This window comes from Mesorhizobium sp. M8A.F.Ca.ET.202.01.1.1, assembly GCF_004791595.1.
In the GTDB taxonomy this organism is placed as follows: domain Bacteria; phylum Pseudomonadota; class Alphaproteobacteria; order Rhizobiales; family Rhizobiaceae; genus Mesorhizobium.
Genome location: NZ_SRUN01000010.1, coordinates 1 through 223839 on the forward strand (window position 1 = coordinate 1; position 223839 = coordinate 223839).

221 protein-coding genes, 2 tRNA genes and 3 pseudogenes (1 of these 226 only partly in view) are annotated in these 223839 nt (G+C 62.5%); 132 read left to right on the forward strand and 94 right to left on the reverse strand.

The window, feature by feature from the left end; translation table 11 throughout:
• A pseudogene (locus tag EN845_RS20940) lies at positions 1-118 on the forward strand (IS630 family transposase); the annotation flags it as partial.
• On the opposite strand, the gene EN845_RS20945 reads toward EN845_RS20940, so the two are convergent.
• Together EN845_RS20945 and EN845_RS20950 are read right to left on the reverse strand one after the other, a co-directional pair.
• On the reverse strand, positions 108-656 hold the full coding sequence (locus EN845_RS20945) for an exonuclease (RefSeq protein ID WP_167531423.1): 549 nt from the start codon (positions 654-656) through the stop codon (positions 108-110). The pseudogene EN845_RS20940 and the gene EN845_RS20945 overlap by 11 nt on opposite strands.
• Before the next feature lie 129 nt (positions 657-785).
• A complete protein-coding gene (locus EN845_RS20950) occupies positions 786-7145 on the reverse strand; it encodes a kinesin (protein WP_127872560.1) in 6360 nt (2119 codons plus the stop codon).
• Between the two features lie 274 nt (positions 7146-7419).
• On the opposite strand from EN845_RS20950, the gene EN845_RS20955 reads away from it, so the two are divergent.
• From EN845_RS20955 to EN845_RS20965, 3 genes are all read left to right on the forward strand, one after another.
• Complete coding sequence (locus EN845_RS20955) at positions 7420-7788, forward strand: Hpt domain-containing protein (RefSeq protein ID WP_127872559.1); 369 nt, start codon at positions 7420-7422, stop codon at positions 7786-7788.
• 144 nt (positions 7789-7932) lie between these two features.
• Positions 7933-8253 (forward strand): 2Fe-2S iron-sulfur cluster-binding protein, encoded by a 321-nt coding sequence (locus tag EN845_RS20960; protein ID WP_027144910.1) that lies wholly within the window; start codon positions 7933-7935, stop codon positions 8251-8253.
• 89 nt (positions 8254-8342) lie between these two features.
• Positions 8343-9374: an NAD(P)/FAD-dependent oxidoreductase gene (locus EN845_RS20965; protein WP_127872558.1), complete on the forward strand. Its 1032-nt coding sequence runs from the start codon at positions 8343-8345 to the stop codon at positions 9372-9374.
• On the opposite strand, the gene EN845_RS20970 is transcribed toward EN845_RS20965, so the two are convergent.
• Positions 9375-10856 carry an MDR family MFS transporter gene (locus EN845_RS20970; RefSeq protein WP_127872557.1) on the reverse strand — a complete coding sequence of 494 codons (1482 nt, stop codon included), beginning with the start codon at positions 10854-10856 and terminating at the stop codon, positions 9375-9377.
• A gap of 227 nt (positions 10857-11083) precedes the next feature.
• Positions 11084-11704, reverse strand: coding sequence for a DUF922 domain-containing protein (locus EN845_RS20975; protein ID WP_167531424.1), 621 nt, complete (start codon positions 11702-11704; stop codon positions 11084-11086).
• 115 nt (positions 11705-11819) lie between these two features.
• Here EN845_RS20975 and folP point away from each other — a divergent pair, with 115 nt between their 5' ends.
• From folP to folK, 3 genes are read left to right on the forward strand one after another with little or no spacing between them, the layout of a single operon-like run.
• Positions 11820-12668 carry a dihydropteroate synthase gene (gene folP, locus EN845_RS20980; RefSeq protein ID WP_127872555.1) on the forward strand — a complete coding sequence of 283 codons (849 nt, stop codon included), beginning with the start codon at positions 11820-11822 and terminating at the stop codon, positions 12666-12668.
• Positions 12669-12671: 3 nt separating this feature from the next.
• The gene (gene folB, locus EN845_RS20985; RefSeq protein WP_023773903.1) at positions 12672-13031 is read left to right on the forward strand and encodes a dihydroneopterin aldolase; all 360 of its coding nucleotides are present in this window, start codon (positions 12672-12674) and stop codon (positions 13029-13031) included.
• Positions 13015-13527 (forward strand): 2-amino-4-hydroxy-6-hydroxymethyldihydropteridine diphosphokinase, encoded by a 513-nt coding sequence (folK, locus tag EN845_RS20990; protein ID WP_127281141.1) that lies wholly within the window; start codon positions 13015-13017, stop codon positions 13525-13527. Before folB ends, folK begins: the two co-directional genes overlap by 17 nt.
• A 10-nt stretch (positions 13528-13537) precedes the next feature.
• Here the strand turns inward: folK and EN845_RS20995 are convergent, their stop codons facing one another.
• Both EN845_RS20995 and EN845_RS21000 read right to left on the reverse strand, forming a co-directional pair.
• Positions 13538-14083, reverse strand: coding sequence for a DUF924 family protein (locus EN845_RS20995; RefSeq protein WP_127872554.1), 546 nt, complete (start codon positions 14081-14083; stop codon positions 13538-13540).
• A gap of 15 nt (positions 14084-14098) precedes the next feature.
• Complete coding sequence (locus EN845_RS21000; protein ID WP_127872553.1) at positions 14099-15934, reverse strand: monovalent cation:proton antiporter-2 (CPA2) family protein; 1836 nt, start codon at positions 15932-15934, stop codon at positions 14099-14101.
• A gap of 162 nt (positions 15935-16096) precedes the next feature.
• Here EN845_RS21000 and EN845_RS21005 point away from each other — a divergent pair, with 162 nt between their 5' ends.
• The 3 genes from EN845_RS21005 (at position 16097) to EN845_RS21015 (ending at position 18801) form a co-directional block, all read left to right on the forward strand.
• Positions 16097-17086, forward strand: coding sequence for an AraC family transcriptional regulator (locus tag EN845_RS21005; protein ID WP_189521762.1), 990 nt, complete (start codon positions 16097-16099; stop codon positions 17084-17086).
• Positions 17087-17146: 60 nt separating this feature from the next.
• Positions 17147-18355 (forward strand): MFS transporter, encoded by a 1209-nt coding sequence (locus tag EN845_RS21010; protein ID WP_127872552.1) that lies wholly within the window; start codon positions 17147-17149, stop codon positions 18353-18355.
• A gap of 179 nt (positions 18356-18534) precedes the next feature.
• The gene (locus tag EN845_RS21015; protein WP_027029131.1) at positions 18535-18801 is read left to right on the forward strand and encodes a hypothetical protein; all 267 of its coding nucleotides are present in this window, start codon (positions 18535-18537) and stop codon (positions 18799-18801) included.
• 123 nt (positions 18802-18924) lie between these two features.
• Here EN845_RS21015 and EN845_RS21020 read toward each other — a convergent pair whose 3' ends face one another.
• The 4 genes from EN845_RS21020 to EN845_RS21035 form a co-directional block, all read right to left on the reverse strand.
• Complete coding sequence (locus EN845_RS21020) at positions 18925-19476, reverse strand: hypothetical protein (protein WP_127279123.1); 552 nt, start codon at positions 19474-19476, stop codon at positions 18925-18927.
• Between the two features lie 123 nt (positions 19477-19599).
• A complete protein-coding gene (locus EN845_RS21025) occupies positions 19600-20685 on the reverse strand; it encodes a TIGR01620 family protein (RefSeq protein WP_127872551.1) in 1086 nt (361 codons plus the stop codon).
• A complete protein-coding gene (locus EN845_RS21030) occupies positions 20682-22160 on the reverse strand; it encodes a YcjX family protein (protein ID WP_127872550.1) in 1479 nt (492 codons plus the stop codon). The genes EN845_RS21025 and EN845_RS21030 overlap by 4 nt, the downstream gene beginning before the upstream one ends.
• Positions 22161-22236: 76 nt before the next feature.
• Entirely contained in the window at positions 22237-22740 is a 504-nt protein-coding gene (locus EN845_RS21035; RefSeq protein ID WP_127872549.1) for a histidine phosphatase family protein, read from the reverse strand.
• Positions 22741-23017: 277 nt separating this feature from the next.
• Here EN845_RS21035 and dksA point away from each other — a divergent pair, with 277 nt between their 5' ends.
• Positions 23018-23434, forward strand: coding sequence for an RNA polymerase-binding protein DksA (gene dksA, locus EN845_RS21040; protein WP_006202025.1), 417 nt, complete (start codon positions 23018-23020; stop codon positions 23432-23434).
• A gap of 127 nt (positions 23435-23561) precedes the next feature.
• Here dksA and EN845_RS21045 read toward each other — a convergent pair whose 3' ends face one another.
• On the reverse strand, positions 23562-24302 hold the full coding sequence (locus EN845_RS21045) for a flagellar biosynthetic protein FliO (RefSeq protein ID WP_127872548.1): 741 nt from the start codon (positions 24300-24302) through the stop codon (positions 23562-23564).
• Between the two features lie 329 nt (positions 24303-24631).
• Here EN845_RS21045 and EN845_RS21050 point away from each other — a divergent pair, with 329 nt between their 5' ends.
• Together EN845_RS21050 and EN845_RS21055 are read left to right on the forward strand one after the other, a co-directional pair.
• A complete protein-coding gene (locus tag EN845_RS21050) occupies positions 24632-27208 on the forward strand; it encodes an ATP-binding protein (RefSeq protein WP_127872547.1) in 2577 nt (858 codons plus the stop codon).
• A gap of 87 nt (positions 27209-27295) precedes the next feature.
• The gene (locus EN845_RS21055) at positions 27296-28009 is read left to right on the forward strand and encodes a DeoD-type purine-nucleoside phosphorylase (RefSeq protein WP_127278244.1); all 714 of its coding nucleotides are present in this window, start codon (positions 27296-27298) and stop codon (positions 28007-28009) included.
• 378 nt (positions 28010-28387) lie between these two features.
• Here EN845_RS21055 and EN845_RS21065 read toward each other — a convergent pair whose 3' ends face one another.
• A complete protein-coding gene (locus EN845_RS21065; RefSeq protein WP_127872546.1) occupies positions 28388-28795 on the reverse strand; it encodes a hypothetical protein in 408 nt (135 codons plus the stop codon).
• Positions 28796-29138: 343 nt separating this feature from the next.
• Between EN845_RS21065 and urtA the strand changes: the two genes are divergently transcribed.
• From urtA to EN845_RS21095, 6 genes are all read left to right on the forward strand, one after another.
• On the forward strand, positions 29139-30419 hold the full coding sequence (urtA, locus tag EN845_RS21070) for an urea ABC transporter substrate-binding protein (RefSeq protein WP_245464357.1): 1281 nt from the start codon (positions 29139-29141) through the stop codon (positions 30417-30419).
• Between the two features lie 107 nt (positions 30420-30526).
• Positions 30527-32143 carry an urea ABC transporter permease subunit UrtB gene (urtB, locus tag EN845_RS21075; RefSeq protein WP_127872545.1) on the forward strand — a complete coding sequence of 539 codons (1617 nt, stop codon included), beginning with the start codon at positions 30527-30529 and terminating at the stop codon, positions 32141-32143.
• Positions 32140-33375, forward strand: a complete 1236-nt coding sequence (gene urtC / locus EN845_RS21080; RefSeq protein ID WP_127872544.1) for an urea ABC transporter permease subunit UrtC — start codon at positions 32140-32142, stop codon at positions 33373-33375. Before urtB ends, urtC begins: the two co-directional genes overlap by 4 nt.
• Before the next feature lie 6 nt (positions 33376-33381).
• On the forward strand, positions 33382-34128 hold the full coding sequence (gene urtD / locus EN845_RS21085) for an urea ABC transporter ATP-binding protein UrtD (RefSeq protein ID WP_127872543.1): 747 nt from the start codon (positions 33382-33384) through the stop codon (positions 34126-34128).
• Between the two features lie 69 nt (positions 34129-34197).
• Positions 34198-34893, forward strand: coding sequence for an urea ABC transporter ATP-binding subunit UrtE (gene urtE, locus EN845_RS21090; protein ID WP_127278250.1), 696 nt, complete (start codon positions 34198-34200; stop codon positions 34891-34893).
• A gap of 260 nt (positions 34894-35153) precedes the next feature.
• Positions 35154-35330, forward strand: coding sequence for a hypothetical protein (locus tag EN845_RS21095; RefSeq protein WP_084636783.1), 177 nt, complete (start codon positions 35154-35156; stop codon positions 35328-35330).
• 49 nt (positions 35331-35379) lie between these two features.
• Here the strand turns inward: EN845_RS21095 and EN845_RS21100 are convergent, their stop codons facing one another.
• The 8 genes from EN845_RS21100 to EN845_RS21135 all read right to left on the reverse strand — a co-directional run bounded on the left by EN845_RS21100 (position 35380) and on the right by EN845_RS21135 (position 43439).
• The gene (locus EN845_RS21100) at positions 35380-36528 is read right to left on the reverse strand and encodes a GGDEF domain-containing protein (RefSeq protein ID WP_127872542.1); all 1149 of its coding nucleotides are present in this window, start codon (positions 36526-36528) and stop codon (positions 35380-35382) included.
• Positions 36529-36710: 182 nt separating this feature from the next.
• Complete coding sequence (locus tag EN845_RS21105; protein ID WP_127872541.1) at positions 36711-37517, reverse strand: DUF72 domain-containing protein; 807 nt, start codon at positions 37515-37517, stop codon at positions 36711-36713.
• 27 nt (positions 37518-37544) lie between these two features.
• Positions 37545-38051 carry a GNAT family N-acetyltransferase gene (locus EN845_RS21110; RefSeq protein ID WP_127872540.1) on the reverse strand — a complete coding sequence of 169 codons (507 nt, stop codon included), beginning with the start codon at positions 38049-38051 and terminating at the stop codon, positions 37545-37547.
• A complete protein-coding gene (gene uvrA / locus EN845_RS21115) occupies positions 38051-40972 on the reverse strand; it encodes an excinuclease ABC subunit UvrA (protein ID WP_127872539.1) in 2922 nt (973 codons plus the stop codon). The genes EN845_RS21110 and uvrA overlap by 1 nt, the downstream gene beginning before the upstream one ends.
• A gap of 701 nt (positions 40973-41673) precedes the next feature.
• Entirely contained in the window at positions 41674-41925 is a 252-nt protein-coding gene (locus EN845_RS21120) for a hypothetical protein (RefSeq protein WP_167531436.1), read from the reverse strand.
• Positions 41926-42038: 113 nt separating this feature from the next.
• Positions 42039-42644: an ATP-dependent Clp protease proteolytic subunit gene (locus EN845_RS21125; protein WP_127280361.1), complete on the reverse strand. Its 606-nt coding sequence runs from the start codon at positions 42642-42644 to the stop codon at positions 42039-42041.
• Positions 42645-42666: 22 nt separating this feature from the next.
• Positions 42667-43128, reverse strand: coding sequence for an SRPBCC domain-containing protein (locus EN845_RS21130; RefSeq protein ID WP_127872537.1), 462 nt, complete (start codon positions 43126-43128; stop codon positions 42667-42669).
• Complete coding sequence (locus tag EN845_RS21135) at positions 43125-43439, reverse strand: metalloregulator ArsR/SmtB family transcription factor (RefSeq protein WP_015317709.1); 315 nt, start codon at positions 43437-43439, stop codon at positions 43125-43127. Before EN845_RS21135 ends, EN845_RS21130 begins: the two co-directional genes overlap by 4 nt.
• 226 nt (positions 43440-43665) lie before the next feature.
• Between EN845_RS21135 and EN845_RS21140 the strand changes: the two genes are divergently transcribed.
• Both EN845_RS21140 and EN845_RS21145 read left to right on the forward strand, forming a co-directional pair.
• The gene (locus EN845_RS21140; RefSeq protein WP_023773877.1) at positions 43666-44190 is read left to right on the forward strand and encodes a single-stranded DNA-binding protein; all 525 of its coding nucleotides are present in this window, start codon (positions 43666-43668) and stop codon (positions 44188-44190) included.
• A gap of 115 nt (positions 44191-44305) precedes the next feature.
• The gene (locus tag EN845_RS21145) at positions 44306-44731 is read left to right on the forward strand and encodes an OsmC family protein (protein WP_127872536.1); all 426 of its coding nucleotides are present in this window, start codon (positions 44306-44308) and stop codon (positions 44729-44731) included.
• 17 nt (positions 44732-44748) lie between these two features.
• Here the strand turns inward: EN845_RS21145 and EN845_RS21150 are convergent, their stop codons facing one another.
• The 3 genes from EN845_RS21150 to EN845_RS21160 form a co-directional block, all read right to left on the reverse strand.
• A complete protein-coding gene (locus EN845_RS21150) occupies positions 44749-45378 on the reverse strand; it encodes a MarC family protein (protein ID WP_127280359.1) in 630 nt (209 codons plus the stop codon).
• Between the two features lie 123 nt (positions 45379-45501).
• On the reverse strand, positions 45502-45915 hold the full coding sequence (locus tag EN845_RS21155) for a hypothetical protein (protein ID WP_135897774.1): 414 nt from the start codon (positions 45913-45915) through the stop codon (positions 45502-45504).
• Positions 45916-46117: 202 nt separating this feature from the next.
• Positions 46118-46654 carry a hypothetical protein gene (locus tag EN845_RS21160; RefSeq protein WP_127280898.1) on the reverse strand — a complete coding sequence of 179 codons (537 nt, stop codon included), beginning with the start codon at positions 46652-46654 and terminating at the stop codon, positions 46118-46120.
• An 85-nt stretch (positions 46655-46739) separates the two neighbouring features.
• Between EN845_RS21160 and EN845_RS21165 the strand changes: the two genes are divergently transcribed.
• Positions 46740-47570, forward strand: coding sequence for an AraC family transcriptional regulator (locus EN845_RS21165; RefSeq protein ID WP_127872534.1), 831 nt, complete (start codon positions 46740-46742; stop codon positions 47568-47570).
• A 24-nt stretch (positions 47571-47594) separates the two neighbouring features.
• On the opposite strand, the gene EN845_RS21170 is transcribed toward EN845_RS21165, so the two are convergent.
• Positions 47595-48215: a ParB-like protein gene (locus EN845_RS21170; protein ID WP_127872533.1), complete on the reverse strand. Its 621-nt coding sequence runs from the start codon at positions 48213-48215 to the stop codon at positions 47595-47597.
• Positions 48212-49906 carry a SulP family inorganic anion transporter gene (locus EN845_RS21175; RefSeq protein WP_245511777.1) on the reverse strand — a complete coding sequence of 565 codons (1695 nt, stop codon included), beginning with the start codon at positions 49904-49906 and terminating at the stop codon, positions 48212-48214. Before EN845_RS21175 ends, EN845_RS21170 begins: the two co-directional genes overlap by 4 nt.
• Positions 49907-50116: 210 nt before the next feature.
• On the opposite strand from EN845_RS21175, the gene gyrA reads away from it, so the two are divergent.
• Positions 50117-52918: a DNA gyrase subunit A gene (gene gyrA / locus EN845_RS21180; RefSeq protein WP_127872531.1), complete on the forward strand. Its 2802-nt coding sequence runs from the start codon at positions 50117-50119 to the stop codon at positions 52916-52918.
• Between the two features lie 60 nt (positions 52919-52978).
• Here gyrA and EN845_RS21185 read toward each other — a convergent pair whose 3' ends face one another.
• Positions 52979-53131 (reverse strand): hypothetical protein, encoded by a 153-nt coding sequence (locus EN845_RS21185; protein ID WP_015317717.1) that lies wholly within the window; start codon positions 53129-53131, stop codon positions 52979-52981.
• A gap of 194 nt (positions 53132-53325) precedes the next feature.
• Between EN845_RS21185 and coaD the strand changes: the two genes are divergently transcribed.
• The 8 genes from coaD to EN845_RS21225 all read left to right on the forward strand — a co-directional run bounded on the left by coaD (position 53326) and on the right by EN845_RS21225 (position 59460).
• On the forward strand, positions 53326-53826 hold the full coding sequence (gene coaD / locus EN845_RS21190) for a pantetheine-phosphate adenylyltransferase (protein WP_127872530.1): 501 nt from the start codon (positions 53326-53328) through the stop codon (positions 53824-53826).
• A gap of 17 nt (positions 53827-53843) precedes the next feature.
• Complete coding sequence (locus tag EN845_RS21195; RefSeq protein ID WP_127281065.1) at positions 53844-54431, forward strand: peptidylprolyl isomerase; 588 nt, start codon at positions 53844-53846, stop codon at positions 54429-54431.
• Positions 54432-54457: 26 nt separating this feature from the next.
• Positions 54458-54970: a peptidylprolyl isomerase gene (locus tag EN845_RS21200; protein ID WP_127872529.1), complete on the forward strand. Its 513-nt coding sequence runs from the start codon at positions 54458-54460 to the stop codon at positions 54968-54970.
• A gap of 12 nt (positions 54971-54982) precedes the next feature.
• Entirely contained in the window at positions 54983-55432 is a 450-nt protein-coding gene (locus tag EN845_RS21205) for a DMT family transporter (RefSeq protein WP_127872528.1), read from the forward strand.
• Between the two features lie 6 nt (positions 55433-55438).
• Positions 55439-56527, forward strand: a complete 1089-nt coding sequence (gene queA / locus EN845_RS21210) for a tRNA preQ1(34) S-adenosylmethionine ribosyltransferase-isomerase QueA (protein WP_127872527.1) — start codon at positions 55439-55441, stop codon at positions 56525-56527.
• A complete protein-coding gene (locus tag EN845_RS21215) occupies positions 56517-56786 on the forward strand; it encodes a hypothetical protein (protein WP_127872526.1) in 270 nt (89 codons plus the stop codon). The genes queA and EN845_RS21215 overlap by 11 nt, the downstream gene beginning before the upstream one ends.
• Entirely contained in the window at positions 56779-57909 is a 1131-nt protein-coding gene (tgt, locus tag EN845_RS21220; RefSeq protein WP_127279993.1) for a tRNA guanosine(34) transglycosylase Tgt, read from the forward strand. The genes EN845_RS21215 and tgt overlap by 8 nt, the downstream gene beginning before the upstream one ends.
• Positions 57910-58062: 153 nt before the next feature.
• On the forward strand, positions 58063-59460 hold the full coding sequence (locus tag EN845_RS21225) for a hypothetical protein (protein WP_127872525.1): 1398 nt from the start codon (positions 58063-58065) through the stop codon (positions 59458-59460).
• A 15-nt stretch (positions 59461-59475) separates the two neighbouring features.
• Here EN845_RS21225 and EN845_RS21230 read toward each other — a convergent pair whose 3' ends face one another.
• Entirely contained in the window at positions 59476-59895 is a 420-nt protein-coding gene (locus EN845_RS21230; RefSeq protein ID WP_127872524.1) for a DUF4864 domain-containing protein, read from the reverse strand.
• Positions 59896-60165: 270 nt separating this feature from the next.
• On the opposite strand from EN845_RS21230, the gene EN845_RS21235 reads away from it, so the two are divergent.
• From EN845_RS21235 to glpK, 15 genes are all read left to right on the forward strand, one after another.
• Positions 60166-60402, forward strand: a complete 237-nt coding sequence (locus tag EN845_RS21235) for an Lrp/AsnC family transcriptional regulator (protein ID WP_010909609.1) — start codon at positions 60166-60168, stop codon at positions 60400-60402.
• A gap of 171 nt (positions 60403-60573) precedes the next feature.
• A complete protein-coding gene (locus tag EN845_RS21240) occupies positions 60574-61986 on the forward strand; it encodes a circularly permuted type 2 ATP-grasp protein (RefSeq protein WP_167531426.1) in 1413 nt (470 codons plus the stop codon).
• A gap of 135 nt (positions 61987-62121) precedes the next feature.
• Positions 62122-63063: an alpha-E domain-containing protein gene (locus tag EN845_RS21245; protein WP_127872523.1), complete on the forward strand. Its 942-nt coding sequence runs from the start codon at positions 62122-62124 to the stop codon at positions 63061-63063.
• 7 nt (positions 63064-63070) lie between these two features.
• Positions 63071-63865 carry a transglutaminase family protein gene (locus EN845_RS21250; protein ID WP_127872522.1) on the forward strand — a complete coding sequence of 265 codons (795 nt, stop codon included), beginning with the start codon at positions 63071-63073 and terminating at the stop codon, positions 63863-63865.
• A 31-nt stretch (positions 63866-63896) separates the two neighbouring features.
• A complete protein-coding gene (locus EN845_RS21255) occupies positions 63897-64628 on the forward strand; it encodes a peptidase (protein ID WP_127872521.1) in 732 nt (243 codons plus the stop codon).
• Positions 64629-64743: 115 nt separating this feature from the next.
• A complete protein-coding gene (locus tag EN845_RS21260; RefSeq protein WP_127872520.1) occupies positions 64744-66156 on the forward strand; it encodes an aspartate aminotransferase family protein in 1413 nt (470 codons plus the stop codon).
• A 128-nt stretch (positions 66157-66284) separates the two neighbouring features.
• Entirely contained in the window at positions 66285-67052 is a 768-nt protein-coding gene (locus EN845_RS21265) for a DeoR/GlpR family DNA-binding transcription regulator (protein ID WP_127281059.1), read from the forward strand.
• Between the two features lie 138 nt (positions 67053-67190).
• The gene (gene glpD / locus EN845_RS21270) at positions 67191-68717 is read left to right on the forward strand and encodes a glycerol-3-phosphate dehydrogenase (RefSeq protein WP_127872519.1); all 1527 of its coding nucleotides are present in this window, start codon (positions 67191-67193) and stop codon (positions 68715-68717) included.
• 41 nt (positions 68718-68758) lie between these two features.
• Complete coding sequence (locus tag EN845_RS21275; RefSeq protein ID WP_127872518.1) at positions 68759-69838, forward strand: ABC transporter ATP-binding protein; 1080 nt, start codon at positions 68759-68761, stop codon at positions 69836-69838.
• A gap of 10 nt (positions 69839-69848) precedes the next feature.
• Positions 69849-70916, forward strand: coding sequence for an ABC transporter ATP-binding protein (locus tag EN845_RS21280; RefSeq protein WP_127872517.1), 1068 nt, complete (start codon positions 69849-69851; stop codon positions 70914-70916).
• Entirely contained in the window at positions 70917-71783 is an 867-nt protein-coding gene (locus EN845_RS21285; RefSeq protein WP_127872516.1) for a sugar ABC transporter permease, read from the forward strand.
• 1 nt (position 71784) lies between these two features.
• A complete protein-coding gene (locus tag EN845_RS21290; protein WP_127872515.1) occupies positions 71785-72705 on the forward strand; it encodes a carbohydrate ABC transporter permease in 921 nt (306 codons plus the stop codon).
• 1 nt (position 72706) lies between these two features.
• Entirely contained in the window at positions 72707-72994 is a 288-nt protein-coding gene (locus EN845_RS21295; protein WP_127872514.1) for a DUF2160 domain-containing protein, read from the forward strand.
• A 79-nt stretch (positions 72995-73073) separates the two neighbouring features.
• On the forward strand, positions 73074-74798 hold the full coding sequence (locus EN845_RS21300; RefSeq protein ID WP_127872513.1) for an ABC transporter substrate-binding protein: 1725 nt from the start codon (positions 73074-73076) through the stop codon (positions 74796-74798).
• Between the two features lie 91 nt (positions 74799-74889).
• Complete coding sequence (gene glpK, locus EN845_RS21305) at positions 74890-76380, forward strand: glycerol kinase GlpK (protein ID WP_127872512.1); 1491 nt, start codon at positions 74890-74892, stop codon at positions 76378-76380.
• Positions 76381-76446: 66 nt separating this feature from the next.
• Here the strand turns inward: glpK and EN845_RS21310 are convergent, their stop codons facing one another.
• Positions 76447-76914 (reverse strand): BA14K family protein, encoded by a 468-nt coding sequence (locus tag EN845_RS21310; protein ID WP_127278376.1) that lies wholly within the window; start codon positions 76912-76914, stop codon positions 76447-76449.
• Between the two features lie 257 nt (positions 76915-77171).
• Between EN845_RS21310 and EN845_RS21315 the strand changes: the two genes are divergently transcribed.
• Positions 77172-77247, forward strand: a tRNA-Lys gene (locus EN845_RS21315).
• A gap of 704 nt (positions 77248-77951) precedes the next feature.
• On the opposite strand, the gene EN845_RS35540 is transcribed toward EN845_RS21315, so the two are convergent.
• Positions 77952-78437 (reverse strand): hypothetical protein, encoded by a 486-nt coding sequence (locus EN845_RS35540; RefSeq protein ID WP_189522883.1) that lies wholly within the window; start codon positions 78435-78437, stop codon positions 77952-77954.
• A 174-nt stretch (positions 78438-78611) separates the two neighbouring features.
• On the opposite strand from EN845_RS35540, the gene EN845_RS21330 reads away from it, so the two are divergent.
• From EN845_RS21330 to EN845_RS21350, 5 genes are all read left to right on the forward strand, one after another.
• Complete coding sequence (locus EN845_RS21330) at positions 78612-79673, forward strand: glycosyltransferase family 4 protein (RefSeq protein ID WP_127278678.1); 1062 nt, start codon at positions 78612-78614, stop codon at positions 79671-79673.
• A gap of 45 nt (positions 79674-79718) precedes the next feature.
• The gene (locus EN845_RS21335; protein WP_127278680.1) at positions 79719-81881 is read left to right on the forward strand and encodes an amylo-alpha-1,6-glucosidase; all 2163 of its coding nucleotides are present in this window, start codon (positions 79719-79721) and stop codon (positions 81879-81881) included.
• Between the two features lie 106 nt (positions 81882-81987).
• Positions 81988-83778: a trehalose-6-phosphate synthase gene (locus EN845_RS21340; protein ID WP_127872511.1), complete on the forward strand. Its 1791-nt coding sequence runs from the start codon at positions 81988-81990 to the stop codon at positions 83776-83778.
• Positions 83778-84581, forward strand: a complete 804-nt coding sequence (otsB, locus tag EN845_RS21345; protein WP_127278357.1) for a trehalose-phosphatase — start codon at positions 83778-83780, stop codon at positions 84579-84581. The genes EN845_RS21340 and otsB overlap by 1 nt, the downstream gene beginning before the upstream one ends.
• On the forward strand, positions 84578-84790 hold the full coding sequence (locus EN845_RS21350; RefSeq protein WP_127278356.1) for a hypothetical protein: 213 nt from the start codon (positions 84578-84580) through the stop codon (positions 84788-84790). Before otsB ends, EN845_RS21350 begins: the two co-directional genes overlap by 4 nt.
• A gap of 7 nt (positions 84791-84797) precedes the next feature.
• Here the strand turns inward: EN845_RS21350 and dprA are convergent, their stop codons facing one another.
• The 4 genes from dprA to EN845_RS21370 are packed head-to-tail and all read right to left on the reverse strand — an operon-like array spanning position 84798 to position 88833.
• A complete protein-coding gene (dprA, locus tag EN845_RS21355) occupies positions 84798-85931 on the reverse strand; it encodes a DNA-processing protein DprA (RefSeq protein WP_127872510.1) in 1134 nt (377 codons plus the stop codon).
• Positions 85928-86515 carry a glycerol-3-phosphate 1-O-acyltransferase PlsY gene (plsY, locus tag EN845_RS21360; protein ID WP_127278354.1) on the reverse strand — a complete coding sequence of 196 codons (588 nt, stop codon included), beginning with the start codon at positions 86513-86515 and terminating at the stop codon, positions 85928-85930. Before plsY ends, dprA begins: the two co-directional genes overlap by 4 nt.
• A gap of 54 nt (positions 86516-86569) precedes the next feature.
• Entirely contained in the window at positions 86570-87856 is a 1287-nt protein-coding gene (locus EN845_RS21365; protein WP_127278353.1) for a dihydroorotase, read from the reverse strand.
• Positions 87853-88833: an aspartate carbamoyltransferase catalytic subunit gene (locus EN845_RS21370; RefSeq protein ID WP_127278352.1), complete on the reverse strand. Its 981-nt coding sequence runs from the start codon at positions 88831-88833 to the stop codon at positions 87853-87855. Before EN845_RS21370 ends, EN845_RS21365 begins: the two co-directional genes overlap by 4 nt.
• 170 nt (positions 88834-89003) lie before the next feature.
• On the opposite strand from EN845_RS21370, the gene EN845_RS21375 reads away from it, so the two are divergent.
• The 3 genes from EN845_RS21375 (at position 89004) to EN845_RS21385 (ending at position 91639) form a co-directional block, all read left to right on the forward strand.
• Positions 89004-90632: a DNA alkylation response protein gene (locus EN845_RS21375; protein ID WP_127278351.1), complete on the forward strand. Its 1629-nt coding sequence runs from the start codon at positions 89004-89006 to the stop codon at positions 90630-90632.
• A 123-nt stretch (positions 90633-90755) separates the two neighbouring features.
• Complete coding sequence (locus EN845_RS21380) at positions 90756-91298, forward strand: hypothetical protein (RefSeq protein ID WP_127872509.1); 543 nt, start codon at positions 90756-90758, stop codon at positions 91296-91298.
• Positions 91298-91639 (forward strand): DUF6105 family protein, encoded by a 342-nt coding sequence (locus tag EN845_RS21385; protein ID WP_127278349.1) that lies wholly within the window; start codon positions 91298-91300, stop codon positions 91637-91639. The genes EN845_RS21380 and EN845_RS21385 overlap by 1 nt, the downstream gene beginning before the upstream one ends.
• On the opposite strand, the gene ruvX is transcribed toward EN845_RS21385, so the two are convergent.
• On the reverse strand, positions 91557-92063 hold the full coding sequence (ruvX, locus tag EN845_RS21390; protein ID WP_127872508.1) for a Holliday junction resolvase RuvX: 507 nt from the start codon (positions 92061-92063) through the stop codon (positions 91557-91559). The two genes, EN845_RS21385 and ruvX, sit on opposite strands and share 83 nt — an antisense overlap.
• A gap of 123 nt (positions 92064-92186) precedes the next feature.
• Here ruvX and EN845_RS21395 point away from each other — a divergent pair, with 123 nt between their 5' ends.
• The 6 genes from EN845_RS21395 (at position 92187) to EN845_RS21420 (ending at position 96648) form a co-directional block, all read left to right on the forward strand.
• Positions 92187-92894 (forward strand): metal-dependent hydrolase, encoded by a 708-nt coding sequence (locus tag EN845_RS21395; RefSeq protein WP_127872507.1) that lies wholly within the window; start codon positions 92187-92189, stop codon positions 92892-92894.
• A gap of 24 nt (positions 92895-92918) precedes the next feature.
• Positions 92919-93335, forward strand: a complete 417-nt coding sequence (locus EN845_RS21400; RefSeq protein WP_127872506.1) for a hypothetical protein — start codon at positions 92919-92921, stop codon at positions 93333-93335.
• Between the two features lie 88 nt (positions 93336-93423).
• Positions 93424-93711 carry an Asp-tRNA(Asn)/Glu-tRNA(Gln) amidotransferase subunit GatC gene (gatC, locus tag EN845_RS21405; protein ID WP_127872505.1) on the forward strand — a complete coding sequence of 96 codons (288 nt, stop codon included), beginning with the start codon at positions 93424-93426 and terminating at the stop codon, positions 93709-93711.
• 9 nt (positions 93712-93720) lie between these two features.
• Positions 93721-94176, forward strand: coding sequence for a GNAT family N-acetyltransferase (locus tag EN845_RS21410; protein WP_127872504.1), 456 nt, complete (start codon positions 93721-93723; stop codon positions 94174-94176).
• Positions 94176-95741: an amidase family protein gene (locus EN845_RS21415; RefSeq protein ID WP_127872503.1), complete on the forward strand. Its 1566-nt coding sequence runs from the start codon at positions 94176-94178 to the stop codon at positions 95739-95741. Before EN845_RS21410 ends, EN845_RS21415 begins: the two co-directional genes overlap by 1 nt.
• A gap of 109 nt (positions 95742-95850) precedes the next feature.
• A complete protein-coding gene (locus EN845_RS21420; RefSeq protein WP_127872502.1) occupies positions 95851-96648 on the forward strand; it encodes a YdcF family protein in 798 nt (265 codons plus the stop codon).
• Here EN845_RS21420 and EN845_RS21425 read toward each other — a convergent pair.
• The gene (locus EN845_RS21425) at positions 96621-97340 is read right to left on the reverse strand and encodes a DUF599 domain-containing protein (RefSeq protein WP_127872501.1); all 720 of its coding nucleotides are present in this window, start codon (positions 97338-97340) and stop codon (positions 96621-96623) included. The two genes, EN845_RS21420 and EN845_RS21425, sit on opposite strands and share 28 nt — an antisense overlap.
• 173 nt (positions 97341-97513) lie before the next feature.
• On the opposite strand from EN845_RS21425, the gene EN845_RS21430 reads away from it, so the two are divergent.
• The 3 genes from EN845_RS21430 to EN845_RS21440 all read left to right on the forward strand — a co-directional run bounded on the left by EN845_RS21430 (position 97514) and on the right by EN845_RS21440 (position 100374).
• Positions 97514-98917 carry an L-serine ammonia-lyase gene (locus tag EN845_RS21430; RefSeq protein WP_127872500.1) on the forward strand — a complete coding sequence of 468 codons (1404 nt, stop codon included), beginning with the start codon at positions 97514-97516 and terminating at the stop codon, positions 98915-98917.
• A gap of 76 nt (positions 98918-98993) precedes the next feature.
• Positions 98994-99431 carry a DUF1489 family protein gene (locus EN845_RS21435; RefSeq protein WP_127872499.1) on the forward strand — a complete coding sequence of 146 codons (438 nt, stop codon included), beginning with the start codon at positions 98994-98996 and terminating at the stop codon, positions 99429-99431.
• 241 nt (positions 99432-99672) lie between these two features.
• Positions 99673-100374: a DnaJ domain-containing protein gene (locus tag EN845_RS21440; protein ID WP_127872498.1), complete on the forward strand. Its 702-nt coding sequence runs from the start codon at positions 99673-99675 to the stop codon at positions 100372-100374.
• A 46-nt stretch (positions 100375-100420) separates the two neighbouring features.
• On the opposite strand, the gene EN845_RS21445 is transcribed toward EN845_RS21440, so the two are convergent.
• Positions 100421-101869, reverse strand: coding sequence for a D-alanyl-D-alanine carboxypeptidase (locus EN845_RS21445; protein ID WP_127872497.1), 1449 nt, complete (start codon positions 101867-101869; stop codon positions 100421-100423).
• Positions 101870-102154: 285 nt separating this feature from the next.
• On the opposite strand from EN845_RS21445, the gene EN845_RS21450 reads away from it, so the two are divergent.
• From EN845_RS21450 to EN845_RS21465, 4 genes and pseudogenes are all read left to right on the forward strand, one after another.
• Positions 102155-102484 carry a phasin family protein gene (locus EN845_RS21450; protein WP_095774324.1) on the forward strand — a complete coding sequence of 110 codons (330 nt, stop codon included), beginning with the start codon at positions 102155-102157 and terminating at the stop codon, positions 102482-102484.
• A 278-nt stretch (positions 102485-102762) separates the two neighbouring features.
• Complete coding sequence (gene clpS, locus EN845_RS21455) at positions 102763-103092, forward strand: ATP-dependent Clp protease adapter ClpS (protein WP_010909565.1); 330 nt, start codon at positions 102763-102765, stop codon at positions 103090-103092.
• Between the two features lie 6 nt (positions 103093-103098).
• On the forward strand, positions 103099-105567 hold the full coding sequence (gene clpA / locus EN845_RS21460) for an ATP-dependent Clp protease ATP-binding subunit ClpA (protein ID WP_127872496.1): 2469 nt from the start codon (positions 103099-103101) through the stop codon (positions 105565-105567).
• Positions 105568-105619: 52 nt separating this feature from the next.
• Positions 105620-106272: pseudogene (locus EN845_RS21465) on the forward strand (chloramphenicol phosphotransferase).
• Here the strand turns inward: EN845_RS21465 and EN845_RS21470 are convergent.
• The 5 genes from EN845_RS21470 to EN845_RS21490 form a co-directional block, all read right to left on the reverse strand.
• A complete protein-coding gene (locus EN845_RS21470; protein ID WP_127872495.1) occupies positions 106227-107486 on the reverse strand; it encodes a phosphatase PAP2 family protein in 1260 nt (419 codons plus the stop codon). The pseudogene EN845_RS21465 and the gene EN845_RS21470 overlap by 46 nt on opposite strands.
• A gap of 107 nt (positions 107487-107593) precedes the next feature.
• Positions 107594-108028: an HIT family protein gene (locus EN845_RS21475; RefSeq protein ID WP_127278897.1), complete on the reverse strand. Its 435-nt coding sequence runs from the start codon at positions 108026-108028 to the stop codon at positions 107594-107596.
• Positions 108029-108156: 128 nt separating this feature from the next.
• The gene (locus EN845_RS21480; RefSeq protein WP_127872494.1) at positions 108157-109371 is read right to left on the reverse strand and encodes a GNAT family N-acetyltransferase; all 1215 of its coding nucleotides are present in this window, start codon (positions 109369-109371) and stop codon (positions 108157-108159) included.
• A 55-nt stretch (positions 109372-109426) separates the two neighbouring features.
• A complete protein-coding gene (locus tag EN845_RS21485; RefSeq protein WP_127872564.1) occupies positions 109427-110155 on the reverse strand; it encodes a glycerophosphodiester phosphodiesterase in 729 nt (242 codons plus the stop codon).
• A gap of 14 nt (positions 110156-110169) precedes the next feature.
• Positions 110170-110634, reverse strand: a complete 465-nt coding sequence (locus EN845_RS21490; protein ID WP_127872493.1) for a RidA family protein — start codon at positions 110632-110634, stop codon at positions 110170-110172.
• Positions 110635-110772: 138 nt separating this feature from the next.
• Here EN845_RS21490 and EN845_RS21495 point away from each other — a divergent pair, with 138 nt between their 5' ends.
• The 5 genes from EN845_RS21495 (at position 110773) to tsf (ending at position 114517) form a co-directional block, all read left to right on the forward strand.
• Positions 110773-111603, forward strand: coding sequence for a cell envelope integrity EipB family protein (locus EN845_RS21495; protein WP_127872492.1), 831 nt, complete (start codon positions 110773-110775; stop codon positions 111601-111603).
• A 36-nt stretch (positions 111604-111639) separates the two neighbouring features.
• Entirely contained in the window at positions 111640-111918 is a 279-nt protein-coding gene (locus EN845_RS21500) for a DUF4031 domain-containing protein (RefSeq protein WP_127872491.1), read from the forward strand.
• The gene (locus EN845_RS21505; RefSeq protein WP_127277848.1) at positions 111915-112526 is read left to right on the forward strand and encodes a LysE family translocator; all 612 of its coding nucleotides are present in this window, start codon (positions 111915-111917) and stop codon (positions 112524-112526) included. The genes EN845_RS21500 and EN845_RS21505 overlap by 4 nt, the downstream gene beginning before the upstream one ends.
• 177 nt (positions 112527-112703) lie before the next feature.
• On the forward strand, positions 112704-113486 hold the full coding sequence (rpsB, locus tag EN845_RS21510; RefSeq protein WP_023777441.1) for a 30S ribosomal protein S2: 783 nt from the start codon (positions 112704-112706) through the stop codon (positions 113484-113486).
• A 110-nt stretch (positions 113487-113596) separates the two neighbouring features.
• Entirely contained in the window at positions 113597-114517 is a 921-nt protein-coding gene (gene tsf / locus EN845_RS21515; RefSeq protein WP_027142611.1) for a translation elongation factor Ts, read from the forward strand.
• Between the two features lie 13 nt (positions 114518-114530).
• On the opposite strand, the gene EN845_RS21520 is transcribed toward tsf, so the two are convergent.
• Positions 114531-115466, reverse strand: coding sequence for a LysR family transcriptional regulator (locus tag EN845_RS21520; RefSeq protein ID WP_127872490.1), 936 nt, complete (start codon positions 115464-115466; stop codon positions 114531-114533).
• Positions 115467-115582: 116 nt separating this feature from the next.
• On the opposite strand from EN845_RS21520, the gene EN845_RS21525 reads away from it, so the two are divergent.
• The 13 genes from EN845_RS21525 (at position 115583) to lpxB (ending at position 128687) form a co-directional block, all read left to right on the forward strand.
• Positions 115583-116110: a nuclear transport factor 2 family protein gene (locus EN845_RS21525; protein WP_127872489.1), complete on the forward strand. Its 528-nt coding sequence runs from the start codon at positions 115583-115585 to the stop codon at positions 116108-116110.
• Positions 116111-116145: 35 nt separating this feature from the next.
• On the forward strand, positions 116146-117255 hold the full coding sequence (locus EN845_RS21530; RefSeq protein ID WP_127872488.1) for an aldo/keto reductase: 1110 nt from the start codon (positions 116146-116148) through the stop codon (positions 117253-117255).
• A gap of 151 nt (positions 117256-117406) precedes the next feature.
• Positions 117407-118129 (forward strand): UMP kinase, encoded by a 723-nt coding sequence (gene pyrH, locus EN845_RS21535; RefSeq protein ID WP_027142616.1) that lies wholly within the window; start codon positions 117407-117409, stop codon positions 118127-118129.
• 107 nt (positions 118130-118236) lie between these two features.
• Positions 118237-118791: a ribosome recycling factor gene (frr, locus tag EN845_RS21540; protein ID WP_027142617.1), complete on the forward strand. Its 555-nt coding sequence runs from the start codon at positions 118237-118239 to the stop codon at positions 118789-118791.
• A gap of 32 nt (positions 118792-118823) precedes the next feature.
• A complete protein-coding gene (locus EN845_RS21545; RefSeq protein WP_127277852.1) occupies positions 118824-119558 on the forward strand; it encodes an isoprenyl transferase in 735 nt (244 codons plus the stop codon).
• On the forward strand, positions 119555-120370 hold the full coding sequence (locus EN845_RS21550; RefSeq protein ID WP_127872487.1) for a phosphatidate cytidylyltransferase: 816 nt from the start codon (positions 119555-119557) through the stop codon (positions 120368-120370). The genes EN845_RS21545 and EN845_RS21550 overlap by 4 nt, the downstream gene beginning before the upstream one ends.
• A 97-nt stretch (positions 120371-120467) precedes the next feature.
• Positions 120468-121610, forward strand: a complete 1143-nt coding sequence (gene rseP / locus EN845_RS21555; protein WP_127277854.1) for an RIP metalloprotease RseP — start codon at positions 120468-120470, stop codon at positions 121608-121610.
• A gap of 217 nt (positions 121611-121827) precedes the next feature.
• Positions 121828-124203, forward strand: coding sequence for an outer membrane protein assembly factor BamA (bamA, locus tag EN845_RS21560; RefSeq protein WP_127277855.1), 2376 nt, complete (start codon positions 121828-121830; stop codon positions 124201-124203).
• 73 nt (positions 124204-124276) lie between these two features.
• Positions 124277-125332: a UDP-3-O-(3-hydroxymyristoyl)glucosamine N-acyltransferase gene (gene lpxD / locus EN845_RS21565; protein WP_127872486.1), complete on the forward strand. Its 1056-nt coding sequence runs from the start codon at positions 124277-124279 to the stop codon at positions 125330-125332.
• Positions 125325-125792, forward strand: coding sequence for a 3-hydroxyacyl-ACP dehydratase FabZ (gene fabZ / locus EN845_RS21570; protein WP_015317790.1), 468 nt, complete (start codon positions 125325-125327; stop codon positions 125790-125792). Before lpxD ends, fabZ begins: the two co-directional genes overlap by 8 nt.
• A 13-nt stretch (positions 125793-125805) precedes the next feature.
• Entirely contained in the window at positions 125806-126636 is an 831-nt protein-coding gene (gene lpxA, locus EN845_RS21575) for an acyl-ACP--UDP-N-acetylglucosamine O-acyltransferase (RefSeq protein WP_127872485.1), read from the forward strand.
• Positions 126623-127525, forward strand: coding sequence for a UDP-2,3-diacylglucosamine diphosphatase LpxI (gene lpxI, locus EN845_RS21580; protein ID WP_245511778.1), 903 nt, complete (start codon positions 126623-126625; stop codon positions 127523-127525). The genes lpxA and lpxI overlap by 14 nt, the downstream gene beginning before the upstream one ends.
• Complete coding sequence (gene lpxB / locus EN845_RS21585) at positions 127515-128687, forward strand: lipid-A-disaccharide synthase (RefSeq protein ID WP_127279456.1); 1173 nt, start codon at positions 127515-127517, stop codon at positions 128685-128687. The genes lpxI and lpxB overlap by 11 nt, the downstream gene beginning before the upstream one ends.
• A 42-nt stretch (positions 128688-128729) precedes the next feature.
• Here the strand turns inward: lpxB and gltA are convergent, their stop codons facing one another.
• Both gltA and gltX read right to left on the reverse strand, forming a co-directional pair.
• Positions 128730-130052 (reverse strand): citrate synthase, encoded by a 1323-nt coding sequence (gene gltA / locus EN845_RS21590; protein WP_015317794.1) that lies wholly within the window; start codon positions 130050-130052, stop codon positions 128730-128732.
• A 183-nt stretch (positions 130053-130235) separates the two neighbouring features.
• Positions 130236-131660: a glutamate--tRNA ligase gene (gltX, locus tag EN845_RS21595; RefSeq protein ID WP_127279455.1), complete on the reverse strand. Its 1425-nt coding sequence runs from the start codon at positions 131658-131660 to the stop codon at positions 130236-130238.
• A gap of 103 nt (positions 131661-131763) precedes the next feature.
• On the opposite strand from gltX, the gene EN845_RS21600 reads away from it, so the two are divergent.
• The gene (locus EN845_RS21600) at positions 131764-134220 is read left to right on the forward strand and encodes a ComEC/Rec2 family competence protein (protein ID WP_127872483.1); all 2457 of its coding nucleotides are present in this window, start codon (positions 131764-131766) and stop codon (positions 134218-134220) included.
• Here EN845_RS21600 and lexA read toward each other — a convergent pair.
• Both lexA and EN845_RS21610 read right to left on the reverse strand, forming a co-directional pair.
• Positions 134214-134957 carry a transcriptional repressor LexA gene (gene lexA, locus EN845_RS21605; protein ID WP_127280511.1) on the reverse strand — a complete coding sequence of 248 codons (744 nt, stop codon included), beginning with the start codon at positions 134955-134957 and terminating at the stop codon, positions 134214-134216. The genes EN845_RS21600 and lexA overlap by 7 nt on opposite strands.
• A 410-nt stretch (positions 134958-135367) precedes the next feature.
• On the reverse strand, positions 135368-136141 hold the full coding sequence (locus EN845_RS21610) for a GntR family transcriptional regulator (RefSeq protein ID WP_127280510.1): 774 nt from the start codon (positions 136139-136141) through the stop codon (positions 135368-135370).
• Positions 136142-136294: 153 nt separating this feature from the next.
• Here EN845_RS21610 and EN845_RS21615 point away from each other — a divergent pair, with 153 nt between their 5' ends.
• From EN845_RS21615 to kynU, 4 genes are read left to right on the forward strand one after another with little or no spacing between them, the layout of a single operon-like run.
• Entirely contained in the window at positions 136295-137281 is a 987-nt protein-coding gene (locus tag EN845_RS21615; RefSeq protein WP_127280509.1) for an ABC transporter substrate-binding protein, read from the forward strand.
• Positions 137282-137341: 60 nt separating this feature from the next.
• The gene (locus EN845_RS21620) at positions 137342-138121 is read left to right on the forward strand and encodes an ABC transporter ATP-binding protein (protein ID WP_127872482.1); all 780 of its coding nucleotides are present in this window, start codon (positions 137342-137344) and stop codon (positions 138119-138121) included.
• A gap of 5 nt (positions 138122-138126) precedes the next feature.
• Positions 138127-139050 carry an ABC transporter permease gene (locus tag EN845_RS21625; protein ID WP_127279653.1) on the forward strand — a complete coding sequence of 308 codons (924 nt, stop codon included), beginning with the start codon at positions 138127-138129 and terminating at the stop codon, positions 139048-139050.
• Positions 139051-139084: 34 nt separating this feature from the next.
• Positions 139085-140332 carry a kynureninase gene (kynU, locus tag EN845_RS21630; protein ID WP_127872563.1) on the forward strand — a complete coding sequence of 416 codons (1248 nt, stop codon included), beginning with the start codon at positions 139085-139087 and terminating at the stop codon, positions 140330-140332.
• 58 nt (positions 140333-140390) lie between these two features.
• On the opposite strand, the gene kynA is transcribed toward kynU, so the two are convergent.
• Both kynA and EN845_RS21640 read right to left on the reverse strand, forming a co-directional pair.
• Positions 140391-141227, reverse strand: coding sequence for a tryptophan 2,3-dioxygenase (gene kynA, locus EN845_RS21635; protein ID WP_127279652.1), 837 nt, complete (start codon positions 141225-141227; stop codon positions 140391-140393).
• The gene (locus EN845_RS21640) at positions 141224-142849 is read right to left on the reverse strand and encodes an AMP-binding protein (protein WP_127872481.1); all 1626 of its coding nucleotides are present in this window, start codon (positions 142847-142849) and stop codon (positions 141224-141226) included. Before EN845_RS21640 ends, kynA begins: the two co-directional genes overlap by 4 nt.
• A gap of 310 nt (positions 142850-143159) precedes the next feature.
• On the opposite strand from EN845_RS21640, the gene EN845_RS21645 reads away from it, so the two are divergent.
• Positions 143160-143990, forward strand: a complete 831-nt coding sequence (locus EN845_RS21645) for an alpha/beta hydrolase (protein ID WP_127279650.1) — start codon at positions 143160-143162, stop codon at positions 143988-143990.
• A gap of 46 nt (positions 143991-144036) precedes the next feature.
• On the opposite strand, the gene glp is transcribed toward EN845_RS21645, so the two are convergent.
• From glp to EN845_RS21670, 5 genes are read right to left on the reverse strand one after another with little or no spacing between them, the layout of a single operon-like run.
• Positions 144037-145242: a gephyrin-like molybdotransferase Glp gene (gene glp / locus EN845_RS21650; protein ID WP_127872480.1), complete on the reverse strand. Its 1206-nt coding sequence runs from the start codon at positions 145240-145242 to the stop codon at positions 144037-144039.
• A complete protein-coding gene (gene moaC, locus EN845_RS21655) occupies positions 145242-145724 on the reverse strand; it encodes a cyclic pyranopterin monophosphate synthase MoaC (RefSeq protein ID WP_127281213.1) in 483 nt (160 codons plus the stop codon). Before moaC ends, glp begins: the two co-directional genes overlap by 1 nt.
• A complete protein-coding gene (gene trpC, locus EN845_RS21660; protein WP_127872479.1) occupies positions 145724-146536 on the reverse strand; it encodes an indole-3-glycerol phosphate synthase TrpC in 813 nt (270 codons plus the stop codon). The genes moaC and trpC overlap by 1 nt, the downstream gene beginning before the upstream one ends.
• Before the next feature lie 3 nt (positions 146537-146539).
• Positions 146540-147550: an anthranilate phosphoribosyltransferase gene (gene trpD / locus EN845_RS21665; protein ID WP_127872478.1), complete on the reverse strand. Its 1011-nt coding sequence runs from the start codon at positions 147548-147550 to the stop codon at positions 146540-146542.
• Positions 147547-149439 (reverse strand): SurA N-terminal domain-containing protein, encoded by a 1893-nt coding sequence (locus EN845_RS21670; RefSeq protein ID WP_127872477.1) that lies wholly within the window; start codon positions 149437-149439, stop codon positions 147547-147549. Before EN845_RS21670 ends, trpD begins: the two co-directional genes overlap by 4 nt.
• Positions 149440-149582: 143 nt before the next feature.
• Here EN845_RS21670 and tpiA point away from each other — a divergent pair, with 143 nt between their 5' ends.
• The 5 genes and pseudogenes from tpiA to EN845_RS21695 all read left to right on the forward strand — a co-directional run bounded on the left by tpiA (position 149583) and on the right by EN845_RS21695 (position 154794).
• Positions 149583-150353 (forward strand): triose-phosphate isomerase, encoded by a 771-nt coding sequence (gene tpiA / locus EN845_RS21675; protein WP_127281035.1) that lies wholly within the window; start codon positions 149583-149585, stop codon positions 150351-150353.
• A 167-nt stretch (positions 150354-150520) separates the two neighbouring features.
• Positions 150521-150997 carry a preprotein translocase subunit SecG gene (gene secG, locus EN845_RS21680; protein ID WP_127280483.1) on the forward strand — a complete coding sequence of 159 codons (477 nt, stop codon included), beginning with the start codon at positions 150521-150523 and terminating at the stop codon, positions 150995-150997.
• Between the two features lie 212 nt (positions 150998-151209).
• Positions 151210-152340, forward strand: coding sequence for a L,D-transpeptidase (locus EN845_RS21685; protein WP_127280484.1), 1131 nt, complete (start codon positions 151210-151212; stop codon positions 152338-152340).
• A gap of 269 nt (positions 152341-152609) precedes the next feature.
• Positions 152610-154247, forward strand: coding sequence for a CTP synthase (locus EN845_RS21690; protein WP_127280485.1), 1638 nt, complete (start codon positions 152610-152612; stop codon positions 154245-154247).
• An 8-nt stretch (positions 154248-154255) separates the two neighbouring features.
• Positions 154256-154794: pseudogene (locus tag EN845_RS21695) on the forward strand (DUF1697 domain-containing protein).
• Between the two features lie 51 nt (positions 154795-154845).
• Here EN845_RS21695 and EN845_RS21700 read toward each other — a convergent pair.
• Together EN845_RS21700 and EN845_RS21705 are read right to left on the reverse strand one after the other, a co-directional pair.
• Positions 154846-156303: an NCS1 family nucleobase:cation symporter-1 gene (locus EN845_RS21700; protein ID WP_127872476.1), complete on the reverse strand. Its 1458-nt coding sequence runs from the start codon at positions 156301-156303 to the stop codon at positions 154846-154848.
• Between the two features lie 251 nt (positions 156304-156554).
• Complete coding sequence (locus tag EN845_RS21705) at positions 156555-157457, reverse strand: LysR substrate-binding domain-containing protein (RefSeq protein WP_127278963.1); 903 nt, start codon at positions 157455-157457, stop codon at positions 156555-156557.
• A gap of 260 nt (positions 157458-157717) precedes the next feature.
• Here EN845_RS21705 and EN845_RS21710 point away from each other — a divergent pair, with 260 nt between their 5' ends.
• The 10 genes from EN845_RS21710 (at position 157718) to dusA (ending at position 167763) form a co-directional block, all read left to right on the forward strand.
• On the forward strand, positions 157718-159232 hold the full coding sequence (locus EN845_RS21710) for a leucyl aminopeptidase (RefSeq protein ID WP_127278962.1): 1515 nt from the start codon (positions 157718-157720) through the stop codon (positions 159230-159232).
• A 39-nt stretch (positions 159233-159271) separates the two neighbouring features.
• Positions 159272-160177: a proline iminopeptidase-family hydrolase gene (locus tag EN845_RS21715; RefSeq protein ID WP_127872475.1), complete on the forward strand. Its 906-nt coding sequence runs from the start codon at positions 159272-159274 to the stop codon at positions 160175-160177.
• Positions 160178-160195: 18 nt separating this feature from the next.
• Positions 160196-161857 carry an ABC transporter substrate-binding protein gene (locus EN845_RS21720; protein ID WP_127872474.1) on the forward strand — a complete coding sequence of 554 codons (1662 nt, stop codon included), beginning with the start codon at positions 160196-160198 and terminating at the stop codon, positions 161855-161857.
• Positions 161858-161913: 56 nt separating this feature from the next.
• Positions 161914-162930, forward strand: coding sequence for an ABC transporter permease (locus EN845_RS21725; protein ID WP_127872473.1), 1017 nt, complete (start codon positions 161914-161916; stop codon positions 162928-162930).
• Positions 162930-163901 (forward strand): ABC transporter permease, encoded by a 972-nt coding sequence (locus EN845_RS21730; protein ID WP_127872472.1) that lies wholly within the window; start codon positions 162930-162932, stop codon positions 163899-163901. Before EN845_RS21725 ends, EN845_RS21730 begins: the two co-directional genes overlap by 1 nt.
• Entirely contained in the window at positions 163898-164857 is a 960-nt protein-coding gene (locus tag EN845_RS21735) for an ABC transporter ATP-binding protein (protein WP_127872471.1), read from the forward strand. Before EN845_RS21730 ends, EN845_RS21735 begins: the two co-directional genes overlap by 4 nt.
• Positions 164858-164865: 8 nt before the next feature.
• Positions 164866-165852: a dipeptide ABC transporter ATP-binding protein gene (locus tag EN845_RS21740; protein ID WP_127872470.1), complete on the forward strand. Its 987-nt coding sequence runs from the start codon at positions 164866-164868 to the stop codon at positions 165850-165852.
• 141 nt (positions 165853-165993) lie between these two features.
• Positions 165994-166296: a DUF982 domain-containing protein gene (locus EN845_RS21745; RefSeq protein WP_127872469.1), complete on the forward strand. Its 303-nt coding sequence runs from the start codon at positions 165994-165996 to the stop codon at positions 166294-166296.
• A gap of 224 nt (positions 166297-166520) precedes the next feature.
• Positions 166521-166739: a hypothetical protein gene (locus EN845_RS21750; RefSeq protein WP_127872468.1), complete on the forward strand. Its 219-nt coding sequence runs from the start codon at positions 166521-166523 to the stop codon at positions 166737-166739.
• Between the two features lie 37 nt (positions 166740-166776).
• Complete coding sequence (gene dusA, locus EN845_RS21755) at positions 166777-167763, forward strand: tRNA dihydrouridine(20/20a) synthase DusA (protein WP_127872467.1); 987 nt, start codon at positions 166777-166779, stop codon at positions 167761-167763.
• Positions 167764-167765: 2 nt separating this feature from the next.
• On the opposite strand, the gene EN845_RS21760 is transcribed toward dusA, so the two are convergent.
• Positions 167766-168470: a TIGR02281 family clan AA aspartic protease gene (locus tag EN845_RS21760; RefSeq protein ID WP_127277771.1), complete on the reverse strand. Its 705-nt coding sequence runs from the start codon at positions 168468-168470 to the stop codon at positions 167766-167768.
• A 10-nt stretch (positions 168471-168480) separates the two neighbouring features.
• The gene (locus EN845_RS21765) at positions 168481-168711 is read right to left on the reverse strand and encodes a DUF1289 domain-containing protein (protein WP_127872466.1); all 231 of its coding nucleotides are present in this window, start codon (positions 168709-168711) and stop codon (positions 168481-168483) included.
• Positions 168712-168909: 198 nt separating this feature from the next.
• Here EN845_RS21765 and EN845_RS21770 point away from each other — a divergent pair, with 198 nt between their 5' ends.
• Positions 168910-169908 carry a nicotinate-nucleotide--dimethylbenzimidazole phosphoribosyltransferase gene (locus EN845_RS21770; protein ID WP_127872465.1) on the forward strand — a complete coding sequence of 333 codons (999 nt, stop codon included), beginning with the start codon at positions 168910-168912 and terminating at the stop codon, positions 169906-169908.
• Positions 169909-169928: 20 nt separating this feature from the next.
• On the opposite strand, the gene EN845_RS21775 is transcribed toward EN845_RS21770, so the two are convergent.
• Together EN845_RS21775 and EN845_RS21780 are read right to left on the reverse strand one after the other, a co-directional pair.
• The gene (locus tag EN845_RS21775) at positions 169929-170465 is read right to left on the reverse strand and encodes a GNAT family N-acetyltransferase (protein ID WP_127872464.1); all 537 of its coding nucleotides are present in this window, start codon (positions 170463-170465) and stop codon (positions 169929-169931) included.
• 52 nt (positions 170466-170517) lie between these two features.
• The gene (locus EN845_RS21780; RefSeq protein ID WP_127872463.1) at positions 170518-172038 is read right to left on the reverse strand and encodes an ATP-binding protein; all 1521 of its coding nucleotides are present in this window, start codon (positions 172036-172038) and stop codon (positions 170518-170520) included.
• A gap of 76 nt (positions 172039-172114) precedes the next feature.
• Between EN845_RS21780 and EN845_RS21785 the strand changes: the two genes are divergently transcribed.
• The 4 genes from EN845_RS21785 to EN845_RS21800 all read left to right on the forward strand — a co-directional run bounded on the left by EN845_RS21785 (position 172115) and on the right by EN845_RS21800 (position 174596).
• Positions 172115-172738 carry a thermonuclease family protein gene (locus tag EN845_RS21785; protein ID WP_127277775.1) on the forward strand — a complete coding sequence of 208 codons (624 nt, stop codon included), beginning with the start codon at positions 172115-172117 and terminating at the stop codon, positions 172736-172738.
• Between the two features lie 32 nt (positions 172739-172770).
• Entirely contained in the window at positions 172771-173382 is a 612-nt protein-coding gene (locus EN845_RS21790; RefSeq protein WP_127872462.1) for a glutathione S-transferase, read from the forward strand.
• Positions 173322-173996, forward strand: coding sequence for a uracil-DNA glycosylase family protein (locus EN845_RS21795; RefSeq protein WP_127277777.1), 675 nt, complete (start codon positions 173322-173324; stop codon positions 173994-173996). The genes EN845_RS21790 and EN845_RS21795 overlap by 61 nt, the downstream gene beginning before the upstream one ends.
• Positions 173997-174104: 108 nt before the next feature.
• On the forward strand, positions 174105-174596 hold the full coding sequence (locus EN845_RS21800; protein ID WP_006205209.1) for an Lrp/AsnC family transcriptional regulator: 492 nt from the start codon (positions 174105-174107) through the stop codon (positions 174594-174596).
• Positions 174597-174605: 9 nt separating this feature from the next.
• Here the strand turns inward: EN845_RS21800 and EN845_RS21805 are convergent, their stop codons facing one another.
• The 13 genes from EN845_RS21805 to moaA all read right to left on the reverse strand — a co-directional run bounded on the left by EN845_RS21805 (position 174606) and on the right by moaA (position 184327).
• Positions 174606-175169 (reverse strand): DUF3299 domain-containing protein, encoded by a 564-nt coding sequence (locus EN845_RS21805; RefSeq protein ID WP_127872461.1) that lies wholly within the window; start codon positions 175167-175169, stop codon positions 174606-174608.
• 46 nt (positions 175170-175215) lie between these two features.
• Complete coding sequence (locus EN845_RS21810; RefSeq protein ID WP_127872460.1) at positions 175216-175791, reverse strand: GNAT family N-acetyltransferase; 576 nt, start codon at positions 175789-175791, stop codon at positions 175216-175218.
• Entirely contained in the window at positions 175751-176455 is a 705-nt protein-coding gene (locus tag EN845_RS21815; protein ID WP_127872459.1) for a DNA alkylation repair protein, read from the reverse strand. Before EN845_RS21815 ends, EN845_RS21810 begins: the two co-directional genes overlap by 41 nt.
• A gap of 6 nt (positions 176456-176461) precedes the next feature.
• Positions 176462-177331 carry an NAD(P)-dependent oxidoreductase gene (locus tag EN845_RS21820; protein WP_127872458.1) on the reverse strand — a complete coding sequence of 290 codons (870 nt, stop codon included), beginning with the start codon at positions 177329-177331 and terminating at the stop codon, positions 176462-176464.
• 124 nt (positions 177332-177455) lie between these two features.
• Positions 177456-178280 (reverse strand): ABC transporter permease, encoded by an 825-nt coding sequence (locus EN845_RS21825; protein WP_127872457.1) that lies wholly within the window; start codon positions 178278-178280, stop codon positions 177456-177458.
• Entirely contained in the window at positions 178277-178993 is a 717-nt protein-coding gene (locus EN845_RS21830) for an ABC transporter permease (RefSeq protein WP_127872456.1), read from the reverse strand. Before EN845_RS21830 ends, EN845_RS21825 begins: the two co-directional genes overlap by 4 nt.
• Before the next feature lie 75 nt (positions 178994-179068).
• The gene (locus EN845_RS21835) at positions 179069-179854 is read right to left on the reverse strand and encodes an ABC transporter substrate-binding protein (protein ID WP_127872455.1); all 786 of its coding nucleotides are present in this window, start codon (positions 179852-179854) and stop codon (positions 179069-179071) included.
• A 158-nt stretch (positions 179855-180012) separates the two neighbouring features.
• Entirely contained in the window at positions 180013-180522 is a 510-nt protein-coding gene (gene mobB, locus EN845_RS21840) for a molybdopterin-guanine dinucleotide biosynthesis protein B (protein WP_127872454.1), read from the reverse strand.
• Positions 180519-181151: a molybdenum cofactor guanylyltransferase MobA gene (gene mobA / locus EN845_RS21845; RefSeq protein ID WP_127872453.1), complete on the reverse strand. Its 633-nt coding sequence runs from the start codon at positions 181149-181151 to the stop codon at positions 180519-180521. The genes mobB and mobA overlap by 4 nt, the downstream gene beginning before the upstream one ends.
• A gap of 54 nt (positions 181152-181205) precedes the next feature.
• On the reverse strand, positions 181206-182126 hold the full coding sequence (locus EN845_RS21850; protein WP_127872452.1) for a DMT family transporter: 921 nt from the start codon (positions 182124-182126) through the stop codon (positions 181206-181208).
• A 179-nt stretch (positions 182127-182305) separates the two neighbouring features.
• Positions 182306-182665: a hypothetical protein gene (locus EN845_RS21855; protein WP_127279947.1), complete on the reverse strand. Its 360-nt coding sequence runs from the start codon at positions 182663-182665 to the stop codon at positions 182306-182308.
• A gap of 137 nt (positions 182666-182802) precedes the next feature.
• Positions 182803-183255: a hypothetical protein gene (locus EN845_RS21860; RefSeq protein WP_245511780.1), complete on the reverse strand. Its 453-nt coding sequence runs from the start codon at positions 183253-183255 to the stop codon at positions 182803-182805.
• A 76-nt stretch (positions 183256-183331) separates the two neighbouring features.
• A complete protein-coding gene (moaA, locus tag EN845_RS21865) occupies positions 183332-184327 on the reverse strand; it encodes a GTP 3',8-cyclase MoaA (RefSeq protein ID WP_127279945.1) in 996 nt (331 codons plus the stop codon).
• A 192-nt stretch (positions 184328-184519) separates the two neighbouring features.
• On the opposite strand from moaA, the gene EN845_RS21870 reads away from it, so the two are divergent.
• Both EN845_RS21870 and EN845_RS21875 read left to right on the forward strand, forming a co-directional pair.
• Positions 184520-184873, forward strand: a complete 354-nt coding sequence (locus EN845_RS21870) for a DUF971 domain-containing protein (RefSeq protein WP_127872450.1) — start codon at positions 184520-184522, stop codon at positions 184871-184873.
• 63 nt (positions 184874-184936) lie between these two features.
• Positions 184937-185548, forward strand: a complete 612-nt coding sequence (locus EN845_RS21875) for a pyridoxamine 5'-phosphate oxidase family protein (RefSeq protein WP_127872449.1) — start codon at positions 184937-184939, stop codon at positions 185546-185548.
• Positions 185549-185572: 24 nt separating this feature from the next.
• Here EN845_RS21875 and EN845_RS21880 read toward each other — a convergent pair whose 3' ends face one another.
• Complete coding sequence (locus EN845_RS21880; RefSeq protein ID WP_127279942.1) at positions 185573-186025, reverse strand: MarR family transcriptional regulator; 453 nt, start codon at positions 186023-186025, stop codon at positions 185573-185575.
• Between the two features lie 47 nt (positions 186026-186072).
• Here EN845_RS21880 and EN845_RS21885 point away from each other — a divergent pair, with 47 nt between their 5' ends.
• Positions 186073-186984: an alpha/beta fold hydrolase gene (locus EN845_RS21885; protein WP_127872448.1), complete on the forward strand. Its 912-nt coding sequence runs from the start codon at positions 186073-186075 to the stop codon at positions 186982-186984.
• 7 nt (positions 186985-186991) lie between these two features.
• Here the strand turns inward: EN845_RS21885 and EN845_RS21890 are convergent, their stop codons facing one another.
• Complete coding sequence (locus tag EN845_RS21890) at positions 186992-187390, reverse strand: rhodanese-like domain-containing protein (RefSeq protein WP_127872447.1); 399 nt, start codon at positions 187388-187390, stop codon at positions 186992-186994.
• Positions 187391-187453: 63 nt separating this feature from the next.
• Positions 187454-188068, reverse strand: coding sequence for a TetR/AcrR family transcriptional regulator (locus EN845_RS21895; protein WP_127872446.1), 615 nt, complete (start codon positions 188066-188068; stop codon positions 187454-187456).
• 100 nt (positions 188069-188168) lie between these two features.
• Between EN845_RS21895 and EN845_RS21900 the strand changes: the two genes are divergently transcribed.
• Complete coding sequence (locus tag EN845_RS21900) at positions 188169-188915, forward strand: 3-oxoacyl-ACP reductase family protein (protein ID WP_127872445.1); 747 nt, start codon at positions 188169-188171, stop codon at positions 188913-188915.
• A 211-nt stretch (positions 188916-189126) separates the two neighbouring features.
• On the forward strand, positions 189127-191013 hold the full coding sequence (locus EN845_RS21905) for a murein L,D-transpeptidase (protein ID WP_127872444.1): 1887 nt from the start codon (positions 189127-189129) through the stop codon (positions 191011-191013).
• A 3-nt stretch (positions 191014-191016) separates the two neighbouring features.
• On the opposite strand, the gene EN845_RS21910 is transcribed toward EN845_RS21905, so the two are convergent.
• From EN845_RS21910 to EN845_RS21930, 5 genes are all read right to left on the reverse strand, one after another.
• On the reverse strand, positions 191017-191493 hold the full coding sequence (locus EN845_RS21910) for a hypothetical protein (protein ID WP_127872443.1): 477 nt from the start codon (positions 191491-191493) through the stop codon (positions 191017-191019).
• Between the two features lie 115 nt (positions 191494-191608).
• Positions 191609-192352, reverse strand: a complete 744-nt coding sequence (locus EN845_RS21915) for a lysozyme inhibitor LprI family protein (RefSeq protein ID WP_127872442.1) — start codon at positions 192350-192352, stop codon at positions 191609-191611.
• 121 nt (positions 192353-192473) lie between these two features.
• A complete protein-coding gene (locus EN845_RS21920; protein ID WP_127872441.1) occupies positions 192474-192731 on the reverse strand; it encodes a PepSY domain-containing protein in 258 nt (85 codons plus the stop codon).
• 272 nt (positions 192732-193003) lie between these two features.
• A tRNA-Val gene (locus EN845_RS21925) sits at positions 193004-193078 on the reverse strand.
• A gap of 137 nt (positions 193079-193215) precedes the next feature.
• Positions 193216-193899 (reverse strand): phosphoglycolate phosphatase, encoded by a 684-nt coding sequence (locus EN845_RS21930; RefSeq protein WP_127872440.1) that lies wholly within the window; start codon positions 193897-193899, stop codon positions 193216-193218.
• 248 nt (positions 193900-194147) lie between these two features.
• On the opposite strand from EN845_RS21930, the gene rpiA reads away from it, so the two are divergent.
• The 3 genes from rpiA to gor all read left to right on the forward strand — a co-directional run bounded on the left by rpiA (position 194148) and on the right by gor (position 197003).
• The gene (gene rpiA, locus EN845_RS21935) at positions 194148-194879 is read left to right on the forward strand and encodes a ribose-5-phosphate isomerase RpiA (RefSeq protein ID WP_127872439.1); all 732 of its coding nucleotides are present in this window, start codon (positions 194148-194150) and stop codon (positions 194877-194879) included.
• Positions 194866-195492 carry a DUF2059 domain-containing protein gene (locus EN845_RS21940; RefSeq protein WP_135907118.1) on the forward strand — a complete coding sequence of 209 codons (627 nt, stop codon included), beginning with the start codon at positions 194866-194868 and terminating at the stop codon, positions 195490-195492. Before rpiA ends, EN845_RS21940 begins: the two co-directional genes overlap by 14 nt.
• Before the next feature lie 119 nt (positions 195493-195611).
• Complete coding sequence (gene gor, locus EN845_RS21945) at positions 195612-197003, forward strand: glutathione-disulfide reductase (protein ID WP_127872437.1); 1392 nt, start codon at positions 195612-195614, stop codon at positions 197001-197003.
• Between the two features lie 56 nt (positions 197004-197059).
• Here the strand turns inward: gor and mgtE are convergent, their stop codons facing one another.
• The 4 genes from mgtE to EN845_RS21965 all read right to left on the reverse strand — a co-directional run bounded on the left by mgtE (position 197060) and on the right by EN845_RS21965 (position 203584).
• Positions 197060-198424: a magnesium transporter gene (gene mgtE, locus EN845_RS21950; RefSeq protein WP_127872436.1), complete on the reverse strand. Its 1365-nt coding sequence runs from the start codon at positions 198422-198424 to the stop codon at positions 197060-197062.
• A gap of 270 nt (positions 198425-198694) precedes the next feature.
• Complete coding sequence (locus EN845_RS21955; RefSeq protein ID WP_167531431.1) at positions 198695-200587, reverse strand: ABC transporter ATP-binding protein/permease; 1893 nt, start codon at positions 200585-200587, stop codon at positions 198695-198697.
• A 479-nt stretch (positions 200588-201066) separates the two neighbouring features.
• Positions 201067-201747 (reverse strand): DsbA family protein, encoded by a 681-nt coding sequence (locus tag EN845_RS21960; RefSeq protein WP_127872434.1) that lies wholly within the window; start codon positions 201745-201747, stop codon positions 201067-201069.
• Positions 201748-201763: 16 nt separating this feature from the next.
• Complete coding sequence (locus EN845_RS21965; protein WP_127872433.1) at positions 201764-203584, reverse strand: extracellular solute-binding protein; 1821 nt, start codon at positions 203582-203584, stop codon at positions 201764-201766.
• Between the two features lie 232 nt (positions 203585-203816).
• Here EN845_RS21965 and EN845_RS21970 point away from each other — a divergent pair, with 232 nt between their 5' ends.
• On the forward strand, positions 203817-204446 hold the full coding sequence (locus EN845_RS21970) for an invasion associated locus B family protein (RefSeq protein ID WP_127278992.1): 630 nt from the start codon (positions 203817-203819) through the stop codon (positions 204444-204446).
• Between the two features lie 85 nt (positions 204447-204531).
• Here EN845_RS21970 and hspQ read toward each other — a convergent pair whose 3' ends face one another.
• Both hspQ and EN845_RS21980 read right to left on the reverse strand, forming a co-directional pair.
• Complete coding sequence (hspQ, locus tag EN845_RS21975; protein WP_167531432.1) at positions 204532-204855, reverse strand: heat shock protein HspQ; 324 nt, start codon at positions 204853-204855, stop codon at positions 204532-204534.
• A 146-nt stretch (positions 204856-205001) separates the two neighbouring features.
• Positions 205002-206216: a UbiH/UbiF family hydroxylase gene (locus tag EN845_RS21980; RefSeq protein ID WP_127872431.1), complete on the reverse strand. Its 1215-nt coding sequence runs from the start codon at positions 206214-206216 to the stop codon at positions 205002-205004.
• Between the two features lie 72 nt (positions 206217-206288).
• Here EN845_RS21980 and EN845_RS21985 point away from each other — a divergent pair, with 72 nt between their 5' ends.
• The 8 genes from EN845_RS21985 (at position 206289) to EN845_RS22020 (ending at position 214627) form a co-directional block, all read left to right on the forward strand.
• Positions 206289-207218, forward strand: a complete 930-nt coding sequence (locus EN845_RS21985) for a DUF2182 domain-containing protein (protein WP_127872430.1) — start codon at positions 206289-206291, stop codon at positions 207216-207218.
• A 14-nt stretch (positions 207219-207232) separates the two neighbouring features.
• On the forward strand, positions 207233-207847 hold the full coding sequence (locus tag EN845_RS21990; protein ID WP_127872429.1) for a DUF1326 domain-containing protein: 615 nt from the start codon (positions 207233-207235) through the stop codon (positions 207845-207847).
• Complete coding sequence (gene pcsA, locus EN845_RS21995; protein WP_127872428.1) at positions 207820-208662, forward strand: phosphatidylcholine synthase; 843 nt, start codon at positions 207820-207822, stop codon at positions 208660-208662. Before EN845_RS21990 ends, pcsA begins: the two co-directional genes overlap by 28 nt.
• 27 nt (positions 208663-208689) lie before the next feature.
• On the forward strand, positions 208690-209667 hold the full coding sequence (locus tag EN845_RS22000) for a quinone oxidoreductase (protein WP_127872427.1): 978 nt from the start codon (positions 208690-208692) through the stop codon (positions 209665-209667).
• 216 nt (positions 209668-209883) lie between these two features.
• Complete coding sequence (locus EN845_RS22005; RefSeq protein WP_167531433.1) at positions 209884-211461, forward strand: ABC transporter ATP-binding protein; 1578 nt, start codon at positions 209884-209886, stop codon at positions 211459-211461.
• Positions 211458-212588 carry an ABC transporter permease gene (locus EN845_RS22010; protein ID WP_127872425.1) on the forward strand — a complete coding sequence of 377 codons (1131 nt, stop codon included), beginning with the start codon at positions 211458-211460 and terminating at the stop codon, positions 212586-212588. The genes EN845_RS22005 and EN845_RS22010 overlap by 4 nt, the downstream gene beginning before the upstream one ends.
• Positions 212588-213508 (forward strand): ABC transporter permease, encoded by a 921-nt coding sequence (locus tag EN845_RS22015; protein WP_127872424.1) that lies wholly within the window; start codon positions 212588-212590, stop codon positions 213506-213508. The genes EN845_RS22010 and EN845_RS22015 overlap by 1 nt, the downstream gene beginning before the upstream one ends.
• Before the next feature lie 51 nt (positions 213509-213559).
• A complete protein-coding gene (locus EN845_RS22020) occupies positions 213560-214627 on the forward strand; it encodes a BMP family ABC transporter substrate-binding protein (RefSeq protein ID WP_127872423.1) in 1068 nt (355 codons plus the stop codon).
• Between the two features lie 77 nt (positions 214628-214704).
• Here the strand turns inward: EN845_RS22020 and rimO are convergent, their stop codons facing one another.
• The 6 genes from rimO to EN845_RS22050 all read right to left on the reverse strand — a co-directional run bounded on the left by rimO (position 214705) and on the right by EN845_RS22050 (position 220101).
• Positions 214705-216018 (reverse strand): 30S ribosomal protein S12 methylthiotransferase RimO, encoded by a 1314-nt coding sequence (rimO, locus tag EN845_RS22025; protein ID WP_127872422.1) that lies wholly within the window; start codon positions 216016-216018, stop codon positions 214705-214707.
• A 158-nt stretch (positions 216019-216176) separates the two neighbouring features.
• A complete protein-coding gene (locus EN845_RS22030; RefSeq protein ID WP_127277290.1) occupies positions 216177-216863 on the reverse strand; it encodes a TerC family protein in 687 nt (228 codons plus the stop codon).
• Between the two features lie 181 nt (positions 216864-217044).
• Positions 217045-217452 carry a DUF930 domain-containing protein gene (locus tag EN845_RS22035; RefSeq protein ID WP_167531434.1) on the reverse strand — a complete coding sequence of 136 codons (408 nt, stop codon included), beginning with the start codon at positions 217450-217452 and terminating at the stop codon, positions 217045-217047.
• 56 nt (positions 217453-217508) lie between these two features.
• Positions 217509-218207 (reverse strand): DUF2161 family putative PD-(D/E)XK-type phosphodiesterase, encoded by a 699-nt coding sequence (locus EN845_RS22040; protein WP_127277292.1) that lies wholly within the window; start codon positions 218205-218207, stop codon positions 217509-217511.
• A 101-nt stretch (positions 218208-218308) separates the two neighbouring features.
• Positions 218309-219115: an alpha/beta hydrolase gene (locus tag EN845_RS22045; RefSeq protein WP_127277294.1), complete on the reverse strand. Its 807-nt coding sequence runs from the start codon at positions 219113-219115 to the stop codon at positions 218309-218311.
• A 119-nt stretch (positions 219116-219234) separates the two neighbouring features.
• Positions 219235-220101 (reverse strand): sterol desaturase family protein, encoded by an 867-nt coding sequence (locus EN845_RS22050; protein ID WP_127872421.1) that lies wholly within the window; start codon positions 220099-220101, stop codon positions 219235-219237.
• Between the two features lie 329 nt (positions 220102-220430).
• Between EN845_RS22050 and EN845_RS22055 the strand changes: the two genes are divergently transcribed.
• Complete coding sequence (locus tag EN845_RS22055; RefSeq protein WP_127872420.1) at positions 220431-220664, forward strand: hypothetical protein; 234 nt, start codon at positions 220431-220433, stop codon at positions 220662-220664.
• 43 nt (positions 220665-220707) lie between these two features.
• Here EN845_RS22055 and EN845_RS22060 read toward each other — a convergent pair whose 3' ends face one another.
• Entirely contained in the window at positions 220708-221637 is a 930-nt protein-coding gene (locus tag EN845_RS22060) for a LysR family transcriptional regulator (protein WP_127872419.1), read from the reverse strand.
• Between the two features lie 134 nt (positions 221638-221771).
• Here EN845_RS22060 and EN845_RS22065 point away from each other — a divergent pair, with 134 nt between their 5' ends.
• Positions 221772-222485 carry an SDR family NAD(P)-dependent oxidoreductase gene (locus EN845_RS22065; RefSeq protein WP_127872418.1) on the forward strand — a complete coding sequence of 238 codons (714 nt, stop codon included), beginning with the start codon at positions 221772-221774 and terminating at the stop codon, positions 222483-222485.
• Between the two features lie 99 nt (positions 222486-222584).
• Here EN845_RS22065 and EN845_RS22070 read toward each other — a convergent pair whose 3' ends face one another.
• Positions 222585-222818 (reverse strand): hypothetical protein, encoded by a 234-nt coding sequence (locus EN845_RS22070; protein WP_127872417.1) that lies wholly within the window; start codon positions 222816-222818, stop codon positions 222585-222587.
• A 349-nt stretch (positions 222819-223167) separates the two neighbouring features.
• Between EN845_RS22070 and EN845_RS22075 the strand changes: the two genes are divergently transcribed.
• Positions 223168-223839: the 5' portion of a site-specific integrase gene (locus EN845_RS22075; RefSeq protein WP_127872416.1), read on the forward strand. 567 nt of this gene lie beyond the right edge of the window; only the first 672 of its 1239 coding nucleotides appear in the window; its start codon is at positions 223168-223170; the stop codon falls past the right edge of the window.

Consider the following 223839-nt stretch of genomic DNA (forward strand, 5'->3'; position numbering starts at 1 on the left):
TCAGAAACGCACCGTCGAGGAAACTTGGCGCCACATCGGCCACCTCGTCGAAACCATCGAGGCAGCCGAATGCAAGAACTACTTCGAAAACGCCGGATACGCTTCCGTCAAAACATGAAACGCTCTAGCGCGTCATGCCCCTGCAATGGCTGGTGTTCGACGCCGTAATATTGCGCAAGCTTGTTGCTCGGTGTCCTTGCCAGGTCCTCGATCGGCATGCCGGCCGCGATCAGCAGTTTCACGGCGTTGTCGAACCGGGTGGCCGGGATGGGCGGCTTGATGCCCGCGACATAGCAACTGATGGCGATCATGTTCAGTTCGTCCTTGCCCCAGGACCAGAACCGAGCTCCATCGGAAAACCGATCGACGCCGGCAAGGGCTTCTTCCAGCCCGACGCCTTCGGCCTCGATGATTTCTTCGGTGATGCCGGTCAGCCCGGTGAAGAACGGATCGAGCGCGTATCTCTCGCCGAATCGGTCTATCGGCGTGATGTAGGCCTTGTGCGTGCCCAGCACGGGGAAGTCGCCTTCGAGGCCGAGCCTTGCAGCCCCGATCTGGGCGATGACCGGATCCGGGTCATGGGCCGCGCACCAGTATCTGCGTTGTGAGCCCTCAAGGCAGAGAAACTCGCAGTCGAAGATGATTGCCGTCTTCACAAGTCAGTATCCGGTTCCGGAAAAGCGAGACCAAACCCGGATGCGTCTTCCGGGTGGCGAGATCAGTCCCTTCAAGAAAAAAGGCGGGAGACAAATCCCCCGCCTTCTTCGTTTTGGCTTGGCGACCGCTTAATGCAGGCGGCCGCTGGCATGGGCCAGCATGGTGTAGACCTTGCCGGTGTCCGACGTGAGATAGGTCTGCGCCATGATGTTGTCGCGGTCGTTGCGCGAGACATCCTTGAGCAGCTTCTCGAAATCGTCGCAATAGCGGTCGACGGCGGCGCGGAATTCGGCCTCCGCCTGGTACTTGCGGCGGATTTCGTCGAACGTCTGCTGGCCTTTCAGCGTGTAGAGCCTGCGCGTGAACACGTCACGCTCGCCACGACGGTAGCGGTTCCACAGCTCGATCGAGGCATCGTGATCGATGGCCCGCGCGATATCGACGGACAGCGAGTTCAGCGATTCCACGACATGCAGCGGGGAACGCTGGGCAGGGGCCGGGCGCGGTGCTTCCGCGGGCGCTTGGGGGGCCGCCGGCCTGAGGTCGGCATCGTTCGACGCGGCGGTCAGCAGATCACGCACCCAGCCGCCTTGCGGCGCGCGGGCACCGGCGTCAGCGGCACGCTGGCGTGGTGCTGCCTCCGCCGGACGCTCCAGATCGAGCGTGCCGCGCAGTCCCGCGCCGCCCAGCGGTGCCTGCGGCGGGCGCAGATCCGCCTGCTGCGGTGCCGGAGCGCGACGGGGCGGCTCGGTGGCGCGTGCCGCCGGTGCCTGCGGCGCCGGACGCAAGGGACGCGGTTCCGAGGAGTCGCCGCCACGACCGGATTTCGCAACGATATCCGAAAGTTCCTTCAAGGCGTTGATCTGCTCGGAAACGGCGCGGCGGATGGCCGAGGTCGATTCCTTGGCCTCTTCCGGCATCTCGATGACGCCTTTCTTGAGCTCGGCGCGGGTGAGGTCGAGCTCGCTCTTGATCGAGCCCGCCGTGCGCCGCATCTCCTCGGTGGCATCGGCGAAGCGCTTGGTTGCCGACTCGACGACCTCGGTGATGGCGTTGCGGATCTTGTCGGCCGATTCCAGCGTCTTGCCTTCGGCGTTCTGCAGCGTCTGGCCGACGAGGTTTTCGAAAGAACGCATGACCCTTTCGAGATCTTCCGACTTCTTGACCAGGCCAACGGCGAGATCCTCGAGCGACGACTGTCTTTCCAGCGTGTGTTCGAGGTTGCTCTGGGCCGAGCTCAGGAGGTCCGAGGCGCCGGCGAGCAGGCGGCTGTGTTCGTCGAACTTGGTGGCGATCGAGGCGACCTCACGCAAGGTCGACGACGACAGTTCCGTCAGCCTTGTCGTGTTCGAATCGACCAGACGCGCCGAGCTGGCAAAGGTCTGCGCCGCCTTTTCGGTGGTTGCCGCGAAGCTTTGCGTGCTGCCGGTCAGACGTTGGTCGACCTCGCCGAGGTTGACCGCGGCCTGCTCGATCAACTGACCGAGCTGCGAGCTGGACTTGGTCATCCGGCCGATGAGATCGGCGACGCTGTCGGACAGCGACGAACGGGCGCCTTCGACCGCCGACAAGGTTTCGGCGGTGCGGCTGGCCAGCGCGTTGACCAGCGTCGCATTCTCGCTGCGCAGCTTCTCGGCCGCGCGTTCGGTGACCTCTTCCACGCTCTTCTGCAGGTCCGAGCCGCCCTGGGCGAAGCGCTCGACCAAAGGCCGCGCGGTTTCGTCGAGGATCTTCGACATCTCGGCGGACCGCGCCGCGAGCATGGTGTTGAGCTCGCGGGTGTTGGCGCCGATCGTCTTGGCGGCATCGTTGGTGCTCTGGCCGATATGCTGGCCGACCGCGGTGAAGGTCTCCGCGATCACATTGGCACGCGTTACGAGTTGCGCCTCGGCGGTCGATATCTGCTCGTTGAGCTTCTGGCCCATCGTCTCGGCCGTGTAGGCGAGCCGGTTTTCGACGCCGGCGATCTGCTCTTCGACACGGGCGGCCGCGGCCGCCGCGCTCGATGCAAGACGCTCGTCGGCGCCGGCAAGCGCCTGCTCGATTTCGCGCGCATGCACGGCCAGTTCCTGACCGGTCTGGCGGGCACGATCGGCGACCCTCTGCTCGGTGCTGGCGAAGGCGCCGACAATGGTCTGCGCATGCTCGCCGATCGTCGAGGTGCTGTCGGCGATGCGCGAAACCAGGCGCTGGTCGGCGTCGTCGAAGATGCGGGCGATTTCGGACGCCCGGCTGGACAGCGCATCCGAACCCTCGGCGATGCGCGAGACCAAATGCTGGTCGGCGGCGTCGAAAATGCGGCCAAGGTCCGACGCGCGGGCGGCGAGCGCCTCGGCGGATTCGCCGATGCGCATGCCGAGCCGCTGGTCGGCGCTTTCGAAGTTGCGCAGGATGTCGCCGGCGCGGGCGGCCAGCGATTGCGCCGTTTCCACGGCCCGGGCGACGAGCTTCTGGTCGGCCGCGTCGAATGTGCCGGCAATCTCGCTTGCGCGGGCGGCCAGCTGATCCGCAGTCTCCTGGGCACGGGCGGCGAGCTTTTGGTCCGTCATGTCGAAGGTGCCGGCGATCTCGCCAGCGCGAGCGGCGAGCTGATCGGCGGTTTCATGGGCGCGGGCCAGCAGCGAGCTGGACGTGTCGTCGGCGCGGGCGAGCAAGGCGTTCGACGTATCTTCCGCGCGGGCGTGGAGGCGACGATCGGCCTCCTCGAAGGTGCGGGCAATGTCTTCGGCCCGTGCCAGCAGGGCGGCGGACGTCTGTTCGGCGCGCTCGGCGATCTTGCGATCGGCGTCGCTGAAGGCCGCACCGGCCTGCTCGTGCAGCGTGCTGGTGACTTCCAGGACCTTTTCGCGCAAGGCGCCGGCGACGAAGACCGCGCTCTTCTCGAGGACGCTGCGGACGTTGTCGACACCAGTCGACAGGGCGCGCTCCATGGTGCCGGCGCGTTCCTCGATGATGCCGGTCTGGCGGCTGAACGCCTGCTCGATCTTGTCGACATCGGCGGCGATGGCGGCGGAAATGTCCGTGCTCCGGGCCGCAATCTGGTCGATATGGCCGGACAGCGAGCGATCGACGTCCTTGCGGGTCTCGGCGAGCTTGCCGAGATCATCTTCCAGCGCCCGGCTGAGCATATTGCGGCCTTCGGACAACTTGCCGACATGCCCGGCGATGATGTCGTCGATATCGCCGCGGCTTTCGGTCAGCCTCTGCAGGTCGGCTTCGAGAGCGCGCTTGAGAATGTCGCGGCCCTCGGCGAGCTTCTCGACCTGGCCGGCCACCAAGCCGTCGATGCTGGAGCGGCTCTCGGCCAGCTTGGCGAGATCGGCCTCCAGCGCACGCTTGAGGACATCACGGCCTTCGGCGAGCTTCTCGACCTGACCGGCGACCAGCCCGTCGATGCTGGAGCGGCTCTCGGCTAGCTTGGCAAGATCGTCTTCGAGCGCCTTCGACAAGGTCGAACGCTCCTGGACAAGCCGTTCCGCGTGATTGTTGACGTGGCCGCTAACGGTCAGCAGGTCCGCCTCGAGCGCTCTCGACAAGGTCGAACGATCCTGGGCGAGCCGCTCGGTGTGGCTGTTGACGTGGCTGCCGACAGTTTCGAGGTCGGCCTCAAGCGCCTTCGACAGTGTCGAACGCTCCTGGGCAAGTCGGTCCGAGTGGCTGTTGACAAGGCTGTTGACGGTTTCGAGATCGGCCTCCAGCGCGCGGGCGAACTGGGCGCGGTCGTCGACCAGTTTCTGGGACTGGTCGGTAACGGTGTTCCTGACCGTGTTGAGGTCGGCCTCCAATGCGCGGCGCAGGATGTCGCGACCTTCGGCGAGCTTCTCGACCTGGCCGGCGACCAGCCCGTCGATGCTGGAGCGGCTTTCGGCCAGTTTCGCGAGATCGTCCTCCAGCGCTTTCGACAAGGTCGAGCGATCCTGAACCAGCCTGTTCATGTGGTCGGCGATGACGCTGTTCACGTTCTGCAGATCGGCTTCCAGAACGCGCGAGAGCTGCCCGCGATCCTCGGCAAGTTTGTCCGACTGGCTCGATATGACGTTCTTGATGGTGTTGAGGTCGGATTCCAGCGCACGCTTGAGAATGTCGCGGCCTTCAGCGAGCTTCTCGACCTGGCCGGCGACCAGCCCGTCGATGCTGGCGCGGCTTTCGGCCAGCTTGGCGAGGTCGGCTTCAAGCGTCTGCGACAGCAGCCCGCGGTCTTCCGCCAGGCGTCCCGAATGGCTGTCGATCAGGCCGCGTATGCCCGACAAGTCGCTTTCGAGCGAACGGCCGAGCTGCGTGCGGTCTTCGGCCAGTTTCGCCGAATGCGCCTCGATCAGGTTCTTGATACCGGCAATGTCGTTTTCCAGCGCCTTGGCGAGCACCGCGCGGCCCTCGGCGATTTTCTCGACCTGGCCGGCGACAAGGCCGTCTATGTCGGCGCGGCTGTCGGACAATTTGCCGAGATCAGCTTCCAAAGCGCGCGACAGGATGTTGCGGCCTTCAGCCAGTTTTCCGACATGTCCGGCGACCATTTCATCAATGATCGTACGAGCTTGCACCAATTTACCAGAGTCTTCGTTGAGGGCCAGAGAGAGCCGGTTGCGGCCTTCTTCCAGCCTTTCGAGGTGGCTGCCGAGCGACGCATCGATGGCGGCGCGCGATTCGTTGACCTTGCGCAGGTCTTCTTCGAGCGCACGCGCTATCAGGCTGCGGCCTTCGGCCAGCTTCTGCACCTGGTTGGTCACCGCGGCATCGATGCCGGCGCGGCCCTCGGCGAATTTCGCCAGGTCCGCCTGCATGGCTTCCGCCATGCGCTCGCGGCTCTCGGAAAGCTTGCGGCTGTGGTTTTCGACGGCTTCCTCGATACCGACGCGGGCGTCGGCAAGTCTCTGGATGTCGGCGTCGAAGGAGCGCGACACGACGTGGCGGGCTGCCTCCATGCGACCGGCGAAATCGCTGGCGCGCGCTTCGAGCATGGACGAGGTCGAGGTGACGATGTCGGCCATGTCGGCGCCGATCTGGGTCTTGCCCTGATCGATCATGGCCGACAGCGTGTCCTTGCTCTCGGCGAAGGTGTGGGCGATTTCACGCGCACGCTCGACCAGCGTTTCGTTGATCTGACGGGCGCGGGCTTCCAGCGCCGCATTGAGCTTCTGCGTGCCGGTGTCCAGCGCTTCGGCGCGGGTCTGAAATTCGCTGATCAGCGCCTGGCCGCGTTCGGCCAAGGTGCGCTCGATGCCGTTGAGGCTGGCCTCGAACTCGGAATTGAGGGTGCGCGCGGCGCCGCCGAGCAGAGACACCATGCCGGTGGTGCGGTCGTCGAGCAGGTCGGTCAACGAGCGAGTCAAGCCGTCCGTGGTGTCCGTCAGCTTGGCGATGCGGGTATCGAGCAGGCTGGCGAAAGCCTCGCCGGAGGTCGAAAGCCGGTCGGTGATGTTGTCGAGCCGGCCTTCCACCGAGTCGAAGATCGACATCGAGCTTTCATTGATGCGGTCGATCAGCGTGTCGCCGGAATTGGTGATCGTCATCGACAGCTTGGTCGACGCATTGAGTATGCTGTCGCGGATGATGTCGCTTGCCGCGCCGATTTCATCGCGCAAGGTCTCGTGCGCGCCGGAGATCGAGGCGCGGACACGTTCGGCATGGGAAACCACGGCTTCGCGTTCACTGCCCAGCCCGTCGACCAGCGACCGAATCCGGGTTTCGTTTTCCGAATAGGAGCGTTCGATCTGGTTGACCTCGCTGTGGACCAGCGTTTCCAGCTCCACGGCACGGGCAAGCGTGCGTTCGATGCCCTCGCCCATGGCGGCCACCTCGCGGCGGACGGCCTGGCCGATCATCATGACGCGATCCTGGGCCATGTTTTCCGGCTCGGTCAGGCGGAAGGCCACTTCCGTCATCGATTGCGCGGCGATGCGCATGTCCTGGGCGCGGCGGATCATCGCCGCGAAGGCCCAGAACAGGATGACGGGCACGATTGCCGCGACCGCGAGGCCGATCAGTTCGGGGCGGGCGAAAAACTGGTCCAGCGTGCGTATCCGCCAGATGCCCGGTCCAAAAAGCAGGTTGGCCAGTCCGCCGGCGCCCGCTATCCAGGCGAGCGAGACAAAGGCGATGACCCAGTAGATGGTGTTGGAGGCGCGCCTGTTCAGGCTGTGCAGAAGGGTCTTGTAGTCTTTCTGGCGATCGTCGTTGGCTGGCGCGAAACCAGCGGGCTGGCCACCATTGCGCGTCTCCACCGGGCGAAGTTCGGCCGGCTTGGCCTTCGGCGCGGGCTTCGCGGCCTGAGCCTGATTGACGACGGGCGCCGCCGGCTGCTGATTGCGTCCCTCGCGTGCCAACTCGTCGGCGGCCTGCGATATCTGCGCTTCCAGATCTTCCATCGAAGCCGCGATATCGAGGTCGCCGCTGTCGGTATCGCTGCTCAGGTCGAGATCGAGCGCTTTTTCGAGTTCCCTGGCTACGTCGCTGTCGAGAGTTCTGGTCGTCGTTGGTTTCTTCGCCATGCCTTCGCTACCCTGTACTAGCTGCCGCGGGGGCTTATAATTCTGGTTATCTTACCCCCGCGCAGGAGGCTGAAAATGGACCCTCGTATCGTAATGACACAGGGGGGTAAAGAAAACATGCATTCCGCGGGATACGTAAAACTTTAAATATAAGGTTAACGGAACCGTGATTTGGGCGCCGTTTTCGCAACATTTTTCCCGGCCATTCATTAACCCGTTGTCCACTGGAATCGCCTAGTTTTTCAGGCGGCCGAAGAAAATGGAGTTCGAGTTCATGCGTGGCGAAAGCGGCATTGCCTTCTCAATGCCCGGGGGCGACGTATCGGGAACGAGGCAGTCCCGGCCGGTCGATTTGGCACACCTTGCCCGGCAAACGATGGGCGACCGCGCCCTTGAGCAGGAGGTGCTGGCGCTGTTTGTACAGCAGGCATTGTCGGTGCGCGACAAAATAGTCGATGCCGACATCAAGGACCGGCTGCTGCTGGCCCATGGTTTGAAAGGATCGGCCCGCGGCGTGGGCGCCTTCGCCATCGCCGATTGCGCCACCGATATCGAGCGCCGGCCGGAGGACATCCAGACCCTGAAGCGGCTCGGCCGGCTGATCGACGAAATGCGCGACTTCATCGCCGCCATCAATCGCTGATTCCGGTTTGCGACAAAAACGTCACGGAGCGCCGCTTTCGCGCGGCAGTTGACTTGTTTGCCGGAGTGATTATCTCGGGCGAAACTCTCTTTCGTCCCAGGCGAAAGGCTCTTCGTTGCGGGCGAAACTCCCTTCAGGTGACAAATGACCAAACTGACCTTCATCGCCCATGACGGCACACATTTCGACGTGGATGCCGAAAACGGCTCGACGGTCATGGAAAACGCCATTCGCAACGCCGTTCCGGGCATCGAAGCGGAGTGCGGTGGCGCCTGCGCCTGCGCGACCTGCCATGTCTATGTCGACGAGGCCTGGACGGCCGAAGTCGGCGAACCCGAGGCGATGGAAGAAGACATGCTGGACTTCGCCTATGAGGTCCAGCCGAACTCGCGCCTGTCTTGCCAGATCAAGGTGCGCGACGCACTCGACGGCCTGATCGTGCGGGTGCCCGAACGTCAGGGTTGAAAGCCAGCATCGGCGATTTTTGCCGCTGACGCTTGGCAGCGGGGCAATGGTCATGCAGTCTCGCCGGGACTTTCGCAGCGAGGCGCATCATGACCGGCATCATCAGCACAGACGTCCTCATTGTCGGGGCAGGGCCGGTCGGCCTGTTCGCCGTGTTCGAACTCGGCCTGCTGGACCTCAAGTGCCACCTGATCGACATTCTCGACAAACCGGGCGGCCAATGCGCGGAACTCTATCCGGAAAAGCCGATCTACGACATCCCCGGCTGGCCCTCGATCTCGGCGCAAGGGCTCGTCGACAAGTTGCTTGAGCAGGTTGAGCCGTTCAAGCCTGACTTCACCTACAACCGCATGGTCTCCAGTCTCGAAAAGTTGGACGACGGCGGCTTTCGCGTGACCACGGACGAGAACGAGGTGTTCGAAGCCAAGGTGGTGGTGATCGCCGCCGGCGGCGGCTCATTCCAGCCGAAGCGCCCGCCAATTCCCGGCATCGAGGCCTATGAAGGCACGAGCGTCTTCTATTCGGTTCGCCGGATGGAGGATTTTCGCGACCATGACCTGGTCATCGTCGGCGGCGGCGACTCGGCGCTGGACTGGACGCTCAACCTGCAGCCGGTGGCAAAGAGCGTGACACTCGTTCACCGGCGGCCCGAGTTTCGCGCGGCGCCCGACAGCGTCAACAAGATGTACGCCATGCAGGAGATGAAGCAGCTGGAATTTCGGGTTGGCCAGGTGACCGGGCTCACCGGAGCCGATGGCCAGCTGGCATCGGCCACCATCAAGGGAGGCCCGAATGGCGACATCGAGGTGCATTGCACCCGCATGCTGCCGTTTTTCGGCCTGACCATGAAGCTCGGCCCGATCGCGGAATGGGGGCTCAATCTCCATGAGAACCTGATCCCGGTCGATACGGAGAAATTCCAGACATCGGTGCCCGGCATCTTCGCGGTGGGCGACATCAACTGGTACCCGGGCAAGCTGAAGCTGATCCTGTCGGGTTTCCACGAGGTGGCGCTGATGGCGCAGGCCGCCAAGCGCATCGTCAGCCCCGGCGAACGAATCGTGTTCCAGTATACGACTTCGTCCACCAGCCTGCAGAAGAAGCTCGGCGTCTCCGGCTAGCTATTCCGCCAGGATGGGCGCCGGATCGTCGACGTGGCCTCGAAGTTCTTTCTCGGGCATCAGCGTCAGCGTGATGAGGCCCAGTCCCAGAGTGCCGGCCGCGACGAGAAAGATCATCACGAAGGGCTGGGCCGATGCGACATGTCCAGCCACCGCAACGCCTTCACCGGCCAGCGGCAACCCAAAGCCCAGAGCGACGGCCCCGAGCATCGCGACCCCCAATGCACTGCCCAGCGACCGCAGAAAGGTAAGCACCCCCGTCGCCACACCAAGATGCATGCGGTCGACGGCATTCTGCACGGAGACGGTGGTTACCGGAAATGTCGTCCCGGTCCCCAGCCCGATACAGATGGTCAGGACTTCGACGACCAGCAACGATGCTTGGCCGGCGACAAAGGCCAGCAGGCCCATGCACAGGATGGCGAAGAGGACGCCGACCATGGCGATGCGCTTGTAGTGGGTGAAGCGCGGTATCAGGCGGCCGCTGGAAGCGGCGCCGCCCACGGTTCCAAGCAGAAGGCCGAGCATTGCAATGCCCGACTCGCTGGCCGTCAGGCCAAGTATCGATTGCAGATAGACGGGCAGATAGACGGCAAGGCCGACGCTGGAGGCCTGGAGCAGGAACATCGACAGAGTGCCGGCCAGGACGATCGGGTTGCCCAGCACTTCCAGCGAAATGAGCGGTTCGGCCGCCCGCATCAGCCGCAGGGCAAAGGCTCCCCAGAAAAGCGCGGAGCCGGCCAGGACGCCGACGACTTCCGGCGACATCCACGGGTAAGCGCTGCCGCCCCAGTTCAGCGCCAGCAGCAACAGCGCCGTGGCCACGATGAGCAGCAATGCGCCAAGACCATCGATGCTGTGATTCTTGGCCGCGATCGGCAGCTTCTTGAGCGGCGTGTTGATGATCGCCATCGCAACAAAGCCCAGCGGGATATTGATCCAGAAGATGAGGGACCAGTGCAGATGTTCGGCAAAAGTGCCGCCCAGCAGCGGCCCGGCGACGCTGGCGACGGCCCATGTGCCGGAAAACCACGCCGCATAGCGCGCCCGCTCGCGCGGCGGGACAAGGTCGCCGACCACGGTCTGCGTCAGCGCGAAAAGGCCGCCGCCACCGGCCCCCTGGATCGCGCGCCCCAGGATAAGGACGAACATGTTGGGAGCCAGTGCGCTGACCAGCGATCCGGCAAGAAAGATGAGGATTGCCGCATAGACGGTCGGCCGACGCCCATAGACGTCGGAAATCTTGCCGTAGAGCGGTGCCACGGCGGTTGCGGTCAAGAGGTAGCCGGTGACAATCCAGGGCAGGTATTCGGCATGGCCGAGCGAGCGCCCGATGGTCGGCATGGCGGGCGCGACGATGGTCTGGTCGAGGGCCGCCAGCAGCATCGACAGAAGGACGCCGCCGATAATGGCGTTCTTTTCGCTTTCGGTCAGCGGCGCGCTCGCGGCCGCCACGGCCTGCTTGTCGACTGCCTGGTCCATATTTCTCGTCCATGCGCCTTGCGCTGCCGCATCACCATCGGGTCTTTGTGGTGCATTCGCGGCGCGATCGATCGTGATGGTCGTGCTTCCAGCTTGTGCCCGAGGCAACCCTGGATATGTCGTTCCCTATAGACCGATTTCGACCGCCGCTCGAAAAAAATTCGAAGCTGGCACTACGCTTCCGCCCGGTTGGCTTGCATCCAGGCGAACGGAGCCGGCGAGGAAATTCAGGTTGGCGGCGGCAATTGGCCACTCTCGATGCGTTGCATCCGGTAGCGCATTAGCCGCAGGATGCGGCTTTCGAAATTGACGCCTTCGACACGGTCGAACCGCAACTGGTCCTGGTCGTGTCTGGCAAGCTCGGCCGCCGTTATCTCGGCGGCCTTGGCCTTTGCCGCATTGCAATCCTTCTGCGGATGGGTTGCCTTCAGCGCGTCTTCCAGTGCGCGGCCGTGGTTCTTGGCGATCTCGACATGGCGGTCTTCATGGCGCTTGATGTCGGCGGACAATGTATCCCAGAACAGCCGTACATCGGCATCGGCTTTGCGTGGGCGGCGCCATTCGGGAAGGATCACCTTGACCTTGACGGTCACGACCGCGTCGGCGATCCGGCAGGAGCCGGACTGGCTGGCGTAGCTGATGCGTGTCGTGAAGGCCATCTGGGTGGCGCCCGGGTGGCGCGACCCCGTGCTTTTGACCTGCGGCCCGTGTTTGGCGAGTTGCTGCTCGATATCCTCCAGCGTTCTGCCGCCAATGGCGAAATAGCTGTATGTCTTCACCAGATTGGCCGCATCCGCCGGAACGGCGACGGTAAGCAGCAGTGCGCAGAGCAGGGATCGTGTCATCATGTTGCCTCTTCGGTCACCTTGCTTTACGGCCTTTGCCGGCGCAACGGAACTGATCCGATGCGGATCACACATCGTTGATGACCCCCTTGGTTGATGAGCCCATGGTTGATGCGCAATGACGGCGAGGCGATGGCAGCTGGCGCATGGGCGTCATCTCGAGCTTGGCGGCAAGGCCGTGGTAGTTGGCATCCTCAATGTCACGCCCGACAGCTTTTCCGACGGCGGCCTGTTTGATGCTCCCGAAACCGCGCTGGTCCATGCGCGCCGCATGATCGGGGAAGGCGCCGCGGTCATTGATATCGGCGGCGAATCGACCCGGCCCGGCGCGGCGGCGATCTCGGCCAGCGAGGAGCAGGCCCGTATCCTGCCGGTGATCGAGGCGCTGGCGCGTGCAGGCGACGTGCTGATCTCGGTCGACACCTATCGTGCGGAGACAGCACGGCTCGCGGTGGCAGCCGGCGCGCACATCGTCAATGATGTCTGGGGTCTGCAGCGCGAGCCAGGCATTGCGCGGGTGGCGGCCGAAACCGGCGCCGGGCTCGTCATCATGCATACCGGCCGCGACCGCGAAAAGCTGCCCGACGTGATCGCCGACCAGTTGGCGTTCCTGGGAAAATCGCTGGAGATCGGGCGCGGGCAGGGTGTCGCCGACGACCATGTCGTGCTCGACCCCGGCTTTGGTTTCGCCAAGGAGACGGCGGCGGAAAACCTCGATCTGATGGCGCGGTTTTCCGAGCTTGGCGCGCTCGGCTTCCCGCTGATGGCCGGTACGTCGCGAAAACGCTTTATCGGCACCGTCACCGGCCGCGACGCAGCCGACCGGGCGGCCGGTACGGCGGCGACCAGCGTCATACTCAGGCTCAAGGGCGCGCATCTGTTTCGCGTCCATGATGTCGCAATCAACGTGGACGCGCTGGCCGTGGCGGATGCTATGCTGGCGCGGGACACCGGATCGGAACGCTGAGCCATGTATGTCATCCGCATGAAGAATTGCGCCTTCTTTGCCCGGCACGGCGTGCTGGACGAGGAAGAAGCGCTCGGGCAGCGCTTCTATGTCGATGCCTCGCTCACCGTCGAGCCCGGACGTGCGCTCGTCGATGACGCCATCGGGGAAACCGTCAATTACGGCGTTGCCTTCACCGTCATCGAGGAGATCATTACCGGACACAGGCGCTTCCTGATCGAGGCCCTGGCCCTGGAAGTCGCAAAGGCCCTCACCGGGCGCTTTCCCCAGATTCGCAAAGCCGAGGTCACCGTTCGCAAGCCGAATGCGCCGGTGCCTGGCGTGCTCGATTACGTCGAGGTGACCGTTGTCTGGCCCGAGTAACACCGTCTATCTGAGCCTCGGCGGCAATCTCGGTGATCCGGCCAAGTCGATGGGGGCTGCGTTGCGCCTGCTCGACGCCGATGCCGACACTGACATGGCCGCCGTTTCCTCGCTCTACCGGACGCCGCCCTGGGGCAAGCTCGACCAGCCGGATTTCCTCAACGCGGCCGCAGCACTGTCGACGCGGCTGTCGCCGCGGGCATTGCTCGACCTCTGCCTCGATGCCGAGCGAAAGCTCAAGCGCGTGCGCGAGGAGAGGTGGGGGCCGCGCCTGATCGACATCGACATCCTGGTGTTCGGCGACCGCATCATCCATGAAACGGGCCTGGAGGTGCCACACCCGCGCATGCTGGAGCGCGCCTTCGTGCTGGCACCGCTGGCCGAGATCGCGCCGGACCTCACCATTGGCGGCAAACGCGTTGTCGATCGCCTGGGCTCGGTCGATGCCGCGGGCATCGAACGCCTGCCGTCAGGCCAGGATTGGTGGCTGCGCTAGACCGCTGGTATCAGCCGGAGAAACCACCGTCATCCAGGAATGCTTTTTCCTCAGCGGTCGTTTCGCGCCCAAGCATCTTGTTGCGGTGCGGGAAACGGCCGAAGCGCTGGATGATGTCACGATGTTCCAGGGCGTATTTCAGATTGAACTCGGCCCTGGCTGTGTGAAGTTCAACCGACCGGTCCTGGTCGGCAAGATTTTCCGAATGCTCGAACGGCAAATAGAGGAACACGCGGACCTCCGGTTCCAGCGCCAAATCGTGGCCGGCAGCGACCGCCTTTTGCGCGAAATGCTTTGCCAGGGGGTCGGTCGCAAACATATGGCCGGTGCCGCGAAAGCAATTGCGCGGAAACTGGTCCAGCAGGATCATCAGCGCCAGCGAGCCTTCGGCATGTCCTGACCAGTCGTCGCATTCGCGCCGCGCGGCGGCGTAATGGAGGTCGAGGAAGCGGGCGCGGAAATCGGCATCGAATGCGTCGTTCTTCTCGAACCAGGCATCCTCGCCGGCGTCGCGCCAGAACTTGGTGACCGAGAGGGCTCTGCTGTTCAGTTCCATCGTTGATTTCCCCGTTCAATCCGCCGGTTCGGATTTATGCAGGACGCCGGCCGTTTCCTCGTTGAGCGCCTGGCCAGGACGGCGGGGCGTGGAAAGCGGGGTCGGGATCGGCGTGCCGATATTGCCTTTCAGGAAACGCTGTCCCGAGCGGATGCCTTCGGCGAGCTGGGTCTCGAAGCGGGCCGTGTCGCGGCGCCTGACGTCCTCGATCGTTTCGGCGACGTCTTCGGGATCGACGCCCAGTGCCTCGAGGGTCGAGCCACCAAAGACGAGTGCCGATTCGAAGGTTTCGCGCAGCTGATAATCGACGCCGGCGCGGATGAGCTGCAGCGCCGTGCCGCGGTCGAACGCACGTGCCAACACCGTAAGCAAGGGAAACTCCGCCTTGACGAGTTCGGCGATGCGGATGGCGGCGTCGGGCTTGTCGACACAGATCAGCACGGCCCGCGCCCGGCCGGCCCCGGCCGCGTGCAGGATGTCCAACCGCGTGCCATCGCCATAGTAGACCTTGAAGCCGAAATCGGCGGCCGCCTGGATCATCTCGACATCGTTGTCGATGATCGAGACGTCGATACCGCGCAAGAGCAGTGGTTGGCTGGCGATCTGGCCGAAGCGGCCGAAGCCGATGATCAGCACGCTGCCGGTCAGGCCGTCGGCGACTTCGACGCCGTCCAGCGACTGCTCGTCGCGCGGCGTCAAATAGCGCAAGGCGATAATCGCCAGCGGCGTCAGCACCATGGAGATGATGACGATCGCCGTCAGCGTCGCGTTTGCCTGGCCGTCGATGATGCCGACGGCGGCGGCCGCGGAATAGAGTACGAAGGCGAATTCACCGCCTTGCGCCATGAAGACCGCGCGCTCCAGTGCCTCGCGGTGGCCTGATTTCAGGATGCGGGCGACGATGTAGATGCCGAAAGCCTTCATCACCATGTAGGCGACGACATAGATGGCGATCAGCTTCCAGTTCGCGGCCACCACATGCAGGTCGAGCGACATGCCGACCGCAAGGAAGAACAGGCCGAGCAGGATGCCGCGGAACGGTTCGATGTCGGCTTCGAGCTGATGGCGGAAGGTCGATTCCGAAAGCAGCACCCCGGCCAGGAAGGCGCCCATCGCCATCGACAGGCCGCTGAGCTGCATGGCGAGCGCCGACCCGAGCACGACCAGCAGAGCCGCGGCCGTCATCACCTCGCGCGCACGGGCATCCGCCAGGATGCGGAAGAAGGGATTGAGCAGGTAGCGTCCCGCCACCACCAGTCCGACGATCGCGGCGAGGCCGATACCGACCTCGGTCAGCCGCTCCGACAGGCTGGTATCGGCACCGCCGGGCGCCAGGAAAGCGATCAGGGCGAGCAGCGGCACGATGGCCAGATCCTCCAGCAGCAGGATGGAGACGATGCGCTGGCCCTTGGGAGAGGCGATTTCGCCGCGCTCCTCCAGAAGCTGCATGACGATGGCCGTCGAGGTCAGCACGAAACCTGCCCCAGCGACGAAGGATTGCGCGATCGGAAACCCTCCGGCCATGCCGACACCAGTCAGCAGCACCGCGCAGACCCCGACTTGAAGCGCGCCAAGCCCGAAGATCTCGCGGCGCAGGCCCCAGAGCCGCGATGGCTGCATTTCCAGGCCGATGATGAACAGGAACATGACGACGCCGAGTTCGGCGACATGCAGGATGGCTCCCGATTCGGAAAAGACACCGATGCCGAACGGGCCGATCACCACGCCTGCGGCGAGATATCCGAGAATCGAGCCGAGACCCATGCGCTTGAAGATGGGGACGGCGACGACCCCTGCGGCAAGCAGCGCCACCACCTGAATGAGATCGCTGCCTGATGCTTCCGCTGCCATGCCTCTTGTCCCTGTGTCCGACATCACTCCTTGCATGCAGTTGGAGCGGGAGGCAAGGGCGGGGAGCCTGCCAGGGCCGGCAGGGGTGCCGTCGAAGCGATTCCCCTGGTGGAACAACGGTCTCCGCTTGCCTGTCGGACGATTGGTGTCTATATCTGCCCGATGCCTGACCATTCGTCCCGGCCGTCTTCGGCGCCACATATTCCGATGGATGCGCTCAGCGAAGTCCTGCAAGACTTTCGCTTGAGTGGCGTCAACTATGGCCGATGCGAGCTCCGACATCCGTGGAGCATCGCCTTTCCGGAGCAACCGCTCCTTCGTTTTCACTTTGTAAGTCAGGGTCCATGCTGGATCCATACCGAAGCGCAGGGATGGCATGAGTTGCGCAATGGCGATTTGGTGCTGCTGCCGCAAGGCATCGCCCATCGGCTGGCTAGCGCGCCGGACGTTGCAGGCGGCTCGCTCGATGATTGCCAGGTGACCAAGTTGGGGGGCAACGTCTGCGAAGTCGTGCGGGAAGGCACGGGCGCGACAAGCACCCTGTTCTGCGGCTCCATGACCTTGGGCGCCTGTGCGCTTAACCCATTGATCGCGTTGATGCCACCTATCATCAAGGGTTGCGACGTTGCAGGCAATGACCCGGTCGTTGGTCCTTTGCTGGCGGCAATGACCGCGGAGGCCGCGCAACCCCAGATGGGCAGCGCCACCATCTTGTCGCGTATGGCGGACTTGCTGACAGCCCGGCTCATTCGTTGCTGGGTCAATTGCACGGGAACTTCGACCACCGGTTGGCTCGCGGCCATCCGCGACCCTCATATCGGCCGCGCTCTGGCAGCCATGCACCGAGACCCCGGCCATAACTGGACGCTCGAAAGCCTCGCCGGCCTGGCAGGCCAATCGCGCTCGATTTTCGCGGAGCGCTTCAGCGCCGTATTGGGAGAAGGCGCGGCACGCTATCTCGCCCGTCTGCGCATGCAGCTTGCCCGCGAGTTGTTGGGACAAAACGGCTTGTCGGTGGCCGAGGTTGCTACCCGCTTGGGCTATGATTCCGAGGCATCCTTCGCTCGCGCCTTCAAGCGCATCACCAATGTCTCGCCGGGCGTTGTGCGTCGCACAATTCCTGGACGAATAGACATGAATTTCGGATTTTGAGATACATATCATCCGAAAAGACTCGTTTATGAAAGATCTCCAAACTTTGGAGATCCTTCCGTGACTGACACAACATTACAGCTTGAAGACGCGGCGATAGACCTTGATGCCGCCGCGCCGGGGACGTGGAGCGCAACCACATGGTTCGCGGTCCTTTCGTTGGCGGCAACCAGCTTTGCGCTGGTGTCCGCCGAATTCCTGCCGGCAGGTCTGTTGACGCCGATGGCGCGCGATCTCGGCATCAGCGAGGGGACGGCCGGGCAGGTGGTCACCGCCACCGCTTCCGTCGGCGCCGTGACGGCCATGTTGAGCAATGTCCTCATCGGCCGATTGAACCGCAAGACGGTGCTTGTCGGCCTCATGGCACTGGCGGTCGGTTCCAACATTCTTGCGGCGCTGGCGCCCAATTTCTGGCTGTTATTGTTGGGCCGGGCCGGACTGGGGATCGCTCTCAGCGCTTTCTGGGCACTTTCGGTCGCCGTCGTGGCGAGGCTGGTTGGCGCCAATGCGACGGGGCGGGGCATGGCGATCGTCACCCTCGGCGTCTCGCTCGCAACAATTGCCGCACCGTCGATGGGCGCGTTGATCAGCGATTGGCTGGGTTGGCGGAGCGCCATGGCCATGACGGCGGGGTTGGCCTTGCTTGCCATGCTGCTGCAGTTGCTCAGCCTGCCGACCTTGCCTGCAACGGCAAGCAATAGTCTTGCAGACGTCTTTCGGCTGACACGGCGGCGTGGCATTCAACTCGGTATGCTCGCCATCCTTTTGCTGATGACGGGGCATTTTGCCGGCTCGGTCTATGTGCGTCCCTTTCTCGAACACGTGACGCTCCTTGCAACCGGGCCAATTGCCCTGGCATTGCTCGGATTTGGCATCGCGGCTGTGATCGGCAATATTGCCGGTGGCCGCATGGCCGACGCCAATATCCACGTGGCTCTCGTGGTTACGGCCGCATTGATGGCGTTCGCGGCGCTGGCATTGGTGCTTTGGGGCGTGCACATCGGCGTTGCCTTTGGGTTCGCCACCCTGTGGGGTTTCGCCTTCGGCATGGCGCCTGTGGTGCTGCCGACAAATCTGTCTCGCGCGGCGCCTGACGCGCTGGAAGCAGCCGGCAGCCTGATGGTCGCCTCCTTTCAGGTCGCCATCACCACCGGTGCGGTTGTCGGCGGTTATGTTGTGGACACCTATGGCCCTACAGCGCCTTTGACCGTGACGGCCATCCTTGCCGCATCGACGGCCGTCTTGGCGCTGCTACAACCGCGTAGCTGAACTTTGCCGCCGCCGACACAGCAGCCTGAATCCGGCCGTTGGCGATATTGCAGGCGCGTTACACAAGTTAACGTCGGTAACGCGTTGCATCTTGCCACAATCGAAGGCTAAGCACGCTCGGCTTCGGCCATTGGGGGTGAGCGGCGATCAAGTCGCGCCCTTTTGAGGAGATGACTGACATGAAGAAGTTTTTGCTCGTTGCCGTCGGGCTGGCGGTGCTTGCCGGTTCGGCCTGTTCAAAGGCGCCGGAATGCACGACCGAGATCGCAACCAAGAAAGCGCAGGACATGGCCGCCGCGCTGCAGGAGGCGATCACCAAGGACCCGTCCAAGGCGGCTGACCTGACCGCCAAGGTCCAGGCGGTGACGACCAAGTATCAGGGTTCCACGACCTTGGCCGACGCCTGCAAGGCCTATGACGAGGTGACCGCCGCGATCAAGGGCTGACGCCCGGTTCGTTTGTTTCAAAGGAGGCGGTGGCGATGGGCTGCCGCCTCTTTTGTTTGGGGGTATCCCAGCAATGCCAAGAACCATCCGGAATTGCGTAAAGAAATGGAGGCGGGGTGCGCCTCAGTTCGGCGTGATGGAGCCGACTTCGACGGCATCGACTCGCTTAAGGCTCATGCCGATCACCGGCACCAGTTGGTCCTGAACGCGCACGGCGACCGTCACCGTCATCGAATTGTCGTCGGGAATGCGTGCCTGCATGACGCCGCGCAGCTGGTTGCGGTTGATGGTGAAGACCACCTTGCGGGCGTCGACGACATTGCCGCCGATGATATCGAGCCCGGCACCGGCCGAGCCGCCCATGAAGGAACCCTTGTAGTCGCGGCCGTTGCGCTCGATCTTGGCCGACATCGGCTGGGTGAACATGCCGACCCGGCAGCCGCCGTCAAGCGTCATGCCCGTCTTGCCGTCGGGGGTGGAGCCGGTGAAGCTGCAGTTGAATTTCGTGCCCTTGTACTTGCCGGCGACGATTTCGCCGGGGCCGACCCACTTGCCTTCGGCCGACTGGAAAAACTGCTTGTCCGGCTCTCCGGCGCAAGCCCCGGAGGCAATACCGGCGACTGCTGTGATCGCCGCCGCCAGAGGCAAGATGCTGGACAGAATTACGCTTTTCATCGACGACACCCGGTAACAACGAGGCTGTTTGAAACCGGTTTGACCATGAAGAAGATTGGTTAATGCTTCGTCACCTCAGGGCCTCGAAAGCGCAATCCCATCGTGCCGCGAAAGAGGCGCTCGTCATTTGTCGGGTGCGTTTGTTTCGGTGTCTTTCCTTGTCGCGAACGACATCAGCGCGGCGAGGAAATCGCCCAGTCCCGGGCGCTTGGCGGCGCTGAAGGGCAGGGGGCGCGCCGTCTCCATGGCGGCGATGCCGATGCGCGCCGTCATCATGCCGTTGACGACGCCTTCGCCGAGCTTGGCCGAGAGGCGCGCCGCCAGGCCGTGGCCGACGATCTGTTGGACAAAGCTGTCGCCGACGGCAATCGAGCCGGTGACCGCCAGATGCGCCAGCACGCTGCGCGCCAGGCGGAAGAAACCCAGCGTTCCGGGCCGTCCGCCATAGAGTTCCGACAGCCGGCGGATGAGGCGCCCGGCCTCAAAGACGACATAGGCGACGTCGACGAGCGCGCGCGGGCTGACCGCCGTCACCAGCGAGACGCGCTTTGCAGCCTCGAGGACCATCACCTTGGCCCTGGCATCGAGGGGGCCGAGGATTTCCGCTTCCGCCAGGCGCACCAGATTGGCGCCGTCGATGATCTCGCCGCGCAATTCGGCCAGCGCGCGCCGGCCGGCCGCGGTCTCGGGTTTGGCCGCGACAAAGGCCGACAGTTCATCGACCACAGATCGCGCCGCTTTCGGATCGTCGCGCGCGATGGCGTCGAGGGCCCGCCTCTGCAGCTTTTCGACCTCGGCGAGGCGGGCGATCGCCAGGAATTCGCGAATCAGGATCACCAGAAGCGCCAGCAACGCTGTCGCCGCCATGCCGGCGGCGAGCCAGCCCAGCCATTCGGCGCGGGCAAAGAGATCGCGTATCAACTGGTCGGTCCACAGGCCGACAGCCAGCGAAACCAGCACGCCGAAGGCGCCGAAGAAGATGCTGCCGAGAACCGAGCGTTTTCGGGGGGCGACCGACGGCGACGGCTCGGCGGCAATAATGTCCGGTTCGTCGAAGACGTCGACCTCCGCCGGGATGACCAGCGCCACATCGGCCTTCATCGGGCGCGGTTTGCGCGGCGGTTCGGCCTGGCGTGGTCGAGGCGCGTCTTGTTTCGGCGTGGCTTCCGGCTCGATACGGAATGCCGCCGGTTTGCGGGGCGCTGTCATGCCAGATGGTCTCCGATCAGGAACTGCAGGGCACGGTCGAGCCGGATATGCGGCAGCGACAGCGTGACGCCTTCGGCCGTGCGTTCGAGTTTGGGCGGACGGAACCGGACGAAGCGGATTGCCGGGTCTGTGGAGTCCTGCCTGTGGTCCGGTCCCGAAAGATCGAAAACAGCATCAATTTTTTCCGGTAAATCACCAGGAAATATAGCTGTTTCCGTCTTTCCGTCGAAGGTTTCGCCATTGATCTTCTCGCCGGCGATCGGCGTGCCGATGATAACGGGCAATGTTTCCCGGCCCTGCTTGACGGTGCCTTCGCGGGTCGCGCGCACGGCCGCCATCGCGACCACGTCGACATCGGCGCCGGTGAAATTCGCCCGCGCCACGGCGCGGTCGGCCAGGCGCCGCACGATCGCCTGCAACCGGTCATGGCTTTCGTGGTGCAGATGATCGGCTTTGGTCGCGGCAACCAGGATGCGGTCGATACGCCGGGAGAAGAGGTCGGTGAGGAAGCTGCCCCGGCCGGGGCGGAAGCAGCTGAGGATCTCGGTGACGGCGCGCTCCAGGTCGGCCATGGCGCCAGGCCCGGCGTTCAGCGCCTGCATGGCGTCGATGAGTACGATCTGGCGGTCCAGACGCGTGATATGTTCGCGGAAGAACGGTTTGACGACATGTGTCTTGTAGGCCTCGTAGCGCCGTTCCATCATGGCGTGCAGCGAACCGTTGCGCGCGCGCCTGTCGCCGAGGCCGGCCAGCGGCGCGAAAGTCAGCGCGGGCGAGCCTTCGAGGTCGCCCGGCATCAGGAAACGTCCGGGCGGCAAGGTCGAAAGCGCTCGCTCGTCGAGCTTGCATGCCTTGAGGTAGGCGGCGAAGCTCTCGGCCAGCCGGCGTGCCGTCATTTCGTCGGCGTCGGCATTCGGGTCGATTTCCGCCGAGATCGCCCGCCAGGCCCGCGACAGGTCCTCGCGTACCGGCAGCGTGGCCATTTCAAGGGCTTCGCGCGAAAAATCGGCGAAGGATTTGCCGAGCAGCGGCAGGTCGAGCAGCCATTCGCCGGGGTAATCGACGATGTCGACCGACAGCTTGCCCGACGAGAACATACGGTTCCAGCCGGAGGCCGATTCATATTCGATCGTCAGCCGCAGTTCAGAGATGGCGCGGGTCGAGTCCGGCCAGACGCGATCGTTGACCAGAGCGGCGATGTGGTCCTCGTACTGAAAACGCGGCACGGCGTCGTCGGGCTGCTGTTCGAGGAAGGCGCGCGCGATACGCCCCGATTTCTGCGCCTCGAACAGCGGCAGGCGTCCGCCGTGGATCAGATTGTGGACGAAGGCCGAGATGAAGACGGTCTTGCCCGCGCGGGATAGACCCGTGACACCCAAGCGCAGCGATGGAGAAAAAAGTCCGGTGGCACGTCCCGACAATGTGTCGAGGGCAATTCTTGCCTCGTCGGTGAAGGTGGTCAGCGATGATGCCAAAATATGCTCTCTCGGACTTGCGTCCGCCCGATATAGGCGGTGGAACCCGGCTTTGAAATGGCGCTGGACATCGGCATCAGAGATCGGCCGGTGTCAGGAAGGCTTCGAGATAGCCCGCTCCCTGGGCCGCTTTCGCCAGATTGCCGGGGAAACGGACGACGGCGAGGCCCGAGGTCGGAAAGCCATGATTGAGCATTGCCCGCTCCGTCTCGCCACCATCGCCCGACACCGCCATGGCGAGATCCTCCGTCATCGGGTTGTGGCCTATGACCAGCAAGGAGCCTGATCCGCCATGATCCCGGACGAGCCGGAGATAGCCGGCCGCGTCTTCGCTGTAGAGCGTGTCGAAAAACAGCACCTTGCCTGTGTCCGTCTGACCGGCCAGTCCCTCGAGCGTTTCCTTGGCGCGTTTGGCGTTGGAGCACAGCGTCAGGTCCGGCACATAGGAACGGGATCGCATCGCGGCCCCCATCTTTTCGGCATCGGCGCGGCCGGATGCATCGAGCGGACGATCGAAATCACGCATGCCCGGCAAGGCCCAGCCGGCCTTGGCGTGTCGCAACAGATAAAGCCTGCTCACTCAACCTCCAATGACGCCCGAAAGCCGAAGTCCTGCCGCGATTAGCCACGAGAAAAGCATCGCGCACAATGGTGCACGTTCTTCGGCGCGGCGAATCACTTGCGGGGGCAAGCGGCGAAGATCGTCCTACTTTCGCCATCGAAACAGATCTATCCCGCTCCGGGGAAGGCTGCGGGCGCACTTTAACAATTGCGTGAGCCGGTGGCTGATTGCGCTTGTGCAGGCGTCTGGCGGCGAATATATAGGCGCCAAATTTGGGGCTGTTTGGGTGAGTCGAATGAACGACATCGTTACCGCCGATTACGTACCCTCCGAAGACGAGCCGTTCATGAACGAACGGCAGAAATCCTACTTCCGCCTAAAGCTCGTCACCTGGAAAAATGACATTTTGCGCGAAGCGCGCGAAACCCTCGAAATCCTGCAGCAGGAAAACGCCAACCATCCCGACCTCGCCGACCGCGCCTCTTCGGAAACCGACCGCGCCATCGAGCTCAGGGCCCGCGACCGTCAGCGGAAGCTCATCTCGAAGATCGATTCGGCACTACAGCGCATCGACGAAGGCACTTATGGCTATTGCGAGGAGACCGGTGAGCCGATCGCGTTGAAGCGGCTCGACGCCCGCCCGATCGCTACCTTGTCGATCGAAGCGCAGGAGCGCCATGAGCGCCGTGAAAAAGTCTATCGCGACGACTGACAGATAGCGCTGCATCGATTTCCAAATGGCCGGTTTTCCGGCCATTTTTGTTCGATATCGCCGCGGATGACAAAGCGCGCTTGAACATCGACCGGTTCAATTCACCGGCAGGCTACCCGGGCGCAAATCATCTCTTCTGGCTTGAGAGTTCGCCCAAAAGCCTCGTCATTTCATCATCGAGCGACGGCGGCGCCTTGGGTGCCGGTTTGGCCGCCGGACCGCCGGACCGTGGCTGGTCGAGCGAAACCTCGAGTTCCTTCATCAGCGTGTCGTCGATGCTGTCCTGCCTCGGCGGCGGGGGCGCGTGCCTGATGGCATTGGCATTGGCGGAGCCATAGGCGGGCAGCGGCGTGACATTGGTCGACTGATAGATTTGCGCCGCCGGTTTCGCTGCGGGAGCCGGTGGCGGCGCTGCCGGGCGCTGGCGGGCGGGCCCTGCCACCGGCTGCGGAGCAGGTGCTTGTCTGGGTGGCGCGGGAGCGGGCTGCGGCGGCCGCGGCTTCGCGGCCGGGGCCCCGGCCGCCGGGACAGGCTGCGGGCCGCCATCCCCGGTCAATGCCGGACGGCGCGGCGCGGCGAGGCGGATGTCGCGTTCGACAACGACGTCGGTCGGGCCGCCGATCAGGAGCAGATGTTCGATGTCGTCGCGTCGCACCAGCACCAGTCGGCGATGGCTGTCGACGGCGGTGGCGTCCATGACGGCGAGCCGCGTCTTGCGGTTGCGGCCGCCGGCGACAAACGTCCCGAAGGTCAGGTTGCGCACGAGCCTGACGATGATGAGAACGATGACCAGCAGGATCAGCGCCGCGAAGGTCCACAGGAGTGCCGCCGCATAACCGGGGCCCGCCACGCTATCCAGCCACTGCATTGGTTTCCCCTGATCGGTTTTGGAAAGTGACGCGACACTAGACCGTTGCGACTGGCCACCGCAAGTTGCCTTTCACGCATCGTGAACAGCTTGAAACACAGGGAAGGCCGCTCGACATCATTTTTATCTGACATTTGCCGCCCGGGCCTTTTCCGGACTAGGAGAATATGATTCAACCGGCTAAAGCGCGTCGCGCTGAAACGGATTCATGCGACGCGCTTCAGGTCCTTGTTTTTCATGCGTGACGTTTTCCCAAAACCGAAGTCACTTTTGGGCGACATGCATTAGGGGCGGGTGTCGGAACCTCGGATTTCACGAGCAGGGGGCATATGGCCAAGGAAGCGCGCGGCGATTTCTATCCGGTACCGATCGTCGACCAGAATACGCGACCGGGCGCGGTCACCCGGCTTGTCATCTTCATCGTCGTTCTGACGGGCGCGGCCGTCGTCTTCGGCCTTTTCCGCGAGCGCCTCGGCGACCCCTTCCTGCTTGGCATGCTCGGCGTGCTGGCGATGATCGGTGTCGGCTTCCTGTTCGCGACCGCGATCGGCTTCGTGCAGATCACACCGCGCTCGACGGGCGACGAACTGTCCAAGGCTTTCGTCGATTCGATGGGCCAAGGCCTGCTGGTCACGGACACCAAGGGTCGCGTCGTCTACGCCAACCGGGCTTATGCCGATATGACCGGGGCCACCTCGGCCGCCGATCTGAAGACCGTCGAAGGATTGCTCTCGGATGTCCCCGAGGCCTCGGTGACCATTTACCGGCTGGCGTCCGGCTTGCGTGACGGGCAGCCGGGCGATGGCGAGTTCAGGCTCGCGCAATCGATCCGGCCCGGCGCTGAACCTGGCGCCCGCTGGTACCGGGCGCGCGCCCGCGCGTTCAGCGTTCCGGGCCAGCGGTTGCCGATGCTGGCCTGGCAGCTCGCCGATATTTCGCAGGAGCGGGCCGAGCAGGAGCGTTTCTTCCTCGATCTGCAGAAGGCCATCGATCACCTCGACCACGCGCCGGCCGGTTTCTTTTCGGCCGATCAGGACGGCCGCGTCACCTACATCAACGCCACGCTCGCCGGATGGCTGGGCATCGACCTTGCCAGCTTCACGCCCGGCGCCGTCACCTTGCCCGATATCGTTGCCGGCGACGGCATGGCGCTGGTGCGCTCCGTCAAGGCGGATCCCGGCACGACGCGCAATGCGGTCATCGATCTCGACTTGACGACGATGACCGGCGAGGCGCTGCCAGTGCGCTTCATGCACCGCGTTTCGGCAAGTCGCGAGGGCGTCGGCGGCCCGACACGCACCATCGTGCTCAACCGTACGCAAGGCGAGGATGCCTCGGCCGATCTGCGCGCTTCGGAAGTGCGCTTCACCCGCTTCTTCAATTCGACGCCGATGGCGATCGCCGGTGTCGATGCCAGCGGACGCATCCTGCGCACCAACGCACCTTTTCTGTCGCTGTTTTCCTCGGTCGTCGACCGCGATGCCGTGGATCGCCGCGTACGGCTCGACACGGTGATCCATGACCGCGACCGGCCGGCCTTTGCCGCGGCGTTCGAGAAAGCCCGGCAGCGGCAGGCCGATATCGAACCGATCGACACCGTGCTGCCCGGCAACGAAGAACGGCACATCCGCTTCTACGTCAATGCTGTCGCCGACGGTACCGGCGGCGAAGGAGCCGAGGAATCGGCCATCGTCTACGCCGTCGAGACGACCGAGCAAAAGGCGCTCGAAGGGCAGATGGCGCAAAGCCAGAAGATGCAGGCCGTCGGCCAGCTCGCCGGTGGCATCGCGCACGACTTCAACAATGTGCTGACCGCCATCATCATGGCGTCGGACCTGCTTTTGACCAATCACCGGCCGTCGGATCCGTCCTTCCCCGACATCATGAACATCAAGCAGAACGCCAACCGAGCCGCCTCGCTGGTCAGGCAGTTGCTGGCCTTCTCGCGCAAGCAGACGCTGCGGCCGGAAGTGCTGAACCTCACCGACGTGCTCGCCGATCTCAGGATGCTGCTTGCCCGGCTGGTCGGCAACGACATCAAGCTCAAGGTCGACCACGGCCGCGACCTGTGGCCGGTCAAGGTCGATATCGGCCAGTTCGAGCAGGTGGTGGTCAACCTGGCGGTCAACGCGCGCGACGCGATGCCGGCGGGAGGCGATCTCACCGTGCGCACACGCAACGTGACCGCCGAGGAGTCCAAGACCTTCCCGTATCGCGAACTCGCGGCCGCCGACTATGTGGTGGTCGAGGTCGAGGACACCGGCTCAGGCATCGCGCCCGACGTGCTGAAGAAGATCTTCGAGCCGTTCTTCACCACCAAGGAGGTCGGCAAGGGTACGGGCCTCGGTCTGTCCATGGTCTACGGCATCATCAAGCAGACCGGCGGTTTCATTTTCTGCGATTCCGAAGTCGGCAAGGGATCGACTTTCCGCATCTTCCTGCCACGTCACATCGCGGAAGCGAAAAAGGCGGCCGAACCCGGTGAAGCACCGGCCGCCGCGGCAGTCAAACTGGCCGATAGCACCAAGGACCTGTCCGGGTCGGCGACGGTACTGCTGGTCGAGGATGAGGACGCCGTGCGCATGGGCGGCATGCGGGCACTGACCTCGCGTGGTTACACCGTCCACGAGGCGTCCTCCGGCGTCGAGGCGCTGGAAGTGTTCGAAGCGCTCGGCGGCAAGGTCGATATCGTCGTTTCCGACGTAGTGATGCCGGAAATGGACGGGCCGACGCTGCTCGGTGAATTGCGCAAACGCCAGCCGGACATCAAGTTCGTCTTCGTCTCCGGCTATGCCGAGGACGCATTCGCCAGAAACCTGCCGGCGGAGGCGCATTTCGGCTTCCTGCCAAAACCGTTCTCGCTCAAGCAACTGGCTACGATCGTCAAGGATGTGCTTGAATCTTAGGTATTTCCAATGCCGCGCCCCTTGCATAACGCGGTAACAACGCCATGATTATTGGCAATATAGCAGGCGGGCTTGGGGGAGCAGCTGTTGACGCCACACATCGAGGCAAGCAAGGGCGACTACGCCGACACGATTTTGTTGCCGGGCGACCCGCAGCGCGCGGAGTGGATGGCCGGCACGTTTCTCGACACGCCGCGTTGTGTCAATCGTCGTCGCGGTGCGCTTGGCTTTACCGGCTCGTTTCGAGGCAGGCCCATCAGCATTCAGGCGACGGGTATCGGTGTTTCATCGTTCCTGATCTATGCGCATGAATTGCTTGATTATTATGGCGCCCGGACACTGATCCGCACCGGTACCTGCGGTGGCCTGAGCGCCGAGGCAAAGCTGCGCAGCCTTGTGATCTCGCAATCGGCACGGCCTGAAGACACTGAGAACGGCCGGGTCTTTGGCCTTTACGAGGCTGACGTCGGCCCGGATCCGGCGCTGCTCGCTTGCGCATTGGCCAAGGCAACCGAACTCGGCATCGACCACCACGCCGGCCTGACAGCCTGCACCGACATATTCTACCATCCCGACCCACGTGCCCGCTATGCCGACGCCAGGGCGCTCGGAGCGCTGGCCGTAGACATGGAAACCAGCGCTCTCTATCGCATCTCGGCGCATTTCGGCGCGAGGGCATTATCGCTGCTGACCGTGGTCGACAATCTGCTCACCGGCGAACAGACCGACTATTCCGAACGCCAGGAGCTTTTCACCGACATGAGCCGCCTGGCGCTCGAAATTGCCACGGAAGCGCGCTAGGCGGCGTCGCGCAACGATCGTTGTTTCATAGCCATCGGCGGCGGCGTGGGTCTTGTCGTAGACGCGTCATCGCCGAGCGCGTTTCGCGCCGCACGCTCCTGAAAGGCAGCCTTGCATCCAGCGCATTGATCGCCGGCGGCAGCTTTGTCGGCTCGTTGTTTCCGGCGAAACACATGCGGTCGCCGCTCTTTCGACACTCGGCTTTCCCGAGTTGAAGCGTCGCGAATGAAGGGGGAGGATGAAGACGGGGAATTGGCCATGGTGTCTGCCTCTCGAGGTGGATGTGACGGCGCACCGCTGCCTATCCAGTTTCGGCAACATCCAGATGACACGGCAGACGTGCAGACTCCCAAGGCAGCCCCGATGGGAGGCGAAGGCCTACTGATTGCCTCCCTTGGTGCAGGTCGAGGCGGTGAAGGCCCCGTCGGGTTGCTTCATGATGATGTCGAAGGAGGGCGGGTTCTGGCCGTCCAGGGTTGCCTGGGTCATCGAGAGCGCGTTGCCGCCGGCGGTATAGCCGCCGAGCGGGCCCAGCCACGAAATCACACCGTTTGCATCCATCTGATAGTTGTAAGCCTGTTGGGCGGTCCCGAAGGTGACGGGGCCTGTGTAGACGTTTCCCTTGATGGTGATGTCGCCGAGGTTGAGGAACAGGCCGAGCAGATAGACTTCGCAGTGATAAGTGCCATCGGGCATCTTGCCATCGCTGAAATCGGCTCGTGCCGCTCCGGTTGCCGCCGCCACAGACAAAATGCCGATGAATATGCGTGAAATGCCTGATGTCATGACGTCGTCCGTTTGAACGACAAGCTTGCCCTATTTTCGTGCCGCGCCGCAACATTTGTCGTCCGCGACACGTGCGCCAAGGTCAAAATATAGGCACGTGTCAAAAATGAGCTAAAATTAGGCATACGCCTCGTGCGCTGCGCAAATTTCCCTCAATCATTTTTTAACCGGCTCTCTTATCTCTGTTCATTCTAATGTATCAACTAACTGATAACGTTCGGTTAGTTTGCTATTTTCAGCAAGCCGGCAGCGGTTGGCACGGGGGTTGCATCGTAGTGTTGCGGTGCAATCAACCAGCTTGGGAGTCTTCGGTATGAGGGGTAATTTCTCGACAATAACAAAAATGGTCTCGGCGGGCGTGGTCGCCGCCGGTTTGATGATATCCGCTCCGGCCAGGGCTGCCGACGACACGATCAAGGTCGGCATTCTCCATTCGCTGTCGGGCACAATGGCGATTTCGGAGACGACGCTGAAGGACGCCATGCTGATGCTCATCGACGAGCAGAACGCCAAGGGCGGCCTGCTCGGCAAGAAGCTTGAAGCCGTCGTCGTCGATCCGGCTTCCAACTGGCCGCTGTTCGCCGAAAAGGCGCGCGAACTGATCTCCAAGGACAAGGTCGCGGCGGTGTTCGGCTGCTGGACCTCGGTGTCGCGCAAATCGGTGTTGCCGGTGTTCTCCGAGCTCGACAACATCCTGTTCTATCCCGTCCAGTATGAGGGCGAGGAAAGCGAGCGCAACGTGTTCTACACCGGTGCGGCTCCAAACCAGCAGGCCATTCCGGCCGTCGACTATCTGATGAGCAAGGACGGCGGCTCGGTGAAGCGCTGGGTGCTGGAAGGCACCGACTACGTCTATCCGCGTACCACCAACAAGATCCTCGAAGCCTATCTGAAGTCCAAGGGCGTCGCGGCCGAAGACATCATGACCAACTACACGCCGTTCGGCTTTTCCGACTGGCAGACCGAAGTTTCGGCGATCAAGAAGTTCGGTTCGGCCGGCAAGAAGACCGCCGTCGTCTCGACCGTCAATGGCGACGCCAATGTTCCGTTCTACAAGGAACTCGGCAACCAGGGCATCAAGGCCGAAGACATCCCGGTCATGGCCTTCTCGGTGGGTGAGGAAGAACTTGCCGGTCTCGACACCAAGCCGCTGGTCGGCCATCTCGCGGCGTGGAACTATTTCGAGAGCGTCAGCACGCCCGAGAACAAGAAGTTCATTGCCGACTGGCACAAGTTCATCAAGAACAACAAGCGCACCACCAACGACCCGATGGAAGCCCACTATATCGGCTTCAACATGTGGGTGAAGGCGGTTCAAAAGGCCGGCACCACCGATCCGGACAAGGTCATCGATGCCATGGTCGGCGTTTCGGTGCCGAACCTGACCGGCGGCTATTCGACGATGATGCCGAACCATCACATCACCAAGCCGGTGCTGATCGGTGAAATCCAGGCCAATGGCCAATTCGAAACGGTTTCGAAGACACCGGGCCTGGTGATGGGTGACGAATGGTCCGACTACCTGCCCGACTCCAAGGACCTGATTTCCGATTGGCGCGCGCCGCTCAGCTGCGGCAACTTCAATGTCAAAACCGGCAAGTGCGGCGGCAAGGGCACGAACTGATCCTCCCCGGGCTGGACCTTCGGGTCCACGCCCAAGACCGCGCGCGTCCGGACAGTTCCTCCACTGTCCGGACGCCCACTTCAACCTTCAATGGTCACCGAAAGCCGATGAAGATTCTCCACGCGATTGGCCTGACGCTTCTGTTCCTGCTGACGACGCTGTCGTCTTCGGGCGCTGCGGAAGCCGATCTGCGTGCCATCATCGCCAAATTCGCGACAGTAACGGACTTTTCCGAGACAGGAGCTGTCGTTCAAGAGTTGACGGCCACAGGCGATCCGGCTGTCGAACGGCCGCTTGCTGCACTGGCGGACGGCAATCTTTACATTCGTACGGCCGACTCGATGGTATTTGTCGGCAAGGAAGGCGACGAAAACCTCCAGCTTTTCGACCCGCTGAGCGGCGAGCCAGCAGGCGAGGCCTCCGAGGACGACATAACCAAGATCAGCGTCAACAACACGTTGCGCCGGACGATCCGCGATGCATTGGGCACGTTGACGCTTGGTTCCAAGGATCCGACGGTCCGCATCGCCGCCGCGGACACCATGTTCAAGACACCGGACGCCGCCAATATCGGCCCGCTCGACGCAGTCATCGCCAGTGAAAGCGTGGCGAGCGTCAAGGCTTTGCTGGAACAGGCGCGTGCCGCTTCCATACTGGTTTCGGACAAGCCCGACGCAGACAAGCTCGCCGCAATCGCCCTGATCGGTGCGCGCGGCGACCGCGATGCTGTTTCGCTGCTCACCTCGGTCGAGGCCAACGCCTCTGGAGCGGTCAAGGACGCGGCAACGGCTGCGATCGCAAACATCAATTCGACGCTGGCCTTGTGGGATGCCGGCCAGAACATCTGGTATGGGATCTCGCTGGGTTCGGTGCTGCTGCTGGCAGCGATCGGGCTTGCGATCACGTTCGGCGTCATGGGCGTCATCAACATGGCGCATGGCGAGATGGTGATGCTCGGCGCCTACACGACTTTCGTCGTCCAGCAGGTGATCCGCACGTCCTTTCCCGGCCTCTTTGACTGGTCGCTGGTGATCGCGCTGCCGCTTGCCTTCCTGGTTGCGGCATTCGTCGGTCTCATCATCGAGCGCGGGGTCATCCGCTTTCTTTACGGCCGGCCGCTGGAGACGCTGCTGGCGACCTGGGGCGTATCGCTGATCCTGCAGCAGGCGGTGCGCTCGATCTTCGGACCGACCAACCAGGAGGTCGGCAATCCGTCCTGGATGTCCGGCTCATTCGACGTCGGACAACTGGCCATCACCTGGAACCGGCTGTGGATACTGGTGTTCGCGCTCACGGTGTTCGGCATGTTGCTCTACGTGATGAAGCGCACGCCCTGGGGCCTGCAGATGCGCGCAGTCACCGCCAATCGGCGCATGGCCGCATCGATGGGCATCAGGACGCCGTGGGTCGACGCGCTGACTTTCGCGCTGGGGTCCGGCATTGCCGGTATTGCAGGCGTCGCGCTCAGCCAGATCGACAATGTTTCGCCCAATCTCGGTCGCGGCTACATCATCGACAGTTTCATGGTCGTCGTCTTCGGCGGTGTCGGCAATCTCTGGGGCACGCTGGTCGGCGCCTTCTCGCTCGGCATCGTCAACAAGGTTCTCGAACCCTATGCCGGCGCCGTGCTCGGCAAGATCGTCGTGCTGGTGCTGATCATCCTTTTCATCCAGAAGCGCCCGCGCGGCCTGTTCGCGCTCAAGGGCAGGGCGGTGGAAGCATGATGTCAGGACGCTTCTTCGCCGCGGGTACCGACCGCCGCATCGCCATCACCATTTTCGCCCTCCTGGCGGTGGCCGTCATCGTGCCGCTGCTCAACCTGGCTGTTTCGCCAACCAGCGCCTTCTACGTGCCGTCCTACATTGTCGCGCTGACCGGCAAGTATCTCTGCTACGCGCTGCTGGCGCTGTCGCTCGATCTGGTCTGGGGCTATTGCGGCATCCTTTCGCTCGGCCACGGCGCCTTCTTCGCGCTCGGCGGTTATGCGATGGGCATGTATCTTATGCGCCAGATCGGCTCGCGCGGCGTCTACGGCAATCCGATCCTGCCTGATTTCATGGTGTTCCTGAACTACAAGCAATTGCCGTGGTTCTGGACCGGCTTCGATCATTTCTGGTTCGCGGCAATCATGGTGCTGGCGGTGCCCGGCTTGCTTGCCTTCGTCTTCGGCTGGTTCGCCTTCCGCAGCCGCGTCACCGGCGTCTATCTCTCGATCATCACCCAGGCGATGACCTATGCGCTGCTGCTCGCCTTCTTCCGCAATGACATGGGCTTCGGCGGCAACAACGGGCTCACCGATTTCAAGGATATTCTGGGCTTTAACGTGCAGGCCGACGCGACCCGTTCGGCGCTGTTCGCGGCCAGCGCGGTAATGCTCGCGCTCGCCGTTTTCGTCACCTGGGCGATCGTCGGCTCCAAATACGGCAAGCTGCTGATGGCCGTGCGTGATGCCGAAAGCCGTACGCGTTTCCTCGGCTGGCGGGCGGAGAACGTGAAACTGTTCGCCTTCACCGTTTCGGCCGTCATGGCAGGCATTGCCGGCGCGCTCTACGTGCCGCAGGTCGGCATCATCAATCCCGGCGAATTCGAACCGTCCAATTCGATCGAGGTGGTGATCTGGGCGGCCGTCGGCGGGCGCGGCACCATTGTCGGGCCGATCATCGGCGCGCTGCTCGTCAATGCCGGCAAATCCTGGTTCACCGGCGTGCTGCCGGAATTCTGGCTGTTCGCGCTGGGCGGCCTGTTCGTCGCCGTAACCTTGCTCCTGCCGAAGGGCATCATCGGCATGTGGGACAACTGGCGCGGCAATGCCCGGGCGTTGCGCGCGGCTTCCCTCGCTGACGAAGCCGGCACCGAGGTTCGGGTCGCATCCGCCACCTCGAAGCCCGCTCGCTCGCCGGCGAGAAATCCAGGCGAATGGTCCTGGTCCGACCCCGAACCGCAGGCGGCGGAGTAAGCGACCATGAGCAAATCCAACACCATCCTCTATCTCGACGGCGTCTCGGTCTCCTTCGACGGCTTTCGCGCCATCAACAATCTGTCGCTGGTGCTCGACAAGGGCGAGATGCGCGCCATCATCGGCCCCAACGGCGCCGGCAAGACGACGATGATGGACATCGTCACCGGCAAGACGCGACCCGACGAGGGCGAAGTGTTCTTCGACGGCCAGGTGGACCTCACCCGGCATGACGAAGCCGAGATCGCCATGATGGGCATCGGCCGCAAATTCCAGAAGCCGACCGTCTTCGAAAGCCACACGATCGAGGAAAACCTGATGCTGGCGCTGAAGGGGCCGCGCTCGATCTTCCCGGCGCTGTTCCACCGCCAATCGGCCGCCGAGACGCGACGGATCGACGAGATTCTTGGCATCATCCGGTTGGGCGACAAGCGTCATGACCTGGCGGCCAATCTCAGCCACGGCCAGAAGCAGTGGCTCGAGATCGGCATGCTCTTGGCGCAGGACCCGAAGCTGCTTCTGGTCGACGAGCCGGTCGCCGGCATGACCGATGCCGAGACCGAGGAAACCGCGCGGCTGCTCAGGGACATCGCGCGTGACCATTCGGTCATCGTCGTCGAGCACGACATGCATTTCGTGCGCGAGCTCGGCGTCAAGGTCACCTGCCTGCATGAGGGTTCGGTGCTCTCCGAAGGCACGCTCGACTTCGTATCGGCCGACGAGCGCGTCGTCGAAGTCTATCTGGGGAGATGAGCATGGTCTGGCGGGTGCAATTCCATCACTTCGACATGTCGTTTCTTCGGTTCTGGAGAAGGCGCTGACATGCTCGAAGTTTCCAATGCCACGCTCCATTACGGCGCCGCCCAGGCGCTGCGTGGCGTGTCGCTGAAGGCGGCTGCCGGCCAGATCACCTGCGTGCTCGGCCGCAACGGCGTCGGCAAGACAAGTTTGATGAGATCGATCGTCGGCCATCACCGGCTGACGAGCGGAAGCGTTGCCTTCGAGGGGAAGGCGCTCGACCGGAGCGCGGCGTATGACCGCGCCCGGTCGGGCATCGCATTCGTGCCGCAGGGCAGGGAGATCTTTCCGCTGCTCAGCGTGCGCGAAAACCTCGAATCCGGCTTCGCGCCCTTGAGGCGCGCCGACCGCGACGTGCCGGCGCACGTCTTCGAGCTGTTTCCGGTGCTGAGGCAGATGCTTGGCCGCCGTGGCGGCGATCTTTCCGGCGGTCAACAGCAGCAGTTGGCCATCGGTAGGGCGCTGGTAATGCGGCCGAAGCTGCTGGTTCTCGACGAGCCGACCGAAGGCATCCAGCCCTCCGTTATCAAGGACATCGGCCGCGCCATACGTTATCTGCGCGACCAGGCCGGCATCGCTGTGTTGCTGGTCGAACAGTATCTCGACTTCTGCCGAGAGCTTGCCGACGAGGTCAACATCATGGATCGCGGCCAGATCGTCCACACCGGCCCGGCGCAAGATTTAGACCGGGCTGATGTTCGCAAATTCCTCACGGTCTAGAATCGGCACTGGACTTCAGTTGAAGATTTGAAGTTCTTGGCAAGTCCAATATTTCTTCCATCCATCATCCGCGTCTCTGGCACACGCGATGTCGCATGCTAGTCTTTTCCAGGCTTTGTGAGTCGGCCGCTTCCGTATCAGTCTGGTTATAGCAGATCGAGGCGCGGCGAAGGTTCTGCAAGTTCCACGCAAGCAAGGCTTCCTAGCTTCCCGATCTCTGTCGTTCAAACGCGTTTGGGCACACAGGCTAAGGGACAGCCATGGAACGTTACGTCGAGGACTACCAGAAGCGGCGGCTTACCGAACGTGTCGACATCATCGCCGCCATCAACATCTTGAGGTCACAGGGCTGCGACTACGATGATCTGATCGAGGAGATCACCAAGGTCTTTTACGTTGACCTCGACGCCTTCAATGAAATCGTCATGGCGGCCTAGGGGCAGTCTTCGCTATTCAACAATAACAGAGTCGCCATGATGCGAGTGATCAGCTCGCGCGCCGGAATGGCGAGGCGATGACGCGGTTGCGGCCTCCGCGCTTGGCGTCGTAGAGCGCCTTGTCGGCGGCGCTGAGCACCTTGTCCAAGCTGAGGCCCTCCTTGCTGCCAAACGCAAATCCGGCGCTCACCGTGCAGGTGAGCGAACCGGTTTCGGTTTCTATCAGTCGCATCGCGAAAGCCGCCCGAATGCGCTCAGCTGCTTCCTCGACCGTCTCCGGCAGAGTGCGCCTCAGCACCAGTGCGAATTCCTCGCCGCCCATGCGCGCGGCGACGTCGGCCGATCGAAGGTTGGCTGCCAACTCTCTGGCGAACACCTTCAGCACCTCGTCGCCCGCCGCGTGGCCGAATTCGTCGTTGATGGCTTTAAAATTGTCGAGGTCGAAGACGACCACGGCGGTAAAGGCGCCGACCGGAATATGGCCATGCATGTCGAACAGGGCGCGCCGGTTGAGCAGGCCGGTCAGGGGATCCGTCAGGGCGTTGCGGTGGTGGTGCCGCGCCAGACGCCCCTGGTTGAGGGCAAGCGAGAGTGCGCCAATACCCGTCATGCTGGCGATCACCACGATCAGGCTGAGCTCTTCTGCCCAATTGCTTGGCGCGTGGCCGAGCACCAGTGTTCCGTCCCAGGCGAGAACCATGGCGCAGAGCGCGAAGGACGTGGCCGTGGCCGAATAGAGCGTGGTGATGCCGATCGTCAAGGCGGGCGCCTCATCGCGGCCTCTCCAATATTCGAACGCCGTGGCGAACAGGAGCAAGGCAGCGAACATGTTCTCGAAAATGAAGCCGAGGCCGTCATAGGCCAAAGCCATGGGAGGCAGCGCTATCGCCAGGGAAACGCAACCCCACAGCGCCCGCAGCAGCGGCGAGCCGCCGGTGCGGAACTGATAGGCGGCACCCAGCATGGCCGAAAAGCCGATCAGCAGGAACGCCGAGGTGGCGATGCCGAGCAGGCGCCCGGGCATGTCGATATAGGCGTCATAGATGAAAATATCGCCAACCACGAACACCAGGCTGATCGCCCATGTCAGCAGGAACTTTTCCGAGCGGGCGGTCAGCCACATGCCGAACAGCGTCAGGCTGAGGCAAGCGGCGGAGAAACCGACAGCGAGCAGAAGTGAAGTGTAGTCGAGCGACATGCCCCTCTTTCCCTGCCGGCGACGGCTCCAGCTCTGCAGCTTGGCGTCGGAGTATTCATGCGGCAAGGAAGTGTCGATAAGGTTACGATCACGGCGAAGATGCCCAGGAATAGGCGCTTTGCTGCGCCCAAAACGCATGGGCGACGCACTATAGTGGGTGCTGGAAACCGACTGATGCTTTTTCAGTCGCTTACGCGCTTCATCAGCGCCATTGCCCCGAACGGAGCGCGCACCTTGCCCTCGGTGATGAAGTAGAGGAAGACGTCGCGCGGCTGGACCGGGGCGTCGGTAGCGGGGTCGGCGCGCCGCAGATCGGCCGGCTGCTTGCCTTCCGCCCAGATTTTTGCGCGCGCCGCCCATTCGTCGATGCCCTTTGGCGTGTAGCAGTCGGGATTGTCGTCGCTGCCGGTCTGCAACCGCGCATAGACGAAATCGCCGGTGATATCGGCGATGTCAGGATATTTGGCATGGTCGGCATAGACGATCGCCGCCTTGTATTTGCGCGCGAGTGCGGCGAACTCCGGCACGATGAAGCTGTCGTTGCGCACTTCGAGCGCGTGGCGCAGCGCGACGCCGTCCTGCTTTTCCGGCAGCAGTTTCAGAAACGCCTCGAAATCGTCAGGGTCGAATTTCTTGGTCGGCGCGAACTGCCACAGGATCGGTCCGAGCTTGTCACCGAGCGCGGCCACGCCGGAACCGAGGAAACGCATCATCGACTCGCCGGCTTCGCCCAGCACACGCCGATTGGTGACGAAGCGGTTGCCTTTCAGCGAATAGACGAAACCGTCTGGCGCCTCGTTGGCCCATTTGACGAAGGTCGGCTCCTTGAAGCTCGAATAATAGGTGCCGTTGACCTCGATGCTCGGCACTTGCCGGCTGGCGTAGTTCAGTTGCTTGGCCTTCGACAACTTGTCCGGATAGAAGGACGTGTCCCAAGGCTCGAAGGTCCAGCCGCCCATGCCGGCGCGGATTGTTCCCGACTTGCTCATCGTCGTCCTCCCAGATTTCAAAAGCGATCAAGCCGCGGTGGGCCTGTCGACGGGTTTGGCCATGTCGACCAGTACCCACCCTGGCCGATAGGGATTGGGTCGGCGACCCGTTTCGTGAAAACCATAGGCGAGATAGAGCGCGATGTTCCGTTCCATCTTGGCGTTGGTGTAGAGCCGCACCTCCGGCAGGCCCCACAGACTTGCCTGTTCATACGCGTGATTGAGTAACGCGATGCCAAATCCCTTGCCTTGGGAGCCGGGGGCGACCGCGACGGAGAAGATCATGACGTGGTCGGGATGGCGCTCCAGCGTGATTAGCCCGGCAAGCGTGGCGTCCCTCTCCAGCAGCCAGACCTCGCCCTGGGCGACGCGCGGTGCGTAGTCCTCGGTAACCGGGATCGGTGGCGCGTCGAGTATCGCGTTGTAGGGGGCATAGGCCGCTTGAGTCAGCGCGACGATCGCGGCGAGATCTTCTGGGCGGGCAAGCCTCACGCCAAAGCTGCTCTGGACCGTGATGCGACCATCCCTACCCATCACTCCGCCGCTTCGCGCTTGCCCCCCGGGCGCCGTTCCAGAAGCTCCTTGAGGAACTGGCCGGTGTAGCTGCGCTTCTCCCGCACGATTGCTTCCGGCGTTCCAGACGCGACCAGCTCGCCGCCGCCATCACCGCCTTCGGGACCGAGGTCGAGCACCCAGTCGGCGGTCTTGATCACTTCGAGATTGTGCTCGATGACCACCACCGTGTTGCCCTGGTCGACCAATTCGTGCAGCACTTCCAACAGCTTGGCGACGTCGTGGAAATGCAGGCCAGTGGTCGGCTCGTCGAGGATGTAGAGCGTCTTGCCCGTCGCCTTGCGCGACAGTTCCTTGGCCAGCTTGATGCGTTGCGCCTCGCCGCCCGACAGCGTCGTCGCCTGCTGGCCGATATGGATGTAGCCGAGGCCGACCTGCTTCAGCGTGTCGAGCTTGTCGCGCACGCCAGGCACGGCGGCGAAGAAATCGACGCCTTCCTCGACGGTCATGTCGAGCACGTCGGCGATCGACTTGCCCTTGAACAGGACGTCGAGCGTCTCCCTATTGTAGCGCTTGCCGTGGCAGACATCGCAGGTGACGTAGACGTCGGGCAAGAAGTGCATCTCGATCTTGATGACGCCGTCGCCCTGGCAGGCTTCGCAGCGGCCGCCCTTGACGTTGAACGAGAAACGTCCCGGCTGGTAGCCGCGCGCCTTGGCTTCCGGCAGGCCGGCGAACCAGTCGCGGATCGGCGTGAAGGCGCCGGTATAGGTAGCGGGGTTCGAACGCGGCGTCCGCCCGATGGGCGACTGGTCGATGTCGATGACCTTGTCGAGGAATTCCAGCCCCTCGATGCGGTCGTGTTCGGCCGGATGCTCGCGCGAACCCATGATGCGGCGCGAGGCCGCCTTGAACAGCGTCTCGATCAGGAAGGTCGACTTGCCGCCGCCCGACACGCCGGTGACGGCCGTGAAGGTGCCGAGCGGGATTTCGGCGGTGACGTTCTTCAGATTGTTGCCGCGCGCGCCGACAACCTTCAGGCGCCGGTTCTTCTTCGCCTCGCGACGCACGCCGGGCGTCGCTACTTCGAGCGCACCCGACAAATATTTGCCGGTGATCGAATTGGGGTTGGCCATCACCTGCTGCGGCGTGCCCTGGGCGATGATCTCGCCGCCATGGATGCCGGCGGCCGGACCCATGTCGACGACATAGTCGGCATGCAGGATGGCGTCCTCGTCATGCTCGACGACGATCACCGTGTTGCCGATGTCGCGCAAATGCTTGAGCGTGTCGAGCAGACGCGTGTTGTCGCGCTGGTGCAGGCCGATCGACGGCTCGTCCAGAACGTAGAGCACGCCGGTGAGGCCCGAGCCGATCTGCGAGGCCAGCCGGATGCGCTGGCTTTCGCCGCCCGACAGCGTGCCGGAATTGCGCGACAAAGTGAGATAGTCGAGACCGACATCGTTGAGGAAGCGCAGGCGCTCGCGGATTTCCTTCAAGACGCGGACAGCGATCTCATTCTGCTTGTCGTTGAGCTGCGCCGGCAGGTCGGTAAACCAGCGATCGGCATTGCGGATCGACTGTTCCGTCACTTCGCCGATATGCTTGCCGCCGATCTTCACCGCCAGCGCTTCAGGCTTCAGCCGATAGCCCTTGCAGGCCGGGCAGGGCGTTGCCGACATGAAGCGCTCGATCTCCTCGCGCATCCAGGCGGATTCGGTTTCCTTCCAGCGTCGCTCGAGATTGGGGATGACGCCTTCGAAGGTCTTGGTCGTCTTGTAGGAGCGCAGGCCGTCATCATATTGGAAGGTGATTTCGCGCTCGCCGGTGCCGCGCAGGATCGCCTCCTGGGCCTCGGCGGAAAGATCCTTGAACTTGTCGCCGAGCTTGAAGTTGTAGGCCTTGCCCAATGCCTCGAGCGTCTGCGAGTAATAGGGCGAGGTCGACTTCGCCCACGGGCTGACGGCGCCGTCGCGCAGCGACACGTTCTCGTCGGGCACGACGAGGTTGGGATCGATGGCGCGCTGGCTGCCGAGACCGTCGCAGGTCGGGCAGGCGCCGAACGGGTTGTTGAAGGAGAACAGCCTGGGTTCGATCTCCGGAATGGTGAAGCCGGACACCGGACAGGCAAATTTTTCCGAGAACAGGATGCGCTCATGCGTCTCGTTCTTGGATTTGTTGACCGAATCCTCGCCGGTCTGGCTGGCGTCGAGCGGCTTGTCGGCGAACTCGGCCACCGCCAGCCCCTCGGCCAGCTTCAATGCCGTCTCGATGGAGTCGGCGAGACGCGTGGCAAGGTCGCCGCGCACGACGATGCGGTCGACGACGACGTCGATGTCGTGCTTGTATTTCTTGTCCAGCGCCGGCACGTCGGCGATTTCATAGAAGACGCCGTCGACCTTGACGCGCTGGAACCCCTTCTTCTGCAACTCCAGCAGTTCCTTGCGGTATTCGCCCTTGCGGCCGCGCACGATGGGCGCCAGCAGGAACAGGCGCGTGCCTTCCTCGACCGCCAGTACCCGGTCGACCATCTGGCTGACCGTCTGGCTCTCGATCGGCAGGCCGGTGGCCGGCGAATAGGGCACGCCGACACGGGCAAACAGAAGCCGCATATAGTCGTAGATCTCGGTGACGGTGCCGACCGTCGAACGCGGGTTCTTCGAGGTGGTCTTCTGCTCGATGGAGATGGCCGGCGAAAGGCCGTCGATCTGGTCGACGTCGGGCTTCTGCATCATTTCGAGGAATTGCCGTGCATAGGCCGAGAGGCTCTCGACATAGCGGCGCTGGCCCTCGGCATAGATGGTGTCGAAGGCGAGCGATGATTTGCCGGAGCCCGACAGGCCGGTCATGACGATCAGGCTGTCACGCGGCAGGTCGAGATCGACATTCTTCAGATTGTGTTCGCGCGCCCCGCGAATGGAAAGGAATTTATGGTCGGCCATCGCCGGTCGCCGCCTCAGATCTGGAATTCGTGGGATTGGCGGGTTTTTCCCGGCCATCCCCTATGTAGGTCTTTTTGCCGCCACGTCGAGAGACGCCACAACTCCCGACAGAAGTCGTTTAACCGTCTTTCGCGCGAAGGGGCAAGCGGAAAGAACAAAGACCGAACACGCTCCTGACAAAGCTGTGCGGAAACTGACCCTGACGTAACCTCCCGGCGATCACATTTTTCCGTAACCGGCTATTGATGGTTGACGCGACCGGCTCACGGGGGCAGTCTCCAGAGGTCAGCGAAGCCGGCCGTCTTTCGATGGCCTCGCCGCCCCAAGGCGGCCTGCGAGACGCCGCAGGCATTTGCGATTTGCGCTTCGCGATGGCAATGTCGCAACGGACAAAGGAGCGGAGCATGACGCCACCGGATAGTCCCCCAGGGCTCCACGTCTCGTTGGAGCCGAGGCAGGCATAAGTGCCAGGGTATAGCGTTTGCGCCACCAGACAAACCGTGACCTGCCATATCCCCCAAAATTAGAGACTGTTAGTCGGATCGTCGGCTGAATGCCGCGAAGCATCCGAAATCCAACGCCGGCAGTACACTCCCGGCAAAAAATGGATTTGAGATCCAGAAAAGCCCCGTCCGTTTGCCCCAGGCACGGCGGGGCTATTCTTTTGGGCGGGCTCGAGTTTGCAGGACCGATCTTTTGCCCTACCTGGGCGGCTTGATCCCGCCAACCCCGACATCGACCGTGATGCTGCCGGAAATCCTGACATCCGTATCGCCGATCTTGAACTGCCCGTTGCCGCTGCTAGGGAATGCGTCGTCGGGTTCGGGCACCGGGGCTGGCTTGGCGATGCGATAGTCGCCGCTCACGCCGGGCAGGGCGCCTTTCTGCGCCGACGACGAGGCGCCGTCGGCAAGTGCCGCACAGGAGAAAAGGCCGACGATGGCGAGCACCATGGTGGCTGTGACACGGTGCAATGGTCTTGATCGATGTGCGTCGGTCATCCCCCTGTTATAGGGACCTGCCGCCACTTGAACCAGACCGGTATCGTCAAATCTTCGTTCTCGGGTCACGCCGCCTTTTTGCGGGTGTCGAAAACATGGTCGACAAGGCCCCATGCCTGGGCCTCGCGGGCCGTCATGAAATGGTCGCGGTCGAGCGTGCGTTCGACCTCTTCATAGCTGCGGCCGCAATGCTGGGCGTAGAGTTCGGTCATGTGGCGCTTGGTCTGGCCGATGCGTTCGGCATGCCGCTGGATGTCGGAAGCTTGGCCCTGGAAGCCGCCGAGCGGCTGATGCAGCAGGATGGTGGCATTGGGCAGCGCGATCCGGCGCCCGGCCGTGCCCGCCATCAGCAGGAACGATCCCATCGACGCGGCAAAGCCCATGCACACGGTCGACACCGGGCAACTGATATATTGCATCGTGTCGTAAATGGCGAAGCCGCTGGTCACCATGCCACCCGGCGAGTTGATGTAGAGCGAAATCTCCTTCTCGGGATTGTCCGACTCCAGCGACAAAAGCTGCGCGCAGACCAGCGCCGAGACGTCGTCGTTGATCTCGCCGTTGATGAAGACGATGCGCTCGCGCAGCAGCCGCGAAAAAATGTCAAATGCACGTTCGCCGCGGCTCGATTGCTCGATCACCATCGGCACAAGACTGGCAACACCGCTCATTTTTCTTCTCCAATTTCCGTGTTCAGGCCGCGCGCAGCAGAAGATGCGGCGTGTTGCTCGCGGCGATGAGCTTTCCGGCTCCGCGCAGCGAAAGCCGGCAGCCGGCGCTCGTCATGGTAACGGCCGCCTTGCGAGCAAAGCCGTCATGGACGATGCGCAGATGCGTGCCGCCCGAAACGGTGCGGGCGAGTGTGAAGGTGACGGTGCTGTCGAGCGGGTGCTGTCGCGCCGCATCGTCCGACTGTTCCCGCCAGGAATAGCGCAGCAGGTGCTCGGGCTCGGCGTCGAGGATCTCGCACTCGATCGCCGCGTCGGGCCCGGCGAAGGCAAAGCGGCTGCCGGTCTGTGGCCTGATATCATTCGGCATCATCCAGGCGGCGAGCAGTTCCGGCACGGTCAGCGCCCGCCACACCTTTTCCGGCGGCTCGGCTAGGTCATATTCGAATTCGATAGCATCCGGTGCGACTTCGCTTTGGCTCTTCATTGATCCATGTCCTTCAAAACCGTCTTCAGCCTTTCGATGCGCTCCGGCCAGAACGTCCGGTAGCGTTCAATCCAGGAGAGCAGCGGGGCAAGCCCCTGCGGATCGGCGCGGTAATAGGCGTTGCGGCCGGCCCGGCGCTCGACCACGAGACCGGCACCGCGCAGCACCGCCAGATGCTGGGAGACGGCCGGCTGCGACACAGTCAGGCCGCTGCGCAGTTCCGACACGCTCATCTCGCTCGTCGCGAGACGCTCGAAGACGGCGCGGCGTGTCGGGTCGGCCAGGGCGCGGAAAATCTCTGCCTCGATCATGACAAAAGCATAAGTCGATGCTTATTGATTTGGCAAGCGCTGTTTTGCAACCCATATGAGGACCTTGGCCATTGCTGCCATTCCTTGACAATCAGCGGCGATGCATATAGGAACGAAAAGGGAACAAAAACCTTGTGGGAAAAGCCAGCCTTGGCAGGCGGCTGACGTCCGTAGCCTGTAAGGTGCTGCGACAAAAATTTGTTTCGGATGAGCGCGGAGAAATATCATGGCGGGTAGCGTCAATAAGGTCATTCTGGTCGGCAATCTCGGCGCGGACCCTGAAATCCGCCGCCTGAATTCGGGCGAGCCGGTCGTCAACATCCGCATCGCCACCTCGGAAAGCTGGCGCGACAAGAATTCCGGCGAGCGCAAGGAAAAGACCGAGTGGCATAACGTCGTCATCTTCAATGAGGGCATCGCCAAGGTGGCGGAGCAATATCTGAAGAAGGGCATGAAGGTCTATGTCGAGGGCCAGTTGCAGACCCGCAAATGGCAGGACCAGACCGGCGCCGACAAATACACGACCGAAGTCGTGCTGCAGAAATTCCGTGGCGAGCTGCAGATGCTTGACGCGCGCGGCCAGGGTGAGGGCGGCCAGGTCGGCGGCTACAGCGGTGGCGGCAGCAGCCGCGGGTCGGATTTTGGCCAGTCGAGCCCGAATGAAGGGTTCAACCGCGGTGGCGGCAATGCTCCCAGGGGCGGCGGTGGCGGCGGTTCGTCGCGCGAACTGGACGACGAAATTCCGTTCTGATCGGGAGCCGCACCAAACGGCGAATGCTTGTGCTTGATATGCCCCGAGGGTCCTGCATGGACTTTCGGGGTTTTGCATTGTTGATTTGGGAACAAAGGACTGAAAGGACAGGGCGATGAAGGCACGGGTAAAATGGGTCGAGGAGCGCACCTTCGTCGGCGAATCCGGCAGCGGCCACAAGGTCGTATTGGGAACCGCGTCCAGCCCGGACGGCAAGACCCCGGGGCCGAGCCCGATGGAACTGGTGCTGATCGGCACCGGCGGCTGTTCGGCCTATGATGTCGTCCACATCCTTGAAAAGGGACGCGAGGCGATCGAGGACTGTGTCGTAGAACTCGACGCCGACCGGGCCGAGACCGACCCGAAGGTGTTCACCCGCATCCACATGCATTTCATCGTCAAGGGCCGCGCGCTGTCGCGCGACAAGGTCAAGCGGGCGATCGATCTGTCGATCGACAAATATTGCTCGGCTTCCGCCATGTTGGCCAAGACGGCCACGCTTACGCATGACTTCGAGATCGTCGATACGACAGCGCAGTAGGGCCGCAGGGATACCGTTCAACTAGCCATCAGCGCCTTGATGCCGTCGGCGACGAACTGCACCGCCAGCGCCGCCAGAATAACGCCGAGCAGGCGGGTCAGGATCGAGCGGCCGGTCTGGCCGAGGATGCGGTCGATGCGCTCCGACAGAACGAACACCAGATAGGTGATGGCGAGGCAGACGAAGATGATGCCGACCAGCGCCGCCTGTGCCGCAAAGCCCTGAAACGAGCCGGAGAGCAGCACAGTCGCCGAAATCGCACCGGGACCGGCGATCAGCGGGATCGCCAGCGGGAAGGCGGCGATGTTGTGGATCATGTCCTTGGTGATGGCGACGTCGCCGATCTTCTCCTTGCGGTCCTGGCGGCGCTCGAACACCATTTCGAAGGCGATGAAGAACAGCAGAAAACCGCCTGCTACGCGGAAGGCCGGCAGCGTGATGCCGAACACCGACAGGATCGAGGCACCTGCGATCGCGAACAGCGCCATCACCAGGAAGCCGATGATCGAGGCGCGTACGGAGACCTGCTGGCGCTCGTCGCGATTCATGCCGCGTGTCACGGCGAGGAACAGCGGTGCCAGCCCGGGCGGATCGATGGTCACGAGAATGGTGACGAAGGCATTGAACAGGCTGTCGAAACTCGGCATCGCTGACCCCTCCCGCCGGCCGGAGCCCGCACTCCGATATTGGTAGAGCAAAGCCCGGTCGATGGGAACTGTCGGAGGGGCCGGAGACTTCGATGCGGTAGGGCGCGTCGCGGCGAAACGGATTCAGGCGACGCGCTTTGTCCGGTGGGCAAAATGCTCATAGGTGATTTGCCAAGGGTGGCTCTCGGAAGGTCTTTCCTCGCCGATCCAATGGAAGCTGTTGGCAGTGATCTCGGTGAAACGCCATCGAGTTTGCAGACCGCGCGAGTCATCGCCGATCTGGACAATGTCCTTACCCTCGGCCCGTCCGATCTGGCGCGAGTAATCTTGGTTGAGCGGATCATTCCAGATGATGTGCCAGCCACCGATCCCAGGATCGAAGATGCGCAAAGTCGTGCCATACATAGTGGACCGCGCAGGGCGCCTGGGCCTGATCCAGATGTCCTGAATCGCGCGGCCTTCGAGTACCCAGCCGAAATGGCATTCTCCGGTCCATTTCTGGATCGTGCCGTCGTCAAGGTGGCGGACCGTGTCCATTTCCCAGCTTCTGATCAACCATCCATAGAGGTCCATGTCTTTCGCTCGGTCGGCTGGGGGAGCCTCGGATACGAGAGCAGTGAGAAACGAAGAAATGGCCATTGTCACGAGGCCGTTTCGCATCCGGCACATTGGGCGTCGCGGACGCCGTTCGAGACATGATCGAACATGCTTTTCTCCATTCTTACAATGTATTACAGCCTCATCTTGTTGCGGCTCGCCGCGCCAGGAACTCGACTTCCAGCCGCCATGTCACGCCGTCGTCGTGCGAGCGCTCGCCAAGCCAGCGGAAGGAATTCTCGGTGATCCGCGAAAAGCTCCAGCGCACCGACGACCCGGTGCCGTCGGCGCCCACTTGTACGATGGTGTCGCCCTCTGCGCGGCCAAGCTGGCGGCTGTAATACTGGTTGCGCGGGTCGCTCCAGAAAATGTGCCAGGCATCGGCGCTTGGGTCATAGACCCGCAATGTCGTGCCGTAAAAAGTCCATTTGCCGAGCGAAGGCGAGGGGCCGGCGTCACGCGCGGGCAGGATCCAGACATCCTGGATCGCCCGGCCTTCCAGCACCCAGCCGAAATGCACCTCGCCGCGGCCGGTCAGCACCGTGCCGTCCTCGAGATGGCGTGAGGCGTCAAATGTCCAGGCACCGACGAAGCGGCCGTAGAGGGCCAGTTTTTCAGCGAGCCCTTCGATCGGTCCGGGACTGTGCAAGGCTTCGGCAAATGAGGATTGGTCGACCATGGCTGCGGCCTCTTCTTGTCAGGAGACCGCGAGGAATAGGCGCTGGCAGGGTTCTGGGCTTGGGAAAAGTTGCTATATTTCGGTCATGACGGCGACCGCGAATACCCTTGCATCCGGACCTGACTGGCATGTGGCGGATGTCATCTGCACTGCCAGCGCCGGCGATCGGCCGTTCGAGGAAGCACATCGGGATTTTTGCGTCGCGGCGGTCACCAGCGGCTCGTTCCGCTACCGCGCGCAGCAAGGCACGGCAATGCTCGCGCCAGGCAGTCTCCTGCTCGGCAATTCCGGCACCTGCTACGAATGCGGGCACGAGCATGGCAGCGGCGACCGTTGCCTCTCCTTCCATTTCGGGCCGGCCTATATGGACCGGATCGTGGCTGATGTGCCGGGCGCCAGGACGCTCACCTTCGCGGCGCCACGCCTGCCGCCGTTACCGGCCCTGGCGCCGTTGCTGGCCGAGGCGGAAGCCACACGCGACCTGGCCGACGCGGACGCCTTCGAGGAACTCGCCTTGCGCATCGCGGGTGCCGCCGTGGCTACAATCTCCGGCGCCACGCATGCCGGGTGCGGCCCAAGCCGCCGCGATCAGAAAAGGGTTGCCGAGGCGGTGCGGCGGATCGAACTGGGTGCCGACGGACCGATCTCGCTTCCGGCGTTGGCGGATGAGACCGCGACCAGCCCCTATCATTTCCTGCGCACCTTCCGGCAGGTCGCCGGCATGACGCCCTATCAGTACCTGCTCAGGACCCGGTTGCATCGCGCGGCAGTGCGATTGCGCACGTCGAACGATGCCATCTCGGCAATTGCTTTCGAGACCGGCTTCAACGATCTGTCGACCTTCAACCGTCGGTTTCGGCGGGTCATGGGCGAGACTCCGGGCCGCTATCGCGCCATGCGCGCGGGCAGCGGCTGAAAAGTTGCGTCACCACCCGTGGCATCAGTCCATGGTCGGCCCGCACCAGCCGGGCAGATAGTCGGCGTCCTTGCCCCTGGCCAGCACGAGTGCATCCTTCATCGCCTTGTCGAAATTTTTCGCCACCGCGCCTTTGTCGATGCGTCGGCGCAGGAAATCCGCCCACAGGAATTCGCTGAACGGCGTGGTGTCCTTGGCGTAGCCACCCAGCCGGCGCAGTTCGCCAGCCATGCTCCGGTAAGGGTCGTCGACCAGTTCGCCGATGGTCTTCGGCAGGGCGGCATAAGCCCGGCGCTGGCCGTTTTCATCGAATGGATGCATCCAGCCGCGGTTGTCGAGCATGAAAAGGAACGCGTCCTTGTCCAGTGCCGACAGGTCGCTGATCACCGTCACGAGCACATCCTTGACGCCTTCCTCGATCAGGGCGCGGGCGAGATGATGGTGATCGGTGACGTAGTTGCGGTTTTTCGGGCCCAACACGACCGGGATCATGTGCTTGCCCAGAAAGGCGCCTGTGTTCGCGGCGCTCTGCGAGCGGATCAGCTGGCGCTTGAGATCCACCTCGCGCATCCCGACCGTAATTTGCGTTGGCCGCAGTTCCTTGACCGGGACCGGGGTCACCAGCGGCTCTCTCAGGACGATCATGGTGTACTCTCCTGGTTTTCCGGCGGGCCGGAATGCAGAGCCCTGACGGCGGCATCGACGCTTTGGAAGATCCGCTGCGGGCCGACGAGATCGATGATGCCGAACCGCGCAAGGGCTGCCTGGGCACGCACCGATTCCATCCGAGCAATGGCGAATATTGCGCCCGCATTGCGGCAATGGGTGATGGTTTCGATCAATGCCTGGGCGGCGGTGTAGTCGATCTCGACAATGTTACTGGCCTCCAGCACGACGAGTTTCACATCGCCCTTGCGGGCGTCGACCAGATCACAAAAGCCGCGTTTGAAACCGTCGGCATTGACGAAGGACAATGGCGCCTGGAACGCCGCGACCAGCACGCCGGGGAGTTGTTCGCCAGCGCCCGGCTTGCCCGGCGGCCACCAGACGGAGGTTCCCGGGACCTGTTCAAGTTCGATCGGCAGCGTCTGGGTCGCGCTCCAGATTCCATGCAGCAGCGACAGGCCGATGCCGACCGCCACGCCGGTCTCGATGGGCAGCACGACGATGGCCGCCATGGTGATCAGGATCAATGCGAATTCGACCGGCGCTTGCCGGTAGACACTGGCGAAAACCTTCCAGCGCAGAATGTGCTGGGCGACGAACATCAGGACCCCGGCGAGGGCGGCCTGCGGAACATCGGCGAGCAGGCCGCCGCCAAAGGCGCCCAGCGCCACAACGAGCGCCGCGGCAATGAGGCTCGAGAGTTGCGAGCGGCCGCCCGACTGGGAGACGATTGCCGTGCGTGGTGGGCTGGCGTTGACGGCGAAGGCGCCGAACAGGCTCGACGCGATGCTGCCGGCGCCGACACCAACGAAATCGCGATTGACGTCGGGCGCGTCGCCCTGCGGAGCGAAGGAACGGGACGTGGCGGCCGTCTGCACCATGACGACGATGGCGATCAGCAATGCCAGCGGAACGAGCGCCTGCACGTCGTCGAGACCGGCCAGTGGCAACCCTGCCCGCGGCAGGCCATTCGGCAAGGCACCAAGCACCTCGACGCCATGATCCTTGAGGCCGAAAATGGCGACCGCTGTCGTGGCAAGCACCATGCCGATCAGCGCGCCGGGGATGCGGGCGCTGATAAGCTCGGAAAACAACACGATTGCGAATACCCCAAGGCCGAGCGTCAGGCTCCAGGGGTTGGTGAGATGGAGGCTGCTGGCGATTTCGCCGATGCGCTGCACGGTTTCGCCGCTTTCCGCCGGCAGACCGAGCAGTCCAGGCAATTGTGAAACGATGATATGGACGGCGATGCCTGCCAGAAAGCCAGTCGTGACCGGCACCGAGAGCAGGTCGGCAATCCAGCCGAGGCGAAAGACGCCGCTCAGCATCACGATCAGCCCGACCATCAGCGCCAGCGTGGCGGCCAGCGCCAGATAATGCGGTGAGCCTGATGATGCGAGCAGCGCCAGGCTGCCGGCAAACAAAGGCGTGATGGTCGAATCCGCGCCGGTCGAAAGGTGGCGATTGGCGCCGAACAGCGCAAACGCCACCGAACCGGCGACAAAGGCGAAAAATCCGACCTCGGGCGCAAAGCCGCCGAGCCTGGTTGTCGCCATCTGCTCGGGAATGGCGATCGCGGCCAGTGTGACACCCGCGATCAGATCGCCATTGAAATCCCGGGGCGTCCAACCGTGCAGCGCCCGCAAAGGCAGCCATGAGCTCCAATTCATGGTGATCGCGGCTTTTGCTTGGGGAGTTGGTCCATTACAGGCTTTTGCCTTGGTGGCGGCGAAAAGCGTAACGGCCATATCGTCGCAATTAGCGGTATCCTTTTGAAATTACCACTAAAAATGACACTGGAAAAGTGCTGTGAACATTGGAGTTTCGGCCGTGCTTCCTATATAAGCGGTCAGTGATTCCTGATTAGATTGTGATCCGATTTGACCGACCAAAAGACACCGCGCGGCGCCGACGGCGGCCCCACCGGCATCGAACCCATCTCCATCATCGAGGAGATGCAGAGTTCCTATCTCTCTTACGCCATGAGCGTGATCGTCAGCCGTGCGTTGCCAGATGTGCGCGATGGCCTGAAGCCCGTGCACCGCCGCATTCTCTACGCGGCGCATGAGAGCGGCTACCACTGGAACCGCAAATACGTGAAGTCGGCGCGTCCTGTCGCCGACGTGATGGGTAAATACCATCCGCATGGCGATGCCTCGATCTATGACGCCTTGGTGCGCATGGCGCAGGACTGGTCGCTGCGTGTGCCCTTGATCGACGGGCAAGGCAATTTCGGCTCGATTGACGGCGATCCGCCGGCGGCGATGCGCTATACCGAATCGCGCCTGACCAAGGTCGCGCATGAGCTTCTGGAGGATATCGACAAGGACACCGTCGATTTCCAGGACACTTATGATGCGTCGGACACCGAGCCGAAGGTTCTGCCGGCGCGCTTTCCCAATCTGCTGGTCAACGGCTCGGGCGGCATTGCCGTCGGCATGGCGACCAACATCCCGCCGCACAATCTCGGTGAGGTCTGCAACGCCGCCATTGCCGTCATCGACAATCCGGCGATCGACCTGCCGGCGCTGATGGAGATCATTCCGGGCCCTGATTTTCCGACCGGCGGCATCGTGCTTGGCCGCTCCGGCATCTACAGCGCCTATTCCACCGGCCGTGGCTCAATCGTCATGCGCGGCAAGGTCAACATCGAACAGCGCGGCAATGACCGTGAATCGATCATCATCACCGAGGTTCCCTATCAGGTGAACAAGGCCTCGATGATCGAGAAGATGGCCGAACTGGTGCGCGACAAGCGCATCGAGGGCATTTCCGACATTCGTGACGAAAGCGACCGTCAGGGTTATCGCGTCGTCATCGAACTCAAACGTGACGCCGTTGCCGACGTCGTCCTCAACCAGCTCTACCGGTTCACGCCGCTGCAGACGTCTTTCGGCGCCAATATGGTGGCTCTGAACGGCGGCAAGCCGGAACTGCTGAACCTGAGCGACATGCTGACGGCATTCGTCACCTTCCGCGAGGAGGTGATCAGCCGGCGGACTAAGTTCCTGCTCCGCAAGGCGCGCGACCGCGCCCATGTGCTGGTTGGTCTAGCCATCGCCGTCGCCAACATCGACGAAGTGATCAAGCTTATCCGCACCGCGCCGGATCCGCAGTCGGCGCGCGAGCAGTTGATGGAGCGGCGCTGGCCCGCGGGTGACGTTGAATCGCTGATCCTGCTGATCGACGATCCACGCCATCGCATCAACGAGGACGGCACCTACAATCTGTCCGAGGAACAGGCGCGCGCCATCCTCGAACTGCGCCTGCTGCGCCTGACAGCGCTGGGCCGCGACGAAATCGCCGATGAGTTGAACACGATCGGCGACGAGATCAAGGACTACCTCGACATCCTGTCGTCTCGCGCGCGTATTCAGCAGATCGTCAAGGACGAACTCGCCGCCGTGCGCGACGAGTTCGGCACGCCACGCCGCACCGAGCTCACCGACGGTGGCGCGGACATGGAAGACGAGGACCTGATCCAGCGCGAGGACATGGTCGTGACGGTGAGCCATTCCGGCTACATCAAGCGCGTGCCGCTTTCGCTCTACCGGGCGCAGCGCCGCGGCGGCAAGGGCCGCTCCGGCATGTCGACCAAGGAAGAGGATTTCGTCACCCGGCTGTTCGTCGCCAACACGCACACGCCGGTGCTGTTCTTCTCCTCGCGCGGCATCGTCTACAAGGAAAAGGTCTGGCGCCTGCCGATCGGCAACCCGCAGTCACGCGGCAAGGCACTGATCAACATGCTGCCGCTGGAGCAGGGCGAGCGCATCACCACGATCATGCCGCTGCCCGAGGACGAGACGAGCTGGGGCGAACTCGATGTGATGTTCGCCACCACGCGGGGCACCGTGCGCCGCAACAAGCTTTCCGACTTCGTCCAAGTCAACCGCAACGGCAAGATCGCCATGAAGCTGGAGGAGGAGGGCGACGAGATCCTCGGCGTCGAGACCTGCACCGACAATGACGACGTGCTTTTGACCGCCAGCTCGGGACAGTGCATCCGCTTCTCGGTCGGTGACGTGCGCGTCTTCCAGAGCCGAAACTCGGTCGGCGTGCGCGGCATCACCATGGCTGACACCGACCGCATCATCTCAATGTCGGTGATCGAGAATGTCGATGCGCCGCCGGCTGAACGCGCCGCCTACCTTAAGCGTGCCGCGGCCGAACGGCGGCTTGCCGCGGGCATCGCCGCCGGTGAAGAGGAAGAGATCGCGCTGACCAATGAAGAGGTCGGCGAGGAGACGGAGCTTTCCGACGAGCGCTACGAGTTCCTCAAGGCGCATGAGCAGTACGTGCTGACGGTCACCGAATACGGTTACGGTAAGCGCTCTTCGTCCTATGATTTCCGCCTGACTGGACGCGGCGGCAAGGGCATCCGCGCCACAGACGTGTCGAAGACGGCCGAAATCGGCCGTCTGGTGGCAACTTTCCCGGTCGGCAATGACGATCAGATCATGCTGGTGTCGGACGGCGGCACCGTCATTCGTGTGCCCGTCAATGGCATCCGTTTCGCTAGCCGCGCCACCAAGGGCGTGACCATCTTCAACACGGCTGAAGGTGAAAAGGTGGTTTCGGTCGAACGGATTTCGGAGCCACAAGCGGACGAGGAAGCGGAAGAGGTCGAGGGTGGCGCGGAGCCCGGTTCGACGCCTGACGGCAGTCCGGATAACAGCGAATAGTCGTTGGTTAACATAGCAACGCCGGCCTGGTGGCCGGCGCGGCAGCAAGTCGACAGTAGCTTAGTAGTGGCGATACGGCTTGCGCAGGCCGAAGCCTTCGAAGCGTTTGGTGGTTGCCTTGACGCGGATGCGCTGCGCCTCCTGATGCAGCCCGAATACTGTGGCGATCAGCATGGCGACGGTCATTGCGGTGGCGAGCATGTAGATCAGCATGTGCGTGTTCTCCTGCGCCTTACAACGGATATATGGGGCTTTGGTTTCATCTTATTAAGGGTGCAACCTAGTGAACGCTGCGTGAAGGCTTCGTGATCAGCGTATTCATCTGTCGTTCATGTGCCGGAAAAGGTTCACGGGCCGCCTGCCGATCGGATTTGCCTTTGTGAGAGAGGCTCGCTAGAAGCTCCGGCATGACCGAACGCATCGCCCTTTACGCCGGCTCCTTCGACCCGCTGACCAACGGCCATCTCGATGTGCTGAAAGCGTCACTGGCGGTTGCCGACACTGTCTATGCGGCGATTGGCATTCATCCGGGCAAGAAGCCGCTGTTCTCCTTCGACGAGCGGGTGCGGTTGATTGAAGCCGCCACGAAAGCCGAATTCGGCCGCGATGGCGCCCGCATCAAAGTGGTCGCTTTCGATGGGCTGGTGATCGATGCCGCCAGAAGGGAAGGCGCCTCGATCATGATCCGCGGTCTGCGCGATGGCACCGACCTCGACTACGAAATGCAGATGGCGGGCATGAACGAAACCATGGCGCCGGAGTTGCAGACGGTTTTCCTGCCCGCCAGCCCGTCGGTGCGAACCATTACCGCCACACTTGTGCGCCAGATAGCCTCGATGGGCGGCGACATCCGTCCCTTCGTGCCGGCGGCCGTGGCCGGTGCGCTCACCGCAAAATTCGCGAAATAAGCTCGGAGAAAATCCTCATGCAGCTCAAAAGGCTCGCCTCATTCCTTGTTGTGCTCGCCGGTCTCTTGACCGCGTCCGTTTCCGCCTATGCTGCAGACCCGGAAAACACCATGATCATCACGCTGAAGGGGGGCGACGTCACCATAGCGTTGCGCCCCGATCTGGCACCCAAGCATGTCGCGCAGATCAAGAAGCTGGTGCGCGATCATGCCTATGACAATGTGGCTTTCCATCGCGTCATCGACGGCTTCATGGCGCAGACCGGCGACGTCAAGTTCGGCAACATGGAAAAGGGATTTAACGCCCAGGCCGTCGGCACCGGCGGCTCGGACCTGCCCGACCTGCCGGCCGAATTCTCTCAGACCGAGCACTACAAGCGTGGCGTGGTCGGCATGGCCCGCTCGCAGGATCCGAATTCCGCCAACTCGCAGTTCTTCATCATGTTCGCGCCGGCACCGCCGCTCGATGGCCAGTACACCATCGTCGGCAATGTCGTCAGCGGCATGGAGCTGGTGGACAAGATCAAGAAGGGCGACGAGGCGGACAATGGCACGGTCGCCGATCCCGACCGGATGATCAAAGTGCGCATTGCCGCCGACAAATAGTTCCATTTTACAAAAGGATAGCTGACATGGCTGAGATCAAGGACCGCGAGAACGCGCTCATCATGGAAACGACCAAGGGCGAGGTCGTCATCGAACTGTTTCCCGATTTGGCCCCCGGCCATGTCGCCCGCATCAAGGAACTGGCGCGCGAAGGCGCCTATGATGGCGTCGTCTTCCACCGCGTCATCGAAGGCTTCATGGCGCAGACCGGCGACGTCAAGTTCGGCAACTCGAGCAAGCCCTCGTTCGCGCCTTCCCGCGCGGGCATGGGCGGCTCGGAAAAGCCTGACCTGAAGGCAGAGTTCTCCAACGCGAACCACGGCCGCGGCACCTGCTCGATGGCCCGTTCGCAGAACCCGAACTCGGCCAACTCGCAGTTCTTCATCTGCTTCGACGATGCCGCCTTCCTCAACCGCCAGTACACGGTCTGGGGCCAGGTCATCGAAGGCATGGACAATGTCGACAAGATCAAGCGCGGCGAGCCGGTGCAGGATCCCGACAAGATCGTGTCGCTGAAGGTCGCGGCAGACGTCAAGTAAGGCGAAACGACAATGATGGGCGTCGTCTGGTCGCTTCTCGGCATCCTGTCCGGCGCCTTCATTGCCATTCAGGCGCCGATCAACTCGCAGCTTGCGCGCGGCCTGGGTCTCCCGGTCGCGGCGGCCGCGTTTTCGTTCCTGTCGGGCGCGGTCGTGCTTGGCATCATCTCCGTCACGGTGGTGAAGCTGCAAGGCATTTCGCTTGACTGGAAGGCGCCGGCGCCGTGGCTGTTCGTCGCCGGGGGCATGCTCGGCGGCTTCTATGTTACGCTCTCCACCATCCTGACGCCACGCATCGGCGCCGCCGCCCTTATGGCGTTCCTGGTGGCCGGTCAGTTGCTCGCCGGCATGCTCATCGACCGCGTCGGCTTCCTCGGTGTCGCGGTGCGTGAAATCTCGCTCGGCCGCATCGCCGGCGCCGTGCTTCTGCTGGCCGGAGCGCTGCTCGTTCGGCTGTTTTGATTCCCGATGCGCGTCGACCTCTTTGATTTCGACCTGCCGGAAGAGCGCATCGCGCTTCGCCCGGCAGAGCCGCGCGACAGCGCCAAAATGCTCGTCGTCGAGCCGGGCAAGGGGCTGGAGGACCGGACGGTTGGCGATCTGCCGTCGTTGCTCCGCGCCGGCGACGTGCTGGTCTTCAACGACACCAAGGTCATTCCAGCGCAACTGAAAGGCATCAGGCGGCGCGGTGAAGCGGCTGCGCAGGTCGAGGCCACGCTGCACATGCGCATGGCTCCAGACCGCTGGCTGGCGTTCATGCGGCCGGGAAAGCGCATCGCCGCCGGTGACCGCATCCATTTCGGTCATGACGGCAATTCCTGTTTCCTTGGCCAGCTCGATGCCACGGTGATCGAAAAGGGCGAGGGCGGCGAAGCGTTGCTCGGCTTTGATCTATCCGGGCCCTTCCTCGACGAGGCGCTGCACGCGGTCGGCCACATTCCGTTGCCGCCCTACATCGCCTCGAAGCGCGATGACGACGAGCGCGACCATGCCGATTACCAGACCATCTATGCCCGGGAAGAAGGTGCGGTAGCGGCGCCCACCGCTGGCCTGCATTTCACGCCCGAGCTTTTTGCGGCGTTGGACGCCAAGGGGATCGAGCGCCGCTTCGTCACGCTGCATGTCGGCGCCGGCACGTTCCTGCCGGTGAAGGCGGACGACACCGCCGACCACAAGATGCATGCCGAGATCGGCTCGGTCAGCGAGGCGACCGCCAGCGCGCTCAACGCCGCGAAGGCGAGGGGTGGGCGCATCATTGCCGTCGGCACCACCTCGCTGCGTCTGCTGGAAAGCGCGGCGCGTGACGACGGTACGGTGGCGCCATGGTCCGGACCGACCGACATCTTCATCACGCCCGGCTACCGCTTTCGCACCGCCGACATGCTGATGACCAATTTCCATCTGCCGCGCTCGACACTGTTCATGCTGGTTTCGGCCTTCAGCGGTCTCGATACGATGCGTGCCGCCTATGCGCATGCCATTGCGAACCGTTACAGGTTCTACTCCTATGGCGACGCAAGCCTGCTTTACCGAGCGGAGATGAGCGATGGACGATGATCTGCAAACCCTCGATCGCGAAAGCCTCGTCGCGGAAGTGAAAAAGCTGCGCGCCGGTATTCGCGCGCACCGCGATACATCAGGCCATGATCTGTGCTGGCATCACCCCGATCTGTGGGATCTGCTGCCTGAAAAGACCGAGCCGGCGATCGCCGTGCCACCCTGGCCCAAATTCATGCGCGGCTGCATCCAATACCGCCAGTCGCTCGACAGGCAGGCGCCGGGTGCGCCGGTCCACGACAAGGAATTCAATGGCTGAGACGTTCACCTTCAAGGTGCTGGCGACCGATGGCAAGGCGCGGCGCGGCCTGATCGACATGCCGCGCGGCGAAATCCGCACGCCGGCCTTCATGCCGGTCGGCACCGGTGGCACCGTGAAGGCCATGTACATGGACCAGGTGCGCGGCGTCGGCGCCGACATCATCCTGGGCAACACCTATCACCTGATGCTTCGCCCTGGCGCCGAACGTGTCGCGCGGCTTGGCGGTCTGCACGAATTCGCCCGCTGGCCGCACCCGATCCTGACCGACAGCGGCGGATTCCAGGTGATGTCGCTGTCGAAGCTGAGGAAGCTGACAGAGAAAGGCGTCACCTTCCGTTCGCACATCGATGGCGCGGCTTATGAGATGTCACCCGAGCGTTCGATCGAGATTCAAGGCCTGCTCGATTCCGATATTCAGATGCAGCTTGACGAATGCACGGCGCTGCCGGCCGAGTTGAAAGAGATCGAGCGCGCAATGGACCTGTCGCTGCGCTGGGCGGAGCGCTGCAAGACGGCGTTCGGCGACCAGCCCGGCAAGGCGATGTTCGGCATCGTGCAAGGTGGCGACAACGCCGCGCTCAGGGTGCGTTCGGCGCAGGCGCTGAGCGCGATGAACCTCAAGGGTTATGCCGTCGGCGGCCTGGCTGTCGGCGAGCCGCAAGCGGTGATGCTCGACATGCTCGACATCACGTGCCCGGAACTGCCTGACAAAAAGCCGCGCTACCTGATGGGCGTGGGCACGCCGGACGATATCCTGAAATCGGTGGCGCGCGGCATCGACATGTTCGACTGCGTGATGCCGACGCGAGCCGGCCGGCATGGTCTTGCCTATACCAGGCGCGGCAAGGTCAATCTGCGCAACGCCCGTCACGCTGACGATCCGCGCCCGCTCGACGAAGAGAGTGATTGCCCCGCTGCGCGCGACTATTCGCGCGCTTATCTGCACCATCTGGTGCGTTCGCAGGAGGCGCTCGGGGCGATGCTGCTGACCTGGAACAATCTTTCCTACTACCAGAAGCTGATGCAGGACATCCGGGCCGCGATCGAGAGCGGCACCTTCGAACTGCGCTCGGGCGAGATATCCGAGGGTTGGGCCAAAGGCGACCTGCCCGTACTTTGAATTGGGATCCGAGCACACTCTTTCTAAACATAACCAAGAGTAATTGTTCCGAGCTATATTCAGGCAAGGGGCAAGAAACTGTCCGCAACAGCAGACCCATCTGTCGACAATTCTAAATTAGCACTGCATAATTCGCATGCTAGTGTCCTGCGTTTGGCAACGCGCAAGCATCGTGGTGTCGGCCCGGCGATTGCCGCGATCGCAGCAATCGGCCTTTTCTTGCGATTGATGGGTGCGCGCGGCGATCTCTGGCTGGACGAGATCTGGAGCTTCTTGCTGCTCGAGCCGCTTACCTCGATCGATCAGATATTCTGGCGCGTAAACCACGACAACAATCATTTCCTCAATTCGATCTACCTGTACCTGATCGGTCCTTATGCCTCGCCATTGCTTCAGCGCGGCTTGTCGATTGCGCTCGGCGTCGGCACAATCATTGCCGCAGCCGTGGCTGCGCAAGGCCGATGGGCTGGTGTCATCACAAGCATGCTGTTTGCGGTGAGCTATCCGATGGTCCATTACGGCTCCGAGGCGAGAGGCTATGCCGGGCTGGTGCTGTTCACGCTCCTCTCGGTCGTGTTCCTGGAACGCCGGTTCGACACAGGCCGTTCAGGCATCGCATTCGCGGTCATCGTCCTTCTCGGGTTTTTGTCCCACCTCACGATGGTAGAAACGGTGGTGGTTCTGGTGGCCTGGAGCGCCTGGCTCATCTGGCGGCGCACCGGCAGTCTGGGTCGCGTCAATGTCGAACTGGGGCAGATTTTCACGCCGGCATTCCTTGCTTTGCTGCCGCTAGCCGCCTGCGTAACGATCGGCAGCCAGACGTTTGGCTTCAAGGTCGGCGGCGTTTCGCCGTTCTCGCTCCAGGCCTTCGTCCAAGGCTACGGCGGAATGATCCGCTGTCTGTTCGGCTTGCCGCCTTGGATCAGCAACTTGGCCTGTATTGCCTTGGCCTGCGGCCTTGTCTGCGTCTTTGCCGGTATTCGGCGCGATCGGCGGGCCAGTCTCTATGTCATCGGGATTATCGGACTGCCTATTCTGATGGCGGCAGCACAGCTGCCGACCCTCGATTTCCCGCGCTACTTTCTGGTCAGTGCAACATTGCTGTTGCTTTGCGCGGGCGAGTTGCTTGCGCTCGGGTTCGCCGCCGCTGGCATATATCGGCTTGTTGCCGTCGGGGGGCTGGTGGCAATCCTAGCCGGCACGATGACGTTTCTGTTGCCATTCTACGAAAAGGGACGCGGATCCTATGCTGTCATCGTTGAGGAGATGACGCGCAATGGCGCAACGAGCTACGCCAGCAATCAAGATTTTCGGATCGCGGTGATTGTCAACTATTTTGCCAAACGGCTGGGACGCCAGTCATTGCTCGTCGCGGCCGACAAGATATGTGACGAGCGTCCGTCCTGGCTGATCCTCGAGGGCGCCGTGGACCAGCAGCCGGAGCATGTCGCCGCCCCGTCCGGCTGCCTGTTGACCTATGATCGCGTCGATGCCTCGACGAGTTGGGGACTGTCGGGGCAGGGCTGGACGCTCTATCAACGCCAGGATTGAAGTGAGCGAACTGGTTCAGGAGCTCAGCGAATTCGAGGCGCGCAGGCTGCAGCCGGTGATCTGGAATGTGCCGTCGGGCTGCTGCTGAAGCGTGTAGACCGCCTCATAGTCCTTGCCGTCGGGGCCAATGATCAGCACCTGCTGGACGATCGAACCCGGGCCCGTCTGCTCGACCTTGCCGAAAGAGTAGGACCGTGGCTTGCGCACAGGCGGGTAGCCGTTGGTCACCATGTTCATGAAAGCATCGACGGTCGGGAATACCTGCTTCACGTTCGGAGCGGCGAAGCTGTAGGCCTTGGCGCCGTCATCGGCGATGAGGGCCTTCAATTGACCGTCGATGACGGCTTGGCCAGCCTTGATCTCGGCATCGCCGGCAAACGCCTGGGAAGCCAGCATGAGCGAAACGAACGCGAATGCGAAAAAGCCGCGGCGCATGGCCTGTCTCCACCGTCCCTCGAAAAGCCGCCTCCAGAAAAGCTGTTGCGGAGGCATCCTAACATACGGGTGACGGCGCTTCACGGTTTCAGCGGCCGCCAATATTCGTCCCGGCTAGGCGGATTCCTCGAGCGCGGCGTGCCGGTTGCGAAGATGCGCGAGGCCGTGGCCAAGGCCCGCGCCGGCTAAGTGCGCATTCCAGCGCTTGAAAGCCCGCCTCCAGTCTGCCAGAAGGGCCGCTTGAACGTGGACGTTTAGCGGGACGAAGCCATGAAGGCGTTTTTCGTGCAGATCAAATGCGAGCTGGGCAAATCCTACGAGGTTGCCAGCGCGCTTGCCGACGCCGAGATCGCTTCGGAAATCTACTCCACCGCCGGCAATTACGATCTGCTCGCCAAATTCTATGTCGATGATGAGGAAGACGTCGGCCATTTCGTCAACGAGAAGGTGCAGATTCTTCCCGGCATCAAGGACACCTTCACCGTCGTCACCTTCCGCGCCTTCTAGTCGCGAAGCGGATTTGCCCGGGCACGAGGCAAAGCCTGATCAAGCGCATATTTCAGCTGCCTCAATTTTAGGCAGCCGCGACATACTCATCGTCAGGTTCTCCCAAATCGCCGATTGCGCTTGATTTTCTCCGGCGACGCCAGTGAAATGGCGTCACAGGGGAGTATGCGATTGGCAGCGTTCGATGAAATGCTTCCGGAGGTCTCCGGACTTAGAAGACCGTATTCGGCTTACGATCGCTGGCTGAAGGAGCAGGATCCAGCCAGACTTACCGAAAAGATGCAGGACGCCGAACGCGTTTTTCGCAAGACCGGCATCACTTTTGCCGTCTACGGCGAGCAGGAAGCATCCGAGCGATTGATCCCGTTCGACATCGTTCCCCGCATCATTTCAGGCAATGAGTGGCGCCGCCTGACGCAAGGCATCGAGCAGCGCGTACAGGCGCTGAACGCCTTCCTCGACGACATCTACCATCGCCAGGAAATCCTTCGCGCCGGCCGCGTCCCAAGGGATTTGATTGCCAAGAACGAGGCTTTCCTGCCGGAAATGATCGGCGTGCGGCCACCGGCCGGCGTCTACACCCACATTATCGGCGTCGACATCGTGCGCATCAGCGAGGACGAGTTCTACGTGCTGGAAGACAATGCACGCACGCCGTCCGGTGTCTCCTACATGTTGGAGAACCGCGAAACGATGATGCAACTGTTCCCCGAGCTGTTCCAGAAGATCAAGGTGCGGCCGGTGGAGAACTACCCGCAGCTGCTGCGCCAGTCGCTGGCGGCGGTGCGGCCGCAAGGCACCAAGGGCGCCCCGACCATCGCGGTGCTGACGCCCGGCAGTTTCAATTCTGCCTATTTCGAACACGCCTTCCTTGCCGACCAGATGGGGGTGCAGCTTGTGGAGGGACAGGATCTGCGCGTCGTCGACGGCCATGTCGCGATGCGTACGACCGAAGGCTACAAGCAGATCGACGTTCTCTACCGCCGCGTGGATGATTCTTTCCTGGACCCGCTGACCTTCAGGCCGGATTCAGCTCTTGGCATACCCGGCATCATGGATGTCTACCGCGCCGGGAACATCACCATCGCCAATGCGCCGGGAACCGGCATTGCCGACGACAAGGCGATCTATTCCTACATGCCGGAGATCGTCGAATTCTACACCGGCCGCAAGGCGATCCTCGGCAACATCCCGACCTGGCGCTGTTCGGAACCGGACAGCCTGAAATATGTGCTCGAACACATTGATGAGCTCGTCATCAAGGAAGTGCACGGTTCCGGCGGCTACGGCATGCTGGTCGGCCCGGCTGCAACCAAGAAGGAATGCCAGGATTTTGCCAAGAAGCTGCAGGCCAAGCCGTCTAATTACATCGCCCAACCGACGCTAGCGCTCTCGACCTGTCCGATCCTGACTGACAAGGGCCTGGCGCCGCGCCACGTCGACTTGCGGCCTTATGTGCTGGTTTCCGATCGCATCCAGATCGTGCCTGGTGGGCTGACGCGCGTTGCGCTGAAGGAAGGCTCGCTGGTGGTGAATTCCTCGCAAGGCGGCGGCACCAAGGACACCTGGGTGCTGGATGATTGAGATGGGTGAGTAGGGGATAGTCAGTCGTGAATAGTGGAAGCAGAGGGGACAGGGAAATGCCATATTCCGTTGAGATTCAGTCGCTTGCCATTCCCTACTCGCTATTCCCTGCTCACTAGCCCGAAGGGCCATTCCATGCTTCTCGGCCGCACCGCCAACGGGCTCTACTGGATGAACCGCTATATCGAGCGGGCCGAAAACATGGCGCGGTTGGTCGATGCCGGCCTGCGCATGGCGCTGACCCGCACTCAAAGCGCCTCGGAGGAGTGGAACTCCGTGCTGCTCAGCGCCGGCTCCGACGCTGCCTTCACGCAGAAGTATTCGGACTATTCGGCGGCGAATGTCGCTGATTTCCTGCTGCGCGACACGTCGAACCCTTCAAGCACGATGTCGTCGATCGAGACCGCCCGCAACAATGCGCGCATGGTGCGCACCGCGCTGACGCGCGAGACCTGGGAGAGCATCAACGAAGCCTGGATGGCGCTGAAACGGATGCTGGCGAGGCCGATCGACGAGCGCGACCTGCCCAATGTGCTCGATGCGATCAAGCGCGAGACAGCGCTGATCCGTGGCTCGTTCTACGGCACCATGCTGCGCAACGAGATTTTCGACTTCTCGCAGCTCGGCACCTATGTCGAGCGTGCCGACAACACGGCGCGCATTCTCGACGTGAAATACTACGTGCTGCTGCCGTCGATCTCCTGGGTCGGCTCGACGCTCGACAATTATCAGTGGGAATCGATCCTGCGCTCGGTATCGGCGCATCGCTCCTATCGTTGGGTCTATGACGCCGACTACAAGCCGACCAATATCGCGGACTACCTGATCCTCAACGTCCGCATGCCGCGGTCGCTGACCTTCTGCTATCGCTTCCTGGCCGAGCATCTGAAGTTCCTCGGCGACGACTATGGCGAGCGTCATGCCTGCCACGCGACCGCGGAGAAGACCCAGACGATGCTGCGCGCGGGATCGATCAAGGACATATTCGACGCGGGCCTGCACGAGTTCCTGGCCGGGTTCATTCGCGACAACACCAGGCTCGGCGACGAGATCGCGCAGGACTACAGGTTTTATTGAGGAAGCCATGCGGCTGAAAATCACTCACCGGACCGAATATCGCTATGACGCGCCGGTGCAATATCTACTTCAGAGGCTGCGGCTGCTTCCCATGAGCGGGCCGACACAGACAGTGCTGTCCTGGGCGCTGAAGGTCGAAGGCGCGCGCGAGGAAGTGCGATTTACCGACCATTACGGCAACGACAACAGGCTGTTGAGCGTCGAGGGTGACAACGACGTGATCACGGTCGAGGCTTCGGGCGAGGTGGTGACGCGCGATACGTCAGGCGTTTGCGGGCCACACCAAGGTTTCGCGCCACTCTGGTTGTTCGCGCAGGAGACTGCCTTGACCACCATAGGCGGCGGCATCCGTGATCTTGCCGAGGCGGTCGGCAAGGGGACCGATCTTGAAAGGCTGCATCGGCTGATGGCCGCAATCGGCGAGCGCGTCGCCTACACGCCCGGCGCCACCAATGCGACGACCGCGGCCGAGGAAGCCTTGGCGCTGAAGACCGGCGTTTGCCAGGACCATAGCCACATCTTTGCCGCCGCCGCGCGCGCCATGGGATTTCCGGCCCGCTATGTCAGCGGCTATCTGATGATGGATGCGGCGGTGGAGCAGGCGGCGAGCCACGCCTGGGCCGAAGCCCATGTCGCGGGCCTCGGCTGGGTTGCCTTCGATCCCGCCAACGGTATTTCTCCCGATGAACGCTATGTGAAGGTGGCTACCGGCCGCGACTACCGTGACGCTTCGCCGGTGTCGGGAATTCGGATGGGACAGGCGGAAGAACTGCTTGCGGTCACCGTCACGGTAGAGCAGTAATCCCCCCAGGATTGCTGCCTCAAGAGATTCTATGACCTATTGCGTCGGCCTCAAGATCGATCGCGGGCTCGTGTTCATGTCGGACACGCGCACCAATGCCGGCATGGATTCGATCTCGACCTTCAAGAAGATGCATGTGTGGGAGCAGCAGGGCGAGCGCGTCATCGTCTTGATGTCGGCCGGCAATCTGGCGACGACACAGGCCGTGGTCAGCCTGCTCGACGAGCGCACCAAGGCGGTGACCGACCGCCACGAGAAGCTGCTCGAAACGCCATCCATGTACCAGACGGTGCGGCTGGTCGGCGACACGGTGAAAGAGGTGATCGCGCAATCGTCGCCCGCCGGCGAGAAGGCCGATTCCTATTTCAATGCCTCCTTCATCCTCGGTGGGCAGATCAAGGGCAGCCCGCCACGCCTGTTCATGATCTATCCCGAAGGCAATTTCATCGAGTCGACCGACGACACGCCGTTCTTCCAGATCGGCGAGACCAAATACGGCAAGCCGATCATCATCCGCGCCTATGAAAAGACGATGAGCCTCGCCGAGACGGTTAAACTCTTGCTGGTGTCGTTCGATTCGACGTTGAAATCGAACCTGTCGGTCGGCTTGCCGCTCGACTTGCTTTTCCTGGAACGGGACGCCTTTCAGGTCGGCCTGAAAAAGCGGATCGCCCAGGACGATCAGTATTACCGCACAATCTCCGATGGATGGTCGAATGCCCTGAAGACGGCGTTCGCCAGCCTGCCGGATTTCCCCGGCTAGTTTTGCCTATCTCGCCATTCGACGGCGGTTGCAAATATTTCACATGTTAATTAATATGATCTTGAAGAGCGGGCGGCTGCCGCCGGCCACGAAAGATCATGTCGGGAGGAACAAGATGAACAATGACGATTTCCGGCAATGGTCGCAACGCGCCGCCGACTGGGGTGCCGACTATCGCAACAATTTGCGTGAGCGGCCGGTGCGGCCATTGGTCGAGCCGGGCGACATTTTCAGGAGCATCGAGGCGTCGCCGCCCGAAGACGCCGAACCGATGGACAGAATCTTCGCCGATTTCGAAGCCAAGATCGTGCCGGGGATGACACATTGGCAGCACCCCCGCTTCTTCGCCTATTTCCCGGCCAACGCGGCGCCGGTTTCGGTGGTGGCGGAATACCTGGTGTCGGCGATGGCCGCGCAATGCATGCTTTGGCAAACGTCACCGGCGGCGACCGAGCTTGAAACCCGCACCGTCGACTGGATGCGCCAGGCCCTCGGCCTGCCAGAGGGCTTTTCCGGCGTGATCCAGGATTCGGCCTCGTCGGCGACACTCAATGCCGTGCTGACCATGCGCGAGCGGGCGCTCGGCTGGCAAGGCAACAAAAAGGGTTTGGCCGGGCAGGGGCGGTTGCGCATCTATTCTTCCGACCAGGTGCACACATCGATCGACCGGGCGATCTGGGTCTCGGGCATCGGCGAGGACAATCTCGTGCGCGTTCCGGTCACCGGCCGTTTTCGCGCCATGGACACGGCAGCCCTGGAAGCAGCCATCATCGCCGACCGGAAAGCCGGCATGCTGCCTGCTGGTATTATCGCCTGTGTCGGCGGCACCAGCACCGGTGGCACGGACGATATTGCAGCGGTTGCGGAGGTTGCCAGGCGGCACGGGCTCTACCTGCATGTCGATGCCGCCTGGGCCGGGTCGGCGATGATCTGCCCGGAATACCGGCATTTCTGGTCTGGCGTCGAAGGCGCCGATTCGATCGTCTTCAATCCGCACAAATGGCTGGGCGCGCAGTTCGATTGTTCGATCCAGTTCCTGCGCGACCCCTCGAGCCATGTCAGGACGCTGGCCATCAAGCCCGACTATCTCAAGACGCACGGCCATGACGGCATCATCAACTACTCGGAATGGTCGGTGCCGCTCGGCCGGCGCTTCCGCGCGCTGAAACTGTGGTTCCTACTGCGCGCCCATGGACTGGAAAACCTGCGAACCATGATCCGCAACCATGTCGCCTGGAGCGAAGGCCTCGCCACGCGTCTGGCAAGGGAGGTGGATTTCGAGATCGTCAGCGAGCCGATGCTGTCGCTGTTTTCGTTCCGGCACAAGGCGGCTTCGGACACCGATGCCGACGAGCACAATCTGCGGCTGGTCAATGCGATCAACGACGATGGCCGCATCTACCTGACGCAAACGAAAGTCGATGGAAGGGTGGCGATCCGCTTCCAGGTGGGCCAGTTCGATGCGACGGCGGAAGACGTCGACGCGGCTTTCACCGCCATTACCGAAATTGCACGCGCCGTGGCCTGAAAAAGGCTGGATCAAGGTCGCGCCGAGGTTCCCTCGTACAATCATCGGATTTCGTTAGCCGGCTTGTGCCTTTTCATCGGTTTCGTTTTCGACTATAAGCAAGAAAAACGAAAACGGGAGCTTGCTTGATGTATCTGTCGCCGCGCCATGCCGAGATCATCCAGATGGCTAAGGACAACGGCCGCGTGCTGGTCGACGATCTGGCCACGCATTTCAATGTGACGCCGCAGACCATACGCAAGGACCTCAACGATTTGTGCGACCAGCGGCTGCTTTCGCGCATCCATGGCGGCGCCTTGTTCCCGTCGGGCATCGAGAACATGGAGTATGAAGCCAGGCGCAAGATCGCGGCCGACGAGAAGGAAGCGATTGGCCGTGCGGCGGCGAGGCTGATCCCCGACAACGCCTCGCTGTTCATCAACATCGGCACCACGACGGAGGCGGTCAGCAAGGCGTTGCTCGATCATAACGGCCTGATGGTCATCACCAATAACATCAATGTTGCCAATAGGATGCGCATCTATCCTTCGATCGAGGTGGTGATTGCCGGTGGTGTGGTCCGCGGCTCGGACGGGGGTGTCGTCGGTGAGGCGGCGGTCGATTTCATCAGGCAGTTCAAGGTCGATTATGCTGTCATCGGTGCCTCCGCGATCGATCATGATGGAGCGCTGCTCGACTTCGATTTTCGCGAGGTGAAGGTGGCGCAAGCGATCATCGCCAATGCCAGGCATGTCATCCTGGTATCCGACCAGACCAAATTCGAGCGTACGGCGCCGGTACGCATCGGTCATCTGTCGCAGGTCAACACCTTCATCACCGATCGCTGCGAGATCGCTTCGGTGCGCAAGATCTGCCAGGAGGCCGAGGTTCAGCTGATCGAGACGTCGCCCGCCTGAGGTCTTTTATCGTCTTCTCGCCGGCTTGTTCACCGGCTTGTGATATTTCGTTTGACATTCGTTATGAGTTCGAAATAATTCCGCTACGGTTTCGCAAAAGACCCAAAATGGTGCAGTGCGAAATCGTGGAGGAATTAAGTGGACCCATCTTCAGTCCGGGACATTTTCGTCATAGGCGGCGGTATTAACGGCTGCGGAATCGCTCGTGATGCCGTTGGCCGCGGGTTTTCGGTCTTTCTCGCCGAGATGAATGACCTCGCCAGCGGAACCTCGTCCGGTTCGACCAAGCTGATCCATGGCGGGCTGCGCTATCTCGAATTCTACGAATTCCGCCTGGTGCGCGAGGCGCTCATGGAGCGCGAGGTTCTGTGGAAGAACGCACCGCACATTATCTGGCCGATGCGCTTCGTGCTGCCCTACGCCAGGGGCCTGCGACCCGCCTGGCTGATCCGGCTTGGCCTGTTCCTTTACGATCACATTGGCGGGCGCAAATTGCTGCCGGCGACCAGGACGCTCGACATGGCAAGCGACCCGGCGGGCAAGCCTTTGAAGCCGCTGTTCAAAAAGGCCTTCGAATATTCCGATGGCTGGGTCAACGATGCGCGGCTGGTGGCGCTGAATGCACGTGACGCTGCTGACCGGGGCGCAACCATCCGGACCCGCACGAAAGTGGTTGGAGCCCGCCGCGAAGGCGGGATCTGGACGATAAAGATCGAGAACCTGCAAACCGGCGAGACCGAAGAGGTCAAGGCACGGTTGCTGGTCAATGCGGCGGGGCCCTGGGTAGACCACGTGCTGTCCGGCGTCGTCGGGCAGAATGACGTTCACAACGTCCGCCTCGTGCAGGGCAGCCACATCGTCATCGCCAAGAAGTTCGACGATCCGCGCGCCTATTTCTTCCAGAACAGGGATGGCCGCATCATCTTCGCTATTCCCTACGAGGACGAGTTCACGCTGATCGGCACCACCGACCGGGATTATCCCGGCGATCCGCACGATGTGAAGATCAGCGACACCGAAATCGACTATCTCTGTGCCGCGGCGAGCGAGTATTTCGCGGTTCCCGTCAAGCGTTCGGACATTGTCTGGACCTATTCGGCCGTGCGTCCGCTCTATGATGACGGCGCCTCCAAGGCGCAGGAAGCGACGCGCGACTACGTGCTGAAGGCCGATGGCGGCGAGGGCGCCGCACCGCTGGTCAACGCGTTTGGCGGCAAGATCACCACCTACCGCCGGCTGGCGGAATCAATGCTGGAGAAGATCGAAGGTTTTCTCGGCAAGCGCGGCAAGCCGTGGACATCTGATGCGCCGCTGCCTGGCGGCGATTTTCCGGCCACCGGTTTCGATGCGCAGGTGGCGAAGCTGAAAAGCGCCTACCCTTTCCTCGACCAGCGTTTGGCGCGCCGGTTGACCAGGCTTTACGGGACGCGTGCGCAGGTTCTGCTCGGCTTGGCCAAGTCGATTGCCGATCTCGGCCGCAATTTCGGCGGCGATCTGCACGAGGCCGAGGTGCGCTATCTCGTTGAAAACGAATGGGCCGTCACGGCGGAAGATGTGCTGTGGCGACGGACCAAGCGCGGTCTGCATCTTAGCCGCGAGCAGGTCTCGGCACTCGATGAATTCATGCGTGGCATAAGCCGGCAGCATGTCGCGGCCGCCGAATGAAGAGGTTTTGAGCTGATGCGGAAAGCCTGGGAGGAGGCGTCATGCTGGAACTGAGGAACGTCACCAAGACGGTCGGTGCGGTCGAACACATCCGCGACGTGTCGCTGACGCTTCAGCACGGCTCGCTCAACGTTTTGCTCGGGCCCACGCTTTCCGGCAAGACCAGCTTGATGCGGCTGATGGCCGGCCTCGATGTGCCGACATCCGGCTCGGTCTGGTTCGACGGCCAGAATGTCACCGGCACGCCGGTGCAGAAGCGCAAGATCGCCATGGTCTACCAGCAGTTCATCAACTATCCGGCGATGACGGTCTATGACAACATCGCCTCGCCGCTAAGGGTGGCTGGTGTCGAGCTAGGCAAGATCGACAGCCAGGTGCGCGAGGCGGCAGCTCTCCTCAAGCTGACACCCTATCTCGACCGCACCCCGCTCAGCCTGTCGGGCGGCCAGCAGCAGCGCACCGCGCTGGCGCGCGCCATCGTCAAGAATGCCAGCCTGGTGCTGCTCGACGAGCCGCTTGCCAACCTCGACTACAAGCTGCGCGAGGAATTGCGGGCCGAACTGCCGAGGATCTTTGCCGCTGCCGGCACCATCTTCGTCTACGCCACCACCGAGCCGCATGAGGCCCTGCTGCTCGGCGGCAACACGGCAACGCTGTCGGAAGGCCGCATCACCCAGTTCGGGCCGACCATCGACGTATTCCGCAAGCCGGTTGATCTGGTGACGGCCAGGACCTTCGCCGATCCGCCGCTCAACAGCATCGTGCTGGCCAAGAAGGGCGCGGACTTTCTGCTCGAGGGCGGCGTCAAGCTGCCGGTGCCCGCCGAACTCGTCGGCATCGCCGATACGAACTATACGATCGGCTTTCAGCCGCACCATCTTTCGCTCGACCGGCCCAATGCTTCCGCGGTGCCGGTGCGGGCAAAGGTCACCATCACCGAAATCACCGGGTCCGAGAGCTTCATCCATCTCGACTTTGCCGACGCCCGCTGGGTGATGTTGACCCACGGCATCAGGGATTTCGAGACAGATGCGGTGGTCGAAGTGTTCATCGATCCGCGTCACATCATGGTCTTCGACGAGCACGGCCGGGCTATGACCGCGCCGAAGCTGGCGGCTTAGGAGGGGCGATATGGCACGCATCGACGTCAACCATGTCAGGCATTCCTATCTGCAGAACCCGCGCACGGATGCCGATTTCGCGTTGCGCGAAGTGCATCACACGTTCGAGGATGGCGGCGCCTATGCGCTGCTTGGGCCGTCCGGCTGCGGCAAGACCACGCTGCTCAACATCATTTCAGGGCTGCTTCATCCCTCGCATGGCCAGTTGCTGTTCAACGGCAGGGACGTGACCAATTTGTCGACGCAGGAGCGCAACATCGCGCAGGTGTTCCAGTTCCCGGTCATCTACGACACCATGACGGTCTACGACAATCTGGCGTTCCCGCTGCGCAATCGCGGCGTGCCGGAGGCCGACGTCGACCGCAAGGTGCGCGAGACGCTGGAGATGATCGACCTGGCCTCATGGGCGAAGAAGAAGGCGAGGGGCCTGACCGCCGACCAGAAGCAGAAAATCTCGCTCGGCCGTGGCCTGGTGCGCTCGGACGTCAACGCCATCCTGTTCGACGAACCGCTGACCGTCATCGATCCGCACATGAAATGGGTGCTGCGCTCGCAGTTGAAGCAGCTTCATCGCCGCTTCGGCTACACGATGGTCTATGTCACGCACGACCAGACCGAGGCGCTGACCTTCGCCGACCAGGTCGTCGTCATGTATGATGGCGGCATCGTGCAGATCGGCACGCCGGCGGAACTGTTCGAGCGGCCGCGTCACACTTTTGTCGGCTATTTCATCGGCTCGCCAGGCATGAATGTCGTGCCGGTGGCAATCGAAGGCAGGACGGCGACGCTCGGCTCGCAACGGATCGAATTGCCTGGGGTGCCGAAGGCCAGCGCCGGGGCCGTCGAGCTTGGCATCCGCCCGGAATATGTACGGCTCGGCCGCGACGGCATGGCCGTTTCAATCAGTAAGGTCGAGGATGTCGGCCGCCACAAGGTGGTGCGCGCCAAGCTGGAGGGCCGAGAGATCGCGGCCGTCATCGGCGAGGACGAGACCGTTCCGGCCGAACCGAAAGTTCGTTTCGACCCGGCCGGCATCAACATCTATGCCGATTCCTGGCGTGTCGAGATGGGGGCATAGATGGACAAGACCTGGAACAACAAAGCCTGGTTCCTGGTGCTGCCGGTGCTGGTGCTGGTGGCCTTCACCGCCGTCATCCCGCTGATGACGGTCGTCAACTATTCGGTGCAGGACACGTTCGGCAACAACGTCTTCACCTGGGCCGGCACGGAATGGTTCGAGGAATTGCTCTCCTCCAGCCGCTTCTGGGAAGCGATGGTCCGCAACCTCGCTTTCTCCTTCATCATCCTGGCTATCGAGGTGCCGCTTGGCGTCTTCATCGCGCTCAACATGCCGAAAAAAGGCTGGGGCGTGCCGGTTTGCCTGGTGCTGATGTCGCTGCCGCTGCTGATACCGTGGAACGTGGTCGGCACCATCTGGCAAGTGTTCGGACGCAACGACATAGGTCTGATGGGCTATTACCTCAACGCGATCGGCATCGACTACAATTACGTGCAGGATCCGTTCGACGCCTGGGTGACGATCATCATCATGGACGTCTGGCACTGGACCAGCCTTGTCGTTCTGCTCTGCTATGCAGGACTGGTCTCGATCCCGGATGCCTTCTACCAGGCGGCCAAGATCGACGGCGCCTCGCGCTGGGCGGTGTTTCGCTACATCCAACTGCCGAAAATGCAGCGCGTGCTTTTGATCGCCGTGCTGCTGCGCTTCATGGACTCGTTCATGATCTACACCGAGCCCTTCGTCGTCACCGGCGGCGGTCCGGGCAACTCGACGACGTTCCTGTCGATCGACCTCGTCAAGACTGCACTCGGCCAGTTCGACCTCGGTCCGGCGGCGGCGATGTCGCTGGTCTACTTCCTCATCATCCTGTTGTTGTCATGGGTGTTCTACACCGTGATGACCAATTACGACGCGGAGCGCTGACATGGCTGGCGCCAACGAACGCACCGAGCGCAATGCAATGAACGGGACCGCCGCCACCGAAGGGCTCGCCAGTTCGCTGTCACAGAGCGAACTCGACAGGCGGATGCGCCGGCGCGGCGAGGAGTCGCGCTGGTGGTGGATCGTGCCGACGCTCTACATCATCGTCCTTCTGCTGCCGATCTACTGGCTCATCAACATGAGCTTCAAGACCAATGCCGAGATCGTCAACTCGCTGACGCTTTATCCGCACGCGCCGACGATCGCCAACTACGTCACCATCTTCACGCAGAAGGCCTGGTATTCCGGCTACATCAACTCGATCACCTATGTCGTCATGAACATGGTGATTTCGGTATCGGTGGCTCTGCCGGCGGCTTACGCTTTCTCGCGCTATCGTTTCCTTGGCGACAAGCATCTGTTCTTCTGGCTGCTGACCAACCGCATGGCGCCGCCGGCCGTGTTCGCGCTGCCGTTCTTCCAGCTCTATTCGGCCTTCGGCCTCATCGACACGCACATAGCGGTGGCGCTGGCGCACTGCCTGTTCAACGTGCCGCTGGCGGTGTGGATCCTGGAAGGCTTCATGTCGGGCGTGCCGAAAGAAATCGACGAGACCGCCTATATCGACGGTTATTCGTTCCCGCGCTTCTTCCTCAAGATCTTCATGCCGCTGATCGCCAGCGGCATCGGCGTCGCCTGCTTCTTCTGCTTCATGTTTTCATGGGTCGAGCTGCTGATCGCCCGCACGCTGACCACGACCGACGCCAAACCGATCGCTGCGACCATGACGCGTACGGTGTCGGCCTCGGGCATGGACTGGGGGCTGCTGGCAGCCGCCGGCGTTTTGACGCTGATCCCCGGCGCGCTCGTGATCTGGTTCGTGCGCAACTATATCGCCAAGGGTTTTGCGCTGGGGAGGGTGTGACATGAACCTCGACTTTTCCTGGATGGCGTGGACCTGGCCGACGGCCGCGTTCTTCACCGTCATCGCGCTGCTTCTGCTTGGCATGGGCGTTTGGGAATACGCTTCGCCGGGTGGCAATCCGCGCGTCGGCGTGCTGCGCTTCGAGACGACGCGCGGCGACCGTCTGTTTCTATCGCTGCTTGGCAGCGCCTTTATCCATCTCGCTTGGCTGGGTCTTGTCGGACCGAGCCTCTGGTGGGCTCTCGCTCTCTCCGTGGTCTACGCCATCGGCGTGTTCCGCTACGTATAGAGGGGGAAACTGTTGGAGCGGCCGCGTGCCGGCGGTCGCTCCAGATCGCACTTGAAACCTAAAACAGTGGAGGAAACACATGCGACGGCAATTTTTAACATCAACAACGGCCCTTGTCCTGTTGCTCGGCGTAGGCAATGCCTATGCCGGCATGGATGAAGCAAAAGCCTTTCTGGACAAGGAGATAGGCGGCGTGTCGACGCTTTCCCGCGCCGACCAGGAAAAGCAGATGCAGTGGTTCATCGACGCCGCCAAGCCCTTCGCCGGCATGGACATCAAAGTCGTGTCGGAAACCTTGACCACCCATCAGTACGAGTCTCAGGTGCTGGCGCCGGCCTTTACAGCCATCACCGGCATCAAGGTCACGCATGACGTCATCCAGGAAGGCGACGTCGTCGAGAAGATCCAGACCCAGATGCAAACCGGCCAGAACATCTATGACGGCTGGGTCAACGATTCGGATCTGATCGGCACGCACTGGCGCTACCAGCAGGTGCGCAACCTGACCGACTGGATGGCGGGCGAAGGCAAGGATGTCACCGATCCGATGCTCGATGTCGACGACTTCATCGGCACCAAGTTCACCACTGCGCCGGACAAGAAGCTCTACCAGCTTCCCGACCAGCAGTTCGCCAACCTCTACTGGTTCCGCTACGACTGGTTCAACGACGAGAAGAACAAGGCCGACTTCAAGGCCAAGTATGGCTACGAACTCGGCGTGCCGGTCAACTGGTCGGCCTATGAGGACATCGCCGCGTTCTTCACCGGCCGCGACGTCAACGGCAAGAAGGTCTATGGCCACATGGACTACGGCAAGAAGGATCCGTCGCTCGGCTGGCGGTTCACCGACGCCTGGCTGTCGATGGCCGGCAACGGCGACAAGGGCCTGCCGAACGGCGTGCCGGTCGACGAATGGGGTATCAAGGTCGATGCGAATTCGCGACCTGTAGGCTCGTGCATGGCACGAGGCGGCGACACCAATGGACCAGCATCGGTCTATGCCATCCAGAAGTATCTGGATTGGCTGAAGGCCTATGCGCCGCCGGAAGCCCAGGGCATGACCTTCTCCGAATCCGGCCCCGTGCCGTCGCAAGGCAATGTTGCCCAACAGATCTTCTGGTATACCGCCTTCACCGCCGACATGGTCAAGCCGGGCCTCCCGGTCATGAATGACGACGGTACGCCGAAATGGCGCATGGCGCCGTCTCCGCACGGCTCCTACTGGAAAGACGGCATGAAGCTCGGCTATCAGGATGTCGGTTCCTGGACGCTGATGAAGTCGACACCGACCGACCGCGCCAAGGCCGCCTGGCTTTATGCGCAGTTCGTCACCTCGAAGACCGTCGACGTGAAGAAGAGCCAGGTTGGTCTGACCTTCATTCGCGACTCCACCATCCATGACAAGAGCTTCACCGAACGTGCGCCGAAGCTCGGCGGCCTGATCGAGTTCTACCGCTCGCCGGCCCGCGTGCAGTGGACGCCGACCGGTACCAACGTGCCGGACTATCCGAAGCTGGCGCAGCTTTGGTGGCAGAACATCGGCGACGCGTCCTCTGGTGCCAAGACGCCGCAGGAAGCCATGGATTCGCTTTGTGCCGACCAGGAAAAGGTCCTGAGCCGTATCGAGAAATCCGGTGTCCAGGGTGACATTGGTCCGAAGATGGCCGAAGAGCACGACCTGGCCTATTGGAACGCCGATGCGGTCAAGGCCGGCAATCTCGCGCCTCAGCTGAAGCTCGAGAACGAGAAGGAAAAGCCGCAGACCATCAATTACGACGAACTGGTCAAGAGCTGGCAGAAGTGAGACTGTCCATGCGGGCGTTCGCGCCCGTGTGAAATTGAGGGAGGCGGCGCGTTGCCGTCTCCCTTCTTTGTATCGAGGCGGAGGATGCGGAATGAGTGGTTTTGTGCTGGCCATCGACCAGGGAACGACATCGACCCGGGCGATCCTGTTCGATGGCCAGATGAAGGTCGTGGGTAGCGGGCAGAAGGAATTCACCCAGCGCTATCCGGCCTCCGGCTGGGTCGAACATGATCCGGAAGAGATCTGGGCAAGCGTCGTGACCACCGTGAAGGCTGCACTGAAAAAGGCCGGCCGTACGGCTGCTGATGTCGTGGCCATCGGCATCACCAACCAGCGCGAGACCGTCGTTGTCTGGGACAGGGCGACGGGCAAACCGGTCCACAACGCCATCGTATGGCAGGATCGGCGCACCGCACCGCTCTGCCAGAAGCTCAAGAAGCAGGGGCTCGAGAAGAAATTCACCCGCAAGACAGGACTGCTGCTCGACCCCTATTTCTCGGGCACCAAGATCGCCTGGATGCTGGACAAGGTGAAAGGGGCAAGGCGGCGCGCCGAGAGAGGCGAATTGCTGGCGGGTACCATCGACAGTTTTTTGATCTGGCGGCTGACCGGCGGCAAGGTTCATGCCACCGACGCCACCAACGCCTCACGCACGCTTGTCTACAATATCGAGAAGAATGCCTGGGACGACGAACTGCTTTCCATCCTGCGCATCCCGGCCGCAATGCTGCCGGAGGTAAAGGATTGCGCCGATGATTATGGAATCACAGAGAAAAACCTGTTTGGCGCCGAGATAAGGATACTCGGCGTTGCCGGCGACCAGCATGCCGCGACCATCGGGCAGGCCTGTTTCGAGCCGGGTATGATGAAATCCACCTACGGCACCGGCTGTTTTGCGCTGCTCAACACCGGCAGCGATCTGGTGCGTTCGAAGAACCGCCTGTTGACCACCATCGCCTACCGGTTGAACGGCAAGACCACCTATGCGCTGGAAGGCTCGATCTTCATTGCGGGTGCCGCGGTGCAATGGCTGCGGGACGGCATCGAGGTGATCGGCAAGGCCGAGCAGAGCGGCAAGCTGGCTGCCGAGGCCGATCCGACGCAGAACGTCTACCTTGTGCCGGCTTTTGTCGGACTTGGCGCGCCGCACTGGGATGCCGGGGCGCGGGGTGCTATCTTCGGGTTGACCCGAAATTCCGGTCCTGCCGAGTTTGCCCGGGCGGCTTTGGAATCAGTCGCTTACCAGACCCGCGACCTGCTCGACGCCATGCACAAGGATTGGAAGGGCGCCAAGGCAAAGACCGTGCTCAGGGTCGATGGCGGCATGGTGGCTTCGGACTGGACCATGCAACGCCTCGCCGACATCCTCGACGCGCCGGTCGATCGGCCGACAATCCTGGAGACGACCGCGCTGGGGGCGGCCTGGCTCGCCGGCTCGAAGGCGGGCGTGTGGCCCGCCGCGCAGGAGTTCGCTAAAAGCTGGGCGCTCGAGCGGCGGTTCAAGCCTGATATGGACGCGTCCAATCGTACTGCGAAACTAGCAGGCTGGCGTGATGCAGTGCGCAGGACACTGAGCGCATAAGGAAAGGCCCGCGCCGTTTCCAACGCGGGCCTTCGGCTCACACACTTTTAGGCCACTCATACTCACTCAGTAAGGCGAACGGCACTCCCGACGAGGACCATTGTTCGGCTGGAAGGTGTTATCCGAAGCGCGGTAGCTCCGATAATGATCGTAGCACCACTGCACATGGGCATTGCCTTCATAGACGCGGTTGTTCTCATTGACGATCGCGCCGGTGATCAGGGCGCCAGTCGCGAAGGCAGCGAGCGGGAACCAGTAATCCCCATGACGGCGATAGCCGCGGCGATATTCCCGATAGCCGCGATGACCATTCCAATACATGTCACCGTTGCGGCTGAAGCTGCGATTGCGCGAGAAATTGCGGTCGAAGGAGCGGTTTCTCCGCCATTCCCGGTATTGCACTGTCTGCATGTCCGACGTTGTCGCCTGGGACAATGGCACGTAGGCCGGCTGGGCGTTGACCGGCACCACCTCCGCCGCGACGAATGTGGCCGAGAGCGTGGCGGCTAGCAGACCCGTTGTCACTCTATTCATTGGTCTTCTCCTCGAAGGTTTGGCGAACGTCCCTTTGGCGGAAAACGATGGTGCTTCGGATTTGTTCCGCCGTGTTGGCAGCCGTTGCCGGACCGAAACCGAAACCGCGGGCTGCTCACCTGGACCCGGGGAACAAAAGCAAGGGGCAGCGATTTAGGGCAAAGAGCGGGTTTGAAACCCATCTTTTCCGGTTGACCGGTCGCGGCACTCTCCCTATGTTCCGCGCAATTTCGGGGGCGGCCTTTTCGAGCCCGCGGGAGCGCGTAGCTCAGCCGGTAGAGCAACTGACTTTTAATCAGTAGGTCATGGGTTCGAATCCCATCGCGCTCACCAAATCAGGTCTCAGTATCCGTAAATCTGTGTCCGCTCGGTGTTCGCAAAATTGAGGCGGGCAGGCCCAAGGCTTTCCGCGATCACACCATAGGCTAACGCGATCACACAGTTCACAATAGAACTACAAGCGGTCGATTCCTTCAGGGATGTAGCCACTCCAAAAGCCCGTCGCAGGTCGCTCCTGTGGCGGGTTTTTCATTAACCAGGGACTGAGGGGCCACGGCGTACGGCATTGTGACCGTCAGCGCCCCGTGCAGCCTTGCACTAGTCGCTGGGGGACAAGCAATTGGCTGTCGCGCATTTGAACCCCGTCCATGTATTTTAGCATCTGCTTGAATTTCTTCTGAAGCAGGATCATGATGCAACAGGTTTGAAGGGGGTAAAGCGTCATGGAATTCGCAAGCTGCTATGACCAAAGCGCGAGCATCTTTGCGGCAACGATGTTCTTGAACATCACGGCGTTTTTCATAATTCTGGCCGCGTTTGCCGTTGCACGGCTGGTTGTAATATCCGGCGAAGGTTCCGTGAACCGGCTTCAGATCGCGTAAAGCCCCCGGAGGCATATGGCCGGAAAGAAGGTGATCGCGGTCAAGGACTGGACTTGCGCTATAAGCGACGAGCTTGGCCGTGTGGTCCTGACGATCAACCGACTTAGGGTGACGGGGTTTCGTTATGATGACGACGCCCCGACGAGCAGTGACCCCTTAGACGCTCCGTGACAGGTGCACGTCCAAGACGGCGGCTTTCTTGGCGATCAGTCCTTCCAGATCCGCATCGGATCGCTTGGTGCCGGTCCGTTCGCGCAGCAGGGAGATCACCGCGCTCATCGAAAGTTGGGCGGTACGACCGCTCAGGATGGCGTCCACCGCGCCGGCAACATCCGGGGTTTCCGTCGGTGCTCGCATGATCGGTTCCTTTCTGTTCAAGTCGGCCTCGGCGCCGCCGGCTGGTCCCCGCACGCCCCGATCGAAGATGACGGCCAGGCCGTTCTTTACGGCGAGTGCGGCGACCATGTCGTCAAGGTCGTGATCGGAAAGTGCTGGCTCCGAAGGATCGGGTTTCAGGGTTCTGCGGATCACCCGGGCAGCCTGGTCCGTCGACACAAAGCCAAAGTGCCGTTTTCTGGCCTCGACATATTGTTCGACGATCATGCTCAGACGCCGGGCTGCGATATCCCTGGGTTGCTGCATCTGGACCTCCTTCGGCTGCCGTAAAGCGCAAGCCGGCATTACCGACAGGAAATAGAGCGGCCGGTCGAATCAAACAGGGGACGGCTCATTCGACGCATCTTCCAATGATTCAGGAACGATCCCGGCGCTGATGCATTTTGGCTCTATGACCAGCTCATTGAGGGACGCCGGGACATGAAGATTGCCCATGTCGCACCGCTTTACGAGTCGGTGCCGCCAAGACTCTACGGGGGCACCGAACGCATCATCTCGTATCTTACCGAGGCGCTCGTCGACCTCGGCCACGACGTGACATTGTTCGCCAGCGGCGACACGAAGACTTCCGCCAAACTGGTGCCATGCCGCGAAAGGGCGCTTCGTCTCGATCCCCGTCCGCTGAAATCCGAGATCGCGGCGCATCTGTCGATGCTCGACGAAGTGAGGAAACGGGCCGACGACTTCGACGTCGTCCATTTCCATCTCAGCCATTTCCTGCATTTTCCTTTTTTCCGCGATATTCCACAGCGCACCGTGACGACGCCGCATGGCAGGCTGGATTACGCGGACCTCGCGCAGGCCTATGACCGGTTTCCGCGGTTTCCCATGATTTCCATATCCCGCAGCCAGCGGGCGCGGTTCGCGTCCGCGAATTGGCTGGCGACAATCCATCATGGGCTGCCGCTTGGGCTTTATGAGCCCGATTTCGAGGCAGGCACGGATGGCGCCTATCTGGCGTTCCTCGGCAGGATGTCGCGCGACAAGCGGCCGGACCGGGCGATCGAGATCGCTCGCCGCACCGGCCTGAAACTGAAGCTCGCCGCCAAGGTCGGCGATGGCGACCGCGCCTATTTCGAGGAAGTCGTGCAGCCCCTGATCGATGGCGACCGGGTCGAGTTTGTCGGCGAGATCGGCGAGGACCAGAAGAGCAGGTTTCTGGGCAATGCGGCCGCTTTGCTGTTTCCCATCGATTGGCCCGAACCCTTCGGGCTTGCGGTGATCGAGGCCATGGCCTGCGGAACCCCAGTCATGGCCTGGAGTTGCGGGGCCATGCCCGAGATCATCGATTATGGGGTCACCGGCTTTGTCGTCGAAACCATCGAAGATGCCGTCGCCTCGATGCCCGATCTCCTGCAACTCGACAGGCGAAGAATAAGAACGGTCTTCGAAAGGCGGTTTTCCGCCGACAGAATGGCCAGGGATTATGTCGCGGCGTATTCGCGGCTGACCAATGGCGTCGAGGAGAGCAGAGCCTCGTAGACCGTCACCCCGTTCGGAAACCAGCACGGGACAATCTTCTTGACCATTACCCAACTCGACGAGCGAAAGCTCGATCCTGCAATAGCACTGGCTTCGCTGGACGAAACCGCCCCCAGGGAGCCGCATCGGCTTTATGCTCTCAAGCATGGCGATTGCTTTGCCGTCGCCGATGCCTATGGCGACATACGTGGCGCCGGCGACGGCTTCTTCCGCGACGACACGCGTGTGCTTTCAGAATTTCGCCTGACAGTTGGCGGGCGGTCGCTGTCGTTGCTTGGCGCATCGCTCAGCCAGGACAACGTCCTGTTCACCACCAACCTGACCAATCTGCCGATCGAGAGCACCGCAAGCCGCCAGATTCCGCAGGGCGCGATCCATATCGAGCGCGCCAGGCTTCTGTGGGAGGAAAGGCTGTATGAACGCATCACGCTCTCCAACTACAGTCGGGAGCATTCGACGGTCCTGGTGTCGCTGCGCTTTGGTGCCGATTTTCGGGACATGTTCGAAGTCCGGGGCTCGACCCGGTCCAAACGCGGCACCGCCCACACGGCCGAGATCGACGGGAACTCGGTCGTGCTCCGCTACGAAGGCCTGGACAAGGTGGTACGAACATCCGCGATATCGTTTTCGCAGACGCCCGATCAATTGACCTCCGAGCGGGCGGATTTCTTCATCGCGATTACCAAGCGAAGCAGCCAGACGCTTTACGTGGAAGTGGGCGGCGAGACGTCAGACCGCCCCGAAAGCCGGCGGTTCCGGGCTGCCGCCGCCCGCGCCCGTTTCGGCATGCGCGCCAAGCGCCGGCACGGGGCGACACTCCACAGTTCGGGCCGCGTCTTCAATGATTGGATGGAGCGGGCCCGCGCCGATGTGGCGTTGCTCACGACGGAATTGGCGACCGGCCCTTACCCATACGCCGGGATTCCATGGTTCTCCACCGCCTTCGGCCGGGACGGCGTGATCTCAGCTCTGCAGATGCTTTGGCTCAATCCCGGCCTGGCTCGTGGTGTGCTTGCCTTTCTCGCCCAGCACCAGGCGACCGAGACCTCCCCCTTCAGCGATTCCGAGCCCGGCAAGATCATGCACGAGACCCGCAAGGGCGAGATGGCGGCGCTGAGTGAGTTGCCGTTCGGCCGCTATTATGGCGGCGTCGACACGACGCCGCTCTACATCCATCTCGCCTGCGCCTATGCGGACCGCACGGGAGACACGGCTTTCATCGATGGCCTGTGGCCATCGCTGTGCGCCGCCGCCGAGTGGATCGAGACAGCCAGTCGTTCGACAGGGTTCCTTACCTACCAGCGCGCCGCCGAGTCCGGCCTTGCCAACCAGGGATGGAAGGACAGTTTCGATTCCGTCTTCCATGCCGATGGCCGCATTCCGAAAGGACCGATCGCTCTGGTCGAGGTGCAGGGCTACGTCTTTGCAGCGTTCCAGGGATTGGCAAAGCTTGCACGGCTGCGCGGCGAAGAGGAGCGGGCCGAAAATTGGGAAATGCGCGCCGATGTCATTCGCCAACAAGTCGAACGCCATTTCTGGATCGAGGACCTCAGCTACTATGCGCTGGCGATCGATGGCGATGGCCAACCCTGCAAGGTACGCACGTCCAACGCCGGTCACCTGCTGTATGTCGGCCTTCCCGATCCGGATCGCGCACGCATGGTCGCCGACCAGCTGCTGTCGGCTTCATTCCATTCCGGCTGGGGGCTGAGGACGCTGGCTGACGACGCGATCTTCTTCAATCCGATGTCGTATCACAACGGGTCCATCTGGCCGCACGACACCGCGATCTGCGCCGCCGGACTGGCGCGCTACGGCATCCGCGACAGCGTGGTGCGGTTGATGAGCGGGACTTTCGAATCCGCGGTTCATTTCAACATGCGGCTGCCCGAACTGTTCTGTGGGTTCACGCGCGCGGCCGGCGAAGCGCCGATTGCCTATCCAGTGGCTTGCCTGCCGCAGGCCTGGTCCGCAGGTTCCGCCTTCATGCTCATGCAGGCCTGCCTCGGCCTTCAGATCGATGGTGGGACGAACGAAATTCACGTGACCCAGCCGCGCTTGCCGATCGGTATCGACAATCTCGTCATTCGTCATCTCTCGGTAGGACATGTGGCTGTGGATCTGACGTTTCAACGCGTGGGAGATCGTGTCGGCGCCTTCCTTGCGGATGCGCATGAGGGACTGGTGCCTCTGGTGGTCAGGAGTTGAAAAATCGGAACCATCATGTGTGCGGAACGTTGGATCACCACGCCAAGGATGCCGGAGTTCCTGTCGGTGGATCTGCCGCATCCCATTGAAAGGTAATCAATTCGAAATGCCCGACAACAGTTCGTACCTGGTCGTCCCTTCGGCCGCACCGTGGCTATTCATTCTCGCAATTGTCGGTATCTTATGCATCGCGCTTGCGGTGGTGGTGTCACGGGCGCATCGGGCCAGAAACACGAAGCGCGCCAGTCTCGAACCAGGACCCGTTCGCGGTCCATTGCCGGAATTCGAAAAGAACGGGCAATCCGCGACCGCCGCGCTCGTCCAATGGTCGCCGGAAACTCTGCGTCACATTTTGGCGAAGGAACTTCCCGATGCGCAGGTGATCGTGGTTTCAAATCGCGAACCCTACATTCATAACCGCAAGGGGGACGATATCCAGCTGGTCGTGCCTGCCAGCGGGCTCGTTTCAGCGCTGGAGCCGATTACGCGCGCCTGCGCCGGCACATGGATCGCCTATGGCGGCGGTTCGGCCGATGCGCTTGTCGTCGATGAAAATGACCGCGTCGAGGTGCCGCCTGAAAACCCTTCCTACACGTTGCGCCGTGTCTGGCTGAGCGAGGAAGAACAGCAGGGCTATTATCTCGGCTTTGCCAATGAAGGGCTCTGGCCGCTCTGCCACATAGCCTTCACCCGGCCGATATTCCGCGCCTCCGACTGGGAGGCCTATGAGACGGTCAACCGCAAATTCGCCGACACCGTCGTGGCGGAGGCCCGCAACGAGCGGCCCATCGTGCTGGTCCAGGACTATCACTTCGCGCTGTTGCCGCGGATGATTCGGGAGCGCCTGCCGGAAGCGATCATCATCACCTTCTGGCACATTCCGTGGCCGAATTCCGAGGTGTTCAGCATCTGTCCATGGCGCGAGAAGATTCTCGAAGGACTGCTGGGCAGTTCAATCGTCGGCTTTCACACCCAGTTCCATTGCAACAACTTCATCGACAGCGTCGACCGCTTCCTGGAGAGCAGGATCGAGCGTGAGGATTCCGCCATCTCCTATGGCGGCCAGATCAGCCTGGTTCACGCCTATCCGATTTCAATCGAATGGGAGCCGCCGCATCTGAGCAAACTGCCTGCCGTTGCAGAATGTCGCCAGCTCATTCGCGAGAAATTCGGCCTGGCCGAGAACGTCAGGCTGTGCGTCGGCGTCGAACGCCTCGACTACACCAAGGGCATCCTCGATCGTCTCAACGCACTCGATGAGCTGCTGACACTGCATCCGGAATGGATCGGCAAGGTCGCGTTCCTGCAGATCGCCGCGCCCAGCCGCGGCACCTTGCCTGCCTATCAACAATTGTATGAGGAATGTCTGCGCCATGCCGAGGATATCAACGAGCGCCATGGTCGTGAAAACTATACCCCTGTGGTGCTGGTGACCGAACATCACTCGCAAACGGAGGTGTACGAGATTTACCGGGCCGCCGACGTCTGCATGGTCACCAGCCTTCACGACGGCATGAACCTGGTTGCAAAGGAGTTTGTCGCGGCCCGCGAGGATGAACAGGGCGTGCTGATGCTCAGCATGTTCGCCGGCGCGTCGAAGGAATTGCTGGAGGCGCTGATCGTCAATCCCTACGACGCGGCGATGATGGGCGACGCCCTGCTGCAGGCCTTGACCATGTCACCGGAAGAGCAACGTCAGCGCATGCGACGCATGCGCGAGGTCGTGCGCGAAAACAATGTCTATCGATGGGCGGGCAGCATGCTGTTCGATGCGGCGCGCCTGCGCAAGCGGGATGCGGTCGATCGTGCCGTCAGCGCCGCCCCACGTTCTCCTGGTCCCAGTTCTCCCGGCAATGTGATATCGCTGCTCGACCGCAAGCGCGTGGCGGCCCTGTGATGTCGACATTGTCAAACTTGACCGTACCCAAAGTCCCGCAGGGTGCGTGGGCCTTGTTCCTCGATATCGACGGCACGCTTCTCGAACATGCCGCGCATCCCGATGCGGTGGTTGTCGGCGATGAGTTGCGGACGCTGTTGGTGGGGCTCGAATTGCAATTGGACGGAGCTCTGGCGTTCATCACGGGGCGGTCGATCGCTGCTGTCGATCATCTTTTCCAGCCCCTCAGATTGCGCGCCGCCGGGCTTTACGGTCTTGAGCACAGGCTCGCGCGTGATGGGCCGGTCGAGGCGGCGGGAGAGCCCGCCGACATCGCCGCACTTGCCGAGGAGATCGAAGCGGAGCTGGATAGTGCGGACGTCTATATCGAGCGCAAGGGTCCGATCCTGGCAATCCACACACGAGCGGCACCGCACTTGTTGCAGCGCGCGACGCAACTGATCGAGCAGGCGCTGGACAGGTTGCCCGTGGGGTATCGGGTGCTGGCCGGCAATGCCGGCGTCGAATTGATGCCGTTGGAGGCGGCGAAGGGAGCGGCAATCAGGCGCTTTTTGGATCTGCCAGCTTTCGAGGGGAGGCGGCCAGTGTTTCTGGGCGACGACACATCCGACGAGAATGGTTTCGAGGCCGTCAATGAGATGGACGGCATTTCGATCCGGATAAAACCGCGCGGACCGACAGCGGCGCGCCATGCGCTGGCCGACGTCGGCGAGGCTTTGGCTTGGCTGGGTGCGGTGAGCCAGAGCAACTTGGATGGATCGACCGGTCTGATCCATCCCTTGAACCGAAGGAGTCGGCGATGACCCAATTCACCAGTCTCATCCAGGAGATGATGCCTGCTTGGCTACGCCGGCGCTCGGTCCCGAATGCGCACGAGAGCGAGCCGAGTTTGGATCCGTCGCGCCCGCGGGACGCGGACGAGGTCTGGCGCCAGTTTGTCCAAAAGGATCTCTTTGGCGCCGACACACAGGATCACGCCGAGGCGGAGGATAAAAAGACCGACCGCCACTGAGGGCGGGTTAGCCGTCCCCGAAAACCAGCGAAACATTGCCGCCGGCGTGGCGTTCAAGGCGGCCGGCGAGGTCGAGTTCAAGCAGCACCATGAAAACCTGGGCGGGGTGCAGGCCGGTGTGACGGATGATCTCGTCGACCGGCACCGGCGTCGGCCCCAGCGCTTCGATCACCTTGGCCCGGTCGCTCTCGCCTGGTGGCGCCGTGGCCGAAAAGTCGGGCGGGTCTTCAAACGGCGGCGGATCAGGTGTTCGCATGCCGGTCAGCGGAAGGATCGCCCTGGAGATGTCCGAAGCCTCGGTGACCAGCGTCGCTCCATCCTTGAGCAGGCCGTTGGTACCGGCGGCGCGTGGATCGAGCGGGGAGCCAGGCACGGCAAAGACCAGTCGGCCCATGTCGCCGGCAAGCCTGGCGCTGATCAGCGAGCCGGAGCGCTGCGCAGCCTCGACCACGACCAATCCAAGGGCGGCACCGGCGACAAGGCGGTTGCGGCGCGGGAAATCCTGGGCGCGTGGCTGCCAGCCGAACGGCATTTCCGAGATGATGGCGCCACGCTCGGTAATGTCATCGCACAGGCCGGTATTTTCGGGCGGGTAGGGCAGGTCGAGGCCACCGGCGAGCACTCCGACCGTGCCGGTCAAGAGACTGCCCTGATGCGCCGCCGTGTCGATGCCGCGCGCCAGGCCGGAGATGATGCCATAGCCGTCTCCTGCGAGATCGGCTGCCAGCATGCGCGCCATCTTGATGCCGGCAAGCGATGCGTTGCGGGCGCCGACGATCGCGATCCCCGGCAACCGGAACACCGCGTCGTTACCCTTGACCGCCAGCAGCGGCGGCGGATTGTCCATGCTGCGCAGCAGCGGCGGATAGTCTGCCTCGCCGATGCCGACAAAGCGTGCACCGATCCGCCGCGCGGCCTCCATCTCGGCCTCGGCTTCGGCCAGTGAAGGGATGCGCACGATCCGGTTGGCGCCACCGGAAATCATCAGTTCCGGCAGCATTTCCAACGCGACCTCGGCCGAACCGAAACGGTTGATCAGGTCGCGAAAGGAGGCCGGGCCGACATTCTGGGTGCGGATCAGCCGCAACCAGCTCAGCCGCTGGCGATCGGTGAGACGCGGCCCGGCGGCCGGTTCGCTCACCCCTTGGCTCCGATCTTGCCTTCGGTGCCGGCCATCAGCCGCGAAATATTGGCCCTATGCTTGATGAAAACGATGATGCTCATCACCACGAACAGCGCTGCAACCTGGGGTGTGCTCATGACGTAGAGGGCGATCGGGACGACGACGGCTGCAGCAAGCGCTGCAAGCGAGGAGAAGCGAAACAGAAAAGCCATCACCAGCCAGACAACGGCAAAGATCAGCGCCACCTGCCAGGCGAGGCCGATCAGCACGCCGAGATAGGTCGCGACGCCCTTGCCTCCTTTGAACCCCAGCCATGCCGGAAACAGGTGCCCCAGAAAAGCGCCAAGGCCGGCCCAGACCGCTGTTTCAGGCGCGAAATGGCCTGCTATCAGCACGGCGGCCGTGCCCTTCAGCGCGTCAAGCAGCAAGGTCGCGGCGGCAAGCCCCTTGTTGCCGGTGCGCAGCACATTGGTGGCGCCGATATTGCCGGAGCCGATCTTGCGCACGTCACCGAGGCCGGCCGCGCGGGTAAGCAGCAGGCCGAACGGAATTGAGCCCAGCAGATAACCGAACACCAACGCCAGGATCAGGCCATACGTCATTGTTTCCCCCGCATTTCCCCCGGCCATGCTCGATGTCGCATGGCTATTGCCGGCTCAGGCGGAAAACACTGTGCGGCCCGCCACCAGCGTTTGCAAGACCTTGCCCTGCAGGCGTGCGCCTTCGAAACAGGTGTTTTTCGAGCGCGAGCGGATGCCGCTTTCACTGACGATCCAGGGCTCGTCGAGATCGACAAGCGCGAGATCGGCTAACGCGCCTGGCTTCAGCGTGCCGCCGGGCAATCCGAACAGCCGCGCCGGCGCGGTGGACAAGGTCTCGATCAGCCGGAGCAAAGGCACATCGCCATTGTGGTAGAGGCGCAAGGCAGCGCCCAGCAGGGTTTCGAGTCCGATGGCACCGGCTGCCGCGTCGGCGAAAGGCAGGCGCTTGGTGTCGACATCCTGCGGATCATGCGAGGAGACGATGACATCGACCGTACCGTCCCTGACCGCCTCGATGACAGCCAGCCGGTCTTCCTCGGCGCGCAGCGGCGGCGTCAGGCGAAAGAAGGTGCGGTACTCGCCGACGTCGTTTTCGTTGAGCGACAGATTGTGGATCGACACGCCCGATGTCACTGCCGCTCCGTCGGCCTTCGCCCGTGCCATGGCGCTTGCCGCCATTGCCGTCGAGATCTTCGCGGCATGGTACGAACCCCGCGTCAGCCGCGCCAGCGCAAGGTCACGCTCGAGCGGGATGGATTCGGCTTCACGCGGAATGCCGGAAAGGCCGAGCCAACTGGCATACAGGCCTTCATTCATGACGCCCGATGACCCAAGGTCGGCATCCTGCGTTTCATGGACGATGGTGGCGCCGAAATCGCGCGCGTAGGTCAGCGCGCGGCGCATCACCAGCGCGCTCGATATGGTGTGCCGGCCATCGGTGAAGGCGACCGCGCCGGCCTCGCGCAGCAGGCCGAACTCCGTCATCTCGCGCCCGTGGAGGCCCTTGGTGATGGCTGCGGCCGGAAAGATGTTGACGACGGCCGTATCCTTGGCGGTGCGCAACACGAATTCGACCAGCGCCACATTGTCGATCACCGGGTCGGTGTCGGGCATCATGACGATCGACGTCACTCCGCCGGCGGCCGCGGCGACACTCGCCGAAGCGATGGTTTCGCGATGCTCGCCGCCCGGCTCGCCGATGAAGACCCGGCCATCGATCAAACCTGGCATGATCGCCTTGCCGGCGCAGTCGATTGCCGTGGCGCCTTCGGGGACGCCCTGGTTCAGCGCCGCCTTGCCCGCGGCAACGATTTTCTTGCCATCGACTATGACGGAGCCGACTTCGTCGATGCCGCGCGAAGGGTCGACGATGCGGGCGCGTTCAAAGACAGTCGTGCTCATGCGCCGCGACCCTCTTGATTGCGGCTCTCTTGATTGCGACGGGGATCAAGCAGCGCTTCCATCACCGCCATGCGCACGGCGACACCCATTTCCACCTGTTCCTGGATGACGCTTTGCGGGCCGTCGGCGATTTCGGAGGCGATCTCGACACCTCGGTTCATCGGGCCGGGATGCATGACCAGCGCGTCATCCTTGGCCGCCTTCAGCTTCTCGGCATCAAGGCCGAAATAGCGGAAATATTCGCGCACCGACGGCACGAAGGCGCCTTCCATGCGCTCGCGCTGCAAGCGCAGCATCATCACCACATCCGCGTCCTTCAGGCCTTCCGCCATCGAGCGGCAGACGATCACGCCCATCCTGTCAATGCCCGAGGGCAGCAGCGTCGAGGGTGCCACCACCCGCACCTGTGCGCCAAGGGCGTTGAGCAGCATGATGTTGGAGCGCGCCACGCGCGAATGCAGGATGTCGCCGCAGATCGCCACGATCAGCTTCGACAACGGACCCTTGGCGCGGCGGATGGTGAGCGCGTCGAGCAGCGCCTGTGTAGGGTGTTCATGGGCGCCGTCGCCGGCATTGACAACCGAACAGCCGACCTTCTGGGCCAGAAGGGCCGCGGCGCCCGCCGACTGGTGGCGGATGATCAATATGTCGGGCCGCATGGCGTTCAGCGTCATCGCGGTGTCGATGAGCGTCTCGCCCTTCTTCACCGAGGAACTCGCCACCGACATGTTCATGACATCGGCGCCAAGCCGCTTTCCAGCCAGTTCGAACGAGGACTGCGTGCGGGTCGAGGCTTCGTAGAAGAGGTTGATCTGGGTGCGGCCGCGCAGCGTCGAGGTTTTTTTCTCGGACTGCCGCGAGATCGCGACCGCTCGATCCGCCCTGTCGAGCAACAGCTCGATGTCGGCGGGCGAAAGATCGCTGATGCCCAGAAGATGGCGGTGAGGATAGAGTGGCAGGGACGAAGCGTCGGTCATCTCAAGGGGCTGCTATAGGGTGCGGATTTCGCGCCCGCAAGCACCCGCTTTGCATTGACGCCGTTCTCCCCGGTATTTTCGTCGCGCGCGCAGCAACGCTTGGCTATATCTAGCCGATGGCCTCGGATTCGAGGCTTTCCGACGATAAGGCCTTTCTAGAAGGATTGGGCGTGACCGACGACGTAACGAACCAGCCGCCGCCGCTGACGGGCGGCAACGCCTGGCGAGGCGATCCGTTGCTGATCCAGCTTGCCGAGCGCTTTTCCGATCCGGTGCGCAAGGATCTCGACGGGCTTGGCCGTTTCGTGCTCACGCAAGAAGCGCAGGAACTGGCCCGCCTGGCCAATGTCGAGACGCCAAAACTCAGGACGCACGATCGCCAGGGACGGCGCATCGACCTGGTCGAGTTCCATCCGGCCTACCACGCCTTGATGCGCCGTTCGGTGGCCAACGGTCTGCACTCCTCGGTCTGGGAAAATGGCGACGCCGAGATTGGCCGCCGCCATCAGGTGCGGGCCGCCCGTTTCTACCTGACGGCGGAACTCGAGACCGGGCACCTGTGCCCCATCACCATGACCAGCGCCTCGCTGGCGGCATTGATGGCCAGCCCAAAACTGTTTCGCGAATGGGCGCCGCGCGTGACGACCCGCAAATACGACCAGAGCCAGAAGCCGCCGGTCGAGAAGACCGGACTGACGCTCGGCATGGGCATGACCGAGAAGCAGGGCGGCACGGATGTGCGGGCCAATGTGACCAGGGCGGAACGCGTCGGAAGCGGGTTCTACCGCCTGTCGGGACACAAATGGTTCATGTCGGCGCCGATGTCGGATGCCTTCCTGGTGCTGGCGCAGGCGCCGGAGGGGCTGTCGTGCTTCCTGGTGCCACGTGTGCTCGGTGACGGGTCGGGCAATGGCTTTCGCTTCCAGCGGCTGAAGGACAAGCTCGGCAACCGCTCCAACGCGTCTTCCGAAGTCGAGTTCGTCAACGCCATCGGCGAGATGGTCGGCGAGCCCGGCGCCGGCGTCAAGACGATCATGGACATGGTGACGTTGACCCGGCTCGACTGCGCGGTGGCGTCTTCGGCGATCATGCGGGCGGGGCTGGCCGAAGCGATCCATCATGCCCGCCATCGCCAGGTGTTCGGAACCAACCTGATCGAGCAACCGCTTATGCAGCGCGTGCTGGCCGACATGGCGCTCGATGTCGCCGCGGCGACCGCGCTGTCATTCCGGCTGGCGCGTTCCTTCGACGAGGCGGCGAGCGATCGCGGCGAGGCGGCCTTCGCCCGCGCCATGACGCCGGTCGTCAAATACTGGGTCTGCAAGATCGCGCCGCCGCTGCTTTACGAGGCGATGGAATGCCTTGGCGGCAATGGCTATGTCGAGGAAGCTCCACTCGCCCGCTATTACCGTGAAGCGCCTGTCAACGCGATCTGGGAAGGATCGGGCAATGTCATGGCGCTCGACGTGCTGCGCGTGCTTGGCCGCGCGCCCGGCCTTTTCGAAGAGGTGCTGGGCGGCATCGACCGCGACCTCGGCGCCGGCGGGCGCGGCACGATCGGTGTTCTGAAGGCGGCCATGCAGGTGGCTTCGACCGACGAGGGCTCGGCCCGGCTGCTTACGGAACAGCTTGCGCTGTCGGCGGCGGCCGCCGAGTTACGCCGACTGGGGGCAGGGCGGATCGCCGATGCTTTCGTCGAGACGCGGCTCGCGGGCCAGTGGCGCAATACCTACGGTATGCTCGATTCGCGTCACGATGCGCGCATGATCATCGATACGCTCTATCCGCCGGTGAATTGAAGGAGATGTCGTTCGCCGAGGGCGTTGCCGACCCCCACCGTCGTCGTTAACCTTAACAAATGGTTTCCGTTGCGGTGACGAACCGCAAAGCCCACTGTCATTCCTGTCGAAGCAGGAATCATGATGCGACACGTATTGACCTCCTTTCTGTCGGTGCACTGGGCGATCGTTTTCGCTCTGCTCGCGCTGATCTGTATCGATGGAAATCGAGGTGTGGCGGCGGCTCTTGGCGTACTCGGCGTGACCGTCGAGAGCGCCCGATTGATCAATCTGGAGAACATCGTCGTGGTCGCTCCGCTGGCGACCGCATTGCTGGTCGTGGCGGTGCTGTTCTTCTGGGCCTTTGTCGATACGCTGATCAACGACGCGTCCAGCCCGGGTGCCGACAGCGTCGTTCGCATCGCCTTTATTTCTGCTTCCGGCGTGATGTCGATGATCCTGATCGGCGGCGCTGCCCAAGGCATCAACGGTCTGTTCATGGTGGTGGCGGTGCAATTGGCCGCACTTCTGGCCTCTTATGTCGCGATGCTCGCCGAGCGGCGGTCGGCAGTCGGGTTGGATGAGGACGATTTCCACGCCACGGCGCACAGCATGGCGAAGGCTGCGGCGCATAATTCGCTGCTCTCCCTGATATCGGGCCGCCCGAAGGGCAAGGGAGGTCTCTGATGCGTTACATCTTCGGAATGTGGGCCGCCCCGATGGCAATTTTCTGGGGCTGGTTCTATCTATCGGCCAACGACATCAATTTCGGCTACGTCATGTTCAGCCGGCAGACGCACGACTTCTTCTTCCAACTCTACGGCCAGATTCTGGGCATCGACCCATCGATCATCCCCGGAATGGTAGCGAAGACTTGCGTCTTCGACGGGCTTCTGCTGACGGCCTTGTGGGCATTCCGCAGGCGTCGCGAGATTTTGGGCTGGGTCAGCCGGCGCTGGACGGGTCCGGTTCGGTTCGATCGGCTGCATCGAGCGACTGAAGCCGGTCCAAAACTCCCTGCAGAATAAAGGCGGCTGCCGCCGAATCGATCTTGCCGGCGCGTTTGGCGCGCGAGAAGTCCATTTCGATCAGCGTCCGTTCGGCCGCGACCGTCGATAGCCGCTCATCCCAGAACACGAAGGGCAGGTCGCTCAGTTGCGCCATGTTGCGCACGAAGGCGCGCGATTTCTGGGCGCGTGGGCCTTCGGATCCGTCCATGTTGATCGGCAGTCCGATCGCCACCGCGCCGACATTCTCCTTCTCCAGCAACGTCAGAAGGACGGCCGCGTCGAGCGAGAATTTCTTTCTGAGGATGACCGGGCGGGGATGAGCGAAGGAGAACCCCCGGTCGGAAACCGCGACACCGATCGTCTTGTCGCCGAGATCGAGCCCTGCCAGGGTCCTGCCGTCGGCGAGGCGCGCCGGCAATTGCTCAATCGTGATGACAGCCAACGGTTTCCCTCGTCTTTTCGGTAGCACGCGTCTTTTCGAATGCGCGGCGGACACTATACCCTTTGATCTCGGGGCTAGCGGCGTTCTATCCTCTGGCTCGACAAAAATCGAGGAAATGCATTGATGAAATTGACCTGGTACGGCCACTCGGCGTTCCGCATCGAAACCGGTGCCGCGAAAATCCTGATCGACCCTTATTTGATCGGCAACCCGTCCTGGACCGGCGGTTGGGAAGAGCCTGCCGAAGGGATCACGCATGTTCTTTTGACACACGGGCACAGCGACCACATCAGCGGCGCGCTGGAAGTGCTCGGCAAGAGTGGCGCTCAACTGGTCGCCAATTTCGAAATCTGCATGTACCTAGTCGGCAAGGGCGTCAGCGACAAGAAGATCAATCCCGGCAACATCGGCGGCACGGTCGATTGCGGCGGCTTCACCACCACCTTTGTCCAGGCGCTGCACTCCTCCTCGTTTGGCGAAGATGGCGGCAGGAACGTCTATCTCGGCAATCCGGGCGGGCTCGTCCTGCATTTCCCGGATGACCGCACGCTCTATCATATGGGCGATACCGATATCTTTTCCGACATGGCGCTGATCAACGAACTGCACGAGCCGAAGATCGGCATTGTCCCGATCGGCGACCGCTTCACCATGGGCGGCGCGGTGGCGGCCCTTGCCTGCCGCCGCTTCTTCAAGTTCGACACGGTTGTCCCTTGCCATTTCGGCACGTTTCCGATGATCGATCCGACGCCCGAAAAGTTCGAAGCCGGCTTGGAAGGGTCCGGCGTCAAGGTCGCGTTGCCGAAGATTGGCCAAGCGATTACCCTATAGAAACAACGAAAGCGGAACAAATCCATGGCGTTGGGGCGATCTCTTTGCGTATCGATGGTTGTCGCGGCGTCGCCCGCGCTCGCCGCCGATGATTTCATCGACGGCGTCTATATGCAGTCCGAGGAGCTTTGCGGGCAGGCCAGGAAGGAGACGCTGCAGACGCTTATCGATGCCGGCAACATCGTGCTTTCGGTGCATGGCCTGCAGGGCGTCGAATATAGCTGCGAGTTCGTTCAAGTCAGCAAGGCGCCACGCTCGCCTAGCTGGGCGGTGACAGCCATCTGCCAGGAACCGGGCTACGTCTTTCCGGATGTCCTGTCGGTGACGCGGATCAGCCCGACGCAGCTCGATCTCGTCTCGGGCCGACCCATCGACGATGAGAGCGAGGCGAGCGGTAACAGCGGCAGCTATTATCTGTGCGAGGGCGTTGCCCTGCCATGAAGCTGTTTGCCCGATTGTCGGCTGGCGCATGTTGCGCGCCGCGCGCCGCGCCGCTATAGCGCGATCTGGTTTTTCCCGAGGCAAATACATGTCCGTTGATGTCAAGACAGTGAAGCGCGTCGCGCATCTCGCCCGCATCGCGGTGAGTGAGGAAGATGCCGAGCGCATGACCGGCGAGTTGAACGCCATTCTGGGCTTCGTCGAACAGTTGAACGAGGTCGATGTTTCCGGTGTCGAACCGATGACCTCGGTGACGCCGATGGAGATGAAGAAGCGCGCGGATGTCGTCACCGACGGCAACAAGGCGGCCGACATCGTCGCCAACGCACCGGCGACCGACGAGAATTTCTTCCTCGTGCCGAAGGTCGTGGAGTAAGGCGCGCCAATGGCAATCGAGATCGCCATCGAGACGCCGCTTCAGGACGACGTGCGCGGCCTGGTGAGCGAGCTCGACGAAACCTTGCTCGAATTGACGCCGCCGGAGCATTGCTACCATCTGACTGTCGAGCAGATGGCGGGGCAGGACACGACGGTTTTCATCGCTCGCGACAATGGGATCGCCATTGGTTGCGGCGCGCTGAAGCGGCATGGCGACGCGATCGGTGAGGTCAAGCGCATGTATATCAGGCCTTCGCATCGCGGCCGCAAGATCGGCGCTGGGATCGTCGAGCGGCTTGAGGCGCTGGCGCGCCATGAAGGATTGAAGCGGCTGGTGCTGGAGACCGGTGACCGCCATCCGGCCGCCTGGACCGTCTATGAACGTGCCGGGTTCTCGCGCTGCGGGCCGGTGCTGGATTATCCCGATTCCGAGTGGTCGGTGTTTTACGAAAAGAGCCTATGATGAGCGACCTGACCCGACTGACGATTTCGCAGGCCCGCGCCAAGCTGCGCGGCAAGGAAATCACCGCGACCGAGCTGACTGAAAGCTATCTCTCGGCGATCGATCGCGCCAATCCGGCGCTCAATGCCTATGTCGCTGTGACCGGAGACAAGGCACGCGAGATGGCCAAGACGTCGGACGCGAGGCTGCTCAAGGGCGAGGGCGGTGCTCTGGAAGGCATTCCGCTTGGGATCAAGGACCTGTTCGGTACTGAAGGCGTCCATACCCAGGCCTGCAGCCATGTGCTCGACGGCTTCAAGCCGCGCTATGAATCGACCGTCACATCCAATCTGTGGGCCGATGGCGCGGTCATGCTGGGCAAGCTCAACATGGACGAGTTCGCCATGGGCTCGTCCAACGAGACCTCCTACTATGGCCCGGTCATCAACCCGTGGCGGCGTTCGCGCCTCGATACGGTGGTGATGCCGACGACACATCAGGGGGATGGCGGCTTCGTGTCGGCCGGCGGCACGAAGACCCAGCGTAGCCTCGACAATGCACAGCTGGTGCCGGGTGGGTCTTCCGGTGGTTCGGCGACTGCCGTCTCGGCCTTCCTGTGTGCCGGTGCGACGGCGACCGACACCGGCGGCTCGATCCGCCAGCCAGCCGCCTTCACCGGCACGGTTGGCATCAAGCCGACCTACGGTCGCTGCTCGCGCTGGGGCATCGTCGCCTTCGCCTCGTCGCTCGACCAGGCCGGCCCGATCGCTCGCGACGTGCGCGACGCTGCCATTCTTTTGAAATCCATGGCCTCGGTCGATCCGAAGGACACGACGTCAGTCGACAGGCCGGTGCCGGACTACGAGGCTGCGATCGGCAAGCCGATCAAGGGCATGAAGGTCGGCATTCCCAAGGAATACCGCGTCGAGGGCATGCCTGAGGAGATCGAGGCCCTGTGGCAGAAGGGCATTGCCTGGCTCAGGGATGCCGGCGCCGAGATCGTCGACATCTCCCTGCCGCACACCAAATACGCGCTGCCGGCCTATTACATCGTGGCTCCCGCCGAGGCGTCGTCCAACCTCGCCCGCTATGACGGCGTCCGCTACGGCTTGCGCGTGCCGGGCAAGGACATTGTCGAGATGTACGAGAAGACGCGTGCCGCCGGCTTCGGCCGCGAGGTCAAGCGCCGTATCATGATCGGCACCTATGTGCTGTCGGCCGGCTATTATGACGCCTACTACCTACAGGCGCAGAAGGTGCGCAACCTGATCAAGCGCGACTTCGAAAACGTCTTCGCCGCCGGTGTCGATGTCATCCTGACGCCCGCGACCCCGTCCGCCGCCTTTGGCATCGCCGACGAGGACATGGCGGCCGATCCGGTCAAGATGTATCTCAACGACATTTTCACCGTCACCGTGAACATGGCCGGTCTGCCCGGCATTGCCGTGCCCGCCGGGCTCGACCCCAAGGGGTTGCCGCTCGGCCTGCAATTGATCGGCAGGCCGTTCGAGGAAGAGACATTGTTCCAGACCGCCGCCGTCATCGAGCAGGCGGCCGGCACATTCCAGCCGGAGAAGTGGTGGTAAGGGTATCGCTCGTCTGACGCATGCCCCCGAAAATCGCGATCGATTTTCGGATAGGATCATGCGTGAAACTGAAGCATTACGGCGTCCTTGACGCTGTAAGGGTGGAGCGATGTTCTACTATCTTTCCAAGGTCTTCTGGTTCTTCATCCAGCCACTCAACCTGACAATCTTCCTGCTTTTGGCGGGGCTGATCGCGGGAATGATCGGCCGGCGGCGGCTTGCCGTCACCGGCAGTGTGCTGGCGTTCCTGATCCTTGCGCTATCGGCCTGGACGTCGCTCGGCGCCATGATGCTCAATCCGTTGGAAGAACGCTTTCCCAAGCCGCCGCTGCCGGAGAAGGTGGACGGCATCGTCGTGCTCGGCGGCGGCTTCGAGGGCGCTATCAACCTCGTGCGCGGCGGCCATGAATTGAACAGCAGCGGCGATCGCATGGTCGAGACCGCAATCCTCGCCCGGCGTTTCCCGCAGGCAAAAGTGGTGGTCTCCGGTGGAAACGGCTCACTGTTCTTCGATGGCGAAGGTGATGCCGACACGGCGCCACGCCTGCTCGAGGCGCTGGGTGTACCGGCTGACCGTCTGATCCTCGAAGACAAATCCCGTAACACTTACGAGAACGCGGTCTTCAGCCGCGAACTGGTCAAACCCAAGCCGGGCGAGACATGGCTGCTGGTGACATCAGCCTTTCACATGCCCCGCGCCAAGGCGCTGTTCGACAAGGCCGGTTTTCCAACCGTTCCATGGCCGGTCGACTATCGTACCTCGGGCAAGGAAGGCATCGGCCTGTTCCGAGACAACCCGTCCGACTCGCTGCAGGCGACCACGATGGCGGTTCGCGAGTGGATCGGACTTTTGGCCTATTGGCTTTCCGGGCGCATCGATCAGCCGTTTCCGGCGCCGGGCGGGTGACCGATGACGGCGCGCCGCGCTGCCGAGAAGAACTGGCGCCGCACCAGGACGGCCAGCAGCAGAAGCGTCGACAGCACGAACACCAGGGGATCGACGAACCAGCCGAGATAGCCGATCGAGAAGAACACGCCGCGCAGGCCCGAGTTGAAATGCTTGCCGGCCAGCATGTTCATCTGCGTCGCGCGCCACACGGCCGTTTGCGTGACCGGATTGCGCGAGGCTTCGCCATGCGGGATCGGCACCGCGCCGATCAGGATCGAGCAATAGTTGAACAGCCGGTAGGCCCAGCCGAACTTGAAGAAGGAAAAGGCGAGAATCAGCACCAGGCCCAGCACCTTGATCTGAAAAGCGGCTCGATCCGGCACGCCGCCCAGCGGGAGGTCGCTGAGAACCTCGATGATGCGGTCCGACGCGCCAAGCAGGGCGAAACAGCCGCCGAGCGCGATCAGCGAACTGGAGGCGAAGAAGGCGGTTCCCTGCTGCAGGCCGCTCATGATGGCGGTGTCGACGATGCGGATCTCACGCTCGGCCATGGTGCGCATCCAGGCCTCGCGCTGCGCATTCATGGCGGTCGTCAGCGACATGCGGCTAACCAGCCTGCCATCGGACGCGAGCGTGTGCAGCACCCACACAAGGAGGAAAAAGCCCAGCGCCGCGAGATCGGCCGCCGACAGATAAGAGGAATCGCCCATGGTTGAGTTTACCATATCCCGCACGATCGCTTCGATCGCCGCATACGGCGACAGACAATCAATGTCGCTGCCGGAGCAAACAAGGTCGGCAGGTGCTGCGCCGCGATTGTCAAAAGAGCGGAAACATCCCGGGAATTCCTATATGTAGTCCTCGACGTGACCCAGGAGACAGCGTGTTCCTTTCCGTTTTCGACCTGTTCAAGATCGGCATTGGCCCTTCGAGCTCGCACACGATGGGTCCGATGACGGCCGCGCGCCGCTTTCTCGACGAGGTCGCGGGCGACGACTGGCCGCGCCCCGCCGGTGCCAAGGTCGACCGCATCGGTGCCAGCCTGCATGGCTCGCTCGCCTATACCGGCGTCGGCCATGGCAGCGACCGTGCCGTCATTCTCGGCCTTGCCGGCCAGACGCCGCAAACGGTCGACCCCGACCAGGCCGACGGCATCATCAGCCGCATCGCTGCCGACAAGCTGATTTCACCGCCCGGTCACCCCTCCTACCATTTTGACCCGGCCACCGATCTGGTGCTCGACCGCAAGACGCCGCTCACCGGTCACGCCAACGGCATGGCGTTCCATGCCTACGACGCCGGCGGCCGGTTGCTGCTCAAGCGCATCTACTATTCGATCGGCGGCGGGTTCGTTGTTTCGGAAGAAGAGCTGCAACGGATGAAGGTCAAGGGCTCGGTCACGACCGAGGGCAAGAAAGTGCCGTATCCCTTCAAGAACGCGGTCGAGATGCTGAAGATGGCGGCCAAGAGCGGCCTTTCCATCGCCGACATGAAGCGCACCAACGAGGAAACGCAGATGTCGCGCGAGAAGCTCGACACCGGCCTCGATGCCATCTGGGACGCGATGAAGAGCTGCATCGACCGTGGCCTGTCGCAGGACGGAATCATGCCGGGCGGGCTGAAGGTGCGGCGGCGCGCCAGGCAGCTCCATGACAAATTGCAGGAGCAGTGGCAGCAGAACCGGCCGAACCCGCTGCTCGCCAATGACTGGCTGTCGATCTACGCGATGGCCGTGAACGAGGAGAATGCGGCCGGCGGGCGTGTCGTCACCGCACCGACCAACGGTGCGGCCGGCACTCTGCCGGCGGTGCTGCGCTACTGGCTGCATTTCCATCCCGAGGCCGACCAGCCGAGCATCCGCGATTTCCTGCTGACGGCAGCGGCGGTCGGCGGCATCATCAAGTCCAATGCGTCCATCTCCGGCGCCGAGGTCGGCTGCCAGGGCGAGGTGGGCTCAGCCTCGGCGATGGCGGCCGCCGGCCTGTGCGCCGTCATGGGTGGCACGCCCGAGCAGGTCGAGAATGCCGCCGAAATCGCGCTCGAGCATCATCTCGGCATGACCTGCGACCCCGTCGGCGGGCTGGTGCAGGTGCCGTGCATCGAACGCAACGCGCTGGGTGCCGTCAAGGCGGTCACGGCCGCGTCCCTGGCGATCAAGGGCGACGGCGTGCATTTCGTGCCACTCGATGCCGCGATCGAGACCATGCGCCAGACCGGCCTCGACATGAACGAGAAGTACAAGGAAACCAGCCTTGGCGGTCTTGCCGTCAATGTCGTTGAGTGTTGAGATCTGGCCCAAACCGGCACTGTGGAGAAGTCCGCCAGGCCGTTGACGTCCTGGCGCCCCGGGCTAACCTTAGCGCATGGCTCTCAATCTCCTAAAGCTTTGCGTCGGCTGCGACAGTGTCGAGGATCTCGAAGACTGGATCGCCTTCCGTCTCGACGAGCGCCGCCGTGCCGGCGAACCAGCCGAACACTGGCACACCACCCGCATGGTGCCGACACGTGGCGACGAGGTCACCGATGGCGGCTCGCTCTACTGGGTGATCAAGGGCAGCGTGCAATGCCGGCAGTTGATCACGGAGATCCGGCCGTTCACCGATGACGATGGCATCGGCCGCTGCAATTTGATGCTCGATCCCGAGGTGGTGCGCACCGACTGGCAGCCGCGCCGCGCCTTCCAGGGCTGGCGTTATCTGAAGCCAACGGACGCCCCGGCGGATCTCGGCAAGGGCAGGGCGGGGCTGGTCGAGATGCCGCCGAAACTCAGGCGCGAGCTCGCCGATCTCGGCCTGCTCTAGACATTTCTGGCCCTCAAACTTGCTTCGCACTGGACTTGCAAGCGACGCGACGACGCCACATCTTGAAATCCATGCGCGAGGAAGAACTGTCGAAGTCGACACAGGCCGCGGCGTTGGAGAACCAGCTCGTATGATGGTCCTCTTCCAGCGGGGGTAAAGGCCATGATTCTGGCGCAGAAAAAGTGTTGAAGGACATCACGCGGCTGTCCAGGCGGACAGGATATCTGCGGGGCGATGGGAAATGTTAGGCGCAATTATCGTTGTGGTCGCGTTGTTGCTGGTGCTCCTGGGGTTGGCCATGGCCTTTCTCCGTGCGGATCCGGCGCAACTCGCAAGCGGGATGAGAACCTTGGGGCCGATCCTGCTGGCGCTGATCGGCGGCGCCGTGCTCGTGGTCGGGCGTCAAGGCATCGGCGGAATCATCCTGTTCGTGGCAATCGCCTGGTATGGCGCCACGCATACCGGGCGCCCAAATGCCAGGCCAATTGCTGGAAAACGCTCAACCGTGCGGACAGCGGCACTCGAGATGGAACTCGATCACGATACGGGCGGCCTTGAAGGGCTGGTTCTTGCCGGCCGCCACGATGGCAAGATGCTTGGCTCGATGACCCAAGCGGAATTGCAGCATCTCTACCGCGAGCTCTCCGGCGATCCGGAGAGCCGCCAACTGCTAGAGACGTATCTTGACGGCAGATTTCCCGTCTGGCGCAAAAACGCTGAGACGAACGGTGGCGAAGGGCTGGGTGTTGCGCCAGGTCCGGGCGCCATGACTAAGGAGGAGGCCTACAAGGTCCTTGGTCTTGAAGCGGGGGCCGCCGCGGCGGATGTCCGCAAGGCGCACCGCCGCCTGATGCAGCGCCTGCACCCCGACATCGGCGGCACGTCTTTCCTGGCGGCGCGGATTAACGAAGCCAAGGACGTCTTGCTCTCCAATCACAACTAGTCTCCTTCGACGCAATATTCTTCCGGGAGAAATCTTCCACGCAGTCCTATTGCTGGACGGCGTAGCACTCGATTTTCTTCTTCTTCAAAGCGGTGCAGGCCTTCCAGGCGGCGTCCTTCGACCCAAAGCCGCCGAAACGGACGCGGTAGTAAGTGACGCCGCCCTTGTCGAAAGCGGCGGTGAAGCCGGAAGCGTCGGCCAGCACCTTGGGAGCCTGCTTGGTGGTCTTGTCGAGGAAAGCCTGAGCTTCGGACTGGTTGGGCGAGGAGGCAACCTGGATGGCCCAGCCTGACGGAACCGAAGCGGTGCTGACCGGATCGACGGCGGCCGGGGCGGGCTCGGCATAGGCGGCCACGACCTGCGCGGTGGCGACCTTGGGGGCGGAGACGATGACCGTCTTCACCTTCTTTGCCGGAACAACCAGCTTGGGCGCCTCTGCCTCGGCTGTATCCTCGTCCTCGCTGTCGCCCTGGGCAACTGTGGCGTCGTCCGCGACAGCCGTGGTCGTGTGGTCCGCGACAGCCGTATCGGCTTCCGCGACGGCCACCGGCTTTTCGTCCGGGGTCGGCGCGTCGTGCTTGGGCAGGAGAACCTTCGCAAGTGCCTTGATTGGATTGCTGTCCGCCTTGGCGACCAGATCGCCGCCACCGCGGGTGGAGGCCCTCGGCAGGTAGGTGTTGATCAGGCCAGCCATCTGGTTGTCGCGGCTGCCGCCCGACGTGCCGCCCATGACCACGGCGACAAGGCGGCGGTTGCCGTCATTAACGGACGAGACGAGATTGAAGCCGGAGGCGCGGGTATAGCCGGTCTTGATGCCGTCGACGCCCTTGATGCGCCCGAGCAGGCGGTTGTGGCCATTGATGCGCTGGCGACCGTAGAGAAAGGACCGCTGCGCGAAATAGCCGTAGTACTGGGGGAAATGTTCCCGTAGCGCGATGCCGAGCGTGGCCATGTCGCGCGCGGTGGTGAACTGCCCCGGATCCGGCAGGCCGTTGGCGTTGCGGAAGACGGTGCCGTCCATGCCGAGCTGCCGCGCCTTGGCCGTCATCATGCGGGCGAAATTGGTTTCGTTGCCGCCGATCATTTCGCCAAGCGCGGTCGCCGAGTCGTTGGCCGACTTGGTGACTATCGACAGGATCGCCGTCTCGACCGTGACCGATCCGCCCGGCTTTACGCCCAGTTTGGTCGGTGCCTCGGCGGAGGCATGGGCCGAAAACACGACTGGCGAGTTTCTGCTGATCTTGCCCTTCGCCATCGCTTCGAAGGTCAGATAGAGCGTCATCATCTTGGTCAGCGAGGCAGGATAGCGCCGGCCATCCGCGTTTGCCGAATAGAGCACCTTGCCGGTCTTGGCGTCGACGACGATGGCCGCTGACTTTGCCGCGAGCGACGATGCCGCATCCGCGACGACGAATGTCATCGCCATGGCGAGGATCATGATCGTTTTGAGAGGGGACGCGGATTTGGAAACGATGCCCGACAACGCCTGACGCACTGGTAGTTCCTTTGAATTTCTCGTTGCGCTGGAGGCGGCAAAGGGATCCTGCCTCGCTTCCGGCCAAGCTAGCGGGGCAGCGTTACCAATCCGTTTATGGTAACCGCCGCGTTCACCATTTTCTGGTGGTTTGAGCCTTCCTTTATTCGAATTTTAGCCATTGCCGGTGCCGGCGGGGTGGTGAGCCCTTGAATTCTTGACTTTTGTGCGGCGCACAATATATTATCATGCATTGCACAACGGCGCTCGGGGCAGGGCGCTTCAACCGTCCAGGGAGAGTATGAAATGACCCAGACCTATGAGGACTTCAGCAAGTACGGCAAGGAGTTCGCCGACACCGGATTGAAGAGCTTCGCCTCTTTGTCCAAGGGCGCGCAGGCGATCGCCACCGAGGCCGGCGAATACACCAAGAAGAGCTTCGAAGCCGGCAGCGCCGCGTTCGAGAAGCTGTTCTCGGCCAAGTCGCTGGACAAGGCGATCGAGATCCAGTCCGACTATGCCAAGCAGTCCTACGAGGCGTTCGTCGCCGAGGCCACCAAGATTGGCGACCTCTATGCCGAACTCGCCAAGGAAGCCTACAAGCCGTTCGAATCGATCGTTGCCAAGGCGAAGTAATTTTCGCCCGACAATTTTCAAGATCCGGCCCTTCGTGGGTGGGGCAGAACCCGGTCGTGGAAACGCGACCGGGTTTTTTCATGCCAGTTTCCGATCCGCGACAGCGTAGCGCTTCACGAATGCGAAAATCCGCCAAGTTGGTCACCTAGCCATATTGTCAGCTAACCAGAAGGGCTTAAAATCGTCCATCGAACACCTACATGTCGAACTCGCATGAGGATTCGAAGAGGCAGGATTACGTGACGATCGGTTTGACTGCCACGAGACGAGTGGCGCGGATGCAAAACGGCGGCGGCGACGGCAATGAGGCCGGCCGCGGGACGGCCGTTATCACGCGCACCAAAACCAAGACCAAGAAGCCCAGCCTTTACCGGGTCCTCATCCTCAACGACGACTACACTCCGATGGAGTTCGTGGTTCACGTGCTGGAACGTTTTTTCCAGAAGGACCGCGAAGCCGCCACACGCATCATGCTTCATGTTCACAATCATGGAGTGGGCGAGTGCGGGGTCTATACATTCGAGGTGGCCGAGACCAAAGTGTCCCAGGTCATGGATTTCGCCCGACAGAATCAGCATCCGCTGCAATGCGTGATGGAGAAGAAGTGAGGTAACATGCCGGCTTTCTCCCAAGGCCTGGAAAAGGCGCTTCATCAAGCGCTGACGCTCGCCAACGAGCGGCACCATGAATATGCAACCCTTGAACACCTGCTGCTCGCGCTTATCGACGACACCGAGGCGGCCGCCGTCATGCGCGCTTGCAACGTCGATCTCGACGAGCTGAAGCATACCGTTCTGACCTACATCGATACCGAGCTCGACAATCTGGTCACCGGCTACGATGAGGATTCCAAACCGACGGCCGGTTTCCAGCGCGTGATCCAGCGCGCGGTGATCCATGTGCAGTCATCCGGCCGCGAGGAAGTGTCGGGTGCCAACGTGCTCGTCGCCATCTTCGCCGAGCGCGAAAGCCATGCCGCCTATTTCCTGCAGGAACAGCAGATGACCCGCTACGACGCGGTCAACTACATCTCGCATGGCATCGCCAAGCGCCCGGGCGCGTCCGAGAGCCGCACCCCGCGCGGCGCCGACGACGAGCAGGGCGGCCAGAACGGCGCCGAGCCGCAGGAGGAAGGCGGCAAGAAGAAGCAGCAGCAGGACGCGCTGACGGCTTACTGCGTCAACCTCAACAACAAGGCCAAGGCCGGCAAGATCGATCCGCTGATCGGCCGCGAGAGCGAGATCAACCGCACCATCCAGGTGCTGTGCCGCCGCTCCAAGAACAACCCGCTCTATGTCGGTGACCCCGGCGTCGGCAAGACGGCGATCGCCGAAGGCCTGGCCAAGCGCATCGTCGAGGGCGACGTGCCGGAAGTGCTCCACAATGCCACCATCTTCGCTCTCGACATGGGCACGCTTTTGGCCGGCACGCGCTATCGCGGCGATTTCGAGGAACGGCTGAAGCAGGTCGTCAAGGAGCTCGAGGATTATCCGGGCGCAGTGCTGTTCATCGACGAGATCCATACGGTGATCGGCGCCGGCGCGACTTCGGGCGGCGCGATGGACGCGTCGAACCTGTTGAAGCCGGCTCTGTCGTCGGGTGCAATACGTTGCATCGGTTCGACCACCTACAAGGAATTCCGTCAGTTCTTCGAGAAGGATCGTGCGCTGGTGCGACGCTTCCAGAAGATCGACGTCAACGAGCCGACCATCGAGGACGCCATCGAGATCATGAAGGGCCTGAAGCCCTATTATGAGGAATTCCACAAGGTGAAGTTCACCAACGAGGCGATCAAGGCCTCGGTGGAGCTGTCGGCGCGCTACATCAACGACCGCAAGCTGCCGGACAAGGCGATCGACGTGATCGACGAGACCGGCGCCTCGCAGATGCTGGTGCCGGAAGCCAAGCGCAAGAAGACGATCGGCATCAAGGAAATCGAAGCGACGATCGCTACCATGGCGCGCATCCCGCCGAAGACGGTTTCGGCCGATGACGAGAAGGTGCTGCAGGGCCTGGACATCGAGCTCAAGCGCGTCGTCTATGGCCAGGACACCGCCATCACCGCGTTGACCTCGGCGATCAAGCTGGCACGTGCCGGTCTGCGCGAACCGGAGAAGCCGATCGGCTCCTACCTGTTCTCTGGGCCAACGGGTGTCGGCAAGACGGAAGTCGCCAAGCAGCTGGCCGCCTCGCTGGGCGTCGAACTGATCCGCTTCGACATGTCGGAATACATGGAACGCCACACCGTCTCGCGGTTGATCGGCGCGCCTCCCGGCTATGTCGGCTTCGATCAGGGCGGCCTTTTGACCGACGGTGTCGACCAGCATCCGCACTGCGTTCTGCTGCTGGACGAGGTCGAAAAGGCGCATCCGGACCTGTTCAACATCCTGTTGCAGGTTATGGACCACGGCAAGCTGACCGACCACAACGGCAAGCAGATCGACTTCCGCAATGTCATACTGATCATGACCACCAATGCGGGCGCATCCGATGCGCAGCGCGCGGCGATTGGTTTCGGTTCGACCAAGCGCGAAGGCGACGATGTCGAGGCGATCAACCGGCTGTTCACGCCGGAATTCCGCAATCGCCTCGATGCGATCATTCCGTTCGGCTCGCTGCCGGTGCCGGTCATCCACCAGGTGGTACAGAAGTTCGTCATGCAGCTGGAAGCCCAGCTTTCAGAGCGTGGCGTCACCTTCGACCTGTCGCCGGACGCGATCGCCTGGCTCGCCGACAAGGGCTATGACGAACGCATGGGTGCGCGTCCGCTCGGCCGCGTCATCCAGGAGCACATCAAGAAGCCGCTGGCCGACGAGGTGCTGTTCGGCAAGCTGAAGAAGGGCGGCACGGTGCGCGTCACCGTCGAGAAGAAGGAAACCGGCGAGACCGGCCTCAAGCTCGAATCGCTTGCCGACGAGGCGCCGGTGAAGCCGAAGAAGGAAGAGCCGGAAGACGCGCCGAAGCCACCCAAAGCCGTGGCCAGGAAGCCCGCGGCAAAGAAGGTCGTGGCGCAGAAATCGGAGCCCAAGGGCAAGGACGGCGGCAAGCGCAGCCTTGTACCGCAACTGCCCAGAAAGGGCTGAGCCTGGCGAAAGTCAAAAAAGCCCCGGAAACGGGGCTTTTTTCATGGGAACAATGAGGTGGCGCGTGGCCGGGCAAATCATCATCCTCAACGGCGCGCCGCGTTCGGAAAGTCGAGTATAGCCGAGGCCATCGGGGAGAGCTTTGACGGTCCATGGATGAATCTTGGCGTTGACAGCTATGAGCAGATCACGCCGCCGCGATATCGTCCCGGAATAGGCCTGCGCCCTGGCGGCGAGCGGCCCGATCTGGAAGTTTTCGTGCAGCGCTTCTATGCGGCCCTCTATGAATCGATCGCGGCGCATAGTCGATTGGGGCTGAATGTCGTTTCGGATGTCGGCCACCACGACGCTTATTCGAAACCGCTCCACATCCTGGCCGATTGCGCGAGGCGGCTCGCCGGCCTGCCGGTCCTGTTTGTTGGCGTTCGCTGCCCGATCGAGGTCATCATGGAAAGGCGCGCCGCCAGCGCCGCGGGCGGGAACTACGTTACCGGCGCGCCCGGTGATCCCGTGCCTTTGCCTGTACGCCTGTGGCAGGGAGAAGTGCACCGGCCTGGCGTGTATGATTTGGAAGTCGATACGTCACGCCTCGGTGTCGGGCAATGCGCGGATGCGATCCGCCAGCAGTTTCTGAAGGGAGTGGTGGCGCCAACGGCGTTTCAGAGGCTTTCGGATCCGGCTTTTGCGGCGCTCCGGTCTTCCTGATCCAATTGTCCGCAAATGATTTGGCGTGGATAAGCGCCGTCGTCCATGGCCAGGCCATCGGCCGGTTGCGGCGTTAAACAAATGAGTGGCAGCGCGCCGAGGCCGGACAGCTCTTCCAAAACGGTAATAGTTCTTGCGTCCGCCCGGGACAACGCCGCGCCGGTGATTTTCCAGATCGCAAGGGCAATAAGCGCGCCGGCGTAGCCGTCAATGGCATAGTGCCAGCCAAGGACCACCGAACCGAGCATGATGAGCACCGCGAATATCCACATCAAAGTGCCAAGGCTGACCGATAGCCTGGTCGCATAGAGGGCAATGAGCACGGCCGACGCGACATGCATGGAGGGAAATGCCGATATGCCCATGCTGCCCGAAGGCAAACCCTGATAACCGTCCCACAACCTGTCCTGCAGGGAAAGGGCCCAGATCGGATACTGCCGATTTGCCGATTGAAGTGCGTCCATCAACGGTTGATAGAGATCGCCAAGGCCGAGCCTGGCGTAATAGCAAGGGCCGGCCGATGAGAATATCAGGGCAATGCCGAAGCCGCCTATCAGCCAGACCAGCATGAAGCTGAGCAGAAACTGATGTCGCAGCAGGGAATCGCGAGCCGCCGCGACGCTTGAAAAGATCGCCGAGAGCAGCACCACGAACCAAAGATTGTAACAAAGATTGAGAAAATGAACGGCCAGGGGGCTTTCCACGATCCACCAGACCCATTGGTAAGTAGGGCGGCCGAAATGCAGGCCGACGCTGAATTGTGCAAAGGCTTGGTCCCAGGAGAAAGGCGCCAGCAACGCGATCGCTCCTTTCAGTACCGTGAAGCCGGATATAAAAGCCATGATCGCGACCAGCCCGTTCACGCCGTTGGCGATGCGCCTTCGATCAGACAGCAACTCCCAGAATGAATTCAGGAAAAGACGGAGCGGCGAGGTGGCGCCGTCGACAATGGCCAGCCATAACAGGCGGAATGCCGCGTAGACACATCCGACAACCCAGGAATACACCCCCAGGTAGAAGCCGTATTCGACAAGCAATCCAAAATCCGGCCGGTTGCCGACCCGGGCGCCAATCATGAAACTTAGTCCGAGTGTAAACAGGGCGACCGCATGAATAGCGCGGTGGCGATAAAATGATTCGGCCAAAAGATGCAGGAAGGCGCCGCTCGCGCTGGCGCCAGGCTGCCTGCCTAAAGTTTCCGAAATATCCCGCATCGCCCGTCCTCCGCGAAAACATGCCCCGGAAAGGCTTGCAAAGGTATGAACAAAGTAATCGCAGGCTGTAATACAGGCGACACCATGATCTGCCGGTTTATAAAGGATTAAAATCCGCTCTGGAGGGCGCCGCGGATCTTGTCTGCGTTCCGCGCCAGCACTTCCGGATTCTCCATCGGGCCCGTGTGCGGCTTCAGGGGGATGCCGTCGAAGCGCGGGATGACATGGACATGCAGGTGATAGACGGTTTGTCCGGATGCAGGCTCATTGAACTGCATGATGGTGACGCCGTCGGCATTGAAAGCCTTCCTGACCGCCTGTGCCACTTTCTGAACGACCGTGAAAAGGAGGGCGAATGTCGAGGGCTCGGCGTCGAGCAGATTGCGCGACGGCGCTTTCGGCACCACCAGCGTATGGCCTGGTCCTTGCGGCATCACATCCATGAAAGCCACGACAGCCTCGTCCTCGTACACACGGTGCGAGGGTATTTCGCCGCGCAGGATTTTGGCGAAGATGTTGTCGGTGTCATAGGCCTCAGTCATGGCGAACGCTCCGGAGTGTGCCTTTGCCGTCCGGTGTAACGAAGCCGCCTCCGAGCGGCAAGACGAAGCTGCGGGGAGATCGATCGAGATCGACCATGCCGGCCTCGACGAGCGCGCGATGAGGCCGGCTATTCCTCGAGATCTTTGCGGAACGGGGTATGCTCCTCCAGATATTCGCCCATCCGCTCCACCTCGCGCCGTTCGCGCCCGAGATAATCGGCGACCGCTTTGCGCAGGCCGGGGTGGGCAATGTAGTGCGCCGAATGCATGGTCACAGGCCGGTAGCCGCGCGCCAGCTTGTGTTCGCCTTGCGCACCCGCCTCGACCACCTTCAGCTTGCGTTCGATGGCGAAGTCGATGGCCTGGTGGTAGCAGACCTCGAAATGCAGGTAGGGGTGGTCCTCGATGCAGCCCCAATTGCGGCCGTAGAGCGCATCGGAGCCGATGAAGTTGATGGCGCCGGCAATGTAGCGCCCGTTGCGCCTGGCCATCACCAGCAGAATGTCGTCCGCCATGCGTTCGCCGATCAACGAGAAGAACTGGCGGTTCAGGTAGGGGCGGCCCCATTTGCGGCTGCCAGTGTCCATGTAGAAGGCGTAGAAGTCGTCCCAGGCCTTTTCGGTCAGGTCCTTGCCGGTGAGCCAGTCGATCGTGATGCCATCGGCGAGCGCTTCGCGCCGTTCCTTCTTCATCGCCTTGCGCTTGCGCGAGGCAAGCGTGGCGAGGAAGTCGTCATAAGTGGAAAAGCCTTCGTTGAAGAAGTGGAATTGCTGGTCGGTGCGATGCAGGAAGCCCGCAGCCTCAAGCGTCGCGACGTCGCTCTCCTGCGCGAAAGTGACATGTGCCGAGGATACGCCGAGCTTGTCGGTCACCATTTTGAGCCCGGCGGCAAGGCCGGCCTTCACTGCATCCTGATCCTCGCCTTTGCCGACCAGCAGGCGAGGGCCGGTGACGGGCGTGAACGGCACGGCACTTTGCAGTTTGGGATAGTAACGGCCGCCGGCGCGCTCGAAGGCATCCGACCAGCCATGATCGAACACATATTCGCCCTGGCTGTGCGACTTGAGATAGCAGGGAACCGCACCGAGCAGCCTGCCTCGCGCAGTCTCCAGCCGCAGGTGATGGCCTTGCCAGCCAGTACTGCGAACGGCGCAGCCGGAATCCTCCAGAGCGCTCAAAAAAGCGAATGAAACGAGCGGGTTATACCCGACTCCCGCGTCGCCGCGCGTGGTTCCGGCAAAGCCGTTCCATTCATCGCAGGTGAAGGCGCCTATACCGGCGGCGATGCGGATCGAATAGTCCGCATTCGCCGTTTGTCCGTCGCCGTCGTCGCCCTGATCCATGAGGCTTATTTAAGCTCCATTCGGGCCGCTACAAGTCACGTTTCGGGCACCCTCTTCAGGCGACTTTGACCAAGTCGGGTTCGAACCCTTCGAACGTCATCTGATCGGCATATCTAAAGGTCAGGTCGACCGCCGGCTGGTCATGCACCGTCCAGGTGATGACAGGCATTTTGAGCTTTTCGCGCACGAAGCTGACAAACGGGTTCGGCAGATCGCCGGCGGCGTAGGAGGTGAAGGAGAGCTCGTGCGCCAGCATGGAGAAATGCGCTTCGATCAGCTTGGCGTCCTTGCCATAGGCGGTCAATCCAGCCGGAATGCCGGGCGCGTGTTTGGGGAAATCGCGGATCAGCCAGTGATCGAACGACATGATCGCAGCCTTGCCCTTGTAGCGCTTCAGCATCTTGCCGACGCGTGCCACCAGGCCTTCATCGCGACCGGGAGTTCCTTTCAGCTCGACGACCATAGGCACACGGCCGTCGACGAGGTCGAGCGTTTCCTGCAGCGTCGGCACGTGATCCGCCGTGCCGCCAACCTTGAGCGCGGTAAGTTCGGCGGCGCTCCGTTGCCAGACGAACCCGTCCTGCCCGGTCAACCTTTGCAGATCATCATCATGGATGACGATGGGAACGCCATCCGACGACAGATGCACGTCGCATTCGATCGCGTAGCCGCGTTCGGCCGCGGCTGCGAAGGCGGAAAGCGTGTTTTCCCAGCGCGTCTTGTTCATGTCGTGAAAGCCGCGATGGGCAACCGGCCGGGCAGTCAGCCAGGAGAGGTCGGTCATGTCTGCACCTTCACTCATTCGACTTCGAAGACCGCTTCGATCTCCACCGCGGCATTAAGCGGCAGGGAGGCGGTGCCGACGGCGGAGCGGGCGTGCTTGCCGCTTTCGCCGAGCGCGGCAACCAGGAAATCGGAGGCGCCGTTGGCGACCAGATGCTGCTCGACGAAATCGGGGGCCGACGCCACGAAGACGGTGATCTTCACCAGGCGGCGGATCTTCTCGAGGTCGCCAAGTGCCGCCTTGGCTTGCGCCAGGATGTTGATGGCGCAGTATTTCGCCGCGTCCTTGCCGCTTGCCGTGTCGACGTCGCGGCCAAGCAGGCCGCTCGCCTGCAGCTTGCCGTCCTTGAGCGGCAATTGTCCCGCCGTGAACAGCAGATTGCCGGTCCTGCAATAGGGCACGTAGTTGGCGGCGGGCGCGGCGGCAACAGGAAGCGTCACGCCGAGATCACTTAGCCGCTTTTCGATTGTTTCACTCATTGCTTTTCCCTATTGCTGGAAGGTGCCGCGCTGGCCGGGCCGAAATTGCTATTTTTGCCTCGCTTCCGCCACGACTTTTTTTAAGCTGGACCATCTTTCCCTGCGGCCTGCCATCAGCCGCGACGATTGGAGTACCTCATGCGCGCAACGCGCCTTGCATTCCACGCCGTTCTGTTGTCGGCGCTGTTCCCCGTGGGCTCCGCTTTCGCCGTACCGGCGCTGCAGGCGCATCGCGCCGTCTACGATCTCACCCTCAAGAAGGCGGATGATCGCTCCGGCATCACCGGCATCACCGGCCGCATGGTCTACGAGTTCAACGGCTCGGCCTGCGAAGGCTATACGGTGAAATTCCGTTTCGTCACCCAGATCGCGACCAACGACAACACGAAGCTGACCGACCAGCAGACCACCACGTTCGAGGACGCCGAAGGCAAGATGTTTTCCTTCGTGACGAAGTCCTTCGTCGACCAGAACCTCGACAAGGAGGTCAAGGGCGTCGCGACAAAGAATGCCAAGGGCCTGAAGGTCGATATCGACAAGCCGGAGAAGAATAGTCTCGAACTCGCTGCCACCCAGTTCCCGACCCAACATCTGGTCGAGCTGATCGGCATGGCCGAAAAAGGCGAAAACTTCTACCAGACCAACCTGTTCGATGGCTCGGAGGACGCCAACAAGGTGATGACGACCACGGTTGTCGTCGGCAAGAAGACCGAGGCCGACAAGGCCGATCCGGAAGCGCCGGCACTGGCGAAGCTTGCCGCCGACAAATATTGGCCGGTCGACATCGCCTATTTCGACGACAGCACCCAGAACGGCGAGGAAGTGCCGGAATACCGGATCAGCTTCAAGCTGCACGAGAACGGCATCACCCGTGATCTCGTCATGGACTATGGCGACTTCTCGATGACCGGCAAGCTGGTCAATCTGTCGCTGTTCGACCAGACAAAGCCTTGCCCGGTATCGAAATAGCGGCGATGCGCGAGTGAGCTGGCCGTGGCGGGCTTGATGGCGATCTATGTCGATGCGGCGATCTGGAAGTGGGCCGGCCATCGCTGGTGCCACCTGATGGCCGACGACACCGACGAGCTGCACCGGTTCGCATCGCGGCTTGGCGTGAAGCGCTCGTCCTATCAGGGGCCGCCCAGGACATCGGCGCCACACTATGACATAACCGGCTTCGAGCGCGACCGCGCGGTACGGCTCGGCGCCATCGAATGCAGCCGCGAGGAGATCGTCGCGATCTTCCGGCGCGTGCGGGTGCCCAACGGAAAGGCCAAACTATGACACTAACGGCATTTCTGGCTTATTGCGCCGCTGTCACGCTCGCCGCCGCCACACCGGGACCCGCGATGTTCGCCGTCATCACCAATGGCGTGTCGCGTGGTTTCCTCCGCGCCTTCATAGCCGGCGTTGGGGTCGCCGCCGGCGATGCCGTACTGGTCACCCTGGCCCTGCTCGGGCTGGTGGCCCTGGCCCAGACATTCGAATGGATCTTCCTCCTGCTGAAATATGCAGGCGCCGCCTACCTGATTTTTCTCGGCGTCAGGATGTGGAGGGCTTCGACCGCGCAAACGAACGAGCCGCAGGCGGCACGGACGAGATTGTCGCGGTTCTTCTTCCTTGGCGCGTCCATTGCGCTGGGGAACCCGAAGGCGATTCTGTTCCATGCCTCGATCATGCCGTTGATTCTCAATCTCGACACGCTGACATTTGTCGACGGCCTGCTGGTGGTGGCCGTGGTCATCAGCGTCAATATCCTCACCATGGGTGTCTATGCCGGGCTTGCTGGCCGGGCTTCGGGCTGGTTCAGGACGCCCAGGCGCATGCGGCTGATGAACAGGTTTGCCGGCAGCGCCATGATCGGCACCGGAGCGCTGATTGCCGCACGCTAGGCGTTAAACCGCTACACGGCTTGCGTTTGCAGCACTTCCCCTCTATATGCGCGCTCATTCCACACACGGACTTTGGTGTCTGTCCGGGAGAAATCCGGCTGAAACCTCCGGTGGCGTTCGAGGATTTCGGTCCAAAAATGCCTGTGTCCGTGGAGGCTAACCGGAAAGGAAATGAGAATGGCACTGCCTGATTTCAGCATGCGCCAGCTTTTGGAAGCTGGCATTCACTTCGGCCACCAGACCCACCGCTGGAACCCGAAGATGGCGCCTTACATCTACGGCGCCCGCAACAACATCCACATCATCGACCTCTCGCAGACGGTGCCTTTGCTGCACCAGGCGCTGAAGCAGGTTTCCGACACCGTTGCCAAGGGCGGCCGCGTGCTGTTCGTCGGCACCAAGCGGCAGGCGTCCGACATCGTCGCCGATGCGGCACAGCGTTCGGCCCAGTACTACGTCAATTCGCGTTGGCTCGGCGGCATGCTGACCAACTGGAAGACGATCTCGAACTCGATCCAGCGGCTGCGCAAGCTCGACGAGATGCTGGCCGGCGAGGCGCAAGGCCTGACCAAGAAGGAACGCCTGAACCTCGACCGTGAGCGCGAGAAGCTCGACAAGGCGCTCGGCGGCATCAAGGACATGGGCTCGACGCCCGACCTGATGTTCGTGATCGACACCAACAAGGAGGCGATCGCCATCCTCGAGGCGAAGCGTCTCGGCATCCCGGTCGTCGCCATCATCGATTCGAACTGCGATCCGGACAAGATCGACTTCCCGATCCCCGGCAATGACGACGCGGCCCGCGCCATCCAGCTCTATTGCGACCTGATCGCCAAGGCTGCGATCGACGGCATCGCCCGTCAGCAGGGCGCGCTCGGCGTCGACATCGGCGCTTCGGTCGAAGCTCCGGTCGAACCGGCGCTCGATCCGGCTCCGGCGTCGGAAGCCCCAGAGGCTTGATAATCGAAGGCCGGCTTGCGGCCTTCATCTTTCTCATATTTTGGCACGCTAAACAGACGCACCGTCGAGATTCGATGGTGCGTCGGCGCATTTGAAACAAAGAGGCGACAATGAGCATTTCGGCTGCACAGGTCAAAGAACTCCGCGACTTGACCGGCGCGGGCATGATGGACTGCAAGGCGGCGTTGAACGAGACCAACGGCAACATGGAAGAGGCCGTCGACTGGCTGCGCAAGAAGGGCATTTCCAAAGCCGACAAGAAGGCCGGCCGCACTGCCGCCGAAGGCCTAATCGGCGTCGACAATGGCGTGCGCGAAGCTGCCGTCGTCGAGGTGAATTCCGAGACCGACTTCGTCGCTCGCAACGCCGCCTTCCAGGAAATCGTCGCCAACGTCGCCAAGGTGGCGCTTGCCTACGGCACGACCGAGGCTGTGGCTGCCGCGAAGTATCCGGGCTCCGACAAGTCGGTCACCGACACCATCAAGGACGCTGTCGGCACCATTGGCGAGAACCTGGGCTTCCGCCGCTCGGCCAAGCTGACCGTTCCGCATGGCGCGGTTGCGACCTACGTCCACAATTCGGTTGCCGATGGCCTTGGCAAGCTCGGCGTGCTGGTCGCGATCGAGACCACCGGCAACGAGCATGCCGCCAATGCCTTCGGCCGCCAGGTCGCCATGCATGTCGCCGCCACCAATCCGATGGCGCTGACCGCCGAGCAGATCGACCCGGCAGCGGTCGAGCGCGAGAAGGCCATCTTCTCCGACCAGGCGCGCCAGTCCGGCAAGCCGGAAGCGATCATCGAGAAGATGGTCGAGGGTCGCCTGCGCAAGTTCTATGAAGAAGTCGTGCTCTTGAAGCAGGCCTTCGTGCTCAATCCCGACATCACCGTCGAGAAGGCGCTGAAGGATGCCGAAAAGGAAATCGGCGCGCCCGCCAAGATCACGGCCTATCTGCGCTTCGCGCTTGGCGAGGGCATCGAGAAGGAAGAGTCCGATTTCGCCGCGGAAGTCGCTGCGGCGGTCAAGAAGTAAGCGTCCTACCGCATTATTGCGACTGTGTTTTTCGGCCTGATGTCCGCAAGGATGTCAGGCCGATTTCGTTTGCGGTGTCGATAAAGGCCCTGAGCTTCGGCGCCATCGCGGCGCGGCGCGGGAAGTAGAGGAAAAGGCCGGGTTCCTCGATCGCAGATTGCGGCAGAACCTGCACCAGGCGCCCGGCCGCCAGATCCGCGCGCGCCAGCGGCTCGAACATATAGGCGAGGCCGACGCCAGCGAGCGCCAGATCAATGGCGGCCAGCGAGTCCGTCACGATGGCCGTACCGCTGGTTTCCATGACCACATCCTTGTCATCCCAGGTCAAATCCCAGCGATAGAGGGCACCCGAGCGGACAAGCCGGTACCCGATGCAATTGTGGTTCGCGAGATCGGCCACGCTGCGCGGACGCCCACGTCGTCCGATATAGGCGGGAGAGGCGACGACGACGACTTTGAAGGGCGGCGTCAGTCGGATGGCCACCATGTCCTGCGCGATCATCTCGCCGAGCCGGATGCCGGCGTCAAAACCTTCGCCGACGATGTCGACCAATCCCTGATCGGCAAAAATCTCCACCGTAATGTCGGGATAGCGCTCGGCCATCGCGGCGACGACCGGCGTCACCGCCAATGGGATCGCGATGTTGGAGGCATTGATCCTGAGCAGGCCAGACGGCCTGCCCTTGACGCTGCGGATGCGGTCCATCTGCTCGGCAATGTCCTGGAGGGCAGGGGCGGCCGTTTCCACCAGCGCCTTGCCGGCCTCGGTCAGCGAAACGCTGCGCGTCGTGCGCGCAAACAACGGCTGGCCGATCCGCTCCTCGACGAGGCGCACCGCATGGCTGACCGCGGAAGGGCTCATGCCGAGTTCGGCTGCCGCAAGCGCGAAACCGCCGCGCCGTGCAACGGCGACGATGACAGGCAAATGAGAGAGCAGATCCCGATCCATTCATGAATGATATCGCATGGTCCTTCCGAACAATGCAATCTAATCGATGCCAAGACACCGATCCATATTGTCGCCGACACATCCGCGGTTGGCTGATGGCATTGAGGAGAAGAGACATGAATGCGTTGAAGCACGTAACTTTCGCGGCCGGCGTGGCGCTGTCACCGGTCGATGCCGGCGGGGCGGAACCATCCGGCTGGCAAGCGCTCGCGGACGAACGCGCGGTCATCCGCATCGCCGATGCCATCGACCGCGCCGTCGACGCGCAGGACTGGAAGCGCGCGCGCTTCTATTTCGCGGATCGGGTCACCGCCGACTTCAGCAGCCTGTCCGGGCAGCCCGCGGCCAACATTGCGTCCGACGATCTGATCGGCGCCTGGGCCGGCAATCTCAAGGGCAGCAAGACCAGCCTGCACCTGCGCACCAATCACCAGGTCGTTCTCGAGGCGGACAGCGCGACCGTTCTGTCGAACGGCTATGCCTGGAACCGGATGGAGGGCAATGGCGATCCGCTGTGGGAAGTCTGGGGCACGTATGAGCATCACCTGACACGTTCTGGCTCCGTCTGGAAAGTCGATGGCTTCACCTTCCGCATGACGCATGAACGCGGCAATCCCTGGGTCAAGGCGACCCCGGGCCAATGACGCCCGCACCAACCGGATCAGGATCGGAAAAGACAATGACGATGAGCTACTACACACTCGGCAACAGCGGCCTGCGCGTCAGCCGGCTGGCGCTGGGCACGATGACCTTCGGCACGGAATGGGGCTGGGGCGCGGACCGGGACACGGCGCGCGCGATGTTCGACGCCTATGTCGAGGCTGGCGGCAATTTCTTCGACACCGCAGACCTATATACCGGCGGCACGGCCGAGACCTGGCTCGGTGAATTCGTGGCCGAGCGAGGCTTGCGCGACAAGGCGGTGATCGCCACCAAATTCACCATGAACTCGAACCCCGGCAATCCCAACGCCGGCGGCAATGGCCGCAAGAACATCATGCGTGCCGTCGACGCCTCGCTGAAGCGGCTGGGCACCGACTACATCGATCTCTATCTCATGCATATCTGGGACAGGCTGACGCCGGCCGAGGAAGTGCTGCGGACCCTCGACGATCTGGTTCGGGCGGGCAAGATACGTCACATCGGCCTGTCCGACGTGCCGGCCTGGTATGCCGGACGGGCTCAGGCGATCGCCGAACTGCGCGGCTATGAGCCGATCTCGGCGTTGCAGCTCGAATACTCCCTGGCGGAGCGTGCCATCGAGCATGAATTCGTGCCGCTCGGGACACGCCATGGCGCCGGCATCATGGTCTGGAGCCCGCTGGCCAGCGGGCTGTTGAGCGGCAAATACCGCCCGGCGCAAGCGGGCAATGCCGGCCGGCTCGACGGCTTCCGCAACACCACCCATCCAGGCTTCCAGAAATTTACCGAGCACAACTGGGCTGTTGTGGCGGAGTTGGAGAAGGTCGCCGCCGAGCTCGGCCGCGGCATGGCTCAGGTGGCGCTCAACTGGGTGGCGACACAGCCAGGAATTGCCACCGTCATCCTTGGAGCAACGAGGCTTTCGCAGTTGCAGGACAATCTCGCGGCGCTCGATTTCTCCATACCGCCCGCGCTTCGCCAGCGGCTGGACAAGGTGAGCGGCACGCCGGCGCCGTTCCCGCATTCCTATTTCGGTCCCGAGATCCAGGTCCGTGTCGCCGGCGGTGTCGTGACCGCCGACAAGCCGTCCGGTTATGCATTGCCGGTGGTGGTCGAAGGCGAGGCCGTTGCCATCAGCAGCAATTGATCCAAAAAGCCTGGAATTTTGCACAAGGGCGCGGCGTGACATCGCTGCGCCCTTCGTGTATCCGGTCAACCCGTCATGGCAGCACCGCCGGGCGAAGCAGGAGGCCTTTTTCGCCTTCGGAGCTTGCCGCGCCGGGATTTTCGAGGAACAGATGACGGTGAAGCCCCTCTACCGACGTGTTCTGCTGAAAGCTTCGGGCGAAGCGTTGATGGGCGAACAGCATTTCGGCATCGACGTCTCGGTCGTCGACCGCATTGCCGGCGACATCGCCGAGGCGCGCGCGCTGGGCATCGAGGTGGGTGTCGTCATTGGCGGCGGCAATATCTTTCGCGGCGTGGCCGTCGCCTCCAAGGGCGGGGACCGCGTTACCGGCGACCATATGGGCATGCTTGCCACGGTCATCAATTCGCTGGCGCTGCGCACATCGCTGAACAAGATCGGCGTCGACGCCGTCGTGTTGTCCGCGATCGCCATGCCCGAGCTTTGCGAGAGCTTTTCGCAGCGCCAGGCGACCGCCTACATGAACCAGGGCAAGGTGGTGATCTTCGCCGGCGGCACCGGCAATCCGTTCTTCACCACTGATTCGGCTGCCGCGCTCCGTGCGGCCGAAATCGGCGCCGACGCGCTGTTCAAGGGCACGCAGGTCGACGGCGTCTATTCGGCCGACCCGAAAAAGGACCCCAGCGCGACGCGTTTCGAGCGCATCAGCCACGCCGAAGTCATAAATCGCGGCCTTTCGATCATGGATACGGCTGCGATTGCACTTGCGCGCGAAAACAACATTCCGATAATCGTCTATTCGATCCACGAAAAGGGCGGTTTCGGGGATATTCTGAGGGGCGGCGGCCGCTGTACGGTCGTCGCGGACGAGTGATCCGGGGCCTGATCCCGAAGAAGGGAAGCCGGGTTTCGAAATCAGGCTCGAACACGGGCCTTGCCCCGAAGCAGTGAACCCGCGGCAGACGGGTCGAGGAGACTAAAATGAGTGGTGAGTACGACGATCTCAAGCGGCGCATGGATGGGGCAATCGCGGCGTTCAAGCATGATCTGGCCTCGCTGCGGACCGGCCGCGCGTCCAGCAACCTGCTCGACGCGATCCAGGTGCAAGCCTATGGCACCACCATGCCGATCAATCAGGTGGCCAACGTCACCGTGCCGGAGCCGCGCATGATCTCGGTCTCAGTCTGGGACAAGTCGATGGTCGGCGCGGTCGACCGCGCGATCCGGGAATCCAATCTGGGCTTCAACCCGATCGTCGACGGCACCAATCTGAGGATTCCGCTGCCGGAGCTCAACGAACAGCGCCGCAAGGAGCTGGTCAAGATTTCGCACGGCTATGCCGAGAACGCGCGTGTCGCCGCGCGCCATGTGCGGCGCGACGGCATGGACTTCCTGAAGAAGGCGGAGAAGGACGGCGACATCAGCGAGGACGACCAGCGCAAGCGTTCCGACCAGGTCCAGAAACTTACCGACGAAACCATCAGCACCATCGATCATCTGCTTTCCGACAAGGAAGCTGAAATCATGCAGGTTTAGGGTTGGCCCTTGGCTGATCCGAAAGCGAGATCATGACAACGCCCGCGCATGTCGCGATCATCATGGATGGAAATGGACGCTGGGCCAAGGCGCGCGGCATGCCGAGGCTCGCGGGTCATCGCGCCGGCGTCGAGGCGCTGCGCAAGGCGGTGCGCGCCGCCCCCGGTCTCGGCATCTCCTTCCTGACCGTCTATGCTTTCTCGTCGGAGAACTGGTCGCGGCCGAAGTCCGAGGTCAGTGACCTTATGGGTCTGTTGAAGCTGTTCATCCGTCGCGACCTTGCCGAGCTGCACCAGAGCGGCGTGCGGGTCAGGATCATCGGCGACCGGGCAGGGCTGCAGGCGGACATCAGGGGACTGCTCGAGGAAGCCGAATCGCTGACGATCAACAACACCTCGCTGACGCTGGTGATCGCCTTCAATTACGGCGGGCGCGACGAGATCGTCCGCACCGCGCGCAAGCTTGCCCTGGCCGTGGCGCGCGGTGAAATCGATAGCGAGGCGATCACCGCCGAAAGCTTTGCCGGCTCTCTCGACACTCAAGGCATTCCCGATCCGGAGCTGGTCATCCGCACCAGCGGCGAGCTTCGCCTGTCCAACTTCCTCTTGTGGCAGGCTGCCTACAGCGAACTCGTCTTCCTGCCCTGCTACTGGCCGGACTTCAATCGCGAGCACCTCGCCGAGGCCTTGCGCGAATATGCCGGCCGCGAGCGCCGCTTCGGCGGACTGGACCCGCAAGACGTCGCTTCGCGACCGGCCGCGGGATGAGCAACCTTCAGCTGCGTGTGATTTCGGCGGTCGTGCTCGCCATTGTCGCCCTTGGCCTGACCTGGCTTGGCGGCCTGCCTTTCCGGCTGCTGTGCGCGGTCATGTCGGCAATGATCTTTTATGAGTGGACACGTATGTCGCGGCCCGCCGCGGCCGACGGGCTTGGTTTGCTGCCGGAAGCGCTGATGGTCATTTTCGTCGGCGCCTTGATCGCTGGCCTGTCCGCATTGTGGCTGCTGCCAGTGGTCGTGATTCTGGTTGCGATAACGGCGACCAGCGCGGGAATTCGCAAGATCGGCCAGTGGGACGCTGGCGGCCTTGCCTATGCCTGCGTGTCGGGCCTGTCGCTTGCCCTGCTGCGCGATGGCGACCATTCGGGCCTCGTCGCCATCCTGTTCCTGTTCGCGGTCGTCTGGGCAACCGACATTTTTGCCTATTTCGTCGGACGCGCCGTCGGCGGGCCTAAACTGGCGCCGTCGATTTCGCCAGGCAAGACGCGCAGCGGCGCGTTCGGCGGGGCGGTCGGTGGCGTCGTCGCGGGACTTCTGCTGGCAGCCGTTGCCGGCGCCGGCAACCTGGCGTTGCTCGGCCTTGTGGCGCTGGCGCTGTCAGTTGTCGCCCAAGCGGGCGACCTGTTCGAATCCTGGGTCAAACGGCGGCACGGCTGCAAGGATTCCGGCGTGCTCATTCCTGGCCATGGCGGCATCATGGATCGTGTCGACGGGCTTGTCGCGGCCGCTCTTGCCCTATACGTCATCGGTTGGATTTCCGCGGGCGCCGACCATCCGGCACAGGGGCTGTTTCCCATTTGAATGCTGTCATGCCACGATCTGGCGCCGACGTGCCTTGGATTCGCCTGGATTGATGTCACAGTCACGCCGCGACCGCGAAAGAACTTGAGGGCCTGAGTTGAACGAGATTCTTCACGCGATTTTCAGCACCGAAGGCCTCTTTCTCGGCACGCTCGTGCCGTTTCTCTTCGTGCTCACCGTGGTGGTGTTCGTTCACGAGATGGGCCACTACCTCGTTGGCCGCTGGTGCGGCATCGGGGTCAAGGCCTTCTCGATCGGCTTCGGTCCGGAGCTCATCGGCTTCAACGACAGGCATGGCACGCGCTGGAAGCTTTGCGCCATACCGCTCGGCGGTTATGTCAAGTTTGTCGGCGACATGAGCGCCACCTCCAGCCAGCCGACATCGGAAGAGCTCGAAACGCTGACCGACGAGGAACGCAAGGTTGCCTTCCACACCCAGGCGATCTGGAAGCGCGCGGCAACGGTGGCGGCCGGGCCGCTGTTCAACTTCCTGCTGGCGATCGTGGTCTTTTCCGTGCTGTTTGCCTCCTATGGGCGTTATGTCGCGGAGCCCATGGTGGCGGAGGTTACCGCCGACAGCCCGGCGGCCAAGGCCGGCATTTTGCCTGGCGACCGATTCGTCAGCGTCGACGGCAGCAAGGTCGAAACTTTCGGAGACGTGCAGCGGCTGGTTTCGGGCCGGGCCGGCGACACCATCACCTTTGTCATGCTGCGCAACGGCAAGGAGGTCACGGTGACCGCGTCGCCGCGGCTGATGGAGCAGGAGGACGCGCTCGGCAACAAGGTCAAGGTTGCGGTGATCGGCGTCGTCAACAACAAGGAACTCGGCCAGCCCCGTCTCATCACCTACACCCCCGTTGGGGCGGTCGCGGCGGCGGTTGAGGAAACGGGCCACGTCATCGAGCGCACCGGACAGTTCCTGCAACGCTTCGCGGTCGGGCGCGAGGACAAGTGCCAGCTGGGTGGCCCGGTCAAGATCGCCGACATGGCCGGCAAGGCTGCCAAACTCGGTTTCGAGTGGCTGGTGCAGCTTGTCGCGCTGCTGTCCGTGGGGATAGGCATTCTAAACCTTTTGCCGATTCCCCCCCTCGACGGCGGCCATCTGTTGTTCTACGGGGTGGAGGCCGTCATCCGCCGGCCAGTGTCGGAACGGATGATGGAAATGGCCTATCGGGCTGGTCTGCTTGTGGTGCTGTGCTTCATGGGGTTCGTGTTCTGGAACGATCTCTTTGGGTGCTGAAATCATGAAGGAATTTGGCCTGGGCATGGGCGATGTTGAGACGCCGTTTACCATGCCCGGGGATATGAGTGACGCGAAAGCCACGCAACAGGGTTAAGTAAATACAAATTAACCAGAAGCCTTGCGTGTAGGGAAAATCCGGTTAATACGGTAGGGGAAATGACCGCACGTCCGGTTTTCTCGCCGTGGGGACTACGAGAAAAGGTTATTAAGCCCGATGAAGGCAGCATCCAAGTTTCTAAACGCCGCGTCAGCGGCGGCACTGTCCGCCGCTCTGGTCGTACCAGGTGCGTTCGCAGTGCAGTTCGTTGCCACATCGGCGGCCGAAGCCGCTGTCGTAAGCAGGGTTGAGGTGAGCGGCAACCAGCGTGTCGACGCCGATACCATCCGCAATTACATCACCATCAAGCCGGGCAAGGCCTTCTCCAGCTCCGATGTCGACGCCGCGGTCAAGGCGCTGTTCGGCACCGGCCTGTTCTCGGATGTCCAGATCAATCAGGTCGGCTCGACCCTGGTGGTTAAGGTTTCGGAATACAAGGTCGTCAACCAGGTGCTGTTTCAGGGCAACAAGAAGCTCAAGGACAACGCGCTTCAGGCAGCGGTTCAGCTGAAGCCGCGCGGCACGTTCTCGCAGGCCACGCTCGATTCGGACGTCGAGGCGGTCAAGGCCGCTTACAGGCGCATCGGCCGTGACGATGCCGGCGTGACCGCGCAGGTCATGGAGCTCGGCGACAACCGCGTGAACGTGGTCTTCCACGTCACCGAAGGCGATCGCACGCAGATCGCGGCAATCAATTTCGTCGGCAACAGCGCCTATTCCAGCCGCCGCCTGTCGGACGTGATCAACACCAAGCGTTCATCCTGGGTCTCGTTCATCCTGCGCGATGACGTCTATGACGAAGACAAGCTGCGCGCCGACCAGGAATTGCTGCGCCGTTTCTACTACAATCACGGCTATGCCGATTTCCAGGTCGTGTCCGCCGTCGGCGAACTCGACAATGCGACCAACAAATACACGGTCACCATCACCGTCCAGGAAGGCGATCGCTATAATTTCGGCGACATCAGCGTCGAAAGCACGATCCCGGAAGTGGACTCCAAGTCGCTGGAATCGGTGGTCGAAACCCGCAAGGGTGATGTCTACAACGCCAAGGATGTCGAAGACTCGATCATCGCGTTGACGGAAAAGGTAGCCGGTTCCGGCTATGCCTTTGCGCAGGTGACGCCGCGCGGCGACCGCAACTTCGAGAACCACACGATCTCGGTTGTCTACACGGTGGACCAGGGCACCAAGGCCTATGTCGAGCGCATCGAGATCCGCGGCAACGATCGTACGCGTGACTATGTCATCCGCCGCGAATTCGATGTCAGCGAAGGCGACGCGTTCAACCAGGTGCTCATCCAGCGCGCGAAGAAGCGCCTGGAAGACCTGAATTATTTTGACAAAGTCGACATTTCGACCGTGCCTGGCTCGGCCCCTGACCAAGTTGTGCTCGTCGTCGACGTGGTCGAGAAGTCGACCGGTGAGTTCTCGATCGGCGCCGGCTATTCGACCGGTGGCGACGCGGCCGGACCGTCGGTCGAAGGATCGATCACCGAGCGCAACTTCCTCGGCCGTGGCCAGTTCATCAAGCTGTCGGCCGGCGGCGGCAAGAACTCGCGTGACTACAGCCTGTCGTTCACCGAGCCTTATTTTCTCGGGCGGCGCATCGCTGCCGGTTTCGACATCTACAGGTCGACGCGGGAATACAACAACAACTACGACAGCGACACCACCGGCGCGACGATCCGCTTCGGGCTGCCGATCACCAACAGCATCACGACCCAGTTGGCGTATAATATCTCGCAGGAGAAATATAAGGTCGACGATAGTTGCGGTCCTACCTCCATCGGAGATCCCGACGGCAGCTGTAACATCTCACAGGCCATTCTGGACGGCATCGAGCAGAGTCCGTGGATCAAGTCTTCGGTCAGCCTGGGGCTGGTCTACAACACGATCGACGACATGAAGAACCCGCATGAGGGGATCTACGCCAACACTACCGTGGAGGTCGCGGGTCTCGGTGGCGATGCCAAATTCGTGAAGATCACCGGACGGGGCAGCATCTATCAGACGCTGTCCGAACAGCTTGACCTTGTCGGGCTCCTTTCGGGCGGGGCCGGTCATGTCGAGGGATATGGCAACGGCGACCTGCGCATCTTCGATCACTTCCAGAGCAACGACCGCATGATCCGCGGCTTTGCCTATGGTGGTATCGGCCCGGTTGCCAGCGACACCAGCGGTGACCACCTGGGTGGCACGACCTACTTCAACGCTTCGGCCGAAGCCCAGTTCCCGCTGCCGGTTGTTCCGGAGAGCTTCGGCTTGCGTGGCGCGGTGTTCGCCGATGCGGCGACGCTCTATGGCAGCAAGCTTGCGACTGGGCTGGTCGATCAAGATTCTACCGGCATGAAGTTGCGCGCCTCGGTCGGTCTCGGCCTGATGTGGGCCTCGCCCTTCGGCCCGATCCGTATCGACTATGCGATCCCGGTCAGGAAAGAGGCGAGCGACGACGTGCAGGAATTCAACTTCGGCATATCGACCCGCTTCTGATCGGCGGCCAACGATGCTCCCGGGTTTTGGATCCGGGAGAAATGTTCCGACCTAGCTGGATATAGCTTCTGGAATGACCGATCCGGTGTTCTTCGCGCCATCACGCCGGTATACGGCGGCCGAAGTCGCGAATCTGACTGGCTCGGTGCTTGTCGATTCGGGCCAATCCGACGTTTCGATCGAAGCGTTGGCGCCAGCCAGTGAAGGCGGCGCCAACGCGCTCGTCTTCGTCGATGGAAGGCGTAATTCCGCGCTGATGCCGTCGCTGCGGGCGGCTGCGGTGCTGTGTCCGGCGGAATTCGCGAACAAGGCGCCTGCCGGCATCGCCGTCCTGATCCATCCGCGGCCGCAACAGGCTTTCGCGCTGGTTGGGCGCCTGCTGTTCCCGACAGCCGCCACGCCGGGGCCGATGACTGGCGAAACCGGCGTTTCGCCGCATGCCCATGTCGACCCGACCGCGCATGTCGAAGCCGGCGTCGTCATCGAGGCTGGCGCCGTCGTCGGGCCTGGCGTCTCGATCGGCAGCGGCACCGTCATTGCGCCGAACGCCGTCATCGGACAGTCCTGCCAGATCGGCCGTGACGGATATGTCGGCCCGGGCGCCAGCATCCAGTACGCACTGATCGGCAATCGGGTCATCATCCATGGTGGGGCCAGGATCGGCCAGGACGGCTTTGGCTTTGTCGGCGGCGCCAAGGGCCCGGAACGGGTCCCGCAAATCGGACGCGTCGTTATCCAGGATGATGTCGAGATCGGCTCCAATTCCACAGTCGATCGCGGCGCGATGTCCGATACGATCATTGGGCAAGGCACAAAGATCGACAATCTCGTGCAGATCGCCCATAACGTCCGCATCGGTCGCAATTGCATAGTGGCCGGGCTTTCGGGTATTTCCGGTTCCGTGGTGGTGGGTGACAATGTCACTATGGGCGGCGGCGTCGGGCTTGCGGATCATCTGACGATTGGTACAGGTGCCAAGCTTGCCGCCAGAAGTGGATTTATGAGCAATGTTCCCGCCGGCGAGATATGGGGTGGCTATCCGGCACAGCCGATGGCGGAAGCCATGCGAGAGATAGCCATGTTGCGCACGATGGCCAGAGCACGCAAGCAGGGCAAGGACAATGGCTGACATGGTGGCGGCGACAACGCTGGAAGCGGTTGACATATTGGGGCTGATGAAGCTCCTGCCGCACCGTTACCCCTTCCTCATGATCGACCGCATCGTGGACATCGATGGTGACGACTCCGCTATCGGCATCAAGAACGTGACCATAAACGAGCCGCATTTTCAGGGGCATTTCCCGGAGCAGCCGGTGATGCCGGGCGTGCTCATCGTCGAGGCCATGGCGCAGACGGCCGGCGCCATCTGCATTCGCAGCCTCGGGGCGTCGAAACCGTCGCTGGTCTATTTCCTGACCATCGACAACGCCAAATTCCGCAAACCGGTCGTTCCCGGCGACCAGTTGAAGATCCATGTCAAGAAAATCAAGAAGCGCGGCAACCTGCTCAAATTCGCCTGCGAAGCCCTGGTCGAAGGTACCAAGGCGGCCGAGGCCGAGATTTCAGCCATGATGGTCACCGGCGACTGACGATCGAGTGCCTATGAAAATCAAGACGTCAATCCATCCTTCCTCCGTCGTCGAAGGAGGCGCCCAGATCGGCCAGGGTGTGCGCATTGGGCCGTTCTGCCATGTCAGCGCCGATGCCGTGATCGGCGACGGTGTCGAACTGGTCAGCCATGTCTCGGTGATGGGCCCTACCACTATCGGGGCGTCGACCAAGGTCTATCCGATGGCGATCCTGGGCGCGCCGCCGCAGAATACCAAGCACAAGGGCGGCCGCACCACCCTGGTCATCGGCGCCAACTGCACCATCCGCGAAGGCGTGACCATGCATGTCGGCACCGACACCAGCCGCGGCGAAACGACGGTGGGCGACAATGGCAATTTCCTTGCCTACGCCCATATCGCCCATGATTGCGCCGTCGGCAAGAACGCCACCTTCGCCAACGGCGCGACGCTGGGCGGACACTGCGAAATCGGTGACAACGTCTATATTGGCGGCCTCAGCGCCGTCCATCAATTTGTGCGCGTTGGCGACAACGCCTTTCTTGGCGGGTGCTCGGCTTTTGTTGGTGATGTCATTCCCTATGCCATCGCGGTCGGCAACCGCGCCAGCTTGCGCGGCTTGAACATCATCGGCCTCAAGCGCGCCGGTTTGCCGCGTTCCGAAATCTATCTGCTGCGCAAGGCCTACAAGACGATCTTCGACCGCTCCCGGACCGTCGGCGAGAATATCGAGTTCGCCAAGGCCGAGTTCGCCTCGTCACCGACTGCAATGAAGATCATCGATTTCATCACCAGTCGCGGCAAGCGACACTATGCGGTGCCATCGCTCAAGGGCGGCGATGGCGACACCGATGACGAAGGCTGAGACGGCCGCGGCTGGTCTTGATCTCCCGCCTGATGCCAGGGTCGGCATCATTGCCGGCGGCGGCAGCCTGCCGGTCGAAGTCGCCGAAGGGCTGGCGGAGGGCGGACATCCGCCCGTCATCATCTTGGTCGAAGGCCAGGCCGACCGTCAGTCCGAGCTCACGGTCTATGAGCATGAAAGCCTTGCCCTGGAAGACATCGGCTCGCTGGCTGCCTTGCTGAGGCGCCGGCGGATCAGCCATCTCGTGCTTGCCGGCGAGATCAGGCGCAGGCCGCGTCTGATCGACATGCGCCCGAGCTTCGGCCTGCTGGCTGTGATATCCTCCGCCGCCATGGCGCTTGCGCGCGGCGATGACGGCCTGTTGAAGATATTGACCCGAGGCCTGGAGGCGCGCGGCATCAAGGTCGTCGGCGCGCACGAAGTCGTGCCGAAACTTGTCGCGACTGAGGGGCCGCTGACCAAGGCAGTGCCGCGAAAGTCGGACTGGCGCGACATCGAGGCGGCGCATGCGGCGGCAAAGGCCATCGGCGCGCTCGACATCGGCCAGGCCGCTATTGCGATCGGCGGTCGCGTCATTGCCCTGGAAGGCATCGAGGGCACCGGCGGTCTGCTCGAGCGGACGCAGCAACTGCGTGGCCATGGCAGGCTCGCCGGCAAAACGCGCGGCGTCCTGGTTAAATGCGCCAAGCCCGGCCAGGAACTGCGCGCCGATCTTCCCTCTATCGGCCCGCAAACGGTCGAGGCGGCGCATGAAGCCGGCCTTGCCGGCATTGCCGTCGAAGCCGGCCGCTCGTTGATCCTCGAAGGGCCGACTGTCGTTGCGCGCGCCAATGCGCTCGGTCTGTTCGTGATCGGCCTGCCGGCCGCGGGGCCTGCCCATGGCAGCTGAGAAGCCGCTGAAGATCGCGATCGTCGCCGGCGAAGAATCCGGCGACCTGCTTGGCGCCGACATCGTCCAGGCCCTGAAACGCATGACCGGGCGCGAGGTGCGCCTCGTCGGCATTGGCGGGCGGCATCTGCGGGCGCTTGGGCTGGCGCCGCTGTTCGACGGATCAGAGATCGCACTGATGGGGCTCAGCGCCATCCTGCGCGACCTGCCGCGCCTGATGCGGCGGATCAGCCAGACGGCAAGTGCCGTCGCCGCTGAAAAGCCCGACTGCCTCATCACCATCGACAGCCCTGACTTTTCGCTGCGCGTCGCCAAAAAGGTTCGAGCCGCCGATCCGAACATCCCGATCGTCCACTATGTCTGCCCGAGCGTCTGGGCGTGGCGGCCGGGCAGGGCGGCGGCGATGAAGCCCTACGTCGACCACATACTGTGCATCCTGCCTTTCGAAGTGAAGGAACTCAGCCGCCTCGGTGGCCCGCCCGGCACCTATGTCGGACATCGCCTGACGCATGATCCCGGCGTACTTGGCGCGGCCAAGGCGCAAGGCCAGCCGCGCGATCTCTCGGGCGATCGTGTCAAGACGCTGCTCGTCCTGCCGGGATCGCGGCGCGGCGAAGCGAGCCGGCTTATTGGTCCGTTTGGTGAGACGGTCTCGGCATTGCGGGCGCGCGGACATCGCTTGCGCCTGCTGTTGCCGACGGTGCCGCATGTCGCTGACCTGATCAAAACATCGGTCGCTCGCTGGGATGAAAAGCCTGAGATCATCCTTGAGCCTGAGCGCAAATGGCAGGCCTTCGGCAAAGCCGATGCGGCACTGATCGCCTCGGGAACAGTGTCGTTGGAACTGGCGCTGTCCGGCGTGCCGATGATCTCGTGCTACCGGCTCGATCCGGTGATGCGCATGGCCCAGGGGCTGGTCACGGTGTGGAGTGCGGCCCTGCCCAATCTGATTGCCGACCAGATCGTGGTGCCGGAGCACTACAACCAATATGTGCGGCCGCGCTATCTGGCGCGGCAGCTCGAGGCGCTGTTTTCAGACACCGGCTACCGAGCCTGGCAGAAGGACGGCTTTGCGGAAGTGGCAAGGCGGATGGCGACCGACAGGCCCTCCGGCGATATCGCTGCGGAGGTGGTGATGGGGTGCATCAAGAGCAATCAGTAGGCAGTGGGCAGGCCTATTCCCTACAGCCCAATCCCTATTGCCTCATCTCTTCGCAATCGGTACGTAGTCGCGCTCCGGCGCGCCGGTGTAGAGCTGGCGCGGGCGACCGATCTTCTGGCGCGGATCCTCGATCATTTCCTTCCACTGCGCGATCCAACCGACCGTGCGGGCGACCGCGAACAGCACGGTGAACATGGTGGTGGGGAAGCCCAGCGCCTTCAGCGTGATGCCGGAGTAGAAGTCGACGTTCGGATAGAGCTTCTTCTCGATGAAATAGGGATCGGTCAGCGCGATCTTTTCCAGCTCCATCGCGATGTCGAGCAGCGGATCATCCTTGATGCCGAGCTCGCCCAGGACCTCATGCGCCGTCTTCTGCATGATCTTGGCACGCGGATCGTAGTTCTTGTAGACGCGGTGGCCAAAGCCCATCAACCGGAACGGATCGTTCTTGTCCTTGGCACGGGCGATGAATTCCGGGATATGATCGACATGGCCGATCTCGCCCAGCATGTTGAGCGCCGCTTCGTTGGCGCCGCCATGGGCCGGGCCCCACAAGCAAGCGATCCCGGCGGCAATGCAGGCGAAGGGGTTGGCGCCCGAAGAGCCGGCGAGACGAACGGTCGAGGTCGAAGCGTTCTGCTCGTGGTCGGCGTGCAGGATGAAGATGCGCTCCATGGCGCGCGCCAGCACCGGGTTGATCTTGTATTCCTCGCACGGCACGGCAAAGCACATATGCAGGAAGTTTGCCGCGAAACCGAGATCGTTCTTCGGGTAAATGAAGGGCTGGCCGATGTGGTACTTGTAGGCCATGGCCGCGATCGTCGGCATTTTGGCGATCAGGCGCATGGACGCAACCATGCGCTGGTACGGGTCGGAGATGTCGGTCGAGTCGTGATAGAAGGCCGACAGCGCGCCAACCACGCCGCACATCACCGCCATCGGGTGCGCGTCGCGGCGGAAGCCGGTAAAGAAGCGCGACATCTGCTCGTGCACCATGGTGTGGCGCGTCACGCGGTAATCGAAATCGTCCTTCTGCGCCTTGGTGGGCAGTTCGCCGTAGAGCAGGAGATAGCAGACTTCGAGGAAATCGCCATGTTCGGCCAATTGGTCGATCGGGTAGCCGCGGTGCAGGAGGATGCCGGCATCACCATCGATGAAGGTGATTTCCGACTCGCAGCTTGCCGTCGAGGTGAAGCCGGGGTCATAGGTGAAAGCGCCGGTGGTGCTGTAGAGCGAGGCGATGTCGATGACGTCAGGTCCGACCGAGCCGCTTCGCACCTTGAATTCGTGGGTCTTGCCGGCGAATTCGAGCGTTGCCGTGGCCTCTTGGCCGCCCACATCCAGTTTTTTCGCAGCTTCGGTCATTGCAAACTCCTTCTTGTTTCCTCATGCCGGCAAAGGCAAATTCCGCAGAGCGACACGTCGAAATCACCGCAATGCGCGTCTTCGCCACCGCATTCTAGGAGGTGCGTGCCAGATTGGGCCAAGACATAATGTTGCACTGCGAAACGCGCCTTTCAATGCCAATCTTCTTGGGCCAGTTTGCTGCTAATCGATTTGATCCGCTATGCGGGCCAGGCTTTCCTCACGCCCCAGCACGGCCAGCACGTCGAATACGCCCGGTGAAGTGCTTTTGCCGGTCAAGGCAGCACGCAACGGCTGGGCCACGGCACCAAGCTTATGGCCGCCAGTCAGGGCGTACTCGCGGATGGCGGCCTCAGCCGTGGCCGCCGTCCACTCACCCGACAGCGACTTCAAAGCTTCGTGAGCGCCGCGCAGGATCTTGCGGGCATCGTCATTGAGCAGGAGCGCCGCCTTGTCGTCGATCGGCAGCGGCCGCGCGGCAAACAGGAAGGCAGCGCCGTCGACGAGCTCGACCAGCGTCTTGGCGCGCTCCTTCAGGCCCGGAAGGGCTGCCAGCAACTGCGCCTTGTTCTTCTCGTCGAGGCGCGCCGCCATCGCCGGGCCGCCCTCCAGATAAGGCAAGGTGGCGATGAAAATGTCGAACAATTCGGAATCGGCCATGCGGCGCATATGGACGCCGTTCAACGCCTCGAGCTTAGCGAAATCGAAGCGCGCCGCGCCCTTGTTGACGTCGCCGATGTCGAACCACGAGATCATGTCCTTGATCGACATGATCTCGTCGTCGCCATGGCTCCAGCCGAGACGCGCCAAGTAATTGAGCAGGGCCTCCGGCAGATAGCCCATGGCGCGATAGGCCTCGACACCAAGCGCGCCGTGGCGCTTCGACAGTTTGGCGCCGTCGGCGCCATGGATCAGCGGGATATGCGACATCGAAGGCACGTCCCAGCCCATGGCGTTGTAGATCACGGTCTGGCGGGCGGCGTTGGTCAGGTGATCATCGCCACGGATGATGTGGGTGACGCCCATGTCGTGGTCGTCGACGACGACGGCGTGCATATAGGTCGGGTTGCCGTCCGAGCGCAGGATGATGAAGTCGTCGAGATCCTTGTTGGGGAAGCGCACCTCGCCCTGGACCCGATCCTGCACCACCGTCTCGCCCTCGGTCGGTGCCTTGATGCGGATGGCGCCCCTGACGCCGGCGGGTGCCTCCGACGGATCGCGCTCACGCCAGTGGCCGTTATAGCGTGGCGGCAGGCCCTTGGCGCGTGCTGCCTCGCGCATCGCCTCGAGCTCGGCTGAAGTCTCGTAGCTGTAATAGGCCTTGCCCAGCCGCACCAGTTCCTCGGCCACCTCACGATGGCGCGGCGCCCGCTCGAATTGGGAAACCGCATCGCCGTCCCATGACAGGCCGAGCCAGGTCAGGCCGTCGAGAATGGCTGATGTGGCCGCATCGGTCGAACGCTCCCGATCGGTGTCCTCGATGCGCAGCAGCATCGTACCGCCGGTATGCTTGGCATAGAGCCAGTTGAACAGTGCCGTGCGCGCGCCGCCGATGTGCAGATAGCCGGTCGGCGAGGGGGCAAAACGGGTGATGACCTTGTCGGACATGGAACTCTCGGAAAACGTCTGAAGCTGGGTGCGGAGGGCGCGGACTTTCGCGCTTCGCGCGTTCATGTAGCATAGGGTGTCGAGGGCGCAAGGGGCAGACCCGATGACTGGACGAGGCCGGGGCTCGGATCGGGGCGAGGGCGCCATTGTCGGCGTCAGCGAACGGTCCTTGTTTGCGACGCCTCCGGCGATCCCGCTGCCATCGCCGCTCGTGGCTGCGCCCGCAACCCAGCCGTTGCAAGCGGGCTTGCCGGCGCCAACTCCGTCTCCTGCCGCACGCAGGATCGTGCGCGCGCGCCGGCAAATCGGCCGGATATCCTTGCTTCGCCTGCGCCACGGCTTGGCCAAGGCGGCGGAGCTGGAACTTGACCGGGGCATCGCCTTCCTGCTGGTGCCGGTCTGCCTGGCGGTTGGGGCGATCGGCTACTTTTCGCTGGCGACCGAGCCCGATTTTGCAAAGCCTGTCGCGGTCATGGTGCTGGCGGCGACCTGTGCATTCGTCTCGCGTTCCTGGCCGAAAACCCATCTGTGTTTCATGGCAGTGCTGTTGTGCGCGCTGGGCCTGCTCGCGGCGAAGGTCGAAACATGGCGAGCAGGAACCCGGATGCTGGGTTCGGAAATCTCGACTCAATTGACCGGCCGCGTGGTCTCGCTCGAGGAGATGGAGAGCGGCCGTATCCGGTTGACCATGGACGTGATTTCGACCGCCCGGCCGAAATTGCGCTATGCGCCGGAAAGGGTCCGGCTTTCGGCACGCAAGATACCGCCGGAAATGACCGCTGGCTCGCTTATCACAGGCTACGCCAAACTGCTGCCGCCGACCGGTCCGGTGCGGCCGGACAGCTACGACTTCTCCTTCGACAGCTATTTCGCAGGCATCGGCGGCAGCGGCTTCTTTCTCGGCAATCCAACGGTTGTCGCTACCGACGATGGTGAGATGTCGCTGCCAGCCCGTCTTTTTTCAAGCATCGAAAACGCCCGCGAAGCCATCGCCGACCACATCAGGGGCAGCATCGGCGGCGCCGAAGGCGAGATCGCGGCGGCGCTGATCGTCGGCGTGCGCGCCGGCATTCCCGATGAAATCAACGAAGCGATGCGGCGTACCGGCATCTATCACATCATTTCCATTTCGGGACTGCATATGGCGCTGGTCGCCGGCACCATCATGGGTCTGTTGCGCGGTGCCTTCGCGCTGTTTCCAGACTTTTCCGCGCGCCGGCCGGTGAAGAAATATGCGGCCGCCGCCGCACTTTTCTCGATCGCCGCCTATCTCGTCATTTCCGGTGTCGTCGTTGCGGCCGAACGCAGCTTCATCATGCTGGCGGTGATGCTGATTGCCGTCTTGTTCGATCGCGCGGCGCTCACCATGCGCAACCTGGCCATCTCGGCGATCGCCGTTATCCTGGTTTCCCCGCACGAGGTCGTCGGCCCGAGCTTCCAGATGTCGTTCGCGGCAACCGCGGCCCTTGTTGGCGCCTATGCCGGCTGGGCGGACCACCGCGCTGGTAAGACGAGGCCACCGTCGCCAAAGCGGTCACTACCCGGGTTCCTGACGCGAAAATTCCTGCTGGCGACAGGTGGATTGGCCATGACCTCCATCATTGCCGGCAGCGCGACGGCGCTGTTTGCCATCTGGCATTTCCAGCGCGTATCGCCGCTCAGCCTGTTCGCCAATCTGGCCGTCATGCCGATCGTGTCGGTGGTCGTCATGCCTTTTGCGGTCCTCAGTTCGCTGGCGATGCCCTTCGGCGCCGACGGCCCGTTTCTCTACGTGATGGGCAAAGGCCTGACAGCGATGATCGCCGTATCGTCATGGATATCGGAGCGCTCGCCAATCGATGGGGTAGGTCTGATCTCGCAGCAATCCGTGCTGCTGGTGGCCGTCGCGCTGGTCATCGCGACGATGGCGACGACCTGGCTGCGGCTCGCGGCACTGCCATTCGCACTTGCCGGTCTGTTGACTGTGTCGGACATACGCACGCCCGACGTGCTGATCTCGGAAGACGCACGGCTGGTCGCACTGCCGATCGGCAATGGCGAACTGGCCGTCAACCGGGAACGTCCGAACGAATTCGCGGCCGACAACTGGAAACGCGCTCTGGTCTCCGAAACAATCGTCAAACCGGAAATGTTCGACAAGGCGGACGGGCAATTCGATATTGCCGCTCCCACCGACCTGCCGCAGGGATCGCCGTTCTATTGCCGCGAAGGCCTTTGCCTTGCCAGGCACCCTTCCGGCGCGATCGTCGCCTATGTCGAGGATCGCAAGAACACCTGGAAAGCCTGCGCCTTCGCCGACCTGATCGTCGTCAATGACGCGACCGCCTATGACGCCTGCCACAATCCGCTGGTTGTCGTCGTCACGAAACGGCAGCTCGCCCGCAAGGGAAGTGCTGCCGTCTTCTTCGATCCCCAGTCGGCCACAACCCCGGCTGTGATCGAATTCGCTGTCGACGGACCATACCGGCCCTGGCACGAGCAGCGAAAATTCTCACGCGAGGCGAGGGGGCTGCCGCCCTATAAAAAGCCAGACAAGTCCGATGGCAAACCGGCTCAGTAGCGCCTGATCAGCCCGACCAGCTTGCCTTGTACCTTGACTCTGTCCGGCCCGAAAATACGCGTTTCGTAGGCTGGATTGGCGGCTTCGAGCGCGATCGAGGCGCCTTTACGGCGGAACCGCTTCAGCGTCGCTTCCTCCTCGTCGACCAGCGCCACGATGATTTCGCCCGGACTTGCCGTGTTCGCATTGCGGATGATGACCGTGTCGCCGTCGAAGATACCAGCCTCGATCATCGAGTCACCCTTGACCTCCAGCGCATAGTGCTCGCCGCCCATGATCATATCCGGCGGCACCGAGATCGAATGCGTCTGATGCTGGATGGCATCGATCGGCACACCGGCGGCGATACGGCCCATGACCGGGATGGACACGGCTGAAACCACATCGTCGTCATTGCCGGCCGCGGGCAGACGCGAAGGCGCCGTCGCCGGCTTGAGCTGGCGGCCAAGATTGTTTTGACCAAGGCTGCCCTGGATGACGCTGGGCGAAAATTTCTTTGCCGCGTTCAGGCCGGGCGCGATCGAATCCGGCAGCCGCAGCACCTCCAGCGCGCGCGCCCGATTGGGTAGCCGGCGAATGAAGCCGCGTTCCTCCAGCGCCGTGATCAGGCGATGAATCCCGGATTTGGAGGCAAGATCGAGCGCTTCCTTCATCTCGTCGAAGGAGGGCGGTATCCCGCTTTCCTTGAGCCGTTCGTGGATGAACATCAGCAGTTCATGTTGCTTGCGTGTCAGCATGGCGGCCCCCAAGGCATTGAACGAAGGTCTGAACCAGAATCGAAAAAACAAACCCAGAACAAACACTATCTGTTCCAGTTGTGTTCCGCAACCGTTTAAAGTTTAATGAATTTGTTAAGGCTGCGGATGTTTTTTGTCCGCTACGGCGGGCAGAAGCCGACCTTTTCCGCCATCGGCAGGCCCATTGAAATCGTTATGGTTAATGGCCTGTGGCCCATCCGCTCCCGAGTTTGGCGTCAGCCGTTCGGAAGGCTTTCCCCGGGCGGATTGTATAATTTATCGGTCCGTTATTCGCGGAACGAAACGAAACCAAAACGCCAACGACTGGCAGCTTCGGGGCAGCGATGGACCCAGGCGTCCGGCCCCACTCCGACCAACGCGTGCGAATAGGTGTCGCGGAAGCGCCGGAGTCATCCCGAACCAGCTTTCAAGCTGCCGGCGCGGGCGGCGTATTTGGTCGGGCCGCTGTCTTCGCTGTGGACATAGACGTGCAGGGTGTAGCCGATATGGGCCACCATCAGCGCCTTGGCCCGCTCGACGTCACGATCGAGTGCCGCTTCCATGATCGCGGTATGGTGTTCGATCGCAATCGCTTCGCGCAGCGCCTCCATCGCCTCTTCGTAGCCATCCTTGAGGCCGGCCGCGGCCCGCAATGTCGGCGCCAGACCAAGAAAGCGATGATGCCGGCGCAATTGATCCGAGATCGTCGAGCGGAAACGCAACAGCCAATCGCATGTGGCGGCACTCAGCAGCGCCGCATGGAAAGCCTCGTGATTCTCGTCCCATTTGTCGACCGCCGCATCCGAGGGATCGTCGACCGCGGTTTTGCAACGGGAGAGCCGGTAGTGGGCGGTGACCACGGCATCTTCCCATTCCTTGCCGCCTTTCTCCATCGATTCGAGGAACAGGGGGATCTCGACCACCATCCTGGCGCGCGCCAGGTCCTCCAGTTCGGCCCGCGACACCCGAGCCACGGTAAAACCGCGATTGCTGATGGCGGTGACCAGGCGTTCGGCCTCGAGCCGCGACAAGGCTTCGCGCAATGGCGTCCAGCCGACTCCATAGGTGCCGCGCAGTGCACTCAGTTTGAGCGGGGCGCCGGGCATGAGGCGCGTGGTCAGGATATCGCGCCGCAACAGCTGATAGGCTGCCTCCGTCTTTGTGGAGCTCGTTTGATCCTGCATCGCGGTCCATCCGTCGTCTGGCAGGGAAAATTATATATGATGTAGGGGCATGGCAAGAATTATATATAATGTTTGACACAAGCCGGCGGACTGACCATGATCGTTTGCAGTAGCCGCGCTGCAAGCGGCGCTGATCAAATCTGGGAGGAAATGATGTTGAAGTCGAAATCCGCTTGGTTGTCGGGTTTGTTCATGGCTAGCGCGTTGATGGTGAGCGCCGGCAGTGCCGCCGCCGACCAGATACGCATCGGCATTGCCAATTTCGGCGAGCACCCCCAGCTCAATGCCGCCATAGCCGGCTTCAAGAAGGCGCTGACGGACAATGGCTTCGTCGAGGGCAAGGACGTCGTCTATACGGAAAGCCATACCAATTTCGATGCATCGCTGGTGCCGCAGATGATCGCCAAGCTGCAGGCGGAGCAGCCCAAGCTGATCTACACCATCACCACGCCGGTCTCGCAGATCGCCAAGAAGGCGCTCGCCGGTTCCGGCATTCCAATCGTCTTTGCCGCGGTCACCGATCCAGTGGCGGCCAAGCTGGTGCCGTCGTGGGATTCAGGTGACGAAGGCATGACCGGCGCCAGCGATCTGCAGGACGTCGCCGCGGTGATGGCCTTCACCAAGAAGCTGCTGCCGAACGCCAAGCGCTTCGGCGTGCCTTACAATCCGGGCGAGGCCAATGACGTTGCCTTGGTCGAAAAGATCAAGGCGGCGGCGCCCGCCGCTGGCTTCGAGGTGGTGGAGGTCGGCATCGACAACGTCAATGACATCCAGCAACGTATCGCTTCGCTCGCCGGCAAGGCCGACGTCATCTACGGCCCGGCCTCGAACCTGATCCAGCCGGCGATCGCCGCTGTCTCCGCCGCCGCCCGCCAGGCCGGTATCCCGGTCGTCAACTCCGATGACAGCGCGGTCCGCAACGGCACTGTGCCGGCGAGCTTCGCGGTCAATTACACGCAGGTTGGCATCAACGCCGGCGACATCGCCGCAGAGATACTCAAGGGCAAGGATCCCAAGACGATCGCGCCGTCGCGCCCGGCCTACAAGGATCACATGGCAACGATTTCCCGCAAGGCGATGGCCGCGTTCGGCATCGAGATACCGGCCTCGATGGCAGATTGCGGCTGCATCGTCGACTGACATCAGGCTGCATGAAGGTGACGGCGCGGGCGCCGTCACTTTTCATGTCAGGGAGGAACGATGCTCGAGATCCGATCCGCGCGCAAAGTATTCTACAGGGGCCAGGCCGACGAGAAGATCGCGCTGGACGGCCTCAGCCTGTCATTGGCGACTGGCGAGTTCGGCATCGTCATCGGCTCCAACGGGGCGGGCAAGAGCAGCATGCTCAACGCCATTTCCGGCGCTCTGATCCTCGATTCCGGCCAGATCCTGATCAATGGCGCCGATGTGACTGATATGCCGGTGCACAAGCGCGCCGCGAAGCTGGCCCGCGTCTTCCAGGATCCGATGCGCGGCACCGCCGCCAGCATGACGGTCGCGGAAAACATGCTGCTGGCTGATTTGCGCAGCAGCAAGCGCACCTTGCGCCAGGGGCTGAACGCCACCCGGCTCGCGTCCTACAAGGAACGCCTGTCGATACTGGGCCTCGGCCTTGAAAACCGCATGGACACCCGCGTCGACCTGCTTTCGGGTGGGCAGCGGCAGTCCCTGTCGCTGATCATGGCGGTCGGCGGATCGCCCGACTTGCTGCTGCTCGACGAGCATACCGCGGCGCTCGACCCGCGCACGGCCGAGATCGTCATGCAGGCAACGGTGCGCGCCGTCAGCGCGCTGAAGCTGACGACTTTGATGGTGACCCACAACATGCAGCATGCCGTCGACTACGGCAACCGGGTGATCATGCTCGACGCCGGCCGCGTCCTCCTGGAGGTCACAGGCGAAGAGAAGGCGAGGATCACGGTTATCGATCTGATCGGCCATTTCTCAGTCAAGACCGACCGCATGTTGCTGGCGAGCTGATCATCATGGGCTTCATTCAGGACGTTCTCGCCAGCTTCGTCGCGATCATGCCGGTCACGCTGGCGCAAAGCCTGATCCTGGCCTTTGTCGTGCTCGGGATCATGATTCCGTTTCGCATGCTGAATTTTCCCGATCTCACCAGCGAGGGCGCCTTTCCGCTGGGCGGCTGCATCTGCGGCGTCCTCCTTGCCGCCGGCGCATCGCCGTTGGTCGGCATCGCCGCCGCCCTCGTTGCCGGCTTCGCGGCGGGCTGCTGCACCGCCTTCATCCATCTGCGCTTCCGCATCCACACGCTTCTGGCGGGCATCCTGATGATGACGATGCTCTACAGCATCAACCTTCGCATCATGGGCAAGTCCAATCTCTCGGTCTTCGGCTCGCCGACGGTGTTCGACTGGGTGCCGTTCGCGCGGCCGGGTTTTCCCGCCAGCAAGATCGTCGTCGCCGGCCTTCTCGCGCTGATCGCCTTCATGCTGCTCCACATGTTCTTCAGGACCGAGAAGGGGACGGCCGTGCGTGCCGTGGGCGCCAATCCCGACATGGCCGAGGCGCAAGGCATCAATGTCTGGGCCGCGACCATAGGCGGTGTCGGGTTGGCGAGCGCTTTTTCGGCTTCAAGCGGCGCGCTGATGGTGCAGTCGCAGGGATTTGCCGACGTCAATATGGGATTGGGGATCCTCATCAACGGCCTTGCCGCGCTGATGATCGGCGAGGCCGTCGTCGGCAAGCAGACGGTCTGGCGCCAGCTGCTGGCGCCCTTCGCCGGCGCGATCATCTACTACCAGCTGGTGTCGTTCTGCCTTGCCGCCGGCATGCCGCCGCCCGACCTGAAGCTTGCCACGGGTCTGTTCGTGCTCGCCATGCTTGCCTTGCCCAGCCTCAAGCGTAGCCGCGGGTCCGCGCCGGCACGCGAAGCGATCCGTGAATAACCAGGGCATGAATAACCAGGGAATGTCACAAATGATGCGTGCACCGCTCGATTTCGCAGCCGTCGAGGCCATGGATGCGGCGGACCCGCTGCGCGCCATGCGCGACCGGTTCATTTTGCCGGAAGGCGTCATCTATCTCGACGGCAATTCGCTTGGGGCCGCGGCACCCGCCGTCTTCAACGAGCTGCAGAAGGCTGCCACCCAGGAGTGGGCGCAGGATCTCATCCGCGCCTGGAATACTGCCGGCTGGTTCGACATGCCGCTGGCACTTGGCGACCAGCTCGGACGGCTGATCGGCGCCGCGCCCGGCCAGACCGTGGTGTGCGATACGACCTCGATCAATATCTACAAGGTGCTGCATGCCGCACTCGGCATGCGGCCGGACCGGTCGGTCATCGTCGCCGAAGGCGACAGCTTTCCGACCGATCTCTATATGGCCGAAGGCGTGGCCTCGACGCGACCCGGCACTGTCTTGCGGCTCGAGGGCGTCGACGCGCCGACCATTGAGGAACTGATCGACGAGCGTGTCGCCGTCATCCTGGTCAACCATGTCAATTACAAATCCGGCCAGCTGCGCGACATGGCGGCACTGACATGCAAGGCCCATCAGGTCGGCGCGCTGATCGTCTGGGATCTCTGCCATTCCGCCGGCGCCTTGCCGGTCGAACTCGACAGCGCCAATGCGGATTTCGCCATCGGCTGCACTTACAAATATCTCAATGGTGGTCCGGGCGCGCCAGCCTTTATCTACGCCGCCACGCGTCATCACGACAAAGTCCAGCAGCCGCTCAGCGGTTGGTGGGGCCACGCGCGGCCCTTCGCCTTCGAGCAGGGTTATGCGGCCGGCAGCGGCATCCGTCGCTTCCTGTGCGGCACGCAACCGGTCTTGTCGATGCGGGCGCTCAAGGGGGCGCTGGATATCTGGGACGATGTCGACATGGCGACAGTGCGCAACAAGAGCATCGCGCTCACCGACCTGTTCATCCAACTCGTCGAGACCAGATGCGGCGCTTACGGCCTGGAGCTGGAAAGCCCGCGCGATGGCAAGCAGCGCGGCAGCCAGGTTTCGTTCCTCCACCCCAACGGTTACCAGGTGATGCGGGCGCTGATCGAGCGCGGCGTGATCGGCGATTTCCGTGCGCCATCGACGATCCGCTTCGGCTTCACGCCGCTCTATGTCGGTTACGCCGATGTATGGCAGGCGGTCGGGGTGTTGGAAGATATCCTGCGCACCGGCGCGTGGAAGGACGCGCGCTTCGCGGTCAAGACCGCGGTGACCTGAAGCGTCGGCGCAATTCCAGGAAAAGTGCCGCGCCGCTTTCCAGTCCGCACCAAGGAGCTCAGAGCCGGGTACGGACGTTCCAGAGTTCCGGAAACAGGACGACCTCGAGCATCTTCTTGAGGTAGGAGGCACCGGATGTGCCGCCGGTGCCGCGCTTCAGGCCGATGATGCGCTCGACCGTGGTGACGTGGTTGAAGCGCCATCGGCGGAAGTAGTCCTCGAAGTCGACCAGTTTCTCGGCCAGTTCATAGAACATCCAGTAGCGCTGCGGATCGCGGTAGATGGTCTGCCAGGCGACGAGGACCTCTTCGTTCTCGCTGCGCGTCTCTCGCCAGTCCGTGCGCCTGGCATCGGCGCCGATGTCGAATCCGTTGCGTGCCAGAAGCAGCAGCGCTTCATCGTAGAGCGACGGCTCGGTCAGGATTGCCTCCAGCCTGCCCGTGAGGTCCGTCCGGTGCTTGTGCGGCCCAAGCATGGCGAGGTTGCGATTGCCGGCCATGAATTCGATGGCGCGATACTGCCAGGACTGGAAACCCGAGGACTGGCCGAGCGCGTCCCGGAATTCGGTATATTCGCTTGGAGTCATCGTGCGCAGCACGTCCCAGGCGTTGTTCAGCTGCTCGAAAATGCGGGCGACGCGCGACAGCATCTTGAAGCTCGGCTCCAGCCGGTCGGCACGGATCGAGCGGATCGCGGCGCCAATCTCGTGCAGGGCGAGCTTCATCCAGAGTTCCGATGTCTGGTGCTGGATGATGAACAGCATCTCGTCATGCGCCGACGACAGCGGCGCCTGCGCGTCGAGTACTTTCTCCAGGTGCAGATAGTCGCTGTAGGACATGCGTTCTTTGAACGACATCTGTGCGCCTTCGGACGCCGGATCGTAGGGTTCGCTCAATTGATTTTCTCCGTGCGCAGGCGGAAGCGCTGGATCTTGCCGGTCTGGGTCTTGGGCAGCGCGGCGATGAATTTGACCGATCGCGGGTATTTGTAGGGCGCGATGGTTGCCTTGACGTGGTCCTGCAGGCGCTTGACGGTCATCGCGTCCGGCGCCACGCCTCGCACCAGCACGACATGCGCCTCGACGATCTGGCCGCGCTCGCCATCCTCGGCGCCGATGACAGCGCATTCGGCGACATCGGGATGCGAAAGCAGCGCCGCCTCGACCTCGGGTCCGGCGATGTTGTAGCCGGCGCTGACAATCATGTCGTCGGAACGCGCGGCAAAGTGAAAGAAGCCGTCCTCGTCCTGCGTGAAGGTGTCGCCGGTGAGATTCCAGCCGTCGCGCACATAGTCCTTCTGCCGGTCATCGGCCATGTAGCGGCAGCCGGTTGGCCCGCGCACCGCCAGCCGTCCGGTCTCGCCACGCGGCACTTCGCGCATGTCGTTGTCGACGATGCGCGCCTCGTAGCCGCCGACCGGCTTGCCGGTCGAAGCGGGCTTCCTGTCGTCAAAGCGGTTGGAGACGAAGATGTGCAGCATTTCCGTGGCGCCGATGCCATCGAGGATCGGCTTGCCGGTCTTTCGTGTCCACTCTTCGAAGACCGGAGCCGGCAAGGTCTCGCCGGCGGAAACGGCAACACGCAGCGATGACAGGTCGGCACCCTCATCCATGGCCTTCAGCATGGCGCGGTAGGCGGTCGGCGCGGTGAAGGAAATGGTGGCTTTGTAGCTCTCGATAATGTGGATCATGTTGGGTGGCGTCGCCTGTTCCAGCAGGGTCGCCGCCGCGCCGAAGCGCAGGGGAAAGATGGCCAACCCGCCAAGACCGAAGGTGAAGGCGAGCGGCGGCGAGCCGACGAAGATGTCGTCCGGCGTCACCTGCAGGACTTCGCGGGCGTAGGCATCGGCGATGATCAGCAGGTCGCGGTGGAAATGCATCGTCGCCTTCGGCACGCCCGTCGTGCCCGAGGTGAAGCCGAGCAGGGCGACATCGTCGCGGCCGGTGCTGACGGCGGTGAAGGTGACGGGCTTGTCGAGGGCGGCGCCGTCGAGCTCGGCATCATGGTTGGCGGTGCCGTCGAAGCCGATCACCTGCTTCAGGAACGCGCTGTCCTTGGCGCAGGCGGTCATCTCGTCCATCAGCCTGGTGTCGCAGAGCGCGATCGTGATCTCGGCCTTGTCGACGATCTTTGTGAGTTCGCCGGCACGCAGCATCGGCATGGTGTTGACGACGACGGCGCCGACCTTGGTGGCGGCCAGCCAACAGGCGACCATGGCTGGGTTATTGGCGGAGCGGATCAACACCCGGTTGCCCGGCTTGACGCCATAATTCTCGACCAGCGCGTGGGCGAGCCGGTTCGTCCAGTCGGACAGTTCCTTGTAGGTGCGGCGGCGGCCATTGCCGATCAGGGCGGTGTGGTCGCCGAGACCCTTCTCGACCAGCCGGTCGGTCAATTCGACACCGGCGTTGAGATGTTCGGGGTAGTCGAAGCCGTCGAGCAGGAAGTCGGGCCATTGTTCGGGCGGCGGCAGATGATCGCGCGTGAACGTGTCGGTATGCGCTGAAGGCCCAAGCATGTCGCCGCTGTCCCTGTCTGCTGCCCGGCCAGCGTGGGGGCACCTGGCCGGAGGCGGTGGATCTGAATTCCCATCTTTCGCGGAAGGCTTCGTGCAGCCGGCTACACCTTGTCGACCATGTCGCCGGAAAGGTGACGATTGGCAGATTCGGACAGCACAGCGGACCTCCCATTGTCGACTGTTCCGCAGGCAGGATCGCACCAGTCGAAATTTGTTTCAAGCCTAAAATGTTTTTGCCGGAGCATTGACGCATGACATGGCGGCGGCCATTGCTAGTGCAGAAACGATGCCGCTTCGGGGGAGGGTGCCGATGCCAGACCATCGCATTGCCGACTGGGACAATGCCTACGCCAACGGCGCCAATATCGCCGGCAGTGACCGTTGGCCGGCCGCATGGGCGGAACCCGCGCAGGCGTTCCGCGATGCGCTATCGGCACAGGGCCGGGCACGTATCGACATTGCCTATGGCGATCGTCCGCGCAACCGCTTCGACCTCTTTCTGCCCAAGGCCGCGCCGAGGGGCCTAGTGGTGTTCATCCATGGGGGCTATTGGATGGAGACCGACAAGAGCTTGTGGTCGCACCTCGCCGGCGGCGCGGTCGACAGCGGTTTTGCCGTGGCGATGCCGTCCTACACGCAGTGCCCCGACATACGCATCGCCGGCATCGTCACCGAAATCGGGACGGCTATCAGCAGGGCCGCGGCAATGGTCGACGGGCCGTTGATTCTGACCGGACATTCGGCCGGTGGACATCTCGCCAGCCGCATGGTGACGGTGACCACGCCTTTGGCTGCCGATGTCGCGCGGCGTATACGCCATGTCGTTTCGATTTCAGGCTTGCATGATTTGCGCCCGCTGATGTGCACGGACATGAACGCGACGCTGAAAATCGATGAGCATGAGGCGCAGACGGAAAGCCCGGCACTGCTGCGCCCCCTGGATGGTATCCGCATCACCTGCTGGGCCGGCGGTGGGGAGCGATCCGAATTCCTGCGCCAGAATGCGTTGCTGGCCAACATCTGGACCGGACTTGGCGCAATTACCAATGCCGTGGTCGAACCTGATCGGCATCATTACGATGTTGTCGATGGCCTTGCCGATCCAGCGCACGCCTTGACGCGGACTTTGATCTCGGAATAGCCGAGATCATTTTTGTCCTGTTATCAGCTATTTGTAAGATAATTCTTCAACGCAACATCAGAACGCTGCAAGCGTCTCCGGCAACAGATGCGGGAGCAAAAGGCGCGCGCACGACCAATCCGTTGGCATCGGCGAGCATCCTCAGCATCGAAGAATCCTGGATGCCGAACGGCGTCGCCACCAACCCGCTGCCGTCCTCCCGGACCACCGCCCGCACATAATCCTGGCGCAGATCGTTGGCCGCCATTGCGGCGCCCAGCCGTGCCTGGCGGATATCCTGACGATGATCGCGGCCGCCGAGCCTCGCCAGAAGCGGCTTCAGGAACAATTGCGAGCAGACCAGGCTTGCCACCGGATTGCCGGGCAGGCCGATGCATCTGACATCGCCGAGGCGCCCGAACATCAGCGGCTTGCCAGGACGCATGGCGATCTTCCAGAAGCCGAGGGTCATGCCTTCGCTGGTCAGCACGTCATGGATAAGGTCATGGTCGCCCACCGAGGCACCGCCCAGCGTGACGATAACATCGGCGCCGGCGGCCACCGCTTTCCTGACCAGGGCGGCGATGGCGTCCTTGCGGTCGGCGGCGATTCCGAGATCGAGCGCGCGGGCACCGACCGACTGTGCTGCCGCGGCGACGCCATAAGCGTTGGACGAGATGATCTGGTCCGGCCCGAGTTCGCTGCCGGGCTGCAACAGTTCGTCACCGGTGGCGATGATGGCGACCAACGGCCGTTTCACCACGCTCACTCGGGGGTGGTTGGCCGATGCCGCCAGCGACAGTGCAGCCGGGTCGAGCAAACGCCCCTTCTCCAGCAGCACGTCGCCCTTGGAAAAATCGAGGCCGACGCGGCGGATGTTGCGCCACTCGGCGGTGGGCTCGAACACTTCGATGTTGCCACCGCCGAGATCCCTGACATTCTCCTGGATGACGATGGTATCGGCACCATGAGGCAGCGGTGCGCCGGTGAAGATGCGCACGGCTTGTCCTTGGCCGACCGCGCCGTCAAAGCCACGCCCGGCCGGCGCTATCCCGATCACCGAGAGTTTCGACGGCACCGACGCCACGTCGGCGACTCGCACCGCATAGCCGTCCATGGCAGAAGCGTTGAAGGGCGGCTGGGTGCGAAGCGCCACCACCGCTTCGGCCAGCACACGATCGACAGCCTCGATGAGGGGGACGCTTTCGCCGGCCAGCGGCACGGCGCCGTCGAGGAGGCGTTCGAGCGCCTCGGCGACCGGAACCAGCACCATCAGGCACCTGCCTTGTAGTCGCCGGACTTGCCGCCGGTCTTTTCGGCCAGCCGGATACCGGAGATGACCATGGCGCGGTCCACCGCCTTGGCCATGTCGTAGATGGTCAGGCAGGCCACGGACGCGGCGGTCAATGCTTCCATCTCGACGCCGGTCTTGCCGGTAACGCGCGCCAGCGCCGTGACCCTGAGGCCGGGCAGAGCATGGTCCGGTTCTATGTCGACGGAAACCTTGGTCAGCAGCAGAGGGTGGCAGAGCGGGATCAGCTCATGCGTCTTCTTGGCCGCCATGATGCCGGCGATGCGCGCGGTGCCAAGCACGTCACCTTTCTTGGCGTTGCCGGCGAGAATGGTCTTCAATGTCTCGGGCTGCATGGAGACGAAGCCTTCGGCGATCGCGGTGCGCGTCGTCTCTTCCTTGTCGCCGACATCGACCATGTTGGCCTCGCCCTGCGCGCCAAGGTGCGTGAGGTTGGCCACGATCAGATCGCCTCGGCTACTGCCTTGCCCGTCAGGAGCAAGCGCGTCGCGGCGGCGACGTCCTGTTGCCGCATCAGACTTTCGCCGACGAGAAAGGTGCCGATGCCGCTCTTTTGCATCCTGAGACAATCGTCATGGGTGAAGATGCCGCTCTCGCTAACCAGCAGGCGATCGGCAGGTACCATGGCCGCCAGCCGCTCGGAGGTCTCAAGGCTGGTCTCGAACGTTCTCAGATTGCGGTTATTGATGCCGATCAGCCGCGACGACAATTTCAACGCGCGCTCCGTCTCGGCCTCGTCGTGGACCTCGATCAGCGCATCCATGCCGAGTTCGAACGCGGTCGTTTCCAGCTCATGCGCCAAGTCGTCGTCAACACTGGCCATGATGATCAGGATAGCGTCCGCGCCCCAGGCGCGAGCTTCATGGACCTGGTAGGAATCGAACAGGAAATCCTTGCGTAGCGCGGGCAGGGCGACGGCTGCCCTTGCCCTGGTGAGGAATTCCGGCGCCCCCTGAAAGGACGGCTCGTCCGTCAGTACGGAAAGGCAGGCGGCGCCGCCTTTCTCATAGGCCTTCGCCAATGCCGGCGGATCGAAGTCCGCACGGATCAGCCCTTTGGAGGGACTTGCCTTCTTGATTTCGGCGATCAGGGCGAAATCGCCGGATTTGCGTTTCGCGTCGAGCGCCGCGAGAAAGCCGCGCGGTGCGTCGGCGTCTTTTGCGTGCGCCTTGATCTCTGCCAGCGGTACGCGTGCCTTGGCGGCGGCTATCTCGTCGCGCTTGTAGGCTTCGATCTTGCGCAGAATGTCAGACACGGTTCACCCGTTCGAAATTTCGACCAGCCGGTCGAGCACCTGCAGCGCCCGGCCGCTGTCGATCGCCTGCGCGGCGATGGCGATGCCGTCACCCAGCGTCGTCGCCTTGCCCGCAATCACCAGTCCGGCGCCGGCGTTCATCAACACTGTGTCGCGGTAGGCGCCGGCGGCGCCGCCCAGCATATCGCGCAAGGCCTTGGCATTGTAGGCGGCGTCACCGCCGCGCAGCTCGTCCTTGGTATGGCGCTTCAGTCCAACCTCTTCAGGGGTCAGCGTAAAGCTGCGTATCTCGCCGCCAACCAGTTCGGCAACCTGCGTCTGCCCGGTGGTGGTGATCTCGTCATAGCCGTCGCCATGGGCGACCCAGGCGTGCTCGGTGCCGAGCGCCTTCAGCGTCTCGGCCACCGGCATGATCCATTCCGGCAGGAACACGCCGACCATCTGCCGCTTCACCCCCGCCGGATTGGACAGGGGACCGAGCAGGTTGAAGATGGTGCGGGTGCCGAGCTCGACGCGTGTGGGGCCGACATGTTTCATCGCCGGATGGTGTGCGGGGGCGAACATGAAGCCGACGCCTGCCTCACGAATGCAACGGCCGATGAACTCGGGCGAGAGGTCGATCTTGACGCCGAGCGCGATCAGGACATCGGCCGCACCGGTCAGCGAGGACAGGCCGCGATTGCCGTGCTTGGCGACCGGCACGCCACTGGCCGCAATGACGAAGGCTGATCCTGTCGAGATGTTGACCGAGTGCGAATTATCGCCGCCGGTGCCGACGATGTCGATGGCGCCGTCAGGGGCATCGACGCGCAGCATCTTGGCACGCATCGTGGCGACGGCGCCTGAAATCTCGCTGACCGTCTCGCCGCGCACGCGCAGCGCCATCAGGAAGCCGCCGATCTGCCCTGGGGTCGCATCGCCCGACATGATGATGTCGAAGGCCTCGCACGCCTCCTCGAAGGACAGGGCGGTGCCGGTCGCGACCTTGGCGATATGGGTTTTCAGCGCGCTCATCTTGTCGAGGCTTGGGCAACGGCGGCCTGGTCGATGCGGACATCGTATTGCGTCTGCAACTGCGCCACCAATTGGTCGAGCAGGTCGTCGGACATGCCGGAGGTGAATGATTTCTGCGCGTCGTCCGGCACCGAGCTGGCGTCGGCGCCGGCCGGTTCGAACACTTCGGCGACCTTGAACAGGATCTGGCCGTCGCCGGTGGGCGAGGAGATCAAGCCGGTGCCGCCTTCGCCGACGCCGAACATCACGGCGGCGCCCTCCTTGCCGAAATCGGCATCATCGGCTTCGCGCTTCAGGCCGCGCTTGGTCTGCTTTTCCAGCTTGAGTTCACTGGCGATGACATCGAGCGTGGCGCCGGCCTTGAGCCGCTTCTCGAGTTCGTCCGCCTTGGCGGCGAGCCGCTTGGTGGTCTCGGCAGCCGTCCAGTCGGCGACCACCCTCTGGCGCACCTCATCAAGAGTGCGGTCGCGAGCCGGTGTGATCGAACCAACCTCATAGAAGACGAAGCCGTTGTCCGCCGTGGTCAGCGCTTCGTTTTCGGTGTTGGGTTCGGCATCAAAGACGGCCTTGATCAGCGACGGCGATTCCGGCAGGTCCTTGACGATGGTGCCATCGGGCCTCAGGCCATTGCGATCGATGGCGTCGATGGTGATGTCCTTGAGCTTCAATTTGGCGGCCGCGTCGGCCAGCGAACTGCCCGATGCACGGGTGTCCTCATAATTGTCGTGCACATCCAAAAGGATGCGGCTTGCCTCACCCAGCGCCAGGTCCTTGCGGATCTGGTCGGACACTTCGGCAAGCGGCTTCACCACCTCGGGCTTGATCTCGGTCACGCGCAGCAGCACTGGACCGAAGGTGCCCTGAACGACCTGGCTGACTTCATTGGCATTGAGCGCGAAGGCGGCATCGGCAGCCGCCTTGTCGGCGATCTTGTCCTTGGCGAGCGTGCCAAGCAGGATATCGGCCGGGGTCTTGCCTTCGGCGGTCACCAGCTTGTCGAAGGTGGCACCTGCCTTGAGCGAATCGAGCGCTGCCTTCGCGGCATCCGGCGTCTTGAACACAAGCTGCTCGATGGTGCGCATTTCGGGTGTGGTGTAGCGCGCCTTGTTCTTGTTGTAGTCGTCACTGACCTGCTGGTCGGTGACCGCGGTCGTATCCATGATGTCCACCGGTTCCAGGCGGACATAGGAGAATTTGCGGTACTCAGGTGCGGCGTAGGTTTTCTTGTTGGCCTCGAAATAAGCCTGGAGCACGCTGTCGCTCGGCGCCTCGATCGGCTCGACCAGCGTCTTTGGCAATGTCAGATAGTCGACGGTGCGGTCTTCGCCGCGGTAGAGCGCGACCGCCTTGAAGAACGTGTCGGGGGCTTTGAGGCCGTCCGAGACAGCCTCGACGATCTGCTGGCGCACCGCCACCTGGGCGCGGTTCTTCAGGTAATCCTCGGGCCGCATGCCGACCTCGTGCAGCATGTAGTCGAATGTCCGCCGGTCGAACTGACCGCCAGGGCCCTTGAACGCCGGATCTTCGCGGGTGAGTTCAGCCAGCCGGTCCTTGGAGAGGCCGAGGCCCAGCTTGCGTGCCTGTTCGTCGAGAACGGCACCGGAGACGAGTTGCGCCAGCACCTGATTGTCGATGCCGAGCGCCTTTGCCTGTTCATGAGTGAGGCGCTGACCGAACTGCTGCGACATGACGGCGAGCTGGCGGTCATAGGCAAGGCGGTATTCGTTGATCGATACCTTGGTTCCACCAGCGGTTATCACCGAATCGTGGCCCGCAAAGCCGCCCATGAGCTTTCCGGAGATGCCCCAGGCAGCGAAACTGACCACCAGCAGCGAAAGCAGCGTCTTCGCGACCCAGGTACCTGCCGCGCTTCTCAATATACCAAGCATGGTTACTTCCGATTTATGCGCATTTTCGCATGCGCCGAGTCTGAAACAAGCGCAATAGCGCCCTTCCGGTCCACTGTCGATTGCTTTGTGGCCTGATTTTGGTAGTGAGGGCCAGAGCCTGATATCGCCCGGAGAAGCACACCATGACGCCAGGAATTCGCCCGCTTGTCGCCGGCAACTGGAAAATGAACGGCACCAGCGCCTCGCTGAACGAACTCAGGATGATCGGCAACGGTTTCATGAGCGGGCTCGACGCCGAGACCGAAGCACTGGTCTGTGTTCCCGCGACGCTGCTTTCCCATGCGGCGGAGATCCTGTCGCGCACGCCTGTCCATGCCGGCGGTGAGGACTGCCACCCCAAGGAAAGCGGCGCCTATACCGGCTGCATCTCGGCGGAGATGCTGAAGGACGCGGGCGCGAGCCATGTCATTGTCGGTCACTCCGAATGCCGCGAACAACGCGGCGAGGACGATGCGACGGTCCAGGCCAAGGCCACCGCGGCCTGGCGTGCCGGACTGGTGGCCATCGTATGCATCGGCGAGACGCAGCAGCAGCGTGAAGCCGGCGCCACGCTGGAGGTGCTTTCGCGCCAGGTTGAAGGCTCGGTGCCGCCGAGCGCCACGCCGTCCAATACCATTATCGCCTACGAGCCGGTGTGGGCGATCGGCACCGGCCTGACGCCAACGGCGGCCGATGTGGCCGAGGCGCATGCGCATATCCGCGAAAAGCTGTCGGAAAAGCTGGGGACCGCCGCTGCCAGGATGCGCATTCTCTATGGCGGCTCGGTCAAGCCGTCCAACGCGGTCGAACTGCTGGGCGTCAGGAACGTCGATGGCGCGCTGGTCGGCGGCGCCAGCCTGAAAGCGGCTGATTTCCTGGGTATCGCCGAAGCCTATCGCAGCATTGCAGGCTGAGATCCACGACGATTGGCGGGTCCCATCTCGTCCAAATTCGTTGCAAAGGGCACGTTGCTTCCCATATTCCGGCCACGGGCTTGGAAATGCCGTGAAAGCATTGTATTGAGCCGCCTCCAATTCACCGGTCGTGTCCGCGGCCGGGCAAGGCCTTGCCAGGATAAACTATGCAAACCGTACTGATCGTCATCCATCTCATGGTCGTGCTCGCCCTTGTCGGCGTGGTGCTGCTGCAGCGTTCCGAAGGCGGCGGCCTCGGCATTGGTGGCGGGTCGGGCTTCATGACGGCGCGCGGCGCGGCCAACGCATTGACCCGGGCGACGGCGATCCTGGCGGCAGCGTTCTTCGTGACGTCGCTGACCTTGTCGATCATTGCCCGCTACGGCGAGAAGCCGATCGACATTCTCGACCGGGTTCCCGTGACCTCGGACGGCGCCGGCAAGGGCGTGCTCAACCAACTGCCCGGCACCACCACCCCGGCTCCCGCCGGCACCACCACGCCGACGCCGCCATCCGGAAACGACGCCGCGGCAAAGCCTCCGGCAACGGCCCCGGCCACTGCCCCCGCCGCAGGCTCAACGCCGCCGGCCACCAACGGAACCACCAACACAGCGCCGGCGGCGCCCCAGGTTCCGAACCAGTAAACCTCGACGTTTCCAAACCGCGATCTGTGATCGTTTGAACACAGTCGCGGCAAATGCTGCGCGATCACGAAGATTCGACGGGCAGCAGTGCGGTCTCGCGCTTGAGGCATCCGCGCTTATTCGACTATAGATTGCACGCGGCATTTTCGGCGTCCTTGGGGGACGCCGGGCGACGCCGTGGGCAACAAGCATTGAACGATCGGATCTTCGCCATGCAGCTTCGCAGCTTCATTTTCCTGGGACTTTGCGCCGCAATCGGCATGAGTTCCCCGGCCTTCGCCGCCATGCCGGCAAACATGGCCGCACAACAGCCGGTGTCGCTTGAGAAAACCGACGCCATCCCCGTCGCGGCCAAAAGCGATGCGGCGCAGTTGAAGCTTCTCAAGAAGAAGAAAAACCCGACGCCGGACGATCTTGCCCAGATCAAGAAGATCGAGGCCAAGATCGTTGCCGACAAGGAGAACGCCAAGGCCAAGGCGCTCGAGGCCAGGAAGCTGGCGATGCGCGAAGCGGCGAAAGCCAGGGCCGATGCCGCACGGCAGGCCTTCCTAGCCCAGAAGGGCAAAAGCGCTCCGGCGGCTGAAGTGGCCGAGGCCAACACAGCCAAGAAGACCACCAAGATCATCGAACCGATTGAACCCGTCACGCCGATCCAATCGGCTGAGCCTATCCCGGCCGAAGCGATGAATGTCGCTTTGACCGGCAACAATGGCGAACTGCGCAGCGAGGTCGTCGGCGGCCAGAAGCAGTCGAGTGGCGGCCTGTTCGCCGGCCTGTTCGGTGGAACTTCATCGGGCTCATCGATCAGCTATCTGCCCGAGACCCGCGCGCTCGATTCGGCACTTGCCCAGAGAAACGCCAAGAAGCCGTTCAAGGTGAAGCCGGAATTCGTGCCTCAGGACGTGGAATTTACGGGCTATGATGCCGGCACGATCGTCATCGACACCAGCGCTCGCCGGCTCTATCTCGTCGAATCGTCCACGACCGCGCGTCGCTATGCCATCGCGGTCGGCCGCGAAGGCCTGCAGTTCAAGGGCACGGTCGCGGTCGGCGACAAGCAGGAATGGCCGCGCTGGATCCCGACACTCGACATGCAGAAGCGCGAGCCAAAGCACTACGGCCAGTACAAGGACGGCATGGCCGGCGGCGGACAGAACCCGCTCGGTGCCCGCGCCATTTATCTCTATGACGGCAAGAAGGACACGCATCTGCGTATTCACGGCACCATCGCGCCGCAGTCTATCGGCACCAGCGCCTCCAATGGCTGCTTCCGTATGATGAACGAGCACGTCATGGATCTCTACAGCCGCGTCCGGGTCGGCACCAAGGTCGTCATCATCTGACGTTTCCATCATCATGCCGAAAGGGCCGGCTCAGCCGGCCCTTTTGTTTTGCTTGGAGCGGTTCAACGTTTGATAGAATCGCCGACCTGCTCTAAGTCTTTGTTTTTACGCCAATTCCGGACGGAAGGTCTCGATCAAAACCCGTTTTGGTCGGGATCCTGTCCAAAAAACCGGATTCCATTTTAGGGATCATGGTCCGAGCGCCTTCTTGGGAAAAAGCCTTCGCGGCGGTTTTTTCTCTGGCGGAATCAATCCGGCCGCGTTAAGCGATGACTCCCATGGCGCGATATGTATTCATCACAGGCGGCGTGGTTTCCTCACTTGGAAAAGGCATTGCCGCAGCGGCCCTTGGGGCTCTCCTGCAGGCGCGAGGCTATCGCGCTCGCATCAAAAAACTCGATCCCTACCTCAATGTCGACCCCGGCACGATGTCGCCGTACCAGCATGGCGAGGTGTTCGTCACCGATGACGGTGCCGAAACCGATCTCGATCTTGGTCATTACGAGCGCTTCACCGGCCGTTCCGCCAATCAGCAGGACAACATCACGACCGGGCGTATCTATAAGAACATCATCGAGCGCGAGCGGCGTGGCGACTATCTCGGCGCGACCGTGCAGGTCATCCCGCACGTTACCGACGAGATCAAGAACTTCGTCCTCGACGGCAATGACGACTATGATTTCGTGCTGTGCGAGATCGGCGGCACGGTCGGCGACATCGAGGCGATGCCGTTTCTCGAGGCAATCCGCCAGCTCGGCAACGATCTGCCGCGCAACAATGCCGTCTACGTGCATCTGACCTTGATGCCCTATATCCCGACAGCAGGTGAGCTGAAGACCAAGCCGACCCAGCATTCGGTCAAGGAATTGCGCGGCATTGGCATTGCGCCCGACATACTTCTGGTGCGCGCCGACCGCGCCATTCCCAAGGAAGAGCGCCGCAAGCTGTCGCTGTTCTGCAATGTCAGGGAGAGCGCCGTCATCCAGGCGCTCGACGTGCCGCACATCTACGACGTGCCTATGGCCTACCATAAGGAAGGTCTCGATTCGGAAGTGCTGGCCGCCTTCGGCATCGACCCGGCGCCCAAGCCGCGCATGGAACCGTGGCAGGCTGTGTCCAACCGCATCCACAATCCGGAGGGCGAGGTCACCATCGCCATCGTCGGCAAGTATACCGGCCTCAAGGATGCCTACAAATCGCTGATCGAGGCGCTCTCGCATGGCGGGTTGGCCAACCACGTCAAGGTCAAGCTCGACTGGATCGAATCGGAAATCTTCGAAAAGGAAGACCCGGCGCCTTGGCTTGAGAAGGTGCACGGTATCCTGGTGCCCGGCGGCTTCGGCGAACGCGGCTCGGAGGGCAAGATCCTGGCGGCGAAATTCGCGCGTGAGCGCAAGGTGCCATATTTCGGCATCTGCTTCGGCATGCAGATGGCCTGCATCGAGGCGGCGCGATCCCTGGCCGGCGTCGAACATGCCTCCTCGACCGAGTTCGGCCCGACCAAGGAACCGGTCGTCGGTTTGATGACCGAATGGCTGAAGGGCAACATGTTGGAAAAGCGCCGGGCGACCGGCGATCTCGGCGGCACCATGCGGCTCGGCGCCTATCAGGCCGAACTCGCCAAGGGCTCGAAGATCGCCGACATCTATGGCGACACCCAGATTTCCGAACGTCACCGGCACCGCTACGAGGTCAATATCGACTACAAGCAGCGCCTTGAGGATTGCGGGCTGGTCTTTGCCGGCATGTCGCCTGACGGCGTGTTGCCTGAGACGGTCGAGTATCCCGACCATCCCTGGTTCATCGGCGTGCAGTATCACCCCGAGCTGAAGAGCCGGCCGCTCGATCCGCATCCGCTGTTCGCCAGCTTCATCGAGGCGGCGGTGGAGCAGAGCCGGCTGGTCTGACTGATTCCATGCGGACCTATGTCGCGCTCCTCTACAGCATCATCCTGGGAGGGGGCGGCGGGTCGTCATGTCCGACCTCAAGGCGATGGCGGAAGGCATCGGCCTAAAGAATGTCCGCACCTTGGTGGCGACCGGCAACCTGGTCTTCGAGAGTGAAAAGATTTCGGTCGCCACGCTTGAGACGCGCTTGGAAGTCGCCTTCGAAAAGGCCTTTGGCCGCCACGTCGACATCATTGTCCGCAGCGCCGAGGATTGGCTGAGACTCGCAACCAGCAATCCATTCCCGGCTGACTCGGTTGAAGCCGGCGACCAGGTCGCGGTGCGTGTAATGCGCAAACCCGTGACCGAAGATGCCATATCGGGTCTTCAGACCCGTGCCGCCGGGGACGAAAAGGTGCTTCTGGTCGGTGGCGACATATGGCTTGTGTTTTCGCGCGAGAAGCCAAGCTCGCGCCTGCTTGCGGCCGCCAATCACAGGCGCCTCGGCATTGGCACCTCGCGCAACTGGAATACTGTGCGCAAGCTGGCCGAGATGGTTAGGCAGTAGGCAGTAGGCAGTAGTTCCCTAGGCCCTACCGCCCACTGCCTAAGGCCTGCTTCAAGCCTTCGCTGTCTTGGCGCCTGCGCCCACGGCCGCGGTGCGCAGCACGTAGTAGATGACGCCGGCAATCGCCACGCCGAAGAACCAGCCATAGACACCCCACCAGGACGGCAGCCAGTTGGTGAAGTTCGGCAGGATCGAGGAGAAGACGGCGCCGATGCCGGCGGCGATGAAGGCATTGACGTGCCAGCCGCCCTGGAAGCGGAATTCGCCGTCCTCGCGGTAGAGCGCCTCGACGTCGACCTCGCTCTTCCGGATCAGATAGTAATCGACCATCATGACGCCGAAGATCGGCCCCATCGTCGCGCCGATGATGTTGACGAAGGACGCGGCGCTGCCTTCCCACGGCGCGAAGGGATAGAGCACGAGCGCGATCAGCGCGGCGATGTAGCCACCCTTCTTGAAGTCGATCTGACGCGGGAAGACGTTGGAGAAGTCGAACGCGGGTGAGACGAAGTTGGCCACCACGTTGATTCCCAAGGTCGCCACCGCGAAGGTCAAGGCCGCAAGGGCAGCCAGGAACCAGCTGTCGAACTTGGCCGAGATCTGGTCGGGATGCAGCAGCACTTCATGATAGACGTCGTAGGCGGCGATGGTGGTGACGCCGGCGACCAGCGAGAACAGGATGAGGTTGACCGGCAGGCCCCAGATATTGCCCTTGCGCAGCGCTGCCTGATCGGGGGCATAGCGGGCGAAATCGCAGAAATTGAGATAGAGCGCCGAAAAATACGTCACCCAGATCGCGGCCACCGCGAACAGCGACGTCCACGAGCCCGGCGTTCCAGGCACGCCGGCATCCCTGGTCTTCTCCAGAAGCACGTCCATCGGGATGTCGCTGGTGAAGGCGAAGGTTCCGGATTTGACGCACAGATAAATGGCCAGGAGCAGCATCATCACCCAGACGGCGGGTCCTGCCCAATCCTGGAAGCGGCGCACCGTTTCCATGCCTTTCTGGATGATCAGCAGTTGCAGGGCCCATATGACCACGAAGCAGATCACCTCCAGGCCGGAATGGCCGAGGAAATGGGTGTTGGCGTTGAAATCGGCGAACCATTGCGAGCGGATGAGCAATGCGACGATGGCGCCGGAGGCGGCGGCAGTCTGCGCGCCATACCAGAAGCAGGCGACGATGGCGCGCACCAGTGCCGGAATGTTGGCGCCCCAGATGCCGAAGGAGGCTCGGGCCAGCACGGGGTAGGGCACACCGGTTTTCACACCGGCATAGCCGACCATGTTCATCAATGCGTAGATGATCAGCGAGCCGATGCCGATGGCGATGATGAAATTGACGAAGCCGCCGCAGAACAAAAACAGGCTGGCGGCGAGATAGTAGCCCCACAGGCTATGGACGTCCGATGTCCAGACATTGAAGATCGAGAACGGTCCCCAGTTTCGAACCTTGGCGGGAGCGAGGTCTTCATTATACAGGTCAGGCGATGCGCCTTGTATCGTCATTGCAATATCCCCTTCTTGCAGCACGCGCCCTCACGCGTTGACCGCAGAGGTTACGCCTGACGCAGGGGAACCGACAAGCAACCGATTTGCCGGCTTTGGCCTTAAAGATATTCAATGCGAACCGCGATTATCGACAGACGGTAATGGTGAGCCGCTTTGGAAAAGCGCCCGTCTGTCGATTCGAATTTTCGATCCACCGCGTCAGGCTGGATGAATCCGCCCTGCCAACTTCTGCCGGCAAGAGCGGCAGCCTAGGCGACGGCCATCACCCGCTTGTGGTCCTCGACTTCGGAAAGCAGCCAGTCCTGAAACATGCCGGTACCCGGCTTGTTGCCGATACTGCGGCGCTGATGCAGGTAGATGCCGGCCGGATAGGTATGGCGGGCGCTGAATGGGGCGACCAGCTTGCCTTGCTGAAGCAAATCCTGCGCCATCATCGTGTCGGCAAGCGCTATTCCAGCGCCATTGATGGCCTCGCGCATGATCAGCGTGCAGTCATCCAGCGTCGTGCTGGATTTCGGCGTGGTGTCCAAAACGCCTTCCTGCTCCAGCCAGCGCTTCCATCGCATGGTCTCGCATTCGTGGATCAGGTGGTGATTGACCAGATCGGCGGGCGACAGCAGCGGCATCGGCCCTTCAAGCAACGAGGGTGCACAGACCGGCGTCAGAACCAGCGGGATCAGCAGAGTCAGCGCCGGGCCGGCCTTGTAGACGAACTCGTCGACAATGGCCAAATCGAAATTGGCCCGCTTGCCCGATGTCGAGATCTCCAGATCCACGGTCGGATGCTGCCGGCGAAAATTCGGCAACCGGTCGGCCAGCCAAAGGTTCAGGACAGCCGGCACGCACAGGACCCGGACACGCTGGGTCCTGCCGTGACTCGGGCCGTCAACGAGACTGACATCGTCGGTGGCGCGCCAGATGGCCTCGAACGCCTCGGAGAGGCTGCGCGCATAGTATGAACCCCGGATGGTCGGCGTTATCTGGCGAAAGCCGCGCTCGAACAGGTCCTGACCGAGATTGCGTTCGAGTGCACGGATGTGGCGGCTGATCGCCGAGGGCGTCAAATGCAGCTCCTCCGCCGCATCCTTGATGCTGCCGAGACGTGCTGCGGCCTCGAAAGCGCGCATGCCGTTGAGTGAGGGTAGGGCCATTGGCCGATCATGAATTGTCAGTTGAGTTTTTGTCAATCGACATGGACAAAATTGGCGTTTGATCGCTTGGCCCGTTCAGGGATACCCAAGAGGCAAGTGCAACTAAGTCGTCTTACGAAAACGGCTATTCGGGAACTTCGGCACCATTCCACCAACGGCGGCGACCGGTTTGACCGGCTTCCACCGGTGGCGGGCGAAGCATTGCACGAGCTGCAAGCGACGCCTCGGCCAAAGCCCCGCAATGAGGAGAACGCCCGCCTATGCCTCAATCGCCAGTGCCGGTCTTTGAAACGGCGGACGAGATTTCCGCGGAAACCTCCGTCGTCGTGATCTTGCAGACTGCCCAGACGGGTTTTGGCCCTCGGGCGGCGGCACTGGACACGGAAATGAGCGGGATACTCTCCCGAGCCTGTTCCGATGCAGCCGTACTGGCTGAATCCGGCACTTGCATTGATGTCATCGCCCCTAAAGCGGTATCGGCCCGGCGCGTGATTGTCCTTGCCCTGGGCAAGGCCGAGGCCGTCACCGCGCTCTCCTTGACGCGTGCCGGCGGCCTCTTGGCCGCGCATCTGGAAGGCAAAGGGGAATGCGCGGCTACCCTGGTCCTGGATCCCATTGCAGGCATAGGTCTGACGGGAGCGGAAATCCTGGCAAGGGTCGCGCTTGGCATGCGGCTGCGGCGCTATCGTTTCGACATGCGCAACCGGCGCGCGGGAGCGGGGGCCGATCGGACCCTGCGGGTACAACTGGTCGGGGCCGGCGGTCCGGCGCTGAATTCGGCGCTGGCGCGGATCAATGCGATCGCGGATGGCGTCGAATATGCGCGTACTCTGGTCAACCTGCCGCCGAACCATCTCCATCCCGACAATTTCCACGATCATCTGGAGCCGTTGCGCGAAGCTGGCATCGACGTCGAGATACTCGATACGGCAAGGCTCGGGGAACTCGGCATGAACGCGATCCTGGCTGTGGGATCAGGCTCGGTGCGCCCCCCGCGCGTCGCGGTCCTGCGCTATCGCGGCAAGGGTGCCCCCGCTCAGCCGCTGGCCTTCGTCGGCAAGGGTGTCTGTTTTGACTCCGGCGGCCTCTGCATCAAGCGCGGCGAGCAGATGTTCGATATGAAGGCCGACATGGGCGGCGCGGCCGCCGTGGTCGGCCTGCTGATCGCGCTCGCCCGGCAAGGCAGTCCGGTGCACGTGGTCGGCGTGCTCGGCATCGCCGAGAATATGCCGTCGGGCACCGCGCTGAAGCCGCGCGACATCATCACGACAGCGTCCGGTCAGACCGTGGAAGTGTTCGACACGGATGCGGAAGGACGCCTGATCCTGGCCGACTGCCTCTACTATGCCGCCTCGCGCTTCAACCCGTCGGTGATCGTCGACCTCGCCACTTTGACCTATTCGGTGATGCGCGGTCTCGGATCGGTATTCGCCGGCCTCTTCAGCACCGACGACGCCATCGCCTCGCGGATGATCGCGGCCGGAGAAGCGGTCGGCGAGCGGTTCTGGCAGCTGCCACTCGACCGGGCTTACGACGAGGGGCTGCAATCGCCGTTCGCGGACCTGCGGCATCACGCCAAGGACATGGAAGACGGTGACGCTCCCTACGCCGCGGCGTTCCTGCGTCACTTCACCGAGGATCGGCCCTGGGTGCATCTCGACATTGCCGGCAAGGAACTGGCCGATGCGGATCGGCCCCTTGGCAGGCAAGGCGCCACGGCATTCGGCGTGCAGATGCTGGAAGAATGGGTTCAGGCCAGCCGGGTCACGAACTAGGGACAAAGCAACATGTCTTCAATCACGCATGGAGCGGGGATGTCATCGGAAATCGCCACCAGGGAAGGGCGGGCCGGCTTTGGCGACTACGAAACCTGGTATCGGGTCAGCGGCGAACTCGACGCCGACAAGGCTCCGGTCGTCATGCTGCATGGCGGGCCGGGTGCCGCCCACAACTACGTCGATGCGTACAAGCTTCTTGCCCGAACGGGCCGTGCCGTCATCCACTACGACCAATTGGGCTGTGGCAATTCCACCTTGCTGCCTGACAGAGGCGCCGATTTCTGGACGCCCAGGCTGTTCATCGATGAACTTGAAAACCTCGTCGACCAACTCGGCATCCGCGGCGGCTTCCACGTGCTCGGACAGAGCTGGGGCGGCATGTTGGGCGCTGAATATGGGGTGACGCGGCCAAAGGGTCTGAAGTCGCTGACCATCGCCAACTCACCGGCTTCCATGAAGCTGTGGGTGGAAGAGGCCAACCGGTTGCGCGCCGCCCTGCCGAGCGATGTGCAGGAGACACTGGCAAGGCACGAACAGGCCGGCACGACGGACGATCCGGCCTATCAAGAGGCGACGATGGTGTTCTACGAGCGGCATGTCTGCCGGGTCGTTCCGTTCCCGCCCGAGGTGACGGAAACCTTCGCCCAAGTCGCACGCAATCCGACCGTCTATCATCTCATGAATGGTCCGAACGAATTCCACGTCATCGGAACGCTGAAGAGCTGGAACATCATCGACCGATTGCCCGCTATCGATGTTCCCACGCTGATCATCTCCGGCCGTTACGACGAAGCCACGCCCGCAACCGTCCAGCCCTTCAAGGACGGCATCAAAGGATCGCGCTGGCAGGTATTCGAGCATTCCAGCCATATGCCGCATGTCGAAGAGCAGGATCTATGCATGCGGGTGGTGGGAGACTTCCTGGACGACAACGACAACTGAGAAAAGGGGAACTACGACATGAAGAAACTGCTTCTCGCGGCATCGGCCGCGGCATTGCTGGCCGGCATGTGGCTGGCTCCGGCGCAGGCCGAGTACCTCAAGGAACATCGCGGCGGCACCATTCGCCTGCTGGCGCGCTCGGCGGCCGGAACGCTCGATCCGCACATCAATTACACCGACCAGGGCTGGCAAATGTATCAGCCGATCTATGACGGGCTGGTCGCCTTCCGCAAGGCCGAGGGCATGGACGGCTTCACCATCGTCCCCGATCTCGCCGAGGCGCTGCCGCAGGTCAGCAATGACGGCAAGACGTTTACCTTCAAACTGCGCAAGGGCATCAAGTTCTCCGACGGCAAGGATCTCGGTGTGAAGGACGTCGTTGCTTCCTTCCAGCGCATCTTCAAGGTCTCCGGACCGACGTCCGGAACCTTCTATGCTGGCATCGTCGGTGCCGACAAATGCCTTGCCGACACCAAGAGCTGCACGCTGGAAGGCGGCGTTGTCGGCGACGAGGCGGCCGGCACGATCACCGTCAACCTGACCAAGCCGGACGCCGAGATTCTCTACAAGCTTGCCTTGCCGCACGCCGTCGTCCTGCCGGCGGAGACGCCCGCGGAAGACATGGGTTCCAAGCCTATCCCCAGCACCGGCGCCTATATGATCTCCGCCTTCGATCCCAACAAAGGGATGACGGTGACCCGCAACCCCAACTTCAAACAGTGGAGCGAGGAAGCCCAGCCCGACGGCTACTCCGACGTCGTCCAATATGATTTCGGCCTCTCCGAGGAAGCCGCCGTCACCGCGATCCAGAATGGGGAAGCCGACTGGATGTTCGACGCGCTGCCGAGCGACCGCCTTGGCGAACTCGGCACCAAGGCCATGGACCAGTTGCACATCTCGCCGCTTTCGGCGTGGTGGTATGCGCCGCTCAACAATCGTCTGGCGCCGTTCGACAACGAAAAGGCGCGTCAGGCCGTTGCCTATGCGATCGACCGCAACACGCTGGTCAAGCTGTTCGGCGGCAAGGTGCTCGCCTCGCCGGTATGCCAGGTTCTGCCTCCGGATTTCCCTGGCCACGAGGACTACTGCCCCTTCACCAAGAACCCCGGCGCCAAATGGTCGGCGCCTGACCTCGACAAGGCAAAGCAACTCGTCGAGGAATCGGGCACCAAGGGCCAGAAGGTGACCATCATCGTCGAGGACACGGCCATTTCCCGGTCCATCGGCGTCTATCTGCAGAGCGTGCTGACCACCATCGGCTACGTCGCCGACGTAAAGCCGATCTCGTCCAACATCCAGTTCACCTACATCCAGAACACCAACAACAAAGTGCAGATGTCCGTCACCCAGTGGTACAAGGACTATCCTGCGGCCTCGGACTTCCTGAACATCCTGTTCAGCTGTGCCTCGTTCCGCGAGGGTTCGGACGCTTCAATCAACATCGCCGGCTTCTGCGACAAGGATATCGACGCCAAGATGCAGAAGGCATTGGACCTCGGCGTGACCGACCAGAAAGCCGCCGACAAATTGTGGGCTGAAATCGACAAGCAAGTCACGGACAAGGCGCCGGCCGTCGGCCTCTTCACGCCCAAGCGGCTCGACTTCGTCAGCAAACGCGTTGGCAATTTCAAGTTCAACCGGCAGTTCAACTGGATGATCACCCAATCCTGGGTACAGTAATGGCCTTGGTACAGTAATGGCCTGGGTAAAGTAACGAACCGCGGAGGGGCACGTCCGTGTCGAACGAAGCTGTCGCCATGCCGCGCAAGACGCGAGGGCCTTGGGCCGTCGCGTTTGCGAAGCTGGCAACGGACAGGGCCGCCATGGCGTCCCTGGCCGTGTTCCTCCTCATCGTTTTCGCCTGCCTCAGCGCGCCTCTCTACGCGAAATGGGCACGAACGGACCCATTCGCCTCGACACTCGACGCCGTCATCCAGATCGACGGCGCCGACGTTCCTGTGATGGAACAATCGACAGAGGGGCTCGGGCTCGGCTACACGCCGCTTGGGCCGACCTGGCGGCTCGGCAATTATTTCCTTGGCGCCGACAGCCAGGGACGCGATGTCATGGCCCGGATGCTCTATGGCGGGCTGAGTTCGCTGCTGATCTCCGGTGCGGCCACCATCTTCACCCTGATCCTCGGCACGGCGGCGGGATTGATCGCGGGGTATTTCGGCGGCGTCACCGACACGGTGTTGTCGCGCTTGCTGGATGTGCTTTGGGCGTTTCCGATCTATCTCCTGGCGATTTCGCTTTCCATCGTCACCATCGCGCAAGGCATCTCGATCGGGCCGATCGAGATCGAGTCCGGCAGTCTGTGGCTGCCGGTCATCATCATCGGCATCGTCTACATACCCTATGTGGCGCGCCCGATACGCGGGCAGGTCCTGTCGCTGCGCCACAGCGAGTTCGTGCTCGCCGCGATCAATCTGGGAGTGCCGGGGCCGCGGATTCTGTGGCGCGACATCCTTCCCAACATCACCACGACGCTGATCGTCTTCGTGCCGCTGATGATGGCACTGAACATGCTGACGGAATCGGCGCTTTCCTTCCTTTCGATCGGCGTGCAACCGCCCGCCGCGAGTTGGGGCACCATCATCCAGGACGGCCAGGCGCTGCTTTACACCAGGCCATTGGTGGCGCTGGTGCCGGGCCTGGCGATCGCGGTTTCCGTGATGGCGCTCAATGTCTTCGGCGATGGCCTGCGCGATGCGCTCGACCCGCGCTCCAAGGTTCGGCTGGGGCGCGACTGATGATCTACGCCATCCTGCGCCGTTTCGGTCAGATGCTGTTCGTGATGTTCGGCATCTCGATCATCGTCTTTTTGATCTTCTTCGCGACGCCGGGGGCCGACCCGGCGGCGCGCATCGCCGGCCGCAATGCATCGCCCGAGGTGCTGGAGGCGGTGCGCCACAGCTTCGGCTTCGACCGCCCGCTCTACGTGCAGTATGTGAAGATGATGGAGAAGATTTTCGTCACTGGCGATCTGACCTCCTTCGTCAATCGTGGCTGGAAGGTGGTGCCGGCGGTCATGGATTCGATCCCTGTCACGCTCTCGCTGGTGTTCGGAGCGGCGATTCTGTGGGTGGTTGTCTCCATCGCCATCGGCATCGTCGCCGCCGCCACCCGCGACAGCTGGCTGGACAAGCTGCTGATGGCGTTGGGTCTGCTCGGCATTTCCATGCCGGTCTACTGGCTGGGGGAGGTGATGAACCTGATCACCCAGAGCCGCTACCACGACAGCTGGGCGTTCTCCTGGGTGCCCCCGCTCGGCTACAAGAACTTTTCCGACGATCCGAAAGGCTGGTTCCTGACGCTGGTCATACCTTGGATCACGCTGGCCATTCTCTACATCGGCATCTACGGGCGGGTGTTGCGCGCGGCAATCATCGAATCCATGCAGGAAGACTATATCCGCACGGCCCGGGCCAAGGGCCTGTCGGAGACGCGTATCCTGCTGCGCCACGCCTTGCGCACATCGCTCATCGCCTTCGTCACCCTGTTCGGCCTCGATTTCGGCGCACTGGTGGGCGGCTCGGCCCTGCTGACCGAGGTGGTGTTCGGGCTGCATGGTATCGGCAAGCTCACCTATGACGCGCTGCAGAACCTGGATCTGCCGATGATCATGGCAACGGTGATGTATGCGTCCATGTTCGTGGTCATCGCCAATGCGGTTGTCGATTTCGTCTACATCCTTCTCGATCCGCGCCTGAGGACATCATGATATTGTCGGTGCGCAACCTTAGAGTGTCCTTCCGGACCGACGACGGCCTGGTGAGGGCCATCGATGGCGTTTCCTTCGATCTCGCGGAAAGCGAAATTCTCGGTGTCGTCGGCGAGTCCGGCTCCGGCAAGACAGTGTCGCTGCTGGCGGTGATGGGGCTGATCACCGACCCCAACGCGATCATCGAAGGCTCGATCCGCTACAAGGGCCGCGAGCTGGTCGGACTGCCTCCGCGCGAACTCAGGCGCCTGCGGGGCAACGAGATCGCGATGATCTTCCAGGATCCGATGACGGCTCTGACGCCGGTCTACACGATTGGCTGGCAGATCGCCGAGCAGATCCGTGCCCACCGCAACATCAGCAAGGCCAGGGCCATGGAGCGCGTCGAGGAACTGCTGGCGGAGGTGAATTTTCCCAACCCCCACGAAGCGATGTCGCGCTACCCGCACCAGCTCTCCGGCGGCATGCGGCAGCGGGCGGTGATTGCGATGGCGTTGTCCTGCAACCCGGCGCTGCTGGTGGCGGATGAGCCGACCACCGCGCTCGACGTAACCGTGCAGGCCGGAATTCTCGATCTCGTGCGCAAGCTGCGCTCGACGCACAAATCGGCCGTCGTCTTCATCACGCATGACATGGGCGTGGTCTCCGAACTCGCCGATCGGGTCATGGTCATGTATGCGGGCCGCATCGTCGAACGCGGCAGCCGCACGGAGTTATTTTCCGACCCGCGACACCCTTATACGCGCGCATTGCTTGGTTCGATCCCGCCGCTGACCGGTGCGAAACCCCGCCGCCTACCGGCTATTCCCGGGTCACCGCCGTCGCTGCTGCGATTGCCGCAAGGCTGCGCCTTCGGGCCGCGTTGTCCGGTCCGGTACGAGCGTTGTCTAACCGACAAGCCCGATCTTGGCGCCGCCACGCACGCTGCGGCCTGCTTTCGGGTGGCGCAGGTATGAGCGGACCGATGATCGACAAAGACCGTCCAATCCTCGAAACACGCTCGCTCGGCAAGCGCTTCTCGATCGGCACCCGTTTTTCCGCCGAAGGCAGGCGGACCGTTCACGCGGTCGACAATGTCTCGCTGACGGTGCGGCGCGGCGAAACCGTCGGATTGGTCGGGGAGTCCGGATGTGGCAAGTCCACGCTGGCGCGCTGCCTGGTCAGGCTCTACGACATTTCGGACGGTGAGCTTCTGTTCGAAGGCGACGACATCACGTCGAAGTCGCTGTCTGAACTGAGGCCGCTGCGGCGGCGCCTGCAAATGGTGTTCCAGGACCCGTCGGCCTCGCTCAATCCGCGCCGGCGCGTCGGCGATCTCGTGGCCGAACCGCTGCGTATCCATGGCAAGCTTTCATCGCGCGAGATCACCAACCGCGTCGCGGAACTGTTCGACCTCGTTGGATTGTTGCCGGACCATGTCATGCGCTTCCCCCATGAGTTCTCGGGCGGGCAGCGCCAGCGTGTCGGCATAGCGCGCGCCATTGCCCTCAATCCCGATCTCGTCGTTCTCGACGAGCCGGTCTCCGCGCTCGACGTGTCCGTACAGGCGCAGATCGTCAACCTGCTTGCCGACCTTCAGGAGAAGCTGGATCTCACCTATGTCTTCATCGCCCACGACCTGTCCGTGGTGCGCCAGGTCTCGACCCGCATCGCGGTCATGTATCTCGGCTCGATCGTGGAGGAGGGACCAGCGGAAGAGGTGTTTTCAGCCCCCGCCCATCCTTACAGCCAGGCGCTGATCTCGGCGGTTCCCGTGGTGGAGACGACGCCCAACGGGATGCGCAAGCGCATTGTCCTCACGGGCGATGTACCGAGCCCGCTCAACCCGCCATCCGGCTGCCGGTTCCATCCCCGATGCCCAATAGCGGCGGAGCGGTGCCGCACAGAGCGGCCTGAGTTGAAAGAGTATAGGCCCGGCCGCAAGGTGGCGTGCCACTTTCCGACGGTATAAGCAAACATCGCGCCTTGTACCCGGACGGCCGCATCCGGTCGGAGAATTCTTCAAAAATTCAGTTGCCCGCATGGAACCAACCGACGTGCGGCGCGTTTGATTGGGTTCGATCGAGCGCATCTCGATCGACGGGAGGAAACAATGGACTACCTGCATTTCTTTTCGCCCGTGCGGATATCGCGCGGGCAGGGGCATCCTGTAGAAGAAGTGGATAGTGTCGCCGAGGCGATGGTTTTCTTGCGCAAATGGCCGACGGGACGACGTGGGCCAGTGTATCAGTGCGCGTTGAATTGCTGCTCGGCCGCCCTGTCGGGCCAGATGACGGCAGAGGAAGCAAGGAAGGCCTTCACCGGCTTTGCCCGAATTACGCGGCTTCTCGACGACGACATGGCATTGCCGATGGGCGGCGACAGCATGGCGAGCGTACACGCGCTACGGCGCTAGCAGCCCCCAACCCCTTTGTTGCTGGTCCGCGCCCGCTGCGGGGAGCGGCAGTGGTGGTGCTTGCACCTACCCAGGTCATCAGTCGCCAATCAACACAGTCGCCAGGGTCCATCTGCTTGCCGAGGGGCGACGCCAACCGTGGTGGAAAACGGCGTGCCGGAAGCGTTTTGCGCTGTAAGGCAGCAAATAGGCCATGATGATGACCCCTCCCGAGATACGCACGCATGAACGTGCGTATCCTCCCTTTATTAGCAATTCCTAAAACACTACTCCAATTTGTGGATAATTCAATATGCCTATTGCATTGTGAAATAGATTATGACTCTAAACCGATTCAACCCAACGGCAAAACAGCTGCCAATCAAGATCTGCTCGCCGCCAAACGCTTGAAAAGCAAGGACTATGCTGTAGAGCTAGGCTATGCCGTGATTCGCCGCTTTTGATACATCCGCTTGCCCAGGGGAAACGAATAAAATCAGCATGTTGAACAGGCTCGCCATAGCACCAATGATGGACTGGACTGACCGGCATTGCCGGTTCTTCCATCGCCAGTTGACGAGCCGTGCGCTGCTTTACACCGAAATGGTGGTGGCCGACGCCGTCATCCACGGTGCACGCGAGCGGCTGCTCGGCTTCGACGAGGTGGAACATCCCGTCGCCCTGCAACTTGGCGGCTCGGATCCTGCAAAACTTGCAGAGGCGGCGCGCATTGGCGAGGCCTTCGGCTATGACGAGATCAATCTCAATGTCGGCTGCCCGTCCGACCGCGTCCAGTCCGGCACGTTCGGCGCCTGCCTGATGAAAGTACCCGACCTTGTCGCCGATTGCGTCGCCGCGATGAAAACGGCGGTGGCGGTGCCGGTCACGGTCAAATGCCGCATCGGCGTCGACGAACAGGATCCCGGGCCGGCGCTCGATGCGCTTGCGAATGGGGTTTTCGATGCCGGCGCCGATGCCTTGTGGGTGCATGCACGCAAGGCGTGGCTGGAAGGGTTGAGCCCCAAGGAAAACCGCGACATCCCGCCGCTCGACTATGACAGAGTGTATCGGCTGAAGGCCGGAAAACCGAGCAAATTCATCGGCATCAATGGCGGTATTCAGTCCCTTGACGAGGTGCGGGTGCATCTCGGTCATGTCGATGGCGCCATGCTTGGCCGCGCCGCCTACCACACACCGGGCATTCTGGCTGGTGTAGACGCCGCCTTCTACGGCGCGCGGCCGGAGGCGTTCGATTTCGCCGCGCTGATCGATGCGATGGCGGACTACGCGGCACGCCACATCGAACAGGGCGGGCGGCTTGGCCATGTCACGCGCCACATGGTCGGGCTGTTTCACGGGCTGCCCGGCGCGCGCCGCTACCGCCAGATCCTGTCTACCGACGCTACGCGGCCCGGGGCCGGGCCGGACGTGCTGAAGACGGCTTTCGCGGCGGTCGAATTCGGTGGAGGGGCCGCCGAAGCGGCCTGATCTCAGTCCCTGAGGATCATGCGGTCGCCACGCACGTCGAAACCCGACAGCGAGCCGATGAAGTTCATGCCAAGCAGACTTTGGCTCAGCATGCCGGGAGCGGCGACCATCACCGGCATATCCTTGCGCACGATGCCGCCGATTGCCAGCTCGCCGGTCTTGACCGCCGCGGCGCGCGCCATGCCGTTGGCGGTCGAAACCGGTATGGTGTAGTTGAGCGCCGCCGGATTGAAGCCGGCGGCCTGAGCGTCCTCCGAAGTCAATACGGTGCTGGTCGCGCCGGTGTCGACAACGGCCCGCACCGGATTGCCATTGACCAGGATGCGCGCCTCGAAGTGACCGTTGTCGGCCTTGTCCAGGGTCACCGTCGCGTGACCGTCTTCGACGCCGAGCGCCAGCGGGCTGCCGGGAACGAGGCCCGCGGTCACGCGGCTGGCGACGTCCTGCAGCTCGTAACGATATTGGTAGCCGGCGATCAGCGCGAGCACGATAGCCGCCCATGCACCGAGGTTGCGGGCCATCACTCCCAGCGGAGCTGACCGCAGCAAGCCCGCGCCGATAAGGGCGCCGAAAGCCCCAAGCCAGATCAGCCGGCCAAAATCGTAATTCTCGACGCCGAGCGTGCTGCCGGCGGAATCGTTGAGCATGAGCAGGGCTGCCCCCACGCCGATCACCGCCATCACAATCCAGAACAGCCGGCTGCTCATCCGTCCCTCGCTAGAGTGCGTCGCGTTCGCGCGCCATGCGGACGCGGCGCGTTTCGCGGCGGGGCCGGCGCTCGACGGTTTCCAGCCGGGCCGGCAGTTCGGCCATCACATTGCGGCGCGTTTCGGGCGTCATCCCCATCCAGGCGCCGATCTCCTCGCGCGTGCGGCCGCAACCGAAGCAGAAGCCGGTTTTCATATCGATCGAGCAGACCAGGATGCAGGGAGATTCGATGGCCGTCATGACTTTCTCTGGAGGAACTCCATTCGGAAATCCGCTCTTCCATCTCCACATGGTGCAACGGCAAAGCCAATGCAAGCCCTCGCGATAGCGCCTTCCGTGGCCGCCTTTGCGGCAAGTCAGGAAGGACGATCGGGGAGGTTGTGCCGATCACGCAACGCGGCTATGCCGCTCCTCCACTCCAGGAACGATTGTCACGACATGACCAGTGCACTGCCTTTCGACGATTTCCGCAATCTGCTCGACAATTTGCCGGCGGCCGACCTCAAAGCCGAAGCGCGCGTGCGCACGCTGTTTGCCAAGGCGGACAAGCCTCGGAATTCGCTTGGCCGCGTCGAGGACATCGCCGCATGGCTCGCCGCATGGAGTGGCCGGGCTCCGCCTGCGGTGACAAGGCCCTTGATGGCTGTCTTTGCCGGTAACCATGGCGTGGCCCGACATGGTATTTCGCCGCGTCCGGTTGCGGCCACCGCCAACGCGGTCGAGCTTTGCGCGGCCGGCGGTGCCGCGATCAACCAGATCTGCATTGCCTATGATCTGGGGTTGAAGGTGTTCGATCTTGCCCTGCACATCCCGACCGGCGACATCACAGAGGATGCGGCGCTTGACGAGCGCGGATGCGCGGCCACCATGGCCTTCGGCATGGAAGCGATTGCCGGCGGCACCGACCTGCTTTGCCTCGGCGATCTCGGCGTCGGCAATTCCACCGTCGCCGCCGCCCTGTTCGCCGCGCTGTTCGGCGGCAGGGGCGCCGACTGGGTCGGCCCGGGATCCGGCGCCGACGCGGCGATGCAGGTGCGCAAGGCAGAGGTGGTCGATGCGGCGTTGGCCTTTCACGGCCACCATCTCGAAGATCCGCTGGAGGCCCTGCGCCGGGTTGGCGGCCGCGAGTTCGCGGCGATAGCTGGCGCAATCCTCGCCGCGCGGATGCAGCAGATACCGGTACTGCTCGATGGCTTCGCGGCAACGGCAGCCGCGGCTGTGCTGCATGCAGCAAACCCCGCAGCGCTTGATCATTGTCTTCTCGCCAGCCTGTCGCCGGAGCCCGCGCATGCAAGGGCCGCAGAGCACCTCGGGCTGCGTCCGCTGCTCGATCTCGGCATCGGTCATGGCGAAGGTGCGGGAGCGGCCCTGGCGGCCGGGCTCGTCAAGGCAGCGGCACTGACCAGTTCAGGCATGGCGGCGGCTGTTCGGGGCTAGAGCGTTCGCGCCTGGACGTCTCAACGTCTGAGATTGGGGATACGGTAGACGACCGAGATATATTTCGAATTCGAGCGTGTCTCGACTATCGAACAGCCAAGGCCTTCCGCGATCCTTCTGCTCGCGACGTTCTCTTCTGCGACAGGATACTCGAAGCAATCCGGATTGAATTCCTCAGACGCCCATGCCGCAACGGCGGCAACGGCGGCAACGGCCTCACGGCCGATGCCGTTTCCATGTACATCCTCCCTTATCCAAATTCCGATCTCGGGACAGGCAGTCTTGGCCGCGTGAAGGCCGACAAGCCCAAGGCAGCGACCGTCCGCCAACGAACGCGCGACGAAATGCAAATCCGATCCGTCAAGGATCGGGGCAAGCCAGGATCGCCATACCTCGGCAAAGGCCGCTGGTGATCGAGGTGGTTCCCACTGCATGAAACGAGTGATCGCGGGAGTGATGGCGGCAAAGACTTCCGCGGCATCGTCGGACGTGAACAGCTTCAGACGAAGTCGCTCCGATTTGATTTCGACGCCACTGGCATCCCAATCTGCCGTCATTGCGGTCTGCGTGCCTTCTTCCAGTCCTTGTCGACGCAGGTCTGCAGGGGTACTACCGCCGCCGCGCGGCCACCGCCGCGGTCGGCAGCGCCGGCAGTTCCTCCATCACCCGGCTTAGCGGGAAGATGGCGATCGCTTCTGTGCCCTCGCGCAGCTTGGAGTGAAGCTCGAACTCGCCGCCATGCATGGCGAGCAGCCCTTGCACGATCGGCAGGCCAAGCCCGGTGCCTTGCTCGGCGCTCTTGATGGCGATCGAACCCTGGCCGAAGGCTGAAAGCACGACCGGAATCTCGTCCTCGGGAATGCCGGGGCCGTTGTCCTTGATCGAAATGTATTGGCCGCCGCCCGCCGTCCAGCCGACCCGCACGCGGATCTCGCCGCCGGTGGCGGTGAATTTGATGGCGTTGGACAGAAGGTTGAGCGCGATCTGGCGCACGGCGCGCTCGTCGGCGAACAGGCGCGGCAATGTCTGTTCGAAATCCTGGACGACGCGGATGTCCTTGTTGCGCGCCTTCAGCTCCATCATGTGGCAGCAATCCTCGACGATGTTGAGCAACATCACCGGCTCCTCGTTGAGCTGGTAGCGGCCGGCCTCGATGCGCGACAGGTCGAGGATCTCGTTGATCAGGTCAAGCAGGTGCTGGCCTGAATCATGCACGTCATGGGCGTAGTCGCGATAGGTGGGATTGCTCATCGGGCCCAGCACCTCGTTCGCCATCACCTCGGAAAAACCGAGAATGGCGTTGAGCGGCGTGCGCAATTCATGGCTCATCGAAGCGAGGAAACGCGATTTTGCAAGGTTGGCGTCCTCGGCCCGCCGCCGCGCTTCGTCCGACATCGATTTCGCCGTCTCCACCTCGGCGATCAGCGCGTCCTTTTCGGAGCGGAACGACAAGAGCAGCAGGGAGAAGCGATTGAGGTGACTGGCGATATAGGTGAAGAAAGGCAGCGACAGGACAAGCAGCCCGGCCATGATCGCCTCGACCGGCATCCACGATTTGGCCGCGGCATAGGCGTAGAGCGCCACCGGAACCGCGAAGGTCGCCAGCAGCGCTCCGCTCAGGGATGAGGCCATCAGTGCGGTCCCTGCCATGGCAAACAACAGCACCACCGCCTTGATCACCTGGAACTGGTCGACCTCGCAGGCGCCGCAGCCCAGCCAGACGAACCAGGCCCAGCCCAGACCGCAAAGGAAATGGCCGACCAGCAATTCCCTTCGCGTTTGCAATGAGTTGAGCTCGGAAGCTTCCGTACGCTCGATGCGCCGCGCCATGAAGACGACTGTCGTATAGCAGGTGAGCGTAAACAACGCCCAGAGCCCGATCTCATTGCCGATGCCGGCCAGACGGCCGGCCGCGGCGATCGCCAGGACGAGCAACGGGATGACCACGGCGCCGCTTGTCATGGCTCGGGCGTGCAGCTTCAGCAGTTCACGGTCGAAATCGGGATTGCCGGCCTGCTGCGAAAGACGGTCGCGCGTCTTGCGCACCGCGCGCGCGACATCGCTGTTGCGATGCCGTTTCCTGCGGTCCACTATGAACTTGTCCGCTGTGTTCGAGCGTTGCAAGGGCATCAAGAGCTTCAATTTATGCGCGCAGCGATTTCAAGGTGTTAAGCTACGTTCGAATGATTAACCAACCGTTTGCCATATGAGCCGTTCCTGGTCGCCAAGGTCGCGCCCGCGGTACGCGGCGCCGCGCCCGACAAGCCCGTGGCGCAAGCTGCTGGACTACGGGCTGGCCGTCATCATTCTGGGGCTGCTGATCCTGCTTGCGGCGCGTCTCGATCGAGTGGAGACGCGCAAGACGCAGGGTGGCGCCATCATCAATGACGGCGACTCGATCACGCTCGGCACCGAGCGCATCCGCATGCGCGGCATCGACGCCCCGGAATACACCCAGACCTGCCGCAAGAACGGCGCCGATTATGCCTGTGGCACGCTGGCGCGCCAATCACTGGTGCGCCTGATCGGCGGCAGGCCGGTCACCTGCAGCGGCTGGCAGCGCGATCGCTATGGCCGGTTGCTCGGCGACTGCAAGGCAGGCGCCACCGACCTCAACCGTGCCCAGGTCGAAGCGGGCTGGGCCGTCGCCTATGGCGACTTCGAAGGCGTGGAAGCGACCGCCCGCGCGGCAAAAGTCGGTATCTGGGCGGGCACGTTCGACCAGCCGCAGGACTGGCGCGACAGCCACCACGGCGATGTCGTGGAGCGAAAACATGGCACGCTGGCGTCGATCGGCGACGCGGCGCGCGAGATATTTCGCTTCTGGTGAAGCGCGTCAGCGGAAAGAAAAGGAGGATCGAAATGAAGCTGTTCGACGGCGGTCGTGCGCCCAACCCACGCCGGGTTCGCGTTTTCCTCGCCGAAAAAGGGATCACGGTTCCGTTGGTGCTCGTCGACATGGGCGCTCTGGAACACAAGCAGCAGTCGGTCAGCTCGCGCAATCCGCTGCGGCGCCTGCCGGTTCTGGAGCTCGATGACGGCACCATCCTCACCGAATCCGTCGCAATCTGCCGCTATTTCGAGGAGCTTTATCCCGAGCCGGCATTGTTCGGGAGCGGCGCGCTTGGCAAGGCACAGGTCGAGATGTGGCAGAGGCGGATGGAGTTCAACCTGCTCAGCAGCGTCGCGCAGGCTTTCCGCCACATCCATCCGGCCATGAAGGAATGGGAAATCCCGCAGATTCCCGAATGGGGCGAGGCCAACAAGCCGAAGGCGGTGGAGTTTCTCCGGCTGCTGGACGCTGAACTCGGCAACCGTGAATTCGCCGCCGGCGACAGCTATTCGATCGCTGACATCACCGGCCTGATCGCGATCGATTTCATGAAGCCGGCACGCATCAAGGTGCCGGAGGAATGCACCAATGTGCTGCGTTGGCATCAGGCTGTCTCGAGCCGGCCGAGTGCCGCCGCTTGAGCGTCGAACTCGACAGGCTCGCCGCGACGGTCCGCGCTTGCCGCATCTGCGTCGACAATCCCGTCGGCAAACCGCTGCCGCATGAGCCGCGTCCGGTGCTGCGACCCTCGTCCAGCGCCCGCATCCTGATCGCCAGCCAGGCTCCGGGGACCAAGGTGCATCTCTCGGGCATGCCATTCACCGACGCTTCCGGCGACCGCCTGCGCAACTGGCTCGATGTGAGCAGCGACGAATTCTACGACATCGAGAAATTCGCCATCGTGCCGATGGGCTTCTGCTTTCCCGGACAAGACTCCAAGGGCGGCGATCTGCCGCCGAGGCGTGAGTGCGCTCCGGCCTGGCGCTCGCCCTTGATGGCGCTGATGCCGCGGATCGATCTGGTGCTGACGATCGGCATCTATGCGCAGACCTGGCACATGGGCGCGGCGCGCCGCCCCTCGCTGACGGAAACGGTGATGAACTGGCGCGCCATCTGGGAGAATTCTGTCGGCCCCAAAGTGCTGCCGCTGCCGCATCCGTCCTGGCGCAACACTGGCTGGTTGAAGCAGAATCCGTGGTTTGAAATGGATTTGCTGCCTTTCCTGCGGTCGGAAATCCGCTATCGCCTCGGCTAGGCATTAAGCAAGAAATCACTCGCTTTTGACGCGAGTGGCAGAATTTCTTTCTTGTGAATGGCCTAAACAAAAGGGAATATAGCGAAACCATTCCACCAGGAGCTTCCGATGGATCGCCTTGACCGAAAAATTCTCCGCCTCCTGCAGGAGGACGCGACGCTTGCGGTCGCCGACGTCGCCAAGAAGGTCGGCCTGTCGACCACACCGTGCTGGCGGCGCATCCAGAAGCTCGAGGAAGAGGGCGTCATCAAGCGGCGCGTCGCCATTCTCGACCACGAAAAGGTCAATGTGCGGGTCACGGTCTTCGTGTCGATCCGCACCAATTCGCACAGCCATGAATGGCTGCGCCGGTTTTCCGAGGTCATCCAGGAATTTCCCGAGGTGGTCGAATTCTATCGCATGAGCGGCGACGTCGATTATCTCTTGCGCGTCGTGGTGCCCGACATCGCCGCCTACGACGCCTTCTACAAACGGCTGATCGCCAAGATCGAGATCCGGGACGTGTCGTCGTCCTTCGCCATGGAGCAGATCAAGTACACGACCGAAATCCCGCTCGACTACATGGTGCTGGACAAGGAGTCGGGCGCGAACGCGGCCTGATCGCGCCGTTCAATTCTTCTTCTTGTTGAGGAAACTCCAAGGCGAGTTCACCGGCAATATGACGGAGTCCGGAACCGTGTCGACGCCAACGACATCGGCTTTGCGCACGGTATAGCCGGACTGGATGACGCTGACGCCGTCGAGAATGAACAACTGGCTTTTCTCCATGTCCGGCTTCAGGTCACCGGTCACGGCGACGGGCTGGTAGGCTTGCGACATCTTGTAGGGACGGGCAGGCGTGACCAGCACGATCTGGTTGGGAGGAGGCGTCGGCATGTGGCTGCACGCGCCGGTCCAAGGCACCAGCAGGAACTGATAAACGAGATCGCCGTCGCGATCGACCGGCAATGCATAGCCGGCTAATTGTATCGTTTTGTCCTGCAGGGCGACCGACAGCGTCTCGCCGTGATCCGGCAGTTTCGCCGCGATCATCGGCAGGCCGGCGTCTTCGGCGACCGCCTGGGTGACCGGGCGCAAATCCTTCCAGAGGATGTGCGTGGTCTCGGCCGAGGCGCCGGCGGTGGGGCGGGCAAGCGCGGCCGCAAGCGCTATGATCGACTTGAAATGGTTCATGGCCGCATCCCTTTGCGGGCAAGTAAAGACACTGCTGTCGGTGGCGTCAATGCTCGAGCCGCATCACATGCCGGCGAGAACCGGCCATGCCGGTCTCGTGGAAACCGCGGCTGGCAAACATGTCGTGAAAGCCCATGAAACGGTAGCTCGGCGAGGCCTCGTCTACCGGATAGGCTTCTATGATGCGCGCACCATTGGCGAAGGCATGGTCAATGGCAGCATCGAGCAATGCCGTAGCAAGGCCACCGCCGCGCAAGGCCCTTGGCACATAGAAGCAAACGATCGACCACACACCTGTCTCGCCGTCGTCCTGCTGCTTCGATAGCTTACGATAGGTCTCTCTCGGCGCGACCGAGCACCAGGCTACGGCCTTGCCGCCGATATGGGCGAGGATGCCGACCGGCGTGCCAGCATCGATGAGCGCCATCATCTGGCGTTTCTTCTCGTCGGTCTGGGCGGGCTCGGGGCTGTGGCGCCAAGCCATGCACCAGCAATATTTTGGCGCACCCGGCTGCTCGAATAACGTTTCGAAGCTGGCGCGTGTTGCCCGTGTCACCTCGGTGAAAAGGATATCGGCGCCGTCAAACTTTCTTGGCGGCGAGGCGTTCAAGCGTTTTGGCATCCGACAGTTCCTTGGCGGCGTCCTTGCCGATCCAGCGGGCGGTCTTGTCCAGGGAGGTCGCAAGTTTCCGAGCCAGGGCAAGGGCGGGGGCATGCAGGCCCATCGATCGCTTGCCGATCTGCCGCAGCGCCCAATTGACCGCTTTGCGGACGAAGTTTCGCTCATCGCCGGCATAGGATTCGATCAATGGCAGGTAAGGCAGGAACGTCGCGTCCGATTCCTTCTTCAGATGCACGGCTGCCCATGCCAGCATGGCGAAGGCTGTACGGCGGACGAATTCGCGCTCGTCGGCGGCGAACTCTTCGACCAGCTGGCGCCAGAACGGGGTGTCCACGAACAGGTCGGAGACGGTGTCGACGATCTCCCATGAGTCGAAATCGCCGGCCCAGCGGCGGCACTCTTCGATGGCGATCTTTTTCGGCTCGCCGGTGAAGGCCGCCATCAGCCGCGCCTCGCGAATGCCTGTGTCCCATAGCGCGAGGGACCGTTCATGGTTGCGCTTCACCTTGCGCGCCAAGGGCCGCAAGTCCGCATTGCCGATGCCGAGCGCGGTCGCGTTGTTGATGCCGAACCGCGCCATGCCGGCGCGGTTTTCCTCGGTTCCGATCGAACGCAGATGAGCGACGATATCCTGCGCGGTCCAGCCTGGAGCGGGCAGGGACATCGTCGCCTACTTCTCCAGCCGCGCCAGCAGCGAGGACGTGTCCCAGCGCTTGCCGCCCATCGCCTGCACATCCTTGTAGAACTGGTCGACAAGCGCTGTCACCGGCAGCCTGGCGCCGTTGCGGTCGGCCTCCGCCAGGCAGATGCCGAGGTCCTTGCGCATCCAGTCGACGGCGAAACCGAAATCATATTTGCCGGCATTCATGGTCTTGTGCCGGTTTTCCATCTGCCAGGAGCCGGCCGCACCCTTGGAAATCACCTCGATCACCTTTTCGATGTCGAGCCCGGCCTTCTTGCCGAAATGGATGCCTTCCGACAGGCCCTGCACCAGTCCGGCGATGCAGATCTGATTGATCATCTTGGTGAGCTGGCCGGCACCCGCCGACCCCATCAGCCCGACCATGCGGGCAAAGGCGTCGATGACCGGCCTGGCCCTGTCGAACGCAGCCTCATCGCCGCCGACCATCACGGTCAGCACGCCATTCTCGGCGCCGGCCTGGCCACCGGAGACCGGCGCGTCGAGGAATGAGAACCCGCTCGCCTGCGCGGCTTCCGCCAGTTCGCGCGCGACTTCCGCCGAAGCCGTGGTGTTGTCGATAAAGACCGAGCCTTTCTTCATCGCCTTGAAGGCGCCTCCAGGCCCTGTGGTCACCGAACGCAAATCGTCGTCATTGCCGACGCAGGAAAAGACGAAATCCTTGCCCTCGGCGGCCTGCGCAGGCGTCGCGGCAAGGTTGCCGCCATGTTGAGCGACCCATTGTTCGGCTTTGGCTTGGGTGCGGTTGTAGACGGTGACGTCGTGGCCGCCCTTGTTCTTCAGATGTCCGGCCATGGGATAACCCATGACGCCCAGACCGAGAAATGCCACCGATGCCATGCCTTGTCCTTCCGGCGAAACAGAGATTTCAGTTGCGGAAGCTCTAGGCCATGCGACGAATTCGTCAAGGCGCGCGCCGCCGCATCGACTGGCACAGGCCGATCAGGAACGGTTCGGCGATGCGTCAGCGATGCAGATGGATGGTGATCCGGCGCTCGATCCATTCGATGCCATGGCGCAGGATCTCGACCATCACCAGATAGACGATGGCGACCCAGACATAGGCCTGGAAGTCGAAGGATTTGGCGTAGGCGAGCTTCGCATTGCCCATGAGGTCATAGACCGTGATGATGGCGACGATGGCCGAGGCCTTGATCATCAGAACCAGTTCATTGCCATAGGGCCGCAACGCCACGATGAAGGCCTGCGGCAGGACAACCTTGCGCAGCGTCTGCAGCTTGTGCAGGCCGAGCGAAGCAGCTCCTTCCCATTGGCCCCTGGGCACGCTTTCGATAGCGCCGCGCAGGATCTCGGCCTGGTAGGCCGCGGTGTTGAGCGCGAAGGCGAAGACGCCGCAGTTGAAGGCCTCGCGGAAGAACCACCACAGCCCGACGGATTCAAGCTGCAGCCGGAAAGAGCCCAAGCCATAGTAGACGAGGTAGACCTGGACCAGCAGTGGCGTGCCGCGGAAGAAATAGACGTAGCAGTAGGCAAGGCCGGACAGGAAACGGCTCTTCGACATGCGGCCATAGGTGACGGGCAACGAAAAGATCGCGCCAACCACCATCGAAATCGCCACGAGCGACAGCGTCGTCCACAGGCCCTGCAGATAGGCTGGCGCGTATCTGGCAAAGAACTCACCATTCCAAGCGTAGATGAGATAGGCGAGGATACCGAGGCCGAAGAGAATCCACAGGCCGACGAGCGCGTACCCGACGATACGGGTGCGCGGCCAGCCGCGTGCCCGCGGCGGCGGCCGGTCGACGGAGATGGCTTGGCTGACGCTCATCGTGCCTCCCTCCGCCCCAGCGAGCGCAAGATGAACCCGGTCGCGATCGATGACAGGATCGCCAGAGCGAGGAAAACCAGCGCGGCCACGCTGTAGAACAGGAAGGCGTGTTTCGTGACACGCGCTGCCACGCCGGCGTTGCGCAAGGTTTCGGCGAGGTTGACGACCGAGACCAGTGCGGTGTCCTTGAGCAGGCTGAGCCAGCAATTCTCGAGGCCGGGAAAGGCGATGCGGAGCAGCTGAGGGAGGATCACCTTGCGCATGGTCAGCCATGTCGACAGGCCGATCGCGTAGCCGCCTTCATACTGGCCCTTGGGAATGGCGCGAAAGGCGGAAAGAAACACCTCGCTGGCATAGGAGGAAAAGATCAGCGACAGCACGATCATGCCGGCGATGAAGCTGTCGACGTCGATCGTCGCCTCGGGCTTGAAGAGGCGGATGACGTATTGCAGCAGGATAGGCATGCCGAAGAAGAACAGGAACAGCGTCACCAGTTCCGGCAGGCCGCGAAACACGGTGGTGTAGATGTTGGCGGCCACCCGCAGCGACGGTTCCTCGGATTGCTTGGCCCAGGCTACGAAAAAGCCGATCGTCAGGCCGATCGGCAGCGTGGCAAGGGCAAGCGCGATGGTGACCAACGCGCCATAGGCAATATCGTCACTCCAGCCCTCGGGTCCCCAACTCAGCAGTGTCCATATGCTTTGGGCTGGCATTGACTGGTCTTACCCCACGGCGCACCCGAGATGAACAAGGCGGCAGGGGACCCCTGCCGCCTTGGCAACAGACTATCAGGACTCGGCGCCGTAGACGTCGAACTTGAAGTACTTGTCGTTGATTTCCTTATATTTTCCGTTGGCGCGGATGGCGTCTATGGCGGAATTCAGCTTGTTGACCAAGTCGGTATCGCCCTTGCGAACGGCGATGCCGGCGCCAGGTCCGAAGATTTCGACCGGTTGCGGCGAGGGCTGGCCGAGGATCTTGCAGCAGGCGCCGTCTGGCGAATCAAGCCACTGCTGCAGCACGACGATATCGTCCTCGATGGCGTCGAGACGGCCATTGGCAAGATCTGCCTGCTCCTCGGGGCTGCTCGGATAGCCCTTGACGGTGCTGTCGGTGTAGGTCTTCGAGGCATAGTTGAAATGCGTCGTCGTGGTGGCCACACCGATGTTCTTGCCGGCGAGGTCTTCCTTGGTCACGCCCTTCAGAGGCGAATCCTTCGGCACGGCGATTGCGGACGGCGTATTGTAGTATTTGTGCGAGAAGTCGACCTTCTCCTTCCTCTCCGGCGTGATCGACATCGAGGCGACGATGGCGTCGAACTTGCCGGCCTGAAGTGCGGGAATGATGCCGTCCCAATCCTGGGCCACGAAGGTGCACTTGACCTTCATCTCATCGCAAAGCGCCTTGGCGATGTCGATGTCGAAGCCGACAAGCTGGCCATCGGCGGTGAGGTTGTTGAATGGGGGGTAGGCGCCCTCGGTGCCGATCCTCAGGGTCTTTTCCTGGGCCTGGGCTACGCCGAGCGTCAGCAGCGCAGCCGATGCGGCGAGCGCGATACGCAGTGCAATACGCATGATAGTCCTCTCTTTATGGTCCCGGCCGTCGTTCCGAAACGGCTCTGTGGGGCGGTGCTTTTGACCGCCCGCTGGGCCGATACTCCCACTCTTTCCAAGAAAAAAGCAACTGCAAAACCGCCAAAATCGGCAATGGGCTTCTGCCGTTACGTTACTTCTCAAGCAACGAGGTCGGTCGTTCGCTCGATGAAGTCGGCTATGGATTTCGTGTCGTCGAGGTCGAACACCGGCAAGCTCTGGCCGGTGATGGCGAAATCCGCGGCGATGGCGACAATATTGGGATCACCCGCCGCAAGCGGCGTCCGCTCCTTTGCTTCCAGTCGCCTCGTTTCGATCTTGCGGTGGGGTTCGCGCTTGTAGCCTTCCACCAGCACGATGTCGCATGGGGCGAGCCGCGAGAGGATGGCGTCCAGCGGCGGCTCATCCTCGCCGCGCAACTCGTGCATCAACGCCCAACGATTGCCTGACACGATCGCAACCTCGGTGGCGCCGGCCTGGCGATGGCGGAAGCTGTCCGCGCCTGGCTTGTCGATGTCGAAATCATGGTGGGCGTGTTTGACCGTCGATACCTTCCAGCCGCGCAGCACGAGCTCGGCGACCAACTTCTCGGTCAGTGTGGTCTTGCCGGAGTTTTTCCAGCCGGTGATGCCGAAGACGCGTCTGTTCATGACGTCATGCTCTGCAACAGGCGCGCGGCCTGGGCAAGATCGTCCGGCACATTGATGTTGAAGAAAGGATCGATGGATTGTCCGGCGGATTGCAGGATCGGGAATTCGACCTCGACATGGCCGTGCCGTTCGATGAAGGCCGAAACCCGCTTGTTGTGCTCATCGACCAGGAAATGCCGCAAGGCGTCGCGGCATCCGACCGGCCATAGCGCGAAGGTCGGGTGCTGCCTGCCTGCCGAGAAAGCGACCGCGATCGAACCGGGACGTTCGCCGGCCGCCGCCTCCAGACGATCGACGAGATCCAGCGGCAGGAATGGCGTGTCGCCGGCAGCGGTGACGATCGCCGTGCAAGGCGTGCGGGCAGCGGCCCATTCGAGGCCGGTGAGGATTCCGGCGAGCGGCCCGGCGAAGCCCTCGACGGTATCGGCGAGCACCGGTAGCCCGAAACGGGCGAACCGCGCCGGGTCGCCATTGGCGTTAAGCGCCAGGGTCTCGAACTGCGGGCCAAGCCGCGACAGGATCTGGTCAAGCACACAGCCGTCGCCAAGCGGCAAAAGGCTTTTATCGCCACCGCCGATCCGTCTCGATTGGCCACCGGCCAGAATGATCCCTGCGACATCCCGATTCATTCTGCGCAGCCTGTACGCCAGCCGCGTGAAATCGCAAGCGACTTCACGGCGCGGCTAGATTCCGTCCGGCGCCATGGCCGGCCCGGTGCTTTCGGCGACGATCCTTCGCCGGCCGACGACGCGCTCGCGATAAAGCGCATAGAGACCCGAGCCGACGACTATTGCCGCACCGGCGATCATCGGCATGTCCGGCACGTCACCGAAGATGATCAAGCCAAGCAGGATCGACCAGAGGAGCGCGGTGTAGCGGAACGGCGCGATGAAGGAGATCTCGCCCGAGCGCATCGCCATGATGATGAACTGATAGCCGATGAGCACGAGCACCGCGGCCAGCGCGAGCAGCGCCGTGCTTTTGCCGGTCATCGGGGTCCAGCCACCCATCGGCGTCAACAGGAAGGCGCCGACGACTGTCATGGCAAGCGCGGTGGCGGTCGAGACCAGCATCGTCGGGATGGCCTGGGGGATGCGTTTGGTGGCGAGGTCCCGCACCGTGCAGCACGCGACGGATGCCAGCGCCACCAGCGAGTAAACGCTGAAGCCCTCGAAACCCGGCCGCACGATGATCATGACCCCGGCAAAACCGATAGCGATCGCCAGCCAGCGCCGCCAGCCGACCGCTTCGCCGAAAAACAGCGCCGCGCCCATCGTCACCGCCAGGGGCAGCGCTTGCAGGACGGCCGAAACACTGCCAATCGGCAAATGCGCGAGCGCAACCAGGAAGGACACGGTAGCGCCCGCTTCACTCAGCACACGGATCGCCACCAGTGGCTGCAGCATCAGGCGAGGCTGGAAAAGCGCGCCACGTTGCCAGGCCAGCAGGCCGACGAAGAGCGAGGCGAACGCCCCTCTGATCAGCATGACTTGCGCCATGTTCATCGACTGTGAAGAGTATTTGGTAATGGCGTCGTTGAGCGTGAAGCCAACCATCGCCACCACCATGAACAACGCGCCGCGAAGATTTGGGGAAAGGGGCAAGACACCTACCGATTGCCTGAGCAAGCAAGCCTGTAACAGCCCGCCACGAAACAGCAATGGCAAAGGGCTGGGCCAGCACCGGATACACATCGTCGCCGGCGTGAAATCATCCCGGATCAGGCACGAATTCGGTCGGAAGGCGGCGTCGTCTCCCGACACTTGTACAGCCGAGGCGACGTCTATTTCTTCGGCGTCAGCACCTCGGTGCCGTTGCCGTCCTTGCCGGCGATGGTCCACAGGCCATGCAGCGACCCGTCATCCTCGACCTTGTAGACGACGAGGCCGATATCCTTGCCCATGACGTAGCCGGCGGAGAATGCATTGTCGTTGCGCATGCAGATGCCATCCGAAGACGAGCCGCCCGTCTCCCAATGGATCGCGCAGGTGGTCCCGCTGGTCAGTGTGATGGTGGCTTCGCCATCATAGGCCGAACCGTCGAAATTGGTGCCGGCGACGGTGTAAGTGCCGCCGATCGACTGGGCAGCCGCGGGCAGGGCGGCCAGGCCGAGCAGGGCGAAGGAAAGAAGAAGTTCGCGCATGATGTAATCCCCCGAGAAAGCGAAGAACCGCTACGGAACGGAGGCTAGGCGGGAAACCGTCACCAGTAAATCAGACCGATATTTGCGGACAAAGATTTGTTTGCGGTGTGGCTAAAATGCTGATGGCCGCCTACGGCTCATGGCCCCTTGAGGCTGCCGGCGATGACGCCGACCAACAGGTCATATTTCGATTTCACCGCCGGCGGATAATCGATCCAGACCGTGCGGATGACGCCATCCCTGCCAAACAGCCGCCGCTCATAAAAGATCTTTCCATCCTTCACGCCCGACAGCACCGCCCAGTCCTTGCCCGCTTTGCTGTAGGTGACTTCGTACCCTGGTTCATTGCTCGCCTTTTCGCCGGCAATGAACCCCTTCGGCGTGTCGTCATCGACATTGAATATGCCGGAGCAGGTCAGGCTGGCGCCGTCCGCGCTCAGCCACATCTGGCCGTCGCCATTTTCAGGCTCGGGCTGGCGATCGGTGAAGATATCGCCGGGAAAGGTGCAGACGGTGCCGAAGCGCTCGTTCACATAGGTGGATTGCGCGGCAATAGCGGTGGTCGCCGAGACCACGGCTAGCGATGCCACGATTGAATAGAGCCACCGCATGTCTGACCCGAAGCCGATGATTGCGGGGCAATTCTTGCACAGACAGACGAGAAGGTCAGCCGCCCGTGACACTCATATGGCGTGACACCGAAGGGCGGCTGGTGCGGCGGTCGATGATGAAGTCATGACCTTTCGGCTTGCGGCCGATGGCTTCGTCTATGGCGTCAGCGACAAGTTCGTTGCCTTCGGACGCGCGCAACGGCGCGCGCAGATCGGCCGCATCCTCCTGGCCAAGGCACATATAGAGCGTGCCCGTGCAGGTCAGCCTGACCCGGTTGCAGCTTTCGCAGAAATTATGCGTCATCGGCGTGATGAAGCCGAGTTTTCCGCCGGTCTCGGCGACATGGACATAACGGGCCGGGCCACCGGTCTTGAAGGGGATATCGGTCAGCGTGAACTGGCGCTCAAGCGAAGCGCGCAGCAGCGACAGCGGCAGATACTGGTCGGTGCGGTCGGCGTCGATCTCGCCCATCGGCATGGTCTCGATGACGGTCAGGTCCATGCCGCGGCCATGCGCCCAGCGCATCATCTCGGGCAGTTCGACGTCGTTGAAATCCTTCAACGCCACCGCATTGAGCTTGACTTTCAATCCGGCCGCCTGAGCCGCGTCGATGCCGGCCATGACCTTGCCGAGATTGCCCCAGCGCGTGATGGCGTGGAATTTGTCGGCATCGAGCGTGTCGAGCGAAACGTTGATGCGCTTGACACCACGATCGGCGAGTTCGGCGGCGAAGCGCGAAAGCTGCGAGCCGTTGGTGGTCAGCGTCAGCTCTTCCAGCGCGCCGCTTTCGAGGTGCCGCGAAAGCTGGCGCACCAAGTGCATGATGTTCTTGCGCACCAGCGGCTCACCCCCGGTGAGGCGCAACCGCTTGACACCCTTTTCGATGAACACGGTGCAGAGCCGGTCGAGTTCTTCCAGCGACAACAGGTCCTTCTTGGGCAGGAAGGCCATATCCTCGGCCATGCAATAGGTGCAGCGGAAATCGCAGCGGTCGGTGACCGACACTCTGAGATAGCTGATCGTGCGACCGAAGGGGTCGATCATGTTCATGTTCGAGCGTTTCCGTGGCCGTTAACGGCGTCGTTATATACAGCTATGTGATACGATCCAGCCCGCCATTCAAGATAGCTTGCCTTGATCTTTGGTAACATTCCCCGACCGACATTGCGTGTCGGACGCCGTTGACGCCTTTGCGTACGGAGCGAAGCAGCGTAGGGAAGGGGAATTCAAGCAGGATCGACCATGACGGCGCCGAAAGAACTGAGGGTCTCGAAGGACCGCAAGCTGCTCACCGTGACGTTTCCGGGCCACCAGCCGTTCGAGCTGCCGGCGGAGTTGCTGCGCGTGGCGTCGCCTTCCGCGGAAGTGCAGGGTCATTCGCCGGAACAAAGGGTGACGGTTCCCGGCAAACGCAATGTGGCCATCCTGAACATCGAACCGGTCGGCAATTACGCCGTGCGCATCACCTTCGATGATTTCCATGACACCGGCATCTTCACCTGGAATTACCTGCACACGCTCGGCCACGAGAAGGACGCACGCTGGAGCGTCTATCTCGCGGAACTCGCCGAGAAGGGCCTGAGCCGCGATCGTTAGCCGCCATTGCGTCGTCAAAACGTCACGTGTCGGGAGTAGGGGCGGCGGATCGGGAGACGGAAGATGTCGGTCATCACCACAATCGAACAACTCGAAGCCCTTTACGGACTGCCCGGCGAAGCCTCCGTGGTCAAGGAACTCGACCATGTCATTCCCGAATACGCCGCCTTTATCGAAGCGTCCCCCTTCGTCGCTCTCGCGACCAGCGGCCCAGAGGGGCTGGACTGTTCGCCGCGCGGCGATCTCGCGGGCTTCGTGCGTATCGTCGATGCGAAAACGCTGATGATGCCGGACCGGCGCGGCAACAACCGTGCCGATTCGTTGAAGAACATCATCCGCGACCCGCGCGTCGGCCTGCTGTTCCTGGTGCCGGGCTCCGGCACGACGCTGCGCGTCAATGGCCGGGCGCATATCACCACGGATGCGGCGTCGTGTGCGTCGTTCATGGTCGACGGCAAGCCGGCGCGTTCGGTCACGGTGATCGATGTCGATTCGGTCTATTTCCAGTGCGCCCGGGCGATCGTGCGGTCGGAACTGTGGAATCCGGAGAGGCATGTCGATCCGAAATCGCTGCCGACACCCGGAAAGATCCTGGAAATCACCAGCCGCAAGAATATCGACGGCGAAACCTACGACAGGGAATGGCCGGAGCGGGCTAAAAAATCGATGTGGTAGTGAGTTGAGGGGCGGAAAGGCCGATCACGCCTCGTTCAGCACGTCATAGATCTTGCGCATCTGCTCGCCGATCATGTCGCATTGTTCCGGCGTCGACTGGCTCATCGCCTTCTCGATCAGCGCCATATGCACTTTCAGCGCCTGCATCAGCAGCGCCTCGCCGCCTTCGGTCAGCGTAAGCCGCAAGATGCGCTTGTCCTTCTCATCGCCTTCCCGCCGCAGTAGGCCACGCGCCTCGAGCTGCGGCAACAGCATGGTGATGTTGGAGCGGCCGACGAGCAGCTTGCGGGCAAGGTCGTGCTGCGACATGCCGGGATGGCGATAGAGGTTCATCAGCACGTCGAGTTGCGCTGGCTTCAGGTCGAGCGGCGCGAGTTTCACCGCCAGCGTGCGCTCCAGCACATGGCACGCGCGCGCCACCGCGACCCAGTTGCGAAAACGCGGGTTGTCCCAGGGTAGCTCTTGTTTATTGTTCATCTTTGAACTATTATGTTCATGCTTGAACGTATGGATGGATTCTGACTATGGCATCATTCGGGCTGAAGGTCATCCGCGGTGTGTTTGGTGCGGCCGAACATGTCGCGCCGCGCATCACCGGACGCGCGGCTTTCGAATTGTTCTGCCGTACGCCAAGCATCAGGACATTGACTGACGGCGAGCGCCGCGCCATCGACCGCGCCGCGGAGTTCATGGCCGAGGCGCGGCATCACCGGCTGAAAACCGCGACCGGCTGCGTCATGGTTCATGAATTTCGTCCCGAGCCCGGCCGCGAGCCTGCCGGCAGCGTCCTTGTCATCCATGGCTGGCGCTCGCGCACCGAATATATGCGCGCCCTGATCGAAGGTTTTCGCGCTGCCGGCTATAGGGTCGTCTCGCTCGACCTTCCCGGTCACGGCCATTCGCAGGGCAGGCACCTGAACATGGTCAACGCCGTCGAAGCCGCCAGAGTGGCCGGCGAATGGTTCGGGCCGTTCGTGGCCGCCGTCGGCCATTCCTTCGGCGGCGCCGTCGCCACCAACGCCGTTGCCGGTTCCGTCAAGGATATCCCGCCGCTGGCGGCCGCACGCCTCGTGCTGATCGCGGCACCGAGCTCGCTGCCGGCAATCTTCGCCGACTTCAGCCGCATGCTTAATGTCGGTCCCCGCTCGCAGATCGCCATGGCCGACCGTGTTGAATATCTCTCTGGCCGGCCATTGCATGAATTCACCGGTGACCGCCAGCTCGCCCAGGCGCCCGTGCCGACGCTGGTCATTCATGCCCCCGATGACCGTGAAGTGCCGGCTGAACACGCACGACGCTATGCTGGCGCAGGCGACCATGTGCGGCTTCACTGGGCCGATGGGCTTGGCCATCGCCGCATTCTGGCCGACAAGGGCGTGGTCGAACGCGCCGTCGGCTTCGTGACCACGCAGCGCGGGGCGTCGCTGGCCCACTGAGCGGCATTCAGGCTTTCTTCTTTTCCCCGGACTCTACGGGCAATCCGGCTGCCTTCCAGGCCGTGTAGCCGCCGAGAATATGCTTGACCGGCGAAAGCCCCATGTCTTGCGCCGTTTTGGTGGCCAGCGCCGAACGCCAGCCGCCGGCACAGAAGAAGACGAAGCTTTTTCCGGAAGCGAAGAAGGGCTTGTGGTAGGGACTTTCGGGATCGATCCAGAACTCCAGCATGCCACGGGTGACATGCTTGGCTCCGGGTATTCTGCCGTCACGTTCGATCTCTCGAGGGTCGCGGAGATCGACGAAAATGGTGCTTTCGTCTTCAGGCAGTCCTGCCGCTTCCTCGGGCGAAACCACGTCGATCTCGGCGTTGGCCTCATCCAGCAGTTCGCGATACCCTTTTTTCACGTCGTCCCTCCCGGCCGCAGGTTTGCTGGCAAGTCGAATTTCGAGCACAACGAACGGTGTTTGTCACGCCTCGGCGGTGTCGGCCATGGTCTTCCAGGCGGCCATTGCCCCGGCCACCGTCGCCAGCAGGGCGGCACGGGAAGCACCGTCGCGCGCCTGGATCGACATGCCGTGCTGGACCGTTGCAAAAAAGGTCGCGGCGGCACGGCAATTGAAGTCGGCAGGCAGTTCACCCTCGGCCACGCCGCGCTCGAGACGCTTCTTCAGGGCGGTTAGATTCTCGGCGCGGCGGCGCCGCAAATCCGCGCAGATCGCGCCCCGGCTCGAATCTTCGTGCAGCGCACCCAGCGCGATCAGGCAGCCCTGCGGGCGATCGGTCTGCGAATAGGCCTTTGCGGTCCGACGCAGGAACCGCTCGATCGCAAGGCGCGCCGTTGGCGCCTCTTCGAGCGCGAGCCAGATATCGGCACCTTCCACGCGGGAATAGAGATCCGTCGCCTCGAGGAACAAGGCTTCCTTGCTGCCGTAGGCGGCATAGAGGCTCGGCGAATTGATGCCCATCGCCGCCGCGAGGTCGCTGATCGACGCGCCTTCATAGCCCTTGGTCCAGAACACATCCATCGCGCGCCGCAGGGCCGCGTTTCGATCGAAGGTGCGGGGACGGCCTCTTTCCGACATGACGTTCATTTCTGTGTTGATCGATACATAAATGAGTTGACGCAATCAGGCAAGGCTGGCAGATATTTATGTATCAATCACTACATAAATGGAGAAACCGATGGCATCCAGGAATTTGAACGGCAAGGCGGCACTCGTCACCGGAGGCAGCCGCGGCATCGGCGCGGCAATCGCGCGAAGGCTCGCGGCGGAGGGGGCCGATGTCGCGCTGACCTATGTGCATGGCGAGGACCAGGCCCGCTCGGTCGTCGCCGAGATAGAGACCAAGGGCGGTCGCGCGATCGCGATCAAGGCCGACAACCGCGACGCCGAAGCCATAGACCAGGCGGTTGCCGATGCGATGACCGCCTTCGGCCGGCTCGACATCCTGGTCAACAGTGCCGGCATCTGGCGCGCCGCACCCATCGATATGCTGTCGCTTGCCGATTTCGACGAAACCATGTCGGTCAATCTGAGGGCGCCGTTCATCGCCTCGAAAGCGGCGGCAAGACACATGGGCGAGGGCGGCAGGATCATCTCGATCGGCAGCAATCTGGCCGAACGGGTCACCGACACCAACCTGGGAGCCTACTCGACCAGCAAGGCGGCGCTGGTCGGCCTGACCAAGGCATTGGCCCGCGACCTCGGGCCACGCGGCATCACCGCCAATGTCGTCCATCCCGGCTCGACGGATACCGACATGAACCCGGCCGACGGCCCGCATGCCGAACATCAGCGAAAGAAGATGGCAACTCCGCGATTCGGCAAGGCGGAGGACATCGCCGGCATGGTTGCCTGGCTCGCAGGTCCAGAGGGCCGTTTCGTCACCGGAGCCGCGCTGACCATCGACGGTGGCGCAAACGCCTGAAGACGCAGGGATCCCCGCGGCCGGGGCGACCCAAAGGTCGCCCCGGCCGTCACGATCTTGTGAAACCGTTCTGCAACAGGCCCGCCGAAATTTATGAAAGCTTAACGAAATCGGTATGAATCGGTATAGTCGCGCCTTACATCCGCCATGCGGTTAGCGGGACGGTCTAGCGTGCGGAACGGGAACCGGTTGCGGCCGGAGCGGGTGATCCATGAACTTCCTCGGTAAAAAAGCAACCGTGATGCCGCTGGTGGCGATTACGGCGACGCTGGCTTTCGGCACGCCCCAGGCAGGTGCCCAAGGGCTTTTCGACATGCTGTTCGGCGGCGGCATCAGGCATGAGCCGAACGGCGAGTTTCCGCCTCCTCCGCCAAAGCACAAGCCGAAGGCGCCGGCCGGTGGCGACGGCGGCGGTGCGAGGATCAGCAGTCCGTCCTACTATACTTACAAGGCCGACAGACTGGTGCGCGTCGACTTCTCGACGCTGGCCACCGCGCCGCAGCCGGCGGCGCCGCAAGATGCCGCTTTCGTTCCCTCGGCCACGGGTGCTGCTTTCCACGATGCCATTGCCGGCCTCAGCGACTACGAACTCTATGCCGAGCCCGACATCGCCAAGGCGCTGATCGCCTACTACTCTGCCAACCCGGATTTCATTTGGGTAGGCGGGACAAGCCCCAACAACCGTGCGCAAGATGCCGTGCGGGTGCTTGGCGAGGCTGCCAGCTACGGCCTCACGCCCGCCGACTACACGGTCGATGTGCCTGCGCTCGGTTCGACCTCGGCGGACGACGCAGCCAAGTTGAAGGAACTCGTCCGTTTCGAGATGGCGCTTTCCGCGCGTGTCCTGCGTTACGCCCATGACGCCCAGAGCGGCCGTGTCGAGCCCAACCGCATGACCGGCTACTACGATTTCCCGGCCAAGCCGCTCGACATGGTGGGCGTGCTGAAAACACTGGCGCATACACAGGAAGTTCGCACCTACCTCGAATCGCGCCATCCGCAGAATGCGGAGTACCAGGCGCTGCGCGTCGAACTGGAATCACTGCAGGCGAGCGCCGAGAACGAGATCGTCGTCGATCCGAAACTGCTGCTGAAGCCGGGCGAAACCAGCCCCGAACTGCCGAAGCTCCTGTCGCTGATCGCGCGCAATCTCGATGACGAGATGGGCGGCACCTATGGCGAGGTGCTGTCGCGGCTGGCAACCAGCGAAGTCTATGTTCCCGAACTGGTCCCTCTGATCAAGGCGGTGCAGCAGAAGGAGGGCATGAAGGGCGACGGCGTCATTGGACCGCGCACCGTCGCCTTGCTGGCGGGGACGTCGAAGGCCGACAGGCTGCTCAAGGTTCAGGTGGCGCTGGAAGAACTGCGCTGGCTGCCTTCCGATCTCGGCAGTCCGCGTGTTTTCATCAACCAGCCCGCCTTCACCGCGAGCTACATTGACGACGGCCAGGAAAAGCTGAAGACACGCGCCGTCGTCGGCCGTGTCACCAACCAGACGGCCTTCTTCTACGACCAGATCAAGCAGGTCGATTTCCATCCCTACTGGGGCGTGCCGCAGTCGATCATCGTCAACGAAATGCTGCCGAGATTGCGTGGCGATCCCGGCTATCTCGACCGTGCCGGCTATGAGGTGACGGATTCACGCGGCAAGCGCATTCCGTCGTCGGCGATCAACTGGGGCGATTATGGCGCCAACATTCCCTACAGCGTGCGCCAGCAGCCGAGCGAGGCCAATGCGCTGGGAGAATTGAAGATCCTGTTCCCCAACAAGCATGCGATCTACATGCATGACACGCCCCAGAAATCATTCTTCAAGCAGGACATGCGCGCGCTCAGCCATGGCTGTGTACGCCTGCAGGATCCGCGAGGAATGGCGGCGGCGGTGCTTGGCACCTCTGTCGATTATATCGCGGAGAAGCTGAAGCACGGACACTCGACCGAGGATGTGACGCGCAAGATCCCGGTCTATGTCGCCTATTTCACGGCATGGCCCGACATGTCCGGCAAGGTCGAGTATTTCAGCGACGTCTATGACCGCGACTCGCGGCTGAAGCAGGCCCTAGACGCGACCGAGGCGGTGCGCTCACCGTCGAGCTAACAGTCAACGCTCCGACAGCGGGCGCCGGAAACCGGCGTCGCGCCCGGCGATCAGCCAATAGACCAGCCCGGCCACAAGACCAGCGGCGGCTATGATGCCGATGTCGGCCCAGCGCTCCAGATCCACGTCTTCCGCCGCGCTCGGCCAGATCAGGAAGAAGCCGCCGGCGGCCGCCGCGGCGCCGAAGAACATGTGCAGCAGGACGCTGCGCAGGGAGAAGAACTCGGCGATCAGCGCGAAAATCAGCGTCTGCGGCGCTGTCACCACAACCGTCAGGAAATAGATCAACATGCCGAGCGGCGGCACCACAAAGCCCGCGATCGGCGAGACGCCCATGAGGTCGAAATAGGCCGGCGCGTTGGGCAGGGCGCTCAACGCGGCATAGATCGCCACCACGGCGATCAGGCCAACCAGTATCGCGACAAAATAGCCGGCGAGCATCATCAGGACGCGCTTCATCAAGTGCTTCGCAGTCGACATGCCCACCCCCGTGAAGCCCGGTCACTCCACAATCAGCCATCAATGGCGAATTGACGCAAGGGGAGACAGAGACTGTCAGCGTCTTGGCCCGACGCGGACGGACGAAACCCGCCGTTCAGGCGCCGCCGCACATATGCTGCGAATCCGGCAGAGCCCAGGAGCCTTTCGAGACGAGGTCGACGGAATAATAGACCCGGCCACGGTCGTCGTCCTTGGGGCAGTCCCTGGGAATCGAGATCAGGCATATGACGACCGGTTCTCCAACCTTCGAGGCGGCCAAGCCGGCCTCGCGATCATAGGAGACAGCCCCGCCGCCATTGGTGAACGTGGTCGCGCTGCCCGCTTCGGGACTGGCCGTTTCCAGCGGATCGTCGCCGAGCCGGGCGCTAAGCGTCTTGATGTGCGTCGATGCGCATTGGCCGATAGCCGAAGGCAGGGGCTGATCGACGTGCCCGGGGTTTCGCCCGGCGGCTTCGAGCGCCTTCTTGCCAATCAGCGCGATGTTGTAGTCCTGGATCCAGGAAGGCGCATTGCCATAGGTCTGCAAGGCGTTGTTGAGGGCGCTGACGATACAGGCCGTATCGCTCTCGCAGGCATTGCGGTCGGCGATCAGCCCGCGGGCAATCCTGCGCTTGTCGCCGCCGAACGCCGGCTCGAATCCCTTGAACGCCTTCGAAACCAGCAGATCGATCGCCGACAGCTGCGGGTCGGCACAGATCGCTTTTTCCGCGGGCACTGCAGCCTTGGCGCAGTTGAAGGACGGGCCATCGGCTCGCGCGGGAGAAACGGCAAGGAAGCCGTCGGCTGGGATGATGGCGAGTACAGACAGAAAATAGGTTCCAGCGAAACATCGCATCATAGCCCCCAAGCCAACAGGTTTGTCCAAGGCATAACATACCCTAGGATGGACAATGTGGGCGCGCGTTTCGTCGCTGAGAATGCTCGGAGGCAGCGCATTGGCGACGAGGTCCCTGCGAACCTTATTTTGGTTCGGCCGTCACAGGATCGAAGTCGATTTCGACCTTTGCCTTGTCCGAGGTATAGTAGGTGACGGTGTAGCCGTCTTTGTCCCAATCGACTTCTTTCACGTAGCGAAAGCCGTCGCGTTGCTCGACCTTCGCGATGATCTCCGACAGCTTCTTGGCATTGGGTGGCGGCAGGGGAGCTTCATCCGCGGCAAAGGCCGATCCGCTGGTAAGAAGAACGGCGACGCTGGTCGCCAGCAGCAATCTGGACATGGTTTTCCCTCAGGTTTCGACGGAGGGAAACTCGCTGGTGTATTGGTTGGTTCCGGAGGCAGGGAACTGTTGGCCCAAAAGAAGCGTGACCGCGCCGACGAAAGACATCTAAACCCGTCGTGTTTTCGGACGACTTGGAACGTCGAGTTTCCGACCATGATTTTGCACTGGCCTACATTTGCTTACGCGCCAGCAAGCCTTGTCCTACGCGCCAGTAAGCTTTCAAGAGAATTTGATTGCGGCCGAACATCCAACGATTTCTTCAGGTTGGATGGTGGGCGATGCAGGGATTGAACCTGCGACCCCACCCGTGTGAAGGGTGTGCTCTCCCGCTGAGCTAATCGCCCGCTCGTTGCCCGAAGGCCAAGCGAGCCGCGATATAAGGGAGGCCGGCCGGTTAAGTCAAGGCAGTGTCTGGTGTTCTCACACAGATCGGATTCGCGGTCCCGGCTGGCCCGTTCCGGAGAGATTTCGTCCCCGGCGCTCAGTGTGCGGCGGCGCCGATCAGCCCTTGTGCCAGATCGAGCGTCAATGCATCAAAATGCGATATCACCGCCGAGGGCTCGAACTCGCGCACATGACGATCGGTGTAGCCGAAATCGACGGCGACGACAGGAATGCCGGCGGCCTTGGCAGTGTCGATATCGGTTTGCGAATCGCCGACCATCAAGGCGCGGTGCGGATCGCCACCGGCCAGTTTGATGGTTTCGATCAGGTGGCGCGGATCGGGTTTGCGAAACGCGAACGTATCCTGTCCGGCAATTGCCGCGAAATGCCTGGTCAGGCCGAGCGCCTCGATCAGCGCCAGCGAATTGGCTTCGAATTTATTGGTGCAGACGGCCAGCAGATAGCCGGCCTTCTCAAAGCGGGCAATCGCCTCGATCACGCCGGGGTAGGGGCGGGATTTGCCCGGAATGTTGTCGGTGTAGTGATCAAGGAACAGTTTCAGCAGCCGGTCGTGCTCCTCAACCTTGAGGGATCGTTGCTGCGCGGCATGCGCCCGTTCGATCATCACCCGGCCGCCATGGCCGACGAAGCGTTTGAAGCCGGCCTCGTCGACGGCCGCCAGTTCGCTGGCCGCCAGGCTGTGGTTGAGGCTGTCGAGCAAGTCCGGCGCCGTGTCAATCAGCGTTCCGTCGAGGTCGAACACGATGATCGGGCGACTCATGATCCATCCTGAGCAGGTTTGCGCATCGGCAGGCGATAGCGGCTGCGACGCTTTAAGGCAAGCAAACTGGTGGCGCAGCCGCCAAGGGCTTTGACCCGGCCAGCAAAAATGCTAGGAGCCCAAACGCCAAAGCGCGTCGCATCGAAACGGACCCATGCGACACGCCTTGGGTTTTGTTTCATGCATGTCGTTCCCAAACCGAGGTCACTGTTGGGCGACGTGCATCAGGTTTCGGGGCAGCAAGCAGCATGGATGCGAGGCAATTGAAGGTCGAGGCCGCGCGGGCGGCTCTTGCCCATGTCACCGACGGCATGCGGCTCGGCATCGGCACCGGCACCACTGCCGAGGAATTCGTGCGGCTGCTCGCCGACAAGGTTGCCTCAGGCATGACCATTATCGGCGTGCCGACCTCGGAACGCACCGCCGCGCTGTGCCGCGAACTCGGTGTGCCGCTGTCGACGCTGGAGGAAACACCCGAGCTCGATCTCACCGTCGACGGCGCCGACGAGGTCGACGGTGAGCTGACATTGATCAAGGGCGGCGGCGGTGCGCTGCTGCGTGAGAAGATCGTGGCCGCGGCTTCGCAGTGCATGATCGTCATCGCCGACCGTTCGAAGATGGTCGAGACGCTCGGCCGGTTTCCTCTTCCCATCGAAGTCAATCAGTTCGGCCTGCGCTCGACCGAGATCGCCGTGGCCGTGGTGGCCGGAAATCTCGGCCTTTCCGGTCCGGTGACATTGAGGATGACGGGAGGCCAGCCTTTTGTTACAGACGGCGGCCATTTTATCCTCGATGCATCTTTTGGCCGCATTCCGGATACAAGAGCGCTTTCGAATGCTCTCCACGCCATTCCTGGCGTGGTCGAGCATGGTCTTTTCATCGGGCTGGCGTCAGCGGCCATCATCGCCGGCGGCGACGGTATCCAAACCGTCCATGCCGCCCGAAAACCAGGGAGTTCTACCGATCATGATGTTGCATAACCGGGTTCGCCGTCTTTCAGTTCTCGTGGCGGCTTCGGCTGTCTTCGCGTTCTCCTCGCCTATCTTCGCGCAGGACGTCACGGAATCGCATCTGAAGGCCGCACGCGCCGCGGTCGCCGCGATCCACGCGACCGACCCGTTCGACAACATCCTGCCGCAGGCCGCCGCGGCGCTCGAATCGCAGCTCATCCAGAAGAACCCTGACATGCAGGAGCTGATCGGCAAGACGATAAACGAGAAGGCGCTGGCGCTGGCCTCGCGCCGCGCGGACCTCGAGAAGGAAGCGGCTCTTGCCTATGCGAAGGTGTTTTCCGAAAAGGAGCTCACCGACATCGCGGCCTTCTACAGTTCCGAGTCCGGCAAGAAGCTGCTCGACAGCGGCCCGACCGTGACGCGTGACCTCGTCAAGGCCGCCGACATCTGGCAGAACGGCGTAGCCCGCGATCTTGCCCAGCAGGTCGGCGAAACTCTGGCGGCGGCGGCAAAAGCGGAGGCGGTGGCTGCGCCTACGCCCGCGCCCGCCGATGGCGCCGCTCCGGCAGACAATGCGGCCCCGGCGGATGGCGCCGCCCCCGCGGACGGATCGGCTCCCGCCGACGGCACGCAGAACTGATCCTGCATTTCAAACGCGGCCCTTGCGGCCATCTGTAAAGCCCGGCCTGTCCGGGCTTTTCTTTTGATGGTTTGCGGCCTACCTGTCACTCACATTTTCGACGTTCAAGGAGCCGCTTCATGGCCGGTTACGACTACGACCTCTTCGTCATCGGCGGCGGCTCCGGCGGGGTGAGGGCGGCGCGGGTCGCGGCAGCACTCGGCAAACGCGTCGGTATCGCCGAAGAATACCGTTTCGGTGGCACCTGCGTCATCAGGGGCTGCGTGCCGAAGAAACTCTATGTCTATGCCTCGCAGTTTCCCGAGCATTTTGCCGACGCCGCCGGTTATGGCTGGACGGTGCCGGAAGCCAGCTTCGACTGGCAAACGCTGGTCGCCAACAAGGACCGCGAGATCAGCCGCCTGGAAGCGATCTACAAGAGGAATGTCGAGGGCTCGGGTGGCGAGACCTTTCATTCGCGGGCGATGATCGTCGACCCGCACGTGATCCATCTCCTGGGCGAGGACCGCACCGTCACCGCCGATCAGATCCTGATCGCCACCGGCGGCCGTCCGGCTGCCCATCCGGCACTGCCCGGCCACGAACACTGTATCTTTTCCAACGAGGCTTTCGATCTCAAGGAGCTGCCGAAGGCGATCATGATAGAGGGCGGGGGCTATATCGCGGTCGAGTTCGCCAACATCTTTCACGGCCTCGGCGTAGACACCACGCTGGTCTATCGCGGTAAGGAAATCCTTGGCCGTTTCGACATGGACCTGCGGCGCACGCTGCATGAGACGATGGAAAAGAAGGGAATAAAAATCCTTTGCCATGCCGTCTCCGAATCGGTCAGCAAGCGGCCGGACGGGCGGCTCGACGCGCAGCTCACGAGCGGGCAGGTGCTAACGGTCGACCACGTGATGCTGGCCATCGGCCGCATCCCCAACACCGAGAATATGGGCCTGGAAGGCGTAGGCATCGAGATGACCGCCGCGACGGGTGCGATCAAGGTCGACCGGTTTTCCCGCACCAACATCGACAATATCTGGGCGATCGGCGATGTCACCAACCGTGTCCAGCTGACGCCGGTGGCGATTCACGAAGCCATGTGCTTCGTCGAAACGGCGTTCAAGAACAATCCGACCGCGCCCGATCACGACACGATCGCGACTGCCGTCTTCTCGCAGCCGGAAATCGGCACGGTCGGCTTGTCGGAGGACGAAGCCGTCAAGCGCTTCGCCGATATCGAAATCTACCGCGCCAGTTTCCGGCCGATGCGGCACACGCTGTCGGGCCGTGACGAAAAGATGCTGATCAAGCTGGTCGTCGACGGCGCTTCGCGCAAGGTTCTCGGCGCCCACATACTGGGGCCGGATGCCGGCGAAATGGCGCAGCTGCTCGGGATCCCACTGAAGGCGGGGCTGACCAAGGACGATTTCGATCGCACCATGGCCGTGCATCCGACCGCGGCAGAAGAGCTCGTCACCATGTACAAGCCGACCTATCGGGTGAAGGACGGCGAGCGCATCTGACGCCTCGCCTACCGGCGCGCCGCCACCAGCCCTGGCCGGCGGCGGCAGTCAAACCGCTATAGCAACGTGCCGCGCAGGATGACGAGCGCCACCGAGAAATAGATCACCAGTCCGGTGACATCGACCAGCGTGGCGACGAACGGCGCTGACGCACTGGCTGGGTCGAAACCGATCCGTTTCAGGGCGAAAGGCAGCATCGACCCCGAGAGCGAGCCGAACGTGACGATGCCGACCAGTGCAGCACCAACCGTTGCGGCAATCAGCGGCCAGTGCGGGCCATAGTCGTAGAAGCCCATATATTGCCAGAGCGCGATCCGGCAGACGCCGACCACGCCGAGCATGGCGCCGAGCACGAGACCGGTGGGCAATTCGCGCAACGCCACCCGCCACCAGTCACGAAGGCCGATCTCGCGCAACGCCAGCGCCCGGATGACCAACGAGGTAGCCTGTGAGCCGGAATTGCCGCCGGAGCTCATGATCAGCGGGATGAACAGCGTCAACACGATCGCTTTCTCCAGCTCGCCCTCGTAGCTTTGCATCGCATTGGCCGTCAGCATCTCGCTGATGAACAGCGCGCAAAGCCAGCCGCCACGCTTCTTGATCATGGCGACGAAGCTCATCTTCATATACGGCTCGTCCAGAGCCTCCATGCCGCCGAACCGATGCACGTCCTCCGTGGTCTCCTCGATCATCGTGTCGATGATGTCGTCGATGGTGACGATGCCGAGGATCTTGCCGTGGTCGACGACAGGGACGGCGAGCAGATCGTATTTGGAGATCGTCTGCGCCAGGTTTTCGCGATCGGCCAGCGGGCTGACCGTCACCGGCATGCGGTCGGGCGCAACCGACAGGATCGAGTCGCCCGGCTCACCGGTGATGAGCCGCCGCAAGCCCGTCGACCGCACCAGGAGGTGTGTTTGTGGATCGACGATGTAGATTGCGTAGATGGTCTCGCGCGTCCGCTCGACCTTGCGGATGTAATCGAGCGTGCGCCCGACGGTCCAGTCGGAGGGAACGCTTACGAACTCCGTCGTCATGATCGAGGCGGCGCTGCCTTCGGGATAGCCCAGAATGGAAAGCAGGGTCGCGCGCAGTGGCGGGGCCAATGCGCCGAGCAGTTCGGAGCGTGCCGGCTCGTCGAGTTCGCGCAGAATGTCGGCCGCGCGGTCGACGGACATGGCGGTGAGCAGCTTGCTCGCCTTGGGGCGTGGCAGGGCCTCCGCCAATTCGGGCGCGCTTTCGAGCTCAGGCTGGTCGAAAATCTCGACCAGCCGTTCGAAGGGCACGGCGCAAAGCAGCTCCGTCGCGGTTTCGCGCGACTCATGATTGAGCGCCTCGACAACGTCGGCGACATGGTCGTTGGCAAGGATGCGGGCGATGGCGACGGCCTCATCGTCCGCTACGGGGAAAAAATCGTTCATGGTTCACTCCTTGCCGTCCGGCAGGACGTGAACCATTCAGGTCACGTCTAGGCGGACGGCGGTTGCGTTCGACTGTGACTATCGCCAGGCATGGCGCGGTGACCTTTCTGCTTGCGGGTTCGCTTTTGACTGTCTGCAAGCCGGCGCAACATAGGAGCGAGCCTTGCCGAGTCAATCGCGGTGAGGGGGGAAAACAGTCCCGAACGGCCCTGATCGCGAGACTGTGATCACGGCGCGCCGGTTGACGCGGAAGTTCCCGTTACGTCGTCGTTATTTCTGCTTCAGCCGGCGCGAGAACCGCGTCCATTTGTCCTCGACCGGCCTTGGTTGGACCAGGATCGTGGTGAGTTCGACGGGCAGGCTCGGGGCGAGCGGCTTCTTGGTGGCGACACCGTCGGCAATCAAGACCATCGAGTGGTAGAACTCGGTCCCCGCAGCCGATCTCGGCGCCACGGCTTCGTGCATGACACTGATCACCGTCACATCGGGGCAGTTGTCCTTGATGGCCTGGTGGAAGGCAATCTTGCCGTCAGGATCGAGAGCACCGGTCGCTTCGTCGAGGAACAGCAGCCCCGGCTGCTGCAGTATGATACGAGCCACCACAAGCTTCTGCTTCTGGCCGCCCGACAGAACCTGATCCCAGCTTTTACCCTCGCGGCTTTCATTGGCCATGTGTTCGATGAAATCGCCAAGGCCAGCCTTGTGCAGCGCGGACGCAACCTGGGCATCGCCATGGTCGCGCTCGGAGCCGGGCAGGCAGACCAGCTGTTTCAGCGACACCTGCGGCAGCTTGACCTCCTGGGCGGCATAAAAACTCTTCACGCCCTCGGGGAAGACGATGGTGCCGCGGCCGTAGGGCCACAAGCCGTTGATCGCCTTGATCAGCGAGGTCTTGCCGCAACCGGATTCGCCTTTCAGGAAGGTCCATTCGCCGCGCCGGAAGCGCAAGTTGGCGGAACTGAGGAATGGCGTCGCGTCCTCGCCCTGGTGCGCCAACTCCAGCTTCTGGATGGTCAGGCCGAAAACCGGATTCTGGTTGGCGTAGTGGAAGTCGGAACGGCCGCTCTGGCTGTAGAATTCCTGCGGGTGCTGGACATTCTCGATCGCGTTGGCGAGCTCAGTCACACGCTGGCTGTTGGCGCGAAGCGTGGCGATGGCGGGCATGACATGGATGAACCACGAACACTGGCTGATGAGCTGGGCAACCATTTCGGAGCCGGTGATATAGCCTTTATAGTCCAGGCGACTGTGGATGAACGGCACCAGGCCCGGAGCATAGGCTACCATGCGGGCACCGATGAAATTGTAGATTAGTTCGAACGACATATAGCTGGTGTTGACGACATTCAGCCGTCCCCAGGTACGATCAATGTCGACATAGAGCCGGTCGTGCATCGCTTTCTGCACGCCTTCGCCATGTGAGGCGGCAACATGGAAGCTGCGGCGCAGAAATGTCGTAAGTTCGCTACGATAGCTCCCCTCGGCCTTCTGCATGCGAATATTGAGACGTTCCAGCAGGCTACCGAGCTTGACGGCGATCCAGGTGTTTAGGGGCACGTAAGTGGCAACGGCAAGAAGGGCGAGAACGGCGCTGCCATAGCTGCCAAGGAACTCCAGACCTTTGACCTCAACTGACGACTGCAACAGGTTCTGGCCGATAAAGTAGAGCGAGGTCGCCAGCCCCAGCACGCCCATGGCGAGGCCGATCGCACCGCCGGTCATGTCCTTGATCGATTCCTGGATGCGCTGGTCAACGTTGTCGGGCGCAACGATGCCGCCGTCCGCGGAACCATGTTGAGCATGGAAATGGGTATGGTTGCCGTCGAGCAAGGCCTGGTTGAATTGGTCGTTCAGCCAGCCACGCCATTTGCGGTGCAAGGTTGCCGAGACGAGATTGCGTATACCGGTGAAGCCGGCATCCTTGAGCAGGACCAGCAGCACCAGCACCCCGGCGTTGGTCAGGATTGTCTCCAGCGGGCGAGTGTTGGCGGCATCGTGCAGGAAGGCGATCGAATTCACCAATTCGCCCGAAGCCATGGCGAACCACACGCTGGCCTTGCTGGACAGCGCGGTGAGCAACGCGATCACCAGCGTCAGCGTCCAGGCTTCCTTCCAGCGGTCCGAGACCCAGTAGGCTCGCACGAGGCCCCAAAAATTGCGCATCGAGGATACCGGCGTCAGATGCGACCGCCCTGAGGCACCGCCTTGTAGTCCATCCGGTACTGACTCTTGCGATCGTCTGCCGATCCGAATCACGATCCCGCCCAAACCTTCTTTGTTTTGTTACGGATGGTAACACCAATTGATCATTTTCCATTAGTTTTTAAAGCGGGCATGCGAGATTGCGTCCGCAGCCGTTGCCCTGAGGCAACATATTGATGGCTGGATCGCCATCCGAACGCCTGGCAATAACCAGAAAATCTCTATTTATTTCAGTCTTTTAGACTCTGCATAAATTACCGCGACAAATCTTCCCCAAGGGAAGCTCCGGACACGGTTTTGTGACTCAAAAATCGTTTGGGCCGGCCGAGTTTCTTATCGGGAACTGACCAGAATTCCCGAAACACGCCGTCCTTGATGTCTGATTCATGGCGTCGGAGCTCAGTTTGCTCACGCAACCCTGCGGCGCGGGGATGGCTGGCTCAGCCGGCCTTTTCCAACTCGCCACGCGCCTTGGCGGCCGCCACCTGGCGGATCGCATCAGCCAGCGTGTCCGCGTCCTGCGCGCCCATCACGGCATATTTGCCCTCGATCAGGAAGCACGGCACGCCTGTGATGCCCATGCGCGACGCGGTGGCGATTTCCGTGCGAACCGCTTCGACATCGGCATCGCTCGGCAACAGCGTTTCAACAACAGAGGCATCCATGCCGGCCTCCCGGGCGGCTTCGACCAGCACGGTGTGGTCGCCGATGTTGGCGCCTTCTTCGAAATTCAACTGGAACAGGCGGCGCACCAGCCGATTCTGGACGTCCTCGCCGGCGGCCCCGGCCCAGCGGATCAGCCGATGCGCGTCGAGCGTGTTCGGCGCCACCTTGATGGCATCGAACGCAAAGGAAATGCCCTCGGCTTCGCCAAGCGGTTCGATGCGGGCGTGAATTTCGCGAATGCGCTCGTCGCTGCCGAACTTGGCCAGCATGTATTCGTGGCGGTCCTTGCCTTGCGGCGGAATGGTCGGATCGAGCTGGAACGGCCGCCACCGTATGTGCACTTCGACATCACCGGCAGCCGCCACCGCCTTGTCCAGCCGCTTCTGACCGATGAAGCACCACGGGCAGACGACGTCCGACACCACATCGACGGTTATGGCGTTCGCTTCGCTCATCTCTATCTCCGGATTTTCAGTTCGGTTTGCGCCACCAGGTCGGCAGCTGATAACCGAATATGGGCGTCTTTCGCGGATGTTCCAGATAATTCCAGTAAGCAAGCCACAGTTGCGTGTTGTACTGCATCGGCACCAGGTAATTGCCGGAGATCAGCAGCCGGTCGAGCACGCGGACAGCAGCGACATAATCCTCCTTCGAACGGGCTCGTAGCATTGCGTCGATGGCCGCATCGATCGCCGGATCGGCGACGCCGGCGAGATTGAACGATCCTTCGGTCCTGGCCGCTGGGGACGACCAGCGCCCGATCTGCTCGATGCCGGGGGACAACGAGTTGTTGAAACCGCTGGAGCCGATCAGCACCTCGAAATCGAAACGCTGCTTGCGCGACTGGATCTGGTCGCCGTCCAGGCTGCGTATGCTGACGTTGATGCCGATCTTCTCCAGTGTACGCTGATAGATGCCGGCCAGGCGCTCTTCGTCCTGCGATGCGGTCAGTATCTCGAAGCCGAAAGGTTTGCCGTCGGGATCGAGCATCGTGCCATTATTCACGTGGTAGCCGATGCTTTTCAGAAGATCGAAAGCGGTCTTCAGCACCTTGCGGTCCTGGCCAGAACCGTCCGTCACCGGCGGTTTCCAGGTGCCGTCCATGACGTCGGCCGGCACGCGGCCGGGGTAGGGGGCCAGAAGCGCCTTTTCCCTGTCGTCAGCCGGATGGCCGAGCGCTGAAAGCTCGGAATTCTGCCAATAGCTCATCGTGCGGGTGTACTTGCCGCCGAACAGATTCTTGTTGGCCCATTCGAAATCATAGAGCATGCCGAGTGCGCGCCGAACCACCGGGTTGGAAAATTTCGGCAGTCTCGTGTTGAACAGGAACCCGGTCACGACGGGCGGGATGCCGGTGTCGAAGGTTTCAGAGATCACGTCGCCTCTATGGAAGGCGGGAAAGTCGAGATCGCGCTCGCGTTTCACCGGGTCGCCGTCGTCGTCGATGGCGCAAAGCCCCTTCTTGAAGGCTTCGAGCTTGGCGTTGGCATTGAGAAAATACTCGATGGTGATCTGGTCGTAGTTGTCGAAACCGCGCTTGGCGGGAACGTCCTTGCCCCAGTAGTCGGGGTTGCGCTTGAAGACGATGCGCTGGCCGGGCGTCACCTGTGCGATCCTGTAGGGACCGCTGCCGATCAACGGCTTCAGTGTCGTCTTGTCGAAAGTATCGATGTCGAAAGCGTGCTTGGGGATGATCGGCGTCAGCGCGATGATCAGGGGAAACTCACGATCGGCCTTGTCGTTGAAGGTGAAGCGCACGCTATGGTCGCCGGTCTTTTCGAGCTTGGCGATCCTGGCCATGCGGTCGCTGTAGGGTGGCCGACCTTTCTGCGTATAGGCATCGTAAGTGAATAGCACGTCTTCCGGCGTTACCGGCTGACCATCCGACCATTTGGCATTCGGGTTGAGGTGGAACTCGATGCTTCTGCGCTCGGCATCCATGTCGGCGGTGTCAGCCAGAAGTCCGTAGAGAGTAAAAGCCTCATCGGCACTGCGCTGCAGCAGCGGCTCGAACACCAGATTGCCGAAGATCGTGTCCATCATGCCGCGCGCCGTCGTGCGCAGGCTTTTGAGGATGAAGGGGTTGAGATTGTCGAAGCTGCCGACGACGCAATAGGTGATGCTGCCACCCTTCGGCGCGTTGGGATTGACGTAGCTGAAATGGGTGTAGTCCGGCGGCAGGGCCGGTTCGCCCTGCATCGCAATCGCGTATTTCGGCTCCGACAACGCCGGTGGCGACGACAGGGTGAAAAACGATAGTGCGGTGACCAGCCAAACAAGAACGCGGCCCATGACCGTCTCCTTAACAGGTCGGCTTGATGATTCGGTCCGCACCCTAGCATGGGGCAACTGCGTGGCGGCCAATGGCGTCGTCAAGAATTACAAGTGAGCGGGCTGGATTCGACGCCGCTTGCAGTGTAACACGCCGTCCGAAGTCATTCTGTTGCCTCATTTTGGCAACAGGTAGCTGGACCACACGGCACGAAAAAGCCGGTCCCGGGATCATTGAGAGGAAGTGCACGACATGACGAGCCTGAACAGCAACGCGTACCGCCTGTCGGTCATGGCCGCAGGCGTGGTTGGCTTTCTCGGCGCAGGACTTCCCTCTGCTTCCGCCCAGCAGCAGCAGCAGATACCGCAGGGCTGGTTCAAGGCCTGCACCAAGCAGGAAGACGTCGACATCTGCAACGTCCAGAACATCGTCACCGCTGGCAATGGCCAGCTTGTCACCGGCGTCAGCCTGATCGAGCTCAAGGGCAAGGTGAACCGCAAGGTGTTCCAGGTGACGGTCCCGACCGGTCGCCTCGTGCCTCCCGGCATCGGCTTGCAGATCGACACCGGCAAGGCGCAGAAGCTCGACTATGTCATCTGCTTCCCGGATCGTTGCGTGGCGGAAGTGCCGCTGACCGACCAGCTCGTCGCCTCGTTCAAGAAGGGTCAGGGGATCACGCTGACCTCGATCAATTTCCAGAACCAGGCCAACCCGATTAAGATCGCGCTGCAGGGCTTCAGCGGCGCCTATGACGGCCCCCCGCTGCAGCAGTCGGACATCGAGGACCGGCAGAAGAAGCTCCAGGATTTCGTCGCCAAGAACAACCAGGACTTCGCCAAGAAGCTCAAGGAAGAGCAGGATAAGGCGAAGACCGCCAACTGATCCGGCGTCGACTCATTATCGTGTCAAAAAAAGCGGGGTCATGCCCCGCTTTTTTCATTTCTGGCTGTACCCGGCATGCCGGAAGTCAGTGCTTGGATTGCCGTTTCGGCGCGTAGCGCCCGTCCGGCTTCTTGTCGAACATTTCCTTGATCTGCGGATGGCGGACGGGTTCTCCCGACTGATCCTCGAGCAGATTCTGCTCGGACACATAGGCGATGTATTCGGTTTCCGAATTCTCGGCGAGCAGGTGGTAGAACGGCTGGTCCTTGCGCGGCCGTACGTCGGCGGGGATGGCTTCGTACCATTCGTCGGTGTTGGCGAATTGCGGATCGACGTCGAAAATGATGCCTCGGAACGGGAACAGCCGGTGACGAACCACCTGTCCGATCGCGAATTTGGCCGTTTTCATCGCACTCACCACTGAATTCCTTGACTTTATTTGGCGCAGACTCCGCATCAATTCAATCCCAAGCGTCTGAGCGCCTTCAAAATACGCGGAATGCAACAAAGGTTTTTGATGAACGTCGCGATACCGCGGCAAATTCCGCAGAATCGCTACCGCTGCCGCGTCGGCTTCCGAAGGCCACCTGCAAGCGCCGCAAAGCCGCTGCCAGGACGAAGCCCTTCGCGCATGAAGAAAGCGCGCAGAGGTGCAAAGCCGCCGAGCACGCCGAGGCCGGCGCCGCGCGCCATCTGTGCGGGCAACATGTCCGAAAGCAGCGATATGTTGAGCAGATTGACAGCGCTGCTGCGCGCCAGAATATCGGGCCGGCGCTTGAGATCGTATACAGCAAGGGTAGCGGCAGCCCCCGGATCCTCACGATTTTCACGCGCGATTCCAACCAGATCGTCGATATCCCTGATACCCAGGTTGAGGCCTTGCGCGCCGATCGGCGGGAACACGTGCGCCGCTTCGCCGACAAGCGCCACCCGCTGCGCCGCGAAACGCAGGGGGGTCACCGTCGACAAAGGATAGATCTGGCGGCCCGGCTCCACGGTTACCCGCCCCAGCATCGACTGCATCTGCCGTTCGACCCGCAGCGAGAGCGTTGCGTCGTCCAACGCGGCAAGCTCCTTCGCGGTCTCAGGTTTGACCACCCAGACAAGGCTGGAACGATTGCCCGGCAGCGGCACCTGCGTGAAAGGGCCGGTCTCGGTATGGAACTCCGTCGAGGTGAAGCCATGTTCGCGGCTGTGGCCGAAATTGAGGACGAGCGCCGCCTGAGGGTAGGCGCGCGCCGCCGTCGAGATGCCCGCGGCCTCGCGGGCCGGCGACAGGCGGCCATCGGCAGCGACCGCAAGCGACGCATCGATCTCGCTGCCGTCGACCAGCGCGGCATGAGCTTTGGCGGCGCCGAGATGCCAGGCCTTCACCATCGATCTGCGCCATTCGATCCCGGAATGCGCAGCCACCTTGCCGGCAAGCGCAGGTCCAAGGACGCCGTTGGGAAGGTTCAGGCCGAACTGTTCCTCGTCGATTTCGCTGGCGCGGAAAATGACGACGGGACTGCGGATCAGCCTGCCGGTCGCATCGACAATACGCATCACCTTCAAGGGGGCGGCCTTGGGCTCGATGTCCTCGAGCACGCCCAGCCGTTCGAGCACTTTCAGGGCAGGCGTCATGAGCGCCGTGGTGCGACCGTCGGGAGCCGAAACCTCAGGCCCGGCAATCGTCACCGGAAAGCCGGCATCGGCGAAGGCAAGCGCGGCGATCAATCCCGCCGGCCCGGTGCCTGCGATCAGTATCCGCGCTGTTTCCTGATGCTCCAAGATCGGCTTCCGGCTTGCTGTGCGAGGCGGCCATCAGGCCTGCCCAGTCGAGAGACGCATATAGGGCAGATCATGCGGCTTGATCAACGCGGCGATTCGGCCCATTCGAGTGTCATGACCGGCCAACAGGACGATTTCAGCCACCTCGACCGCGCCGGCCGCGCCACGGCAAACGTCGCGCGCAAGCCGCGCTTGACGGTCAACGTCGTCGTCGGTGCAAGCATCGCACTGGCCTGGCTGCTGCTTGCCGCGATGGCGATTCGCGGCGCCGAGGCCCAGATCGGCGCGCCAGGCGACACTTTGTTGCGTAACTTGCCACAACTGCCGTTACCGGCCGTGCTCGAACGGTTCTTCGTACTCTGCCTTTCACCTGCGCCGCTGGACGCTAGCATCGGCCCGCGTACCCTAGCGCTCATCCTCATGTGGTTTCTCATGGCGATCGGCGCGATGCTGCCATCCGCGGCGCCAATGATCCGCACCTATTGCGAGATCGCCGATACGGCGCGGATCAAGGGGGAGCCAGTCGTCCATCCGCTGGTGCTGGTTGCCGGCTACCTCAGCGTCTGGCTTGCCGCCTCGATGCTGTTTGCGGCACTGACACTTGCCGTCCACGCATTCGCCGCCTCCGGAGGGATATTCGATCCGCTGCTTGGCGCTGCCGGTGGGCTCGCCTTGCTGGTTGCCGGCCTCTACCAGTTCAGCGGCCTCAAGGAGGCCTGCCTGAAGAAATGCCGGAATCCGTTCTCGATCCTGTTTTCGAACTGGAGCGCGAGAACCGTCCGCGTCTTCCGGCTCGGCGTCGCGCAAGGCATCTGGTGCCTCGGCTGCTGCTGGGCATTGATGCTGGTAATGTTCGCAGTCGGCGTGATGAACGTCTTCTGGATGGCGCTGATCGGCGTGTTCACCCTGATTGAAAAACAGACGACGGGCAGTCTTCCAACCCGGCTGGCTGGTGCGATACTGCTTGTCTGGGCAGCCGCGCTGCTAGTAGTCTCGCTATGAGTGGGGGAAATTCGATGGCAGATCAGAGCTGGGCAATGAAAGGAGAGCTCGTACTCTCCTGCAATTGCACGGTTTTTTGTCCTTGCGTGCTGTCGCTTGGCAGCCATCCTCCGACCGAGGGCTACTGCCAGACCTGGGCGGGTTTTCGTATCGACGCCGGCCATTTCGGCGAGGTCGACCTCTCCGGCCTCAATCTTGGGCTGATCATGGAAATCCCCGGTTACATGAGCCGTGGCAACTGGACCGCGGGCCTGTTCATCGACGTCAGGGCCTCGGTCTACGCGGTCAAGGCCTTGACCAAGATCTTCACTGGCAAAGCCGGCGGGACCACGTCGCTGCTCTCGATCCTGGTCGGCAAATTCCTGGGCATCGAACAGGTGCCGATCACCTACGAGACGCGCGACAAGACGCGTATTTTCCAGATACCGAAGATCATCGACGGGGCGGTCACGCCAATCGGGGGCAAGGACCGCGAGAAGGATACGGTGATCACGAATTCCGAATACTGGATCGCGCCGGAGATCATCGTGGCCAGGTCCGACAAGAGCAAGATGCGGGCCTTTGGCCGCAACTGGAATTTCGCCGGCCGCTCGGCCGAGATATGCAAGCTGGATTGGCGGGGCCCGTGAGGAAGAACACAAAGGCCCGCAAGATCGCCGAGAAGATCACGGAACGGATTCCGCGACCGAAGAAGAAGGTCACCTGGCCGCAGGCGCGCGCGTTTTCGGTGCATTTGCTGACCGCTTCCGGTTCGTTCCTGGCTTTCCTGTCGCTGGTGGCGGCGAGCGAGGAGCGCTGGACGGCCATGTTCTGGTGGCTGGGGCTGGCGCTGTTCGTTGACGGTATCGATGGGCCGATCGCCCGAAAGCTGGAGGTCAAGGAAATCCTGCCGACCTGGTCGGGCGAACTCCTCGACAACATTATCGACTATGTGACCTACGTGCTGATCCCGGCCTTCGCGCTCTATCAGCGCGGTTTCATGGGCGAAGGCCTGTCGTTCCTGTCGGCGGCGATCATCGTGGTCTCAAGCGCGATCTACTACGCCGACACCGGCATGAAGACGAAGGAGAATTTCTTCAAGGGATTCCCGGTGGTCTGGAACATGGTGGTGTTCACGCTGTTCGTCATCGAGCCGGGACAATGGGTTTCGTTCGCCGTGGTGGTGGTGGCCGGCATTCTGACTTTTGTGCCGATAAACTTCATCCATCCGGTGCGGGTGAAGCGGCTGCGGCCGATCAATCTCGGCATGACGCTGTTGTGGTGCGCCTTCGGCGCGCTTGCGCTTGCGCAGGCGGCGCTCGCCGCCTTCTACGACGAGATCGGCGTGCTGGGTGAGCAGGTCAGCACTTTTACCAAGATCGGTATTACCATCACGGGGCTCTACCTGGCCTGCATTGGCGGCATTATGCAGTTCTTTCCAAACCTCGGCGCCAAAAAGGCCTGATCAGCCGCTCTTCAAGGAATCCTGTCCATGTCCAAAGCCATCCGAATCCACGCCAATGGCGGCCCCGAAGTCCTGACTTACGAGGACACCGATCCCGGCCAGCCCGGTTCGGGGCAGATCCTGATCAGGCATACCGCGATCGGTCTCAACTTCATCGATGTCTATCATCGCTCGGGCCTCTATCCGCCGCCCGGCGGATTTCCGCTCATTCCCGGCAGCGAAGCCGCCGGCGTGGTGCTGGAAGTCGGCCAGGGCGTCGACTGGTTGAAGCCGGGCGACCGGATTGCCTACGCCGTGACGACGGGTGCTTATGCGCAAGAGCGCGTCATCGATGCCAGAAAGGTCGTCAAGGTGCCGGACGGCATCAGCGACGAACAGGCCGCCGCCATGATGCTGAAGGGCATGACCGCGGAATATCTCCTGCGCCGGACCTTCAAGGTCAAGGCAGGCGACACGATCCTGTTTCATGCCGCGGCCGGTGGCGTCGGGCTCATTCTAGGCCAATGGGCAAAACACCTCGGCGCAACGGTCATCGGCACCGCCAGCTCCGCCGACAAGATCGAACTGGCCAAGGCACACGGCTTCGACCATGTCATCAACTACAAGGAGCAGGATTTCGTCGCCGGCGTCGCCGCCATCACCGGCGGCAGGAAATGCGACGTCGTCTACGATTCCGTGGGTAACGACACATTCCCGGCCTCGCTCGACTGCCTGAAGCCGCTCGGCATGTTCGTCAGCTTCGGCCAGTCCTCGGGACCCATCCCGCCGTTCTCGATGTCGCTGCTGGCGCAGAAGGGCTCGCTGTTCGCCACCAGGCCAACTCTGTTCGTCTACAACGCAAAACGCGAGGACCTCGATGCCTCCGCCGCAGCACTGTTCGAGGTCGTGCTCAGTGGCGCCGTCGAGATCAAGATCAATCAGCGCTATGCGCTGAAGGACGCGGGCAAGGCGCATCAGGATCTTGAGGGACGCAGAACGACAGGCACGACCATCCTGGTTCCCTGACGATAGTCTGCCTTGGTTTTCAGCGTCCCGCCGCAGCCGCGGGCTTGGTTTGCACGAAAAGTCGGCCAGCCACATGCTTGTGCGAGGCAGGCTGATCTTTGCCCTTGAGTTTCCGCTGAAATTCTTGAAGCTCTTTCAAGTCGGGTGCTGCTTTCGCACGAGAGCCGGCCGCGCATACGATGCTTGCGGGAACACAGAACATGTCCGGTAATCCGGATGGGAGGCACTGTGAGTGCAAATCATGATGGAGCGAACCTGCTCGAGGTTCGTGGCCTGACCAAGATATTCGGCACGCTGACGGCGTGCGACCATATCGACCTCAACATCGCCAAAGGTGAGATCCACGCTTTGCTCGGCGAGAACGGCGCCGGCAAGTCGACGCTGGTCAAGATGCTGTTCGGCTCGCTCGAGCCCAATTCCGGCGAGATTTTCTGGAACGGCCAGGCGGTGCGGATCACCAGCCCGGGGGCTGCCAAGAAGCTCGGCATCGGTATGGTGTTCCAGCATTTTTCGCTGTTCGAGGCGTTGACGGCCGCCGAGAACATCGCGCTGTCGCTGGATGACGGCTCGCCGATCAGCAGCATCGCGGCCAAGGCGAGGGCGCTTTCCTACAGCTATGGCCTGCCGCTCGATCCGGAATCGCTGGTCGGCGACCTTTCGGTCGGCGAGCGCCAGCGCATTGAGATCATCCGTTGCCTGCTGCAGACGCCGCAACTCATCATCCTGGACGAGCCGACATCGGTGCTGACGCCGCAGGAAGCCGACAAGCTGTTCGAGACGCTGGAGCGGCTACGCGCGGAAGGCAAATCGATCCTCTACATTTCGCACCGGCTCGAAGAGGTCAAACGCATCTGCGACCGCGCCACCGTGCTGCGGCACGGCAAGGTGGTCGGCCACTGCAACCCGCGCGAGGAGACCGCCTCATCGCTCGCCCGCATGATGGTCGGCAGCGAGGTGCAGGCTGTGGTGCGGGCGCCGGTCGAGGGGATCGAGACCGCGCGGCCGCTGCTCGAAATCCGCGGCCTCAGCCGCAAGCCGGCAACGCCGTTTTCCATTCCGCTCAAGAACATCAGCCTCAATGTCCGCGCCGGCGAGGTGATCGGCATTGCCGGCGTCGCCGGCAATGGCCAGGGCGAGTTCTTCGAATCAGTCTCCGGCGAGGTTTTGCAGCAGGATGCCGCCTCGGTGCGCATCCGCGACAAGGACGCCGGCGGCCTCACCATCACCGGGCGGCGCCTGCTGGGAGCGGCGTTCGTGCCGGAAGAGCGCCTTGGCCATGGAGCGGCACCGCGCATGAAACTCTCGGAAAACCTGCTGCTGTCGCGCCATGCCACCGACGGCAAGGCTTTTGTCGGCACCGGCGGCATGGTCAAGAGCGGCGCCGTCTACGCCGCCTCGCAACGCATCATCGAGGCGATGGATGTGCGCAAGAGCGCGCCGGATCCCGAAGCGGCGGCACTTTCGGGCGGCAATCTGCAGAAATTCATCGTCGGCCGCGAGCTCGACCGCCGCCCGAGCGTGATGGTGGTGAACCAGCCGACATGGGGCGTCGACGCCGGAGCCGCGGCGCACATCCGCCAGGCCTTGATCGAGCTCTCTCGCAGCGGATCGGCCGTACTGGTGATCAGCCAGGATCTGGACGAGCTGTTCGAGATATCGGACGCGATCGCGGTCATGCACAATGGCGAGCTCTCGAAGCCGATGCCGATAGCCGAAGCGACTTTCGAGAAGGTCGGCTTGCTGATGGGCGGCGCCGAACCCGGCCACGCCGAACATACGCTGGAGACGGCATGATGCGCCTCGAACTCGTCAAACGCCCGCAGCGCTCGGCGCTGTTTTCGATGCTGTCGCCGTTCATCGCCTTCGCGCTGACCATCATTGCCGGCGCCATTATGTTCGCGCTGCTCGGCGTCAACCCGCTCAACGCGTTCCATATCTACTTCATCGAGCCGATCAGCCAGGTCTGGCAATTGCACGAGCTGGCGATCAAGGCAGCCCCCCTGATCCTGATCGCGGTCGGCCTGTCGGTCTGCTACAAGGCCAACATCTGGAACATCGGCGCCGAAGGCCAATTCATCTTCGGCGCCATCTTCGGCTCCATCATTCCGGTGCTGTTTCCGCAATTCGAAGGCCCGCTGGTGCTGCCGCTGATGCTTCTGCTCGGCATGGTCGGCGGTGCGGCCTATGCTGCGATCCCGGCCTTGCTGAAGACCCGGTTCTCCACCAACGAAATCCTCACCAGCCTGATGCTGGTCTATGTCGCGCAACTCTTCCTCGACTGGCTGGTGCGCGGGCCGTGGCGCGATCCGCAGGGACACGGCTTTCCACAAACGATCCAGTTCGGCGACTCGGCGGTGCTGCCGGAACTGATGCCCGATGCCGGGCGCGCCAATTGGGGCTTCATCTTCGCGCTGGTTGCCGCGGTGCTGATCTGGATCCTGATGGGCCGCATGCTCAAGGGTTTCGAGGTCCGCGTGCTGGGCTCCAGCCCGAGAGCAGGGCGCTTCGCCGGCTTTGGCCTCAACCGCATGGTGTTCTTTGCCTTCCTGCTGTCGGGAGCACTGGCCGGCCTTGCCGGCATCTCGGAAGTCTCAGGCGCCATCGGGCAATTGCAGCCCGTGATTTCGCCCGGCTATGGCTTCACCGCCATCATCGTGGCCTTCCTCGGCCGCCTCAATCCGCTCGGCATCGTCGCCGCCGGCCTGGTGCTGGCGCTGACCTATCTCGGCGGCGAGGCGGTGCAAAGCGCGCTCGGCATTTCCGACAAGGTGGCGAGGGTGTTCCAGGGCATGTTGCTGTTCTTCGTGCTCGGCTGCGACACGCTCATTCATTACCGCATCCGATTGATCGGCCTGGCGCTGACCAAACAGGAAGTCCCCGCTAAGCTCGAGGCCGCGCCAAAGTTGAAGGAAGCCCGCTGATGGACATTACCGTCAACATCCTCCTGACCATCGCCACGGCGGCGACGCCGCTTTTGATCGCTGCGATCGGCGAGCTGGTGGTCGAGCGTTCCGGCGTGCTCAATCTCGGCGTCGAAGGCATGATGATCATGGGGGCCGTCGGCGGCTTCGGGGCCGGCTACCTGACCGGCTCGCCCTGGATCGGCCTCCTGGCGGCAGTCATCATGGGAGCGCTATTCTCGCTGCTGTTCGCCGTCATGACGCTGTCGCTGGCCACCAACCAGGTGGCGACCGGATTGTCACTGACGCTGCTCGGCCTCGGCCTCTCCGGCATGATCGGAACGCGCTTCGTCGGCCAGCCTGGCGTCCGGCTACCCAACCTTGATATTCCCGGCCTCAGTTCGCTTCCGATCGTGGGCAAGCTGCTGTTTGGCCAGGACCCTGTGTTCTATATTTCGATCGCGCTGACGGCCGGGGTGATGTGGTTCCTGTTCAAGACGCGTACCGGGCTGACGCTGCGCTCGATCGGCGACAGCCACACGTCAGCGCATGCGCTTGGCATCAAGGTCATCCGCTATCGCTACCTCGCGGTCATCTTCGGCGGCGCCTGCGCCGGTCTTGCCGGCGGGCATCTGTCGCTCGTCTATACGCCGCAGTGGGTCGAGAACATGTCCGCTGGCCGCGGCTGGATCGCGCTCGCACTGGTGGTATTCGCATCCTGGCGGCCGTGGCGGGTGCTGGCCGGCGCCTACATCTTCGGCGCGGTGTGGATCGGCCAGCTTCATGCACAGGCTTTTGGCATTCCGGTGCCCTCGCAGATGCTTTCTTCTCTGCCCTATCTGGCAACCGTCGTGGTTCTCGTTCTAATCTCGCGCAACAAGCGTCTGACGATGATGAACACGCCGGCATCCCTGGGGCAGCCATTCGTTCCGGATCGTTGACAACAAGAACAAGACGGGAAGCTCCAAGGCTTAACTCAGAGAGGTAACACAATGAAAAAACTGCTTATTGCCCTGATGACCACGACTGCCGCAATGTCGCTGGCGGCGTCCGCGCAGGCCGCCGACAAGTTGAAGGCATGCTGGGTCTACACCGGCCCGATCGGCGATTTCGGCTATTCCTACCAGCACGATCAGGGCCGCCTGGAGGTCGAGAAGGCGCTCGGCGACAAGGTCGAGACCGCCTATCTGGAGAACGTCTCCGAAGGCCCAGACGCCGACCGTGCTTTCGAGCGTCTGGCGCGCGAAGGCTGCAAGATCATCTTCGGCACCTCGTTCGGTTTCATGGACGCCGAAGTGAAGGTCGCCAAGAAGTTTCCCAAGGTGATGTTCGAGCACGCCACCGGCTACAAGACCGGGGATAATCTCGGCATCTACAATGCGCGCTTCTATGAAGGCCGCTACGTGCTCGGCCAGATCGCCGCCAAGGAATCGAAGTCCGGCGTCGCCGGTTACATCGTCTCCTTCCCGATCCCGGAAGTGGTGATGGGCATCAACTCCTTCATGCTCGGCGCACAATCGATCAACCCGAACTTCAAGGCCAAGATCGTCTGGGTGAACTCGTGGTTCGATCCGGGCAAGGAAGCCGACGCCGCCAAGGCACTGTTCGACCAGGGCGCCGACATCATCGTCCAGCACACCGACTCGACCGCTGCCCTGCAGGTGGCCGAAGAGCGCAAGCTGCACGGCTTCGGCCAGTCGTCCGACATGATCAAGTTCGCGCCGAACGCGCAGTTGACGTCGCTGACCGACGAATGGGGCCCGTATTATATCAGCCGCGTACAGGCAGCCATCGACGGCAGCTGGAAGCCGGACAATGTCTGGCTCGGCATCAAGGACGGCGCGGTCAAGCTCGCGCCCTACACCAACATGCCCGACGACGTGAAGGCGATGGCCGAAGCGACCGAAAAGAAGATCGCCGGCGGCTGGAACCCCTTCACCGGACCGATCGCCAAGCAGGATGGCTCGGCGTGGCTGAAGGATGGCGAGGTCGCCGACGACGGCACGCTGCTCGGCATGAATTTCTACGTCAAGGGCGTCGACGACAAGCTGCCGCAATAAACGGCAGAACACATTTCGATCTGCAGAGGGCGCCGCGAGGCGCCCTTTTCATTTGGATGGAGAAGCTGACGGGAGGCTCAGACGGCCGAGCCGTAGAGGTCGTAAGCATCGGCGCGCTCGATCTTGACGGTGACGATGTCGCCGGCACGCATCGGGCGGCGCGACTGGATGTGGACCGAACCATCGATCTCGGGCGCGTCATATTTGGTGCGGCCCTTCGCAGAGGTGCCGTGCGCCTCGTCGATCAGCACCGGCAGGCGCTTGCCGACCTTCCTGGCAAGCTGCGTCGCCGAGATCTTCTGCTGGCGCTGCATGAAGCGATGCCAGCGCGCTTCCTTGACTTCCTGCGGCACCTGCTCAAGGCCGAGATCGTTGGAACGGGCGCCTCTGACCGGCTCGTATTTGAAGCAGCCGGCGCGATCGATTTTCGCTTCATCCAGCCAATCGAGCAGCATCTCGAAATCGTCGTCCGTTTCGCCGGGGAAGCCGACGATGAAGGTCGAGCGGATGGCGAGATCCGGGCACACATCGCGCCAGCCGCGAATGCGCTCGAGCGTCTTCTCGCCATGGGCCGGCCGGCGCATGTTCTTCAGCACCTGCGGCGAGGCGTGCTGGAAGGGGATATCCAGATAGGGGAGGATTTTTCCATCGGCCATCAGCGGGATGACGTCGGCGACATGCGGGTAGGGGTAGACATAATGCATGCGCACCCAGATGCCGAGCTTGCCCAGTTCCTCCGAGAGATCGAGGAATTTCGCCCGCACTTCGCGATCGCCGAACATGGACGTCTGGTATTTGATGTCGATGCCGTAGGCGCTGGTATCCTGCGAGATGACGAGCAGTTCCTTGACGCCGGCCTTGGCGAGTTTCTCGGCTTCACGCAGCACATCGGCCGCCGGCCGCGAGACGAGATCGCCGCGAAGGGCTGGAATGATGCAGAAGGTGCAACGGTTGTTGCAGCCTTCCGAGATCTTCAAATAGGCATAGTGGCGCGGCGTCAGCTTGACGCCCTGCGGCGGCAGGAGGTCGATGTAGGGATCGTGCGAGGGAGGGGCCGCCTCATGGACGGCGGCCATCACGCTCTCATAGGCCTGCGGTCCGGTGATCGCCAGCACGTTGGGGTGCTTCTCGCGGATCACGTCCGGCTCGGCGCCCAGACAGCCGGTGACGATGACCCTGCCGTTTTCCGAAAGCGCGGAGCCGATGGCGTTGAGTGACTCGTCGCGGGCGGAATCCAGGAAACCACAGGTGTTGACGACAACGAGATCGGCGCCGTCATGCTTGCGGGCGATCTCGTAGCCCTCGGCCCGCAGACGCGTGATGATGCGCTCGGAATCGACAAGGGCTTTGGGACAGCCGAGACTGACGAAGCTGACGCGTGGGGCGGACATGGGCAATTTTCCAATGGACGCGAACCGGAAACATCGATCCGGCCCGCAGTCTCGACATATAACGGTTTGCATGGCTCCTAGCAGGAGCTCAATTCGGGCGGCGCAATAGCACGGCTTCCTCAATCAGGCAAACGGAGCCCTGCGGCTCCGCCTGTGCGTCAGTGCCCGCTTGACCCGAACCAGGGTGACAGGAAGGCGAAATGATCGGGGAATTGCTGCACAGCCCCATCCAGCAGCATCTTGACCGCGACATAGAGGATGATGACCAGGCCGATATAGGCAATCCAGCGGTATTTGTGCAGCAGGCGCGCGACGAACGACGCAGCAAAGCCCATCAAAGCGATCGACAGCGCCAGCCCGACAATCAGCACCGTCGGATGGTTCATGGCCGCGCCCGCCACGGCCAGGACATTGTCGAGGGACATCGAGACATCGGCAATGACGATCTGCCAGGCGGCCTGCGAGAAGGTTTTGCTCGGCCCCTTGCCGCCAATGGCACCATCCTTGTTGAAGTCGCCGTTCGACAGCGCTTCGGTGGCGTCGCGCTCCTCGTCGTGGGTGACACGCAATTCGCGCCACATCTTCCAGCAAACCCACAGCAAAAGCAGGCCGCCACCGATAAGCAGCATGGGACCAATGGTCAGCAGCCATTGCGTGATCAGGGCGAAGAAAATGCGAAGAACGGTGGCCGCCGCGATGCCGACCAGAATGGCTCGCTGGCGTTGGCTGGCCGGCAAGCCTGCAGCGGCGAGGCCGATGACGATGGCATTGTCGCCCGCGAGCGCAAGGTCGATGGCGATGACCTGAAGGAGAGCCGAAAAGCCGGCGGCGGTAAATATTTCCATCGACCTGGAAGCCCTTCGTCGAGTGTTCGTCGTCGATCGTCCGAACGGGCCTAAAGGCATGGTCTGCTGGCGTCAAGCCGCAGCACCGGACAACGCTGGAAAACCATTTTCGTGGTGGTGGAATTACGGAAGATTCTCAACATGCGCCGGCGGCAAGCCAATGCGGGCAAGCCCGCGAGAACTAATCGTAGAGATTGTACTTCGGCCAGTCGGCTTCAGGGATCTCATCCCCGATCCGATAGCGGAGCTGGAGAACTTCCATATGATCCGGCCCCGTCTGGCATTTGAACTTCAGCCGATACCACTGTCCCTTGCTGCGGAACGCCGCACCGGGGCTCCGGATGGCGTCGGCGCTCATCTCTGGCGTCGCGAAGGCGTAGGCGACGACGCGGTCGGCCTTGAACTTGCGATCATCATGGGTGATCCGGTCCAGGACTTCGGCATCGCAACGCTGCTCGAGGCGGGTCTGCGGATCAAGTTTCATCAGTCCGGAGCGCAAGGCGTTGTCCATCGCACTGGCCGGAAAAGCCAGCGTCAGGGACGCAATGGCCATCATGCATAGTGTCTTCATGGGCGGGACAAGCAGCATGTTTTGTCTGAAAGATCAACCAACAGGGGCGGTTCATGCTCGGCAAACCCCGGTATTCAGAGGCCCGGCGCAATCAAAATCTCGTGTCGGGCTTCATCATGCGGGACCTGCGGCCAACGAACCAGCGAGGCGCGGCCGGCATCCGTGAGATCGTAAAGACCACGCTCGACCCTTGCGAACCAGCCATAGACATTGTGCTGCAGAATCTTCGGCGCGATCGGCGTCAAGGCTTTCAGATCGCGCGGCCGTTTGGGGCCGTCCGAAAGCGCGGCGGCGCAGGCGAGGGCGCTCTGCCGGTAGGCGGTCATGATCGGAGCGCGCGATCCGCCGCCGGCGACAGGATCGCCGCGGCGGCGCTGGTGCTCGTCGACAAGGCGAGATCGCCGTCGCGCATTCTTGCGCGGCGCCACGGCGATCGGACTGAGAAGCAGTTCGACCCGATCACTGGCGGTTACGCCAATCAGGCCGAAGCCGAGCCGACGGCAAAGGTTGCGGAACCTGGCATCGCTTTCGCGCCCCTTGCCTCGCGCCGACATGCGCGCCGCCAGCCACACTTCATCGCAAGCAGCCGCACGGTCGACGCCCTGCAGAACCAGTTCGAGATTGAACTGCAGCTTCAACTCGCAGATGACGACGATCTGCGGCTCCCCTTCGCGCAACGCGACGATATCGCAGCCGCCGATTTCCCCCTTCACGACGAAGTCGAGATTTTCGAGGAAACGCTTCACCGGCGCATAGAGTGAGGTCTCGTTCATATCGCAAGGTCTAGCCGATTCGACATGAAAAGCCTCGCAGGCGAAATGGTGTGTCGCGTGCCTGGGCCAGAGCGGGGATTCCGGAAGCGGCGAGGCAGGGCTCAGGAATGAAGTTCTGCGAGGAAAGCCAACAGCACGCGGTTGAACTGGTCGGGACGCTGCAAGGGCGCGAAGTGACTGACCTCGGGCAGCATCACCAATTCCGATCCCGGTATGCTGCTGGCCAGATAGGTGGCGTGCTCGTCCTTGATAAACTCGTCGTGCTCGCTTTGGACGACCGCAACGGGCACGCGGATCTCTCCCAGCTCGGTGGCGCCATAATTGGGTTCGCTCTTCATCATCAGGCCGACAGCTTTGACAAATGCATCGAATTGATCTGGCGTGGCCGACAGCTCGGCATAGTCCTTTTTGTGCCGGCTGAAACACCGCTCGATGACCGGACTGGCCTCGAAGTCCTTCGTGCCGCTGGGATCCATATTGCAGCCGAAGAAGAACACACCGGCGATGCGATCGGCGGCCTTCATGCCAAGGATCAGCGCAACGCAGGCGCCATCGCTCCAACCTACAGCGATGGCCTTGTTCAATTGCAGGCGATCCATCACGGCCAGGACATCCGAGGCCATCAGCTCGTATTTGCATGGCCGTTCGTCGCGGGTGCTGCGTCCATGGCCACGGCTGTCGATGGTGACGACCTGATAGCCGCGCTCGACCAATGATGGGACCTGAAATCCCCAATTGCCGCTATGGCCAAGGCCGCCATGCAACAAGATCACGGGAAACCCCGCCCCAAAGGTGGCGTACCAGATTCTCGCACCCTCATGCTCCACATGGCCTTCGTCCGCCGCGGCCGGCAAAGGAGCGGCACCATGCGCTTCGAATTTGGTGAGGTCGTCATCGCGATAATCCATGCCGAAACAGCCTCGTGGCAAATGCGCAGCGCTTATGTTTATTGCCGGCACCCGCCGAGACCAACCCGCAAGGCAATTTCTGCTGCCATCAGCCGACACGACAGGGAAGGTTGCGTTGCCTAACGGCCGATATTGACCGCACCTCTTGTCGCCCGATCCTGGTTGTTTCGCGCCGGCTGATTTTCGTGGAGGGCTTCGCCGTCCCGCACTGCCCGATCCGATCGTTTCCTGCGGCGCCGCAGCGGATAGCCGATCTGTCCGAAGTAGCTGGAGGGGACTGGATCATCGACGCCATATTTCTCAGGCGCTTTGTTGCCAGTCGCATTGTACGTGCCGAACACCATGTCGAGGAAGGGCAACTGTCCGGCGAAGTTCTTGTCGTAGGCTTCGCGCTGGTTGGCGTGGTGCCAGCGATGGAACTGCGGGCTGGCGATGAGCCACCTCAAGGGGCCGAACGGAATCCGCAAGTTCGAATGAACAAGCAGCGTGTGCCAGAAGTAGATGACGGAAAAGACAGCGATCGAGGCTTCGGAGAATCCGAGAAAAAAGATCGGCGTCAGCGAAATTGCCTTCGTGACTATGGCGTCGACGGGATGAGAGTGGAATGCGCCGAGCCAATCCAGTTCCTCAATGCCGTGATGGACCGCATGGAATTTCCACAGCGCGGGGATTTCGTGAAACGCACGGTGTGCCCAATAGACGCCTATATCGGTAATCAGGATGATTTCGGCGACCTGCAGCCATATAGGCTGGCCGCCGACCGCGTGCGTTGCCGATCGCGGGACCAGCATCGCAGCGGCTTCGAGTGCGTTGGCCGCTATCAGGATTATTACTGCCTTTACCACGAGGCCGTTGAACAGCACGTAGATCAGGTCGACACCCAGGCCCTTGCGCAGGATCTTCTGCGGTCGCTCGGCAAACAGATGCTCGAACGGAATGAAGATCAGCGCGCAGATCAACAGCCCCTTGATGCCAAAGATATCCATTCGACCGCTATCGCCTTGCCTTTGGTCAGCGCACCCGGCGCCTCAGCTCCCGAACAGAACCACATTTCTCCTTTCCAAAGGCTTGATGCCGACCGCTTGCATCGTTCCTCGCTTGTCATGTGATAAACGCGCTCGCCGGGTGTCACATCCGTGTCGCAAGCTGGCGCTACCTGGTCGGCGCGCGCTTGTCGAACGCAGCGCAACGCGCGTCCTCCCAGGACTAACCCCTCCGGTCCCTGCCGGCGGGGTTTTTCATTTCCAGAACCATATCGTCGGTCGCGAGTTGTCCTTGCTATTATGGCATTACGGTCAGCACAGGGACGCCCATGATGGACGCGAGTGAAATGAGTGCGATCGGCGACACCCTCATGAGGATCGTCACGCCCGGCATGTCTCCCAAGCAGCTTGTCAAAGCCGCCCGGAAGGCCCACCCCAAGGCCTCGAAGAAGGATATTGCCAGAGCAGCCTTCTTCTCGATCATCGCAAACGCGGATCAGGACATCGGCAAGGCCAGGAACCTGCAGGCATTTGCCATCGCGGAGCGCGCACAGCAGTCGCACTGAGCCGGTCGCCGCTTGGCAATGGCGTGGGCTTGCCGGCACGCCTTCATCGCCGCGCATATGCCGCCCGGCAGGCCGACATCACGGTATCGCGCAGCCAACGATGGGCCGGGTCGGCGTCCATGCGAGGATGCCACATCGCCGATATCTTGAACCGAGGAATGGGAAGCGGGAGCTCGAAACTCTCGAGACCCGCCGTGCTGGCGTGGTCGCCTGCACTGGCGCTGGCGAAACATGAGCCCGGCACGGTCGCGACCAGTTCCGATTGGCGCACAATCCGCATCGCATCGGGGTAGCCGGGCACGACAACCACGACGGTGCGTCCAAGGCCGAGCTTCTGCAAGGCGCCATCGATCGGCTCGGCGACATTGCCTTCCCGTGACGCCACGACATGCTTGCAGGCGGCATAGCGTTCGGGCGTAACGCCGGCGTCTGTCAGAAGCGGATGTCCGGCCCGGGCCACGCCGACATATTTGTCGTGGAACAGGAACTGGGTGCGTATCTCGGGCGCGGACGTTCCAAGCAAACCGATCTCCAGATCGATGAGGCCTTCCCGAAGCGGGCGCGCGTCCTTGTCGGGCTTGGGTGCGAAGCGTAGGCGGACACGAGGCGCCGCACGGGTGACCGCATTCACGACCGGGCCGGCAAGGAATTCCAGGAACGCTTCGCTGGCGCGAATGGTGAACGTCAATTCGAGCCCGGCCAGGTCCACGCGCATGTTTTGCGGCCGCAGGACTGATCTTACATCCCGGGTAAGCTCATGGACGCGATCGCGCAATTCCGTAGCGTGCGGCGTGGGCACAAGCTCGCGTCCGGCTCGCACGAGCAGCGGGTCGCCGGTGGCAGCGCGAAGTCGTGCGAGTGTCCGGCTCATCGCCGAGGTGCTCAAGCCGAGCCGGCGGGCCGCCCCCGTCACGCTGCCTTCGGCGAGCAAGACGTCGAGCGCTACGAGAAGGTTCAAGTCCACATTGTCCATGGCACACAGCCTTATCGCAGGTGTTTTGCCAGACATAGCGTCGGATGCAACCGTACTTTGAACCTGGCGCGCCTGGCGCATGGCTTCCGCTTGCCCATATCTGCGGTCACCCAACCAATGAAAGAGATCGCCCAATGCCCGCAAGCGTTTTGAACACCCCGTCAGGTACAGTCCTCATCATCGGCGCGTCGCGCGGCCTCGGCCATGCAATGGCGGCCGAGTTCCTCGGGAAAGGCTGGAACGTCATCGGCACGGTCCGGGAAGGCGGCCGGACCAAGCTGCACGACCTCGCGGACGCGTTCGAAGGCCGGCTCGAAATCGAGACAGTCGACATCTGCGAACCCGATCAAGTCACGGCCTTGCGCGACCGGCTGTCGGGCAGGGTGTTGGACATAGTGTTCGTCAATGCCGGCGTGAGCAACAACCCGGCTGAGACGATCGCCGATGTGACGACCGACGAGTTCGTGCGCGTGATGATCACAAATGCACTCAGCCCGATGCGTGTTCTCGAGAGCCTGGCGCCATTTGTTCCGGCAACCGGCCTGATCGGCGTGATGTCGTCCGGGCAGGGGAGCATTTCCAACAACGAGACAGGTCAACGTGAGGTCTACCGGGGCAGCAAGGCGGCCCTGAACATGTTCATGCGAAGCTTCGCCGCCCGCCATGCCGCGACATCGCGTGCCATGGTGCTGATGGCGCCCGGCTGGGTCCGTACGGAGCTGGGAGGGCCGGATGGAAGGCTGAGCATCGAGGAAAGCGTGCCGAGCCTCGTCAACGTTCTGCTTGCCAGGAAGGGAAGCCAGGGATTGCACTATGTCGACTATCTCGGACGCACCGTCCCCTGGTAAATCCCATCGCGATGCCTGCGCGGCGACGAGCGCCAGCTTGTCCGCGGCCACACGAAATAAAGTGGTACCGCGACCGCTGGCGGCTTCTGCATCTGGCCCTTATTGAGCCGCCGTCATGGCGATGAGCTTTCGGACCTGGACGTACTCTACGCAGTGAACAGGAAAATCCGGCCGGGTGGCCTTCGCGCAGTCTTTCGCGGTGGCGACAGGTTCATTCAGCGGAACGCTCGATGCCTGCGTGGACGCTGATGAAAAAAGCAGCGTTTGGGTGGTCAATGCCGAGACGGCAGCGACTTGTATGAGAAGCGCGGCGAAGGCGATATTTTTGAGCATGCGCGACAACGCGCCTACCTGCTACAACGTTCCAGTTAGTCGGGCCGCTTTGGGGGCTTTCTTACTTCAACCGCCCATCTTGCGGCGGCGTCCCACGTTATTTCGGGCATTTTGCTCCCCCACGTCACCTGGTCGAAACCGATTTTCCGGGCAGGGGTCACAGGCGTACATTGCCGTCGTTCTGGCGGAGGGAGTGTCCGTCTCCGCCTAACCCAAGGACGTCCAGTAGCGTCCAAGACAGCCTGTTAAACCCCAGAAAATCCGCCATTGTTGGTCTAGCCATGTCCAGAGGGGTCTTGCCAAGTCCAGCGGTAAGTTGTACGTAAGGCTGTCCGCATGGAGGGTTCGAATGCAAATCAACCGCCTCTCAGTCGCAGCCGTCACAGCCAAGACCAAGCCCGGCCTCTATGCCGATGGTCTTGGCCTTTACCTCCAGGTGGCCAAGGGTGGCAGCAAGACATGGATCTTCCGCTACATGCTCGCCGGCCGCCCTCGCAAGATGGGGCTCGGCTCCGTCCATACCGTGCCGCTCAAGATGGCGCGGGAGAGGGCAGCTGAACAGCGCCTTAAGCTTCTCGATGCCGATGACCCTATCGAGATTCGCAAGACCCAGCGCATGGAAAAGCTCGCCGCTTCCGCCACGGCCCTCAGCTTCAAGGAAGCGGCCGAAGCCTACATCAAGGCGCACAGGGCAGGGTGGTCGAACATCAAGCACGCTGGCCAGTGGAAAGCCACGCTGGAGGCGTACGCCTATCCCGTGTTCGGTGATCTTGCCGTGCAGCGCGTCGATACCGCTCTGGTGTTGAAGGCGCTCGAACCAATCTGGACGGAGAAACCTGAAACCGCCACTCGCGTCCGTGGCCGCGTCGAAAGCATTCTTGACTGGGCGACGGCGAGGGGAAGCCGCAAGGGGGATAACCCGGCTCGCTGGCGCGGTCATCTGGACAAGCTCCTGCCGAAGCGCAGCAAGGTCGCCAAGGTCCAGCATCACCCCGCGTTGCCATATGCCGAGATCGGAACC

Coding starts and splice junctions, on each gene's coding strand:
- EN845_RS20950 (WP_127872560.1), bottom strand. CDS start 7,145: ATGGCGAAGAAACCAACGACGACCAGAACTCTCGACAGCGACGTAGCC.
- EN845_RS20955 (WP_127872559.1), top strand. CDS start 7,420: ATGCGTGGCGAAAGCGGCATTGCCTTCTCAATGCCCGGGGGCGACGTA.
- EN845_RS20960 (WP_027144910.1), top strand. CDS start 7,933: ATGACCAAACTGACCTTCATCGCCCATGACGGCACACATTTCGACGTG.
- EN845_RS20965 (WP_127872558.1), top strand. CDS start 8,343: ATGACCGGCATCATCAGCACAGACGTCCTCATTGTCGGGGCAGGGCCG.
- EN845_RS20970 (WP_127872557.1), bottom strand. CDS start 10,856: ATGGACCAGGCAGTCGACAAGCAGGCCGTGGCGGCCGCGAGCGCGCCG.
- EN845_RS20975 (WP_167531424.1), bottom strand. CDS start 11,704: ATGATGACACGATCCCTGCTCTGCGCACTGCTGCTTACCGTCGCCGTT.
- folP (WP_127872555.1), top strand. CDS start 11,820: ATGACGGCGAGGCGATGGCAGCTGGCGCATGGGCGTCATCTCGAGCTT.
- folB (WP_023773903.1), top strand. CDS start 12,672: ATGTATGTCATCCGCATGAAGAATTGCGCCTTCTTTGCCCGGCACGGC.
- EN845_RS20995 (WP_127872554.1), bottom strand. CDS start 14,083: ATGGAACTGAACAGCAGAGCCCTCTCGGTCACCAAGTTCTGGCGCGAC.
- EN845_RS21000 (WP_127872553.1), bottom strand. CDS start 15,934: ATGGCAGCGGAAGCATCAGGCAGCGATCTCATTCAGGTGGTGGCGCTG.
- EN845_RS21005 (WP_189521762.1), top strand. CDS start 16,097: ATGCCTGACCATTCGTCCCGGCCGTCTTCGGCGCCACATATTCCGATG.
- EN845_RS21015 (WP_027029131.1), top strand. CDS start 18,535: ATGAAGAAGTTTTTGCTCGTTGCCGTCGGGCTGGCGGTGCTTGCCGGT.
- EN845_RS21020 (WP_127279123.1), bottom strand. CDS start 19,476: ATGAAAAGCGTAATTCTGTCCAGCATCTTGCCTCTGGCGGCGGCGATC.
- EN845_RS21025 (WP_127872551.1), bottom strand. CDS start 20,685: ATGACAGCGCCCCGCAAACCGGCGGCATTCCGTATCGAGCCGGAAGCC.
- dksA (WP_006202025.1), top strand. CDS start 23,018: ATGAACGACATCGTTACCGCCGATTACGTACCCTCCGAAGACGAGCCG.
- EN845_RS21045 (WP_127872548.1), bottom strand. CDS start 24,302: ATGCAGTGGCTGGATAGCGTGGCGGGCCCCGGTTATGCGGCGGCACTC.
- EN845_RS21050 (WP_127872547.1), top strand. CDS start 24,632: ATGGCCAAGGAAGCGCGCGGCGATTTCTATCCGGTACCGATCGTCGAC.
- EN845_RS21065 (WP_127872546.1), bottom strand. CDS start 28,795: ATGACATCAGGCATTTCACGCATATTCATCGGCATTTTGTCTGTGGCG.
- urtA (WP_245464357.1), top strand. CDS start 29,139: ATGGTCTCGGCGGGCGTGGTCGCCGCCGGTTTGATGATATCCGCTCCG.
- urtB (WP_127872545.1), top strand. CDS start 30,527: ATGAAGATTCTCCACGCGATTGGCCTGACGCTTCTGTTCCTGCTGACG.
- urtC (WP_127872544.1), top strand. CDS start 32,140: ATGATGTCAGGACGCTTCTTCGCCGCGGGTACCGACCGCCGCATCGCC.
- urtD (WP_127872543.1), top strand. CDS start 33,382: ATGAGCAAATCCAACACCATCCTCTATCTCGACGGCGTCTCGGTCTCC.
- urtE (WP_127278250.1), top strand. CDS start 34,198: ATGCTCGAAGTTTCCAATGCCACGCTCCATTACGGCGCCGCCCAGGCG.
- EN845_RS21095 (WP_084636783.1), top strand. CDS start 35,154: ATGGAACGTTACGTCGAGGACTACCAGAAGCGGCGGCTTACCGAACGT.
- EN845_RS21100 (WP_127872542.1), bottom strand. CDS start 36,528: ATGTCGCTCGACTACACTTCACTTCTGCTCGCTGTCGGTTTCTCCGCC.
- EN845_RS21105 (WP_127872541.1), bottom strand. CDS start 37,517: ATGAGCAAGTCGGGAACAATCCGCGCCGGCATGGGCGGCTGGACCTTC.
- EN845_RS21110 (WP_127872540.1), bottom strand. CDS start 38,051: ATGGGTAGGGATGGTCGCATCACGGTCCAGAGCAGCTTTGGCGTGAGG.
- uvrA (WP_127872539.1), bottom strand. CDS start 40,972: ATGGCCGACCATAAATTCCTTTCCATTCGCGGGGCGCGCGAACACAAT.
- EN845_RS21120 (WP_167531436.1), bottom strand. CDS start 41,925: ATGGTGCTCGCCATCGTCGGCCTTTTCTCCTGTGCGGCACTTGCCGAC.
- EN845_RS21125 (WP_127280361.1), bottom strand. CDS start 42,644: ATGAGCGGTGTTGCCAGTCTTGTGCCGATGGTGATCGAGCAATCGAGC.
- EN845_RS21130 (WP_127872537.1), bottom strand. CDS start 43,128: ATGAAGAGCCAAAGCGAAGTCGCACCGGATGCTATCGAATTCGAATAT.
- EN845_RS21135 (WP_015317709.1), bottom strand. CDS start 43,439: ATGATCGAGGCAGAGATTTTCCGCGCCCTGGCCGACCCGACACGCCGC.
- EN845_RS21140 (WP_023773877.1), top strand. CDS start 43,666: ATGGCGGGTAGCGTCAATAAGGTCATTCTGGTCGGCAATCTCGGCGCG.
- EN845_RS21145 (WP_127872536.1), top strand. CDS start 44,306: ATGAAGGCACGGGTAAAATGGGTCGAGGAGCGCACCTTCGTCGGCGAA.
- EN845_RS21150 (WP_127280359.1), bottom strand. CDS start 45,378: ATGCCGAGTTTCGACAGCCTGTTCAATGCCTTCGTCACCATTCTCGTG.
- EN845_RS21155 (WP_135897774.1), bottom strand. CDS start 45,915: ATGGACACGGTCCGCCACCTTGACGACGGCACGATCCAGAAATGGACC.
- EN845_RS21160 (WP_127280898.1), bottom strand. CDS start 46,654: ATGGTCGACCAATCCTCATTTGCCGAAGCCTTGCACAGTCCCGGACCG.
- EN845_RS21165 (WP_127872534.1), top strand. CDS start 46,740: ATGACGGCGACCGCGAATACCCTTGCATCCGGACCTGACTGGCATGTG.
- EN845_RS21170 (WP_127872533.1), bottom strand. CDS start 48,215: ATGATCGTCCTGAGAGAGCCGCTGGTGACCCCGGTCCCGGTCAAGGAA.
- EN845_RS21175 (WP_245511777.1), bottom strand. CDS start 49,906: ATGAATTGGAGCTCATGGCTGCCTTTGCGGGCGCTGCACGGTTGGACG.
- EN845_RS21185 (WP_015317717.1), bottom strand. CDS start 53,131: ATGCTGATCTACATGCTCGCCACCGCAATGACCGTCGCCATGCTGATC.
- coaD (WP_127872530.1), top strand. CDS start 53,326: ATGACCGAACGCATCGCCCTTTACGCCGGCTCCTTCGACCCGCTGACC.
- EN845_RS21195 (WP_127281065.1), top strand. CDS start 53,844: ATGCAGCTCAAAAGGCTCGCCTCATTCCTTGTTGTGCTCGCCGGTCTC.
- EN845_RS21200 (WP_127872529.1), top strand. CDS start 54,458: ATGGCTGAGATCAAGGACCGCGAGAACGCGCTCATCATGGAAACGACC.
- EN845_RS21205 (WP_127872528.1), top strand. CDS start 54,983: ATGATGGGCGTCGTCTGGTCGCTTCTCGGCATCCTGTCCGGCGCCTTC.
- queA (WP_127872527.1), top strand. CDS start 55,439: ATGCGCGTCGACCTCTTTGATTTCGACCTGCCGGAAGAGCGCATCGCG.
- EN845_RS21215 (WP_127872526.1), top strand. CDS start 56,517: ATGGACGATGATCTGCAAACCCTCGATCGCGAAAGCCTCGTCGCGGAA.
- tgt (WP_127279993.1), top strand. CDS start 56,779: ATGGCTGAGACGTTCACCTTCAAGGTGCTGGCGACCGATGGCAAGGCG.
- EN845_RS21230 (WP_127872524.1), bottom strand. CDS start 59,895: ATGCGCCGCGGCTTTTTCGCATTCGCGTTCGTTTCGCTCATGCTGGCT.
- EN845_RS21235 (WP_010909609.1), top strand. CDS start 60,166: ATGAAGGCGTTTTTCGTGCAGATCAAATGCGAGCTGGGCAAATCCTAC.
- EN845_RS21245 (WP_127872523.1), top strand. CDS start 62,122: ATGCTTCTCGGCCGCACCGCCAACGGGCTCTACTGGATGAACCGCTAT.
- EN845_RS21250 (WP_127872522.1), top strand. CDS start 63,071: ATGCGGCTGAAAATCACTCACCGGACCGAATATCGCTATGACGCGCCG.
- EN845_RS21255 (WP_127872521.1), top strand. CDS start 63,897: ATGACCTATTGCGTCGGCCTCAAGATCGATCGCGGGCTCGTGTTCATG.
- EN845_RS21260 (WP_127872520.1), top strand. CDS start 64,744: ATGAACAATGACGATTTCCGGCAATGGTCGCAACGCGCCGCCGACTGG.
- EN845_RS21265 (WP_127281059.1), top strand. CDS start 66,285: ATGTATCTGTCGCCGCGCCATGCCGAGATCATCCAGATGGCTAAGGAC.
- EN845_RS21275 (WP_127872518.1), top strand. CDS start 68,759: ATGCTGGAACTGAGGAACGTCACCAAGACGGTCGGTGCGGTCGAACAC.
- EN845_RS21280 (WP_127872517.1), top strand. CDS start 69,849: ATGGCACGCATCGACGTCAACCATGTCAGGCATTCCTATCTGCAGAAC.
- EN845_RS21285 (WP_127872516.1), top strand. CDS start 70,917: ATGGACAAGACCTGGAACAACAAAGCCTGGTTCCTGGTGCTGCCGGTG.
- EN845_RS21290 (WP_127872515.1), top strand. CDS start 71,785: ATGGCTGGCGCCAACGAACGCACCGAGCGCAATGCAATGAACGGGACC.
- EN845_RS21295 (WP_127872514.1), top strand. CDS start 72,707: ATGAACCTCGACTTTTCCTGGATGGCGTGGACCTGGCCGACGGCCGCG.
- EN845_RS21300 (WP_127872513.1), top strand. CDS start 73,074: ATGCGACGGCAATTTTTAACATCAACAACGGCCCTTGTCCTGTTGCTC.
- glpK (WP_127872512.1), top strand. CDS start 74,890: ATGAGTGGTTTTGTGCTGGCCATCGACCAGGGAACGACATCGACCCGG.
- EN845_RS21310 (WP_127278376.1), bottom strand. CDS start 76,914: ATGAATAGAGTGACAACGGGTCTGCTAGCCGCCACGCTCTCGGCCACA.
- EN845_RS35540 (WP_189522883.1), bottom strand. CDS start 78,437: ATGCAGCAACCCAGGGATATCGCAGCCCGGCGTCTGAGCATGATCGTC.
- EN845_RS21330 (WP_127278678.1), top strand. CDS start 78,612: ATGAAGATTGCCCATGTCGCACCGCTTTACGAGTCGGTGCCGCCAAGA.
- EN845_RS21340 (WP_127872511.1), top strand. CDS start 81,988: ATGCCCGACAACAGTTCGTACCTGGTCGTCCCTTCGGCCGCACCGTGG.
- otsB (WP_127278357.1), top strand. CDS start 83,778: ATGTCGACATTGTCAAACTTGACCGTACCCAAAGTCCCGCAGGGTGCG.
- EN845_RS21350 (WP_127278356.1), top strand. CDS start 84,578: ATGACCCAATTCACCAGTCTCATCCAGGAGATGATGCCTGCTTGGCTA.
- plsY (WP_127278354.1), bottom strand. CDS start 86,515: ATGACGTATGGCCTGATCCTGGCGTTGGTGTTCGGTTATCTGCTGGGC.
- EN845_RS21365 (WP_127278353.1), bottom strand. CDS start 87,856: ATGAGCACGACTGTCTTTGAACGCGCCCGCATCGTCGACCCTTCGCGC.
- EN845_RS21370 (WP_127278352.1), bottom strand. CDS start 88,833: ATGACCGACGCTTCGTCCCTGCCACTCTATCCTCACCGCCATCTTCTG.
- EN845_RS21380 (WP_127872509.1), top strand. CDS start 90,756: ATGCGACACGTATTGACCTCCTTTCTGTCGGTGCACTGGGCGATCGTT.
- EN845_RS21385 (WP_127278349.1), top strand. CDS start 91,298: ATGCGTTACATCTTCGGAATGTGGGCCGCCCCGATGGCAATTTTCTGG.
- EN845_RS21395 (WP_127872507.1), top strand. CDS start 92,187: ATGAAATTGACCTGGTACGGCCACTCGGCGTTCCGCATCGAAACCGGT.
- EN845_RS21400 (WP_127872506.1), top strand. CDS start 92,919: ATGGCGTTGGGGCGATCTCTTTGCGTATCGATGGTTGTCGCGGCGTCG.
- gatC (WP_127872505.1), top strand. CDS start 93,424: ATGTCCGTTGATGTCAAGACAGTGAAGCGCGTCGCGCATCTCGCCCGC.
- EN845_RS21410 (WP_127872504.1), top strand. CDS start 93,721: ATGGCAATCGAGATCGCCATCGAGACGCCGCTTCAGGACGACGTGCGC.
- EN845_RS21415 (WP_127872503.1), top strand. CDS start 94,176: ATGAGCGACCTGACCCGACTGACGATTTCGCAGGCCCGCGCCAAGCTG.
- EN845_RS21420 (WP_127872502.1), top strand. CDS start 95,851: ATGTTCTACTATCTTTCCAAGGTCTTCTGGTTCTTCATCCAGCCACTC.
- EN845_RS21425 (WP_127872501.1), bottom strand. CDS start 97,340: ATGGGCGATTCCTCTTATCTGTCGGCGGCCGATCTCGCGGCGCTGGGC.
- EN845_RS21435 (WP_127872499.1), top strand. CDS start 98,994: ATGGCTCTCAATCTCCTAAAGCTTTGCGTCGGCTGCGACAGTGTCGAG.
- EN845_RS21440 (WP_127872498.1), top strand. CDS start 99,673: ATGTTAGGCGCAATTATCGTTGTGGTCGCGTTGTTGCTGGTGCTCCTG.
- EN845_RS21450 (WP_095774324.1), top strand. CDS start 102,155: ATGACCCAGACCTATGAGGACTTCAGCAAGTACGGCAAGGAGTTCGCC.
- clpS (WP_010909565.1), top strand. CDS start 102,763: ATGCAAAACGGCGGCGGCGACGGCAATGAGGCCGGCCGCGGGACGGCC.
- clpA (WP_127872496.1), top strand. CDS start 103,099: ATGCCGGCTTTCTCCCAAGGCCTGGAAAAGGCGCTTCATCAAGCGCTG.
- EN845_RS21470 (WP_127872495.1), bottom strand. CDS start 107,486: ATGCGGGATATTTCGGAAACTTTAGGCAGGCAGCCTGGCGCCAGCGCG.
- EN845_RS21475 (WP_127278897.1), bottom strand. CDS start 108,028: ATGACTGAGGCCTATGACACCGACAACATCTTCGCCAAAATCCTGCGC.
- EN845_RS21480 (WP_127872494.1), bottom strand. CDS start 109,371: ATGGATCAGGGCGACGACGGCGACGGACAAACGGCGAATGCGGACTAT.
- EN845_RS21485 (WP_127872564.1), bottom strand. CDS start 110,155: ATGACCGACCTCTCCTGGCTGACTGCCCGGCCGGTTGCCCATCGCGGC.
- EN845_RS21490 (WP_127872493.1), bottom strand. CDS start 110,634: ATGAGTGAAACAATCGAAAAGCGGCTAAGTGATCTCGGCGTGACGCTT.
- EN845_RS21495 (WP_127872492.1), top strand. CDS start 110,773: ATGCGCGCAACGCGCCTTGCATTCCACGCCGTTCTGTTGTCGGCGCTG.
- EN845_RS21500 (WP_127872491.1), top strand. CDS start 111,640: ATGGCGATCTATGTCGATGCGGCGATCTGGAAGTGGGCCGGCCATCGC.
- EN845_RS21505 (WP_127277848.1), top strand. CDS start 111,915: ATGACACTAACGGCATTTCTGGCTTATTGCGCCGCTGTCACGCTCGCC.
- rpsB (WP_023777441.1), top strand. CDS start 112,704: ATGGCACTGCCTGATTTCAGCATGCGCCAGCTTTTGGAAGCTGGCATT.
- tsf (WP_027142611.1), top strand. CDS start 113,597: ATGAGCATTTCGGCTGCACAGGTCAAAGAACTCCGCGACTTGACCGGC.
- EN845_RS21520 (WP_127872490.1), bottom strand. CDS start 115,466: ATGGATCGGGATCTGCTCTCTCATTTGCCTGTCATCGTCGCCGTTGCA.
- EN845_RS21525 (WP_127872489.1), top strand. CDS start 115,583: ATGAATGCGTTGAAGCACGTAACTTTCGCGGCCGGCGTGGCGCTGTCA.
- EN845_RS21530 (WP_127872488.1), top strand. CDS start 116,146: ATGACGATGAGCTACTACACACTCGGCAACAGCGGCCTGCGCGTCAGC.
- pyrH (WP_027142616.1), top strand. CDS start 117,407: ATGACGGTGAAGCCCCTCTACCGACGTGTTCTGCTGAAAGCTTCGGGC.
- frr (WP_027142617.1), top strand. CDS start 118,237: ATGAGTGGTGAGTACGACGATCTCAAGCGGCGCATGGATGGGGCAATC.
- EN845_RS21545 (WP_127277852.1), top strand. CDS start 118,824: ATGACAACGCCCGCGCATGTCGCGATCATCATGGATGGAAATGGACGC.
- EN845_RS21550 (WP_127872487.1), top strand. CDS start 119,555: ATGAGCAACCTTCAGCTGCGTGTGATTTCGGCGGTCGTGCTCGCCATT.
- bamA (WP_127277855.1), top strand. CDS start 121,828: ATGAAGGCAGCATCCAAGTTTCTAAACGCCGCGTCAGCGGCGGCACTG.
- lpxD (WP_127872486.1), top strand. CDS start 124,277: ATGACCGATCCGGTGTTCTTCGCGCCATCACGCCGGTATACGGCGGCC.
- fabZ (WP_015317790.1), top strand. CDS start 125,325: ATGGCTGACATGGTGGCGGCGACAACGCTGGAAGCGGTTGACATATTG.
- lpxA (WP_127872485.1), top strand. CDS start 125,806: ATGAAAATCAAGACGTCAATCCATCCTTCCTCCGTCGTCGAAGGAGGC.
- lpxI (WP_245511778.1), top strand. CDS start 126,623: ATGACGAAGGCTGAGACGGCCGCGGCTGGTCTTGATCTCCCGCCTGAT.
- lpxB (WP_127279456.1), top strand. CDS start 127,515: ATGGCAGCTGAGAAGCCGCTGAAGATCGCGATCGTCGCCGGCGAAGAA.
- gltA (WP_015317794.1), bottom strand. CDS start 130,052: ATGACCGAAGCTGCGAAAAAACTGGATGTGGGCGGCCAAGAGGCCACG.
- gltX (WP_127279455.1), bottom strand. CDS start 131,660: ATGTCCGACAAGGTCATCACCCGTTTTGCCCCCTCGCCGACCGGCTAT.
- EN845_RS21600 (WP_127872483.1), top strand. CDS start 131,764: ATGACTGGACGAGGCCGGGGCTCGGATCGGGGCGAGGGCGCCATTGTC.
- lexA (WP_127280511.1), bottom strand. CDS start 134,957: ATGCTGACACGCAAGCAACATGAACTGCTGATGTTCATCCACGAACGG.
- EN845_RS21610 (WP_127280510.1), bottom strand. CDS start 136,141: ATGCAGGATCAAACGAGCTCCACAAAGACGGAGGCAGCCTATCAGCTG.
- EN845_RS21615 (WP_127280509.1), top strand. CDS start 136,295: ATGTTGAAGTCGAAATCCGCTTGGTTGTCGGGTTTGTTCATGGCTAGC.
- EN845_RS21620 (WP_127872482.1), top strand. CDS start 137,342: ATGCTCGAGATCCGATCCGCGCGCAAAGTATTCTACAGGGGCCAGGCC.
- EN845_RS21625 (WP_127279653.1), top strand. CDS start 138,127: ATGGGCTTCATTCAGGACGTTCTCGCCAGCTTCGTCGCGATCATGCCG.
- kynU (WP_127872563.1), top strand. CDS start 139,085: ATGCGTGCACCGCTCGATTTCGCAGCCGTCGAGGCCATGGATGCGGCG.
- EN845_RS21640 (WP_127872481.1), bottom strand. CDS start 142,849: ATGCTTGGGCCTTCAGCGCATACCGACACGTTCACGCGCGATCATCTG.
- EN845_RS21645 (WP_127279650.1), top strand. CDS start 143,160: ATGCCAGACCATCGCATTGCCGACTGGGACAATGCCTACGCCAACGGC.
- glp (WP_127872480.1), bottom strand. CDS start 145,242: ATGGTGCTGGTTCCGGTCGCCGAGGCGCTCGAACGCCTCCTCGACGGC.
- trpD (WP_127872478.1), bottom strand. CDS start 147,550: ATGAGCGCGCTGAAAACCCATATCGCCAAGGTCGCGACCGGCACCGCC.
- EN845_RS21670 (WP_127872477.1), bottom strand. CDS start 149,439: ATGCTTGGTATATTGAGAAGCGCGGCAGGTACCTGGGTCGCGAAGACG.
- tpiA (WP_127281035.1), top strand. CDS start 149,583: ATGACGCCAGGAATTCGCCCGCTTGTCGCCGGCAACTGGAAAATGAAC.
- secG (WP_127280483.1), top strand. CDS start 150,521: ATGCAAACCGTACTGATCGTCATCCATCTCATGGTCGTGCTCGCCCTT.
- EN845_RS21685 (WP_127280484.1), top strand. CDS start 151,210: ATGCAGCTTCGCAGCTTCATTTTCCTGGGACTTTGCGCCGCAATCGGC.
- EN845_RS21690 (WP_127280485.1), top strand. CDS start 152,610: ATGACTCCCATGGCGCGATATGTATTCATCACAGGCGGCGTGGTTTCC.
- EN845_RS21700 (WP_127872476.1), bottom strand. CDS start 156,303: ATGACGATACAAGGCGCATCGCCTGACCTGTATAATGAAGACCTCGCT.
- EN845_RS21705 (WP_127278963.1), bottom strand. CDS start 157,457: ATGGCCCTACCCTCACTCAACGGCATGCGCGCTTTCGAGGCCGCAGCA.
- EN845_RS21710 (WP_127278962.1), top strand. CDS start 157,718: ATGCCTCAATCGCCAGTGCCGGTCTTTGAAACGGCGGACGAGATTTCC.
- EN845_RS21715 (WP_127872475.1), top strand. CDS start 159,272: ATGTCATCGGAAATCGCCACCAGGGAAGGGCGGGCCGGCTTTGGCGAC.
- EN845_RS21720 (WP_127872474.1), top strand. CDS start 160,196: ATGAAGAAACTGCTTCTCGCGGCATCGGCCGCGGCATTGCTGGCCGGC.
- EN845_RS21730 (WP_127872472.1), top strand. CDS start 162,930: ATGATCTACGCCATCCTGCGCCGTTTCGGTCAGATGCTGTTCGTGATG.
- EN845_RS21735 (WP_127872471.1), top strand. CDS start 163,898: ATGATATTGTCGGTGCGCAACCTTAGAGTGTCCTTCCGGACCGACGAC.
- EN845_RS21740 (WP_127872470.1), top strand. CDS start 164,866: ATGATCGACAAAGACCGTCCAATCCTCGAAACACGCTCGCTCGGCAAG.
- EN845_RS21745 (WP_127872469.1), top strand. CDS start 165,994: ATGGACTACCTGCATTTCTTTTCGCCCGTGCGGATATCGCGCGGGCAG.
- EN845_RS21750 (WP_127872468.1), top strand. CDS start 166,521: ATGAACGTGCGTATCCTCCCTTTATTAGCAATTCCTAAAACACTACTC.
- dusA (WP_127872467.1), top strand. CDS start 166,777: ATGTTGAACAGGCTCGCCATAGCACCAATGATGGACTGGACTGACCGG.
- EN845_RS21760 (WP_127277771.1), bottom strand. CDS start 168,470: ATGAGCAGCCGGCTGTTCTGGATTGTGATGGCGGTGATCGGCGTGGGG.
- EN845_RS21765 (WP_127872466.1), bottom strand. CDS start 168,711: ATGACGGCCATCGAATCTCCCTGCATCCTGGTCTGCTCGATCGATATG.
- EN845_RS21770 (WP_127872465.1), top strand. CDS start 168,910: ATGACCAGTGCACTGCCTTTCGACGATTTCCGCAATCTGCTCGACAAT.
- EN845_RS21775 (WP_127872464.1), bottom strand. CDS start 170,465: ATGACGGCAGATTGGGATGCCAGTGGCGTCGAAATCAAATCGGAGCGA.
- EN845_RS21780 (WP_127872463.1), bottom strand. CDS start 172,038: ATGCCCTTGCAACGCTCGAACACAGCGGACAAGTTCATAGTGGACCGC.
- EN845_RS21785 (WP_127277775.1), top strand. CDS start 172,115: ATGAGCCGTTCCTGGTCGCCAAGGTCGCGCCCGCGGTACGCGGCGCCG.
- EN845_RS21790 (WP_127872462.1), top strand. CDS start 172,771: ATGAAGCTGTTCGACGGCGGTCGTGCGCCCAACCCACGCCGGGTTCGC.
- EN845_RS21795 (WP_127277777.1), top strand. CDS start 173,322: ATGCACCAATGTGCTGCGTTGGCATCAGGCTGTCTCGAGCCGGCCGAG.
- EN845_RS21800 (WP_006205209.1), top strand. CDS start 174,105: ATGGATCGCCTTGACCGAAAAATTCTCCGCCTCCTGCAGGAGGACGCG.
- EN845_RS21805 (WP_127872461.1), bottom strand. CDS start 175,169: ATGAACCATTTCAAGTCGATCATAGCGCTTGCGGCCGCGCTTGCCCGC.
- EN845_RS21810 (WP_127872460.1), bottom strand. CDS start 175,791: ATGCCAAAACGCTTGAACGCCTCGCCGCCAAGAAAGTTTGACGGCGCC.
- EN845_RS21815 (WP_127872459.1), bottom strand. CDS start 176,455: ATGTCCCTGCCCGCTCCAGGCTGGACCGCGCAGGATATCGTCGCTCAT.
- EN845_RS21820 (WP_127872458.1), bottom strand. CDS start 177,331: ATGGCATCGGTGGCATTTCTCGGTCTGGGCGTCATGGGTTATCCCATG.
- EN845_RS21825 (WP_127872457.1), bottom strand. CDS start 178,280: ATGAGCGTCAGCCAAGCCATCTCCGTCGACCGGCCGCCGCCGCGGGCA.
- EN845_RS21830 (WP_127872456.1), bottom strand. CDS start 178,993: ATGCCAGCCCAAAGCATATGGACACTGCTGAGTTGGGGACCCGAGGGC.
- EN845_RS21835 (WP_127872455.1), bottom strand. CDS start 179,854: ATGCGTATTGCACTGCGTATCGCGCTCGCCGCATCGGCTGCGCTGCTG.
- mobB (WP_127872454.1), bottom strand. CDS start 180,522: ATGAACAGACGCGTCTTCGGCATCACCGGCTGGAAAAACTCCGGCAAG.
- mobA (WP_127872453.1), bottom strand. CDS start 181,151: ATGAATCGGGATGTCGCAGGGATCATTCTGGCCGGTGGCCAATCGAGA.
- EN845_RS21855 (WP_127279947.1), bottom strand. CDS start 182,665: ATGCGCGAACTTCTTCTTTCCTTCGCCCTGCTCGGCCTGGCCGCCCTG.
- moaA (WP_127279945.1), bottom strand. CDS start 184,327: ATGAACATGATCGACCCCTTCGGTCGCACGATCAGCTATCTCAGAGTG.
- EN845_RS21870 (WP_127872450.1), top strand. CDS start 184,520: ATGACGGCGCCGAAAGAACTGAGGGTCTCGAAGGACCGCAAGCTGCTC.
- EN845_RS21875 (WP_127872449.1), top strand. CDS start 184,937: ATGTCGGTCATCACCACAATCGAACAACTCGAAGCCCTTTACGGACTG.
- EN845_RS21880 (WP_127279942.1), bottom strand. CDS start 186,025: ATGAACAATAAACAAGAGCTACCCTGGGACAACCCGCGTTTTCGCAAC.
- EN845_RS21885 (WP_127872448.1), top strand. CDS start 186,073: ATGGCATCATTCGGGCTGAAGGTCATCCGCGGTGTGTTTGGTGCGGCC.
- EN845_RS21895 (WP_127872446.1), bottom strand. CDS start 188,068: ATGTCGGAAAGAGGCCGTCCCCGCACCTTCGATCGAAACGCGGCCCTG.
- EN845_RS21900 (WP_127872445.1), top strand. CDS start 188,169: ATGGCATCCAGGAATTTGAACGGCAAGGCGGCACTCGTCACCGGAGGC.
- EN845_RS21905 (WP_127872444.1), top strand. CDS start 189,127: ATGAACTTCCTCGGTAAAAAAGCAACCGTGATGCCGCTGGTGGCGATT.
- EN845_RS21910 (WP_127872443.1), bottom strand. CDS start 191,493: ATGTCGACTGCGAAGCACTTGATGAAGCGCGTCCTGATGATGCTCGCC.
- EN845_RS21915 (WP_127872442.1), bottom strand. CDS start 192,352: ATGATGCGATGTTTCGCTGGAACCTATTTTCTGTCTGTACTCGCCATC.
- EN845_RS21920 (WP_127872441.1), bottom strand. CDS start 192,731: ATGTCCAGATTGCTGCTGGCGACCAGCGTCGCCGTTCTTCTTACCAGC.
- EN845_RS21930 (WP_127872440.1), bottom strand. CDS start 193,899: ATGAGTCGCCCGATCATCGTGTTCGACCTCGACGGAACGCTGATTGAC.
- rpiA (WP_127872439.1), top strand. CDS start 194,148: ATGGATGCGAGGCAATTGAAGGTCGAGGCCGCGCGGGCGGCTCTTGCC.
- EN845_RS21940 (WP_135907118.1), top strand. CDS start 194,866: ATGATGTTGCATAACCGGGTTCGCCGTCTTTCAGTTCTCGTGGCGGCT.
- gor (WP_127872437.1), top strand. CDS start 195,612: ATGGCCGGTTACGACTACGACCTCTTCGTCATCGGCGGCGGCTCCGGC.
- mgtE (WP_127872436.1), bottom strand. CDS start 198,424: ATGAACGATTTTTTCCCCGTAGCGGACGATGAGGCCGTCGCCATCGCC.
- EN845_RS21955 (WP_167531431.1), bottom strand. CDS start 200,587: ATGCGCAATTTTTGGGGCCTCGTGCGAGCCTACTGGGTCTCGGACCGC.
- EN845_RS21960 (WP_127872434.1), bottom strand. CDS start 201,747: ATGAGCGAAGCGAACGCCATAACCGTCGATGTGGTGTCGGACGTCGTC.
- EN845_RS21965 (WP_127872433.1), bottom strand. CDS start 203,584: ATGGGCCGCGTTCTTGTTTGGCTGGTCACCGCACTATCGTTTTTCACC.
- EN845_RS21970 (WP_127278992.1), top strand. CDS start 203,817: ATGACGAGCCTGAACAGCAACGCGTACCGCCTGTCGGTCATGGCCGCA.
- hspQ (WP_167531432.1), bottom strand. CDS start 204,855: ATGAAAACGGCCAAATTCGCGATCGGACAGGTGGTTCGTCACCGGCTG.
- EN845_RS21985 (WP_127872430.1), top strand. CDS start 206,289: ATGCGGCTTGATCAACGCGGCGATTCGGCCCATTCGAGTGTCATGACC.
- EN845_RS21990 (WP_127872429.1), top strand. CDS start 207,233: ATGGCAGATCAGAGCTGGGCAATGAAAGGAGAGCTCGTACTCTCCTGC.
- pcsA (WP_127872428.1), top strand. CDS start 207,820: ATGCAAGCTGGATTGGCGGGGCCCGTGAGGAAGAACACAAAGGCCCGC.
- EN845_RS22000 (WP_127872427.1), top strand. CDS start 208,690: ATGTCCAAAGCCATCCGAATCCACGCCAATGGCGGCCCCGAAGTCCTG.
- EN845_RS22005 (WP_167531433.1), top strand. CDS start 209,884: ATGGGAGGCACTGTGAGTGCAAATCATGATGGAGCGAACCTGCTCGAG.
- EN845_RS22010 (WP_127872425.1), top strand. CDS start 211,458: ATGATGCGCCTCGAACTCGTCAAACGCCCGCAGCGCTCGGCGCTGTTT.
- EN845_RS22015 (WP_127872424.1), top strand. CDS start 212,588: ATGGACATTACCGTCAACATCCTCCTGACCATCGCCACGGCGGCGACG.
- EN845_RS22020 (WP_127872423.1), top strand. CDS start 213,560: ATGAAAAAACTGCTTATTGCCCTGATGACCACGACTGCCGCAATGTCG.
- rimO (WP_127872422.1), bottom strand. CDS start 216,018: ATGTCCGCCCCACGCGTCAGCTTCGTCAGTCTCGGCTGTCCCAAAGCC.
- EN845_RS22030 (WP_127277290.1), bottom strand. CDS start 216,863: ATGGAAATATTTACCGCCGCCGGCTTTTCGGCTCTCCTTCAGGTCATC.
- EN845_RS22035 (WP_167531434.1), bottom strand. CDS start 217,452: ATGCTGCTTGTCCCGCCCATGAAGACACTATGCATGATGGCCATTGCG.
- EN845_RS22040 (WP_127277292.1), bottom strand. CDS start 218,207: ATGAACGAGACCTCACTCTATGCGCCGGTGAAGCGTTTCCTCGAAAAT.
- EN845_RS22045 (WP_127277294.1), bottom strand. CDS start 219,115: ATGGATTATCGCGATGACGACCTCACCAAATTCGAAGCGCATGGTGCC.
- EN845_RS22050 (WP_127872421.1), bottom strand. CDS start 220,101: ATGGATATCTTTGGCATCAAGGGGCTGTTGATCTGCGCGCTGATCTTC.
- EN845_RS22055 (WP_127872420.1), top strand. CDS start 220,431: ATGGACGCGAGTGAAATGAGTGCGATCGGCGACACCCTCATGAGGATC.
- EN845_RS22060 (WP_127872419.1), bottom strand. CDS start 221,637: ATGGACAATGTGGACTTGAACCTTCTCGTAGCGCTCGACGTCTTGCTC.
- EN845_RS22065 (WP_127872418.1), top strand. CDS start 221,772: ATGCCCGCAAGCGTTTTGAACACCCCGTCAGGTACAGTCCTCATCATC.
- EN845_RS22070 (WP_127872417.1), bottom strand. CDS start 222,818: ATGCTCAAAAATATCGCCTTCGCCGCGCTTCTCATACAAGTCGCTGCC.